Annotated in this window: 164 protein-coding genes, 1 other RNA gene and 1 riboswitch (1 of these 166 running past the window's edge); of the genes, 78 read left to right on the forward strand and 87 right to left on the reverse strand. The window is 43.0% G+C overall.

Features of this window, described 5'->3' with window-relative positions; translation table 11 throughout:
• Positions 1 to 174: 174 nt before the first annotated feature.
• The 4 genes from BLS28_RS31130 to BLS28_RS06735 all read right to left on the reverse strand — a co-directional run bounded on the left by BLS28_RS31130 (position 175) and on the right by BLS28_RS06735 (position 3202).
• Positions 175 to 408 (reverse strand): hypothetical protein, encoded by a 234-nt coding sequence (locus BLS28_RS31130; protein WP_218134372.1) that lies wholly within the window; start codon positions 406 to 408, stop codon positions 175 to 177.
• A 102-nt stretch (positions 409 to 510) separates the two neighbouring features.
• Complete coding sequence (locus tag BLS28_RS06725) at positions 511 to 1485, reverse strand: YeiH family protein (protein ID WP_091163791.1); 975 nt, start codon at positions 1483 to 1485, stop codon at positions 511 to 513.
• Positions 1486 to 1581: 96 nt separating this feature from the next.
• On the reverse strand, positions 1582 to 2436 hold the full coding sequence (locus BLS28_RS06730; RefSeq protein ID WP_091163793.1) for a pirin family protein: 855 nt from the start codon (positions 2434 to 2436) through the stop codon (positions 1582 to 1584).
• Between the two features lie 76 nt (positions 2437 to 2512).
• Positions 2513 to 3202: a class I SAM-dependent methyltransferase gene (locus BLS28_RS06735; protein WP_091163795.1), complete on the reverse strand. Its 690-nt coding sequence runs from the start codon at positions 3200 to 3202 to the stop codon at positions 2513 to 2515.
• A 60-nt stretch (positions 3203 to 3262) separates the two neighbouring features.
• On the opposite strand from BLS28_RS06735, the gene BLS28_RS06740 reads away from it, so the two are divergent.
• The gene (locus tag BLS28_RS06740) at positions 3263 to 3970 is read left to right on the forward strand and encodes a DUF92 domain-containing protein (RefSeq protein WP_091163798.1); all 708 of its coding nucleotides are present in this window, start codon (positions 3263 to 3265) and stop codon (positions 3968 to 3970) included.
• An 18-nt stretch (positions 3971 to 3988) separates the two neighbouring features.
• Positions 3989 to 4771 carry a M90 family metallopeptidase gene (locus tag BLS28_RS06745; protein WP_091163801.1) on the forward strand — a complete coding sequence of 261 codons (783 nt, stop codon included), beginning with the start codon at positions 3989 to 3991 and terminating at the stop codon, positions 4769 to 4771.
• Here BLS28_RS06745 and BLS28_RS06750 read toward each other — a convergent pair whose 3' ends face one another.
• A complete protein-coding gene (locus BLS28_RS06750) occupies positions 4772 to 5581 on the reverse strand; it encodes an MBL fold metallo-hydrolase (protein ID WP_091163804.1) in 810 nt (269 codons plus the stop codon).
• A gap of 110 nt (positions 5582 to 5691) precedes the next feature.
• On the opposite strand from BLS28_RS06750, the gene BLS28_RS06755 reads away from it, so the two are divergent.
• On the forward strand, positions 5692 to 6351 hold the full coding sequence (locus tag BLS28_RS06755; RefSeq protein ID WP_091164916.1) for a YceH family protein: 660 nt from the start codon (positions 5692 to 5694) through the stop codon (positions 6349 to 6351).
• A 122-nt stretch (positions 6352 to 6473) separates the two neighbouring features.
• Here BLS28_RS06755 and BLS28_RS06760 read toward each other — a convergent pair whose 3' ends face one another.
• The 3 genes from BLS28_RS06760 to BLS28_RS06770 form a co-directional block, all read right to left on the reverse strand.
• A complete protein-coding gene (locus BLS28_RS06760; protein ID WP_091163807.1) occupies positions 6474 to 7004 on the reverse strand; it encodes an NADPH-dependent FMN reductase in 531 nt (176 codons plus the stop codon).
• 108 nt (positions 7005 to 7112) lie between these two features.
• Positions 7113 to 8459: a sensor histidine kinase gene (locus BLS28_RS06765; RefSeq protein ID WP_091163809.1), complete on the reverse strand. Its 1347-nt coding sequence runs from the start codon at positions 8457 to 8459 to the stop codon at positions 7113 to 7115.
• A complete protein-coding gene (locus BLS28_RS06770; RefSeq protein WP_091163811.1) occupies positions 8449 to 9807 on the reverse strand; it encodes a sigma-54-dependent transcriptional regulator in 1359 nt (452 codons plus the stop codon). Before BLS28_RS06770 ends, BLS28_RS06765 begins: the two co-directional genes overlap by 11 nt.
• Before the next feature lie 511 nt (positions 9808 to 10318).
• Between BLS28_RS06770 and BLS28_RS06775 the strand changes: the two genes are divergently transcribed.
• Positions 10319 to 11575, forward strand: coding sequence for an efflux RND transporter periplasmic adaptor subunit (locus BLS28_RS06775; RefSeq protein ID WP_091163814.1), 1257 nt, complete (start codon positions 10319 to 10321; stop codon positions 11573 to 11575).
• Positions 11576 to 11706: 131 nt separating this feature from the next.
• Positions 11707 to 12384, forward strand: coding sequence for an ABC transporter ATP-binding protein (locus BLS28_RS06780; RefSeq protein WP_090525339.1), 678 nt, complete (start codon positions 11707 to 11709; stop codon positions 12382 to 12384).
• Positions 12385 to 12584: 200 nt separating this feature from the next.
• Here BLS28_RS06780 and BLS28_RS06785 read toward each other — a convergent pair whose 3' ends face one another.
• On the reverse strand, positions 12585 to 12776 hold the full coding sequence (locus tag BLS28_RS06785) for a hypothetical protein (protein ID WP_091163817.1): 192 nt from the start codon (positions 12774 to 12776) through the stop codon (positions 12585 to 12587).
• 77 nt (positions 12777 to 12853) lie between these two features.
• On the opposite strand from BLS28_RS06785, the gene BLS28_RS06790 reads away from it, so the two are divergent.
• The 24 genes from BLS28_RS06790 (at position 12854) to BLS28_RS06900 (ending at position 64541) form a co-directional block, all read left to right on the forward strand.
• Positions 12854 to 15220, forward strand: coding sequence for an ABC transporter permease (locus BLS28_RS06790; RefSeq protein ID WP_091163818.1), 2367 nt, complete (start codon positions 12854 to 12856; stop codon positions 15218 to 15220).
• Positions 15221 to 15471: 251 nt separating this feature from the next.
• The gene (locus BLS28_RS06795) at positions 15472 to 17862 is read left to right on the forward strand and encodes an ABC transporter permease (protein WP_091163819.1); all 2391 of its coding nucleotides are present in this window, start codon (positions 15472 to 15474) and stop codon (positions 17860 to 17862) included.
• 100 nt (positions 17863 to 17962) lie between these two features.
• Positions 17963 to 20383 (forward strand): ABC transporter permease, encoded by a 2421-nt coding sequence (locus tag BLS28_RS06800; protein ID WP_091163822.1) that lies wholly within the window; start codon positions 17963 to 17965, stop codon positions 20381 to 20383.
• Positions 20384 to 20502: 119 nt separating this feature from the next.
• Positions 20503 to 22890 carry an ABC transporter permease gene (locus BLS28_RS06805; protein ID WP_218134373.1) on the forward strand — a complete coding sequence of 796 codons (2388 nt, stop codon included), beginning with the start codon at positions 20503 to 20505 and terminating at the stop codon, positions 22888 to 22890.
• A 101-nt stretch (positions 22891 to 22991) separates the two neighbouring features.
• A complete protein-coding gene (locus BLS28_RS06810) occupies positions 22992 to 25367 on the forward strand; it encodes an ABC transporter permease (RefSeq protein ID WP_091163828.1) in 2376 nt (791 codons plus the stop codon).
• A 189-nt stretch (positions 25368 to 25556) separates the two neighbouring features.
• Positions 25557 to 26591: a DUF4097 family beta strand repeat-containing protein gene (locus BLS28_RS06815; RefSeq protein WP_091163830.1), complete on the forward strand. Its 1035-nt coding sequence runs from the start codon at positions 25557 to 25559 to the stop codon at positions 26589 to 26591.
• Positions 26592 to 26792: 201 nt separating this feature from the next.
• Positions 26793 to 29213 (forward strand): ABC transporter permease, encoded by a 2421-nt coding sequence (locus BLS28_RS06820; protein WP_091163832.1) that lies wholly within the window; start codon positions 26793 to 26795, stop codon positions 29211 to 29213.
• 132 nt (positions 29214 to 29345) lie between these two features.
• On the forward strand, positions 29346 to 31772 hold the full coding sequence (locus BLS28_RS06825; protein ID WP_091163834.1) for an ABC transporter permease: 2427 nt from the start codon (positions 29346 to 29348) through the stop codon (positions 31770 to 31772).
• 114 nt (positions 31773 to 31886) lie between these two features.
• Positions 31887 to 34241 (forward strand): ABC transporter permease, encoded by a 2355-nt coding sequence (locus tag BLS28_RS06830; RefSeq protein WP_091163836.1) that lies wholly within the window; start codon positions 31887 to 31889, stop codon positions 34239 to 34241.
• 99 nt (positions 34242 to 34340) lie between these two features.
• Positions 34341 to 36809 (forward strand): ABC transporter permease, encoded by a 2469-nt coding sequence (locus tag BLS28_RS06835; RefSeq protein WP_091163838.1) that lies wholly within the window; start codon positions 34341 to 34343, stop codon positions 36807 to 36809.
• A 99-nt stretch (positions 36810 to 36908) separates the two neighbouring features.
• A complete protein-coding gene (locus BLS28_RS06840) occupies positions 36909 to 39305 on the forward strand; it encodes an ABC transporter permease (RefSeq protein WP_091163840.1) in 2397 nt (798 codons plus the stop codon).
• 301 nt (positions 39306 to 39606) lie between these two features.
• On the forward strand, positions 39607 to 42024 hold the full coding sequence (locus BLS28_RS06845) for an ABC transporter permease (protein WP_091163842.1): 2418 nt from the start codon (positions 39607 to 39609) through the stop codon (positions 42022 to 42024).
• Positions 42025 to 42098: 74 nt separating this feature from the next.
• Positions 42099 to 44459, forward strand: a complete 2361-nt coding sequence (locus BLS28_RS06850) for an ABC transporter permease (RefSeq protein ID WP_091163844.1) — start codon at positions 42099 to 42101, stop codon at positions 44457 to 44459.
• 88 nt (positions 44460 to 44547) lie between these two features.
• Positions 44548 to 46935 (forward strand): ABC transporter permease, encoded by a 2388-nt coding sequence (locus BLS28_RS06855; protein ID WP_091163846.1) that lies wholly within the window; start codon positions 44548 to 44550, stop codon positions 46933 to 46935.
• 114 nt (positions 46936 to 47049) lie between these two features.
• Positions 47050 to 49428, forward strand: coding sequence for an ABC transporter permease (locus BLS28_RS06860; protein ID WP_091163848.1), 2379 nt, complete (start codon positions 47050 to 47052; stop codon positions 49426 to 49428).
• Between the two features lie 120 nt (positions 49429 to 49548).
• A complete protein-coding gene (locus BLS28_RS06865) occupies positions 49549 to 51915 on the forward strand; it encodes an ABC transporter permease (RefSeq protein ID WP_091163853.1) in 2367 nt (788 codons plus the stop codon).
• An 84-nt stretch (positions 51916 to 51999) separates the two neighbouring features.
• Positions 52000 to 54381: an ABC transporter permease gene (locus tag BLS28_RS06870; protein ID WP_091163856.1), complete on the forward strand. Its 2382-nt coding sequence runs from the start codon at positions 52000 to 52002 to the stop codon at positions 54379 to 54381.
• Positions 54382 to 54450: 69 nt separating this feature from the next.
• Positions 54451 to 56847: an ABC transporter permease gene (locus tag BLS28_RS06875; protein ID WP_091163859.1), complete on the forward strand. Its 2397-nt coding sequence runs from the start codon at positions 54451 to 54453 to the stop codon at positions 56845 to 56847.
• An 89-nt stretch (positions 56848 to 56936) separates the two neighbouring features.
• The gene (locus tag BLS28_RS06880) at positions 56937 to 59339 is read left to right on the forward strand and encodes an ABC transporter permease (protein ID WP_091163861.1); all 2403 of its coding nucleotides are present in this window, start codon (positions 56937 to 56939) and stop codon (positions 59337 to 59339) included.
• 103 nt (positions 59340 to 59442) lie between these two features.
• Complete coding sequence (locus BLS28_RS30750) at positions 59443 to 59619, forward strand: hypothetical protein (protein ID WP_176844393.1); 177 nt, start codon at positions 59443 to 59445, stop codon at positions 59617 to 59619.
• Positions 59620 to 59727: 108 nt separating this feature from the next.
• Positions 59728 to 60405, forward strand: coding sequence for an ABC transporter ATP-binding protein (locus BLS28_RS06885; RefSeq protein ID WP_091163863.1), 678 nt, complete (start codon positions 59728 to 59730; stop codon positions 60403 to 60405).
• 13 nt (positions 60406 to 60418) lie between these two features.
• A complete protein-coding gene (locus BLS28_RS06890) occupies positions 60419 to 61744 on the forward strand; it encodes a TolC family protein (protein WP_091163865.1) in 1326 nt (441 codons plus the stop codon).
• A gap of 180 nt (positions 61745 to 61924) precedes the next feature.
• Positions 61925 to 62515, forward strand: coding sequence for a porin family protein (locus tag BLS28_RS06895; RefSeq protein ID WP_091163868.1), 591 nt, complete (start codon positions 61925 to 61927; stop codon positions 62513 to 62515).
• Positions 62516 to 62765: 250 nt separating this feature from the next.
• On the forward strand, positions 62766 to 64541 hold the full coding sequence (locus BLS28_RS06900; RefSeq protein ID WP_091163871.1) for a glycoside hydrolase family 9 protein: 1776 nt from the start codon (positions 62766 to 62768) through the stop codon (positions 64539 to 64541).
• Between the two features lie 166 nt (positions 64542 to 64707).
• On the opposite strand, the gene BLS28_RS06905 is transcribed toward BLS28_RS06900, so the two are convergent.
• The 6 genes from BLS28_RS06905 to proB form a co-directional block, all read right to left on the reverse strand.
• Positions 64708 to 70314 (reverse strand): alpha-2-macroglobulin family protein, encoded by a 5607-nt coding sequence (locus BLS28_RS06905; RefSeq protein WP_091163873.1) that lies wholly within the window; start codon positions 70312 to 70314, stop codon positions 64708 to 64710.
• A gap of 65 nt (positions 70315 to 70379) precedes the next feature.
• Positions 70380 to 70784 (reverse strand): hypothetical protein, encoded by a 405-nt coding sequence (locus BLS28_RS06910; protein WP_090525388.1) that lies wholly within the window; start codon positions 70782 to 70784, stop codon positions 70380 to 70382.
• A gap of 73 nt (positions 70785 to 70857) precedes the next feature.
• Positions 70858 to 73251 carry a type I DNA topoisomerase gene (topA, locus tag BLS28_RS06915; protein ID WP_091163876.1) on the reverse strand — a complete coding sequence of 798 codons (2394 nt, stop codon included), beginning with the start codon at positions 73249 to 73251 and terminating at the stop codon, positions 70858 to 70860.
• Between the two features lie 233 nt (positions 73252 to 73484).
• Positions 73485 to 74573 carry a tRNA 2-thiouridine(34) synthase MnmA gene (gene mnmA, locus BLS28_RS06920; RefSeq protein ID WP_091163878.1) on the reverse strand — a complete coding sequence of 363 codons (1089 nt, stop codon included), beginning with the start codon at positions 74571 to 74573 and terminating at the stop codon, positions 73485 to 73487.
• A 761-nt stretch (positions 74574 to 75334) separates the two neighbouring features.
• Positions 75335 to 76582, reverse strand: coding sequence for a glutamate-5-semialdehyde dehydrogenase (locus tag BLS28_RS06925; protein WP_091163879.1), 1248 nt, complete (start codon positions 76580 to 76582; stop codon positions 75335 to 75337).
• Positions 76583 to 76587: 5 nt separating this feature from the next.
• The gene (proB, locus tag BLS28_RS06930) at positions 76588 to 77667 is read right to left on the reverse strand and encodes a glutamate 5-kinase (RefSeq protein ID WP_090525396.1); all 1080 of its coding nucleotides are present in this window, start codon (positions 77665 to 77667) and stop codon (positions 76588 to 76590) included.
• 340 nt (positions 77668 to 78007) lie between these two features.
• On the opposite strand from proB, the gene BLS28_RS06935 reads away from it, so the two are divergent.
• A complete protein-coding gene (locus BLS28_RS06935; protein ID WP_091163881.1) occupies positions 78008 to 80956 on the forward strand; it encodes a TonB-dependent receptor in 2949 nt (982 codons plus the stop codon).
• Between the two features lie 264 nt (positions 80957 to 81220).
• Here BLS28_RS06935 and BLS28_RS06940 read toward each other — a convergent pair whose 3' ends face one another.
• The 7 genes from BLS28_RS06940 to BLS28_RS06970 all read right to left on the reverse strand — a co-directional run bounded on the left by BLS28_RS06940 (position 81221) and on the right by BLS28_RS06970 (position 88213).
• On the reverse strand, positions 81221 to 81931 hold the full coding sequence (locus BLS28_RS06940; protein WP_091163883.1) for a phosphoadenylyl-sulfate reductase: 711 nt from the start codon (positions 81929 to 81931) through the stop codon (positions 81221 to 81223).
• A 1-nt stretch (position 81932) separates the two neighbouring features.
• Complete coding sequence (locus BLS28_RS06945) at positions 81933 to 83441, reverse strand: TSUP family transporter (RefSeq protein WP_091163885.1); 1509 nt, start codon at positions 83439 to 83441, stop codon at positions 81933 to 81935.
• Positions 83419 to 84204, reverse strand: a complete 786-nt coding sequence (gene cobA / locus BLS28_RS06950) for a uroporphyrinogen-III C-methyltransferase (RefSeq protein ID WP_091163888.1) — start codon at positions 84202 to 84204, stop codon at positions 83419 to 83421. The genes BLS28_RS06945 and cobA overlap by 23 nt, the downstream gene beginning before the upstream one ends.
• Positions 84204 to 86294 carry a ferredoxin-like domain-containing protein gene (locus BLS28_RS06955; RefSeq protein WP_091163890.1) on the reverse strand — a complete coding sequence of 697 codons (2091 nt, stop codon included), beginning with the start codon at positions 86292 to 86294 and terminating at the stop codon, positions 84204 to 84206. The genes cobA and BLS28_RS06955 overlap by 1 nt, the downstream gene beginning before the upstream one ends.
• A gap of 240 nt (positions 86295 to 86534) precedes the next feature.
• On the reverse strand, positions 86535 to 86969 hold the full coding sequence (locus BLS28_RS06960; RefSeq protein ID WP_090525408.1) for an RrF2 family transcriptional regulator: 435 nt from the start codon (positions 86967 to 86969) through the stop codon (positions 86535 to 86537).
• 117 nt (positions 86970 to 87086) lie between these two features.
• The gene (locus BLS28_RS06965) at positions 87087 to 87371 is read right to left on the reverse strand and encodes an Rdx family protein (protein ID WP_091163894.1); all 285 of its coding nucleotides are present in this window, start codon (positions 87369 to 87371) and stop codon (positions 87087 to 87089) included.
• Positions 87368 to 88213, reverse strand: coding sequence for an MOSC domain-containing protein (locus BLS28_RS06970; RefSeq protein WP_091164920.1), 846 nt, complete (start codon positions 88211 to 88213; stop codon positions 87368 to 87370). Before BLS28_RS06970 ends, BLS28_RS06965 begins: the two co-directional genes overlap by 4 nt.
• Before the next feature lie 190 nt (positions 88214 to 88403).
• Between BLS28_RS06970 and BLS28_RS06975 the strand changes: the two genes are divergently transcribed.
• Both BLS28_RS06975 and BLS28_RS06980 read left to right on the forward strand, forming a co-directional pair.
• On the forward strand, positions 88404 to 90113 hold the full coding sequence (locus tag BLS28_RS06975; RefSeq protein WP_091163897.1) for a GMC oxidoreductase: 1710 nt from the start codon (positions 88404 to 88406) through the stop codon (positions 90111 to 90113).
• Between the two features lie 140 nt (positions 90114 to 90253).
• A complete protein-coding gene (locus BLS28_RS06980) occupies positions 90254 to 90970 on the forward strand; it encodes a ThuA domain-containing protein (protein ID WP_091163900.1) in 717 nt (238 codons plus the stop codon).
• 131 nt (positions 90971 to 91101) lie between these two features.
• Here the strand turns inward: BLS28_RS06980 and BLS28_RS06985 are convergent, their stop codons facing one another.
• The 4 genes from BLS28_RS06985 to BLS28_RS07000 form a co-directional block, all read right to left on the reverse strand.
• Positions 91102 to 92361 carry a nucleoside permease gene (locus BLS28_RS06985; protein WP_091163903.1) on the reverse strand — a complete coding sequence of 420 codons (1260 nt, stop codon included), beginning with the start codon at positions 92359 to 92361 and terminating at the stop codon, positions 91102 to 91104.
• Between the two features lie 213 nt (positions 92362 to 92574).
• Positions 92575 to 93174 carry a bifunctional nuclease family protein gene (locus BLS28_RS06990; protein ID WP_091164922.1) on the reverse strand — a complete coding sequence of 200 codons (600 nt, stop codon included), beginning with the start codon at positions 93172 to 93174 and terminating at the stop codon, positions 92575 to 92577.
• 23 nt (positions 93175 to 93197) lie between these two features.
• Positions 93198 to 94175, reverse strand: a complete 978-nt coding sequence (locus BLS28_RS06995) for an electron transfer flavoprotein subunit alpha/FixB family protein (protein ID WP_091163906.1) — start codon at positions 94173 to 94175, stop codon at positions 93198 to 93200.
• Between the two features lie 29 nt (positions 94176 to 94204).
• Positions 94205 to 94942, reverse strand: a complete 738-nt coding sequence (locus BLS28_RS07000; RefSeq protein WP_091163908.1) for an electron transfer flavoprotein subunit beta/FixA family protein — start codon at positions 94940 to 94942, stop codon at positions 94205 to 94207.
• Positions 94943 to 94987: 45 nt separating this feature from the next.
• Here BLS28_RS07000 and BLS28_RS07005 point away from each other — a divergent pair, with 45 nt between their 5' ends.
• Both BLS28_RS07005 and chrA read left to right on the forward strand, forming a co-directional pair.
• Complete coding sequence (locus tag BLS28_RS07005; RefSeq protein ID WP_091163911.1) at positions 94988 to 95329, forward strand: tetratricopeptide repeat protein; 342 nt, start codon at positions 94988 to 94990, stop codon at positions 95327 to 95329.
• A 176-nt stretch (positions 95330 to 95505) separates the two neighbouring features.
• Complete coding sequence (chrA, locus tag BLS28_RS07010) at positions 95506 to 96705, forward strand: chromate efflux transporter (protein ID WP_091163913.1); 1200 nt, start codon at positions 95506 to 95508, stop codon at positions 96703 to 96705.
• Between the two features lie 78 nt (positions 96706 to 96783).
• Here the strand turns inward: chrA and dnaB are convergent, their stop codons facing one another.
• Positions 96784 to 98349 carry a replicative DNA helicase gene (gene dnaB, locus BLS28_RS07015; RefSeq protein ID WP_091163915.1) on the reverse strand — a complete coding sequence of 522 codons (1566 nt, stop codon included), beginning with the start codon at positions 98347 to 98349 and terminating at the stop codon, positions 96784 to 96786.
• A gap of 305 nt (positions 98350 to 98654) precedes the next feature.
• Between dnaB and rlmB the strand changes: the two genes are divergently transcribed.
• The gene (gene rlmB / locus BLS28_RS07020) at positions 98655 to 99425 is read left to right on the forward strand and encodes a 23S rRNA (guanosine(2251)-2'-O)-methyltransferase RlmB (protein WP_091163917.1); all 771 of its coding nucleotides are present in this window, start codon (positions 98655 to 98657) and stop codon (positions 99423 to 99425) included.
• A 153-nt stretch (positions 99426 to 99578) separates the two neighbouring features.
• Here rlmB and BLS28_RS07025 read toward each other — a convergent pair whose 3' ends face one another.
• The gene (locus BLS28_RS07025) at positions 99579 to 100664 is read right to left on the reverse strand and encodes a mannose-1-phosphate guanylyltransferase (protein ID WP_090525993.1); all 1086 of its coding nucleotides are present in this window, start codon (positions 100662 to 100664) and stop codon (positions 99579 to 99581) included.
• A 260-nt stretch (positions 100665 to 100924) separates the two neighbouring features.
• Here BLS28_RS07025 and recQ point away from each other — a divergent pair, with 260 nt between their 5' ends.
• Positions 100925 to 103117 (forward strand): DNA helicase RecQ, encoded by a 2193-nt coding sequence (gene recQ, locus BLS28_RS07030; RefSeq protein ID WP_091164924.1) that lies wholly within the window; start codon positions 100925 to 100927, stop codon positions 103115 to 103117.
• 88 nt (positions 103118 to 103205) lie between these two features.
• Here recQ and BLS28_RS07035 read toward each other — a convergent pair whose 3' ends face one another.
• Together BLS28_RS07035 and BLS28_RS07040 are read right to left on the reverse strand one after the other, a co-directional pair.
• A complete protein-coding gene (locus BLS28_RS07035; RefSeq protein WP_091163918.1) occupies positions 103206 to 105110 on the reverse strand; it encodes an OmpA family protein in 1905 nt (634 codons plus the stop codon).
• Between the two features lie 38 nt (positions 105111 to 105148).
• Positions 105149 to 105772: a 7-carboxy-7-deazaguanine synthase QueE gene (locus tag BLS28_RS07040; protein WP_091163920.1), complete on the reverse strand. Its 624-nt coding sequence runs from the start codon at positions 105770 to 105772 to the stop codon at positions 105149 to 105151.
• A 322-nt stretch (positions 105773 to 106094) separates the two neighbouring features.
• Here BLS28_RS07040 and BLS28_RS07045 point away from each other — a divergent pair, with 322 nt between their 5' ends.
• The 3 genes from BLS28_RS07045 (at position 106095) to BLS28_RS07055 (ending at position 107991) form a co-directional block, all read left to right on the forward strand.
• Positions 106095 to 106859: a hypothetical protein gene (locus tag BLS28_RS07045; RefSeq protein ID WP_091163922.1), complete on the forward strand. Its 765-nt coding sequence runs from the start codon at positions 106095 to 106097 to the stop codon at positions 106857 to 106859.
• A gap of 77 nt (positions 106860 to 106936) precedes the next feature.
• Entirely contained in the window at positions 106937 to 107659 is a 723-nt protein-coding gene (locus BLS28_RS07050) for a hypothetical protein (protein ID WP_091163924.1), read from the forward strand.
• Positions 107656 to 107991, forward strand: coding sequence for a Rieske (2Fe-2S) protein (locus tag BLS28_RS07055; RefSeq protein WP_091163926.1), 336 nt, complete (start codon positions 107656 to 107658; stop codon positions 107989 to 107991). Before BLS28_RS07050 ends, BLS28_RS07055 begins: the two co-directional genes overlap by 4 nt.
• 62 nt (positions 107992 to 108053) lie before the next feature.
• Here the strand turns inward: BLS28_RS07055 and BLS28_RS07060 are convergent, their stop codons facing one another.
• A complete protein-coding gene (locus BLS28_RS07060) occupies positions 108054 to 108935 on the reverse strand; it encodes a bifunctional 5,10-methylenetetrahydrofolate dehydrogenase/5,10-methenyltetrahydrofolate cyclohydrolase (RefSeq protein WP_091163929.1) in 882 nt (293 codons plus the stop codon).
• A gap of 385 nt (positions 108936 to 109320) precedes the next feature.
• On the reverse strand, positions 109321 to 111108 hold the full coding sequence (gene lepA / locus BLS28_RS07070) for a translation elongation factor 4 (RefSeq protein WP_091163934.1): 1788 nt from the start codon (positions 111106 to 111108) through the stop codon (positions 109321 to 109323).
• A gap of 93 nt (positions 111109 to 111201) precedes the next feature.
• Between lepA and BLS28_RS07075 the strand changes: the two genes are divergently transcribed.
• Positions 111202 to 112068, forward strand: coding sequence for a fructosamine kinase family protein (locus BLS28_RS07075; protein ID WP_091163936.1), 867 nt, complete (start codon positions 111202 to 111204; stop codon positions 112066 to 112068).
• Here the strand turns inward: BLS28_RS07075 and BLS28_RS07080 are convergent.
• The 8 genes from BLS28_RS07080 to BLS28_RS07115 form a co-directional block, all read right to left on the reverse strand.
• A complete protein-coding gene (locus tag BLS28_RS07080) occupies positions 112065 to 113525 on the reverse strand; it encodes a hypothetical protein (RefSeq protein ID WP_143020709.1) in 1461 nt (486 codons plus the stop codon). The two genes, BLS28_RS07075 and BLS28_RS07080, sit on opposite strands and share 4 nt — an antisense overlap.
• A 445-nt stretch (positions 113526 to 113970) precedes the next feature.
• Positions 113971 to 114438, reverse strand: a complete 468-nt coding sequence (locus BLS28_RS07085; protein WP_091164930.1) for a hypothetical protein — start codon at positions 114436 to 114438, stop codon at positions 113971 to 113973.
• A gap of 97 nt (positions 114439 to 114535) precedes the next feature.
• Positions 114536 to 115921, reverse strand: coding sequence for a sigma-54-dependent transcriptional regulator (locus tag BLS28_RS07090; RefSeq protein ID WP_091163940.1), 1386 nt, complete (start codon positions 115919 to 115921; stop codon positions 114536 to 114538).
• Between the two features lie 179 nt (positions 115922 to 116100).
• An RNA gene (gene rnpB, locus BLS28_RS07095) (RNase P RNA component class A) lies at positions 116101 to 116489 on the reverse strand.
• Between the two features lie 101 nt (positions 116490 to 116590).
• Positions 116591 to 117007: a c-type cytochrome gene (locus tag BLS28_RS07100; RefSeq protein WP_091163943.1), complete on the reverse strand. Its 417-nt coding sequence runs from the start codon at positions 117005 to 117007 to the stop codon at positions 116591 to 116593.
• Positions 117004 to 117651: an SCO family protein gene (locus tag BLS28_RS07105; protein ID WP_091163945.1), complete on the reverse strand. Its 648-nt coding sequence runs from the start codon at positions 117649 to 117651 to the stop codon at positions 117004 to 117006. The genes BLS28_RS07100 and BLS28_RS07105 overlap by 4 nt, the downstream gene beginning before the upstream one ends.
• On the reverse strand, positions 117648 to 118061 hold the full coding sequence (locus tag BLS28_RS07110; RefSeq protein WP_091163947.1) for a hypothetical protein: 414 nt from the start codon (positions 118059 to 118061) through the stop codon (positions 117648 to 117650). The genes BLS28_RS07105 and BLS28_RS07110 overlap by 4 nt, the downstream gene beginning before the upstream one ends.
• Positions 118062 to 118103: 42 nt before the next feature.
• Complete coding sequence (locus BLS28_RS07115) at positions 118104 to 118571, reverse strand: DinB family protein (protein WP_091163949.1); 468 nt, start codon at positions 118569 to 118571, stop codon at positions 118104 to 118106.
• A gap of 294 nt (positions 118572 to 118865) precedes the next feature.
• Here BLS28_RS07115 and BLS28_RS07120 point away from each other — a divergent pair, with 294 nt between their 5' ends.
• A complete protein-coding gene (locus BLS28_RS07120) occupies positions 118866 to 120224 on the forward strand; it encodes a GH1 family beta-glucosidase (protein WP_091163951.1) in 1359 nt (452 codons plus the stop codon).
• A 4-nt stretch (positions 120225 to 120228) separates the two neighbouring features.
• Here BLS28_RS07120 and BLS28_RS07125 read toward each other — a convergent pair whose 3' ends face one another.
• The 3 genes from BLS28_RS07125 to BLS28_RS07135 form a co-directional block, all read right to left on the reverse strand.
• On the reverse strand, positions 120229 to 122310 hold the full coding sequence (locus tag BLS28_RS07125; protein WP_091163953.1) for a tetratricopeptide repeat-containing sensor histidine kinase: 2082 nt from the start codon (positions 122308 to 122310) through the stop codon (positions 120229 to 120231).
• Between the two features lie 145 nt (positions 122311 to 122455).
• The gene (locus tag BLS28_RS07130) at positions 122456 to 124552 is read right to left on the reverse strand and encodes an ATP-binding protein (RefSeq protein WP_091163955.1); all 2097 of its coding nucleotides are present in this window, start codon (positions 124550 to 124552) and stop codon (positions 122456 to 122458) included.
• 104 nt (positions 124553 to 124656) lie between these two features.
• Positions 124657 to 125838: an acyl-CoA dehydrogenase family protein gene (locus tag BLS28_RS07135; protein ID WP_090525972.1), complete on the reverse strand. Its 1182-nt coding sequence runs from the start codon at positions 125836 to 125838 to the stop codon at positions 124657 to 124659.
• Between the two features lie 237 nt (positions 125839 to 126075).
• Between BLS28_RS07135 and folB the strand changes: the two genes are divergently transcribed.
• Positions 126076 to 126435 carry a dihydroneopterin aldolase gene (gene folB, locus BLS28_RS07140; protein ID WP_090526249.1) on the forward strand — a complete coding sequence of 120 codons (360 nt, stop codon included), beginning with the start codon at positions 126076 to 126078 and terminating at the stop codon, positions 126433 to 126435.
• Between the two features lie 2 nt (positions 126436 to 126437).
• On the forward strand, positions 126438 to 127835 hold the full coding sequence (locus BLS28_RS07145; RefSeq protein ID WP_091163958.1) for an FAD-binding oxidoreductase: 1398 nt from the start codon (positions 126438 to 126440) through the stop codon (positions 127833 to 127835).
• A gap of 146 nt (positions 127836 to 127981) precedes the next feature.
• On the opposite strand, the gene BLS28_RS07150 is transcribed toward BLS28_RS07145, so the two are convergent.
• Entirely contained in the window at positions 127982 to 128428 is a 447-nt protein-coding gene (locus tag BLS28_RS07150; RefSeq protein ID WP_090525969.1) for an acyl-CoA thioesterase, read from the reverse strand.
• Between the two features lie 136 nt (positions 128429 to 128564).
• On the opposite strand from BLS28_RS07150, the gene BLS28_RS07155 reads away from it, so the two are divergent.
• The 3 genes from BLS28_RS07155 to BLS28_RS07165 all read left to right on the forward strand — a co-directional run bounded on the left by BLS28_RS07155 (position 128565) and on the right by BLS28_RS07165 (position 131078).
• Positions 128565 to 129005, forward strand: coding sequence for an Hsp20/alpha crystallin family protein (locus BLS28_RS07155; protein WP_090525968.1), 441 nt, complete (start codon positions 128565 to 128567; stop codon positions 129003 to 129005).
• 315 nt (positions 129006 to 129320) lie between these two features.
• Positions 129321 to 130082 (forward strand): SDR family NAD(P)-dependent oxidoreductase, encoded by a 762-nt coding sequence (locus tag BLS28_RS07160; protein ID WP_091163960.1) that lies wholly within the window; start codon positions 129321 to 129323, stop codon positions 130080 to 130082.
• A 78-nt stretch (positions 130083 to 130160) separates the two neighbouring features.
• Positions 130161 to 131078, forward strand: a complete 918-nt coding sequence (locus BLS28_RS07165) for a helix-turn-helix domain-containing protein (protein ID WP_091163962.1) — start codon at positions 130161 to 130163, stop codon at positions 131076 to 131078.
• 468 nt (positions 131079 to 131546) lie between these two features.
• Here BLS28_RS07165 and BLS28_RS07170 read toward each other — a convergent pair whose 3' ends face one another.
• Positions 131547 to 132341, reverse strand: coding sequence for an AraC family transcriptional regulator (locus BLS28_RS07170; protein ID WP_208057843.1), 795 nt, complete (start codon positions 132339 to 132341; stop codon positions 131547 to 131549).
• A gap of 108 nt (positions 132342 to 132449) precedes the next feature.
• On the opposite strand from BLS28_RS07170, the gene BLS28_RS07175 reads away from it, so the two are divergent.
• The 6 genes from BLS28_RS07175 to BLS28_RS31305 all read left to right on the forward strand — a co-directional run bounded on the left by BLS28_RS07175 (position 132450) and on the right by BLS28_RS31305 (position 137561).
• Positions 132450 to 133769: a TolC family protein gene (locus BLS28_RS07175; RefSeq protein WP_091163964.1), complete on the forward strand. Its 1320-nt coding sequence runs from the start codon at positions 132450 to 132452 to the stop codon at positions 133767 to 133769.
• A 1-nt stretch (position 133770) separates the two neighbouring features.
• Complete coding sequence (locus tag BLS28_RS07180; protein WP_091163966.1) at positions 133771 to 134838, forward strand: HlyD family secretion protein; 1068 nt, start codon at positions 133771 to 133773, stop codon at positions 134836 to 134838.
• A complete protein-coding gene (locus tag BLS28_RS07185) occupies positions 134801 to 136420 on the forward strand; it encodes an MFS transporter (RefSeq protein WP_218134374.1) in 1620 nt (539 codons plus the stop codon). Before BLS28_RS07180 ends, BLS28_RS07185 begins: the two co-directional genes overlap by 38 nt.
• Positions 136421 to 136446: 26 nt before the next feature.
• Positions 136447 to 136854, forward strand: a complete 408-nt coding sequence (locus BLS28_RS07190) for a hypothetical protein (RefSeq protein ID WP_091163970.1) — start codon at positions 136447 to 136449, stop codon at positions 136852 to 136854.
• Positions 136855 to 136885: 31 nt separating this feature from the next.
• Complete coding sequence (locus BLS28_RS30755) at positions 136886 to 137053, forward strand: hypothetical protein (RefSeq protein WP_176844394.1); 168 nt, start codon at positions 136886 to 136888, stop codon at positions 137051 to 137053.
• Positions 137054 to 137429: 376 nt separating this feature from the next.
• On the forward strand, positions 137430 to 137561 hold the full coding sequence (locus BLS28_RS31305) for a hypothetical protein (RefSeq protein WP_256337362.1): 132 nt from the start codon (positions 137430 to 137432) through the stop codon (positions 137559 to 137561).
• An 82-nt stretch (positions 137562 to 137643) separates the two neighbouring features.
• Here BLS28_RS31305 and BLS28_RS07195 read toward each other — a convergent pair whose 3' ends face one another.
• From BLS28_RS07195 to BLS28_RS07215, 5 genes are all read right to left on the reverse strand, one after another.
• Entirely contained in the window at positions 137644 to 138534 is an 891-nt protein-coding gene (locus BLS28_RS07195) for a helix-turn-helix domain-containing protein (protein ID WP_091163972.1), read from the reverse strand.
• A 20-nt stretch (positions 138535 to 138554) separates the two neighbouring features.
• Positions 138555 to 138914, reverse strand: coding sequence for a DUF1569 domain-containing protein (locus tag BLS28_RS07200; RefSeq protein ID WP_091163976.1), 360 nt, complete (start codon positions 138912 to 138914; stop codon positions 138555 to 138557).
• A gap of 16 nt (positions 138915 to 138930) precedes the next feature.
• Entirely contained in the window at positions 138931 to 139320 is a 390-nt protein-coding gene (locus tag BLS28_RS07205; RefSeq protein WP_091163979.1) for a hypothetical protein, read from the reverse strand.
• Between the two features lie 65 nt (positions 139321 to 139385).
• Entirely contained in the window at positions 139386 to 139703 is a 318-nt protein-coding gene (locus BLS28_RS07210) for an alpha-ketoglutarate-dependent dioxygenase AlkB family protein (RefSeq protein ID WP_091163981.1), read from the reverse strand.
• A gap of 2 nt (positions 139704 to 139705) precedes the next feature.
• Entirely contained in the window at positions 139706 to 139987 is a 282-nt protein-coding gene (locus tag BLS28_RS07215; RefSeq protein WP_143020710.1) for a hypothetical protein, read from the reverse strand.
• A gap of 79 nt (positions 139988 to 140066) precedes the next feature.
• Here BLS28_RS07215 and BLS28_RS07220 point away from each other — a divergent pair, with 79 nt between their 5' ends.
• Genes BLS28_RS07220 through BLS28_RS07230 form a run of 3 tightly spaced genes read left to right on the forward strand, consistent with a single transcriptional unit; the run spans position 140067 to position 145495 of the window.
• A complete protein-coding gene (locus tag BLS28_RS07220; protein ID WP_091163986.1) occupies positions 140067 to 140801 on the forward strand; it encodes an ImuA family protein in 735 nt (244 codons plus the stop codon).
• An 18-nt stretch (positions 140802 to 140819) separates the two neighbouring features.
• Positions 140820 to 142304: a Y-family DNA polymerase gene (locus tag BLS28_RS07225; protein ID WP_256337363.1), complete on the forward strand. Its 1485-nt coding sequence runs from the start codon at positions 140820 to 140822 to the stop codon at positions 142302 to 142304.
• The gene (locus tag BLS28_RS07230) at positions 142304 to 145495 is read left to right on the forward strand and encodes an error-prone DNA polymerase (RefSeq protein ID WP_369596620.1); all 3192 of its coding nucleotides are present in this window, start codon (positions 142304 to 142306) and stop codon (positions 145493 to 145495) included. The genes BLS28_RS07225 and BLS28_RS07230 overlap by 1 nt, the downstream gene beginning before the upstream one ends.
• A gap of 98 nt (positions 145496 to 145593) precedes the next feature.
• Here the strand turns inward: BLS28_RS07230 and BLS28_RS07235 are convergent, their stop codons facing one another.
• Complete coding sequence (locus BLS28_RS07235) at positions 145594 to 145881, reverse strand: hypothetical protein (RefSeq protein ID WP_091163992.1); 288 nt, start codon at positions 145879 to 145881, stop codon at positions 145594 to 145596.
• 296 nt (positions 145882 to 146177) lie between these two features.
• On the opposite strand from BLS28_RS07235, the gene BLS28_RS07240 reads away from it, so the two are divergent.
• A complete protein-coding gene (locus tag BLS28_RS07240) occupies positions 146178 to 148544 on the forward strand; it encodes an ABC transporter permease (protein WP_091163994.1) in 2367 nt (788 codons plus the stop codon).
• A gap of 457 nt (positions 148545 to 149001) precedes the next feature.
• Here the strand turns inward: BLS28_RS07240 and BLS28_RS07245 are convergent, their stop codons facing one another.
• Genes BLS28_RS07245 through BLS28_RS07260 form a run of 4 tightly spaced genes read right to left on the reverse strand, consistent with a single transcriptional unit; the run spans position 149002 to position 158122 of the window.
• On the reverse strand, positions 149002 to 151737 hold the full coding sequence (locus BLS28_RS07245) for a DUF8487 domain-containing protein (protein ID WP_256337364.1): 2736 nt from the start codon (positions 151735 to 151737) through the stop codon (positions 149002 to 149004).
• Positions 151734 to 153380 carry a glycoside hydrolase gene (locus tag BLS28_RS07250; protein ID WP_256337365.1) on the reverse strand — a complete coding sequence of 549 codons (1647 nt, stop codon included), beginning with the start codon at positions 153378 to 153380 and terminating at the stop codon, positions 151734 to 151736. The genes BLS28_RS07245 and BLS28_RS07250 overlap by 4 nt, the downstream gene beginning before the upstream one ends.
• Positions 153381 to 153420: 40 nt before the next feature.
• Positions 153421 to 154986 (reverse strand): RagB/SusD family nutrient uptake outer membrane protein, encoded by a 1566-nt coding sequence (locus BLS28_RS07255; RefSeq protein WP_091163996.1) that lies wholly within the window; start codon positions 154984 to 154986, stop codon positions 153421 to 153423.
• Between the two features lie 19 nt (positions 154987 to 155005).
• Positions 155006 to 158122, reverse strand: coding sequence for a SusC/RagA family TonB-linked outer membrane protein (locus BLS28_RS07260; RefSeq protein ID WP_091163998.1), 3117 nt, complete (start codon positions 158120 to 158122; stop codon positions 155006 to 155008).
• An 848-nt stretch (positions 158123 to 158970) separates the two neighbouring features.
• On the opposite strand from BLS28_RS07260, the gene BLS28_RS07265 reads away from it, so the two are divergent.
• Positions 158971 to 159879, forward strand: a complete 909-nt coding sequence (locus tag BLS28_RS07265) for an AraC family transcriptional regulator (protein ID WP_090527495.1) — start codon at positions 158971 to 158973, stop codon at positions 159877 to 159879.
• Positions 159880 to 159915: 36 nt separating this feature from the next.
• Here the strand turns inward: BLS28_RS07265 and BLS28_RS07270 are convergent, their stop codons facing one another.
• From BLS28_RS07270 to thiS, 9 genes are all read right to left on the reverse strand, one after another.
• Entirely contained in the window at positions 159916 to 160254 is a 339-nt protein-coding gene (locus BLS28_RS07270) for a zinc ribbon domain-containing protein YjdM (protein ID WP_090527498.1), read from the reverse strand.
• Between the two features lie 375 nt (positions 160255 to 160629).
• Positions 160630 to 161460: a bifunctional hydroxymethylpyrimidine kinase/phosphomethylpyrimidine kinase gene (gene thiD, locus BLS28_RS07280; RefSeq protein WP_091164001.1), complete on the reverse strand. Its 831-nt coding sequence runs from the start codon at positions 161458 to 161460 to the stop codon at positions 160630 to 160632.
• A 9-nt stretch (positions 161461 to 161469) separates the two neighbouring features.
• Positions 161470 to 162531 (reverse strand): HesA/MoeB/ThiF family protein, encoded by a 1062-nt coding sequence (gene moeB, locus BLS28_RS07285; RefSeq protein ID WP_091164003.1) that lies wholly within the window; start codon positions 162529 to 162531, stop codon positions 161470 to 161472.
• Between the two features lie 4 nt (positions 162532 to 162535).
• On the reverse strand, positions 162536 to 163648 hold the full coding sequence (thiH, locus tag BLS28_RS07290; RefSeq protein WP_091164005.1) for a 2-iminoacetate synthase ThiH: 1113 nt from the start codon (positions 163646 to 163648) through the stop codon (positions 162536 to 162538).
• Positions 163641 to 164408 carry a thiazole synthase gene (locus BLS28_RS07295; protein ID WP_091164007.1) on the reverse strand — a complete coding sequence of 256 codons (768 nt, stop codon included), beginning with the start codon at positions 164406 to 164408 and terminating at the stop codon, positions 163641 to 163643. The genes thiH and BLS28_RS07295 overlap by 8 nt, the downstream gene beginning before the upstream one ends.
• A 10-nt stretch (positions 164409 to 164418) precedes the next feature.
• A complete protein-coding gene (locus BLS28_RS07300) occupies positions 164419 to 165063 on the reverse strand; it encodes a thiamine phosphate synthase (RefSeq protein ID WP_091164009.1) in 645 nt (214 codons plus the stop codon).
• Positions 165060 to 165668 carry a thiamine phosphate synthase gene (locus tag BLS28_RS07305; protein ID WP_091164011.1) on the reverse strand — a complete coding sequence of 203 codons (609 nt, stop codon included), beginning with the start codon at positions 165666 to 165668 and terminating at the stop codon, positions 165060 to 165062. Before BLS28_RS07305 ends, BLS28_RS07300 begins: the two co-directional genes overlap by 4 nt.
• Positions 165668 to 167551, reverse strand: a complete 1884-nt coding sequence (gene thiC / locus BLS28_RS07310; protein WP_091164013.1) for a phosphomethylpyrimidine synthase ThiC — start codon at positions 167549 to 167551, stop codon at positions 165668 to 165670. Before thiC ends, BLS28_RS07305 begins: the two co-directional genes overlap by 1 nt.
• A gap of 17 nt (positions 167552 to 167568) precedes the next feature.
• On the reverse strand, positions 167569 to 167772 hold the full coding sequence (gene thiS / locus BLS28_RS07315; protein ID WP_090527528.1) for a sulfur carrier protein ThiS: 204 nt from the start codon (positions 167770 to 167772) through the stop codon (positions 167569 to 167571).
• A gap of 65 nt (positions 167773 to 167837) precedes the next feature.
• A riboswitch (TPP riboswitch) is annotated at positions 167838 to 167929 on the reverse strand.
• A gap of 287 nt (positions 167930 to 168216) precedes the next feature.
• On the opposite strand from thiS, the gene BLS28_RS07320 reads away from it, so the two are divergent.
• On the forward strand, positions 168217 to 169146 hold the full coding sequence (locus BLS28_RS07320) for a DedA family protein/thiosulfate sulfurtransferase GlpE (RefSeq protein WP_091164015.1): 930 nt from the start codon (positions 168217 to 168219) through the stop codon (positions 169144 to 169146).
• Positions 169147 to 169412: 266 nt separating this feature from the next.
• Here BLS28_RS07320 and BLS28_RS07325 read toward each other — a convergent pair whose 3' ends face one another.
• From BLS28_RS07325 to BLS28_RS07345, 5 genes are all read right to left on the reverse strand, one after another.
• Complete coding sequence (locus BLS28_RS07325; RefSeq protein WP_091164018.1) at positions 169413 to 171818, reverse strand: outer membrane beta-barrel protein; 2406 nt, start codon at positions 171816 to 171818, stop codon at positions 169413 to 169415.
• A gap of 165 nt (positions 171819 to 171983) precedes the next feature.
• Positions 171984 to 172310, reverse strand: a complete 327-nt coding sequence (locus tag BLS28_RS07330) for a hypothetical protein (RefSeq protein WP_091164020.1) — start codon at positions 172308 to 172310, stop codon at positions 171984 to 171986.
• 56 nt (positions 172311 to 172366) lie between these two features.
• Positions 172367 to 172819, reverse strand: coding sequence for a cold-shock protein (locus tag BLS28_RS07335; protein ID WP_091164023.1), 453 nt, complete (start codon positions 172817 to 172819; stop codon positions 172367 to 172369).
• A gap of 71 nt (positions 172820 to 172890) precedes the next feature.
• Complete coding sequence (locus BLS28_RS07340; RefSeq protein ID WP_090527544.1) at positions 172891 to 173082, reverse strand: cold-shock protein; 192 nt, start codon at positions 173080 to 173082, stop codon at positions 172891 to 172893.
• A 387-nt stretch (positions 173083 to 173469) separates the two neighbouring features.
• Positions 173470 to 174753 carry an AAA family ATPase gene (locus tag BLS28_RS07345; RefSeq protein ID WP_143020711.1) on the reverse strand — a complete coding sequence of 428 codons (1284 nt, stop codon included), beginning with the start codon at positions 174751 to 174753 and terminating at the stop codon, positions 173470 to 173472.
• Positions 174754 to 174924: 171 nt separating this feature from the next.
• Between BLS28_RS07345 and BLS28_RS07350 the strand changes: the two genes are divergently transcribed.
• From BLS28_RS07350 to BLS28_RS07365, 3 genes are all read left to right on the forward strand, one after another.
• Positions 174925 to 175668 carry a cyclic GMP-AMP synthase DncV-like nucleotidyltransferase gene (locus tag BLS28_RS07350; protein ID WP_091164029.1) on the forward strand — a complete coding sequence of 248 codons (744 nt, stop codon included), beginning with the start codon at positions 174925 to 174927 and terminating at the stop codon, positions 175666 to 175668.
• 251 nt (positions 175669 to 175919) lie between these two features.
• Entirely contained in the window at positions 175920 to 176351 is a 432-nt protein-coding gene (locus BLS28_RS07360) for a type II CBASS E2 protein (RefSeq protein WP_091164034.1), read from the forward strand.
• A gap of 3 nt (positions 176352 to 176354) precedes the next feature.
• The gene (locus tag BLS28_RS07365; protein WP_091164037.1) at positions 176355 to 177323 is read left to right on the forward strand and encodes an STING domain-containing protein; all 969 of its coding nucleotides are present in this window, start codon (positions 176355 to 176357) and stop codon (positions 177321 to 177323) included.
• A 142-nt stretch (positions 177324 to 177465) separates the two neighbouring features.
• On the opposite strand, the gene BLS28_RS07370 is transcribed toward BLS28_RS07365, so the two are convergent.
• From BLS28_RS07370 to BLS28_RS07395, 6 genes are all read right to left on the reverse strand, one after another.
• Positions 177466 to 178122 (reverse strand): helix-turn-helix transcriptional regulator, encoded by a 657-nt coding sequence (locus tag BLS28_RS07370; protein ID WP_091164040.1) that lies wholly within the window; start codon positions 178120 to 178122, stop codon positions 177466 to 177468.
• Between the two features lie 418 nt (positions 178123 to 178540).
• On the reverse strand, positions 178541 to 180640 hold the full coding sequence (locus BLS28_RS07375; RefSeq protein WP_091164043.1) for an alpha-L-arabinofuranosidase family protein: 2100 nt from the start codon (positions 180638 to 180640) through the stop codon (positions 178541 to 178543).
• A gap of 54 nt (positions 180641 to 180694) precedes the next feature.
• Positions 180695 to 182269, reverse strand: coding sequence for a glycoside hydrolase family 43 protein (locus BLS28_RS07380; protein ID WP_091164045.1), 1575 nt, complete (start codon positions 182267 to 182269; stop codon positions 180695 to 180697).
• Between the two features lie 10 nt (positions 182270 to 182279).
• A complete protein-coding gene (locus BLS28_RS07385) occupies positions 182280 to 183314 on the reverse strand; it encodes an endo-1,4-beta-xylanase (protein ID WP_256337366.1) in 1035 nt (344 codons plus the stop codon).
• Positions 183315 to 183490: 176 nt separating this feature from the next.
• The gene (locus tag BLS28_RS07390; RefSeq protein WP_091164047.1) at positions 183491 to 184834 is read right to left on the reverse strand and encodes a family 43 glycosylhydrolase; all 1344 of its coding nucleotides are present in this window, start codon (positions 184832 to 184834) and stop codon (positions 183491 to 183493) included.
• Between the two features lie 38 nt (positions 184835 to 184872).
• Positions 184873 to 186783, reverse strand: coding sequence for an alpha/beta hydrolase-fold protein (locus tag BLS28_RS07395; RefSeq protein ID WP_091164049.1), 1911 nt, complete (start codon positions 186781 to 186783; stop codon positions 184873 to 184875).
• Positions 186784 to 187269: 486 nt separating this feature from the next.
• Here BLS28_RS07395 and BLS28_RS07405 point away from each other — a divergent pair, with 486 nt between their 5' ends.
• On the forward strand, positions 187270 to 189816 hold the full coding sequence (locus BLS28_RS07405) for a glycoside hydrolase family 9 protein (protein WP_218134375.1): 2547 nt from the start codon (positions 187270 to 187272) through the stop codon (positions 189814 to 189816).
• A 142-nt stretch (positions 189817 to 189958) separates the two neighbouring features.
• Here the strand turns inward: BLS28_RS07405 and BLS28_RS07410 are convergent, their stop codons facing one another.
• A complete protein-coding gene (locus BLS28_RS07410; RefSeq protein ID WP_091164055.1) occupies positions 189959 to 190342 on the reverse strand; it encodes a hypothetical protein in 384 nt (127 codons plus the stop codon).
• A 170-nt stretch (positions 190343 to 190512) separates the two neighbouring features.
• Positions 190513 to 191634, reverse strand: a complete 1122-nt coding sequence (locus tag BLS28_RS07415) for an alpha/beta hydrolase-fold protein (RefSeq protein ID WP_091164058.1) — start codon at positions 191632 to 191634, stop codon at positions 190513 to 190515.
• Between the two features lie 564 nt (positions 191635 to 192198).
• Between BLS28_RS07415 and BLS28_RS07420 the strand changes: the two genes are divergently transcribed.
• Entirely contained in the window at positions 192199 to 196383 is a 4185-nt protein-coding gene (locus tag BLS28_RS07420) for a hybrid sensor histidine kinase/response regulator transcription factor (RefSeq protein WP_176844396.1), read from the forward strand.
• A gap of 37 nt (positions 196384 to 196420) precedes the next feature.
• On the opposite strand, the gene BLS28_RS07425 is transcribed toward BLS28_RS07420, so the two are convergent.
• On the reverse strand, positions 196421 to 197314 hold the full coding sequence (locus tag BLS28_RS07425; protein WP_091164063.1) for a sialate O-acetylesterase: 894 nt from the start codon (positions 197312 to 197314) through the stop codon (positions 196421 to 196423).
• A 1276-nt stretch (positions 197315 to 198590) separates the two neighbouring features.
• Here BLS28_RS07425 and BLS28_RS07430 point away from each other — a divergent pair.
• The 10 genes from BLS28_RS07430 to BLS28_RS07485 all read left to right on the forward strand — a co-directional run bounded on the left by BLS28_RS07430 (position 198591) and on the right by BLS28_RS07485 (position 215837).
• Positions 198591 to 201782 carry a SusC/RagA family TonB-linked outer membrane protein gene (locus tag BLS28_RS07430; RefSeq protein ID WP_256337367.1) on the forward strand — a complete coding sequence of 1064 codons (3192 nt, stop codon included), beginning with the start codon at positions 198591 to 198593 and terminating at the stop codon, positions 201780 to 201782.
• Positions 201783 to 201806: 24 nt separating this feature from the next.
• Positions 201807 to 203366: a RagB/SusD family nutrient uptake outer membrane protein gene (locus BLS28_RS07435; protein WP_091164065.1), complete on the forward strand. Its 1560-nt coding sequence runs from the start codon at positions 201807 to 201809 to the stop codon at positions 203364 to 203366.
• Positions 203367 to 203471: 105 nt separating this feature from the next.
• Positions 203472 to 207044: a VCBS repeat-containing protein gene (locus BLS28_RS07440; RefSeq protein ID WP_091164068.1), complete on the forward strand. Its 3573-nt coding sequence runs from the start codon at positions 203472 to 203474 to the stop codon at positions 207042 to 207044.
• 89 nt (positions 207045 to 207133) lie between these two features.
• Positions 207134 to 209389 carry a CRTAC1 family protein gene (locus BLS28_RS07445; RefSeq protein WP_091164070.1) on the forward strand — a complete coding sequence of 752 codons (2256 nt, stop codon included), beginning with the start codon at positions 207134 to 207136 and terminating at the stop codon, positions 209387 to 209389.
• Between the two features lie 333 nt (positions 209390 to 209722).
• Positions 209723 to 210178, forward strand: a complete 456-nt coding sequence (locus BLS28_RS07455; RefSeq protein ID WP_091164075.1) for a MarR family winged helix-turn-helix transcriptional regulator — start codon at positions 209723 to 209725, stop codon at positions 210176 to 210178.
• Between the two features lie 6 nt (positions 210179 to 210184).
• Entirely contained in the window at positions 210185 to 212824 is a 2640-nt protein-coding gene (gene ppsA / locus BLS28_RS07460; protein WP_091164077.1) for a phosphoenolpyruvate synthase, read from the forward strand.
• Positions 212825 to 213000: 176 nt separating this feature from the next.
• Entirely contained in the window at positions 213001 to 213597 is a 597-nt protein-coding gene (locus tag BLS28_RS07465) for an MATE family efflux transporter (RefSeq protein ID WP_218134376.1), read from the forward strand.
• Positions 213597 to 213971, forward strand: a complete 375-nt coding sequence (locus BLS28_RS07470) for a DoxX family membrane protein (protein ID WP_091164081.1) — start codon at positions 213597 to 213599, stop codon at positions 213969 to 213971. The genes BLS28_RS07465 and BLS28_RS07470 overlap by 1 nt, the downstream gene beginning before the upstream one ends.
• A 116-nt stretch (positions 213972 to 214087) precedes the next feature.
• Positions 214088 to 214321: a hypothetical protein gene (locus BLS28_RS07475; RefSeq protein WP_090526116.1), complete on the forward strand. Its 234-nt coding sequence runs from the start codon at positions 214088 to 214090 to the stop codon at positions 214319 to 214321.
• 427 nt (positions 214322 to 214748) lie between these two features.
• Positions 214749 to 215837, forward strand: a complete 1089-nt coding sequence (locus BLS28_RS07485) for an MBL fold metallo-hydrolase (RefSeq protein ID WP_091164087.1) — start codon at positions 214749 to 214751, stop codon at positions 215835 to 215837.
• A gap of 101 nt (positions 215838 to 215938) precedes the next feature.
• Here the strand turns inward: BLS28_RS07485 and BLS28_RS07490 are convergent, their stop codons facing one another.
• From BLS28_RS07490 to BLS28_RS07520, 7 genes are read right to left on the reverse strand one after another with little or no spacing between them, the layout of a single operon-like run.
• A complete protein-coding gene (locus tag BLS28_RS07490; protein WP_091164089.1) occupies positions 215939 to 217291 on the reverse strand; it encodes an alkaline phosphatase family protein in 1353 nt (450 codons plus the stop codon).
• A gap of 14 nt (positions 217292 to 217305) precedes the next feature.
• Positions 217306 to 218517, reverse strand: a complete 1212-nt coding sequence (gene eboE / locus BLS28_RS07495) for a metabolite traffic protein EboE (RefSeq protein ID WP_091164091.1) — start codon at positions 218515 to 218517, stop codon at positions 217306 to 217308.
• 21 nt (positions 218518 to 218538) lie between these two features.
• Positions 218539 to 219837, reverse strand: coding sequence for a 3-dehydroquinate synthase (locus BLS28_RS07500; RefSeq protein ID WP_369596621.1), 1299 nt, complete (start codon positions 219835 to 219837; stop codon positions 218539 to 218541).
• Positions 219741 to 220595 carry a UbiA-like protein EboC gene (gene eboC, locus BLS28_RS07505; RefSeq protein ID WP_091164096.1) on the reverse strand — a complete coding sequence of 285 codons (855 nt, stop codon included), beginning with the start codon at positions 220593 to 220595 and terminating at the stop codon, positions 219741 to 219743. Before eboC ends, BLS28_RS07500 begins: the two co-directional genes overlap by 97 nt.
• 38 nt (positions 220596 to 220633) lie before the next feature.
• A complete protein-coding gene (locus BLS28_RS07510) occupies positions 220634 to 221620 on the reverse strand; it encodes a TatD family hydrolase (RefSeq protein ID WP_091164100.1) in 987 nt (328 codons plus the stop codon).
• Positions 221621 to 221629: 9 nt separating this feature from the next.
• The gene (locus tag BLS28_RS07515) at positions 221630 to 222502 is read right to left on the reverse strand and encodes an EboA domain-containing protein (RefSeq protein WP_176844397.1); all 873 of its coding nucleotides are present in this window, start codon (positions 222500 to 222502) and stop codon (positions 221630 to 221632) included.
• A 36-nt stretch (positions 222503 to 222538) separates the two neighbouring features.
• On the reverse strand, positions 222539 to 222901 hold the full coding sequence (locus BLS28_RS07520) for a transmembrane 220 family protein (RefSeq protein WP_091164103.1): 363 nt from the start codon (positions 222899 to 222901) through the stop codon (positions 222539 to 222541).
• A gap of 433 nt (positions 222902 to 223334) precedes the next feature.
• Here BLS28_RS07520 and BLS28_RS07525 point away from each other — a divergent pair, with 433 nt between their 5' ends.
• Both BLS28_RS07525 and BLS28_RS07530 read left to right on the forward strand, forming a co-directional pair.
• The gene (locus tag BLS28_RS07525) at positions 223335 to 224435 is read left to right on the forward strand and encodes an alpha-L-fucosidase (protein WP_176844398.1); all 1101 of its coding nucleotides are present in this window, start codon (positions 223335 to 223337) and stop codon (positions 224433 to 224435) included.
• Positions 224429 to 224620 (forward strand): hypothetical protein, encoded by a 192-nt coding sequence (locus BLS28_RS07530; protein ID WP_091164107.1) that lies wholly within the window; start codon positions 224429 to 224431, stop codon positions 224618 to 224620. Before BLS28_RS07525 ends, BLS28_RS07530 begins: the two co-directional genes overlap by 7 nt.
• A gap of 88 nt (positions 224621 to 224708) precedes the next feature.
• Here the strand turns inward: BLS28_RS07530 and BLS28_RS07535 are convergent, their stop codons facing one another.
• Positions 224709 to 226235, reverse strand: coding sequence for a gluconokinase (locus BLS28_RS07535; protein WP_091164110.1), 1527 nt, complete (start codon positions 226233 to 226235; stop codon positions 224709 to 224711).
• 25 nt (positions 226236 to 226260) lie between these two features.
• Positions 226261 to 227127, reverse strand: coding sequence for an AraC family transcriptional regulator (locus tag BLS28_RS07540; protein ID WP_091164113.1), 867 nt, complete (start codon positions 227125 to 227127; stop codon positions 226261 to 226263).
• A gap of 247 nt (positions 227128 to 227374) precedes the next feature.
• Here BLS28_RS07540 and BLS28_RS07545 point away from each other — a divergent pair, with 247 nt between their 5' ends.
• The 3 genes in view from BLS28_RS07545 to BLS28_RS07555 are tightly spaced (at most 24 nt apart) and all read left to right on the forward strand, a layout consistent with a single transcriptional unit that may run on beyond the window.
• A complete protein-coding gene (locus tag BLS28_RS07545) occupies positions 227375 to 228325 on the forward strand; it encodes an RraA family protein (protein ID WP_256337369.1) in 951 nt (316 codons plus the stop codon).
• Positions 228326 to 228349: 24 nt separating this feature from the next.
• A complete protein-coding gene (locus tag BLS28_RS07550; RefSeq protein ID WP_091164117.1) occupies positions 228350 to 229633 on the forward strand; it encodes a mandelate racemase/muconate lactonizing enzyme family protein in 1284 nt (427 codons plus the stop codon).
• Between the two features lie 12 nt (positions 229634 to 229645).
• Positions 229646 to 230686 carry the 5' portion of a bile acid:sodium symporter family protein gene (locus tag BLS28_RS07555; RefSeq protein ID WP_091164119.1) on the forward strand. Its footprint extends 81 nt past the window's final position, so 1041 of the gene's 1122 nt are visible here — the first part of the coding sequence; it begins with the start codon at positions 229646 to 229648; its stop codon lies off the right edge, out of view.

The following is a 230686-nucleotide window of genomic DNA, read 5'->3' on the forward strand; positions in this document are numbered from 1 at the left end:
GCGGATAACGCTTTTATCCTTTTCGGTAAACAAACCATATTTATCAATGGTGTTTTTTAATTGAGGATGATCATTAATGAAGCTCCTTTTGAAAAGTACATAATATCCGCCCGATTTATCCGAAAGGTTTTTCCACGATATAATATCATTGGGATGGATGAAAAGGATGGTAGGTTACTCAATGTAATAAGTGTTAAGCCCCATGGTAAAAACTCCGGCACCTTCGGTTATCATCAGTGTTTTATAAAAATCGCGCCTGTTGGGCGACATGTAGTTGCGGCATTCATGATGCTTACGGTCAAAAACCTTGATAGTCCAGTTTTCGAAAGATTCGCGCAATACGGGGATCATATCCGGTAAATCGCGGAGGGTATCAATAGCTTTGGCATCAAGTGTGTTTGGTTTCATGGTGAAGATGTTTTATACAAATGTAAGCAGTAAAAAAGCGTTTGAAGCGAGTTGGAGCAAACGGGAATATTTTATGAACTTTACGTTAAATATTGTTATGCCTTATGCGAGATGAACCACCGCATACAGTGCAGCACCTGATATAGCAATCCAAAGTACCACACCCTGTAAAAGCGGCTTCAGGCCAACAGATGCCAACACTTTGCGTGAAAGGCCCGCACCGATTAAAAATAAGGTAAGGGTTAAGCCTGCTTTTGCTGTAATGATGATGTAGGGGCTCATAAACCTTACAACTGGTAAGTAGGTGTTGGCTATCATAGCCAGTATAAATAAGCCGATAAAATAGGGGATACTCACTTTTTTTGATTTGTTTTTAAACAGGAAGGTAGATAAGAATGCTACCGGGATAATCCATAATGCCCGCGCTAATTTCACTGTTGTCGCTACTTCAAGCGCGTGGGCTCCGTATTTACTTGCTGCACCAACTACCGAACTGGTATCATGTATAGCAATAGCACACCATAACCCAAACTGGGTTTGTGATAAATTCAAATAATGACCAATCACAGGAAAAACAAATAGCGCAATTGAGTTCAGGATAAATACACAGCCCAATGCTACGGAGATCTGCTTTTCTTCAGCTTTGATAACCGGTGATATGGCTGCAATTGCGCTCCCGCCGCAAATAGCCGTTCCTGATGAGATCAAAAATGAAGTCTTTTTCTCGATGTTTAACCATCTCCCCATCAGCGTGCCAAATAGCAGTGTTCCGGTAATGGAGGCGATGGTAAACAAAATCCCTTCCTTGCCTGCCTGTAACGCGCTATGTACATTCATGCCAAAACCTAAACCAACTACTGATATCTGTAATAAAATATGGGTGGCTTTGTGGTTGAGGTGCAAATATGGGTGACCAGAACATTGTGCTACTACCAAGCCTAATAGTAAAGCTACTGCCGGGCTCATAAAAGGCATCAGGCATAATACTATGCAAACTGCAAATATAACTTTGCGGGCATTTTCATTGATGTTTAATAACAGGCCACCGGTATTGTTTAATTGATGTTGGGTATTCATTTTTCCTTTGTTTTAATGATACAAAGGTGTGAGGAATTACTGCCGGTTTTTCATCATAATACGCAATCTGTGATAACCAAAAGTTATTATGGGGTTTTAGTAATTTAATGTGCCGAATACGCCGTTTTGATAATCTGATAATGCCTGCTCAATTTCTTCGGGCGTGTTCATTACAAAATTATCCTTAGCTGATACGGGTTCGTCAATAGGTTTAGCAGATAGAAATAACACCTGCGAATCTTCGGTAGCTGTCACTGTGATCTCTTCATTATCTTTTTCAAACACAATGAGATTGTGTTGACCGATAGTTTGTTCGTTTACTTTGACGCTGCCATTTATAATATAAAGTAATGCCCAGTAGCCGGATATGGCTTCAAAGTTTGCCTCTTTTCCCGTGGCTATTTTTCCAACTATAGAAATAACCGGGGTGAAGTTTTTGATAGGTCCGGTTTTGCCTTCATAATCTCCGCTGGCCAAACTGAAGTCGAGGCCTTCACCAATAAGTACTTTCGGTTGTTCGTTTGCCTTGGCCGACTGATAAAAAGGCTCGTCCCACTTTTTACTTTTAGGCGCATTGATCCAAAGCTGGATAAGTTCATGAACGCCGCCTTTTTGTAACAATTCGGCGGTAGGGCCTTCGCTGTGCATAATGCCTTTGCCTGCAAACATCCATTGTACATCGCCGGCTTTTATAATCTCATCGTTACCTGCATTATCTTTATGATAACCTTCGCCCTGTAGCATAATGGTATACGGGCTGAAGCCGCGATGCGGGTGTGGGTGGATGCGCAAAGTTTGGCCGGGTTCTATTACCTCCGGTCCCATGTGATGTAACACAATAAAGGGGTTTGCAAACCGAAAATCTTTATGAGGTAATGGCTGGCGTACGGTTTCTTCGGCGGTAATTTTCTTTTCACGACCGGCAAGGACATGGATGATGGCTTTTTTCATTGGATAGATGTTGTCGGAATAAAAATAGCTTATTCCGTACGGAATACAACGAGCCAATAAGAAAATTACTGTGGTTTTACCTGCTCAGAGTTAACCGCACTAAGTACTGTTTAAATTCATCCTCCAGTAATACCTCCATATCAAAGCCAGCTTCTGCAACGATGGGCTTAAGTGTTTTTTCATCAATATATAGCCAACGGAACCAGTCGGTTTTTTGGCGATTGTATTCATATTGATAAAGTAGCTCACCGTAATAACCTTTTTCCGGCAGGCCATCTTCATATAAATAAGTGATATCTGATGAATCAAATACGATTTGCCCCCCTGGATTGAGCAGCAGTTTAATGTGTTGTAAAAATACCTTCAGGTTTTCAAGTGTCCCGGTGAGGCCAATCCCGTTCATGAGCAAAAGCAGGGTATCGTATTTGCATTCGTTATAAACAAAAATGTCACCTTTGATTACTTTGTTTACCTTGCGCAGTTTCATTACATCACAGGCTAACGGGGAAATATCAAGCGCGGTGCAATCAAAGCCACGTTGCTGCAATACTAAAGCATGACTGCCCGCTCCTGCGCCAATATCCAGCACGCTTCCGCGGCATTCGTTCATGGCCAGCCATTCTATATCCGGCATGTCATCCTCATCCCTGAAGTAAACATCAATGGGCATCTCCTCTTTAGGTCCATATTGATTATTGATCCAAAGTTTATGGTTAGCTGATTTATGATAATGATCATGTATGGCCTGGCCCAGTATATCTTTCATGTGCCCAAAAGTATGAATTGAAAGTTTAATTTAGCGCCACATTAATCCCTTTGATCGACTATGTGGTTAAGTTATGGTTTGCTGGCACTTATTTTAGTAGCTGGTGTAGCATACAGTATATCGGCCCGTAAGCTAACTGTTATAGCAGCATTAACCGGTGCCGCAGTTGCCATCCTGGTATTTGCCGGTGCCGGCTTCACAGGTTTAGCCATGATGACTACCTTTTTTATTTTAGGTTCGGCAGCTACCTCGGTACAAAGCAAAACAAAGAAGGATTTAAACGCAGATCAAAAAGGAGGGAGAACAGCCGGGCAGGTTTTGGCGAATGCCGGTACGGCTGCCTTATGCGGAATTTTGATCCTCGTTTTTCCGGCCCAAACTCAGGTTTTACAATTGATGATTGCCGCCATCTTCGCTTCGGCAACAGCCGATACATTGTCATCAGAGTTAGGGACGGTTTACGGAAAACGTTTCTTCAATATTATAACCCTAAAGCCGGATTTACGCGGGCTTAATGGGGTGATCAGCTTAGAGGGTACTTTAATTGGCGTAATTGGCTCGGTTATCATTGCTGTTGTTTATGCCATAGGAATGGACTGGACAACAAATTTCATCTGGATTATTGTTGCAGGTACACTCGGTAATCTAACAGATTCCGTTTTAGGGGCTGTGTTGGAAAGAAAAAATCTGATCAACAACGATACCGTTAATTTTTTAAATACCCTGATAGCTGCTTTGTTTATGCTGTTGCTGTACTTTGTTTTATAATTTAATCTGTAAATAAAAATGGTTCCTATCCTGATATTGATCGTTGTTGCGTTGGTGGTGTTCGTTTTCCTCAATAAAAAGAAAGTGGTAAATGAAACGCCTGCTGCCACATTGAATTATAAAGCGCTTTTAGAATTGCACATTCCATATTATCAGCACCTTGATGCTGATCGAAAACTGTTGTTTGAAAGAAAGGTTGCCAGACTTTTAGCGGATATTAATATCGAGGGTGTTGGTACAACGGTAAGCGATGCTGATAAAGTAATGATAGCTGCTAGTGCCGTGATCCCGATATTTGGCTTTAACGATTGGAAATACCGTAACCTCACCAATGTGATTCTTTACCCGGATACATTTGATAGCGAGTTTCAGTTTGAAGGCGAAAATAGGAGTATTTTAGGAATGGTAGGCTCAGGATATATGAACGGGCAAATGATCCTGTCGAGAGCGGCGTTGACAAAAGGTTTTAGTAAATCGGCAGGGAAAGAGAACACGGCTATTCATGAGTTTGTACACCTGCTTGATAAGGCCGATGGGGCTACCGACGGTGTGCCGGAAATCCTGCTGGCTCATGAATATATTATGCCATGGCTCAAAATGATCCACCAGGAGATTCACAAAATTGAAGCCGGGCGTTCTGATATCAATCCGTACGCCATCACTAACGAAGCTGAGTTTTTAGCTGTTGTAGCCGAGTACTTTTTTCAAAAGCCGAACGAGTTGAAACATAAACATCCCGAACTTTATGATATGTTAAGCACCATCTTCTTGCAGGACCTGGATGATAATGATGTTACCTGATCAAAAGCTAAGGCCAAGCTGCCCTAACGGCTCATGTTGAACAACCGTACTGCTGATATAGTAAACCGGAGTTTCTTCATGTCTTGACGCCACAATAATATTGATCCCATCGGCACAATTGGTAAACAAATCCTCTACCAGCTTGGGGTCGTTGTTGTTTTTGGAAAGATGCGAAAGCAGCAAGTGGGTCATGTGCGGCGGGCGGTGCGTAGTGAATAAACCCAAAGCCTGCTTGTTTGATAAATGCCCTTTTCCCCCACGGATGCGTTGTTTTAAATAATAAGGGTAACCGCCTTTATCCAGCATATCATCATCATAATTGGCTTCCAAAAAAGCAGCATGGCACTGGCTAAAGTAGCGGATGAGTTGGTCGCACACTATTCCCAGATCGGTAAACACGCCTACCTTAACATTGCGACAGCTTACAATAAAGCTATGCGGCTCAGACGCATCATGCATTTTGGGGAAGGATGTTACTTCGAGGTCACCAATAACAACTGTTTGAAATGCGCTAAGATGATGGACTTTAAAATGATCAACACCGCTAAGGTGCATCAACGTGCCGGGGGTGATGTAAACCGGCAGCTGATATTTTTTGGCTAATACCGGTATACCACGAATATGATCAGAATGTTCATGCGATACAAAAATGGCTTTCACCTTTTGCATGGACAAGCCCAGCCGGGTCATGCGTTTTTCAGTCTCGCGGCATGAAATGCCCACATCAACCAATATAGCCTCCTGATCGTTCCCTACGTAATAGCAATTGCCATTACTTCCCGAATTTAATGATGTAATGAATAAAGACATTGCAATGCAAAGTAAACTATTTTGGTGTTATTATTTTAATCCTAATGATTTTAGCATTCAGAAAATCAGCATTTTTTTTTGACGCTATAAAAACCTGCTTATATTTAGCCATGGATTCACCGCAAACTTTACCCGTACTTGATGCAGAAGAACTACGTGTGCTTGGTACTTTAATGGAAAAGGCCAAAACCACGCCCGATTATTATCCTATGACCCTTAACGGATTGGTGGCCGCCTGTAACCAGAAAACATCGCGCAAACCTGTTGTTAATTATGATGATGATACGGTTATCAATGCCCTAAATTCCTTGAAAAGGCGCGGTTTGATCTCTACCGCTACCGGTGGTTCTATTCGTAATATTAAATACAAACATAATTTCGCCATAGTTTTCCCGGTAATACCTTCGGAAGTAGCTTTGATTTGCCTTTTGATCCTTCGTGGGCCTCAAACGCCAGGTGAATTGAATACCAACAGCGGCCGCATGTACGAATTTGATTCGATAGAAGATGTACAGGAGATCCTGGATAAACTGGCTGGCGGCGAGACGCCTTACATTGTACAGCTACCCAAACGCCCCGGCCAAAAGGAAGTTAGATACGCGCATCTATTAGGCGGAACGCCCGAAATTAATGATGATGATTTTGCAGATGAGCCAAGTGGTCGCCCATCTTCATCAGCAATGGAGGCCCGTTTAACCAAAGCCGAACAGGAAATTGCCGAATTGAAAGAAACCGTGGGCAGGTTGATGAGGGAATTGGGAGTGGAGTAAAAATTATGGTCAAGTTGAATTTGTTTCAACACCGCATTTGCTAAGCCGCCTGCTAATCTGGGCGTCTACCTGTCCTGTGGGGTGCTGAAATAAATTCAGCATATGGTGCAGTTTTTTCATGGCTATATTTCTTTCAAAAATACTTTCATTACATCCCGCAAAGCCTTCGCCGTTTGCTCATCTGTAATATCCCCATGCACATCTATTTTGCTCCTGATAAAAGGAACAAGCAAAGTTGCCCCCTCTGTTACTTTTGCCGAAAGCGCCCCAAGTGTCAGGAGCAATGCAGCATGCGCATGACTGCCAACTGATGACGCAGTAACTAAAGCTACAGGTTTATCAACCAGCGAACCTTTCGAAACTGTCCAATCTAACATATTCTTAAGCTGCCCAGGAACCCCAAACGCATACTCTGGTGTGCAGATGATAATGCCTGAAGCATCTTTCATCAAGCTTCGCAACTCTGAAACTGATTCTGGTGGATGTTCGTGGTCAAGTCCGGGATCAAATGGAGGTATCTCGGCTAATCTTTCGTATATAGTGTAATTGATATCGGCTGGAACTAATTCACCTAAAAACTTGAGAATATTATGATTGGATGAGCCAGTTCTTAAGCTACCGGAAATAGCGAGAATATTGCCTTTATAATTCATGGAAGCGGACGTTGTGGAACCAAACTTACGAAGTTTCTAAAACTTTGTAAGTTTGGATAAAGTCATAAATATGCAAAGCAAAAGCTCCCCCTTTAGGGGGCCGGGGGGTTAAACGAACGACAAGATAAACGCTGATCCTTTACCCTCGGTTGATTGTACCTGGATATTGCCTTTATGAAGCAGCATGATCTGTTTACACAGGCTCAACCCGATACCGCTGCCCGTTTTGCGGGTACTGAAGAAAGGAATAAAAATTTTATCAAGCAGTTCGGGCAGCATGCCTAAGCCGTTATCGATAACTTTTACAAAAGTTTTACCGCCCTGAATTTCGGCTGTGAGTGTGATGCGTGGTTCCTCCCGATCTTTCACCGCTTCAATGGCGTTAACCAGCAGATTGATCATTACCTGCTCAATCAAGTTAATGTCGGCTTCAATGGCAAGTGTCGGATCACGTAGAATGATCTCCAGTTCTATCTTCTTTTTCTCCAGGGTAGGCGTCATCAAGCTGTTGAGGTTTTCAAAGATATTGCGCACCATGATCTTGTTCAGATCAAGTTTGGTAATCTTATTGAGGCTGCGGTAGCTTTCGGTAAACTTAAGCAGGCCTTCGCTGCGGCGCTTGATGGTATCGATACCGAGCTCAATGTCTTCCAAATCACTATGAGGCAGGCTTTCGGCAATATCAGGGCTTTGCAGGCGGTTCTTGAGCGTATCCGCGAGAGAAGAAATAGGAGCTACGGAGTTCATGATCTCATGCGTCATTACATTAAGCAATTTCGACCACGCTTTCGACTCCGTTTCATCCAAAGCTTCGTTTACGTTTTGAAAAGCGATGAGTTTGTATAGTTTATCATCGCTGCGCATCAGGCTGGCGTTCACCAGTATTTTAACCTGTTGTTGGTTACGGGTTACAGTGATGATCTTACTATCGCCCGGCTTAAGTTTAATCAGTTCGGCATACAATGATGGCTCTCGTTTTTCGAGCGAGTGTACAGTCTTAAGATAAGGTACACCTATAATGGTTTTAAAAGCTTCATTGATCCAGCCGGTTTCGCCGGTTTCCTCTTCGTAGGATAAAATACCGGTATCAACCAGTTCAAGAATCTTTTGCAGGTAGTGATATTGTGTTTCGCGTTCGCGGCTTATTAGTTTGAATGTGGTATTGATGTCGTTAAAGCCTTTACGCAAGGGCTTAAGTTCATTGGGGGCCTTCCGTACATCAAAATGGCGGGAAAAATCACGATAATGGATCGACTCTACAAATTGATTTACTTCGTCCTGTGCTTTTTTCTGAAAACGGATCATATCCACCACCGAGTAAGCAACCAATGGCAACAAGATCACGAGATACAACAGCTGATTAAGGCTTACTATGACAAAAGCCGTGACGGTAAGTACAATCAGCAATAAAAATACACGCAGCAAAAGCCGCCACTCGTAACGGTTAAATATCATATTTGCTTAGTCTTCGGTATAGGGCGGTGCGGGTGAGGCCAAGTTCTTTGGCAGCGCGGGTAATGTTACCATTATGCTTTTCAATAACCCGTAATATAGCGTTCTTTTCAAGGGCGCTTAACGGAATATTGTCAGCATCAACCACGCTTTCTGTCGATGTTTCCAGTATTGAAAAAATCAAATCGTCGGGTCTTAAGGTATTATCATCGGCCATGATCACTGCGCGTTCAATAGTATATTGTAATTCACGCACATTGCCCGGAAAATTGTATGATTTAAGCTTGTTAATAGCTGCCGTATCAAAGTCCATTGATGGTTTAAGATATTTACTTGAGTACAATTTCGCAAAATGGCGGGCCAATATTACAATATCCTCATTACGGCGGCGCAGTGGCGGCATATTGATCTCGACAGTATTGATACGATAAATCAAATCCTTACGGAACTTGTTTTCGTTCGCCAGCTCGCTCAAAGCTACATTGGTAGCACAAATGAGCCTGATATCCACATCAACTGGTTTGTTGGTGCCCAAACGGGTTACCTGGCGGTTTTGTAAAATGGTAAGCAGCTTGGCTTGTTGCTGCAGACTGATGTTACCAATTTCATCTAAAAATAAAGTACCGCCCTGTGCCTCTTCAAAACGCCCCATACGGTCCTCTCGGGCATCGGTAAAGGCCCCTTTTTTGTGGCCGAAGAGCTCACTTTCAAACAGGGTATCTGTTAACGCGCCGACATCTACTTTAATAAAAGGTTTATCAGCACGGAGCGAGCGTTCGTGGATAGCCTTTGCCATAAGATCTTTACCGGTACCGTTCTCTCCAAGGATCAGGATATTGGCATCGGTAGGGGCTATCTTGTTAACCTTATAAAAAATATCCTGCATCACGTCCGATTCACCAAGGATAGAAGTGTCTCCCGCAGTGCTTTTTACAGGGGTTTTGGTGGTTTTTGTCCCACCTTCTTTTTTATCCAAAAGATCTTTTATAGTGTTTATCAGCTTTTCGTTGTGCCATGGCTTTACCACAAAGTCGTTTGCCCCTTCTTTAAGCGAGCGGACAGCAAGGTCAATATCACCATAAGCCGTTATCATAATAACGCAAACATCAGGCTTCCATTCTTTTACCTTGCGCAGCCAGTAAAGCCCCTCATTGCCCGTGTTAATAGCGCTGTTGAAGTTCATGTCAAGCAAAATCAGATCAACCTCGTTACGTTGCAGCAGCCAGTTCAGGTTTTCGGGGTTCTTTTCGGTGATGATTTCACGGGCTTCGGGTTTTAGCAAAAGTTTAACCGCGGTTAGTACGTCCGGATCGTCATCAACAATTAAAACGGTGGCTTTCTTAAGTATCATTTATTTTTAGTTAATAGTTCATAGATAATAGTTCGTGGTCTTCAAAACGATGACACATGATAATTTAAGTTCAAAATGAAAATAGCATCTTATTTATTGACGATGTCAATTTAATAAAAGTTATAAATTTAAATTAAATTGTATCTCTTTACCGAAGCTACCTAAATAAACTTTTAGCATCGTTGCCATCAACTATGAACTATACGCTAAAACAATTTAACTATGAACAATAAATTAAAGACTCGCTAATTATACCACATGTTACAATTTTTGTGCTAAATACCCGCATTTTATGCAGTATATCGTATAAATGCTTCACAATGAAGTGCTAACCTGTATTTGCATATAACAGGCTATTAATACGTGAAAAAACACTGTATCAATACCGTACACCTGATGTAACAGAAGCGTACGCTCAAATATGTTGTTTTGTGTTTAAGTTATTGAAAAACAGTATTTTAATTTATGGCATGTCTTTTTGTTATAACATTCAAAATATTATAGAAATACAGTGGACAGAAAAATTGAGAAAAAGACCTGGAACAGCAAAAAGATACTTACCATTGCAGGTATTACAGGCATTATTTTACTAATAGGCGGCAGTATTTATCTTACATCGGGTAAAAGCAAGCTTGATGTTGATACTGAACGCTTAACTATAAGTACTATTACTAAAGGTCCTTTCCAGGAGTTTATACCGGTTAACGGCGTGGTTATGCCGCTAACTACCATATTTCTTGATGCATCTGAAGGCGGTGTTGTTGAAGAAAAATACGTTGAAGACGGAGCTAACCTTAAAAAAGGCGACCGGATTCTGAGAATGTCGAATACCGATCTTGAGCTTACTTTAGCTAACCAGGAAACCGCGGTTTATGCCGAGCAAACCCAAATGCAGATCTCCCATAACAATGCACAGCAAAACACCATCAGCAAGCTAAATACTATGGCCGATGTGGAGAATGCATATAAAGAGGCTGAAAGGATTTATAAGTTAGACAAACATTTATATGATCAGAAAGCCATCGGCCTGCAGGAATATCAATCAGCCAAAAATACTTATGATTACCAGGTGAACCGTTACAAATTGGCTAAACAGATTCTTAGGCAGGATACAGCGTTGGTTAAGCAACAGGCTTCACAATCACAGGAACAATACGCCCACATGAAAACTACGCTTGAACTGATGCGAAAAAAAGTGGCCGGTTTAGTATTGGTGGCGCCTACCGATGGCCAGTTAACCTCAATGGATGCCGAAGTAGGTCAGAGCAAAAATAAGGGCGAGCATTTGGGGCAGATAGACGTACAATCGGGCTTTAAAGTTAGGGTTGATATTGATGAGCACTATCTGTCGCGTATTTACACAGGCCTGAAAGGTGATTTTCAGTTTGCCGATCAAACATATAATCTGGTTATAAAAAAGGTATATACCCAGGTTAAAACAACAGGTAGTTTCCAGGTGGATATGCAATTTGTTGGTAAAGTACCTACAGGGATCCGTAAAGGCCAAACACTGCAGGTGAGGTTGGCACTGAGCGATCAGATGCAGGCGGTATTGGTGCCTAAAGGCGGTTTCTTCCAGCAAACAGGCGGCAATTGGATCTTTAAGGTAAGTGAAGATGGTTCAAAAGCATACAGGGTAAACATCCAGCTTGGACGCCAGAGCCCTGATTATTTCGTGGTAACAGAAGGCTTAAATCCTGGCGATAAGGTTATTACCTCAAGTTATGAAACCTATGGTGATATTCAGGAGCTTGTGCTAAAAAAATAACGTAACCAAGCTGCAACGCCTGGCACTGTTTAAGCGTCATTATAATATATAACAGAGATAATTAATAAATTTAAATAAACAAAAAATCAAATCATATCGCCATAAAGGCGGGATGAACAACGGAGGCACCAATGATAAAAATTTCTAATCTTGAGAAATTCTACCGTACCGAAGAGGTAGAGACCATCGCATTAAACAAGCTGTCGATGGAAGTGGCTACAGGCGAGTTTGTAGCCATTATGGGCCCATCGGGCTGCGGTAAATCAACCCTGCTTAATATTTTAGGAATGCTTGATGACCCGGATGCCGGCAGCTATGTTTTTAATGAAATTGAAGTAGCGCATTTTAATGAGCGTAAACGCGCCGATCTGCGTAAACACAACATTGGCTTCGTTTTCCAGAGCTTTAACCTTATTGATGAGCTTACCGTATTTGAAAACGTTGAATTGCCATTGATCTACACCGGCGTAGCTGCTTCAGAGCGTGTTAAAAGGGTGGAAGAGGTGTTAGACAAAATGCAGATCATGCACCGTCGTAACCACTATCCGCAGCAGTTATCAGGTGGTCAGCAACAGCGTGTAGCTATTGCACGCGCAGTTGTTAATAAACCAAAACTGATCCTTGCGGATGAGCCTACCGGTAACCTGGATAGCAGCAATGGTAATGATGTGATGGAACTACTTACCGACTTAAATGAACAGGGAACTACCATTATCATGGTTACCCACTCTGAACATGACGCCCGGTACAGTCACCGTATTATACGTCTGCTTGACGGACAAACGGTTATGGAAAATATCATGGTATAGTTTGTTGAGTTCATAGTTGATAGTTTTATAGCTCGTGGTAAGAAAAGAACTTCCGGCTTAAACCTAACGACTTTTGACTTAGACCAACGCTCCCGAAATCAGTTTATAGATAAGTTAATAATTGCCTCTGCTGCTCTTCTCCCGCATTTGCGGAGAAGGGCATGTTAGAGAATTTTTGTTGTTTAGAGCTATTCCTATGTTTAAAAAACTACCTGAAAATCGCACGGCGAAACTGAGTTAACACCAAGGTTTAACGCCTTAGATATCATCGGCCTTACCGTTATTATAGCTTTTTTTATCATCAGTTGCCAGGCAGTAAAGGCTACGTTGACTAATCCGGTGAAGAGTTTACGATCTGAATAATTATCATTAAGCCATAGGTTGCGCTTCATTAGGTCATTTTGAATGGCTAATTGTGCAAGCGACAGGCAATGACTTAATGACCCAATGACTTTAACGAACTAAAGATATGTTTAAGAACTATTTAAAAATCGCATGGCGGAGTTTGATTAAAAACAAACTTTATTCGGCCATTAACATTGGAGGTTTGGGTGTAGGTATGGCAGTGAGCTTTATGTTGCTGTTATATGTTTATAATGAATTTACTTATGACGGATTTCATGAAAATAAGGATAGGCTGTATAAGGTAATGCGTAACCAGCCTTCAAATGGCGAAATAAACACAGGGGATGCCACGCCCGTACAGATTGCTGCCGCGCTGCAAAAAGACTATCCAGAGGTTGAGTATGCAGCCCGTGCAAACTGGTCATATGATCAACTGTTTAATTACAACAACAAACCGTTAAAAGTTAATACCATTGCTGCCGACGAGTCATTTCTGAATATGTTTACACTTGATTTTGTGAAGGGTAACAAAAAAGATGCTTTCAGGGATATGTCGTCAGTTATCATGTCCGAATCGGCAGTACAGGCCGTTTTTGGCGATATCGATCCTATAGGTAAAACTGTTAAGTTAAATGGTTCGCGGCTGGTAAAAGTGAGTGGTGTTTACAAAGATCTGCCCCGGAATTCTACGTTCAGGTTTAATGCACTAATTCCATGGAAACTTTATGAAGCTGATAATGGTTGGGTGAAAACATCCGGCTGGGGTAATTATTCGTTCAAAACTTATGTTATGCTTAAGCCCGGCGTTAATGTAGATAAGCTTAATCTGGAAATCAAAAACTTAATTGGTCGCTATGACGATCATAATAAAGAAAATCAGCTGTTTTTGTTTCCATTTGCTAAATGGCACCTGCACAGCGAGTTCAAAAATGGAGTGAATACAGGTGGCGCAATCGAATACGTGCGTTTATTCCTGTTTCTGGCAATAGGTATTTTGCTTATTGCCTGTATCAACTTTATGAACCTTTCTACTGCGCGGTCTGAGCGCCGCTCCCGTGAAGTTGGGATCCGTAAAGTTGTGGGTGCGCGGAGAATAGCCATTGTCCAGCAGTTTTTAGGCGAATCAATCCTCACCGCTATAATTTCGCTTGTTGTTGCACTGGTAATAATAGCATCAACGCTAGGTTATTTTAACGAAATCATACATAAGCAACTGACAATTCCTTATAACAATGCGTGGGCATGGGGTGCCGCTATATTAGTAACGCTGATAACTGGTTTATTGTCAGGTAGTTACCCGGCTTTGTTTTTATCGTCGTTTAAACCGGTAAAAGTTTTAAAGGGCGCTAACAAAACGGGTAGAAAAACGCTGCACTCAAGACAGGTATTGGTTATTGTACAATTTGTATTTGCTACGTGTCTTATACTTTCAAGTATCCTGATTTATAAACAGATCAACTACATTAAAGAACGCCCGGTAGGTTATTCACAAAACGGACTTATCGAGATCTCATTAGATGGCAATTTATATAAAGAATATGAAAACTTCAGAACGGATGTAATTAACGCGGGAGCCGCTGTTGATGCTGCAGAAACATCGGGCAGTATAGCCAGTAACGGCAGCAGCAGTTGGGGCATCAACTGGCCCGGACAGCTACCTGGCGAGGATAAAATACCTATCGACCAGATTGTTACTTCATTTCATTTTATTTCAACTTATAAGCTTGAATTGATAAAAGGGCGCGATTATATACCAGGTCGCATGGCCGACTCATTGTCGCTCATTATGAACGAATCGGCTGTTAAACTAATGCGCTTAAAAGACCCACTTGGGCAGATAGTGAAATGGCAGGGCCGTAATTGCACCGTGGTTGGTATTGTTAAAGATTTTGTTTGGGGATCGCCATATGAACCTGTGAAGCCTGCCATTATTGGTTTTGATAAAGGTTGGGCAGGTCAGCTTGGTATTCGTTTAAATCCGAATGCTCCTGTATCAAAAAGCCTTGCTACAATTGGCGACATTTACAAAAAATATAACCCCGAATATCCATTTGAATACAAGTTTGTTGACGAAAACTTCAGCGGCAAATTTGAGAATGAAAAGCTGTTGGGTACGTTGTCGAGTTCGTTTACGGTGTTGGCTATTATCATATCTTGCCTCGGCTTGTTTGGCTTAGCTTCGTTTTCGGCAGAGCAGCGTAAAAAAGAGATCAGTATCCGTAAAGTATTAGGCGCAAGCATCAGTAGTTTGTGGTTCAACCTGTCGAAAGAGTTTTTAATACTCGTGGTTATTTCATTTATTATTGGTTCGGCCCTTAGCTGGTACAACATGAGTAAATGGTTGCAGCATTATACCTACCGTACAGATATGAGCGCCTGGGTATTTATTGTCACTATAGGGATTAGTATGGTAGTTTGCCTGCTCACGGTAAGCTGGCAGGCTATCAAAGCGGCGTTGAGCAATCCGGTTAAGAGCCTAAAAAATGAATAAATCTGCATTGGGTCACTGAGTCATTAAGCATTGAATGCTGACTAATGACTTAATAATATAAAGTCTAAAGTAAAGAATAACTTTTGATTCTCTACTTTAGACTTCTGACTTAAGCAAACGTTCACATTCGCACTGTAAGTGTTCCATTACCGAACGGTTTTATATTGATTGTATTTTGTTAATTGATTGATATTTAATTAATTGTGTAATTGGTATAGGTTTTAATATTATAGTGGTATAAACCATTTGCCATGTTACGTAATTACATCAAAATAGCCTGGAGAAACCTCATCAAACACAAGGTTTTTTCGTTTATCAATATCTTCGGTTTAGCTGCGGGTATTGCTGCTTTTTGGCTCATTAGCCTTTATGTGGTTGATGAATGGAGTTACGATCGTTATAACCTTAAAGCTGACCGGATTTTTCGTGTTGTTCAACATGGTACATGGAATGGCGGTAAATTCAATCTCGCAGTTACTTCGCCGCCGTATGCCCCCGCTTTAAAAAACGACTATGCCGAAGTAGAGGACGCTATTCGCATTGATGCCGAAGGCGGTGGCAGGATCACTTATGGCGAAAAGCAGATTAACGAGGGCGCGATGTTGTTTACAGATAAAGGCTTCTTTAATCTTTTTACCCATCACTTTTTATCCGGTGATCCCAACACTGCTTTAACCAAGCCGCAAAGCATTGTACTTACTAAAATCCTTGCCGAAAAACTATTCGGTAACGCTGCGGATGCCCTGGATAAAACAATACTCATCGAAAATAACCCAAGTACAGTTACCGGTGTAATTGATGATGTACCCGCAAATTCACATTTCGGTTTCAGTGCCCTTCGCTCATTACCTGAGGGATATACCGATGGCTGGGCTAATTCGCATATCTACACTTATGTATTGCTGAAAAGTCATGATGATTTTAAAAAGGTACAGGCTGGCTCTGATGCATTTTTTAATAAATATTTGAAGGGAGCGCTTGGTGCTATGCAATACAGTATGGAACTGCAGCCACTTACATCTATCCATCTTAACTCCAATCTTGATTATGAGTTGGGCAGCAACGGTAATATCACTTACGTATACGTATTTAGTATTGTTGCATTGCTGGTATTGGCTATAGCCGTTATTAATTATGTAAACCTTACCACAGCACGTTCCTCAATCAGGATCAGGGAGATAGGGGTACGTAAAGTAATCGGCTCCAGTAAAAAACAACTGATCATCATGTTTTTTGCCGAATCTGTTTTGTTTACTTTGATTGCAGCTGTAATAGCATCTGTAATGGTGCAGTTCTTATTACCTTATTTCAATCAGCTTTCGGGAAAAAACCTTGTAGTAATGCAGTTTGGTTTAAGCAAAACCGTTGCTATATTCAGTTTATTTGCGCTTGCTACCGGTATTTTAAGCGGTTTATATCCTGCATTGTTTCTGTCTGGCTTCCGTACCATTGCTGCTATGAAGGGGCAAATGGGCAGCCAGGCTGCTACTATCATGTTCAGGAAATCATTGGTAGTATTTCAGTTTGTTATCACCATTGTTATGATAGCCGGTTCATGCATCATTTACAGGCAACTGCATTATGTAATGAACAAAGACCTTGGCTTTAATAAAGCCCAAACGCTTACTTTCCATATCAACGATAAATCTGCCCGTGCAAAAATAGCCGCTATTAAAAGTCAGCTGTTGCAAAATCCGGCTGTTGAGGCCGTAGGTATTGCAGGCAATCCTATTGGTAATAATGATATTGGTTCAAGCAATTTCAATATCGGCGCCGACGGAAAGGCCAATTCTGAATCAAAAATGGTGGAGAACCTTATAATTGATGATGACTTTATACCAACCTTGCAGGTGAAGCTGGCTAAAGGGCGCAATTTTTCATCGGAGATGAGTACCGACAGACTTGAATCCATTATTGTAAACCAAACGCTTGTTAATGAAATGGGCTGGAAGGATGCCATCGGCCGCTCTGTAAGGGTTGGAGTAGATGATAAGGGTAATGTGATCAGCCGAAAAATAATTGGAGTAGTTAAAGATTTTAACACCTATTCGTTACAGCATAAAGTTGTACCTATGATGTTGTACCTGCCCTTTACTGCCAACGACGAGGATAATATGTATATCCGAATTGGCAAAAATAATATCCCTGCTACACTCGACTATATAAGTAAAGTTTACAACCGGTTTGATATCGAAAACAAGGTTGAGTTCCATTTCCTTGATCAGAATTTCGCTAAACAATACCAATCCGAACAAAAGCAGGGCAACATCCTGCTCATATTCACCATATTGGCTATCAGTATAGCTTGCCTTGGCTTGTTTGGCCTTGTCACTTTTACTGCCGAGCAACGCGTAAAAGAAATTGGCATCAGGAAAGTTTTGGGAGCAAGTGTAACCTCTATAGTTACACTGTTGTCAAAAGATTTAATGAAGCTGGTGCTAATAGCCACGCTAATAGCATCGCCGCTGGCCTGGTATGGCATGAGCAAATGGCTACAAAGTTTCGCTTACCGGGTTGATATTAACTGGTGGATCTTCGCGGTAGCGGGTATTCTGGCTGTGATCATCGCTTTCATAACAGTAAGTGTACAATCGGTAAGGGCAGCAAATGCTAATCCAGCTAAAAGCCTTAAAAACGAATAAACCTCACCCAGCCCTCTCCAAAGGAGAGGGCTTAAAGTGTGGATTATGATATAAAATAATTAATTAAAATTCCTCCCCTTGGGGAGGTTAGGAGGGGTTTATGTTTAAAAATTACTTAAAAACAGCTTTCCGTACCCTGCGTAAAAACGTGGGGTTTACGGTTATTAATATATTGGGGCTGGCCCTTGGGCTGGCCACCTGTCTTATGATTGTGCTATACGTGGCTGATGAGTTGAGTTATGATCGGTTTAACGAGAAAGCCAGCCGTACGTATCGGGTTAATGAAGATCTTAAATTTGGCAACAATAATGTACTTTATGCCGTTGCAATGCCGCCGTTAGCTCAGGCATTAAAAACAGATCTCCCTGAAGTGGATGAAGCAACCAGGCTTAAAGCAGCGGGAGGGTTTCATGTTAAAAAAGGTAATGAAAGCATCCTTGAGTACGGTACCGTTTTTGCCGACCCATCGGTTTTTAACGTGTTTACGTTGCCCATGATCAATGGTAACCCGGCTACGGCTTTGAAGGAGCCAAATACAGTAGTAATCACCGAAACTACAGCTAAAAAATACTTTAACAGCACCAATGTTGTTGGTAAAACGCTCGCCATTGATAACAACCAATTATTGAAAATTACCGGGGTTATCAAAGATTTGCCAAAGCAATCGCATTTTCATTTTGATTTTTTTATGTCGATGGCGAGTTGGCCTGACAGCCGCTCTCCGGAATGGTTGAGGAGTGATTATAACACTTACGTGGTGTTGAAACCTGGTACAGATTACAAGTTTTTTGAGAAAAAATTGACTGCTCTTCTGAAAAAATACAGCGAAAGCCAAATGCAAACAGCGCTGCACGTAAATATTGCCGATTTTGAAAAAAGCGGCAGTTATTTCAGGCTTAACCTAACTCCGGTAACCGATATACATTTGCACTCAAACCGTACCGGTGAGTTGGGCAGCAACAGTTCGGCGCAATATGTTTATATATTTTCGGCCATCGCCATATTTATATTACTCATAGCGGGCATCAACTTTATGAACCTTTCAACAGCACGTTCAGCCAGCAGGGCAAGGGAGGTTGGTGTACGCAAGGTTTTAGGTTCCCCGCGTAAATATTTAATAGCCCAGTTTTTAACTGAATCTGTGTTGGTGACTTTGGCAGCGGCAGTTATAGCTTTTTTTACTGTGTTACTTTTATTGCCGTTGTTTAATCAGGTATCGGGCAAAGAGTTGGTTGTTGGTGCGCAAACCTTAGCCTGGTTGCTTCCTGCTTTACTATTAATTGTACTGGTTGTAGGTTTCGCTGCCGGATCGTATCCCGCTTTTTTCCTTTCGGCATTTCAGCCCATTAATGTGCTAAGCGGTAAACTGGCCGGCGGTTTTAAAGGTAGCATGCTTAGGAGTGTATTGGTGGTATTCCAGTTTTCTATTTCGATATTCCTCATCATTGGTACCATCGTTATTTATAATCAACTCAATTATATTCAAACCAAAAACCTGGGATATAATCGTAATCAGGTGCTTGTTATCAATAATGCATTTGAGTTAGGCAGTCATGCCAAAACCTTCAAAAATGAGGTGAAGCAGTTACAAGATGTGGTTAACGCAACGTTGACAGGTTATTTGCCAACAGGTAAAAACAGGGGAACGTCTATCTTTTATAAAGAGGCTGCGGGCGATCAGAAAACAGCCTTGTTTCCGCAAAGCTGGCGGGTTGATGCCGATTACATTAGCACCCTGGGCATGAAGATCTCTGCCGGGCGAGATTTTTCTACAAGTATGCCAACTGATTCTACCGGATTGGTTATCAACGAAACCGCGGCCAAATTTTTAGGCTTTAGCAATCCTGTTAATAAAACCCTGTACCGCAATATGGATGGCACCCGTGATCATGTAAAAGCTTATCACATCATAGGCGTGGTTAAGGATTTTAATTTCAATTCGCTGAGAGAAAATATCAGTCCTATGATTTTTTTAATGGACGAAGACAGTGGAAATCTGAGTATCAGGGTAAACACAACCAATTTGCCTGCGCTTATCGACCAGATAAAAACCAAGTGGCAGGGCATGACCCAAAGCCAGTTCAGCTACTCGTTTATGGATCAGGATTTTGATGCCAATTATCGCGCCGAGCAACGTACGGGCACCATATCTATCATATTTACCGTGCTGGCTATTTCTATTGCCAGCCTTGGTTTGTTTGGCTTAGCTGCGTATGCCGCCGAGCAACGTACCAAAGAAATCGGGATCCGTAAAGTACTTGGTGCAAGTGTATCCGCCATAGTGAATACCTTATCCAGAGATTTTATAAAGCTGGTATTGATCTCCATAGCCATTACAACCCCTTTAGCCTGGTATTTAATGAACAAATGGCTGCAGGATTTCGCTTACCGCATCAGTATACAATGGTGGGTGCTGGTGCTGGCAGGTGCAGGCGCCATGTTAATAGCTATTGTAACAGTAAGTTTCCAATCTATAAAAGCAGCATTGGCAAACCCGGTTAACAGCCTTAAAAATGAGTAGGCAGTAGGCCGTTTGCAGTGGCAGTTAGCAGTTACGTAACAGGAGGATACCAATGAACTAATGAACAATTGAACCAATGAACCATGTTTAGAAATTACCTTAAAACTGCATTTCGCACATTGAAAAAAAATGTGGGATTCACCGCGATTAATGTATTTGGTTTGGCCCTTGGGCTGGCCACATGTTTACTCATTATATTTTATGTGGTTGATGAGCTGAGCTATGACAAGTTCAATGTTAAGGCCGACAGGATCTATCGCGCCAATATGCAGATTAAATTTGGCGGTATCGATCAAAGCTATGCTTCGTCGCCGTCGCCGTTGGCTGCTGTATTTCAAAACGATTATCCCGAGGTTGAACGTGCCTGCCGTTTGTTGCAACGCGGCGGTTATAACGTAAAAAAAGGCAACCAAACCATTCACGAAAACAGTATGGTGTTGGCCGATTCAACGCTATTTGATGTATTTACCCTGCCTATGATAGCCGGCGATCCCAAAAAGGCGCTGGTTGAACCAAATACCGTGGTTATCACTGAAAGTACGGCCAAACGTTATTTTAACAATACGCAGGTAATGGGTAAAACCTTTACGTTTGATGAAAAGCTGCTTTATAAGGTTACCGGCGTAATAAAAGACCTGCCCAGGCAATCGCATTTTCGGTATGATTTTTTCCTGTCGATGGCATCAAATGCCGAAAGCAAAGATGCGGCATGGTTCAGCAATAATTTCAATACCTATGTGCTGCTAAAACCAGGTGTGGATGCCAAAAAGTTTGAAGCCAAGTTTCCTGCGTTAATGCACAAATATGCGGGTCCGCAATTGCAAAGTATCTTACATCTCACTTTTGATTCGTTTGAAGGTTCAGGCAACAAATACCAATTGAGCCTTATGCCATTGAAGGATATCCATCTTAAATCAAACTTGGTGTCGGAGCTTGACCATAACGGGAATATCCAGTATGTGTACATTTTTGGCGCGGTGGCGATTTTTATCTTACTGATAGCCTGTGTAAACTTCATGAACCTTTCAACCGCCCGTTCTGCAAACCGGGCCCGGGAGGTAGGGGTACGCAAGGTACTTGGTTCAAGGCGTCAGTCGCTCATTGCCCAGTTCCTTTCAGAGTCTATCATGGTAACGTTTATCGCTACGGTGATAGCCATGCTGACGGCCTATTTTCTGTTGCCGGTATTCAATAATATTGCGAGTAAAACCATGGAGCTTAATATGGGTTCATTGATTTGGCTGATTCCCGCTTTGCTGGTTATGGTTTTGGCGATCGGCTTCCTGGCTGGTTCGTATCCTGCATTTTTTCTTTCCGCATTTCAGCCAATTGATGTTTTAAAAGGAAAGCTTTCCTCTGGCTTTAAGGGTGGCATGTTAAGGAGTTCATTGGTGGTGTTCCAGTTTTTTATATCGATAGTGCTCATCATTGGTACGCTGGTGATCTATAATCAGCTTAAATATATTCAGAATAAAGACCTTGGTTATAACCGCAGCCAGGTATTGGTGATTCATGGCGTGTATGACCTTGGCGACAAGAGCAAGGTGTTAAGAGATGAGGTAAAGCAATTGCCCGGCGTAATGGGGGTAACCATGACAGGCTTTTTGCCAACTTCTGATTACCGGAACAGCAGCAGTGTTTTCCAGGAACGCGGGCTCGACCCCAAAAAAGCAGTGCTTGCACAAACCTGGGTAGTTGACGACAACTACTTGCCAACTCTGGGTATCAAATTGACCAAAGGGCGTAATTTCTCAAGCCAGATGCCAACCGATTCGGCAGCTATGATTGTTAACGAAACTGCTGCCAAACTCATGGGCGTACGCGATCCGCTTAATAAGCCTATGTATTTGCCTATGGATAATATGGCCAAAACTTTTAAAGAATACCATATAGTAGGTGTTATTAAGGATTTTAATTTCGCTTCGCTACGTAATAATGTAAGCCCGGTGATATTGATGTATGGGCAGGATACCGGCGCCTTGAGTGTAAAAGTAAATACCGCTAATATCACCACACTTATGGCCATGATCAGCGACAAATGGAAATCTATAAAACCGGGTAAGGAGTTTGAATATTCGTTTATGGATGACGATTTTGATTCATCGTACCGTGCGGAACAGCGGATGGGCACCATATTCATCATATTTACAAGTTTAACAATTGTGATAGCCTGTTTAGGTTTGTTTGGCCTTGCGGCATATGCTGCCGAACAGCGCACTAAGGAGATAGGCATCCGTAAAGTACTTGGCGCTAATGTAGGCGCTATAGTAGGTATGCTGTCAAAAGATTTTATCAAACTGGTAATGATAGCAATAGTAATAGCCATTCCGGTTGCCTGGGTCACCATGCAGCAATGGTTGCAGGGCTTTGCCTACCGGCAAAACATACAATGGTGGGTGGTAGTATTGGCTGCTGTTTTGGCCGTGTTGATCGCTTTTGTAACCATCAGCTTTCAATCAATCAAGGCGGCACTGGCCAACCCGGTTAGGAGTTTGAAAAATGAATAAAATTAGTTGGCAGATAGCAGCAGGTTACAGTAGCAGATACAGTCCAGCAGGCAGATAAAAGTAAGCGATAAGTACCAATGAACTAATGAACAAGTGAACTAATGATACGAAACTATTTAAAAACAGCGTGGCGGAACCTTTATCGTAATAAAGCATTTTCGCTGATCCATATCCTGGGGTTAACCATGGGGATAACCGTTTGCCTGATGATATTCTTGTATATCATGAATGAGTTTAGTGTGGATAATTTTCATAAGCAGGGCAAAAACATTTACAGGGTGATGCGTGGTTTTGATAAAGCGAAAGCACCTACCTCATACTTGTCAGGACCTTATGCGCCTGCTATGCTGAATGATTTTCCGCAGGATGTAAAAATGGCTGTACGCGTTTCGCCGCAAAATAATTTGATCTCTTTTGGTGAAAAATCATTCAACGAGAAGAAAGTTTATGCAGTTGATTCCAATTTTTTCAGCCTGTTTACCTTCCCGTTGCTTAGGGGGGATGCGGCTTCGGCACTGAATAATCCGGGTAGCGTAGTACTCACTGAAACCACAGCAAAAAAATATTTTGGCAGCGTTGAAAATGCGATGGGTAAAGTGGTGAAGATGGATAAACGTTTGCAGTTAAAAGTAACGGGTGTTGCAAAAGACGTACCTTCAAACTCTCACCTTGATTTTGATTTAGTAGTACCGATTGCCAACTATACCCGCGATCCCGGTTTTAATGTTTGGATTAACAATGGCTTGTTTGTTTACCTGCTGCTGAATGAACATAGTAGCCCAGCTGCATTGGAAAGCCATTTTCCGCAGTTTATGGAAAAGTACATGGGCGAAGATATGAAGCGCTTCGGTACTAAATTTAACCTAAGCCTGAGACCCTTCAAAGATATTTATTTTGAAAATGCGTCATCGTTTGATAACGTAAAGCATGGCGATAAAACCGTGGTATTTATCTTTATTTCGATAGCTGTGCTCATCATGATCATTGCCTGTATCAATTTTATGAATCTGGCCACCATCCGTGCGGTTGAACGCTCAAGAGAGGTTGGCATGCGCAAGGTTTTAGGCGCATTACGGAACCATTTGGTATGGCAGTTTATTGGCGAGTCGTTGTTGCTGGCGCTTATTTCTTGTATGCTTTCCATTGGGTTATTGTTACTATTAATGCCTGCATACAACAGTCTGCTGGGTTATCAGCTTACCGTTTCCTGGAACAGTGCACCGATTTACCTTTTCCTTCTGGGTGTTATCTTATTTGTGGGTTTCCTTGCTGGGAGTTATCCAGCGATATTTATGTCGGCCTTTTCGCCTATCGAAGCTTTGAAGGGCAAGCTGAAGCTTGGGAAGGGTGGTGCATTCTTTAGGCAATCACTAGTGGTGTTCCAGTTCAGTATTTCGGTATTGCTCATTATTGGCACTATCGTGATCGTTAACCAGATGCGGTATGTGAAAAACAAATCATTAGGTTATGACAAAGAGCAAACGGTTATTGTGAAGATTGATAATAATGACATCTATGATCACAGGCAAACATTTAAACACCAGCTGCAAAATTCGGACTATGTGAAGTCGGTATCCCTGATGTCGGGCGAGCCGGGCGGCTTTTTCGATATGCAGGGTTTTGAGGTTGAAGGTCAGCATCAAACATTTAAATCACGAACTGAATATGCCGATTTTGAATATGTAAAAACATTTGGGCTTAAGATTATTGCCGGCAGGGATTTCTCACCACAGTTTGCTACTGATACCACTAACTCGGTACTGATTAACCGTACAGCTGCAAAGGATCTCGGCTTTACCCCGCAGCAAGCTATCGGCAAATGGGTTAAGAATACTGTGCGGGACAACAACCGCCGTATTATCATCGGTGTGGTGGAGGATTTTAACTTCCTTTCGCTCAAAGAAAATATGGATGCCCTCATTATATCGCCAAGTGAAGACAGGCGTGTAGCTGTCATCAAACTGAAACCCGGAAATATCCAGGCTGGTTTAACAGCTATCAAAAATACTTATGCCGAGGTGGCGCCCGTTTATCCGTTTGAGTACAGTTTCCTTGATCAGCAGTTTGATACTACCTATCGCAACGATATCAGGCAGCAGACCATGTTAAGTATATTTTCAGGGTTGGCAATCTTTATAGCCTGTTTGGGCTTGTTCGGTTTAGCCTCATTTACCGCGGCGAAACGTACTAAGGAGATCGGGGTCCGTAAAGTATTGGGTTCATCGGTACAAAATATCCTTATCCTGATATCAAAAGATCTGCTGAAACCGGTGTTATTAGCTACAGTGATTGCTATCCCGCTGGGTTATTACAGCATGGATAAATGGCTGCAAAGTTTCGCTTACAAAACACCTTTGCATTGGTGGATCTTTGCTTTGGCGGCTTTGCTTACATTTGTTATAGCAGTGGCTACCATTAGCTTTCAATCGTTAAAGGCGGCACTTGCAAATCCTATCCGGAGTTTGAGAAGCGAATGAGATCAGTTTGCAGATAGCAGTGTCAATTTGCAGTAGCAGTTGAAGAAATAGAATATACCCTGAGCCCGTGTCCCCACGGGCTTTTTTATGATGTTCTGAATTATTAGGTAGCCTGAATTTATTTTCAGCACCATGCAACGTATTTGCTAAACTCCTGGTCTTATTATATATAAACCAAAGATCATTATTATGAAAAAGTATTTACTTGTGTTATTTGTTGCCTGTTCAGGTAGCGCTTTTGCACAAAATAATCAGAAAACACCATACCTCACCAAATCATTATCAGGACAGGCCGTGAAAAATGTATTTGTTAATACTTCGGGAGGCAGTATTACCGTTAGTGGCGCATCGGGCGAAGAACCGAGAGTTGAGGTTTTTATACAAGGTAATAATGGTAATAATGACCTTCCTAAAGAAGAGATCAAAAAGCGTCTTGACGAAAATTATGACCTGAGCATTGATGTTAACGGCGGGGAGCTGCATGCCAAAGCTAAAAGCAAGCACGATGGCAACTGGGATTGGAAGAAATCATTAAGTATTTCGTTCCGTGTGTATGTACCCGGTAGTGTGGAAACTAATCTAAATACCAGCGGAGGCAGTATTCACCTTGATAACCTAACAGGTACACAACAGTTTGAAACCAGTGGTGGCAGCTTGCACCTGGATAAAATTACCGGCACTATCAAAGGCCGTACATCAGGCGGCAGTATCCACGTGAGCGATTCAAAAGAAGACATTGACCTACAAACATCAGGTGGCAGTATTGAAGCCCGCAATTGTATGGGCCATATCAGGCTGGAAACATCTGGCGGTTCGTTGCATCTCGATGGTTTAAAGGGAGATATCAAAGCTACCACCAGCGGCGGCAGTATCAGCGGCAATAAAATTGATGGCGATTTCATTACAGGCACATCAGGCGGCAGTATTAACCTTACTGATCTTTCTTGCAGCCTTGATGCATCCACAAGTGCCGGCAGCTTTCATGCGCAATTTGTAAGCGTTGGTAAATCTGTTAAAATTGATGTAAGCTCGGGCCATATCGATCTGCAGTTACCATCAAAACAAGGCCTTAACCTCGATTTGCGCGCCAACAAAATAGAAAGTAACCTTGCAGATAACTTCTCTGGTAACAAGGATAAAGAAAGGGTAGAAGGCAAACTTAACGGCGGCGGATCCCTCGTTGAAGTACGTGGCAATGGGCGAGTTAATCTTACCGTCAATTAATATCAGTGTAAGGAATATTACAAAGGCCTGTTGCTCAAATAGTGACAGGCCTTTTGTGTTGCCTGGGGTGTATCATAACCGAACACATGGTGTTACGTCTTCGTACAGTTTTTATATGAAATAAATCGTAATTAATTGATATTTAGATATTTGATTTATTGGTATGGCTTTTAAACCTATATTAAGGTTAATCGTACGCTCATGTTCAAAAACTACATCAAAACCGCCTGGCGAAACTTAAGGCGGAACAAAATATTCTCCTTTATTAATGTGTTTGGCCTTTCTGTGGGCTTAGCTTGCTGTATGCTTATTTGTGCTTATGTATATAGTGAATTAAATTATGATCAATATCCGGCTCAAGCCAAACAAATGTACCGCGTTGGTTTACGCTCCATTGAAAATAACGGTGTGAGCGAATACCCGATGGTTGATATAGCGGTAGGACAGGGAATTAAAAATATGTTTCCCGAGGTGCTTGAAACCACAAGACTTACCGGTCGTGGTCCGGTTTTTATAAAATATAATGACAGGCAATTTAAAGAAGAGCATGTACAAATGATAGATGCCAATTTCCTGCAGCTCTTTTCGATACCTTTGATTGATGGTGATGATAAAGCCTGTTTTACAGAGCCTAACAGTATGGTGGTTACCAGGGCCATGGCTAACAAATATTTTGGTAATCAGGAAGCCGTTGGTAAATCAGTTGCCATTGATGGTAAACCTTACAAGGTAACAGGTGTAATTGACAAAGTACCTGATGATTCGCACTTTCATGGTGATGCGTTTTTGAACCTGGCACCCTTTGTTGAAAATGCAAAGCAAACATGGAGCAATATTGGCTTTTTTACCTACGTTGTTTTGGATAAAAACGCCAATCCTAAAAAGCTGGAAGCTTCTTTTCCCGAAATGGTAAGGAAATTTGTTGTACCCGAAATTGCACATGATATGGGTACCAGCGTAGTCGCAGCAAGCAAATCGGTTAACACCTTCCTGTTTTACCTGCAGCCATTAAGCGACATTCACCTGCACTCGGCAACCAAATATGAACTTGAGCCCAATGGCGATATTCACTATGTATATATATTCGGCGCATTAGCTGTTTTTATATTGATATTGGCCTGCATCAATTTTACTAACCTATCAACGGCAAGTTCGGCCAAACGCTCAAAAGAAGTGGGGATCCGTAAGGTGCTTGGCTCTGAAAAAAGCGGACTGGTTTCCCAGTTCCTCACCGAATCGGTTATGCTAACCTTTGGGGCTTTATTATTGGCATTAGGTATTGTATATCTGCTGTTACCGCTGTTCAATAATTTGGCAGGAAAACATATCGAACTTAGGTTTTTCCTGAGCCCTATGGCTTTGCTTATCGAACTGTTTACAGCTTTTGGGGTTGGAATTCTTGCAGGTATTTATCCGGCATTCTTCTTGTCCTCGTTCCAGATCATCGCTGTGTTAAAAGGCAACAGCGCTACCACAGCAGAAGGAAAAGGGATTTTACGCAGCGGATTAATCATTTTCCAGTTTGCGGTATCTACAGCACTTATTATATCAACTTTTGTAGTGTACCAGCAATTACACTATATGCAGAACAAAAAGTTGGGTTATGATAAAGACCAGGTATTGGTAATTAATGATGCCTATACCTTAGGCCATAATGTAGATGCTTTCAAAAATCAACTTCTGCGCAACCCGCAGGTGTTGAATGCTACTATATCCAGCAGTGTGCCAGGTATGTTAGCCGGTGTTGATGGTACCCAAATTGCTGCTAAAGAATTTGATGACAAGGGTGGTCAGGCCGAGATCCATACCAATATTTACCATGTGGATGAAAGTTATGTGCCTACTTTAGGTTTACAGGTTATCAACGGGCGCAATTTTTATCAATCCTTCCCCGCCGATTCGATGTCGGTTGTGGTTAACGAAGCTTTAGTAAAAGGTTTGGGATGGGGTAATACTAATCCGATAGGTAAAACTATAGTACGTTCAGCCCGTACCCAATACAAAGTTGTAGGTGTGGTTAAAGATTTTCACTATGCTTCGGCCAGGCAAAAAATAGCGCCATTGATGCTGTTATCGGGGCATAGTACAGGGACATTAATTTTAAAGGTTAAAACTGCCGATGTAAAATCGGTTATTGCCGGCATCAAAACCGAATGGGATAGTTTCAGGCCGGAAGCGCCTTTCAGCTACTCGTTTCTTGACGAACAATACGCTTCGCTTTATGCTTCCGAGCAGCAAACAGGTAAAATATTCACCGTGTTTTCATGCATCGCCCTCATTATAGCAAGTCTGGGCTTGTTCGGTTTAGCCGCGTTTATGATCAGGTTAAGGGTTAAAGAAATTGGCATCCGCAAGGTATTAGGCGCATCAACCAGTAGTATTACAGTGATGTTATCAAAGGAGTTTTTGAGATTGATTGTCATAGCGTCCGTCATATCGTTCCCGGTAACATGGTTTGCCATGAACAAGTGGCTGCAGGATTTTGCGTATCGCATCAGCATCCAATGGTGGGTATTTTTATTGGCAGGAACTATAGCGCTGGTAGTCGCCGCCATAACTATAAGCTTTCAATCGGTTAAAGCGGCTTTGGCTAACCCGGTTAAAAGTTTACGCTCTGAATAAAGCGTGTCATTGGGTTATTTGCTTCGCGTCATTAGGTCATTGAAACGCGGGCAAAAAAATGACTTAATGACCAATGATTCGATGACCGAAAGAAAAATGATTTAGTGACCTAATGAAATAATGATATAAACCATGATAAAGAATTATTTACGAAGTGCCTTTCGCAATATAGCCAGGCACAAATTTATTTCGTTCATCAACATATTTGGTTTAACCATAGGGTTAACCTGTTGCCTGCTCATTTTAACTTATATAGTTAAAGAGCTTAGTTATGATAAGTTTAATCATAACGCCTCCAATATTTACAGAGTAAGCCGAAGTTTCAATACCGGCGATGGTATTGTTAACCTGCATTTGGGTGCAGTAGCGCCGCCATTTGGCCCATTGCTTAAAAATGAGTTTCCAGATATCAAAATGGTTACGCGCTTGTTTCCTAATGGTGATGTGGTTTTGCGCTATAAGGAAAAATTGTTCACCGAAATGGGATCATATTTTGCCGACGAAAACTTTTTTAAATTCTTTGATCTGAAAACTGTGGCCGGTGATCCTAAAACCGGCCTTAGCGAGCCTTATACAGTAATGATGACCGAAGAGATGGCACACAAGTACTTCGGAAACGAAGACCCGATAAACAAGGAGATCAGGCTTGATAATACGGCCAATTTTAAGGTTACAGGTATTTTTAAGCCATTTCCTACCAACTCGCAAATGCACCCGCAAATGTTGCTGTCCTTCAGTACCCTGAATGACGATAAAGTTTATGGCCGAAACGCCTTGCAAACCAATTGGGGAAATAACTCATTTTTTACCTACCTGCTGATGCCCGATCATTATAATATGGATCACATCGTTTCGCAGTTTCCGGCATTTATTGATAAATACATGCGTTTCCCGGGGCAGCCGGCTAACTTTCGCCAATCGAAATTTACGCAGTTACATATTCAAAAATTCCTGGATATCCACCTGCATTCGCACCTTGATGATGAGGTAGAACAGAACGGAGATATCACAAGGGTTTACATTTTTTCGGCCATTGCCCTGTTTATTTTGCTGATAGCCTGTATCAATTATATGAACCTTTCAACTGCCCGATCAACCCTGAGAGCCAAAGAGATCGGCATTCGCAAGGTGATAGGTGCGCAGCAGAAAGAGATCATTACCCAGTTTTTAAGCGAGTCGGTATTGGTGACTTATTTTTCGCTGGTACTGGCACTGATCATTACCTGGGCTTTGCTGCCGCTCATCAACAGCTTTTCTGAATTGGGATTATCGATCAATAGTTTGTATCAACCAATAATTTTAGCGTTGGTATTATTGCTGCCGCTTGTTATCGGGCTTATTAGTGGTATTTATCCGGCTATCTTTATGTCGTCATTTAAACCAATAAAAGTTTTAAAGGGCATTCTTAAAGTTGGGTCGGGCAATATCTCGTTCCGTAAAGTATTAGTGGTTGTTCAGTTTTCAATTTCTATTATTCTTATTGTTGCTACTACCATAGTTTTTCAGCAGTTAAGGTATATCCAAACTAAATCACTGGGCTTTAATAAAGATCATTTATTAACGATAGGCGGTATCCCCGCTAACCAGTTTGAAGTTTTTAAAGCTGATGTGCTACGAAACCCCGTTATAAAAGATATTGCCCGCTCGTCGCGTATTCCGTCAGGACGATTGTTAGACGACCAGGGAGCTTCTGTTTTTGATGGCGATAAATCGATACCGGTTAAGGCCGATATCAAAAGTATCAACACCGATTACGGTTTTATCCCAACCTATGGTATAAAAATGGCTGCAGGTAGGAATTTTAGTCGCGATTTTGCTACCGATAGTAATAATTACATAATCAACACATCGGCTGTGCGGGTGTTGGGTTGGAAAACCCCCGAAAACGCGATAGGGCGAGATATGAGCTATGGCGGTGTAAAAGGGAAGGTAATTGGGGTGGTTAATGATTTTCATTTCGAATCGTTGCATCAAAATATCGTTCCGCTATTGATGGAAATGCCGTCATTCGCGAATAATAATTACAGCAGGGTTTCGGTTAAAATTGATGGGAATAATACCAATTCGGCATTGGCGGTACTTCAGGAAACCTGGAAAAAGTATCAGCCAGAAACACCCTTTCGATATACTTTTTTAGACGAACGCTTTCAACGATTATATAACAGTGAGCAGCAGCAGAGCCATTTGTTTACTATATTCTCGTGCCTGGCTATATTCATTGCCTGTTTAGGCTTATTCGGGCTTTCGGCCTTCACCATATCACAAAGGGTAAAAGAAATAGGCGTACGCAAGGTACTCGGCGCCAGCATCCCGCAAATTGTTACCGAACTATCGAAAGACTTTTTGAAGCTGGTAATAGTGGCATCGGTTATTGCCTTACCAATTGCCTGGTACGCGATGAGCAAATGGCTGCTTGATTTTGCCTTTAGGGTAAGCATTCAATGGTGGGTATTTGTAATGGCCGGAGTTATAGCGTTGATCATTGCTTTTGCAACTATTAGCTATCAATCAATAAAAGCGGCAATGGCAAACCCGGTTAAAAGCCTTAGATCTGAATAATCATTGAGTCATTTGCTTCGCGTCATTAGTCATTGATTGATGCAAAGCAAAAATGACTTAACGACTTTGCAAAAAAAATGACGTAATGATTCAGTGACCTAATGACCAATAACAATGATAAAAAACTATGTTAAAATAGCATGGCGTAGCCTTAACAGGAACCGTGCGTTCTCCATCACAAACCTGTTGGGGCTTACTATTGGTATTACCTGCACTATTTTTATTTTTTTATGGGTGCAAAATGAGCTTGCTTACGACAAGATCCATAGAAGTTATAAAAACATACACCAGGTTTACGCCAACCGCGATTTTAAGAACAACATCTTTACCGATCCTAACATGGTATTTCCGCTGGCTAAAGCGCTTGAAAGTGGCTACCCGCAAATCAAAAACGCGGTAATGACATCCCACCTTGAGCAACACCAGTTTAACGTTGGCGATGTTAAAATAAAAAAACAAGGCTATCAAGTTAGCGGGAAGTATTTCGATATGTTTTCCTGGCATTTTATCAAGGGTGATGCTGCTACCGCGATAATTGATCCAACATCGGTGGTGCTTACGGCTTCAACAGCGAAGGCTTTATTTGGAGATGCCGATCCGATTAACAAAGTGGTAAAAGTTGATAACGCCTTATCGTATAAAGTAACTGCTGTAGTGGCTGATCCGCCTAATAATACCACGCAACAATTTGACTTCATCGCACCTTATAATCTTAATGATCCGGGTGTAAAGGATGCGCTTAACCGTTGGCAGGGATCATCATGGGAGGTTTATGTTCAAACCACCGATAACGCGGATATAGCCCAGGTTGATAAATATATTACCGACGTAATGTTTCAGCACAATACGGATAAAATAAGCAAATACTTTACTTTTCCGATGAGTAAGTGGCATTTGTACAGCGATTTTAAAGATGGTAAAAACGTTGGCGGCATGATAGAATATGTGCGCTTCTTTATCATCATTGCCATTATTATCCTACTGATAGCTTGTGTCAATTTCATGAACCTATCTACCGCACGGTCAGAGAAAAAGGCCAGAGAGGTAGGCGTTCGAAAAACGCTGGGTTCAAGTAAGGGGCAGTTAGTACTGCAATTCTTTTTCGAATCGATGACCCTGGTTGTTACTGCTTTTCTTTGCGCTGTGTTTTGCGTTTATCTGTTATTACCTCAATTTAATTTGTTGATAGAAAAGCAGTTGCAGTTAAACCTTAACCAGCCTGTATTTTGGCTGGGGGCGTTAGTTATAATTTTATTTACAGGATTAGTTTCCGGTAGTTATCCTGCCTTGTATCTATCATCATTTAACCCTGTAAAAGTATTAAAGGGTACATTTGTGGCTGGTAAGGGCGCTATTACTCCTCGCCGTATTTTAGTGGTATTCCAGTTTATAGGTTCGATATTGCTGATCTCGGCTACCGTTATTGTTTACCGGCAAATTGAGCATGTGAAAAACCGTAACATGGGTTATAATTCCGATAACCTGATCATGGTTCCCTCTACAGCCAATACCGATAAAAGCTTCAACGCGATAAAAAACGATCTGCTTAAATCGGGTATTATTAACAGTGTTACTCGTACATCGGCCATGGTTACCCAAATTTCATGGCGTTCGGGCCCGCCAAACTGGGCGGGTAAACCAGCCAATGCCGATATCATATTCTCCAATATGACCGCGGATATTGATTACATCAAAACCATGGGCATTAAAGTATTGCAGGGGACTGATTTTACCGGTATGCCTTCGGATACATCAGCCGTGTTACTGAACAAGGCCGCGGTTGAGGCTATGCAGGTTAAAAGGCCGCTTGGCATGCAGTTGCAATATGGCTCGAAGAAGTTTACGGTGATTGGCATTACAGATAATGTAGTAATGTCATCGCCCTATGTTCCGGTTGATCCGATGATGGTTTTTGCTGATCATAACAGCTCGGGTTACATGGATATAAGGTTAAATGCGGGGGTGAAACCGCAGGATGGGATCCGGTTACTTCAAAATATTTATGCCAAATACAGTCCCGCCGACATTTTCGAATATCACTTTGTTGACCAGGAGTTTGGTAAAAAGTTTTTCACAGAAGAGCTGATCAGCCGTATCACCAACATATTTGCGGGTCTGGCTATTTTTCTTTGCTGCATGGGACTGGCAGGTCTGGCCTCATTTACCATCGAAAAACGCTTTAAAGAGATCGGCATCCGCAAGGTTTTGGGGGCCAGCGTGCAACAGTTACTGGTGCTTATCTCTACAGAGTTTTTAAAGTTGGTGGCCATAGCATTTGTCATAGCCGTGCCTTTAACCTGGTGGATTATGCACAACTGGCTCCAAAAATACACCTACCACATCAATATTAACATTTGGCTGTTTAGCGCGGTTGGCTTGTTGATATTATTGCTAACGCTGATTGTGGTAAGTTTAAATACAATAAAAGCAGCATTGGCCAACCCGGTTAAAAGTTTACGTTCTGAATAAATTGTCATCAGGTCATTTTGCTTCGCGTCATTAAGTCATTTTTTGATTAGCGCGAGTCAAAAATGACTTAATGGCCTAATGATATAATGACCTGACAATATGTTTAAAAGCTATTTTAAAATCGCACTACGTAACTTTTGGAGGCATAAGTTTTTTACATTCATAAATGTAATCGGTTTGTCTATAGGGATCAGTTCGGCGCTGGTGATTTACCTGATAGTCCATTTTGATTTTACGTTTAATCAAAACTTTGATAACGGCGACCGGATTTACAGGGTAGTTTCAAACTATACCTTTTCCGGCGAAGAAGCGCATAACCGCGGCGTATCAGGCCCGGTGCCCGAAGCTGTAAGAAATGGTGTGAGTGGGGTGGAACTTACCGTGCCATTTTTCCTGTTGGATCAGCCTAATGTATTTATCCCCGGAAAAGCGGGCGTTCCTGTTAAGTTTAAACTACAGGATAATGTGATCCTTGCGGATGGCAGGTATTTCAGCATGTTTAAATACAACTGGCTTGCAGGATCGGCCAGTACTGCCTTGAATGCGCCAAACCAAACCGTGCTCACTTCAGATCAGGCAAAAAAATATTTCCCTCAACTGTCATATAGCCAGATGATGGGCAGGGTAATTACTTATGATACGATTAGTGTGGCCGTGAGCGGTATTGTTGAACCATTAAAGGGCAACAACGATTTTACGTTTCACGATTTTATTTCCTACTCAACCGCAAAAACTAATAAAGCACTCTCTGACGAACTAAGCCTTACCAACTGGGGGGGGACTACATCTTCATCTATTCTTTTTGTTAAGCTGGCACCTAATACAACTGCAGCTAATTTTGAAAAGCAACTAAACGTTATTCTTAAAAAGAACAACCCGCCAAAACCCGAAAATAAAGGCAACACACGTAATTTTACATTGCAGCCTTTGAGCGATCTGCATTTTAATAGTATATACGGAACATTTGATTCCGGTAATCCGGCTAACAAAACAACGCTTTACGGTTTACTGGTTATAGCTGCTTTCCTGTTATTATTAGGTTGTATTAATTTTGTTAATTTAACTACCGCACAGGCCACTCAAAGGGCCAAGGAAATTGGCGTGCGTAAAACAATGGGAAGCAGCCGCGCCCAGCTTATAACACAGTTTCTGAGTGAAACGTTTATTATAACTCTTTTGGCTGTAATCATTTCGGTGACGCTGGCGCCTGTAATATTAAAACTGTTTAAAGATTTTATAGCGGAAGGTGTTAAACTTGACCTGCTGCACCAGCCCCATCTTTTTGTGTTCCTTTTTTTATTGATAATAGTGGTAAGCTTATTGTCGGGCTTTTACCCCGCAGCTTTGCTATCAGGCTATAAACCTGTTTTGGTTCTTAAAAACCAGGCATCATCAAACAGTAGTAAAGCCCGTAATGCGTGGTTACGTAAATCATTAACCGTAACTCAATTTGTTATCGCCCAGTTTTTTATAATGGCTACTGTGCTGGTAGGCAAACAGATTCATTATGCACTTACAAAAGATCTGGGTTTTAAAAAGGACGCCATCCTAATCATTAATTCACCCTGGAAAAATCGAACGCTTAGTAAGAACCAGGTATTTATGAACAAATTAAAGGCGATACCTCAGGTTGAGCTGGTAAGCGCGGGTAAGGCCGCTCCGTCATCAACCAGCACCAATTCAACGGAAGCTACGTACATAGATGGCAAAAAGGAAATAAAGATTGAATTGTACGAAAAGTACGGCGACCCTAATTATATTAATGTATACAAGCTTAAACTTTTGGCCGGACGTAATATACAATATGGCGACAGTACCAGGGCATTTTTAATTAATAATACTTACGCAAAACTAATAGGGTTTAAAAATCCTGCTGATGCTGTAGGTAAATATATTGATAAGTTTAATGGCGATAAAAGAATGCAGATCATAGGTGTAGTGGCCGACTTTTATTCTGAATCATTGCATTCGGCAATTAAACCTACCTGCATTCATATCAGTAACAGTTATTACAACAACGGTACCTTTCATATAGCGCTTAAGCCGCAAACTGCCGGAGGCAACGAATGGAAAAAAGCTATCGTATCAATGGAAAAGGCGTGGAAAGAGATTTATCCTGAAGACGATTTTGAATATAGCTTTTTTGATGAAAGCATCGCCAAATTTTACGATGCTGAGCAACATACATCAACTTTGCTAACCTGGGCAACCGGTTTATCGATCTTTATCAGCTGCCTTGGTTTATTAGGTTTGGCCATTTATAATACCAATCAACGCACCAAAGAAATAGGTGTACGGAAAGTACTTGGCGCTACGGTAGCACAGATAGTCACCCTGCTTTCAACCGAGTTGGTGATGCTCATTGTGCTGGCATTTGTTTTGGTAACTCCACTGGCCTGGTACGCCATGAACAAATGGATGGAAAGCTTTGCAGACCGCACAACCATCAGTTGGTGGATCTTTGCAGCAAGCGGCGCGGGAATGTTGCTAACTGCATTGATCACTTCAAGTTTTCAAACAATCAAAGCGGCATTGGCTAATCCAACAAAGAGTTTACGTTCTGAATAATTGGTCATTGAGTCAGTTGCTTCGCGTCATTAAGTCATTTTGATTGATGATTTAGAAAAGCAAAATGACTTAATGACTATGCAATAATGACTAATTAATATGCTCAGAAATTATTTTAAAGTAGCATTCCGTAATTTAGCTAAGCACCGCACTATTAGTTTGATTAATATTGCGGGGCTAACCATCGGCATCACCGCGGCGGTGTTTATTATGCTATGGGTACAAAACGAGTTTAGTTTTGACAATTATCACCCGGACGTTGATAATATCTACCGGGTAAAAACGAAACTAAGCCTGACGAAAGACGAAGTGTGGGATTGGGAGTCGTCTCCTTATATGTTAGGCCCCGTTGCTAAGCAGGAAATACCCGGTTTAAAGAATTATACGTTTTTGTGGCCGGGTTATATGATGACGGTACATCATAATAACCAACTGATATCGGAAAAAAAGTATGCATATATAGATGCTAATTGGTTCAAAGTATTCCATTACGATTTTATCGCTGGAAGCGCCGATAGCTTTTCGAAAAATCCATTTAGTTTAATCCTGACAGAATCAACAGCAAAGAAATATTTTGGTAATGGCGAAGCCGTTGGCAAAATGCTGAAAGTTGACTCCATGAACTACCAGGTACAGGCAGTAGTTAAGGATAATCCTGCAAATTCAAGCTTTCAGTACGATATATTGATGCCGGTAGAGGCTAAACTAAGCAATGCACATGAAAAAGAACAGGCGAGCAATTGGGGTAATTACAGCGGCCTCACATTTTTAAAGCTGCAGCCGGGCGTAAATATTAAAGAGGTAGGCAAAAAGCTAACCCAAATTATCAGGAAAAATAACAAGGGCAGCGAAAATACAACCATGAGTGTAATTGGCCTAAAAGATATCCATTTTGAAAGTGGTTTGCTAAGCACCTCATTTGAAAGCGGCAACCGCAAATTGGTTAACATTTTCCTGATCCTGGCTTTTTTACTTTTGGCAACAGCATGCATTAATTATGTAAACCTAACTACCGCAAGGGCAAGTGTGCGTTCAAAAGAGGTGAGCGTACGTAAAATTGTAGGAGCGGGCAGGAGGCAGCTTTTTGCCCAGTTTATGTCCGAATCATTGGTTGTTAGTTTCTTATCGTTATTATTTGCTATTTTATTTATCCAGATTTGCCTGCCCTGGTTTAACCAGGTTACCGAAAAGCATTTTGTACAACCACTAACATCCAGTATTACATGGTTGATATTGTTGGGTACACTGATAGTTTGCTTTGTTTTCAATGGCCTATATCCGGCTGTATTATTATCGTCATTTAAGCCATTAAGTGTGTTTAAGGGTAGGGCGTTATTGAAGTTTAAAGATGGTGGCATCCGTAAAACGCTGGTTGTTTTGCAGTTTGGTATCTCTGTGATGCTTATCATCAGCACAATGATCATTTATCGCCAGCTTAATTTTATGAAAAATGCTGATTTAGGTTATAAGCGCGAACATGTTTTTGTAATGACTATACCATGGCAGGTGCTTGGGTTGGACGATAAAACAAGGGAGTCGAAATTAAAAAGCATCGCCAGCGAATTAACACAGCAAAGCGCGATAGCTGAGGTCTCTCAATCGGCCAACGATGCCTTTTTTAATAATAGCAACAAGGTTTCAGGATCAATGGATTGGGAAGGCAGGCCACTTGATTATAAACCCTCGGTTTCCACCATATCGGCCGATGAAAAATTTCAACATATACTAAGCCTTAAAATGGCCGATGGGCATTGGTTTGATAAAAATGGCTCGGATCAGCATAATGTAATTTTGAATGAAACCGCAGTGAAACAGCTCGGGATTCATAAACCCGTTATCGGGCAGCGGTTTAAGTTTAACGGCGACTCTGGCATAGTAGCCGGCGTGGTGAAAGATTTTAACTTCAGGAGTCTTCATGAAAAGATAGGCCCTATGGTTATTAATAATCATACCGATTGGGCAAGGAGCTTTTATATTAAAACAACTCCAGGTAATACGGCGGTAGCTATAAAGATAGCCCAAAATGTATGGAATGAATTTGTTCCCGACCAGCCGTTTGATTATAGTTTTATTGATGACGGGTACAATAAACTTTACCATGCTGAACAGCGTTCGTCAACATTGATAGCCGCTTTCGCCATTATAGCCATTGCAATATCGGCCATGGGTTTACTCGGCCTGGCAGCCTTTGCCGCCGAACAGCGGGTAAAAGAAATAGGTATTCGTAAAGTGCTTGGCGCCAGTGTTCAAAATATAATAGGACTGCTATCTGCCGAGTTTTTAAAAACAGTTGTCATAGCCAACATCGTTGCTTTCCCGGTGGCCTGGTACATGATGAACAAATGGCTGCAGGATTTCGCATACCGCACAAATATCACATGGTGGATCTTTGCCGTTGCCGCGTGCATAGCACTTTTAATAGCGTTAATAACTGTAAGCATCCAATCTATCAAAGCTGCACTGGCCAACCCGGTAAATAGCTTAAGGAGCGAGTGATTTTTTGAGGTAAAAGGTTAAAGACGAAAGATAAAAGGTAGCAACCAATTTATGAAAACGTCAGATGTTTTTCGAACATCTGACGTTTTTACTTTCCACCCGTTGAGGTTGCCCAGGAAATAAATCTCCAAATCCTAAATCGAACATCCCAAATCTGAAATCAAACCACTGTATCAATACCGTACACAAAGTGTTACACTTACGAACAGTTGATGTTTTTTATCTGACTTAAATATCTGATATTCAATTGTTTTTGGTTTTGGTATAGCTTTTACATCAATTTCGAAAATTGCTGTACGATATGCTTAAAAATTACTTCAAAATAGCCTGGCGCAATATCGTGCGTCATAAAGGCTATTCTGCTATAAATGTTGCGGGTTTAACAGTTGGCCTGGCTGCCTGCCTGCTCATTTTTGTGATTATTCAGTTTGAGCTTAGTTTTGATACTTTCAATCCTAATTATAAAAGCATTTATCGTATAGTTACCCAGGAAAAGCACGAGTCGGAAACTACCACCAATCCCGGAGTTGCTGTTCCTGCTACAGATGCCCTTCGTTTGGATATACCACAGGCTAAAGTGGCAGCTTTGAACAGCAGTTATGGCAGCCAGATTACAGTGCCGCAAGCCGCTGGAAGTAACAGCAGCGATAAGAAATTTACTGAAAATATTGGCGTGCTATTTATTCAGCCTCAATTCTTCGACATTTTTAGCTACAAATGGCTCGCTGGTAGTCCCGCTGTACTGGCCAGTCCGGATATGGTTGTGTTGGATAAAAGTTCGGCCATTAAGTATTTTGGCGACTGGACAAATGCTGTAGGCAAAATTCTTAAAATGGATAATGTTTTAACGCTGAAAGTATCTGGCATTGTAGAAGACGCTCCGGTTAACAGCGATTTTCCGTTTAAAGTAATGGTATCATTCGATACCTGGAAACAGCATCCTAAAGATTACAACTACAGCGCCGAATGGGGATCAACCAGCAGCAGCCATGAGGTATTTATGTTGTTCCCGGCAAGCATGTCAAAAAGCAGTATCGACGCACAGTTAAAAGCATTTTCGACCAAGCATTTTAAAAAGGGATCGGCACAAACTACGCTGTTACCACAGCCGCTTGCCGATATGCATTTTGATACCCGGATAGGTAACCCGCTTGGTGATCATAGTACCAGCAAGGCTACCTTGCGTACCCTGTCATTCATAGCTTTGCTCATCATTATTATGGCTTCTATCAATTTTATCAACCTTTCAACAGCACAATCTGTTGGCCGGTCAAAAGAAGTTGGCATCCGTAAGGTGCTGGGCAGTACCCGTCCGCAATTGATTTTTCAGGTAATTGGCGAAACAACAATCATTGTTATTACTTCGGCCCTGATTGCTTTGGCAGTAGCGAGGCTGGCCATGCCGCAATTGAAAAATATAGCCAATGTGCCCGATAGTATCAGCTTATTTACTACGGGTAGCTTGCTATTTTTAGCGGGCAGTACAATTACTATTGTATTATTATCGGGCATTTACCCAGCATTGGTAGTATCAGGCTTTAAGCCGGTGCTTGCACTTAAAAATAAAATAACGGCAGCTTCTATCGGTGGGATCCCGCTTCGCCGGGGATTGGTGATTGCACAGTTTGCCATATCACAATTGCTCATTATTGGTACCATCGTAGCGGTAAACCAGATGGACTTTGTAAATAAAGCCGATCTCGGTTTTAACAAAAATGCTTTGCTCATCATTCCTGGTTATACCGATAGTTTAAGCCTCCGTAAAATGGAATCGTTTAAACAACAGGTGTTGCAGGATCCTAATGTTAAAGCAATCAGTTTCTCTTCGGATGTACCATCATCAGAAAATAACTGGGGTACAAATTTCGATTTCAATAACTCAACCAAGGACGTAGGCTTTAATACCTACCTTAAATTTGGCGACGTAGATTACTTCAAAACTTATGGTTTGACATTTGTTGCCGGCAAAGGCTACGATGTAAGTGATACGGTCAGGCAGTACGTGGTTAACGAAACCTTTATCCATAAATTGGGTATCCAAAATGCTAATGATGCCATTGGCAAAACATTACGCTTGGGCGGCGGCAAATGGCTGCCAATAGTAGGGGTAGTTAAGGACTTTAAAACCAACTCGCTTCGCGAGGCTATAAAACCAATAGTAATATCACCTGCTAAGAAATTCGAGGGGCAAATAGGTATCAAGATCCAAACTGCTGATTTGAGCAAAACTGTATCGCAGCTGCAAAAACTGTGGGAGAATACTTATCCCGAATATACTTATAACGGTTATTTCCTGGATGATAATATTGCCAAATTTTACGAGCAGGAGAACAAAATGGCCTTGGTGTACAAAATTTTTGCCGGGATAGCCATTTTTATATCATGCCTTGGTTTGTACGGGTTGGTTTCGTTCATGGCAGTTCAGCGCACAAAAGAGGTTGGCATCCGTAAGGTTTTAGGAGCATCTGTAAGTAGTATAGTATTGCTGTTTTCAAAAGAGTTTATGGTGCTTATAGGTATCTCGTTCCTGATAGCCATGCCCGCCGCATGGTATATTATGAACGGCTGGCTGCAAAACTTTGTATACCGCATTTCGATGAGTGCCTGGATCTTTTTACTGGCAATAATATCATCGCTGATAATAGCCTGGTTGACAGTAGGGTATAAGGCTGTTAAAGCCGCACTTGTTAACCCGGTTAAAAGCCTGAGAAGTGAGTAGCAGTTGGCAGTGGCAGTTTGCAGTTAACGGACTATACAATTACCAATGAACTAATGAACCAATGAACAACTACCATGATAGGAAATTACATTAAAACCACTGTACGAGGCCTGATGAAAAACCGGGCTTACAGCTTTTTGAATATTGCCGGTTTGGCTATAGGTGTTGCTTGCGCATCCGTGATATTCTTGTGGGTGCAGGATGAGCTTACCTTTAATCACAACTTTGTAAAGCGCGATAATCTGTACACTGTTCGTGAAAATCAAACCTATGATGGTAAAACCTCCACATTTCGTGCTACACCGGGGCCAATGGCCGCTGCACTAAAAGCAGATATCCCTGGTGTGAAAAATGCTGCCCGCATGGGTGGAGACCATGACATGGTATTTGCCCTGGGAGAGAAAGTGATTAACGAAAATGGCACTTACGCTGATGCAGAGATTTTTCCGATGCTAAAATTATCTTTCGTTAAGGGTGAAGAAGCTAATGCTTTTCAGGAGCTGCATTCGGTAGTGATCAGTACAACAATGGCTAAAAAGTTTTTTGGCAGTGCCAACCCGATTGGCAAAGCTTTAAAAATGGATAATGAACATGATTTTACCATTACCGGCGTATTTACCGACCTGCCTAAAAACTCAACTTTTCAGATACATTGGTTGGCCCCTTTAAAAAACATCGACCATGTGCAACCCTGGCAACAGGATTGGGGCGCCAACTGGACTCGTACTTATGTAGAGTTGGAACCAACAGCTGATGTTAATGCCGTTAATAAAAAGCTGGCCAACTACATCGGTACCAAAAAAGAGGGCAATAAAACTGTCTGCTTTCTTTTCGGAATGAACGACTGGAACCTTCGTGATAAATTTATTGATGGTAAAATGAGTGGCGGTCGTATTGAGTATGTTCGTCTGTTTTCGGTAATTGCCTGTATTATACTTATCATAGCTTGCATAAATTTCATGAACTTGTCAACTGCAAGATCTGAGAAAAGGGCTAAGGAGGTTGGGGTACGCAAAGTGATGGGAGCCGCGAAAGGTAAACTTGTAGCTCAGTTTATAGTTGAGGCGGTGGTCATGGCGTTTATAGCGGTAATAGTCGCTGTGTTTTTAGTTTACACAGTTCTGCCATCGTTCAATACTATGGTTCAAAAAGAGCTTTTTATCGATCTTTTAAAACCAATCCATTTGTTTTATTTACTGTCGATAGGTTTGGTTACCGGTTTGCTGGCTGGCAGCTATCCCGCGTTTTACTTGTCATCATTTAATCCTATTACCGTATTAAAAAATATCAAGTTACCATCTGCAGCAGGCGCAGGTTTTATTAGGCAAAGTTTGGTGGTGATCCAGTTTTCAGTATCCATCATATTAATTATCGGAACAGTAATTATATACCAACAAATTCAGCACGTTAAAAACAGACAACTGGGTTATCAAAAAGATAACCTTGTTTATATCGATACAAAAGGCAAACTTACTGATCATTTTGCTGCAGTAAATAATGAATTAAAGCAAACCGGGGTTGTAGCCGACGCTTCATTGAGTGAATATCCAATTTTACAAATTTGGAGTAACACTGATAATTTTTCATGGGACGGAAAAGATGTTTCAAAAAATCCACTGATCACTATCGAAAGCGTAAGCCCTCAGTTTGTATCAACCATGAATATGAAACTGCTTACCGGGAGGGATTTTTATGCCAATGCAAAGCTCGATAGCAGTAACGTGATCATTAATGAAGCCTTTGCCAAACAAATGGGTAAGGCCGGTCACGTAGGTGGCATTATCAGGGATGGCGGTAGTAAACCCTACCAAATCGCGGGAATCATTAAAGATTTCCTTTATAATGACATGTATGTTTCTGGTGCGCCGCTGATGCTGTTTAGCCGTCCGCAAAACAATAACATTTTAACTATCCGCTTTAAACAGGGCGTTAATTTAACCGAGGCGCTGGCAAAAGCAGGCGAAGTTTATAAACGCGCCAACCCCGGTTATCCATTCGAATACAAGTTTGTTGATGCTGATTTTGATGAGCTGTTTAAAACGGAGGCCCTTACCGGTAAGCTGTCGGGCATATTTGCATCGCTGGCTATCGTGATCTCGTGTCTTGGTTTGTTTGGGTTAGCAGCCTATACTGCCGAAAGAAGGATCAAAGAAATAGGCATCCGAAAGGTACTTGGTGCTTCGGTAGCCGGTTTAACCGGATTATTATCCCTTGATTTTTTAAAGCTGGTTGCAGTTTCGTGCCTGATTGCCTTTCCGGTTGCCTGGTATGCAATCAATAACTGGCTGCAAAGTTATCAGTACCGGGTAACTGTACAATGGTGGGTTTTCGCCGCCGCCGGCATTGCCGCTATTGTCATAGCGCTGGCAACAGTGAGTTTTCAGGCTGTTAAGGCTGCATTGAGCAACCCGGTGAAGAGTATGAGGTCGGAATAATTTCATTGTGTCATTTTGCTTCGCGTCATTATTCATTTGAACGCGGGTAAAAATGACATAATGACCCAATGACTTAATGAATTGAATCATGATAAAGAGCTATTTAAAAATCGCCTGGCGCAATATCCTTAACAACAAGGTTTATAGTGCAATTAATATATTGGGGCTTGCCGCAGGCATGGCGGTTGCGCTGATGATTGGTCTTTGGGTAGTCAATGAATATTCATACGACAGGTTTTTGCCCAATTATGAGCAGCTTTACCAGGTTGAACAACATTTCACTACCCAGCATGATGGTGAGCATACACAGACCGCGGTTTCGTTGCCGCTGGCTGAAGTATTGCGCAAAGAGATTCCCGGAATCAAACGCGTTGCCGAAGCCGATTGGGTAGGCATGCAATGGCACGACCTTTTGGTAGGGGATAAGAAGCTCTATGTATCGGGTGGCTCCGCTCATTCCGATTTTCTACAGATCTTTAAATATCCTTTTATAGAAGGGAATGCTAAGGACGTTTTTGCACAGCCAAATTCTATTATTATTAATCAATCGACAGCTAAAGCACTTTTTGGAGATGCAGACCCGATAAATAAAGTAATACGTTACGATAACAGCCACAATTTGAAGGTGACCGGTGTTATAAAGGATATCCCGAAAAATGCTACCATTCAGTTTAGCTTTTTAATACCCTTTGCTTTTAAAGAAGCCACTGAAGATTGGATGAAAGGTTCCCGCACCATGTGGACTAATAACTCATTCAATATGTTTTTGGAGTTGCAACCCGGTGTAACAATGGAGCAAATCGCACCGAAAATTAAAAATATAGTGTACGATCACAGCGAGCAGATGCGCCCGGCAAAGCCAGAGGTAATTATTCATCCGCTTAAAAAATGGCACTTGTATAATGACTTCAAAAACGGAAAAGCTGTTGGTGGTTTCATTGACTATGTGCGCATGTTTAGCGTGATAGGTTTTTTGGTGCTGCTTATTGCTTGTATTAATTTCATGAACCTTTCTACAGCCCGGTCTGAAAAACGCGCCCGTGAAGTAGGTGTTCGCAAAGCCATCGGCTCGCAACGCAGCGATCTGATAGCCCAGTTCCTCGCGGAGTCGGTAATGATCACTTTCATTTCATTTTTGCTGTCAATTGTGATAGTGGAGGTGGCTATTCCGTCTTTCAATGCTATCGTAGGCAGTGCCATTAATATTCCTTATACCAATGTTTGGTTTTGGGTGATGATGATAGGGTATGTGTTATTTACCGGTTTATTGGCAGGTAGTCGCCCCGCATTTTACTTGTCGTCATTTAATCCCGTACAGGTATTAAAAGGTACCATTAAGGTTGGCAGCTCGGCATCATTGCCGCGCAAGGTGTTGGTAGTAATGCAGTTTAGCTGTTCTGTTGCTTTGATTATCAGTACTGTTATTGTTTACCAGCAAATACAATACGCCAAAAACAGGCCTACCGGTTATAGTTCAACCCGTTTAATGATGACCGATATGAGCGGTGATCTTGAAAAAAACTACAGCGCATTAAAAAACGATCTGATAGCAAGCGGAATGGTAGAGAGTGTGGCGTCGGCATCAAGCCCGGTTACCAATATCTATAGCCATACCGGGATCGATAACTGGCCCGGAAAAGCAGGTGGCGAAACAGGAATAAACGTTGGCGCTATCTCCGTATCGCCTAATTACTTCAAAACAATGGGCATGACCATGAAGGAAGGGCGTGACTTTTCGGCCGAATGGGCAGCTGATACAACAAATGTGATCATCAATGAGGCTGCCGTAAAACGCATGGGCTTAAAAGATCCTATTAACAAAGTGATAAATTATAGCTTTTTGGGGCGGGTTCACATTATAGGGGTGGTTAAAGATGCTCTGATGGAATCGCCATTTACACCTGTGCAGCCTGCTGTATTTAATCATGGCAGAGGAGGTAACGACATCATGTATCGCCTGGCACCTAACGTAAATATGCAGGATGCCATTAAGAAGATAGGGAAGATCTTTGATACTTATAACCCGGCGTATCCTTATATCTATCAGTATGTTGATGAGGAATACAATCGCAAATTTAGCCTCGAGGCATTAGTTGGCAAGCTGGCAGGTGTTTTTGCAGGATTGGCTATTTTTATTTCATGCCTTGGTTTGTTTGGGTTAGCTGCTTATGTAGCCGAACAACGTACCAAAGAGATCGGCATTCGCAAAGTATTGGGTGCCTCAATAGCACAGGTATGGCTGCTGCTATCAAAAGAATTTATTTTGCTGGTGATGTTAAGTTGCATAATAGCAACACCTGTAGCTTTTTACTTTTTGAAGGATTGGCTGCAAAAATATGATTACAGGATAACAATAGGGCCCGGGGTATTTGTGCTTTCGGCTGTTGCCGCTATAATTATAACGTTGGTGACTATAAGTTTCCAGGCTATAAAAGCTGCATTGAGCAATCCGGTGAAGAGTTTGAGAAGTGAGTAACCTCACCCAAACCCTCTCCAAAGGAGAGGGCTTTAAGAAGATTAAAATACATAAATAATAACTAAATATATCACAAGTACAATTCCTCCCCTTTGGGGAGGTTAGGAGGGGTTTATGATCAAAAACTACATAAAAATTGCATGGCGAAATTTGGTGCGTAACAAGGCTTACGCAACCATCAGTGTTATTGGTTTGGCTTTGGGTATAGCCTGTGGGGTATTAATATTTACGCTGATCACTTACCACCTGAGTTTTGATACCTTTCATAAGGATAAAGACAGGATCTACCGTTTTTATACCGAGTTTCACGATCAGGGTGTAGACCGGGTAGGCGCTATTCCGCAACCGATGGCCAAGGGTTATCGAAATGACTTTGCCTTTAGCGAAAAAACGGCGAGATATATCAGCTTTAATAAAACGCTGATCACTATTACCAAGGGAAATGAAGTGAAAAAATTTGGTGAGGATGACGGTGTTGCCTTTGTTGAGCCCGAGTATTTCGATATCCTGAATTTTCCATTGCTTAAAGGCGATAAGAAAACGATGCTTGTTAACCCGAATGAAGCGTTGGTTACCGAAAAAATGGCCCAAAAATATTTTGGTAATGATAACCCAATAGGCAAAACCTTTAAGCTGGATAATAATATAACTGTTACTATAACCGGTGTGCTGCAGGATTTGCCAAATAACACCGACCAAAAGCAACAGATCTTTATTTCGTATGCAAGTATGGAGGTGTACGCAGGTAAGGGCCGTGAAAATAACTGGGGCGGTGTTTACAGCGGCTGTCAGGGTTTTACCAAGTTGAAACCGGGTGTAACCAAAGCACAGGTTGAAACAGCCATGCTGCAATTGGTTAAAAAGAATTACACCGGCAGGGATTTGCAGGTTTGGCGCTTTAAATTACAACCTATTGCTGAAATGCACTTTGACCGTGAACTTGGCGGTTATGCCGATAAAAGCTATTTATGGGCGCTGTTCTTTATCGGCGTGTTCCTGATCATTACGGCCTCGGTAAACTTTATAAACCTGGCTACGGCCCAGGCGCTAAACCGCTCAAAAGAGGTAGGCATCCGTAAAGTATTGGGTAGTCAGCCTTTTCAATTATTTTGGCAGTTTATTGCCGAAACAGCTATCATCAGCATTATTGCTGTGGGAGTTGCTATTGGTTTATCCGAGATTGCTTTGACGCCATTAAACAATCTCTTCCATGCAAGGATGACCTTTAACTGGGCCGAATTAAGCGCTTTTATAGTTGTTATTACTTTTGTTGTTGTATTTCTTTCGGGTTCATACCCTGGTTTGGTACTGGCGAGGTTCCAGCCAATTAAAGCGCTTAAAAGTAAACTGTCACAAAAGGATGTCGGTGGTTTTTCGTTACGCAGGGTACTGGTAGTTACCCAGTTCACTATATCGCAGGTACTTATCATCGGTACTATCATCGTAGTATCGCAATTACATTATTCACAAACTGCCGATCTGGGCTTTAATAAAAATGCCGTAGTGCTTGTGCCGCTTCCTCAAAACGATAAGATGAAAATGAGCACGATGCGTAATCGCCTCAGCGAAATTAAGGGTGTTGAAAATGTATCTTACTGTTATAACCCGCCGGCGTCGCGTTCAAATAGTAATACCGGTATTCAATATGATAATCGTGCCGAAGACGAGCATTGGAGCATCAACACCAAACAGGCCGACGAAAATTACATTTCAACCTTCGGCATTAAACTTATTGCCGGCAGAAACTTCTTCAAAGGCGATTCGGTTAAAGAGTTTTTGGTGAACGAAACCTTCGTTAATAAACTGCACCTTAAACCGCAGGATGTAATAGGGAAACAAATGGCAATTAATGGCCGCGACTATAAAGGTACCATTGTAGGCGTAATGAAAGATTTTTACAATTACTCTTTCCATGCGGAGATTTCACCATTATGTGTGATGCCTAACTATCAATCACTATCTACCGTTGCTGTGAAGATAGATATGCGTAATGCCAAAGCTACACTGGCGGATATTGATAAGATCTGGAACCAAACTTTCCCTGAAGAATTGTATTCTTACCAGTTTTTGGATGATACCATTGCCCGTTTCTATCAGATGGATAATATATTACTAATCCTGGTTGAAGCGTTTGCCGGTATCGCAATCATTATAGGTTGTCTCGGCCTGTATGGCCTGGTGTCATTTATGGCTGTACGTAAAACCAAGGAGATCGGGGTTCGTAAGGTATTGGGTGCAAATATCAGCAGCATCTTATGGTTGTTTGGCAAGGAGTTCAGCATATTGCTGCTTATAGCATTTGTAATAGCCTCTCCGCTGGCCTGGTGGGCAATGCATAATTACTTAAAGGATTTTCAATACAGGATTAGTATCGGTCCACAAATATTTGTGATGTCCATACTATCCACATTTATTATAGCGTGGATTACGGTAGGTTATCGTGCTGCAATGGCTGCGCTTGCCAATCCGGTTAAAAGTTTGCGTTCGGAGTAGGGTTCATTTGTTCACTTGTTCATTAGTTCATTAGCGAACGCGGGCAAGGTTGTGCAAATAATTTTTACTCGCGAATAAAACCAATGAACTAATGAACAATTGAACTAATGAACCAACAGTATGCTTAGAAATTATATCAAAATAGCCTGGCGAAACATCGCTAACAATAAGGCTTATACAGCTATAAACGTTTTGGGATTGGCAGCCGGGATGGCTGTTGCCTTAATGATAGCACTTTGGGTTGCTAATGAGTACTCATACGACAGGTTTTTGCCTGATGCCAATAGGGCATACCAGGTTCGCCGTAATTTTAACAGTAATGGCGAAAAATTAACGTTTAGTTCAACCTCGCTAAAACTGGCAGATGTGTTGAAAACTATGCCCGAAATAGAATATGTAGCACCCACAGATTGGGGTGGCACACATGGGTTAATGGTAGGCGATAAAAAGTTATCTATTGATGGCGTGCAGGCAGGTAGCGATTTCCTGAAAATTTTTCAATACAATTTTTTACAGGGGAGCCGTACAACCGCTTTGAATGATCCATATTCAATTGTATTGACCAAAGCTACTGCTCTCGCTTTATTTGGCACCGGGAATGTGATTAATAAGGTTGTTAAGGTTGATAATAACTACAATTTAAAGGTTACCGGCGTGATTCAGGATGTACCATTGAATTCGTCGCTTCAATTTAAATATGTTATTCCATTCAGTTTGATGGAGCAACAGCCTTACATGAAAGACGCCCACGATAGCTTTGGTAACAATAGCTTCGAGCTATTTGCAAAGCTAAAACCAGGTGTAACTTACGCACAACTGGCCCCAAAGATCCTTCACATCGAAAAAGGCGAAAAAAATATTAACGCCGAAAACTCGGATGTAATTATGCAGCCCATGACCGATTGGCACCTTTTTGCCGATTATAAAAATGGAGTTGCAGTAAGTGGGTTTATTGATTATGTACGCACCTTTAGTATTGTTGGTTTACTGGTGCTGCTGATAGCTTGCGTGAATTTCATCAATCTCACAACTGCCCGGTCTGAAAAACGCGCGCGCGAGGTCGGTATCCGTAAAGCTATCGGATCACAACGTCAGCATCTGATATTCCAGTTCTTGACAGAATCTACATTGATCACACTGATCTCCTTTATATGCTCAATACTTTTTGTTCAAATAGCGCTCGGGCCGTTTAACTCGCTTACCGGGACTACTATTTCCATTCCCTTTAACAGCGCAATCTTTTGGCTGATTGTCATAGGGTGTGTATTGCTTACAGCCCTGGTGGCCGGTAGCCGCCCTGCGTTTTATCTTTCGTCATTTAATCCGGTTAAGGTATTAAAAGGTACAATTCAGGTTGGCCGCTCAGCGTCGTATTCGCGTAAAGTTTTAGTAGTAATGCAGTTTAGCTGCTCAATAGCGTTGATCATAAGTACAGCTGTTATTTACAGGCAAATTCAGTATGCAAAAAACCGCCCGGCGGGATACGATATTACTAGGTTAATAGCCACTAATGCCAACGAAGATTTGGGTAAGCACTATTCCGCTTTTAAAAATGAATTATTGCAAAGCGGCGTGATTGAAAGTATCTCCACAGCGTCAAGCACCATTACAGATATTAACATGCACAACAACCTTGACCAATGGCCCGGTAAATTTACCGGCGAAACCGTTGAAATGGGCGTAATAGCTGTAGCTAATGATTATTTCAAGACTGTAGGCATGAAAATGCTTGCCGGGAGAGATTATAATAATGTGGTGTCCGATTCATTGAATATTATTTTCAATGAAGCAGCGGTTAAGCGCCTGCGCCTTAAAGGCGACCCGATAAGCCAGGTAATAACTTATGGGGGCAAGCAACGCAAGATAATTGGGGTAGTTAAAAACGCGCTGATGTTATCTCCATTTGCACAAGCCGACCCAACCATGTTTTTGTATAATAACGATCCGCATCAAAACATGATCTACCGCCTCTCGCCTGAAGTAAACCCGCACGATGCCATTGATAAAATAGGGCAGGTGTTTTCAAAATATAGTCCTGCTTATCCATTTACATATCGCTTTGTAGATGATGATTATAACCGCAAGTTTGGCCAGGAAGTATTGGTGGGGAAATTGTCGGGCATTTTTGCGGGCCTGGCCATATTTATTTCATGCCTCGGCCTGTTTGGATTAGCCGCATACATCGCCGAGCAGCGAACTAAAGAAATTGGCGTACGCAAGGTATTAGGTGCAACTGTAAGCCAGTTATGGTTTTTACTGTCGAAGGATTTTGTGTTGCTGGTGCTTATTAGTTGTGTAATAGCCTCGCCGGTAGCCTTTTACTTTTTGCAGGGGTGGTTGCAGAAATACGATTACCGGGTAACCGTTGGCCCTGGTGTGTTTATTATATCGGCGACAGCAGCAATTGTCATCACACTAACGACAATCAGTTTTCAGGCTATTAAGGCCGCGATTGCCAACCCGGTTAAAAGTTTACGTTCTGAATAATGGGTAATTGTATCAGTTTGCTTTGTGTTGTTATAACGGGTAAGATAAATGACCATATGACCATGACATTAAAAAATAAAAAATATGATCAGAAATTACATTAAAATAGCCCTCCGGAACCTTTGGCGCCACCGGGGCTTTTCGTTTATTAATATTACGGGCTTATCAATAGGGATAACAGCCTGTTTTTTCATTTTTATATACGTGGCCTTTGAGCTGAGTTACGATAACTTTCACACAAAGGCCGATAGGATCTATCGTTTGGTAACTGATATCAAAACCCCGAGCGAAACTATTAATACCAGTAGCACATCATGGGCGTTTGCACCCAATATTAGGGCAGACTTGCCCGAAGTAGAAGCATTTGTACGCACCAGCGGCGGCAGTTTTTTGGTGCGCAGGGGAGATGTAAAATTCCAGGAGGAAAACTCCATGTTCGCGGATTCGACATTTTTTAAGGTCTTTGATTTTAAATTAGTTAAAGGCGATCCCAGGACTGTACTCACCGCGCCCGCTACAATAGTATTTACCGAATCTACCGCGAAAAAATATTTTGGCAGTGCCGACCCAATTGGCAAAACCGTATTAATTACCGGCGATGCCGTACCTGCCACGGTTACCGGTGTTATGAAGGATTTTCCTGGCAACTCACAAATCAAGGCCGATATGATCATCTCAATGACATCGTTAACCCAAAAGTTTAATAAAGGAATTGACGGGCAGTGGGGCAATTTCGGCGCTACGACTTATCTTTTGTTAAAACCGGGTACAAGTCCAAAGGCTGTTGAAGCTAAAATGCCTGCCTTTTTGCAAAATCGTGACGGGGACGGAATGAAGAAAAGCCAGATGTTCTATAGGCTCATGCTTGAGCCTTTAAAATATACCTACCTCTACTCAAAAAGAGGCGGACAGGAAGTTGGAAGCATTAGCAATGTGTATATATTCAGTATTGTCGCGATTTTTATTTTGCTGATAGCTTGCATCAACTTCGTTAACCTTACTACTGCCCGCTCGGTTGAACGCGCCAAAGAAGTAGGGATTCGTAAAGTTGTGGGCGCCGAAAAGAGCCAGCTTGCAGGCCAGTTCATCGGTGAATCGGTGGTACTTTGTATCATAGCTTTTTTACTTACGCTTGGTATCGCTGCTTTATTGTTGCCTGCATTTAATCAATTGGCTGGTAAAACTGTTAGTTCCGGCATCTTTTCAAACTGGTACTATGTAGTTATTCTGTTTGTAACGTCTATTTGCATCGGCCTGCTTGCCGGTTTATATCCTGCGTTGGTACTATCGTCCTTTAAACCGGTGATGGTTTTGAAAGGCCGTTTTTCCGGAAGCCGGAAGGGCGGAATTTTACGCAAAACGCTTGTTGTTGCTCAGTTTAGTATTTCCATAGCGCTTATTATTGGAACTATAGTAGTTTATAACCAAATGAGCTTTATGCAAAACCGCGATCTTGGTTTTAATAAAGAACAAATGCTTGTACTCAACACCAACAGCGATCCTGCTAAAGAATCCCTGAAAAATGCTATCAGTTCAATTCCCGGCGTAGTATCAACGGCATCTGCTTCAAGTATCCCTGGAGGTGGAAATAACGGGGCTTACTCCGAGATAGAAAATAAAATGGGCGATTTGCAGATAGCTAACCTTGATCTGTATTTTGTTGATTATGACTATGTAAACCAATTTAAGATAAAGATGGTTGCGGGTCGTTCGTTTTCACGTGAATTTGGTACTGATACGGCCCAGGCGATGCTTATCAATGAAGCCGCTGTTAAATTGTTTGGCTATAGCTCTCCTAAAGATGCTATCGGCCGACGGTTTAAACAATGGGGGCGCGAAGGTAAAATAGTAGGTGTAATGAAAGATTTTCATTTCCGTTCGTTACAGGAGGTAATCAAGCCGCTTACCATGCGAATCGAGCTTCATAGTCTTGATCTGATAACTGTAAAAGTCTCCCCGAAAAATCTGAATAGCACATTGGCGCAGATAGAAGGTAAGTGGAAACAATTTATCCCTAACAGGCCATACTCATTTTATTTTTTAGATGAGTTTTTTGACAGGCAGTACCGCTCTGAACAGCGTTTCGGTAAGCTATTTTTCAACTTCGCCGTTCTCGCCATATTCATTTCGTGTTTGGGCTTGCTTGGTTTGGCTTCGTACAGCACGCTGCAACGTACCCGCGAAATAGGGATCCGCAAAGTGCTTGGCGCGTCGGTACCCGGTATTGTTAACCTGCTATCCTTTGATTTTTTAAAGCTGATATTGATATCCTGCATAATAGCCATGCCGGTAGGTTGGTATTTTATGCATCAATGGCTCAAAGATTTTGCCTATCGTATAGATGTTCAATGGTGGGTATTTGTGCTGGCTGGTGTATTAGCCGTTTTGGTGGCAGTAGCTACCATTAGCTTTCAGGCAATAAAAGCAGCATTGAGCAACCCGGTTAAAAGTTTACGTTCCGAATAATTGTCATTAAGCCATGCTTTCATCTTATTAATGGAATGCGGGGCAAAATGACCTAAACGAGATAAACTAATGATAAAAAATTATTTCAAAACCGCCTGGCGCAATATCTGGAAAAACAAGGTTTTTTCGGCTATTAACATTTTTGGGTTGGCCGTTGGTATGGCGGCCTGCATTGTGATCACGCTTTTTGTTTATTATGAAAAAAGCTTTGATAATCTGCATACTAAAAACATCTACCGCTTAAACGAGGTGCAAAAGTTTGAGGGAATGGGCGCCTCACAAAAGGTTGCGTTATCCATGTTTCCGATGGGGCCAACTCTGAAAACCGATTTCCCGGAAATAAAAAATTTTACGCGTGTTCGTTGGCAGCAAAAGTTTCCGCTCAATAACGGACTTAAACGAGTGTACATGCCACAGGTATTCTTTGTGGATTCGGTTTTTTTGAAAATGTTTGATTTTAAACTGCTGAGGGGCGATCGGGCAACCGCTTTGTTAAAACCCCGCAGCGTTTTATTAACAGAAGATGCAGCCAAACGAATGTTTGGTAATGATGACCCGATAGGTAAAACTGTAACCAATTACGGGCAGGATACTATAACCTATTCGGTTACCGGTATATTAGCTAATGTGCCCAAAAACTCACAATTGCAGTTTGATTGCCTGTTTTCATTCAGTAGTATTTATAAGAAATGGATGTTTACCAACTGGGGCGGCAACTGGTTAAATACCTATCTTGAACTGGCCCCTGGTACCAATATAGCGGCGCTTGAAAAAAAGTTTCCAGCCTATCTTCAAAAATATAAAGGTAAAGATGGCCCTAAAAATTACGAGCTATTCTTATTATCCCTGAAAGATGTTCACGCTAACTCGGCTGATATAGGGCTGGATTATATCAATTATCAAAAATTTGATAAACATATCACCAACCTGTTTACAGTTATAGGGATCATTGTTTTGGTGATAGCCTGTATTAATTTCATTAACCTTTCAACCGCGCGGTCATCAGAGCGGGCTAAGGAGGTTGGCGTACGTAAATCTATCGGGGCCGGACGTTTTCAACTGGCCATGCAGTTTTTGGGCGAAACCGTGTTATTATCCTTGATAGCCCTGGCTTTTGCCTGCATTTTTGTAAGCCTTGCCATTCCTTTTATAAACAGTTTAAGCCAGCGTGATATTAGTTTACCGCTGCATGACAATAACATGCTTATAGGAGTGGTTCTTATTAGCACCGTGCTTGTTGGTATTATTTCAGGTATATACCCTGCGCTTTTTTTGTCGTCGTTTCAACCGATTAAAGTATTAAAGGGGGCTTTAGCAACGGCGGGGGGCAATAAAGTGCCATTGCGTAATATTTTGGTTGTTGGCCAGTTTACGAGTGCTGTAATCTTAATGATAGCTACAGTTTTGGTTATCAGGCAACTTAAGTTTATGCAGAAAAAAGATCCCGGCTTTAACCGCGATCAGATTGTTAATGTTCCTTTAGGTTTGATCCCACAAAACAAATATGATTTGTTTAAACAGGAGTTGCTTTCCAACTCGATAATACAGGGAGTTACCGCGTCGCAGGATATTTTAGGCAGTCACCTTGACCAAACCGGCATTTCATTTAAACTTGGTGATTCACCATTGCGGCAGCTTACCTCAACCTTGCTGGTGGTTGATAATAATTACCTCGATCTGTATAAGATCAAGCTGCTGATGGGCAAAAACTTTTCTACCGATACTTCGGCCGTTTGGAAGCAATACATCATCAATGAAGCCCTGGCTAAGGAATTGCTGAAAGATCATAAAGGAAAAAATATGGAATCATTACTGGGACAAAGGTTTGGTTTTGATTCGTTGGGTGTGATTACCGGAATAGCCAAAGATTTCAATTTCAATTCCCTGCATTATAAAATTGAAACGCTGTTCCTGGTAAACGGTAAAGGGTTCAACCAAATGTCGGTTAAGATCAACGGCGGCAGGGCTAAAGATGCTGTTGCATTTATCCAATCAACCTGGCAAAAGGAGTTTCCCGGGATACCCTTTGAATACCAGTTTCTTGACGATCATTTTAAAGAAGTTTACAGTGTAGACAATCAGGTAAGCACTGTAGTAAGTATTTTAGCTGGACTGATCATCATTATATCCTGTTTGGGGTTATTCGGCCTCGCTTCATACTCAGCCGAAAAACGGATCAAGGAAATAGGGGTGCGCAAGGTGCTTGGGGCATCTGTGCAGAATATAGTGATGCTGCTTTCGGGGCATTTTGTAAAACTGGTGCTCATTGCCAACGTCATCGCCTGGCCGATAGCGTTTTATGCCATGAGTAAATGGCTGCAGGATTTTGCTTATCGCATTGATATTAGCTGGTGGGTATTCGGTATAGCTGGTTTTACATCACTGGTTATAGCCTTTGCTACTGTAAGCTTCCAGGCCATTAAGGCGGCTGTAGCTAATCCGGTTAAAAGTTTGAGGAGCGAATAACCTCACCCAAACCCTCTACAAAGGAGAGGGCTTTAAGAGTCGAAGAGCAAACAACAATTCCTCCCCTTTGGGGAGGTTAGGAGGGGTAAATGATTAAAAATTATATAAAAACAGCATGGCGTAACCTGGTTATAAACAAGGTTACTTCATTAATAAGTGTTGCGGGTTTAGCAGTTGGAATAGGTTGCTTTATATTATTAGCTACCTATTTATTAAATGAGCTGCGGTATGATAGGTTTCACGTTAATGCCAATCGTATTATGCGCGTGGCTTATAACTACAAATCCTCTGATGATGCGGAGGCAAAATCTGTGGCAGTAACGCCAACCGCACCAGTACCCGTATTTAAACAGCAATTGCAGGAAATTGAGGATGGTGTGCGCATTTCCTGGTATAATAACCCGGTGCAATACCAGGATAAACTATTCAATGAAAAACGGTTCTTTTTAGCCGATGAACCATTTTTCAGGATCTTCAGCTTTAAGTTTTTGAGGGGGAACGCAGCTACCGCACTTAAAGATCCCTCGGCTTTGGTGATCACCGCGTCTACCGCAAAAAAATATTTTGGTACTGAGGATGCTATAGGTAAGGTTTTGAAGGTTAATAACAAACTAAACATGATGGTTACAGGGGTGGTGGAAGATGTACCCGAGTATTCGCAGATCAAGTTTGACATTATTGGTTCGTCCGCAGGTTCGGAACATGCTAAAACGCGCAAATGGGATTCGGCTAACGATTATTCTTACCTGCTTTTAAGGCCGGGCGTTAATATAAACTCGGTTGAGCAGAAAATGAACAACTATGTAGCAGAGATGTTTAAGGATGATTTCAGGCAAGGGCATAAAATGTGGTTCAAACTCGAACCTTTGACCGATGTCCACCTGAAATCGCAGGCTACATATCCGCTAACGCCATCCGGCAATATCAGATACATTTACGTTTTAGGGGCAGTTGCCATTATCTTATTGTTGCTGGCTTGTGTCAACTTCCTGAACCTTGTAACAGCCAAAGCTATAGAACGAGGCCACGAAATAGGGGTAAGAAAGGTAATGGGTGCTGCACGTTCGCAGCTTTTTACACAATTTATCATCGAATCTGCCATGATCACCCTCGTATCGCTGTTGGCGGGCCTGTTTTTGGCGGATGTGAGCTTTAAATGGTTCAGCGATTTTTCGGGGCAGCAGTTGGGCTTTCAAACCTGGAATACATCATGGCTGATTATGGCCATGGTTGCCTTATTTGTAACGGTAACTTTTTTGGCCGGAACTTATCCGTCATTATATCTGTCAGCATTTAATCCTATTGTTACCTTAAAGGGGAAACTCACAAATACCTCCGGCGGTCGGGCTTTACGCAAATCGTTAGTTATATTTCAATTTGTGGTATCCGTATTCTTCATGATCTGTACGGTTATCGCGGGTAGCCAACTGCGGTATATCCAACACCTCAATATAGGTATCAACAGGTCGCAGGTGATGGTGATTGATGTTGGCGGCAAATCATTAAAAGATATTAAATCATTTAACAACGAGGTAACTCAATTACCGGGGGTGCTTTATGCAACTGCTTCGTACGATTCGCCGGTTGATGTTCACGGCGGATATAGCATTAACCACGCTGACGGCAAAAACAGCGACTATAATCTTTCGGTAACCGCTTTGCCGGTAGAAAAGAATTTTTTAAATACGCTTGGTCTTAAACTGGTGCAGGGCATTAATTTTACAGATGCGGATGAGAAACATTCTACGGATGCTGATGAAAATAAGCGCTATTACGGTTTTATAATCAACGAAAAAGCCGCCAAAGCACTGGGTTGGACAGCCGAAGAAGCAATAGGTAAACATATTGGCCTTAACGGACGTACCGGTGAAGTAAGAGGTGTTGTACAAAACTTTAATTTCGCATCCCTTCACCAGGAAATTACACCAATTGTAATGTTTACTGAAGATTATTTTGGTAAAGTGCTTATCAAAACCTCAGGAAATAATATTGCCAAAACCATATCTGCAGTAAAAGAAAAATGGAGCGCTTTTAATCCTGCCACACCTTTTGAATATCACTTTCTTGATCAGGAATTTGATGATATGTATAAGGCCGAGCAACGTACCGGTTCAATATTAACTGCGTTTACTTTGGTCACTATCTTCATCTCCTGTCTGGGTTTATTCGGATTGGCAGTGTTTTCAACCAGGCAAAGAGTGAAAGAAGTTGGAGTACGTAAAGTTTTGGGCGCAAGCGTTTTCAGTATAGTAAAGCTTGTTTCAGGCGATTTCCTGAAACTGGTTATCATATCGGTTATCATTGCTTCGCCGATAGCCTGGTATGCCATGCATCGTTGGCTGCTGGATTTTGCGTATAAGATCAGCATACAAATATGGGTATTCATAGCCGCGGGTGCAGTAGCTATACTTATCGCCTTTATTACCGTGAGCGTTCAATCCCTTAAAGCAGCGCTTACTAATCCGGTTAAAAGTTTGCGGTCTGGAGATTGATTATTTAGCTGAAAGGTAAAAGGCAAAAGCTGAAAGGTTTATAACACATTAAATACAGTGTTAAATAATTCTTTCAGCTTTCGCCGTTTAATTAAGCTATAGCATGTTACAGGAATCAAAAGTAATTATACTCTACCTGCCGGTACATATCTGGGCAATGGAAAAAAGCTTTAACCTTTCGCCTTTTACCTTTTACCTCAAAAAACACTGTATCATAACCGTACGCAATCTGTTACATAAGCGTACAGTGAAGTTTTGGTATGATGGTGTAATTTATTGATAGTTAATAAGATAGAACTTTGGTATGTTATTGATATGTTAATCGCAAAATGATAAGTATTATTGTTTAACTCATTTATTTACTAACAAACTAATTCAATAATTAAAAATGTTATCACTGCAACATATTTCAAAGTATTTCCAGGTAGGGGGCAACAAAAATATCATTCTGAATGATCTGAGCCTTGACATTGACGAAGGCGAATTTATTTCTATCATGGGACCTTCAGGTTCGGGCAAATCAACGTTGCTGAATATCATCGGTATGCTTGATGAACCATCAGACGGTTATCATTATTTTGAAGGCCATGCAGTACATCAGCTTAAAGAAAAACAACGTTCGGCTTTGTACAAGCAATACATCGGTTTCGTTTTTCAGGCTTATCACTTGATTGATGAGCTAACCGTTTATGAAAACATTGAAACCCCGCTTATTTACCAGGATTTTAAAAGTGCGGAGCGTAAAGCCATGGTTGCAGATATGCTTGACCGCTTTAACATTGTTGGCAAAAAAGATCTTTTCCCGGCACAGTTATCGGGCGGACAGCAGCAGTTAGTGGGTATCGCCCGCGCGCTTATTGCTAAACCCAAGTTGTTATTAGCCGACGAACCTACCGGTAACCTCAACTCAAAACAAGGGGAGGAGATTATGGAGCTGTTCCGCAAGCTGAATAAGGAAGATGGTGTAACCATTATTCAGGTTACCCACTCCGAAAAAAATGCCGAATACGGTTCGCGCATTATCGATCTGCTGGACGGCAAGATCGATTCATCAAGAAAACTCTGAACTCAATAATAAAATGCGATACTATAAATTACTATTTCTCGGTCTTGTTGTATTTGGAAACTTAAAGGCTTACAGCCAGGCCCCGGTAGATTCTGTGCTTACTTTACAGCAATGTATCGATCTTGCAATCAAAAACAACCTCGATGTAAAAAAGAGTGAATTGCAAATGCAGACACAGGAAATTGCCTATAACCAGGCCCGCGAAAACCTGCTGCCATCAATTAACGGTAATGTGAGCCACAACATCAGTAATGGCCGTAGCCAGGATCCTACAAATTATAACTACGTAACACAGCAAATTACTTACGCCCAGTATAATTTAAACAGTAACCTGACATTGTTTAATGGCATGAGCCTCATTAATAATATCAAACGCTACTCGCTGGCATACCAGGCAGGTAAAATGGATTTTCAACAGGCTAAGGACCTTGTTACCCTGAACGTTATTACTGCTTATTTGCAGGTACTTGATAATGAGGATTTGCTAAAGGCAACCGATATACAGGTTGAGCAGGCACAGAAACAGGTTGACAGATTGACAATATTGAATAAAGACGGCGCTACACCGCCTGCAACGTTATACGATTTGAAGGGCACATTGGCTACCAGTAAGATAGGCGCGGTTAATACCAAAGCAGCGATGGGGATCTCAAAGATTAACCTTTTGCAGATCATGAATGTGCCATTGGATAAGAGCGTTAAACTTGTGCGTTTATCTGCCGATCAATTGCCTGGAAATTATGATAAAAATGCAGATGAGATCTACACCAAGGCACTTAACGACCTTGCCTTGGTTAAAGCCTATGATTTGCGTTTAAAAAGTGCCGAAAAAGGTGTAAAATCAGCCAAAGGAGCTTTATGGCCTACTATCACTGCGTTTGGATCGCTTGCATCCAATTACTCAAGTACAGGTAATACCGGTTATTATTCGCAAATAAAAAATAATTACAGTTCGGGTTTTGGAGTTGGTTTAAGCATACCTATCCTTAATTATTTCCAAAATCGTAATAAAGTGGCACTGGCCCGTATCGACCTGCAAACTGCAAAGTATAACAATGACTTTACCCGGATCCAGTTGAAGCAAAATATTGATCAGGCTTATATCAATATGACATCGGCCCTTGAGCGCTATCACTTGCTGCGCGACCAGGTTGATGCCTATGGCGAATCGTACAGGATTGCTGAAGTTAAATTTAATTCGGGTGCTATTACTTCGGTAGATTTTGTGATAGCAAAATCAAACTTCGATCAGGCTAATACCAACCTGATCAACGCCCGGTATGACTATTTTATCCGTACCAAAATCCTTGATTATTACCAGGGAAACTTGGCGCTTTAATTAATAAACTCTTTAAGATTTTTAAAACCTATACTTTTATTCCCAATTTTTAGTTAAATATCTGGTTAACTTTTACCGAACTTATCGGTTGGGTTTAACCAGATATTTCTATTTTAGCGGTAGTTGTTGCAAACAATATCGTTTTCATAAACTTAATACATCATCGAACACCTAATAAATATGAAAAAAGCAATTTTACTTTCCTTATCTATTTTTTTGCTGTCAATAGGCATATCAAAAGCCCAGGTAATCCCCAGCTTTTCTTTCGGCCTTAAGGGCGGTTTAAATTATTCAACTTTTCCGTCAAACGGCGTTTTTAACAACGATAATAAAGCTGGTTATCAGGCTGGCGCTTGGGCAAGGATCGGCGGCTTAGGCTTAATTTTTCAACCCGAGCTTTATTATACTGATAAAAGCGTTACTGTAAATAATGGAGGTGTTTCAAATAAACAAAGCTTTAAAAGTTTTGATGTTCCATTACTTGTAGGTGCTAAAGTTGGTGCTTTAGGTTTAGGTGGAAGGTTTTATGGTGGGCCGGTGCTTTCATTTACAACCGGAAGAGATAGGGATGCATTTAATGATGCAACAGCGTTAAGGTATAAAGATGCGAACTACGCAATACAGGTGGGTGCAGGTGTTGATATCAGTAGCCTGTCTATCGATCTTCGTTACGAAGGTGGTTTAAATAAAATAGCTTATGGCAACGATAATTCACACACGCGTGTTAGCCTGTTCAGCCTTGCTGTTGCTTATAAATTGTTCTCATTATAATCTCCCAGTCCCTCAAAAATACTGAAAGACCTGCCGGTAACGGCGGGTCTTTTTTGCGTTAGATCGGAGTGTGAACTTTCCTATTATTCAAGTTACGCAATCGATTGTATATTTAGTATTATATTTTAGCTTTTATTTGATAGAATAGTATTATGCTTATTTTACAATGTACACCTATATTTAGGTGCCATTTATGCGTCGGTTATCTGTTTAAACGCGGGTTTCAGACATATCCTAAAATTTAGGGCAGATGAAAAAATACCTTTCAATCTCATTTTACAAAATTTTGTTTGCACTATCGCTGATAGGGAGCAATGCTTCTGCTCAAACGGATACAACTTCGAGGCTTATCCGACTTAATCAAATAGGCTTTTACCCTGGTGCCATAAAAAAGGCCATTGTTTTAAGTGACAGAGGAAGCGACTTTTTTATCCAAACCCTTCAAAAGCAAACAGTATTTACCGGTAAGCTTAAACCATCACTTAAACCAAACTTTGCCGGTCATATTGTTCAATTGGCCGACTTTAGTACATTCGGCAAGCCCGGCAGATATATACTTTATGTCCCCTTTGCAGGTTATTCCTATCCCTTTGAGGTTAAGGCCTCGGTTCATAAAGCTGTGGCCGCCGCTGCTATCAAAGCCTATTATTTTATGCGCTCAGGTACACCTTTACCCGAAAAGTATGCCGGCAAATGGCACCGGGCCTCAGGTCATCCTGATACGGTTGTACTGATCCATCCATCTGCCGAAAGTGAAGGGCGGAAGGCTGGCTCAATAATCTCATCACCGCGCGGTTGGTATGATGCCGGCGACTATAACAAGTATATTGTGAACAGTGGTATTACAACAAGTACGCTGCTTTCTTTATTTGAGGATTTCCCCGCTTACATGAAAACAGTTAAGCTTAATATCCCCGAAAGCAGCAATAAAATTCCGGATGTTTTGGATGAGGTGCTTTGGAACCTGCGTTGGATGCTGACTATGCAAGATCCCGCCGATGGCGGCGTATATCATAAGCTTACTAATGCTGCTTTTGATAAGTTTGAAATGCCCGATAAAGACACATCGCCACGTTATGTGGTACAAAAAGTTACTGCGGCTACGCTTGATTTTGCGGCTGTTATGGCGCAAGCTTCCCGCATTTTTAAACAATATCCTAACGAGCTACCAGGCTTAGCCGATTCATGTATCAATGCTGCTCAAAAAGCCTGGGGTTGGGCTGGTAAAAATCCGATGGTGACCTACCGGCAGGATGAGATGAACAAAAAGTTTGAACCGAAGATCACTACAGGGGGGTATGGCGATAATAACTTTACCGACGAGTTTATCTGGGCGGCATCCGAGCTGGCAGTCAGCACCGGTGAGGTTGACTATCTTAAAAATATTGATCTTTTGCCTGATGGCCGGATGCCGGTACCTACATGGTCGCAGGTTAGGCTGTTGGGGTATTATACGCTGATCAAAAATGATATAACAGCGAAAACTGTGCCCGCGTTACCGGAAATCAGGAAGCGACTTATCAACACTGCCGATGATATGGTAAATGGGGTTGACTCAAACGCTTATCAAACAGTGATGACTAAATCCGCCAGGCATTTTGGCTGGGGCAGTACATCCGAGGCCGCAAACGAAGGAGTTCTGCTTATCCAGGCTTACAAGTTATCGAACGATAAAAAATACCTGGATTATGCTTTAGCAAATCTTGACTACTTGCTTGGTCGTAACGGCACTGGTTATTCCTTTGTAACAGGGTATGGTACTAAAACACCAATGCATCCGCACCATAGGCCTTCTGCAACTGACGCTATAGTTGACCCAATACCAGGCCTGCTTGTTGGCGGCTCTAATCCTGGCATGCAGGATGGTGTCAAAGTGCCATCAAAAGTGCCCGATGAAGCCTACATTGATGATGAGCACGCTTACGCCGCCAATGAAATAGCCATAAACTGGAATGCCCCGCTGGCTTATCTGGCTAATGCGTTAGAGGCTTTGCAACACAAGTTAGCGAGTCAGACCACAAGATAATAAAGTATTAGGCATATATCTGCGACAGGTCAACCTTCAAGACCCTGCAGGTTGTAATACTTTATTATCGCAGTAAAAAGAAAGCGCTTCCCCAATTAATTAAAAGCGCTTTTTGTTTTTTAAGAACTTACGAGGTCTCTAAAACTTCGTAAGTTTGAATTTATCGTTACTTCACCACCTCAACCCATTGTCCTTTCAATAAGCTGCTGATTTGGTTATTATACATCGCCTCGCAATAAACAGCCGGTAAATAATATTTACCGGTGTATGCTGCATTAAGCATTACATAATAGGTTGATTCCTGCCCTTCGTATAAACTGAAATATGTGTTCACCCTATCATCACGGATGTCGCGGTAATCAGATGGTGATGATTTAAACGCTTCGTCGCCAAGTAGCCGGGTATTCAGGATCTCCCAGCCCGACGGAAAAATCTGGGTGAGGGCCAGGTTATCGTACCTACCGCGTTTACCCGGGTTTTTGATGTTTACCTGTGCTACAAAATCGGTCCCTTGTTTTAATGATGATGGGTCAATAGGCTTACCTTTAAGCGAGAAATAACCGACACGCATCTGTAATACATCCGGGTTAAGGATTGATTTGGTATCCTGCCCTGATGATGGCTGTCCTTTTTGTATCAGCCTAATGTACAATTTATTATTGCTGTTATTCTTAAGGTATACTTTACCTCCATTGCCAGCCAGCGCCCCTTGCCATAAATATGAACTTGTACTAATGGTGGCTTTGGCGCTTCCTGCTGCATAGTTAAATTCAAGTTTGCCTGCAGGTTTGTTTTGCCCGTAAAACTGGGCCAATGCTATCAGCGAATATGCTGTAGTCTGGGTGCTGTACCAATCATCCTGTGACAAACGCGCAGCAACGGTGTGCACCAATCCGGCCGCTTTTTGTTTTTGGCCTAACAGGGTAAGGGTTTCCAGTATCATTGCCTCATCCCTTAAATCGGATCCATAAGTGCCATAAAGACTATTGTATGGTTTAACGGTAGTTGATAATCTCGCAATCATTCTTAAACCAACTTCGGGCTGTCCCGCAAGCTTATAAGCCGCTGCAAGTCGCCAGGCCGCTGCGTCACTCAGCAACGCAAACTCACGCAGCCGGTTCATTGCACCCATTTCGGGCGAGCGGGCCAGTGCCAGCAGATATAAGCGGTAGGCTTGGGTAAGGTCATCATCGTAATAATATGGTTGCTTGCGTGGCGCCCAGCTAAGGGCCTTTTCTTTCTGGTATTTCTTCCAGCGGTCAATAAAGCCTATCGGCATGCTGAAGCCTTTTGCCTGTGCCGCTAACATGAAATGCCCCGCATAATTGGTTCCCCACTCATCGGCTTCGCCGCCGTAAGGCCAGTAGCTTAAACCACCGCCCTGTACCTGGAAGCCATTGAGCCTGTTAATGGTGGCTTTAATATTCCGGTCGGTTTCGGCCCTTTGTTTTGGTGAAAGGTCAAGCAACTGGTTCAGGTATAACTGGGGGAATGCCGATGATGTGGTTTGTTCCACACAGCCATGCGGATATTCAATCAGGTAATCCAAACGTTTTGAAAGGTTCAATGGCGGGATGTAAGCTACTTCAAGCATGGCTTTATTAGTACCGTTGATGCCAACCGGCTGATAATCGGTATTCCATACTTCGCCCGGCGCAAGCTCTTTCTGAATAATGCGGGTAACCGGCGGATTAGGGTTGCGAACGTTAAGATCAACATCATAAGCAGCTGTTTCCGAAGCGCTTTTGGCAATTATTTTTACTTTACCTACGCCAACAAAATCCTTAACATTTAAATCAAAAGTTACCATTTGGTCACCGGGCTTGTCAAAAGTGAGAGTCTTTTGATTATTACCGCCCAAATTGCTGAAGGCATTACTTTGCACCTGTATGTTAACGGTTTTGATATTGTTCTCCATAGCAAATACTGTTACCGGCAATTGAATGCTTTCTGAAGGGCCAAGCACACGCGGCAGGGTAGCCAGGATCATTAATGGTTTTTTAACCGCTACGGCTTTTTCGGCAATGCCGTAAGCACCATTGTGACCGGCTACTATCATAGCCTTAACAGAACCCACGTATTGCGGCAATATAAAGCGCTGTGTTTGCTTTTCGCCTGCACCGAGGTGGAAAGGGCCAAGGAATTTTACAACAGGTTTAAAACGGTTTACAGACACGTTTTTGTTATTGCCGAGGTTCCCGTCACCACCAATACTTAAAATTCGCTCTAAGCCGCCGCCAAATGCACCTATCACATAGTCGAACAGGTCCCAGGTTTTTACCCCTAAGGCTTCGTGCGCATAAAAGGTATCATGCGGATCGGGCAGTTTGTAATTGGTGATATCTAATAAACCTTCATCAACAATAGCGATAGTATAGGTCATTTCCTTGCCCGATGCTTCCGATACGGTAATGGCCGATTGTGTTTCGGGCCTGATCTTATCGGGCATGCTGATGATTGGTTTCAGGATGGTTTCCGGGTTTTCAACCTGCAGCGGGATAGCACCATACATGCGGATAGGCAAGTCATTAACCGTTTGCGAATGTTTTTGCAGTAGCGTAACATTTACAAAAATGTTTGGCGCCATTGTTTCATCAACCGTAAAGGTATAACGGGTTTGTCCTTTCTTAGTATCTATCCAGGCTGTTTTTAAAACTTTGCTGCCGTTTTCAAAACTAATCAGTGCTCGACCAGCTTCTCCTGTTGGAATAGTCAAAGTTGCCTCATCGCCAACTTTATAGGCAGGTTTATCTGAAGTGAAAGATAACATCGCTGCTTCGGTAGGATTGGTGGATTGTAACCTTTCCGACCAGTTTGGCCAATCCACATAAATGATCTTACCTGTTGAATGGCCTGTTTGTTCGTCTTTAATTTTAATGAGGTAGCGGCCCCAGTCGGCTTTGTTGATATGCAGCTTCCATTTGCCTGCGCCATTGGTCAGATTTACGATTTCGGTTTTAATGAGCTTATTATATTTATCCTGGGTAAAGTTGCTCATTTCATTACCGGTTTGGTCCCACCACCAGCGCCATTGCACTTTGTACAATTCAACCTGCACATCACGGCTGCCCGGCAGGGCGTTTCCATTTACATCAACATCGGCTATGTCAACTAAATGGTCCTTATCAGTAACCAACATGCCCGAAAGGTCACTGCCTTCAGGTGTCTTGATCCCTACGTAGCCTGGGTAAACGTTATAAGGCATGCTCACCTGGTTGATGCTGAAATTGCCGCCCGGCTCAAATACCTTAACCAGGAAATTTGCGCGAAGCTGACCAGGGGCCTGTTTCTCCACATTTACATTTGCGTCAACATCGGCCGTACCTGTTTCGCTTAGTTTGCCATCGAAAACAGTTTGAACCTGCGTATTAAAGGCCAGTGTAGGATCGTCAAAAACATAGTCTTTATACTTTTTAAAGCTGGTGTTTTGTGCCGACAGATAGGCATCAACTTTAGCTTTTAAGTTTTGCGCCGCGCCACCAAACAACCATTGGGCACTTAGCTTGCCATTGGCATTGTTTCCCTTGGTTAATTCGGATGCCCCGCCGAACGACAGACTAAGCTTAAGCCGGTTAGGCATGATGGTTTCAACCTTGATTTTTTTCTCAAACCTGGCGCCGCCAACTTTAACTTTAGCCGTCCAGTTGCCGGTAGGGGACGAAGTTTCTGTTGCGGTATGGAAACTGTAAAAGCCATCTAAGCTTTTGGTTTGGGTGATGCGCCTGTAAAGCTTATCGCTTGGGTCATATAATTCAAATTCGACAGGATGATCAGCCGGAAGGGTTTTTAATTTATCCTCCAGAATAAAAGATGTATAAATGGAGTCTCCCGGACGCCAAACGCCGCGTTCGCCGTAAATAAAACCTTTTAGGCCATTTTGTACTTCCTCACCGCCCACGTTAAATCTTGATAAAGGTAAAGAGCTGCCATCATCAAGTTTAAGATAGCCGCGCTGCACGCCTTTTTTGGCTACTAATAAGTATGGCTTCCTCTTAAGATTTAATTTAGCCAGACCGTCGCCGTCGGTAGTGGTTTTGTAGATCACTTGTTTCTGATAGTCGAGCAGCTCAAGATCTACATTGCTCATAGGCTCGGCACTTAGGATATCGGTAACAGCTATCAGCATACTGTTATCATTGCCACGTTTGGCAATAAGGCCAATGTTTGAGGATATGATGTTTCGGGTAGCCCAGCGTTGCTTACTATAATACGAATCTGTGCACGCATCGTCGCGTTCCTGCCAATTGTAGCCTTCGGGATAGTAATTATCATAGCGCTTCCAAAAGTCGTCGTCCTCGTCGCTTACTTTTGAGGCATTATCGCTATAATCACCGCCGTAGTAACCGCCTTCTTCGTCGTCACCATTGTCTTTTTGAACCTTACCGCTATAAACCTTGCAGTTGAACAAGGAATATGATCGCCTGAAACCGATTACCACTCGATATATAGCGCCGGGTTCAGTTCGGATCATCTGGTCAAGATCAAGCATAAAACGGTTCTTCTTGTGCAGGTTAAGACCTTTATCAGTATCTAACCGAATAGTTTTTTGCACTATAGGCTTACCAACCTGCCTTAATTCTGCACTGCCGTCAAAACCATTGCTTTGAAAGTATTGCGGTACGTTGTTTTCGTAGATCTTGATGATGATGACATCAACCGCGTTCAGGTTAATTGCTTCAAAAGGCATCATAATGCGGCCCGAGTCGGGGAGGATCACACCCTTGCCGGGTATGGCAACTGCAGGCAAACGGTTTTCAAAGAATAAATTAGCAGTATAGCCCTTCGTGATCCTTTTCAGGAGCGTGTTTTTAATGCCTTCGTTCACAGATATGGTGTAATCCCCCTGGAGGCGATCAGGAGCGTAAACTTTTACCAGGCTACCGTCGATGCTGTACGCCGGATCAGTGATATTGTTGATGCTGATAAGGCCGTTAAGTTCCTGTCCAACTAAAATGTTATCCGAAAACTGTACCTCAACATACTGATCATTGTCCTGCACAGCGCGGATATTCAGTACCTTAAAATCGCCAATGGCGGGCACTTCAAAATTCTGGTTGCCTTTTTTATCCACGCCAATGCTGCTGCCATCCCAGTTAATTGTAAGTGGATTGGCTTTGCCGGCTATACGTGTTAACCCGGTTATGGTAAAATGATGGTTTTTATGGGCCGCGTCGTGTTCCCAGTTTATTTTAACCGGCGAATCATAATTGGGTACAATAAGCTTATCAACAGCCGATGGGTCTTCTGCGTCAGCTGTTTGAATATCACCTGTAAGCTTCATTTCGGTATTTGAAGTACTGCTGGCGGTTTGCATGCCGATAAATGACACGGTAAAGTAGGGCTGAATAACCTGGAAATTAAATTTAAAGTGCTCAAAATGATCCGACACTTCAATAAGCTTGCTCAATTTAAAATCAGCAGTATAGTTTTTACCGGGGTCGAGCTTTTCATCGGGCCTGAACTCGATGGTTCGTGCATCCGTCCAGATAGCCTTTCCTTTTATAGCTGGTGAAAAGTTGAAAAGATCTTCGTTTATTTCCTCATTTTGCTGGTGCGTTACCTGCACGTCACTGGCCAGCCTGATACGAATGGGGCTCTGTTTGGAAATAACACCAGTTGTATACGACTCGATATACTTGCTGAAAGCAGGATCAACTATTGTTTTTTTTTGGCCATGAGCTACCAGGTATATGATGAGTAATGCAAGAGCAATGGTAGTGACAACAGTGATTAAGGTTCGGCGTTTGCGGAATTGATTGTATCCGTTTTCCATGAATAGGTTTATTTATTATCAGGTAAATTATGAAATTTATGACAATAAATAATTTAAAGCGAGAATTATTTTATCATAACTCCAGGCTTATTTAAAACCGGGATCTTGATAAAATTCATCTCCACAATACTTTCAGGAAGGAATATAAATTTCTTGTCGAAAATGTCTTTGCCTATATAATAGCTTAGCCAATATTCGTTATTAAGGCCGAAGGTTTGCTCATCAATAGGCTCGATAAGCTTATATGCTTTGCTATCTACAACAGGGATCATATGCCTTAGGGTAGAGGTTTTTACCTGTTCACCATCCTTTTCCCCATAGCCTTTTGAGGTTATGAGCACGTTTTCGATCGGCTCGTTTTTAAGGTTAATGAGGTACACATACCATACCTTACTTTCCACGCTCTCGCTCTCCAATGCTACCGCAATAGCAATATCCTTTACATTATTTTCGGGCAGGTCTTTTTTCATCTTTTGGTCGATTGGGTTGATTAGGTGAGTGGTCTAATTTCAATGCTAAACCATTCACCTAATCAACCATTCACTACTTCTTCTTAGTTGCCGCCTTTTTCTTAGCCGGTGCTTTTGTTGCAGCGGGTTTGGCTGAGGTAGCAGCTTTACCAAAGCGCCCTTTTTTAGCATCCTTCGGAGTTGCGTCGGCGAGTGCCTTGCATTCCTCGTAAGTCAGGGTCAAAGGATCTTTATCTTTAGGGATCTTAACATTTAGTTTACCAAATTCAATATATGGTCCCCAACGGCCGTTCAATACTTTTACATCCGGATCTTCGTCAAAAGCTTTGATCAGCTTTTCAGCATCCTTTTTGCGCTTCAGGTTAATGAGCTCAATAGCTTGTTCTTCAGTAACATCATGCGGGTCGATTTCTTTAGGTAACGATACAAAAGCGCTGTTGTGGCTAATGTAAGGTCCGAAACGGCCGATGGCCACTTTCATTACCTTGCCTTCATACTCGCCCACAACTTTGGGGAGTTTGAATAGCTCAAGTGCCTCTTCAAGGCTGATGGTCTCGATACTCTGCCCGCTGCGAAGACTTGCATAAAGGGGTTTCTCTTCGTTTTCGTCGGTAGCGCTCTCTCCAACCTGCACAAATGGCCCGAAACGACCTATCCTCACAGAAACTTTCTTCCCACTTTCAGGGTGAATGCCTAATTCACGCTCGCCGGTTGCTTTATCAGCCTTTTCAATAGTATTTTCAACTTCCTTATGAAACGGATTATAAAAATCGTGGAGCATTGCAGTCCACTCTTTCATTCCCTGCGCTATTTCGTCAAATTGCTTTTCAACGCTGGCGGTAAAGTTAAAGTCAACGATATCCTTGAAGTATTGTACCAGGAAGTCGTTAACAACTGCACCAATATCAGTAGGGAACAGTTTGCCACGTTCGGCTCCGGTGTTCTCTGTTTTTTCCTCTTTGGTGATGCTGCCCGCCTTCAATGTTAACACCCGGAAATTACGCTGTTTACCTTCGCGTTCTTCCTTTACCACATAACCACGGTTTTGAATGGTTGAGATAGTTGGAGCGTAGGTTGACGGACGCCCGATACCAAGCTCTTCCAACTTTTTCACTAAGCTTGCCTCAGTGTAGCGTGCCGCCGGACGTGAAAAACGTTCTGTAGCCGACATCTCCTGCATAGCTAAACGCTGACCTTTGGTTAATGGAGGCAACATTGCGTTTTCACCATCTTGCTGTGGTTCATCCTCATCATCCTGCGATTCAAGGTAAACTTTCAGGAAGCCATCAAATTTCATTACCTCGCCGTTTGCCACTAAATCTTCATTACGGGTTGAGATACTGATTTTTGCAGTAGTTTTCTCAAACTGGGCCTCGCTCATTTGCGAAGCAATGGCACGTTTCCAGATCAGCTCATATAAGCGCTTTTCTGCGGATTCACCATCGATAGAATGGTTATTGAAATATGTTGGCCTGATCGCTTCGTGCGCTTCCTGTGCACTGGCATTTTTGGTTTTATATCTTCTTTGCTGATGGTATTTTTCGCCGTAGGCAGATACAATCTCGCTTGCCGCCGAATTTAAGGCCAGTTCAGACAGGTTTACCGAGTCGGTACGCATATAGGTAATATAACCTGATTCATATAACCTTTGTGCAACCTGCATAGTGCGCGCTACAGAATAGCCCAATTTGCGGCTTGCTTCCTGTTGCAGGGTTGAGGTGGTGAACGGTGCAGCTGGTGAACGTTTTGTTGGTCTGGTATCTAATGATTTTACATCGAAGTCGGCAGGAATACAATCCTGTAAAAACTTTTCAGCATCTCCCTGTTTAGAAAAACGTTCAGGTAGTTCGGCCTTGAAAGCTTCTTTGCCTTTGCCAAATATGGCTACGATTTTAAATGCTGCTTCTGATTTAAATTTATTGATCTCACGTTCACGGTCTACAATAAGCCTTACTGCAACTGACTGTACACGACCTGCCGAAAGTGATGGTTTTACCTTCTTCCACAAAACAGGGGAGAGCTCAAAGCCTACCAACCTGTCTAAAACACGGCGCGCCTGTTGGGCGTTAACAAGGTTATAGTCGATTTTACGTGGTGTATCTATTGCTTTTAAAATGGCCGGTTTAGTGATCTCATGAAAAACAATACGCTTGGTGTGCGTGTCCTTCAGATCCAATGTTTCAAACAAATGCCAGGAAATGGCCTCACCCTCGCGGTCCTCGTCCGACGCGAGCCAAACCATTTCGGCTTCCTTAGCTAACTTCTTTAATTCGCTAACTACCTGCTTTTTATCTGCGGGTACCTCGTATTTTTGTTTAAAGTTATTAGCTATATCAATTGCATCTTCCGACTTAACCAGATCACGGATATGCCCGTAGCTGGACTTTACAGTAAAGTCCTTTCCAAGGTAACCCTCAATGGTCTTAGCTTTTGCCGGTGATTCAACTATCAGTAAGTTTTTGGCCATTTAATCAGTTTTAGTTTTTGCAAATAAAACATAAAGTAAGCGAAACACCAATTAGTTTTTGGTAAAAGGTGTAAAAATTGAAGGCGAATTATGTTTTAAGTTGAGATTTTTGCGCGAAAATGCCTTTGGAAATTATATTCTTGCAAAATAACCAATCTGATTTTAACAAAATGATAACAAGCAAATGCGGCAGCTCGCATTGTCAAGCTTAAAAAATGCAGGAAATAGGGTGTTTACATAAGAAAGCCGCCGCCAACAAGGTCATCTCCTTCATAAAATACAGCTGATTGGCCCGGTGCTATGCCTGATACATTATGATGAAAATCAACTTTCATATGTTCGCCCATTTGAAGAATGGTGCTTTGCGCTCCGGCATCTTTATAACGGATTTTGGTAATGGCTTCGAGCGGCTCATTTATATTTTCATATTTAATTAGGTTGAGGTTTTTTACCCAGGCTTGTTTGCGTTCAAGCTCGTCGGCGGTGCCTAAAACAACTGTATTAGTGGTAGGATCGATGCGCGTAACAAACATAGGGTGTCCTAATGCCACGCCCAAGCCCTTACGCTGGCCAATGGTATAAAAAGGATAGCCCTGATGCTTACCTACTACTGTGCCGTTGGTCAGTACGAAATTACCCGGGCCAATTCGCTCATCAAGGTCTTCAACTTTATGGCGCAGAAATGACCGGTAATCATTATCAGGTACAAAGCAGATCTCATAGCTTTCACTTTTACCTGCAAGCTCTATTTGCCCCATATCAAGTGCCATTTGCCTGATCTCTGGCTTTGAAAAACTTCCCAATGGAAATTTAGTACGCGCAAGATTTTTTTGAGATACACCCCACAATACGTACGATTGATCCTTATTGGTATCCTTGCCTTTTGATATCACGTAACGGCCATTGTCCTGCAAACGGATATTAGCATAGTGACCGGTAGCTATAAATTCGCAATCGAGTTTATCGGCACGTTTTAATAACGCTTCCCATTTAATATGAGTGTTGCACAAAACGCATGGGTTAGGGGTACGGCCAGCCAGGTATTCATCAACAAAGTTATCGATCACGAAATCGCCAAACTCGTTGCGGATATCTAATATATAATGAGGGAAACCGTAACCAACGGCAAGGGCACGCGCATCATTGATGCTATCTAAACTACAACAGCCGGTTTCTTTTGAGCTGCCGCCCGATGAGGCATAGTCCCAGGTTTTCATGGTTAAACCAATAACTTCATAGCCCTGTTCATGCAGCATCACTGCCGCCACCGAACTATCAACCCCGCCGCTCATCGCCACTAATATCCTGCCATGCTTACTCATAATGCTGCAAAGATACCTATTTGATTTTTATGTTAACACAAGCTTAGTCAGTATAGGGTAAAATGTGTTTAGATAACCATTATTTTGTGTTAATTAATAGTTAATTAATATTGTTATTCAGGATCTTATATGAGTTATATTAAGTAAAGATGATGGTGATATATGAGGCAAAATTAGTGTAAATGTTGTTTATAAATCCCGATTTCGTCGCTGTTAATTTCATTGTTTCTTTAATATAAGTTAAAATGCCCCGATAGCGATATTCTTAACACCATATTAATATTGTATAATAAAGCAAAAAAATTTAATCTACTTAGTGTAAAAAGGGCTGATTAAAAAAGGGAATTAAACGGGCGCTCAGAGAGTTCATTTCGTTGTAAAAAGTGTGTTTGTAACAGGTGTAGGTGATACACTAATTTCAACATTAAAAGACATTTGTTGCTAAAATTTTAAATAATAAATGTAGAGTTGACTATTATAAAAACAAGCAACATTATTTATTAAAAAAAACGTAAAAGTGATGCCGCCTATTGTAACGGACCTATTACATTATAAATTTGCTATATCCTAATTAATAAAACAATGTTAACTCAATTAACTTTAGAACAAAAATTACAGGGCGTAATTTTAGTGATTATTTGCTTTATTGCAGCAGCCAACTACTTAATAAAGTAACGCTTAACAATACGAATAAACACGTTAAGGTGCTTACTATACAGAGTAAGCACCTTTTTTATGTGATATGTTTTTTGCAGGATATTTTACGGATTGCGTGTTTGTCCGTTGCCTTTAACTATCCATTTGTAACTGGTAAGTTCTTCCAGGCCCATAGGACCGCGGGCGTGGAGTTTTTGAGTACTGATGCCAATCTCGGCGCCAAGACCAAACTGGGCGCCATCAGTGAACGCTGTTGATACGTTTGCATAAACAGCTGCAGCATCCACATCATTTAAAAATTTAGCAATGTTTTCTGCATTTTCAGAGATAATGGCTTCACTATGTTTTGAACTGTTTACAGCGATATATTCTAACGCTTCAGTAAATGAACTTACTGTTTTAATAGCCATCTTCATCGAAAGAAATTCAGTACCAAAGTGTTCCGGACTGGCTTTATGCAAAAGGTTGGAGGGGTAATTGCTTTTTAACGCTTCAAAGGCCCGTTCATCGGCAAAGATTTCTACTTCTTTTTCGTTTAGGATGTGTGCCAGTTGCGGCAGGTCGCTTAAGCGGGCGGAGTGGATGATCAAACAATCCAAGGCGTTGCAAACACTTACCCGGCGGGTTTTTGCGTTGGCAATAATTTCAGCACCTTTCTCTACGTTGCCCGATTCATCAAAATAAGTATGCACAATACCGGCACCTGTTTCAATAACAGGTACCTTGCTGTTATCCCGCACAAAATCAATCAGCGACTGGCTTCCTCTTGGGATAAGCACATCAATATAACCAATAGCATTCAGCAAAGCTGTTGTAGCCTCACGTTCGGCGGGGAGCAGTGTAACCACATTGACATCAACTCCATGTTTTGCCAATACTTTATGGATAACCGAAATAATAGCCCGGTTAGAGAAATCGGCATCACTGCCGCCTTTTAATATGCTGATGTTGCCTGTTTTAAAGCAAAGCGCAAAAACATCAAAGGTAACATTGGGCCTGGCTTCGTAAATAACGCCAACAACGCCAAGCGGGACACGTATTTTTGATATCGATAAACCGTTGGACATTTCTGTAGCAGAAAGCTGTTTGCCAAGCGGGCTATCCAGTTGGGCTACGCTTTGCATATCGCCTGCAATACCTTTGATGCGGTCGGCTGTAAGTTTAAGGCGGTCGTATTTTGGATCGGCCGGATCCATACGGTCAAGGTCTCGTTCGTTCTCGGCCAGGATATATTCGGTTTGTGCTATAGCCTCGGCAGCAACATCCTCCAAAATCCCGTTGATTACGGTAGGGGCAAGAGGCGATTTTCGACTTGCTTCACGTGCTTTATCAAAATAGCTGTTATAGTTCATTGTATTTAGCCTTGTAAGTAAAGATAATCATAGTGTACCAGTGCTTTTTGGTTTTTTTGGCCGACGCGTTCACGGGCCTTATCGGCACCATATTCGGCAATGCCTAAACCAATCAGCTTATCGGTATCATCTATCAGTTTAATAATATCGCCTTTTTTAAAGTCGGTTATTACACCCACTATGCCAACCGGCAATAAGCTGGTTGCCTTGTTTGAGATGAGCGCGGCTTTTGCACCGGCATTGATCAGTACACTCCCAGTCGCTGATTTTTCGGAATGGGCAATCCATTTCTTTTTACCCGATGCTGTTTTATTTGGAATGAAGCGGGTATGTGTAACCTGGTTTTCCAAAACATCTGTTAAGATCTGATCACGTTTACCATTGGCTATATGCACTGAAATACCAAGCTGGGCTGTTTTTTGCGCCATGGTTGATTTGGTGATCATGCCACCCCGGCCAAATTGCGAACGGCCAGATGATACAAAACTTGAAAAATCAAGTTCATTACCGCTAACCTCATCTATCACTGCCGAACCAGCTGCTTTAGGATCGCCATTGTAAATGCCATCAACGTTGGTGAGGATGATGAGCGCATTAGCGTTTAGCATAGATGCTATGAGGCCTGCCAATTCATCATTATCGGTAAACATAAGCTCGGTTACTGATACCACGTCGTTTTCATTGACAACAGGGATCACCTCATATTGCAGCAATGCCTCAAGGCAATTTTTCATATTGAGGTAATGCATCCTGTCCCTGAAATCCTCGCGGGTAACCAAAACCTGCGAGCACAGGATCTGAAACTGCTCAAACAAATGTGAATAGGTATTGATCAGTTTTACCTGCCCGATAGAGGCCAAAACCTGCCGGGCCGCAACAGCATCTGATTTTTCGGCAACGGTAATGAGACTGCGACCGGATGCGACAGCGCCCGATGAAACCAGTATCACTTCAATGCCTTGCTTTTTTATCGCAGCTATCTGGTCAACCAAATGGGTTATTCGCGGCAGGTCGGGGAGGCCGTTTTCCTGGGTAATAACATTTGAGCCGATTTTGATAACGATGCGTTGATAATTGAAAGCCATTAGTATAGTACAGGTTGAGGCTTCAATATTACAAATTTGGGAGAAATTAGGCTTTGTTTATTTTGAAATATCCAGTAAAGTGATGGATTTTATAGTGAAATGACGCGGAAGTCATCAAAAATTTAAAAAAACAGACCGGAAAGCTTGACAGTCAGTATTAAATTTTTATTTTTGTCGACTAATTCTATAGACAATGTATCATTTTAATGCAATTGCCGTTCTGTCCAAGTTAAAAATGCAGCTCCTAACTGCAATGTGTTGTTGTTGAGCCATAGCCTCCATCAACGATAATACACGACCCAAAATCACAATTTTAATTACCACCGCCACAAATTACTTCATGAAAATTTTTACAAACTTAGTTAGAATACTTGCGCTCTTCCTGGTACTATTGCCGGGTATAGGTTATGCACAGCTTAACGGCTCATATATATTGAGCGGAAAAGTTGACGACGACCAGGGTAAGCCGCTGATAGGGGCAACCGTATCTATTAAAGGCACAACCAATAAAACATCAACAGATACTACCGGTAAGTTTTCATTAACTACCAGTGCCAAATTGCCCTATACACTTGTTTTTACCGCGATCGGTTATCAGCCGCAGGAGTTTTACATTAAAAATGCCAATAGTACCGTAAATATTACGCTTACTACGCAATCATTGTTGGTTAATGAGGTGGTAGTAACAGCATCCCGTAAGGAGGAAAAATTGCTTCGCTCGCCCGTAGCTATCGAAAAATTGAGTATCACGGCGTTAAAACAATCGCCCGGCCCAAGTTTTTATGATGCTTTGGAGAACGTGAAAGGCGTGCAGATGACAACCACCAGTATCACCCTCAAAGTGCCTAACACCCGTGGCTTCAACAGTCCCAACAACTTCAGGTTTATGCAACTGGTTGATGGCGTTGATATGCAGTCGGCTACACTGGGTGTACCGCTTGGAAACGCTATTGGCCCAACCGAATTAGATATTGCCAGTGTGGAAATTACTCCGGGTGCTGCTGCTGCGCTTTACGGTACTAATGCTATTAACGGCTTGTCAAACCTGTTCACTAAAGATCCATTTAAATACCAGGGCTTAAGCTTTTACCATCGCCAGGGTTTAAACCATGTTGGTAAAGACCGCTTAGGGGCAAGTTCGCTTACCGAAGATGCTTTAAGATATGCCAAAGCATTTAACAATAAATTTGCCGTTAAAGTGAACTTTAGTTATATGCAGGGACAGGATTGGCAATCAGATACCCGTCTTGATCAAAATCCAACCAACCTTAAATCGGCCAACCCTGCTTATCCTGAATTAACAGGTACCAGCAACGCAGCTTATGATGGCTGGAATAAGTATGGTGACGACGCACTCGCAGGCAGTAACACTGTATCAATAAAAGGCATCACGGTTGATGGTAAAGCCCGCCCAAACCTTACCGTAGCCCGTACAGGCTATAACGAAGTTGATCTGGTTGATCCGCATGTGAAAAACTTAAAACTGGATGGTACGCTGGCTTATAAATTATCGCCAAATACCATCTTATCTTATACTTATCGCTATGGCAGACTTGATGGCGTGTTTCAGCGGGGTAATAAAATCTCGTTACAAGGGGCTACAGTTCAGAACCATAAAATTGAGTTAAAAGGGAAAGACTTCCTGGTGCGCGGTTACGAATCGATTGAAAATACCGGCAACTCGTTTAATGTAAAACCACTGGCCGATAACCTTGACCTTAACCACGCCAGCAATTCGGCATGGGCAACTTTATATGGTAACGCTTTAAAAGCTTATAATGGCGGTGTATTAACGTCTGCAAATCTTGCTGCAGCCGAACAAGCTGCCCGTGTAGCTGCTGATAAAGGCCGTGTTGAACCGGGAACTCCTGAGTTTGACGCTTTGAGGAAAACCATTATCGGCATCAATAACTGGGATATTAAATCAAGCCTGATCCCTAATGCCCCGGAAACAGGCGGTGCGGCGTTATGGCAAAAAAGTCATATGTACAACGGTGAGGCCCAGTGGGACCTGAGCAGGAAGGTTAAATTTGTTGACCTTTTGGTTGGCGCTGATGTACGTGTTTACAGCATTACGCCGGATGGTAATAACTTCGTGGATTTCAGCCGTCCTATTGCAGACAGGAACACGCCATTGGCTGATGGCTCTTTCGGTAAAGACGTTATCTATAAAAAATACGGTGCATTTACCCAGGTTACCAAAACCTTTTTTGATGAGAAGTTGAAATTATTCGGCTCAATCCGCTGGGATCGTAACCCATACTTCGATCCTAAATTTACACCGCGTTTAGCCGCTGTTTATACCGTTAACCAAAATCATAACTTCAGGTTTACATTCCAGAACGGTTTTCGTTTTCCATCGTTATTTGAAGCTTTATCATACGTAAATAACGGTCGTGTAAAACGTGTGGGTAGTTTGCCATTCATTAACGAAGGCTTAGGATACCTTGGCAATAGCTATACCCAAACATCGGTAGTGGCATTCAATGCTGCAGTAAACGCTGCAGGCGGCTCAGACCAGGCAGCTTTGGCTAACCGTAACCTGTTAAAAGTAGCGGACTTGCCACCTGCCCGCCCGGAGCAAATTACTTCTTTTGAGGTAGGTTATAAAGGTATCGTAGCCGACAATAAAGTGTTCATTGATATTGACGCTTACACCAACCGTTATGATGGTTTCCTCGGCCAGGTACAAGTTTTTGTGCCAAACGGTGTTACCGTAGGTTCAGACGCAGCTGTATTAGCCATGCTTGACATTAACCGCGATCCCACAACAGGCACATCAAGTAACGCAGCCAGTCAGGGGCAAAGCAGGTACCGCGTTTATACCAATGCTAAGAATATTTACCATAATTATGGTTCTTCGGCGGGTATCACTTACAATTTCTACCAGCACTACACGGTATCGGGTAACGTGAGCTTCAATAAGCTGAAAGCCCAAACAGCTTCAGATATTTTTGTTACAGGTTTCAATACCCCGGAGTGGTCGGGCAATGTATCGTTCGGTAACCGTGAGGTGGTTAAAAACTTCGGTTTCAACGTGGTTTACAAATGGCAGCAGTCGTACCTGTGGGAGAGCCCATTGGTTACCGGTACCGTGCCTTCAATTAAAACAGTTGATGCACAGGTTACTTACCGCGTGCCTTCTTACTATGCAACATTTAAGTTAGGGGCTACCGATATTTTTAACAAAAGATATTATCAATATGCAGGCGGCCCGACAATCGGTGGCTTGTATTACGTATCGGTAACGCTTGATGGCTTATTAGCAGGCAATAATAACAACAAGTAAGAGCTTTTATAAGGTTTTATATAGTTTGTAAGGGGATGGAGTGATAAGCTTTGTCCCCTTTTCTATTTTGTCTATCGTCATTATAAAAGCGTCATTGCGAGGCACGAAGCAATCCCCTAAATACAATGGGGCTAAGCAAATCCAGCCTTTGTAGTTCGCGATTGCTTCGTGGCAATGACAGTGAGTGGGGATTATGACGGAAACAAAAAAGGCCAACTGATTTTTCAACCAATTGACCTACGTATAAAAAAAAGCGTCTTTGACTTATTTAGCGGTTACCTCATGCAAACCACATTCCTTTTTCGATTGATCTTCCCACCACCAGCGGCCTGCACGAAAATCTTCACCTTCGGCTACGGCACGGGTACATGGCATACAGCCGATGCTTGGGAAACCTTTATCATGCAGTGAGTTATATGGAATGTTGTATTGTTTGATATAGGCTTTTACTTCGTCCAGTGTCCAGCTGAAAATAGGGTGGAACTTAACCAGTTGGTTTTGCTCATCCCATTCCATGTCATGCATATCATGACGGTTAACCGATTGCTCGGCGCGGATGCCGGTGATCCAAATTTTGTTGCCTTTTAAAGCGCGTTTGAGCGGTTCTATTTTACGGATCCCGCAGCACTCTTTGCGGTTTTCAACCGACTCGTAAAAGCTGTTTGGGCCTTTTTTGCTTACCATTTCTTCCAATAGTTCATTATTCGGATAGTAGGCATGTATAGGTTTTTGATACCTGTTCATGGTAGCCGCCCAAACTGAATAAGTTTCGCGGAACAGCCTGCCGGTTTCAAGCGTAAACACTTTAATTGGCAGGTTATTGGCAAAGATCATATGACTGATCACCTGGTCTTCCCAACCAAAGCTGGTAGAAAATATAACTTCACCAGGGAAAAGCTCTGCCAATTTAGTGAGGGCTTCCACAGGGCCAAGTCCGGTGGTTACACTTTGTATTTGTTGTAATGCAGTGCTCATTTTATATAACCTTAGTAATAAACATGATAATAGAACGGATACTGATGAGGATAACAATTACTGATACCGCCACCATGATAGTTTTCGCAGAGATCTTATTAGAAATCTTAGCTGCGATTGGCGAAGCAAGCGCACTGCCTAAGATAAGCCCTCCGACAGCCTGCCAGTGATCGCTGCTTACCATGGCTATGAAGGTTATTGAGCCCATCATTGCCACAAAAAAACGTGAAAGCTTAACAGTGCCTAACGAAAAACGTGGGCTCCGGCCACCGGCTATCAGGGTTGATAACACGATTGATCCCCAGCCACCGCCGCCAACAGCATCGATAAAGCCACCGCCTAAACCCAGCAGCGAAATGCGTTTTACCTTATCGGCCGATTTTTTCTTTTGTGTATTGAATGCCTTCCTGAATATCACTATACCCAATATCAGGGTATAAACCGATACAACAGGTTTGGTATACATGCTGTAATGCTCAAGCGAAGATAGGAGATAAGCTCCTGTTACCGCTCCTATTATACCGGGAATAACTAATAACTTAAATAGTTTCCAGTTGATGTTGCCCATGCGATAATGCATCCAACCGGCTATACCGCAACTCATGATCTCGGAAAGGTGTACGCCCATACTGGCTGAGGCCGGAGGGATACCCATAGAAAGAGAGAATGTGGTTGAGGTAACACCGTACGACATGCCGATGGCGCCATCAATCATAGCAAATACAAACCCGGCTCCTAAAAAGTAATAAAAGATAGGATCGATGCCGGTTACGAAGTGCTTAAAGTTAGGCTCTTTGAAATAAAGTGCGGTTATACCAATGGCCAGTGATATGATAATGGTTGACCAAATTAGCCAAATGAAATTTTTCCGGTTAACAGGTTTTGGTTCAACCAATACCGAGGTTACGCTATTTAGTTTTTTTACTTTGTCGGCAAAATCGCCTTCAAGGGTATTTCTTAGTTCGCTCATTTGCTGCAAAGTGATGTCAAGCTCCGCAGGAAGGCTTTCATTCAATACTTCTTTTAATCGTTTAGCCACAGTAGGCGATTTTCCATTGGTAGATATGGCCAGTTTCAAGTCGCCCTTTTGCACTATCGATCCTAAGTAAAAATCACATAGCGCAGGCTTATCAGCTACATTGATCAATAATTTACGATCATGTGCTGCGCTGCGAACATAGCTGTTAAGTTCGCTATCATTAGTAGCAGCGATAACAATATCGGCGTCGTTCAGGTCGTCGTCGGTAAATGATTTTTGTATAATGCGGATGCCCGGATATTGCAATGCAAGTGTATGTACCTCGGGCAAAAACTCGCGCGAAATAACGGTAACCCTTGCACTGTTGCTGTTATTAAGTACAGCAGTAAGTTTTTCCAAACCAACATTACCGCCGCCAATAAGCACCGTATGCAGATCATTCAGTTTTAAAAATACCGGAAAAAGCTGGTTACCTTCCTGTTTTTTATCCTGAATGTTGGTTAAACTCTTATCCCCGGGCAACAACGTCATAAACTTCTTTTATCAGTTGGAATTTTGGATGAAGCGATACCACCTCGCCTAAAACAATAATGGCAGGCGATGAAATCTCACTTTCATCAACGGTATCAACAATAGTATCCACCGTCGCAACAGCGATCTTCTCGTCTGCAGTAGAACCGCTTTGAATAACGGCTACGGGTAGTTTGTTCTTGCCTTGTAACTTGAATATTTCAGCGATCTCGGCCAGCTTATGAATGCCCATCAATACAACCACGGTAGCATTTGATCGTGACGCGTCAACAAGATCGTTCGAGATCTTGCCATTTGCAGTAGTTCCGGTAACCACCCAAAAACTTTCACTTAAACCGCGGTGAGTAACCGGGATCTGCTGCAATTCGGGTACGGCTATCGAGCTGGAAATGCCCGGAATAACAGAAGCGGATATATTGTGTGCCGCGGCAATTATCAACTCTTCATATCCACGACCGAATACAAACGGATCACCACCCTTTAACCTGACTACGTGACCATAGTTTTTGGCATAATCAACCATGAGGTTGTTTATTGCTTCCTGCGAAAAGGTGTGATCGCCTGAACGTTTGCCTACGTAAACTTTTGTAGCGTTTTTCGGAGCGTAGTCAAGTAACTCTTCATTAACCAAAGCATCGTACAAAACAACATCGGCTGTTTTTAAAGCTTTGATAGCTTTTACGGTTATCAGGTCGGCATCGCCTGGGCCTGCACCCACCAGTGTGATGCGTGGTTCTTTTATATTTTTATTAGTTTCAGTCATTATTGTACAAGCGCCTCTCTCTTATCCTTGCTTCTGCTTAAAAATTCTGTAGCCTGTGCTAAATATGTTGTGGCAAATTCTTGTGACGGCTCATTTTGGTTGAGTTGTAATACCAGATCATTAAAGCTCCCGTTCAATTCAAACTCGCCTTTTTCAACGTATTGCGCATCAAACTCGCGGATCACGCCAATTTGCGTACTGCTGTTAACGGCTTTATCAAGCAACAGCGCTTTCGCCGAGCTTACAAACACATTATAGGCATGATAAATAGCGTCAGCCCAGCGGCCATCAGCATAAGCTTCGTTAGCCCAGCCTAATTTTTCTTCCGATTCAAACAGGAGGGTAGCTACCAGGTCGATGATCACACCGGCGCATTCACCTACGCCTATAGCGGTAACAAATGTTTCCTGGTGCCCCCAGTCAATATATTCGTCATCGGTAAGAGTAGTTAAATCGGCAAGTGGTTTCAGCAAACGGTAAAAATAATCTTTACCCTGCCTGTCATAATATTCATGGTAAGTTTCACCCTCCGGTGAAAACTCTTTATAGTCGTTCAATAACCACCTTAGCACATCGGTAGCACGTTTGGTAGGTACTTTAATCACCCTTTCGGCAGCGCGGCCAACGCCGTCGCCAACGGTACCGCCGCCTAACATCACCTGTACAGAAGGTAATACTTTAGCGCCTGCTTTAAGCGAACTGCCATGAAACCCAATGTGGGCCAAACCATGCTGGCCACATGAATTCATACAACCGCTTATTTTGATTTTGATTTCGCGGTTATAAATAAAGTCTTCGTATTCGTTATAGATCAGGTCCTCCAATACGCGGGCCATGGTCATGCTGTTGGAGATACCAAGGTTGCAGGTGTCTGTACCCGGGCAGGTGGTGACATCAGCAATGCTATCAAAACCCGGCGCAGCCAGTTCAAGCTTAGCCAGGCCTTCATATAAAGCAGGCAATGCTTCCTTTTGAACATATTTTAAAAGCAAACCCTGGTTTTGAGTAATGCGGATCTCGTGACCAACCAATGGCTCCAGTGTTTTAACCAGTGCACGGGCAGTATCTGATGAGATATCACCTACAGGCACTTTAATATACACGCCGTAAAAACCTTTTTGTTTTTGCTCAAAAACGTTGGTAGCCAGCCATTGCTCATAGCGCAACGGGTTGCTGATGGTTACCTCAGGATAGCTATCAGTTGGTGGTAAAGCCGGGGCATCAATAGCATCCCGGTTGATAGGGTATGATTTTACTTTGTTGGCCGTACGCTCAATTTTGGCTAAACGCAATACCTCGTCTAAACCTAATTTTTGGATAAGGTATTTCATACGGGCTTTGTTGCGGTTATTGCGTTCGCCGTAACGGTCAAAAACACGGATTACTGATTCTATATAAGGGATCAGCTGATCTTCTGGTAAAAACTCTTCAACAATACTGGCTAAAATTGGCTGTGCACCTAAACCGCCGCCAAGCATGATCTTAAACCCACGTTCGCCATTGGCATTTATTTTAGGTATAGCACCGATATCATGAATGTATGAAAACGCTGTGTCCTCATCGCTTGACGAGAAAGAGATTTTGAATTTGCGGCCCATTTCCTGGCATATCGGGTTACGCAGAAAATAATCAAACGTAGCATATGCATAAGGAGAAACGTCAAATGGTTCTTTTGGGTCGACACCTGCAGTAGGAGAGGCTGTAACATTGCGCACGGTATTACCGCATGCTTCGCGCAGAGTGATATCATCCTGTGCAAGCTTGGCCCAAAGCTGAGGTGTACGGTCAAGACTTACATAGTGGATCTGGATGTCCTGGCGGGTGGTAAGGTGGAGATTACTGCTCCCAAACTCGTCAGAAATCTCGGCAATCTTCAATAGTTGCTTAAAGCTAACTTTACCAAAAGGTAGTTTAATGCGTACCATTTGCACGCCTGGCTGACGCTGGCCATAAACACCGCGCGCCAAACGTAAACTTCTGAATTTTTCATCATGAATTTTACCTTCACGAAAAGCATGGATCTTTTTTTCAAGATCTATAATATCCTTCTCAACAATAGGGTTCTCCAGTTCCGTTCTGAAGCTCTGCATATTCTATGTATTAATCTTTTATAAAAAAGCCCCTTTGGCTGTGGCTAAAGAGGCATATATGGTTAAATATTACGTTTACAGCCTCGTTTTCTCATTGCACATATAGCAATAAGGCAGCTGGTTAAGACAAGTAATATTAATGCTCTCACGATTCATTTCCCAAATATATATATAGTATACGGAAAAAGTAGCATTTAATTTAAAAAAACTGCGTTATGACAGTTTTATGAAGTTTTAAAATTAAACGCTGATGAGGGTGGTTTCGCGTTTGATGATATCGGCGATGCTGGTTTCGCTTAATATTTTAAGTGTGGCATCTCTTACATCAACAAATACATCCCTTATGCCGCAAGTGCTTTCCTGGTGGCATTCATCACATTTGTGGTAAAAATTTAAGCTGGCGCAGGGCACCATGGCTATAGGCCCATCGGTTATACGCATAATGCTTACCAGGAATATTTCTTTAGGATCGCGGTTAAGACTGTAGCCACCGCCTGCTCCTTTTTTGCTGTAAAGAAACCCTGCATTGCGCAAATCAAGCAGTATCTGCTCAAGAAACTTTTTAGGGATTCGTTCAATCTCGGCAATCTTCGAAATTTGCATAGGCGGCTGGTCCATGTTCTTGCCAAGAACCACAAGTGCCTTTATAGCATACTTAGTTTTTTTTGAAAGCATTTTCTAAAATAAAACTCACAAAGGTAAATAAAGATATTCTCTAAATTAACTATTTTTTCGAGTAATATTATAGATTATATAGAAAGGATATTTTATACAGACATTGTTATATAAAAGTTACAATGTATGCCTGTCTGAATGGCCGAGGCTTTTACCCGGGTTAACTTTATCACGAACGGCCTGTTTTAACTCTTTGATTTCTGGAAAATGGCCATCACGTTTGCGGTCAAATAGTGTTTCTTCACCTACGCTTATCGTATATCTTCCGCTCACTTCGCTTGGTTTTAAGGTAACGCCATTTACGTCATCGGTAAAGGTTGTAAGCAGTTCCTGCGCCATGTAAGCGGCACGCATCATCCAGTTGCATTTAGGGCAATATTCGATTGTTATGGTTGGTTTCATGCAGTTGTGATTGGTTTCTTTGCTACAATAAATCTTTCTTCGGTATGGGTACTTAAAACCTTAAGTTCATCACCCACCGAAATTATGCCGGTATTTTCATGTATCAGGTTTTGCCCAAACATGATCTTATTGTTTTTCATACGATAGGAGGCGAGGGTTTTTAAAGGCTCTTTGGCTTTTACAGCCGTTTGCTGATCAATAGTAGTGAGCACACAGCGTGCACAAAGCTTTGCCCCGTAAAAGGTTATGCCTGCTATCTCAATCTCATTCATCAGGTCTTCGCTATAAGCTTTGCCGCCTGTAAAAACTATATTGGGGCGAAAGCGGTTGATTGGCAATGGCAACGGCATACGTTTGTTGAGGTCATTAAGCGAAGCTTGCCCAATAAGCAGAAAAGGATAGGCATCTGCAAAGGAAGTGATCATGCCGGGTTTGGCGTAGCGCTGGTCAACTTCGCGTTCACTGTCATCGGGCATGTAAATGAGGCGGCATTTCATATTAAGTGCTGCGCTGAACCATTCGTCGAACTCTTCGCTTACATATTGTCCAAAACAGGTGTCTTCCCAAACTGCAAACTGTTGCAAAGGTTTTCTTTCGCAATTAAACGGAATTAATAATGACCCACTTGACTGATGATGTACTGTTATCCCATCCGATTGGATTGATGCCTTCAATAAGGCCATCTGCGGAAACTCGCGTTGCGTTATAAAATGCCCGTGGTCATTAACCAGCATCCAACGCCTGTCGTGTTGTAAACCACGACGGGTAACCTCCGCATTTTGCACAGCAACGCCGCCCAATGATTTGATAGGGTAGATGTATAATTCACTTACTTGTAGCATGTGGTAAAAATAAGAAATCTGAGGCATGATTTTCGGGATTAGGAGATTAAAGGATGTTTGAATCCAGACTTTCCATCAAGTCAATCCTTCAATCAAAAAAAACATGGTTCTTTTTCTTCACAATCGATTGCTATATCGATTTTTAATTAATATAATTGTTTTATCCAATTTCAAAACCAATTTATAAACTATGCCATTAAGTAATATAAACGGCAAGGCTAAGGCTAATAATACCTATGATGCCATTGTAATAGGGTCAGGCATCAGCGGTGGCTGGGCAGCAAAAGAGTTATCCGAACTTGGCTTGAAAACCATTATGCTTGAACGGGGCCGAAACTTTGAGCATATTAAAGATTATAAAACTGCTAATCAGGACCCCTGGGACCGACATCATGCCGGAAAGCCAACGCAAGCCCAACGTAAACAACGCCCCGTAATTTCACGTAATTGGGGAGCTTCCGAACCTATTATGGATTACTGGACCGATGAGCAGGCCGCACCATACACCGAGATCAAACCTTTTAATTGGTGGCGATCATACCAGCTTGGCGGCCGCTCTATTTTATGGGGAAGGCAAAGTTATCGCTGGAGCGATTTTGATTTTGAAGCCAACGTTAAAGATGGCTGGGCTATTGACTGGCCCATCCGATATAAGGACCTTGCACCCTGGTATGATCATGTGGAGAAATTTGCAGGCATCAGTGGTTCGCTTGAAGGGTTACCGCAATTACCTGATGGGCATTATTTGCCACCCATGGATATGAACGTGGTAGAAAAAGACGTAGCTGCCCGTATCAAGAAAAATTATAATGGTACAAGGCATATGATCATCGGTCGTACAGCCAACTTAACAGCTGCTATTCCGGGGCGTACCGCATGCCAGTTCAGGAACAGGTGCTGGGAGGGCTGTCCGTTTGGTGGCTACTTTAGTACGCAATCATCAACTTTGCCTGCAGCGCTGGCTACCGGAAATTTAACAGTAAGGCCATATTCCATCGTTACTAAAATATTATACGATAAGGATACCAAAAAGGCCAAAGGGGTAGAGGTGCTTGATGCCGAAACCAATCAAACCTATGAATACTATTCAAAAATAGTTTTTGTTAATGCCTCGGCCTTAAACAGTGCGTGGGTTTTGATGAATTCGGCAACAGATATTTGGCCGGATGGTTTAGGCAGCAGCAGCGGCGAACTTGGGCATAATATCATGGATCATCATTATAATCTGGGTGCAAGCGGACTGGTTGAAGGGTTTGAGGATAAATATTACTACGGCCGCCGTGCTAATGGCATTTACATACCCCGTTTTACCAACCTGTTTGGCGATAAGCGCGATTACCTGCGAGGTTTCGGTTATCAGGGTGCGGCAAGCCGCATGGGATGGAGCCGTGAAATTGCGGAATACAATATTGGAGCTCAATATAAAGATGCGCTTACCGAACCAGGTCCATGGACAATTGGCATAGGTGGCTTTGGCGAACTGTTGCCTTACCACGAAAATAAGATCACCCTTGATAAAACCCGCAAGGACAAATGGGGATTGCCAATTTTGGCGATGGATGCCGAGATTAAAGAAAATGAAAAGAAAATGCGTATTGATATTGTGAAGGAAGCTAAAGCCATGCTTGAAAGTGCCGGCGTAAAGAACGTTGAAACGCACGACCGCGGTCATAACGTTGGTGATGGTATTCACGAAATGGGTACTGCAAGGATGGGACGTGATCCTAAAACTTCGGTACTTAATGGTAATAATCAGGTATGGGATGCCAAAAACGTTTTTGTTACCGATGGTGCGGCTATGACTTCGGCAGCTTGTCAAAATCCATCATTAACGTATATGGCTATGACGGCCCGCGCTGCTCATTTTGCAGTAGATGAATTGAAGAAAGGAAATTTATAATTTGGTGATTAGTGAGCGGTTGATTAGGTGAATGGTTTGGCTCCAATTCTCAAGGTTTCATTAACCACTAACTTGATCAACCATTCACTAAACATAAAACTCAATACTCACTTAATCAATATATCAACCACTCACCAACTATGAAAAAGCTACTTACCATTTGCCTTTTAATAGGCGCACTAATAAGCCAGGTACTTGCTAAAGATAAAGTACTGATATTTTGCAAAACCGCGGGATTCCCTCATAAATCAATAGCGGTAGGCGTAACTGCAATAATTAAACTTGGTCAGGAAAATAATTTTGATACAGATAGTACCACTGATGCCACGAGGTTTACCATCGATAATTTAAAACAATATAAGGCGGTGATATTTTTAAACACCACCGGCGATGTTTTAAATGATGCCCAACAAACTGCATTTGAGCAATATATTAAGGCCGGCGGCGGTTTTGTTGGTGTACATTCCGCAACAGACACCGAGTATGATTGGCCATGGTATGGTAAACTGGTAGGGGCTTATTTTAAAAGTCATCCAAAACAACAGGAAGCAACGTTAAATGTGGTCGACCGTAATTTTATTGCCACTAAACATCTGCCTGAAACCTGGAAGCGATGGGACGAATGGTATAACTATAAATGGATTGGTAATGATTTGCACGTACTGATCAAGATAGATGAGAAAAGCTACACTGGTGGCGAAAACGGCGATAATCACCCCATGGCCTGGTATCATAACTTCGATGGCGGCAGGGCTTTTTATACCGAATTAGGTCATACTGATGAATCATATGCTGATCCATTATATTTGAACCATCTGTTAGGTGGTATCAAATATGCAATGGGTTGGAAGAAGTAGTCTGAACCGGGATTTGGGGAGATTTTTTGGATTTCCCGGATAACATGCAATAGAGAGGGCTCACGATAATTCGTGAGCCCTCTCTATTTAAGTAAGAAAATCCTTTAATCCCCCAAATCCTGATTCAGGAATTACGCATGTTGTATCGCTTCAACAAGTGCCTTATTGTGCTTATATCTGAATACGAAAGGGAAAACAATGGCTATTGCCAGTGCGTAGCCTGCAAAGGTAAGCCAGATGCCATGCCAGTCTTTACCACCGCCCGGCAGCAAAAAGAAATTATCAATGATAAGTCCGCTTGCTATGCTTCCGAAAAAAGCCCCGAAGCCATTTACCATCATCATAAACAAGCCCTGTGCGCTCGCTCTGATATCTGGAGTGGCCTGTGTTTCAACGAAAAGTGAGCCAGATATATTGAAGAAATCGAAGGCCATACCATAAACAATGCATGATAAAATGATCATCCATAAACCGCCAGCCGGATCGCCAAAGGCAAAAAGGCCAAATCGTAACACCCAGGCCAGCATACTGAATAACATTACATACTTAATACCGAATTTGCGCAGAAAGAACGGGATCAGTAAAATAAAAAAGGTTTCAGAAAACTGGGAGATGGACATAATAATGGCCGGATATTTTACACCGAATGAACTTTTATAAGCAGGGATTTTTGAAAAATCATGAATGAATGGATCGCCATAAGCATTTGTGAGTTGGAGCGCGGCACCAAGCAAAAGCGAAAACGCAAAGAATATCGCAAATTTAGGGTCTTTGAATAACGCAAAAGCATTAAGACCCAACGAATCGACCAATGACTTTTTGGGTGCTTTTTCCGAAAGTGGTGGACATTTGGGAAGGCTAAAGGAATAAATTCCCAATGCTAAAGCTACCGCTGAAGCAATATAAAATTGGTTTGAAGAAGCTTCGTTATGAGTTATACTTACCGTCCATAATGCAACTATAAAGCCAACTGTTCCCCATATTCTAATAGGGGGATAGTCTTTTACGACATCTTTATTGTTGCTTTTTAACGCTGAGTAGGCCACGGTTATAGATAACGAAAGGGTCGGCATATAAAAGACCATGTTTAGTAACATCACCCAAAAAAATGCTGATGGGTTGGTAGTTTGCGGCAAGGTAAACAGTGTGCAGGCACCGAGAATATGCATAAGGCCATATAGTTTTTCCGCGTTGATAAATCTGTCAGCAATGATGCCAGTGAGAGCCGGCATAAAGATGGCTGAAATCCCCATTGTGCTAAATATAGCCCCAAATTGAGAGAATGACCAATTTTTTGTAAGCGAGCAGTATGTACCTATTGTAAGCAACCAGGCACCCCAGATAAAAAATTGCATAAAATTCATCAGTATTAAGCGGAACTTAATATTCATACGGTACCGGGTTTAAATAATTTTAGTCAGTGTTAAATTAAAAGCGGAAAGTAGTGAAATAAATGTAAATCAGAAAGCTACAAGTGTAGAAATTACGATTGTTAAACAGAAACCCAGGGGTGAGTTTCTGTTCTATGTCCATTCACGATTAAATTATATTCTTTGAAAAAGTACATTCGGCTAAATCCGAAATAGAAAATCCGAACTCCGAAATCAGGAAGCTTTACGCTTGTTCAGTTCATCGCGGATCTTCGCTGCTTTTTCGTATGATTCTTCGGCGAGGGCTTCCTGAAGTTTGGTTTTGAGCTCTTCAGTACTGATGGAAGCATAACCGCTCACCGATGCACTCACCGATTTTTCTTCGGGCGTTTCGTTGATATTTTCCAGATAAACAAAATCGTTGCCCTCTATAACAATGCCCGCAGTTGAAAGAATAAATTCATAAGTGAAGATAGGGCAGTCAAAGCGTACAGCTACTGCAATAGCGTCAGAAGTGCGGGCATCTATTTCTACAGAACGCTTTCCGTCGCTGCAAACCAGTTTGGCATAAAATATCCCATCAACCAAATTATAGATGATCACTTCCTGAACTTCAATCTGGTAAGCCTGGGCGAAGCTTTTGAACAGGTCGTGCGTAAGCGGGCGGCTTGGGGTCATTTTTTCTATTTCGATAGCGATAGCCTGAGCTTCAAAGCTTCCGATGATAATAGGCAAGCGACGACGGCCGCTAACCTCGCCTAAAACAAGTGCATAGGCGCCCGATTGAGTTTGACTGTATGATAAGCCGACAATATCAAGCTTTATTTTTTTCATGTTATTCCCCATCACACCTGTATTTATGCTGAAGCTTTATATTCTTTAACGGCTGTTATTAATTTAGGGAGTACTTCAAACGCGTCGCCCACAATTCCGTAATCTGCCACCTTAAAAAACGGTGCTTCCGGATCTTTGTTTATGACTACAATAACTTTTGATGAACTTACCCCGGCCAGGTGTTGAATTGCACCTGAAATACCGACTGCAATATACAAATTTGGACTGACAGCTATACCGGTTTGTCCAACGTGTTCGCTATGCGGCCTCCAGCCAGCATCTGATACAGGTTTTGAACATGCAGTAGCTGCGCCTAAAAGTTCGGCAAGTTCTTCTATCATGCCCCAGTTTTCGGGGCCTTTTAAACCGCGACCGCCCGAAACAACGATTTCAGCATCAGGCAATGAAACTTTATCCGTTGAACGAACGATTTCTTTAATCATCGCCTTAAAGTCTGAAGCTTTAGTTTCAACACGAAAGTCCTCAACCTGGGCAGTACCGCCAGTTTCAACAACTTTATAAGAGTTGGGTACAAGCGCAATAACTTTTATGGCGGAGGTAAGCTCGACAGTTGCGAAAGCTTTACCTGAAAATGCTGTCTTTTTTACTTTAAACGAGCCGCCTGTCTGTTCAGGTAAAGCAACCGCTCCGTCGGCAACACCGGCTTCCAGTTTAATACCTATACGGGGCGCTAAACCTCGGCCGGAAAAGGTGTTTGATAGTACCACAACCGCCGAACCTTCTTTTTTGGCCGCCTCGGCTATGACAGAGGCGTAGGCCTGGTTTACAAATTCCTTCAATTTATCTCCTGATACATTAAGCACTTTATTTACACCGTATTTACTTAATAAAGCTAATTCGGTGGCGTCAACGTTGCCTATTGAAACAGCGGTAAGGGAAGTATTATTTTGATCGGCAATGGCGCGGGCATAAGAAACGGCTTCAAAAACTGATTTCTTGAATTTGCCCCCGGTATTTTCCGCATATATTAAAACTGACATATTTATCTGTTAATGATTTAGATCATAATTTATATAACACGCGCTTCGGTATGCAGCAGCTCAACCAGTTTAGCAGTATCATCAGCAGGTATAAGCTTCACCTGGCCGCGTGGAGCAGGTGTTTCATAACTAATGATCTCCGAAAATGTTTTTATCTCAACCGGTTCAACAACTGTAAGTGGCTTGGTTCGGGCAGACATAATGCCGCGCATATTGGGTATTTTGGGTTCGGCCACACCTTCGGCCGTACCGGCTACAAAAGGATAGGGAATAGTTAAAACCTCTTTACCACCTTCAATCTCGCGCTCAACGGTTGCCTCTGTGTCAGCGGCATCTAATTTTTTAATGATGGATACCGATGGCAGATCAAGCAGTTCGCCAAGCATACCAGCAACTTTTGATCCATTATAATCAATAGATTCACGACCTGTCAGGATCAGATCAAAAGGATTTGATTTTACATATTGCGCAATCTGATATGCTACATACCAGGCATCGTGCGGTTTAGCACTTATTCGTACCGCGTCGGTAGCGCCAATGGCCAGGGCTTTACGTATAGTGGCTTCTGTATTGGCTTCCCCAATATTTATTACAGTTACTGTACCTTTACCGCCGTCGGTTAGTTCAATGGCGCGGGCAAGTGCAATTTCATCATAAGGGTTAAGTATAAACTGAACCCCGTTTGTATTAAATTGCGTGTTATTATCAGTAAAAGTTATTTTTGTGGTGGTATCAGGAACATTACTTACACATACCAGAATCTTCATATCAATAGGTTTTTGCAAATTTAGTTAAAAAAGATAGAGTTTAAAATGGAGTTAAGCAGATTGAATAAGCTGTTGGAATTTATAAAAAATGAACCGGATGATGAGTTTCTGAAATATGCCCTGGCAACTGAATATCTGCGTCTGAATGAGACAGATAAGGCACTTGCCTATTATGAAGACCTGGTAAATAACCACCCCGGCTATACAGGTACCTATTATCATTTGGGTAAGCTTTATGAAGCGTTAAACCGAAAGGATGACGCCATTAAAACTTATGAAACCGGCATGAAAATGACAAAAGAAAAGCGCGATAACCATGCTTTTTCTGAATTGCAGGCAGTATACCGGCAAGCAATAGGTTTTGAAGAAGACGATGACGATTATTAGCCTTTAGGGTTCATAGTTGATGGTTCATAGTTCATGGCAACTGAATAATGACCTTTAGGTTTTAGCTTTATAAACTAAATGAGTTTACTTATAATAATTGATATTAGGCTATAAAGCATGGTCTTAAGAGCCATCACCACAAACTATGAACCATCAACTATGATCTTTTTTAAAGAATGAAAAAACGGCAACTTATATTCCTTCGGGATGTGCTAATTTATACTTTTACCGCTTTTGGCGGGCCGCAGGCCCACATTGCTGTTTTACTGCGCGAGTTTGTTGAAAAACGAAAATATATTACCGAAGATGAGTTGATGGAGCTTAATGCCTTATCGCAGGTATTGCCCGGCCCTTCGTCAACCCAAACGCTGGTTGGGATAGCCTGGAAAGTGGGTGGACTTAGGCTGGCTATTATTACATTTTTAATTTGGATACTGCCCTCGGCCACTATTATGTGTATGGCGGCTATCAGTTACAGTATGGTTGCTAATAAGGCCAAATTTGCTCATGTAATCAGTTATGTACAGCCTATAGCGGTAGGCATAGTTGCTTATGCCACTTATACATTTGCCAACAAATTTTTAAAAACCAGGATCAGCACCATGCTGGCTATTGGTTCACTGATTGTGACACTCATCCTTCAAAATGCTTATGCCTTTCCGATACTGATATTGCTTGGCGGCATTATATCATCGGCCATGGAAACTCAGCAGCATGAAAACGAATTGAGGGTAAAGCTGTATTCAAATGTAAACCCTAATAAAGTAGCTTACTTTATAGGTATTCTGCTTTTTTTTGCTGCTTTAGGTGCGGTTGTAAATCAAACGTCCCCATTAAGTTTACCAATCCGTTTATTTGAAAACTTTTACCGCAACGGCATTCTTATTTTTGGAGGAGGACAGGTGCTGGTACCACTCATGTATACCGAATTTGTTGAGGTTAAGCATTACTTAAGCCGGTCGGAGTTTTTGTCGGGATATGCCTTGCAGCAGGCTTTGCCCGGGCCTACATTTTCATTTACTTCGTTTTTGGGCGGCATAACGCTTGGCAACAAGGGATACACTATTTGGGGGCAGGTAATTGGGAGCCTGGTTGCTGTTATTGGCATCAATACACCAGGCCTTATCCTTATCCTGTTTATTGTGCCGTTTTGGGAGGATCTGAAGAAGATTACACGTATAAAAAACTCACTGAGCGGTATAAATGCAGTAGCTGTAGGTTTTATGGCAACTGCGCTGATTTTACTGGTAAGGCCTTTTGGCTTAAATTGGACAGCCTATGCCTTAATGATCGGCACCTTCCTGGTGCTGCATTTTACCAAAATAAAAACACCGATAGTGATCATTATCGGTGTGGTTTTAGGAATAATATTTTGATTTGCGATTTCGCATTTTTGATTTCGGATATTGTCTTTAAATAAATCCCAAATCGAAAATCCCACATTCGAAATGAGATTAAAACGGAGGCTCATCATCTATGTCGTCCATTCTTGAAGGACGTATAATGAAGTTACTCTGCTTTTCAAAATCCTGCGAAGGGGCAAGGCCTGCGAAAGCGTTACCTGCGGGAGGGGGGAAGCCATCCATACCTTCTTCAAGATTTGTGAACTTAACATATTTGCCCACAAATTTAAGCCGAACAGTACCTGTTTCACCGTTACGGTGCTTGGCTATAATTACCTCGCCCACACCCTGGGTTGGATTACCGTCCTCATCTTCGGTCAGACCATAATATTCTGGACGATAGAGGAATAATACCATGTCGGCGTCCTGCTCAATAGCGCCCGATTCACGTAAGTCTGAAAGCATTGGTCTTTTTGAGTTGCCCGGCCGGCTTTCAACCGCACGGCTTAACTGCGAAAGTGCAATTACCGGCACACTGAGCTCCTTGGCAACTGATTTTAAAGCACGAGAAATGCTACTGATTTCCTGCTCACGGTTGCCCCCGCCACCTTTGCCTTCAGCTTTGCCATGCATCAGCTGTAAGTAGTCGATAATGATTAACTGGATATCATACTGTGATTTTAAGCGGCGGCATTTTGCCCTGAACTCAAAGATGTTTAGGGCAGGTGTATCATCAATGATGAACGTTGCTTTTTCAAGCCTGCCAATTTTAGAGTGTACCTGCTGCCATTCCCATTCTTCAAGCGTGCCTTTACGGATTTTTTCCTGCTCAATTTCTGCCTCGCCAGCTATCAAACGGTTAACTAACTGTACAGACGACATCTCCAGCGAAAACACCACAACTGGCTTGTCAAAATCAACCGCTGCGTTACGGGCACAGCTTAATACAAAAGCTGTTTTACCCATCGCCGGACGTGCCGCAATGATCACCAGATCTGATTTTTGCCAACCTGACGTCATCCGGTCAAGGTTGGTAAAGCCAGAGGCGACACCTGTTAAGCCATCCTTTTTATCCTTCAGGGCTTCAATATCGCGTAGGGCCTCATGAACAAGATCGTCCATATTACGGGCATCCCGGCGTAAATTGCTCTGGGCTATTTCAAACAGATTTTTTTCGGCCATATCCAGCAGGTCGAATACATCTGCAGTATCCTCATATGCATTGTTGATCACCTCTGTAGAAATGCGGATCAGTTCGCGCTGAATAAATTTTTGAATGATGATGCGCGAATGGAATTCGATATTGGCGGCCGATGCAACGCGGCTTGTAAGTTCAGTGATATAGTAAGCACCGCCAACCATTTCCAGCTCGCCAAGCCTGCGCAATTCGGCAGTCACGGTAAGGATATCTACAGGCTGTGTTTTTTCAAACAAGATTTTTATTGCAGAAAAAATCTTTTGGTGATTGGTTTGATAAAAAACTTCGGGTTTTAAAACATCTATAACAGATGAAAGGGCATCTTTCTCCAGCATAAGGGCGCCTAAAACTGCTTCCTCCAAGTCCGTAGCCTGTGGCTGCAATTTGCCGCCTGCAATGAATGGGGTAGGATTGGGGATCCGGCTGCGGCGTTCAAAAGTATTTGGCTTGTTATACTGGTTGTTATTCTCAAAACTCATAAGGGTACAAAAATATACAAAAAACGCTTCGACAGGCAAAGTAAACACCTAACATAGTGTATCGGTATTTTAAAATAATCATACACAGGGTGATAATTTTAAGGTTTTTAATAAACACCTCAGTGTTGATAACTTTTTAAGGGAATTTGGGCTGATTGATTTTCAGCTAATTGAGTCAATGTTAATAAAGTTTTCAAGTGTTGATAGCATCTGCACTCAAACGCCGGTAAACCCAAAAGGGTTATCAGTTCAATAACGGCTTAATCAATTAATATAGCTACTTTTGCCAAAATTTAAATCATAAAATGGCATTTAATTCAAGGCCTCAGCGCGAAAGCAATCAGATGGTTTTTGGTATCAGGGCGGTAGTAGAAGCGATTCGCTCGGGTAAAGAGATTGAGGCGTTATTTATACAGCGAGGCATAGGCGGTGGCCTGATACAGGAGCTTAAAGAACTGATGAACGAATATCAGATAACCGCACAGCAGGTTCCGGTTGAAAAACTAAACCGCATTACCCAGAAAAATCACCAGGGAGTTATAGCTGTGATTTCGCCTATTGTTTATCAAAAGATAGAGAACATCATTCCAGAAGTATTTGAAAAGGGGGAAACGCCGTTAATTTTAGTTTTAGACAGCATTACTGATGTAAGGAACATGGGTGCGATTGCCCGTACTGCCGAATGTGCCGGTGTGCATGCCATCGTGATCCCAGCCAAAGGCTCGGCGCAGATAAATCCTGATGCCATTAAAACATCGGCCGGCGCATTATACAAAATTCCTGTTTGCCGGCATGATAATTTTATGCAAACTGTACGCTTCCTCCAGGAATCGGGCTTGCAACTGGTTTGTTGTACCGAGAAAACACAGGATAATATTTACACTCCGGATTATACCGTACCTACTGCCATCGTTATGGGATCGGAAGAAGACGGCATTCGTAACGAGATCATCCGGATCTCCGACCACCTGGCCAAGATCCCTATGTTCGGCGAAATTGAATCGTTGAATGTATCGGTATCTACCGGGGTGATTTTGTATGAGGCAGTGAGGCAGAGAACCCCCCCCGCCCCCTAAAGGGGGTGCTTACTTACGGCTGGTTTTTATCTGTCGTATTAAACTTAAAAGTATTTAAACAAGAAAAGCTTTGCCGTGGCAAAGCTTTTCTTGTTTAGCATTACAGCTAAAGAGTGATTGTAAGTAGGTACCCCCTTTAGGGGGCGGAGGGGGCTAAATATACTTCGCTCCAAATTTACTTTTTACATCAGCCACAACCTGTTTGATGTTCTGTTCCTGGTCGCGGGGGCAAATGAGCAGGGAGTTGTTCGATTCTACTACGATATAATCATGCAGCCCCTGCAATATTACCAGTTTTTCGCCCGGCACGTTTACCATGCAGTTTGAAGAGTCATACATGATCACTTTTTCTGCAGGGATAACGGCATTACCTACATAATCCTTTTCGGCAAGGTCATATATTGATGCCCAGGTACCCAGATCGCTCCATCCAAAATCCGAAGGTAATACATACACATTATCTGCTTTTTCCATAATGCCGTAATCTATCGAGATATTAACGCATTGCTGGTAAGCCTTGTGTATATAAGACTTTTCATCGTCTGAGTTATAAACTGGTTTTGCATCAGCAAAGATCTCATGCATTTCGGGCAGGTACTGATTAAAGGCCTTAACAATAGTTTTGGCCGACCAAACAAAGATGCCGGCATTCCATAAAAAGTCGCCGCTTTGAATAAAGGTTTTAGCTATTTCAAGAGTGGGTTTTTCGGTAAAGGTTTTTACTTTATGAAACTCATCATTGATAACGTTATCAGTGTATTGAATATATCCGTAACCGGTATCGGGCCTTGATGGTTTAATGCCCAGGGTTATCAGATAATCATTTGAAGCGGCGGTTTGCAATGATTTTTCGATAGCGGCAACAAAAGCATCCTCATCCAGGATCTGCTGATCGGAAGGGGCTACAACAATAGCTGCATCGGGGTTAAGACTTTCAATTTTAAAACAGCCATAGGCAACACAAGGTGCCGTATTACGCATTACCGGTTCGGTAAGAATCTGCTGATCCTCCATATCGGGCAATTGTTGTTTTACCAGTTTGGTGTAGTTTTCGTTAGTAACAACGTAAATATTTTCTTTGGGGCAAACTTTCAGGAAACGTTCGTAGGTGTTTTGTATTAAGGTTTTACCGGTACCAAGTATATCTATAAACTGTTTAGGGTGCGATGTACGGCTTATCGGCCAAAAGCGGCTTCCAATCCCTCCAGCCATAATTATCGCATAATAGTTTTTATTCATGAGCAAGTAAAGAATTTTAATTTGGTATATCGACCGTAAAAATGTGTAATAATTTGTTAATTATCCATTAAGTGTAGCTAAATAATTTAACGGTGGGCATAACCACAAATTTGTCTGGTTCTTTAAATGAACGAGCAATGAAATTGTTTTTCATCTAATCATCATTTTTGCATAAAATTTAAAAGTAAATCCATCGTTTATTTAGAAAATTTTGTTACTTTAAACTTTTAAATACAATTTAAGAATTTGTTAAAATAATGATAGAAACAAAGAAATCGCTATTTGACAATCTCCAGAATTTTTTCGGGTTTGATAATTTTAAGGGAGAACAGGAAGCGATAATAACCAACATCCTGGCCGGTAATGATACATTCGTTATTATGCCTACCGGTGGCGGCAAATCGATGTGTTATCAGTTACCAGCTTTGATGAGCGATGGCACGGCAATCGTAATTTCACCATTGATAGCCCTGATGAAAAATCAGGTAGATCAGCTTAGGGCGTTTGGAGGATCAGATAGTATAGCCCATTTTTTAAATTCATCACTTACAAAATCAGAGATAGGCAAGGTTAAGGAAGATGTACTGGCAGGGAAAACCAAGTTATTGTACGTGGCCCCCGAATCGTTAACCAAGCAGGAAAATATTGATTTCTTACGCCTTAACCACGTTTCATTCGTGGCGGTAGATGAAGCGCATTGTATTTCGGAGTGGGGGCATGATTTCAGGCCCGAATATCGTAAAATACGCCAGGTGATCAGTAACATAGGCGAAAATATTCCCATAATTGCTCTAACAGCTACGGCTACCCCAAAAGTTCAGCAGGATATTCAAAAAAACCTGCAAATGAATAATGCTACCGTATTTAAATCGTCATTTAACCGGGGCAACCTGTTTTATGAAGTTAGGGCCAAGCGTAATGTTATCAAAGAGATTGTAAAATTTGTAAAACAAAATCAGGGCAAATCGGGAATTGTGTATTGCCTTAGCCGCAAAAAGGTTGAGGAAGTAGCCGAGGCGCTGAACCTTAACGGGGTAAGGGCGTTGCCCTATCACGCAGGGCTTGATCCTAAAGTGCGTGCAGAAACGCAGGACAAATTCCTGATGGAAGATGTTGATGTTATTGTCGCTACGATTGCATTCGGTATGGGTATTGATAAACCCGATGTTCGCTACGTTATACACCATGATGTGCCTAAAAGTATGGAGGGTTACTACCAGGAAACAGGAAGGGCCGGACGTGACGGAGGAGAAGGTGTTTGTGTGGCTTTTTATTCGGAAAAGGATATTGATAAGCTTCAGAAATTTATGAAAGACAAGCCTGTTTCGGAACGCGAAATAGGTACTCAGATACTAAAGGAGGTTATCGATTATTGCGAGTCGTCGGTTTGTCGCCGTAAACAATTATTGCATTATTTTGGCGAAAACTTTAATGAAGCAGGCTGTAATAACATGTGCGATAATTGCTGTACCCATAAAGAACATTTTGATGGGGAGGAGCACCTGCACAGGGCATTAAGTTTGATTAAGCATATTGGCGAAAAGTTTGACGACCACCATATCCTCAGCATATTAATGGGTGAGGAAAATGCTCAGATCAAAAATTATGAGCATGATCAGCTTGACTATTATGGTTCGGGCAAAGAACTAGGTAAAAATCTTTGGAACTCGCTTTTAAGGCAGGCATTACTAAATAATTACATTTCAAAAGATATTGATCAATACGGGCTTTTAAGGCTTACTAAAAGTGGCATAGGCTTTATTGAGAACCCGCACAGTATCCGTTTTGTTTTGAATAAGGTAATGGAGGCTGCTGACGATGACAACGATGACGACGGACCAAAACAAAGCGGCGGTGCACTTGATACCCAGTTGCTGCAAATGCTTAAAGAGCTGCGTAAAAAGCTGGCCAAACAAAAAGGATTGCCACCGTTTGTAATATTCCAGGACCCTTCGTTAGAAGAGATGTGCACTCATTATCCTATCAACACCGAAGAACTTAAACAAATTTCGGGTGTTGGTGCAGGCAAGGCGCTGAAATTTGGTAAACCTTTTACCGATTTGATCCAAAAATATGTAGAGGATAACGATATTGACCGGCCAATTGATATGGTGATTAAGAGTGCTGCCAATAAATCGGCGCTTAAAGTGTTCATTATCCAAAATATCGACAGGCATTTAAACCTTGATGATATTGCTGCTTCAAAAGGTCTTACTTATGAGGAGATCCTGAAAGAAGTTGAAACTATAGTTAACTCAGGAACCAAGCTCAATCTGAACTACTATATTGATGAGGTGATTGACGAAGATAAGCAGGAAGAAGTATTTGATTATTTCCGCACTGCAGAAGCTGACTCTATTGATGAAGCCTTAGCCGAACTGGGCAGTGATGATTACACCCGTGAAGAGGTGCAGTTAATGCGTATCAAATTCATGTCGGAGTTGGGGAATTAGTTGCTGAAAAGTTCTGATAAAGAAAGCCTTTAGATTAAATTCTGAAGGCTTTTTGCTTTTCCCCTGATTACTGCTGTTGGCTTTAATTTTATTTAGTTATGATCATAAATTCCGTACGCCTGTTCTTTGCCCTGTCTTCCTCTGTTGTATTGGATGCTATCGGTTGCGTTTCACCGTATCCTTTGTAAACAAGGCGGGTAGGGGCAATTCCTTTCGACACGAGATATTGATAAACAGACTTTGCCCTGTTTTCAGATAAGGTTTGGTTACCCTGGTGATTACCTGTATTATCTGTATGGCCTGAGATCTCAATACGGGTAGTTGAGTTTACCCCTAAAAATTCAATGAGCTTGGCAAGTTCGGCTTTTGATTCCTTTTCAAGGTCAAACTTATTAGTATCGAAGAAAATATTTTTAAGGATTACCTTATTGCCAATTTCAATGGGTGATAATAGTGCTACAATGTTAAACGGGCTTTTAATCTTATAATTTTTAAGCGAAAAGTTTTCGGAATAAAACAGATATCCGCTTTTTGAAATATTAAGCGCATAGTTTTTGCCCGACGTTAGTGTGGCTAAAAAGTCCCCCTGTTCATCGTCACTGTAATCCTGGTAAACCGGCAAATTACTTTCCAGGTCAATAATCTCAATTGCAGCTTCAAGGGGGGCTTTCGTCTTTACGTCTTTTACAAAGCCTTTAACATACGTTACCAAATGGGGGCGCAACTTTACAGGCAGCTCGAACTTATAAATATCATAACCGCCCAACCCCTTTAAATTATCCGATGAAAAGAAAGCATAATCTCCGGCGGCAGTTAATGATAAGCCGCCCTCATCACCACTGGTATTGATAGGATATCCAAGGTTTTCGGGTTTTTGCCATTTACCGTCTTTATCCATGCGGCTAACAAACAGGTCCTTGCTACCTAAACCCGGCCAGCCATCGCTGCTAAAATAAAGTGTACTGTCATCAGGGTGAATAAACGGTGATAATTCATTGTAGGGGGTATTAATATTGGGACCCAGGTTTTCAGGTTCGCCCCAGCCTTTTTCACCCAGCCTACTTTTCCAAATGTCATAGCCGCCATAACCGCCTTTACGGTTGCTTACAAAATAAAGCGTGCGGCCATCGGCATTTATCGAGGGTTGAGATTCCCAACCCGACGTATTTACCGGTGGGTTCAGGTCAACAGGTTTCCCCCAGTCATTTCCCCGTTTTTGAGCGATATAAATATCACAACGGCCTAAACCGTCGGGGCGATTGCATCCCGTGAAAAACAGGTATTTACCATCCTGCGATATGGATTGCGCACCTTCGTTATATTTTTCAGTATTAATTTGGTTGCTTAAATAAGTGGCAGTATTCCACTTGCCGTTTATCATTTCGCTTTTATAAAAATCTTCGTTGTTATTGATCTTTCGGGTAAATATCAACGTGCCTTCGTCGGCTGTAGCAACCGGGAGGTACTCGTCATTAACAGTGTTTATTTCAGGGCCAATATTTATAGGTTTAAATGGCACCGGATGTGTCATCGACTGGATGCTGAATTTGGCATCAGCAAGCAGTTTTTTTGCGTAGGTATTGGTTTGAGGGTTGATATCAGGGTAGGTAAGGTATTTTTCGAGGTGTTGCTGGGCCTGTGTATAGCTTGCATCATGGATTTCCATTTCAGCAGCTTTGAGATACACTCCCCTGTTAAATTCCGGACTAAGTGAAATGACTTTAGCGTATTGCTCAACAGCTGGCCTGTACATGCGTTTCATTCGGTACAGATCGGCGAGTAATAACCGCGCTTCTATAAACTTTGAATCTTCGCTAATAGCTTTAAGCGAGTTTTGAATCGCCTCATCATAAAGATGTTCATCAAGGTTTTGATAAGCGGTAGCAAAATATTTTACAGCTTCTTTATTGGATGACGAATACCGGGTTTGCTGCTGGGCGCCAAGCAAAGCAGGTAAACACAATGCAAGCACCAATAATACTGCAATTTTCATTTGTAACTTAGGATAATTAATACCGTAAGTTACAAAGATTATGGAATATTCAGATACTTATGTGTTTGTAGTGAAATTTCCCACTGCGGGTTTTCTTTTACATAATCCACAATCAGCGGGGTCATTTCTTTGGATTTTGACCATTCGGGCTGCAGGTAAAGCTTACAGTCGGGCGATACCATTTTGGCGTGATATTCGGCCCATTCAAAATCGGATTTATTGAAAACGATCACTTTTAACTCGTGGGCACATTCGGCCACGTTTGGCGTAGGCGCTTTGAATTTTTTGGGTGAAAGGCAAATCCAGTCCCAATCGCCCGAAAGCGGATACGCACCTGAAGTTTCAATAAATGTTTTTATTCCCTTTTCGTGCAGGTTGTGGGTCAAATAATCAAGGTTGTAAATAAGCGGCTCGCCACCGGTAACCACAACAGCTTTTGCAGGATGAAGGTCGGCGTTGCTCACAATTGTATCAGCCGCGGTAAGGGGATGCAACTCGGCATCCCAACTTTCTTTAACATCACACCAATGGCAACCTACATCACAGCCGCCAAGGCGAATAAAATATGCGGCTTTGCCCGTATTGTACCCTTCCCCCTGTATCGTATAAAACTCTTCCATTAAAGGAAGCAGCGTGCCGTCGTCTGGTATTTGGTGTGCCATAGTTATTTGAGGGTGCAAAGGTACTGAAATATAGGCGAAAGCTAAAAGGTGAAAGCCAAAAGGTTACACTAATATGGAAGTACCTTAATAAGGCGAAAGGTAAAAGGCCAAAGGTGAAAGGTATTGGCTTTATCATCAAATTACATTATAAAAAAAAATAAAAGTACACGCTAAAATACCTTTTGCCTTTCACCTTTATCCTTTTGCCTTTTTTTATTTTCATTTATAATTGTTATAATTACCTTAATTTTAAGATAACCAATTAAATCCCTTTTCGTAAAATGCAATAACTGTATCGTTAACGCTTAATTTATATCCGGAGATGAAAAAGCTTTACCTTCCTTTATTTTTAATGGCAGTGCTTTGTTTTAGTTCATGTGTAGATATTGAAGAGCATTACGATTTTAAAAGTGACGGGACCTGCAAAGTAGCATACGCTTTTGATATGAGCAGGGCAGTATCTGTATTAGTTAACCTCATGTCTGATTCAGTTAAGGAAACGCCTCAATTTAGTTTGGTTAAGGACACTACGCTTAACTTTTATAGTGCTATACCCGACAGTGCGCAGCAGAAGTTGAAAGCTGAAGAAATTGAAATGGCCAAAAGCAGTGAGCTAACGGTGAATATGAATCTTAAAAAGAGTGTTATGAAAGTAACGCTTAATCATACCGCCAAAAATGCAGCAGACCTGCAATATTACTTACAAAATGTATCAAAAATTGCACTTAATACCCAGATAAGCGCTATTACCACCACCGATAAAACGAATAAGCCATTCGATGCACGGCAAATGGTAGGAGGGCAGGACTACTACTCGTATGATATAACTCCCCATAAATTTTACCGCATCATTGATAAAGCTAAGTTTAACGCTTTTTTAAAGAAAACTCAGGCCACTTTCATGATGGCCAAGGCGATGCTGATCGATATGCCTTATAAAGTGATCCTGAGGTTTGCTCACCCTGTAAAGAAGATCAACAATTCAAAAGCCATGCTCTCGGCCGACAGGAGGGAAGTGACGCTTATTACCAGCATGGACGAGGTAATTAAAAATCCAAATGTGATGAATCTGAAAATTGATTTTTAAAATTGGTTGGCTCAATAAGATTCAGAAATGTTGGCGTAATGTTAGATTTTGAAACTTGCAGTGCATAACTTGTACTCATGAAATCTGATCTTGACCAAATTATCGAATATTTTGAAGGTGAAAAGAAATCGCTTGAAGTGTCAATTAAGAAAAGCCTTGCTGAGTATGACTATTTATATGCCCATTATCAACAGGAAGGCCTTTGGCGTTTAGATAGTCATCTTGGCGCATTAAAGCGTTTTAAAGATCCTTTTTACGTTAAAAAGAGTTTACTTGAAAGATGGATTAGGTGGATGGACTCTTCTTTTGAAGATGGCGAACGTTCTGCTTTTGATAAAGAGCAAAGAGTTGAAACGAGAAATGAACTTAAAAAATTAAACCGGCAGCAAGCAGATCTTTATTTTAATGATAGCCAGGTAATTGACAACGCATTGTTCGATTTGTATGAAAGGCGAATTAGAAAATTCAGGTTGTGTCTGAGCGCGGAAGAAAATTTTAATCTTGATTTTGAAGTTTTCGGAGAGTTTTTAAAAATCAGCCATCAGTTGGATTCACAGTACAATAATTTTATTGATTCGACAGACTTTGATGACGATGATATACCATCTCGATATCCTTTAATAAATCTTGGCTTTAAATGGCATGTAACGGAAAATAAGTTTGTATATTATTATGATATGAACGGGTTTAAAGAAGCCCTGCCAGTAAAGATCTTGTTATCCCGCATAGTTTATGAAAAATTCAGCTTTGATTTGGACAATCCCGATTTAAATCCCTTTGTTAATATATTCGATAAATGAAATGGTATAAAGTTTTGGGATTAGTCTGTATGGAAGGCATATTTATAAAAAAGGTTAAGGTTGGCAGTAAAAGTATTTGCCTCGTAAATTTTGAAAGTAAGCTTTATGCAGTATCAGCAAAATGTCCCCATGCCGGAGCCGATTTAAGCGAAGGCCTATGCGTAAGGCAGCTGATCGTTTGTCCATATCATCGCTATACTTATAATCTTGAAACAGGAAAAGGTGGCGAAGGGCAAAACGATTTTATTGAAACTTACCCGGTTGAAGTAAAGGAGGATGGAGTGTACGTTGGCGTAGCCTCTATTTGGGATAAGTTGAGAGGATTTAAGTGAGGGGTTGATTAAGTGAATGGAAAAAAGGAATCACTCACCTAATCAACCCAATAAACTACTCACTATTTATAAACCTCTTTATTAGCTGAAGCCAATGTGTTTTTAAGCAAACCGACAATGGTCATCAAGCCTACGCCACCCGGTACAGGGGTAATCCATGATGATTTTGGTGCTACGTTTTCAAAATCAACATCGCCGTAAAGTTTAAAGCCCGATTTTGTTGTGGTTGAGATTTCGCGGTTCATACCCACATCAACAACTACTACACCATCTTTAACCATATCGGCAGTAATGAAATTCTTTTTACCGATAGCTACGATCAGGATATCTGCATCAAGTGTGAATTTTTTAATATCAGGTGTGCGACTGTGGCATATGGTTACCGTGCAGTTGCCCGGAGTTGTATTGCGAGCCATCAGGATACTCATTGGTGAGCCAACGATATTGCTGCGACCAACAACCACGCAATGTTTGCCGGCTGTGTCAATGCCGTATTCTTTAAGCATTAAAGTAATACCATAAGGAGTTGCGGGTATAAACGAAGGCAGATTGCGCTGCATACGGCCCAGATTAACCGGGTGAAAACCATCAACATCTTTACGGTGATCAATACGCTCGGTTACTTTTTCGGGGTCGATATGTTTTGGTAGCGGAAGTTGTACGATAATACCGTCGATATCAGAATCAGCATTGAGCTCTTCAACTTTTTTCAGCAGCTCTTCTTCAGTAACATCGTCTTCATAACGCACCAGCGATGATTTGAAGCCAACTTTTTCGCAGTTCTTCATTTTGCTGGCAACGTAAGTTTCGCTGCCGCCGTCATGACCAACCAACACTGCCACCAGGTGAGGCTTCCTGCCGGTTTTTTCTAATATTTTAGCTGCTTCTTCAGCTATTTCAACCTTAAGTTTTTCTGAAACGTATTTTCCGTCTAAAAGCTGCATTGTTAAATGTTTTTTACGAAGTAATCGGGTAACGGGGGCAAATTTAAACTCACCTGTTTTGATTTCAATCGTATTCTTATAAAAGGCCTGTTATCCAGGGACAGTTTTAATGTGTGATTTTGATTTATTTTGCTAATGATACTTTCAATGGTTTCTGTTTTATTGTTCAGGAGCATTTCAAATATAATTTTATTTGAAATAGCGGCTTTATTGAAAGCATCAATGTAATATTTCGGTTCGTCGCGCTCGTACACAATCCATTTACCATAAACAAAGTTCCCTAAATGAATATGTTTAACAAGCCCTGTTACCGTAAAATATGTAACTAATCTGTACAGAATATATTAATTTATTTATCCTCAATATTCTTCAGGAAATTGAGGGGTTAATCCAACTTCAAAACTGCCATAAATGCCGACTGCGGTATCTCTACGTTACCTACCTGACGCATGCGTTTTTTTCCTTGTTTCTGTTTTTCCAGCAGTTTACGCTTACGGGAAATATCACCACCATAACATTTGGCTGTCACGTCTTTACGTAGAGCTTTTACTGTTTCGCGGGCTATGATCTTGGCGCCGATTGAAGCCTGGATAATAATCTCAAACTGCTGACGCGGTAAAAGTTCCTTTAATTTTTCACAGATCTTTTTACCAAAATCGTATGAGTTACCGCGGAAGATCAGGGATGAAAGTGCGTCAACAGGTTCGCTGTTTAAGCGGATATCGAGTTTAACCAGATCTGACTGGCGATAACCTATCTGATGATAATCAAACGAAGCATAACCTTTTGAAATGGTTTTTAACTTGTCGTAAAAATCAAATACGATCTCGCCCATTGGCATCTCGAAGATCAGCTCAACACGCTCGGATGTGAGATATGACTGATTTACGATGGTACCGCGTTTTTGAATACAAAGCGACATTACCGGGCCAACAAATTCAGATTTGGTGATGATAGTAGCTTTAATATAAGGCTCTTCTACAAAGTCAATTTTACTTGGATCAGGTAGATCGGACGGGTTATTTACCGTAAACGAATCGCCCTTGGTGGTGTGAGCCAAATATGATACGTTGGGAACGGTAGTGATCACCGTCATGTTAAATTCGCGCTCCAAACGCTCCTGGATGATCTCCATATGCAGCATGCCCAGGAAACCGCAACGGAAACCAAAGCCTAAAGCCGCTGATGATTCCGGTTCAAAAACCAACGATGCATCATTGAGCTGTAATTTAGCCATTGACTCACGAAGTTCTTCATAATCTTCGGTATCAACCGGGTAAATACCGGCAAATACCATTGGCTTTACTTCTTCAAAGCCCTGAATCCCTACTTCGCAGGGACGGTCAACGTGGGTAATGGTGTCACCAACTTTAACCTCTTTTGCTTCTTTTATGCCTGATATGATATAACCTACGTCGCCGGTTTTGATTACGTCTTTAGCTAACGGGCGCAATTTAAGCGTGCCAACTTCATCAGCAAGGTATTGCTTTTCGGTAGCGACGAATTTTACTTTATCGCCTTTTCGGATCTCGCCGTTTACAACTTTAAAATAAGCTATAATACCACGGAACGAGTTGAAAACCGAATCAAAGATCAGGGCTTGCAGCGGAGCTTTAGGATCACCTACCGGAGCGGGCACACGCTCAACAATGGCGCGTAAAATATCATGAACACCCATGCCGGTTTTGCCCGATGCGGCAAGGATCTCCTCACGTTTGCAGCCTATAAGATCGACTATTTGATCCTTAACTTCCTCGGGCATAGCGCCGGGAAGGTCCATTTTATTCAGGATCGGGATAATTTCCAGGTCGTTCTCTAAAGCCAGATAGAGGTTTGAAATGGTTTGCGCCTGGATACCCTGCGCAGCATCAACTATCAGTAAAGCGCCTTCACACGCTGCTATGGAACGTGATACTTCATATGAAAAATCCACGTGACCGGGGGTATCGATCAGGTTGAGCACGTATTTTTGCCCGTCAAGCACATAATCCATTTGTATGGCATGGCTTTTTATGGTGATGCCGCGCTCGCGTTCTAAATCCATATCGTCAAGCAATTGTGCCTGGGATTCGCGCTGCGTTATGGTGTTAGTATACTCTAATAACCTATCAGCAAGTGTGCTTTTGCCGTGGTCGATATGTGCTATGATACAAAAATTACGAATGTGCTCCATTGAACCGCAAAAATAACTTTTTAAACCGATAATTTGTATCGGCTAATAAATTAACTATTTTGAAATGTTTAATTTAAATAATATCCGAACAAAATGGCTGTATCGGCAAGCATAATAAGTGATATTGAGTGCAAGCTAAACGCTCAGATTAAGAATGTAAGCCGGGTAAGCGGAGGAGATATTAATCAAGCCTACTGCTTGCAAACCACGTTAGGTGATTTTTTTATTAAGATAAATAACCTCCATAAATTTCCGGGCATGTTTAAAAGCGAGGTGAGTGGTTTAGCTGCTATCCGCAAAACAAATACAATAGCTGTACCTGAGGTTGTTTTACAGGGCGATACCGGTGACGAAAGTTATCTTATGCTGCAATGGATTGAAGCAGGATACGGCGATGCTATATCATCGCAAAAATTGGGCAGGCAACTTGCTCTCATGCATCGTGACACAGCTGCACAATTTGGGTTTGAAGCAGATAATTATATGGGTTCGCTCCATCAAAGCAACAATCGACACAATAGCTGGGCCCGGTTTTTTATTGAAGAAAGGTTGCAGCCGATGGTTAAAATGGCTGTAGATAAAAGAAAGCTTACCCAAACCGATATTCACCAGTTTGATCAGCTCTATAAAAAGCTTCCAGGTTTATTTACAGAAGAACCACCCGCATTACTGCACGGAGACCTTTGGGGAGGCAATTACTTGATTGATACCAGTGGCAAACCTTACCTGATCGATCCGGCGGTTAGTCATTGTAACCGCGAGTTTGATATTGCGATGACCACGCTTTTCGGTGGTTTTGACCGCGCTTTTTATGAGGCTTATAACCAGGAATTTCCGTTACGGCCCGGCTGGCAACAGCGTCTTAAACTTTGGAACCTTTATCCGCTGCTGGTTCACGTAAACCTGTTTGGCGGTATGTACGCCAGGGAGGTGAGGAGGAGCCTTTCGGCATTTATTTAGTTTGTGCCCTGTACAAAGATTGGTGTTTCGGTTACTTTAACAATAAGTTTCCCGTTAACTGTTTTTAGGGTTGTTTTAACAACATTATCGGCACCTGTTTTTAGTGTGTAAACATTTGCTTTGGCTGTGCCGAGGTTGAGTGTGTATGTGCCTGTACGTGCCCGATAATCAGGGATGGTTAATACGTACATGCTTTGTAAACCTAATGAATACTTATCAACCAACGGGTCGGTATTAATGGTGGCTGAATAGGTATAGTTACCCATTAATTTTGATGTTTGCAATATAAAATCGGCGGCAGGTCTGCGTTTGCCATTTTCGGCTAAACCAGATGTAGCATATTGACCAGCAGCATTAGGGGCATCGTCAAAAAGCTGGTAATAAAATACACGTTGTATACCATGCCTGATGTAAAGAAGCGAAGTTCTTAAAATCCAATCTGCCTGGGTGTTTTTCGATGTCTTTTGCCCTACATCTAAAGCTCTCTGATAGCTTCCCTTGTTTATATCGTAGCCAGACTCGGTTACCCAAACAGGGATTGGTTTAACAAAAGAATTTGCATACTGAACAAACGAATCAGCAATTTGCCCCGCCATCGACAATTCCGGCGGCAGGCCAAACGTGGCAGACTGATGTGTTAAAATATTACCGTTATTGTTGTAATAGTGGTAGTTAATAATATCAAAACACAGATTGATACTGCCGTTGGCTCTGTAACCACGGTTGATGCGGCACCACTCTACCATTTTCTTTACAAAATTTATGTCGGCTGTAGCTAATCCACCCATTATCACTTTCATATTAGGATCAGCATTTTTTACACCGGCATTTTTTCCTAACTTCCCCTTGTTGCCATCATAAAAGGCCGACATATTAGCTGCATACTCTTCAGCGGTTTGTTGTGTTGCCGATCCTTTCCACCATTTATCGCGCTCATTATCACACTCTACGTAAGTTATAAGGCCCATGCCCACTTTTACCTGGTTAGGCGAGTCATCTGCCCATCGCATGCTGGTGTCAACTTTTATCAATGCCTTGTTAATATTAGTATTATAGCCATACCTGGCGGCAAATTGAAAGGCCATGTGCGCCTGCTCAATATAGCTTGCCGGATCAGCCTTACTTAAGCCATAAATAAGCGGCGCATTTTCAAGATCCCGCATATTGTTAGGATAAGTATTAACCAACCATGGCGGACAATTTTTTATATCTGCTAAAACCAATATACCTTCCTGCTTGCAACGGCTATAAATGAGATCATAGTTCCAGTTGTCTTTATGAGTGGGGTTGAAGGTATAGCTGCCTTTAGTGCTTTCCATCCGGGCCCAGCCTAAATAATGCCTTACTGCACTGAATGACTTGATAAGGTTCATGTTGGTTTCGTAAATGGCTCCTTTTTGCTCCGGATTGGCGGGATCCTGCAAAAAATTCCATTCATACGCGTTTATGCCAAACATGTTTTTAAGCGGAATATTTGAACTCGTAGCTGAAATTGTGTGAATAGATTTAATAGTTGTAATGCCTTCTGAGCTTTTTTGCGGCCGGCAGCGATTAAATGAAAAAGTAAATAACGATAACATTAACAGTATCTTATGGTTAATTAACAGCTTCATCCTTTGAGTGGTTTTTAGCGGGTAAACTATAATTAAATCCGGGCCGATAACAAGACTTCTTCAATGAATTTCATCGTTTTACAAACAACAATCGGCTAACTTTTTGTGAAGGCTTTTCAATAAAATTTGAGTTATTATAAGCATGGATAATTTAGGTTTTAACGAATAGCTTACCGCACAGGTTTCGATTTATTGCTATTGTAAAGATGAAAGTTGTTCAGTCGGTTCAGATAAACAGTGCAAATAAAAAGCCCGGACACACCGGGCCTTAAAATATAAGTTTTTAGGTTTATTTCAATCTTACATAAGTTTCAATGATCTCATGATCAACTTTAAGGCTGTCTATCTTCTCAATTCCTTTTTGAGTTAGGGTATCATTTTTCATTGTGAGCTTAAATTTGAAATCCCTGTTTTCCCAATCGCGGGCATCGCAATAAGCCAGATGCTCGGTATAATCGTCGCCGGATAGTGTATAAGTGCCCGCGCCCGACGAATAAACCGGTTTGGCTGTTTTGCCGTGTACCAGGTCATGCGTGAAGAAGGCGAAGTTAGTGGCGTTAAACATTTTAAACATTTCCTGGTCTTTGGGAGGGGTGGTTACTGTAGTATCGCCCTTCATAATGCTTTTGCTTGATATCAGATGCCAGGTCCCGTCAAGCTTACCGGCTGGTTCGATTGTTTCTGTAGTTGCCTTCGGCGGGTTACTGCATGAGCATAACGCGAGCAATAAAAAAGATGCTAAGTAATAGGTTTTCATGGTGTTAATGAAGGTTATTGATATACAATAATAACATAAAAAAAGCATCGGCTATCATATTTGCCGATGCTTTTTAAAATAATTTCAAAAGTTTATGTTATTCGCCGCGTTTAAGGCCAAATTTTTCAATTTTACTGTAAAGATGACTGCGTTGAATATCGATATCATCAGCAGTTTTTGAAACGTTCCAATTATTTTTTTCCAGCTTGAATTTGATGTATTCACGCTCCGCAAAGTCTTTATATTCCTGAAAGTTATTGAATTGATCAAAATCCGTTTGCGGTGCAGGAGCGGCGGCGCTGCCAGTGCCAACTGCTGTTGGTGCAGATGGGTTGGCAAACGCTCTAACATCGTTATCTGTAATAACTTTATCACTCAGGATGATCAAACGCTCAACCATGTTGCGGAGTTCACGAATATTACCGGTCCATGGCAGGGCTTTAAGGGCCTCAAGTGCAGCATCAGAGATTTTTTTAACGGGCATGCCATATTCATTGCAGATCTCATCCAAAAAGCTTTGAGTTAACAACGGGATATCGTCTTTGCGTTCAATAAGCGGTGGTACGTGGATCAATATTACACTTAGGCGGTGGTACAAGTCCATACGGAAATTACCGGCTTCAATTTCTTTCAGCAGGTCCTTGTTGGTTGCCGCTACTACACGTACATCAACGTCAATTTCCTTTTCGCCGCCTACGCGTGTAATCTTATTTTCCTGTAATGCACGCAATACCTTAGCCTGGGCCGACTGGCTCATGTCACCTATCTCATCCAAAAACAAAGTGCCGCCATTTGCCGATTCAAATTTACCGATGCGTTGTTTAATGGCTGATGTAAACGAACCTTTTTCATGACCGAATAGTTCACTTTCAATTAACTCTGATGGAATGGCAGCACAGTTTACCTCAATAATAGGTGCACTTGAGCGGTTTGATTTTTCGTGCAACCAACGCGCAACCAGCTCTTTACCACTGCCATTGGCACCCGTAACCAATACGCGGGCATCGGTGGGGGCCACCCGGTCAATAGTTTCTTTTATTTTAAGGATAGCCTGCGATTCGCCTAAAATCGAGCGCACCTTTGATACTTTACGTTTAAGGACCTTAGCCTCAACAACAAGACTTCCCCTGTCAAGCGCGTTACGAACGGTAATGAGCAGGCGATTCAGATCAGGTGGTTTCGAAATAAAGTCAAATGCGCCTTTTTTGCTGGCTTCCACAGCGGTTTCAACCGTGCCGTGGCCTGATATCATGATGAAAGGAAGATCGGGTTTAATGGCAAGGCCTTCTGTAAGTACTTCCATGCCATCCATGCGGTTCATTTTAATGTCGCACAGTACCAGGTCATAGTCTTTTTTTTCAATTAACTGAAGGCCGTCAACCCCGTTATCTACATCTTCAACCTCGTAATCTTCATACTCTAAAATCTCGCGAAGCGTATTACGAATAGACCGTTCATCATCAATTATTAAAATTTTAGCCATGTTTTGTAATTATGTACCGATATGTAATTGTTTGCTAATATATGGGTTTGTATAGAAAAACAAACACTTTTAATGTGCTATAAAGGTTTAAGGCGGATAAATGTTTGCAGGGTTATAAAATTTATTAAAAATAAATAGATACAAATAAAAAAACCCCTCGCTTTACAGCAAGGGGTTTATACAGCAGCAAACCTATAAGCCGGGTTCTGTTTTGCCTTTTTAAAGGGCAACTTCTATCATTTATCTGGCCCTGTTATCACTAACAGGTTTAAACAACCTACCCATCCTAACGACCTACCTTGCGGCAGATACGGGAGCGAGCAACTCCGCTTTCAGGACCTATTTGGTTTTTCAACTCCTGAGGTTTACCGTCATAGCCGGTCGCCCGGTTATGCCGTGAGCTCTTACCTCACGTTTTCACCCCTTACCCACCTAAGCGGGCGGTATTTTCTCTGTGGCACTTTGCTGTCGCCGGCTGCCGGCGCCTTCCCGTTAGGAAGCAGGATGCTCTGTGTTGCCCGGACTTTCCTCCGCCAAACAAGCTGGCAGCGATAGAACGTTTTGCGGGGATAAAGATAGGGAAATTTTGTGGTTCATGGCTGATAGTTCATGGATCATGGTAAAATGGAGCCGACCAATAAGTCTTTGCTATGAACCATGAACTAAAAACTATTTGCAGTTTCTAAGATCATCCTGAACCTGCTGCAAAGTAACTGTCCCCATCTTATTACCAAAGGAATTGGAGACATAAGTAAGCACTTTAGCAATTTCTAAGGGCGCAATATCATCCGCCTGCATGTCATCGTCAAATGTTCTGCCGGCTACAGTTATTTTTCTTTTAAGGCCGTTTTTGATAAAACAGGCAAGTACAGCTTTGTTCTGTTTTAGATACGTTGAATCTGTTAATGGCGGGATAAGCGATGACAGGCCTTGTCCTTTATCGCCATGGCAATTTTGACAATGCTGCTGGTAAACAAGGCTTCCGCCAGAGTAATAGCGTTTAAACTCAATTTGATCATCGCTTTGGCATGATGCACCAATTATGATCAGCAAAATAGCTATAGCGCCTATTGCCTTTATCTTCATTTGGCAGTAATTTGGTCGGGGTCGGCTTTCAGGGTTTTGATATCGGCAATCAGCTTGGTTACTTCTGCCGGATCTGTTCCTTCGTAGGTACCGCGAATACGTTTTTGTTTATCTATCAAAATAAAAAAGCCGTCATGGATATATTCGCCTTTGGGATTTTTTTCGGATACACTTTGCAGGTAGCTTTTGGCAATTTTATAAGTATCGCCTTTTTCACCATGCAACAACCACCAGGTATTGCCCGCAATCCCTAATTTATCCGCATAGCGTTTTAATACGGGCACGGTATCATATTTGGGATCGATGGTATGCGAAATGATCCTGAAGTTATCATCATCCTTAAACTCCTTGTATACATTAAGCATATTTCGGTGCATCACCGGGCAAATAGAAGGGCAGGTGGTGAAAAAAAAGTCGGCTACATATATTTTTCCATCCAGGTTTTTCTGAGTTATAGTATCAGCATACTGGTTTACAAACTTGAAGGGTGGGATAGTGGCGTACTCAGTATCTGTTACTGTTTTGCCATTAACCGTTTTAGTTACCGGAGTTTTATAACCCAATATTGGAAGGGCGGTTTTAGTATTTGATTTGCAGGCATTGAAAAGCATTAATATAACAATGCCTATCCACAATTTCCTCATTTTTTTGCCGGTATTTGGGTTATATATTTAGTTGAGCCGGTAACAGCTACATTTATTTGGGTATCTATTTTGCTGATGAGCTTCTTTTGAGCTTCAAGATAGTCCATAATTTCCTGATGGGATTTGCCTTTGTTTTCCGCATCAAATTTATGCATCCAGTCGCTCATCGCATTATCAGCATCATCAACCAGTTTTAAATAAACCTGCGCGCTGTCTTTATTGATATTGGGAGCGTTCTTTTTTATCAGGCTATCCAGCAGTATCTTATTTTTCATCAATTGCTCGTCATTGGCCATTACTTTATCATGTACGGCAATTACCTGTTTTAAAAGATCTTTTTCCTGTTTTTTAGTGTCGGTGCAACCTAATAACAAGGCAATGCCTGCAGCTGCGAATAGATGTTTTTTCATGGTTTTTGATGCGTGATAAAACTTGGCAAATATGCTAAATGTTTAGCTGTTTAACACCCTTAAATAATAACTATAGTCTGTAACAGGTAAAGTTTTTGTACCCGCAAACTTTAGCTGTTGCCCAATTTGGGCCCTGGTATGTGTACCATGGTTAAGAACCTGCGTAATAATATCGCCAAGTTGGTTTTCAAAATAGTCGCCGGTAAAGCTATGATACGGAATTATGCTATTCAGATCTTCCTCATCGATTTCGTTTAAAAATGTGACCCATGCTTCATAACGCTCCGGTACCTGTTTTTTGCATTGCTCAATTGTAACATTTTCGGGCCATGTGTTAGGCAGAGAAGAAGGGATAAGTTTGCATCTTTCGAGCCATACCTGTTCGGCGGCCAGCAGATGGCCCATCAGTTTAAGCGTTACCTCCGGCGAACCGTTTGCTTCCATTGTCTGTATCAACTGCTGATTGGCAAACAGGTTATAACCAAACATTTTTATAAAGTGTGTTTTCATAGCGTTTGTAAATTAATGGCTAAAGTATTAAAGCAATTTTGTATATTTATGAAAATGCTGGTTAACAATTAAATAACATAGTTGTCACATTCAGCAAACATCTGCTTGTTACCTTTATTTTATAGCTAAAACACAAAGGTTATGAAATTCATTATCAATATCTCTAAACTGCTGATTAATTTCCGTCAGTGGATGATGCTTAAAAGTATGCGTTCGTCGTTCATACATTAAGTTATCACTTATAATTCTTCATTTATAAATATAATTGCACTTTTGGGCTTGTAGCTCAAATTAATGGAACTTACTGACCGGGAAATACATTTAAGCAAAGATCTTTTTGGTGCCGACTTTGAATGGGGCGTTTCAACTGCTGCTTTTCAGGTAGAAGGATCTCATGATGCCGATGGAAAAGGACTATCTGTGTGGGATGTTTTTACCACAAAAAAAGGAAAGATCCTGAATGGCGACCATGCACAAACCGCTTGCGATTTTTACAATTTGTATGAGCGTGATATCGACCTCATAAAAGAACTTAATATCCCCAATTTTCGTTTTTCTATATCCTGGACCCGTATTTTGCCCGAAGGCACCGGGAAAATTAACCAGGCCGGCATTGATTATTATAACCGGGTAATCAACTACTGTATTAAGCAAGGCGTTGAACCCTGGTTAACTGTTTATCACTGGGACCTTCCGCATGTGCTTGAAGTTAAAGGCGGCTGGACAAATCGTGAAGCAATAAACTGGTTTAGTGAGTTTATCACTATTTGTGCTCAAAACTTTGGCGATAGGGTAAAACATTGGATGGTAATGAACGAGCCTGTAGTTTTTACGGGAGCCGGCTATTTTTTCGGCATCCATGCGCCGGGACGCAGTGGTATGAAAAACTTTGTGCCCGCCATACATCACGTTACCATGAGTATTGCTGAAGGTGGCAGGATCCTGCGAAAATTGCTGCCTTCAACGGCGCAAATAGGTACCACATTTTCGTGTTCGCAAATAGAGCCTTACACAGATAAGCCAAGGGATATAGCTGCCGCAGTCCGTGCCGACGCGCTGATCAATCGTCTATATATTGAACCTTTGTTGGGCATGGGTTACCCAATAAAAGACCTGCCTGCACTTAAAGATCTGAAAAAGTATTTTTATTCCGGTGACGAGGATAAGCTGAGATTTGATTTTGATTTTATCGGCATACAGAATTACACCCGCGAAATTGTAAAATATTCGTTTTTTACGCCGTATATCAACGCAAGTATGGTCAAAGCCGAAAAGAGGGGTGTTGACCTTACAGCTATGCGCTGGGAGGTTTACCCGCCTTCTATTTACCATATGATCAAAAAATATGATGCATATCCTAATGTTAAAAAGATTATCGTTACGGAAAACGGATCAGCTTTTCCCGATGAGGTTACTGATGGTGAAGTAAATGACCCCAAAAGATTAAAATACTTAAAGGATTACATAGCACAGGTGTTAAAGGCAAAAAACGAAGGCTGTAAAGTTAATGGCTATTTTGTGTGGACCCTCACCGACAATTTTGAATGGGCCGAAGGTTATCATCCGCGTTTTGGGCTGATTCATGTTGATCATGCAACCCAGCAGCGCACGGTTAAAACATCTGGCAGATGGTACGCTGAATTTCTGAAATAAGCTGTTAGTTTTTTGGCAGCGTGAAATTAAATGACGTGCCATTTTCGGTATCACTTTCAAACCAGATCCGGCCGTTATGATCTTCAATAATTTGCTTACAGATGGAAAGACCAAGGCCAAATGATTTTTCACCAGCGGTTCCGGGGCGTTTAGCATCTGTAAACATGTTAAATACCTGGTTTTTGAGCTTTTCGGGAATCCCTATACCGCGATCTTTTACAGAAAACTGGATTTCGTTTTCCAAATCAATAGCCATAACTAAAATAGCAGATCCTTCCGGACTGAATTTAATGGCATTACTGATCAGATTGCTAATCACCCGCCATATTTTTTCACGACTAATGTAAATTTCGAGTGGTGAATTTAACAGGAAAGTATTGATAATCTGCTGCTTTTCAGCGGCCTTAAAACGCATCAACTCAACACTATTGCTCAATAAGGAATTAACTTCAACCGCTTCTTTATGTAATATAGCCGAAGCGGATTCAGTGGCTTCCAGAATTTCATTGATTAGTTCAATGGAGTTAAATGAAGTCTCCCGGATAATATTTAACAGCTCTTTTTGTTCGTCGCTATAATTTTCCTCTGTCATTACACTGGTAAGCGAAGCTATTCCGCCTATAGGGTTGCGCAGATCATGTGCAACAGTACGTAAAATCCGGTCCTTTTCCTGGTTATTGAGTTTTAAATCACGGAGGGCGTTTTCAAGATGGTGGTTTTGATGGTTTATCTGGCTGTTAAGGCTTCCAAGTGTTTTAATGTTCTTTTTTGATTTTTGCCAGTTTAAAAATACCAGGGAAATGATAATAATGAGCATCAGGGCAAAAACAACAGTTACCCTCAGATAAATATGCTGCAATTCATTGTTTTTTTTAAGGTTATTAAACTCGTTATCTTTTTCAAGGCTTTTAACCTGTTCTGCAACGTCGGCTTCTTTTAGTTTTTTGTTTTCATTTGCTATGATGTCCTTAAGTTCATCATATTGCTTATAGTGCGTCATAGCCTGCTGATGATCATTCTGCTTCTCGAAATAATTTGACATCAATAAGTGCCATTTTTGTTTTGTTTCCCTACTTTGGACACTATCAAACTGGAGGCTAATAATATTGAGGAGGTTTAATAAAGAGTCATTTAAGTTTTGCTGATCATATATAGATGCAAGCTTTAATTCGGAGTGTTGAGCGTCATTATTATCGTTTCCTTTGCGCAGATTGATAGCTATACTTTTTCTGAGAAGACTTTTAGCCTTGTTATAATCTTTTTCCCTGATACTTATATCAGCCATATTGCCATATACAACCCCTTTGGATACTTCCCCCATTTGGGGCCTGTCTTTAAACCTTGCAATGTTATCATTAATGTAATCGAGGGCTTTGTTGTAAAAATGCATGGCACTATCATTCATCAACATTTTACTGTAGCTTAAACCTATATTATTCAATAGTTCCTGCCTGCGATAAAAATAATTGAAGTTTCCTTCGCATGACCTGGTTTCATCAAAGCTTTTTTTAAAATATACGGCAGCCCGGCTGTAATGTTCCTGCTTATACAAGATCATGCCCATCCGGTAGCTGTAATCTCCCATGGTACAATCGTCAAGGTTATTATTGGCAATTACTTTTCCTTCGTAAAAATAACTGTAAGCTTCGTTGTAACGATGCTCGTCAAATAACACATCTCCCTTGGCAAGATGAGCCTGGCCATATTCACTGGTAAATTTTAGTTTCTTCTCCGGCGTATCGAAAATATTAAGCATACTGTCGGCGTAAAGCAAAGCCATTTTTCGATCGGCCTTTATATGCGAAGCATAATTATAGATAAAATAATAGTAGTTATAAACCTGTTTGAAGCTAAGGTTGCTTGAATGACGGAAGGCCGAATCAAGATAATTTACTGCTGCTTTGTGATGCCCATTATCATACATTATCGTTGCAGTGTCAACAGCCTTATTATATGCTGAAGACGAAAGAAAGCCCTTTGACTGTTGCCCGCATGAAGTGGTTATCAACAAAAAGTAAACAAAAAGCAAACAACCCTGTATATTACCGGATAGCCATATTTGCCTGAAGCTTTTGTATATAAACATCAATATTAAATTATGCGAGGTTTAGAGTTGATTGTAAAACAAAGGTAATCTATAAAAAAAATAAAAATGACCGGGTTGTTTTACCAATATTTTTTTATTTATCTATCACCTGTCCAAAATAAATTGGTTTGGAATAACCGATATGTTAAGATGCCTGGGCCGGAAGATAGACGTAAAAACTTGAACCATTATTTGATTCGCTTTTTAGCCAAATCCTGCCGCTATGTTTTTCAACTATTTGACGGCAGATGGAAAGCCCGAGGCCAAATGATTTTTCGCCGTCGGTACCGGGCCGTTTAGCTTCGGTGAACATATTAAACACTTGTTGCTGTAATTTATCAGGAATGCCTATACCGTAATCTTTAACACATATTTCAACACCTTGATGTTTTTGGTTTACAATTACATAAATAACGGCACCTTTGGGACTAAACTTTATGGCGTTACTAACCAGGTTGCTGATAACCCGCCATATTTTTTCCCTGTTTATTAGTATTTCAGTGGGAGCATCCAATAAGCTCAGCATGATATCCTGGTCTTTTTCAGCTGCTTTAAACCGCAACAAATCAACACTTTTATTAATGAGGCTGTTAATTTCAACCCATTCTTTATTAAAAGTCATGTTGGCTGTATTTGCCGCCTCTAAAATTTCATTGATGAGTTCGAGGGAATTATAGGAAGTTTCTTTTATGAGGTTGATCAGCTCTGTTTGTTCTTCATCAGTTGCATCATCAACCATTGAGGCCGATAACGATGCTATTCCTCCAAGCGGATTGCGGAGGTCATGTGCTACAGCCCGTAGAATTCGGTCTTTTTCCCTGCTTCCCCGGTTTACTTCTTCAAGTGTGTTTTCTAATTCGGTTTTTTGCAACTTAATTTGGTCGTTTAGCATTTTTATAGCTACCATATCTCGTTTTGACCTTTTAAGGTTACGAAAAACAAGGAAGATAATAATCACTGCCATCACTGAAAAAAGCACAGCAAGATAGATGTATATCAACTGCAGTTTATTATGACTTTTAAGATCTTCTATCTGATTTTCTTTATCAAAATTGGCTTGTTGCTGATTAATATCTGTCCGTTTTAATGATGAAGTTCTTTTTGTTGCCGAATCTTTTAACGATGAATAGTTTTTTAAATACAACAAGCTATTCTGGTAATCTTTTTTTTGCAGATAATAATTACTCATCAAACCATTCCAGTTGGTTTCAGCGTCATCATTTTTGATAGTATCGAGCTGGGCGCGGAGTCTTTTCAGTAGTTCAAAAAGGTCGTTTGGTTTATTGGTTATTAAATATAGTCGGGCAAGTTTTATTTCGGTTAGTTCGGCATCGCGGTTATCATAACCTTGTTTTAAATTAATGGCGATACTTTTTTTCAGTAATTCGTGTGCCTGGTTATAATTATGGGTTAATAAGGCCAGATCTCCCTGGTTGCCATATACTACGCCTCTTGCAACTTCAAGCAGGTTTGCCCTTTCGGCAAACCTTGAACTATTTTCATTGATATAAACAAGCGCCTTATTTAAATAAAGGCTTGAGCTGTCAATATCGTCACTGTTTTTATAGCTCTCGCCAATATTATCCAAAAGCTCCTGCCGCTGATAAAAGGCACGAAAATCATCAGCATAGGCATAGCTTTGCCTATGACTGATCTTGAAATAATTGGCCGCTTCCCTAAAATGCCCCTGCTTAAACATAATCATACCCATTCGGTAAGTGTATTCGGCCAGGATGGCATCGTCAATGGCGTTTTTGCCGATAGAGTAGCCCTTGTAAAAATACCTGTAAGCCTCATCGTATCTTACCAGGGCCGAATAGGTATCCCCGGTTGCGAAATCAGCTTCGGCAGCTAATTTAATATGCTGATCCGGGGTAACACTTTCGGTAGCCACAGCTCGCATAGTATCAGCATAAAGCATGGCTTTTTTAGGGTCATGCAGCCCTTTTAAATTGTAAAGAAAATGGAAGGCATAAAAACGGAACCTGTCGCTTACAAACGGGTGTTTTATAGTGCGGTAGGCTGAGTCAAGGTATTGAATGCCCTTCTGTGGTTGGGATCTTTCCCCATTATACAGGTTTACCGTATCAAATAGTGTTTTAAAGTGCCTGGAGTAATCGCCTGTATCATTAACGCTGTTTGCGCAGGAATTAAATATCAATAAAAAAGCCAGGGCCAGCCAAATTAAATGGTTGACCAGCAGTTTGTTTAAACTAACTGGGCTATCAGGGGTTGACAACATTAAGTGGTTACACCACAAATATAACGCTCATAATTATAATGAACAATATTTATGCGCATGAATAACACCGGCGCTGCTGAAAGTTAAAGTATATCGATTATCTATTACTTAAAAGCGTCGAGCCCGGTAACATCCATCCCGGTAATAAGCAGGTGAATGTCATGTGTCCCTTCATAAGTTATTACCGATTCAAGGTTCATCATGTGGCGCATAATAGGGTACTCGCCGGTAATACCCATACCGCCGAGCATTTGCCGGGCTTCACGGGCTATAGTAATGGCCGTTTCAACGCTGTTTCGCTTAGCCATTGATATTTGGGCAGGCGTAGCTCTGTTCTCATTTTTAAGTACTCCAAGACGCCAAACTAACAGCTGCCCTTTGGTGATTTCAGTAATCATTTCGGCCAGTTTTTTTTGCTGAAGCTGAAATCCAGCTATCGGCCGGCCAAACTGCTCGCGTTCTTTGGTGTAACGGAGGGCTGTGTCGTAACAATCCATCGCAGCACCTAATGCACCCCAGGCAATACCGTAACGGGCCTGGTTTAAACAACCCAGCGGGCCTTTTATACCCGCTACGTTGGGCAGCAGATTCTCTTTTGGGACTTTAACATGATCAAAAACAAGCTCACCGGTTGCCGATGCCCTTAACGACCATTTATTATGGGTTGTAGGTGTGGTGAAACCTTCCATGCCGCGCTCAACTATCAGCCCGCGAATTTTACCAGCTTCATCCTTAGCCCAAACAACGGCAATATCAGCAAAAGGCGAATTGGAGATCCACATTTTAGCGCCATTAAGTATATAATGATCGCCGGCATCTTTAATGTTGGTCGTCATGCCACCAGGGTTTGAGCCATGATCGGGCTCGGTAAGGCCAAAGCATCCCATTAATTCACCACTCGCCAGCTTAGGAAGATATTTTTTACGCTGTTCTTCACTGCCGTAGGCATAAATGGGATACATCACCAGCGAACCCTGAACAGATGCTGTTGAACGGATGCCAGAATCGCCGCGCTCTAATTCCTGCATGATGATGCCGTAAGCAGTATAATCTAAGCCCGCTCCGCCATATTCTACTGGTATGGTAGGCCCAAAAGCACCTATTTCGGCAAGGCCTTTTAACAGTTGCGAAGGGAACTCAGCTTTTTGAGCGTACTCTTCAATAATGGGGCTCAATTCCTTCTTCACCCAATCACGAACTGATGAGCGGATCAACTTATGCTCATCGGTTAGTAACTCATCTAATAAATAGTAATCGGGGGCTTCGTACAGATCTGTTTTGGCCATAAAATTATAGTTGGTGGGCAAATATAAAGCATTTATCGCCGGTAAAAGCAAGCCAAAAACGCTGTTTTTTGATATGCGAAGCCACTTTATGATAAAAAGCAGGTTTAAACGGTTTAAAACATGTTTTTGATTGTAAAATATTTTTTGAGCTGCTGGAAATCAGCCGAAATAAAAATATTTTTAAAAGTCTTTCTATAGAGAGTGAGATTTAGAGAGGGCTTTTTTTTATTTTTGGCCATGATCAATATAGCCTTACAGGGCGCGGAGTTTTTCGCGTACCACGGATTTTATCCCGAAGAACAAAAAATAGGTTGCCGTTTTTTAGTTGATGTGAATGTTGGTTTTGTGCCTCCCGGCGATTTGCTGGAAGATAATCTAAGTAAAACTGTTGATTATGAACGTGTGTATATTATAACATGCGAAGAGATGAAACAACCACGTAAATTGATTGAAACCGTTGGTCAGGCAATTATTGATCGTATAAAAAAGAAATACCCGTTTGTTGAAAGTATTGAGGTTACCATTAAAAAACTTACTCCGCCCTTAAGCGGTAAGGTAGCGCATTCGGCTGTTATTATAAATTACAAGAAATCCTGATCATGGAATTCAATAAAATATCGGCTCAAATATTAGAGGCCATAACCGCAATTGTTGGCACCGGTAATGTTTTAACCGGCCAAGAAAGCCTCGAAAAGTACAGCCATGACGAAACCGAAGATCTTGTTTATTATCCGGAAGTTGTAGCGCGCCCGCAAACACCCGAAGAGGTTGCTGCATTGTTGAAAATCTGTAACGAAAACCTGATCCCCGTAACGCCGCGCGGAGCGGGTACTGGCTTAAGCGGTGGCGCCCTTCCGGTTAATGGCGGTTTGCTGATAGCCATGGAGCGTTTTAATAAAATCCTTGAAATTGATGAACAAAACCTGCAAGCTACCGTTGAACCCGGCGTTATAACTGAAGAGTTCATGAACGCGGTGGCTGCAAGAGGCTTGTTGTACCCCGTTGATCCGGCCAGTAAAGGTAGTTGCTTTATTGGAGGCAACGTATCGCATGGTTCAGGCGGGCCACGGGTTGTTAAATATGGAACCATCAGGGAGTATGTGCTGAACTTACAGGTGGTTTTAACATCGGGCGAGATCATATGGACGGGTGCAAATACCCTTAAATATGCATCCGGTTATAATTTAACCCAATTGATGATTGGTTCGGAGGGCACTCTTGGCATTGTCACTAAAATTGTGGTGAAGCTTATTCCTGCTCCAACTTTAGATGCTTTGATGCTGGCCTCATTCCCAACCAATGAAGCTGCCTGTGCGGCGGTTTCAGCAATATTCAGAGCTGGTATTATTCCGTCGGCGCTGGAATTTATGGAGCGAAGAGGAGTGGAGTGGGTTAAGGAGCATGATGATATTGCTTTTGATTTGCAGGATGGTATTGAAGCGTTCTTATTGATTGAAGTAGATGGTACCAACCAGGACGTGATTTTTACCGATTGCGAAAAAATAAATGCAGTGCTTGAAGAGTTTGACTGCCGCGATGTGTTGTTTGCCGATTCGACTGCTCAAAAGGAAGAGCTTTGGCGTTTAAGGCGTACCATGGCGGTATCGGTAAAGTCAAACTCGGTTTATAAAGAGGAAGATACTGTTGTACCCCGCGCCGCACTGCCACCGCTGATTAAGGGAATAAAAGAAACCGGAGCTAAATATGGCTTCGAATCAGTTTGTTATGGCCATGCCGGCGATGGGAACCTGCATGTAAATATCATTAAAGCCAACATGAGCGATGACGACTGGAATAACAAGCTCAAATCCGGCATCCAGGAGATATTTGAATTAACTGTATCACTTGGCGGCACCTTGTCTGGTGAGCACGGCATTGGCCTGGTACAAAAAGAGTTTATGCCGATAAAATATTCGGAAATGCATTTTGCGTTGTGGAAAGGGATAAAGCACGTGTTTGATCCTAAAGGAATTTTGAACCCCGGGAAGATATTTTAGATTTCAAATGTGCGGATTATGGATGTGCAAATGTGCAGATTTCAGGTGCGTAAATGTTTGAATTAGATATGTAAGCTCCATTTGCATATTTGAAATCTGCGCAATACAAGCTTTACCAGCACATTTGAAATTTGCACATCAATACATTAATTCGTATTCAGAATTAACCTCGGTTCGTCATAATTGATCATCCTGTGCCTTTCGGGAGATGGGATAGAAACAGATTTATTGGCCGAGTAATCGTAGCTGATACAAACCGTTTTGCCGGTTGTTACAATTTCTTCGCCATTGGGGGTTATTTTTACCAATACATGCATCATATCAAAACTGCTGTTGCCTATACGAATGGTACGTACATAGCAGGCAATATTATCCTGAACAGTAATAGGCTTAAGGTAGTTGATTTCCGACCGGCCCAGAATAATGCCGGTATTGCTCCAGTCCCAGTTGATAATTTCCTTCCAATAACCAATCCGGGCTATTTCAAAATAGGTAAGATAAACGGCGTTGTTTACATGTCCAAATGAATCGATATCCGAAAAGCGGATAGGGATAAGGGTTTTATATTTATAATCTGTAAGTTTTTCAGCCATTTTCGGTCATTTTGTCTGCCTAAAATATTTAATAGTGACTTTTTGTCGTTTGATATAGGCGGTTTTGCTGTTGGTACAGCAGTTGATCAATAGGTTACGAAGTTAACAAAAAACAAAACTTTAGGAGGATATAAAAATGACATTAGTAAAATTTAACAACGGCCTTAAAAACACTTCAGCTAACCCATTTTTTAGCGATGTATTTGATTCACTGATCAATGATTCATTTTTAAGTGATAAACTGATTGCCCGTGTGCCTGCAGTTAACATCGCAGAAACCGAAAATGAGTTTCATGTTGAACTGGCTGTACCTGGCTTAAAGAAAGAGGATTTTAAAATCAATCTTGACAAAAATGTATTAAGCGTAGCTGCAGAAAAGAAAGCCGAAAATGTTGAAGAAGGTAAAAAATTCAGCAAACGTGAATATAGCTACAATTCATTTGTAAGGTCATTCACATTGCCTGAAAGTGCCGATCAATCAAAAATTGAAGCCGATTATACCGATGGTATCCTGAAGCTTACTGTAGCAAAAAGAGAAGAAGCTAAATTTCAAACAAGAGAAATAGCTGTTAAATAATTAAAGACTGTTTTCATAAAGTAGTTAGTTTGGTTTGAAGGCCGCCCTGTTATGGGGCGGTTTTTTTTTTGCAAAATAACCGAGTTGTAGTTGTAAGATATTTTAACTAATGACTTAGTAGTTAAATTAAATAAAGACCATCCAAAGAGATGACCGTAGATTGTATCTCCCGTTTGATCGGAATGGCGTCAGGGCAATGTCTTAGGATAAGTAGCCCTTTTAATAAAAGAATAATTTGGTTAGGAATATCCTTGATTTGGTTTAAACGGTGCAGATCGTAATACAGACCTTTGTTCTATTAATATAATTAAGCAAATGGAAAGTCAAGATCATAATCAACTGATCGCGCTGATAACGGGCGCTAATCAGGGTGTAGGGAATGAAATTGCTAAAGCACTTGCCGCTAACGGCTATATTGTTTATTTGGGTTCCCGTAGCCTGGAGAACGGCGAAAAGGCAGCCGCCGAGATTGGCGATAATGCAAAAGCGGTTCAACTGGATGTCACACAGCAGGAAAGTATCAATGCGGCGGTAGCTAAAATAACCAGTGAATATGGACGCCTGGACCTGCTGGTGAATAACGCAGGTATCTCTCACGCAGGAACATCTCCCAAAAACCCGGAAGAGTTAATGGCCACCGGCCGTGCCGTTAACGTATCGCTGGATGAGGTACGCGCTGTTTGGGAAACCAACGTTTTCGGTGTGATCGCTGTAACCCAGAAGGCGTTGCCCTTACTGCGAAAATCGGCAGCAGCACGCATCGTTAACGTATCCAGCGGCCTTGGCTCCCTTACCTGGATCTCCGATCCGGAATGCTGGGCACGTGAACATTTCGGCATCGTCTACGCTGCATCTAAGACTGCTTTAAATGCGGTAACCCTGGCTTTTGCCTTAGAGTTGGAGAAAGAGGGGATCAAGGTAAACGCGACCAGCCCAGGTTATACAGCTACTGCGCTCAATAATTTCCAGGGAACAGATAGCCTGGAAGTAGGTTCGCGTGAGCCAGTACGCGTCGCACTAGAAACAGATGGCCCGACAGGCGGATTTACCGGCCCGGAAGGAAAACTGCCCTGGTAATTCGATTAATCGCTATTACCTGACGCTTAAATGACCGGCGGCTGAGGCTGTTGCCGGTCATATTAAGTAATTTTAGCTATGAAAATAGAAAAGCCTAAAATCGCTAAAGTAGAATCGATTAAAGAGGTTCACCGTATGCTGAATCTCCCAGGGCCTAAGCATCCGTTGATCACCTTGTTTGATACACGCGACGAACGGATCAATTTAAGCTGCTTACCGGTCAGTTACGTGACCTCTCTGTACAAGATATCCTTTATTGAAAAGCTGGGCGGCAAGTTTAGATACGGGCAGGGCTATTATGATTTTGACGAAGGCAGTATGGTATTCACCGCACCTAACCAGGTGGTTGGCAGCACAGCCGTATATAAAGGAAATGAAGGTTATTCGTTGATCTTTCATCAGGATTTTTTGCAAGGTTTTCCCTTAGCTGCCAAGATCAGGCAGTATGGTTTTTTCTCATATTCATCAAACGAAGCGCTTCACCTTTCTGAACAGGAAAGAAAGACCGTTTCATCCATTTTTAAGATCATTGAAGAAGAGTTGAACAGCCGCATCGACGATTTCAGCCAGGAGGTGGTGATTGCGCAGATCGAATTGCTTTTGACGTACGCCAAACGCTTTTACAAACGTCAGTTCCTGACGAGACAGGCCGCCACCAGCGACCTGCTTCAGCGGTTCGAAGCGGCACTCAACAGTTATTTCCAAAAAGAAATGCCAACAAAAAGAGGGTTGCCTACCGTTCAGCACATGGCGGATCGATTAAACTACACACCAAATTACCTGAGTGATATGTTGCGCTCGCTTACCGGGCTTAGCGCACAACAGCACATCCAGGAGCAACTGATCGAGAGATCTAAAGAATTACTTGCAACATCTACATTGAGCATTAGCCAGGTCGCCTATCGATTGGGATTCGGGCATCCGCAATCGTTTAGCCGCCTTTTTAAGACCAAAACGCAGCTGTCGCCTGCTCAATTCAAATCTTCATTGAATTGATTAAACTTACTATCTATTAGCTAAATCACCGAAAATTTCCATACATAAGCGCGGGCAGGAATTTACTTTTGCCTGTGCAAATTTGAACGGTCACGGTGTATCCGGGTTAAGGAAAATTACATGAACGGTTTTTGCGTAAGCGAAATACTGGCTGATCAGAGCTGGCCTTGGGTTTTTTCGCCGTGGATGCTAAGCAAGTCCGACAGTATTTCAGAATAAGAGTTGCTCAAAAGGTTGACCAAATTGCACCAGAACTTAATTGTTTTAATGGTTTCGTCGGATGGGGCTAGCGCCCCAGACCTTTGTATGGGGTTAAATGAAGACAAGGGTTTAATGATATCTATTTTATGACAGGTGGATTTAAGACAGCCAGGTAGAGATTGGATATTCTACCATGGAGGTGCAAAGCGTACGGGTGTATAGGTAAGCGGTAGCGGGAAAGCTTGACCGTTCCGCTGACTTTTCAGATCAACGCCTCCGCAAGTCAGACGGACGTGATGAGGTGAAAGCATAAAATGTATCGCTAAATGATGCAACACTGGCATACCCCACTTCAAAAGCAATATCAGCGATAGGTTTTTGTGTTTTAACAATCATCTCTATCGCCGTTATCATACGCAGGCTCTTAACATATTGTAAAAAAGAAATACGTAATTGCGACTGAAACAGGCGCGATAACGACCGCTCGCTCATGGCAAAATGTCCGCTTACATCAGCTATAACTAATTTTTCGCTTATATGGCTTTCTAAATAATTCATGATCTTTTGCATTAGCTCATGTTCAGTTTTGGGCAACATAATAGGCAACGACCTTTTGTTTAAGTCGGGCAGCATATTCTTCAGCGCTACCAGGAAATCGAAATTACGATCGCCAATGCCTATATGGAGTTCGTCCCAACGCTCGGTATAATTGATCATTTGGATCAGCAACTCGCTAGCCGGATAAATACCCAGTTTGCCATAAAATTCGTTCGCGTCGTCGTTGGTGGAATAAAAATAAAGTGACCTTAAAGCTGTTGCGAAAACACCCACCCGAAGTTCATGTATCAAGCCCTGCGGAATCCAGAAGTAGTGCCTTGCAGGCACTACATAGGTTTTGTTTTGTGTAGTGATGTAAGCCAGACCGCCCTCAACGTAGCTTAACTGGCCCTTGGTATGGGTATGAAAAGGGATTAACTTCTCTGATCTTTCATGCATCACAAAAACCGAATCCGGCTTATTATCAATTTCGGGGAGGGAAGCTATTAATCCAATCTTCGTCATTAGAATATCATCGCAATTCAAAGTTAATAAAAATTGGCCGGAATGATGAAAATATTGGCAACTTAGGCGAAAGCGAACAGTTGTGAGAGGCATATTTTTGCAACAAATATGTACTACAGTAAAATATTGATCGCATTTGCTGGTTTGTTAACCGCCAATAGCGCATATAGCCAGTCTAAAAACACTGCCTTCCTTACATTGCCGGAGGCCTGGCGCAAAGCCGAACAAAACAGCAGGCAGATTGAGATTACCAGAAAAGCCAATTTGATTGCTGACGAGGAGATTAAAGACGCAATAATGGAACGGTTGCCCGAAGTAAGTTTGCTTGGCAGCATTGAAAAGGCAACCAATATGCCCATTTATGAAAATGGCCTTTTTTCTTCGCACACGCAGGAACACGAAATTATACACACTTTATACAAAGCGGGGGCCGATTTTTATCTGAACCTTTATAATGGCAATAAGCTTAACCTTAAAATTGAAGAGAATAAGCTATTGTACCAGATTGCGGTTATCCATAATAACGAAGCGATCTCTGTCATCAGGTATAAAACGGCCGCGCTGTATCTTGATCTTCAAAAGGCCTTGGTCTTCAGGAAACTGATCATTAAGGATATTGCCGATCAGGAAAAGCAATTGTTGGAGATAAAAGCCCTTCAAAAAAATGGGGTGGTCTTAAAAAGCGATGTGCTGCGTGTTGAACTGGATCTTTCCAGGCGTAAGATGGCTTTGGTAACCATAGAGAATGATATTCTTATCGCTACACAGAAACTAAACATCATTATGGGCGAACCGGATGAAAGTGTGATCATCCCCACAGAGTTCGATTCAGTTGACGTGCAAGAATTGCCTTATGAAAAATACCTCGTCGACGCAATGGAACATTCCTTTGCGTACCATATTTCTGAAAAGCAAACGCAGGTTAGTAAACTGCATCTTAGCCAGGTAAAAGCCAACTACCAGCCAAAGGTTGGGCTTTACAGCGATTTTTCATACGCTAACCCGCAAATATTCCTATTTCCTTACAATCCTGCCTGGTACTCGCTTGGTGTTGCCGGTATCAGGGCTACTATGCCGCTATCGCAACTTTATCAAAACAGGCATAAAGTGAACTCGGCTAAACTGGAGCTTGATAAAGAAGAAACCACTCATAAAGACATTGAGGACAAAGTACGGCAACAGGTTAAAGAGGCTTACTTACGATATAAGGAATCGCTGGTGCAAATTGGTGTGGCCGAGGTTGATGTGGCCCATGCACAGGAAAATGCCCGCATTATTAAAAATACATATTTCAATCAAACTTCATTAATTACAGACTTGCTTGATGCCGATGTGCAGGTGCTGCAAACGCGCTTTGAGCTGGCAACCGCACGTATTGTGGCTCAAAACAAATATTATCTACTTCAAAACATCACCGGCGTACTTTAATATGAAAAAAAAGCATATAGTAACAGATCGAATTATTACCAAGATAACCGGTTGGATAGCCGGCCTTACCATTATAGCCCTGGCAATTTGGGCCGTATTTACTCTTTGGGAGTATCGTGAGTATGAGCAAACTAATGACGCACAGGTACAGGAGTACGTAAACCCTGTTATATCGCGTGCGGGAGGTTTTATAGTGGCCGTAAAGTTTGAAGAGAACCAGCCGGTAAAAAAGGGAGATACCTTATTAATTATAGATAACCGGGAGTACACTTTACAAGTTGCGCAGACCCGGGCAGCTATACAAAAAGCCGAGGCACAGTTAGAGGTATTAAAAAGTAACATACACACCACGCAAAAAACTGCCGGTTCTGCTAAAGCTCAAATTAAAGCAAGCGCTGCAAAAGTTTGGAAACAGCGGCTTGACTTTGAACGTTATTTGCGCCTTTATAAAGAGGAGTCAGCTACTAAACAACAGCTTGAAAATGTTCAGGCTACCCTGGATGTAAACAATAGCGATTTCCAGTCGGCAGAGGAAAACTACGGAGCCGCAGAATCAAAAATAGACGATATTATAGCAGAAAAGACGGTATTAAGGGCAGAAATTGCACGTTTAAAAGCTTTGCTTGACCGCAACATGCTTGATGTTGAATATACCGTTATCAGGGCTTCATATGATGGAAGAATGGGACGTCGTACGGTAGAGGTTGGTCAAATGATTAATGCTGGCGAAGTGCTGGCCTATATAGTTGATAACGAAACTGACAAATGGGTGATAGCCAATTACAAAGAAACCCAGATTGCCGGCATGCATATAGGTGATACCGTAAAATTTGTTGCCGACGCATTTCCGGACCAGGAGTTTAAGGGCACTATCATTTCATTGTCGCCCGCGACCGGTTCCAGCTTCTCGTTGCTGCCTCCGGATAACTCTACCGGTAACTATGTGAAAATTGTTCAGCGTGTGCCGGTACGTATCAGGGTCGATGCTGAAAAAAAGCAGCTGGCCATGCTTAGAGTGGGTATGAATGTTAATGTTTACGTTCCAAAAAAACAGCAGCGCCATGGATAGGGGGATTCCAATTTTTAGACGCTGGGTTCCGGGCTGGGCTATTAAGATCATACTGTTTTCACTTATCCTGCCCACGCTGGTGCTTTTTTTTCTGCCATTTGGAAACATCAATGCGGCAGCAGGCTATTATGGCAGCGAACCGGCAGATATACAATTTGCGGTAGCTTTGTTTTATGCCGGGTATATAGCCTTTTACAGCCTTGAACGGCGATTCTTTAACTTCCTGGCAGCAAAAGAATATTTTATCATTTTTACCATGTTGGAGTTGCTGACAACACTGGTATGTTATTTAACCAATGATCTTTATATATTATTCCCGATCCGTTTTTTCCAGGGGATGTTGTTCTCCAGTACAGTAAATCTGTCTTTATCCCTCATGTTTACCCGCCTGCACAGCGAAAGGGCCCGCGAAATAAGCTTCTCGGTTTTTTTCGGAATGCTGATATGTATTCTGCCCTTTACCAATTTGGTTACCGCCGATTTGATAGACTCTTATAATTTTAACCTGGTTTACAAGGGCGCATTGTTCTCTTACCTGCCATGCTTGTGCCTTATCATGCTGTGTATGAATAACGTAAGGTTGAACGCCCGCTTTCACTTATACAAACTCGACTGGCAGAGTTTTGTGTTTTGGAGCATCATGCTCACTTTGCTGGGGTATATTAGTATTTATGGGCAGGAATATTATTGGTTGGATGATGCCCGCATTTACTATAGCGTTGCCGCTATGATAGTTAGCACGCTGATTTACATTGTACGCCAAAGAGGTTTAAAAAGACCATATCTGCATCTGGGTATATTTCGCTTTCGCAATTTTAAGTTCGCGGCCTTTCTCATCTTAATACTTTATATATGTCGGTTTGCGGTTAATATCACCAATTCATTTTTTACAGGTGTGCTTAAGCTTGATCCTATTCACGTAAGCTATATAAACAGTTGCAACCTGGGCGGCCTCATAATTGGTATTATAATTTCCGGTGCTATGATCCTGCAGAAAAAAAATATCAGGTTTATCTGGTTTCCGGGCTTTATATTATTGCTGGCTTTTCACGTCATTATGTTCTTTTTGTTTGCTACAGAGGCAAATGAAAAGAACTTTTACGCTCCGCTTTTTATGCAGGGGATAGGCGTGGGGATGATCATGGTACCCACTATTGTGTATGCCATCTCTGCAGTGCCTGTTGCAATTGGCCCGTCAGCAACTTCGATATGTTCAACTATGGGGTATGTTGGCTTCTGTGTTAGTGCTGCGATCATCAATTTTTGCGAGCTCTACGAAAAAAGCCGGCATTACAATGCATTTCAGGACCATCTAACAAAAGTTGACCGGTTTGCATTGCACGCGCTGGCCACGCGTGGGACCGAACTGTTGTCAAAGGGTCTCTCGTTAAAGCAAGCCAGTAAAGGCGCAAACAAGCAATTGGTAGGCGCCGTTAATCAGCAAATCCAAATCAGGTTCGCTATGGATTATTACGAGATGATGTCAATGATGTTGGTCGCAACCTTGCTGCTTATTGCTTTATTCCCTTATCTAAATCGTACAGCAGTTTACCTGCGTTCGCGCCGGCTTGTACCTGCATAATCTAATTATTTAATATTAAACAACAAATGAAATATATAACCCTGTTGGCTATTATCATCGTCAGTATAACTGCATGCCAAAAAGATAACCAAAACTTTAAATTAAAAACGGTTACCATAAACGCCTACACAAACAAAAACTCCGGCTTGCAGCATGTTTACGTCAGGATTGTTGACGCCGCAGATCAGCAGCGAGTTATCGGTAAATCTGCTTCATATCCGTCAAACCTGCCATTGCCTGTTACGCTGGGTATAACTTCGAGCCTCAAACAAGCGCTATATAAACAAACATGTATAGTGCAGTTGTGGGCCGACTCTACAGGTTTGATTAGTTCGCAAAAAATGAATATGGATAGTTATAAAATCATCTTTCCGTTAGAGATGGATGTCAAAAATAAAGACATGGATGTTACGTTATCAGGCAACTGGGACTAAGCATTAACAATACCTATATTTATAAAAAACAATGAATACCATGATGTCTGATCCATCTGATGAAGCGATCGTATATTTTATATTTTCAACCAATCATGGTGTTAAAGCCACTCTGATTAACGGGTACGACACGTTCAGCAAATCGCTTACAGAAGGATTGGTCAATGAGTTAAAAGAAAAACGCAACAAGAACATATAGCCATGGTTGCTTGTTATTTAAAAACTACCTCCCAATTGCTTACTAAGCGCCCTTCATCATCTCCATCCCTAATGATGAGGTCTCGGTTAAATTAAAATCAGGAGGCAGTCCGTTGCCGTTATCACTAATAAGTAAGGCGATGGTTTCTGGTGCCGACAGCTTCACATTAACAAGTATTTCTCATCCGGTTTTATTAAATGTATATCTGATACTATTGGTGATAGCTTCGTTTAATATCAGGCCTATAGGTACCGCCTGCGATATATCCAGATTCATCTGGTCTAAATTCTTTTAAAATTGATTTTTTGGTGCCCGCAATCATAGCAGGTGTAGAGATATCTAACTAAGTCGGTGATGTAGTCGGCCATAACAATAGTTGCTACAGTTCGTGCGTAATTACAACCATGCCCATATTTCCATCGCATACGGCGTAGTGATATTCGGTTTAAAAATGATCTATGTTCTGGGCGACCTGATGTTCTGGCGCGCGCGCCGTGTAGATGAATAAGGTTTGATACGGAGGCGAATCGGCCGTCCAACTTGTAGATCCTGTTTAAAAAAGTGCCTTGAAGCAGTTCAGGCAATTGGCTTTAATTCAACAGCGTCTTTTTAAAATCTTTCGGAGTTTGGCCCACCTCTTTCCTGAACAGCCGGGAAAAGTAAGACATGTTCTCAAACCCGAGAGAATAGGCAATTTCTGAAACATGGTCGTCAGATTCCCGCAACCGGTTTTTAGCGACCGAGATGAGCGCAATATGGATCAGTTCCTGCGCGGTTTTCCCGGTCTCCAACTTCAGCGCATTACTGAGGTAACGTGGCGACATGTTCAGCTCGGCGGCGAGTGCGGATACTGAGGGCAGCCCCTCTTTCATCAATTTGTCCTGGCGGATGAAATCGTCCAGCAGCCTTTGGAAAGCCGAAACCGTTTTGCCGCTTAATTCCCGGCGGTTGATAAACTGCCGTTTATAAAAACGCTCAGCGTACTTCAATAAGGAATCGATATTGACCAGTATAATGTTCCGGCTAAACTCGTCCTGGTTATTATCGTATTCTGTATCGATCGATTCGAAGAGACGCATGATGATTTTTTCTTCTTTGGGCGCCAGGTGTAAGGCTTCATCCGCTTCATAGTCAAAAAAGGCATACCGACCGATCTCGCGCTGCAGGGCGCTGCCCAATAAAAAGTCTTCATGGAACAACAGGATATAGCCGCCTTCTTCCAGCTCCAGGTTATTTATTTCGATAACCTGGCGGGGTTTCCAGAACACCATCGAGCCTTTTTCGTGATCGAAGCGTGTGCGCCCGTAAAGCCAGTGCCCGGCTTTGATATTTTTCAGGCCGATCATGTAAAAATCACAGGTGAATTCCCGGAAGTTCAGGACCAGGCCGGGCGTAATCTCCAGCAGGCTAAGCATGGGGTGCTCCGGTTCTGGCAGGCCATTCTCGCTGTGCATCTCGCTTAGTGAGCGGAAGTGTTTCATGAAGACTAATTTAAAAAAGATCAGGCACTATATTGTGTTAAATGATAATCAATATGGATCAGCACCAATTTACCCCATTGTCTGCGAGTCAGCCTGCCGAACAGGGGATGCGGCCCCCAGGCTTCGGTTGGCGTGATCCAGGCTTTGTCCAGGATATCCAACAACAGCTTTTGCTCCTGCTCAAAATAAAATTGCTCGTAATGGGGTATCACAAAATTCAGGGGCATACGCAGTCCCCGCGACTGCTCAGGAAAGAAGTCCACCAGTAACCATTTGAATATCGTACGACTGAGCCCGTAACTCTCATCCCAAAGGCTGAAATAACCCAATGCCCCGCCCAGCGAAAGGTTGAGGTGGTGCAACATCTGCGTTGCAGCCATCGTCCCCCACACCCGTTCAGATCGGGCTCAGGCCTTGCACCCGCCGCCGGATCTCCGTCTGCTTTTGCGGGCTGTAAAACAATAGCCCGTCTACCTGTAGCGTAATAATAGTTTTGGGCAGATAACGAAGGGTGGCGATAACGTAAAGCCATAGTTCCTTGTTGATGAGGTTACGTTTTATGGCAGGCAATTCAGGCGGTGAGTTCAGTAGGTGTGCATTTACCGGCCCAGGCTTCGATTTCCTGGCTAACTTTATCACGGTTGCTGCGGTAAGTTTGCAGGGAGTCCTTTCCGACCGGTAAATGAAGCGGCGGATTTTCAGTGTTCGCCAGTTCCAGTACCACCTGCGCCAGTTTGGCGGGGTCGCCGGGTTGGTGCAGTGCAGTGCTTCCGGTACAGCCTTCATCTGGCCTGCCGTGGTAGTCTGGTAGTCGGAGATCGACTCTTTGGTCAGAGAATAACTCTGGGCATTCAGGAACTGTGTGCGGAACAGGCCGGGTGCCCGGGCGGTAACCTTGATGTTAAAGGGAGCGAGTTCCAGCGCCAGGCCTTCGGATAAGCCTTCAACAGCGTATTTGGTTTGTCTCCATACCAGCAGGTGAGCCTTGGTGTCAGGTATTCCTTATCCCAAAGTTTTTGTGTTGTTTGTTTCCAGGGTGTTTCCCTGATCAGTTTTTCTAACAGCCAGTCACCCGTTGTCGGATCAATTAAACCGGGCTGGTATTCCAGCAAATCCTTAGGCAATCCTTTACTTTGCCCGGTTTCGGCAAATAATGTCAATTGTTCCATCACTAAATCCTTTCCACATAAGTCGTTATAAAATGGGCCAATTGTTCCTGTTCTCCTGGTTGCAGTACATCGCCGTCGTAGATCCAGTAACCCTTCGCGTCAAATAAAATACGGCCCATGTAAACGGGCGGCTGATCATAAGCCGTATAGATCTCATAGCATTGTACAGCGTGCTTTTGCCCTGTATTTGGTACAATTTTCACCACTTCCCGTGAACCATCGCGGTATTTAAGCCAGGCTTTAACCTCGCTTTTTAAATACGTTTTGACCAACAATTCCTGCATTTGAAATTTTTTCTCAAAGATATATAAAATACTAATATTTTTAGCATTAAATTTGTACTCCCTATTTGGTACAAACACGATGGAAACGGCAAATGACCGAAAAACACTGATTAACAGCCTGCAAAAGAATATTTTGCAATGGGAGGGCTATAGGCCACCGCCTACAGGTACACAGGGGCTGGTAGGCCTGGGGGCAGTGGAAACAGCTTTCCCCAACGGCGTTTTTCCTTTAGGTACAGTGCATGAACTGGTTTGCAGTACCACCGAACAGGCTACTGCTTCCAGCGGATTGATTAGCGGCCTGCTCTCGGTGTTTATGCAAAATGGCGGGGCCTGTTTATGGATCAGCCTCACCGGAAACATCTTCCCACCGGCGTTAAGCGGCTTTGGTATAGAACCCAGCCGCTTGATCTTTATCCGGGTGACCAAAGACCAGGAAGCCTTATGGGTGATGGAAGAAGCGCTGAAATGCGCAGGGCTTGCCGCAGTTGTGGCAGAAGCGCGGGAACTGGATTTTAAACAATCGCGCAGGCTTCAGCTGGCTGTTGAGCAAAGTCACGTTACCGGGTTTGTGCTGCGTAATGCCGTTAAAAAGATCGGTTCAACGGCTTGCGCTGCCCGGTGGCAGGTGAAATCTTTGCCGAGCGAGCCGGTTGACGATTTGCCTGGTCTTGGTTTTCCGCGCTGGGAGGTAGAACTACTACGTGTCCGTAACGGGCATCCGGGTACCTGGATCATAGAATGGGCAGAAGGTAAATTCAAACAGGTGGAAAAAGAGCAAACAGCTAAACCATTTAAACGGAAAGCGGGGTGAGTTATGCAGCACAGGTATATGGCTATTTGGTTTCGTCACCTGGTGACAGACTGGCTGACACTCCGGCAGCCGGAATTAAAAGATCAGCCCTTTGTGCTGGTTGTGCCCGAACATAACCGTATGATTGTCAGGGCGGCTAATCCCGAAGCCGAAGCACAAGGTGTTCGTGCAGGGATGCCGGCAGCAGATGCCAAAGCGATTACCACTAATTTACAGGTTATTGATTTTCCGTTGGGCCAGGAAAGTAAGCTGCTCCGGCATTTGGGTTTATGGTGCATCCGCTATACGCCGGTTGTGGCTATTGACCTGCCCGATGGTTTGACCCTTGATATTTCCGGCTGTGCACATCTATGGGGTGGTGAAAAAGGATATTTAAAAACCGTTGTACTTAAATTAAGGGGTATGGGCTACGATGCACGGGCTGCTATTGCCGATACTGTTGGCGCAGCCTGGGCTATTGCCCGGTATGGTAAAATCAGGCCCATCATTGAAAGCGGTGGGCAGGCGGAAGCCATTGCCGGCCTTTCTCCGGCCGCCCTCAGGTTGGAACCGGCAATACTGGACAAACTGTATAAACTCGGCTTCCGGTATGTTAAAAGTTTTATGACCATGCCACGTACCGTGCTGCGTAGGCGTTTTGGTGAAGGCTTTTTGTTAAGGCTTGCCCAGGCTTTGGGTACTACTGATGAATACCTGGCCCCGATTATCCCGCCCGTGCCTTATGTTGAGCGGCTGCCCTGCCTGGAGCCGGTACGAACGGATAAAGCCATAGAAATTGGCATTGAAAAACTATTGCAAGGCCTATGTAGCCGCTTGCAAGCTGAAGGAAAAGGTGTGCGTAAGGTCGTGCTGAAATGTTTCCGGATTGATGGTAAAATGGTACAAGCGGGGATAACAACCACGCGTGGCTCACATAGTGTTTCCCATTTATTCAAGCTCTTTGGTTTACAGATCAGCAAGATTGAACCTGCTTTGGGTATTGAGCTGTTTCTGCTGGAAGCACAAAAAGTAGAAGATATCGACCCCTTGCAGGAAAAGCTATGGCTGGGGGATCCGGGCTTGCAGGATACCGCACTGGCCGAACTGCTTGACCGGATTGCCGGAAAGATCGGCCCCGAAAGGATTATGCGTTACCTGCCTGCCGAGCATTACTGGCCCGAACGTTCCATCCGGCCCGCTCTTTCACTCAAAGATATCTCGCTGGCCGGCTGGCGGGCTGACAAGCCAAGACCAATACGCTTGCTCAGCAAACCGGAAGCCATTGAAGTTATGGCTTTATTGCCGGATTATCCGCCAAAAATATTTATCTATAAGGGTAAGCGCCATGTTGTGGACAAAGCAGACGGCCCGGAACGTATTGAACGGGAATGGTGGCTGGACAAAGGTGAGCACCGCGACTATTATATGGTGGAGGATGAGCATGGGGGCCGTTATTGGCTGTTCCGTTCGGGGCATTATGATAGCGGAGGTGCCCAATGGTATTTACACGGATTTTTTGCCTGATGATGAAATACGCGGAATTATATTGTACCTCCAATTTCAGCTTCCTGCGCGGTGGATCTCACCCGGAGGAACTGGTTGAGCAGGCTGTGGTTCATGGTTATACGGCCATAGCGGTTACCGACCGGAATAGCCTGGCCGGTATTGTCCGGGCGCATATTGCCGCAAAAAAACTACCTGTACAATTTATTCCCGCTTGTCGCCTGGACTTGCTGGATGGGCCGGGCCTGCTGGCTTATCCTACTGACATTGCTGCTTACGGCCGGCTTTCGGCCTTGCTCACCAGGGGTAATCTGCGTGCTGAAAAAGGTGAATGCCATTTATATAAAGCAGATGTGTATGAACACCGGGAAGGCATCCTGTTTATCATCATTCCGCCCGATGAGCTCAACGCGCGGTTTGATTTTACCGGTGAGTTTAAAACAGCAGTAGCAGAATATAAACAAGCTTTCGGGAATGCCTTATACATGGCTGCCCTACGTTCTTACAGCGGCGATGATGCCAAACGGCTGCACAGGTTAGCCGGCATGGGTATACCTTTGACTGCTGCTGGTGATGTGCATTATCATGAACCGAACAGGAGGGAACTACAGGATGTATTGACCTGTATCCGGGAGAAATGCACTATCAACAACGCAGGGTACCGGCTGCATCAGAATGCGGAACGCTACCTGAAACCTATTGAAGAAATACACCGGATCTTCAGGCAATATCCGGAAGCAATTGAAAATGCGCTTGCTATTGCCGAAGCCTGTACTTTTTCGCTGGACGAATTAAAATACATCGAGCCTGAAGAAAAGATCTTTGACGGATTAACGCCACAGGAAAGGTTAAAAAAATACACATGGGAAGGTGCACATGAACGTTATGGTGAGTATATACCGCCTAAGATAGGTAAGCAGATAGATTTTGAACTGGCCTTTATCGAAAAGCGCAGGCTGGCGCCTTATTTTCTCCGCGTATATAAATACACCCGGAAAGCAGAAGAGCTCGAAATCTTGCACCAGGGCAGGGGTTCTGCAGCCAATTCAACGGTATGTTATTGTTTGCGCATTACGGCAGTCGACCCGATGAAGTCACGTTTGCTTTTTTCCCGTTTCATGTCAGATGCACGCGAGGAATGGCCTGACATCGATGTGGATTTCGAGCATGAACGCCGCGAGGAAATCATCCAGTATATTTATGAGGATTATGGCCGGGAACACGCGGCTATTGTAGCTACCGTTACGCAGGAGCGGCATAAAGGAGCAATTCGTGATGTGGGCAAGGCGATGGGCTTATCTGAAGATACGATTAAACGTATCGGTGGTACGATATGGGATTTCAGTGAAGAAGGTTTTGATGAAAAGCGTTTACAGGAACAGGGGCTTAACCCGGGCGATCCATTGATATACAAAGTACTGGAGTTGACGACACTGCTGATGGGTTTCCCGCGGCAATTGGGTCAGCATACCGGTGGCTTTGTTATTACCGATAACAAACTATCCGACCTGTGCCCTGTGCTCAATGCCCGCATGGAGAACCGAACCCAACTGGAATGGAACAAAGATGACCTGGAAGCGTTGGGCATTTTGAAAGTGGATGTTTTAGGATTGGGTATGCTCACCATGATCCGCAAAGCATTTGACCTGATAAAACAACATTATGGCCGAAAACTTACCTTAGCCAATATCCCGCAGGACGACCCCAAAGTTTATGAAATGATAGGTCATGCGGATACACTTGGGGTATTCCAGATTGAGAGCCGGGCGCAAATGTCTATGCTGCCAAGACTGATGCCCCAATGTTTTTATGACCTCGTGATCGAGGTGGCTATTGTGCGGCCCGGCCCCATACAGGGTGATATGGTGCATCCTTACCTGCGCAGGCGTAATGGCGAAGAACAGGTAGTGTATCCATCCACGGAACTGGAAGATATTTTAGGCCGGACTTTAGGTGTTCCGCTTTTTCAGGAACAAGCGATGGAGATCGCTATTGTTGCCGCAGGCTTTACACCGGCCGAGGCTGATGAGCTGCGCCGGAGCATGGCGACTTTTAAAGCGAATGGCAAGTTATACCTGTACGAAAAGAAACTGGTGGAGGGTATGGTGGCGCGTGGTTATGAGGAAGATTTTTCGAGGCGGGTGTTTAAGCAGTTACAAGGTTTTGAGGGGTATGGTTTCCCCGAGAGCCATGCCGCTTCTTTTGCGTTGCTGGTTTATATATCTTCCTGGCTGAAGTATTATTATCCGGATGCTTTTGCCGCTGCTTTGCTCAATAGCCAGCCGATGGGCTTTTATCAGCCCGCTGAGATCGTGGACGATGCGCGCGGGCATGGCGTTTTTGTTCGTGGCGTGGATATTAACTACTCGGCCTGGGATCATTCGCTGGAAGAACAGGCCGGAAAATATAAGATATTACGCTTAGGTTTCCGGTTGGTGAAAGGGCTAAAAGAAGAAGAAATGAATATCCTGGTTGAGAATGCACCTTATCAACATATTATCGATTTGTCAAATGTCGGGATTTCGCAGGCAGCTTTGGAGAAACTGGCTGATGCGGATGCATTCCGCTCTATCGGCCTCGACCGCAGGCAGGCGCTTTGGGAAGTAGCTGCTTTAGGTGATCGCCCCGTGGCATTGCTGGAAAGCTTGCCTTCGGCCAGCGCAGGTGAGCAAATTGAATTACCACTAATGACCGCGGGTGAGCACGTGGTACAGGATTTCGCTTCCACCGGTTTATCCATTAAAGCGCACCCGGTAAGTTTTGTGCGGGAAGATTTGAACCGGCTGCAGGTTATGCCACTCAACCGGATCCAATCGTTGAAGAATGGCGAAAAAATTCGTGTTGCCGGGATGATCACCGTGCGGCAGCGGCCGGGGACGGCCAAAGGTGTGGTATTCGTAACCATCAAAGATGAAACCGGCTTTGCCAATCTTGTGGTTTGGGGTAAGTTTTTTGACAAATACCGCAAAGAGATCGTTCAGTCGCAACTGCTCCTGGTAGATGGGCATTTACAGGTTGAGGGCGAAGTGATCCATGTGGTGGTACGCCGCTGTTATAATCTCAATTCTTTATTGGGTAAACTAACGGCTGTACCTGATGAACAGCCTTCTTTGCTGAGCTTGTCCAGGGGGGATGAAACCTCGATGCCTTCACCTGATCCGCGAAATATCCCCAATAAGAGTGCTTTTCATAAGGGCAGGAATTTTCATTGATGAAGAGCGTATCATTAATAAGGCTTTTAATAAACTCGAAAGGCAGTTTATAATTGTCTTACTATGCCTGTAAAAGGGATATGGTAAGGTTTATCCGATCAAAGGAATTGCAATACCAATTGCTCCCATTCCTCTTCCAAAGAAAGGTTGGGGCGTACTTGCCGCGCTTTGCTATACCAGTAATCAGCATTTCCAATATCACCTTCTTTACGGTGCAAATAGGCATGTACCCAAGCCGATGCCTGATCTGTCAGATGATCAACCTGTGCATGAGCCTGATGCCAGTCACCTTTACCATCAAACCAAAGGCTTTTTAGCTGTGCAGAGAGTCCGTTAACAGGCTGTTTTAAATTTAATGATGCTTTAAATTCTGTTAAAGTTGTCATTGGTATTAGTTTTTTACAATAAACGTAATTGGTACATCGGACTTTTATCAATACATAGTTCGATCCGTTACCGGCATTAATTATTGCGTAGTGGTAAAGATCCTAAATTAATCGGAAAATTAATGGGGATGTATTATTTATCAAAGATAGGCCGGTTTACAATTTCTGATGTAAAAGTATAAACAATGTATTACGGTGTTGTGCAATACCGCAATACATTGTTTTAGCAGAAAAAAGAAAAACAGTGCAACTAAAACCTTAATGCCGGCGTCTTATGATTATTAAAGCCTGATCATATGTTAAAAAACTACTTAAAGATTACCTGGCGCAACCTCTTACGTCAAAAAACATTCTCCCTGATCAATATCCTCGGATTGACAATAGGCATGGCCAGCGCAGCGCTGATTTTGTTGTGGATCCAGAATGAGGTTAGCTATGATCAGTTCCATGAAAAACGGGAACGTCTTTACTCTGTATATAACCGCTCTAAATTTGACGGTAAATTATGGAGCTGGGAAACCACTCCTAAAATCATGGGTAAGGTGATGAAAGCGGAACTGCCCCAACTGGAAAAAGTAGCCAGGGTAACTGATGCCAGTTTTTTGTTTAGCATTGGCGATAAACGTTTGACTGCAACAGGCGATTTTACTGATCCGGATTTTCTTTCCATGTTTAGTTTTCCATTAATTAATGGAGACCCCAAGACCGCTTTGAACGATCTTCATAGCATAGTTATCACTGAAAAGTTTTCAAAGAAACTTTTCGGAGAGGAAAATGCGCTCGGCAAAACAGTTAAAATAGATAGTAACGCTTATTTTAAAGTGACGGGGGTGATGAAAGACCTGCCGAATAATACCCGGTTTGATTTTGAATACCTTATTCCCTGGTCATATCTAAAAAAGATAGGGCAGGATGATGAATACTGGGGCAATAACTCCATCCAAACGTTTGTTCTTTTAAAACCCGGCGTAACGGAAGCTCATGCTGATGCCGCTGTATTGAACTTTACCAGGAACCATTCCGATACCAAGGATATTCAGCAGTTTTTGCACCCCGCAACCAAATGGCACCTGTATTCGCAGTTTAAGGATGGGGTGATAGTTGGTGGGAGAATTGAACGTGTCAGGGTATTTTCACTGATCGCTGTACTGATCCTCGTTATTGCTTGTATAAATTTCATGAATTTAAGTACGGCCAGGAGCGAGACGCGTGCAAGGGAGGTAGGTATCCGTAAAACTGTAGGCGCATTAAGGGGCTCGTTAATCTGGCAGTTTTTAGGTGAATCTGTTTTGATTGCACTTATTGCCGGTATTTTTGCTATCGTCATTGTACAAATCAGTATGTCGGGTTTCAACCAGCTTACCCAAAAGCAATTATATGTACCATATAGTAATCCCTACTTTTGGCTCACCGCAATTGGATTTATACTGGTAACCGGTATAATTTCAGGAAGTTACCCTGCATTGTACCTGTCGTCATTCAAGCCTGTAGCTGTACTGAAAGGTACTTTTAAGGCGGCAAATGCTTTGGTTACACCGCGTAAATTGCTGGTGGTCATTCAGTTTACTTTTGCGGTGGTATTGATCATTTGTACCATCATTATCCGCCAGCAATTACAATACGCCCAGGACAGGGATACGGGGTATAAGAAAGATAACCTTGTTTACACATTTATGTCCGGCGAGATCTCGAAGCACTATCAATCCATCAGAAATGAATTGCTTTCCAGTGGTGCTGCAACTTCTGTGTCCAGAACAAATTCGCCTATAACCCAGCGATACAGCGATAGCTGGGGTTTTAACTGGCCAGGTTCACAGCCCAAGAACAAGGTTGATTTTATTATTTACACTTCGGACGGAAACCTTATTAAAACCATGGGCCTTAAGCTTGTTGCAGGCAGGGATATCGACCCGGTAAACTACCCGACAGATTCAACCGCCATGCTGGTGAATGAGGCTTCGGTGAAGATCATGAACCTGAAAGATCCGGTTGGTAAATTAGTTACCCAGGGCGAGGGTAAAGACATCAAAACATGGCATATTGTTGGAGTTATCAAAGACTTTATTATAAGCTCGCCTTATGAACCTGTACAACATATGCTGATTGAAGGCCCCAGTTCCTGGTTCAATATCATTCACTACAAGCTTAATAACGCTAATTCGACAAAAGAAAACCTGCGTCGCGCTGAAGCTATATTTAAGAAATACAACCCGGATTACCCGTTTGAATATAGTTTTGTTGACCAGGAGTACGCCAAGAAGTTTGGCGATGAGCAGCGTATCGGGACTTTGGCCAGCCTGTTTGCCGGATTGACAATCGTTATATCCTGTCTCGGACTTTTTGGCCTGGCGGCTTACATGGCGCAAAACCGTATCAAAGAAATCGGCATCAGAAAAGTGCTTGGCGCATCTGTTGCCAGCGTGACCACATTGCTTTCCAGGGATTTTCTGAAGCTGGTCATAATCTCATTTTGCATCGCTGCGCCAATAGCGTGGTATTTAATGTTCCAATGGTTGAAAGGATATAGTTACCGGATTTCCATTAATATCTGGGTATTTGTAATCGCCGCCGCGCTGACATTGCTGATTTCTGTTTTGACAGTAAGCTACCAGGCAATCAAGGCTGCATTAACAAATCCGGTGAAAAGTTTGAAAGGGGAATAACACCTTCATTACGGGTTGTTGCATTCTCATTACCATAAAGACAATAGTAACTGCCCGGTGAAGGGCCTGTTTTGAATTTACTACCCCAAAAAGTTAGGTACTATTTGGGGGCGTTTTTATGCATAAAACAGAAGTGATCGCTTCTGCTAAGCCCAAAATGTTAGTTGGATTCTGAACTTCATCAGCAATCCCAATCAAGAACGAGATCTACACAGCCAAGCCAGTACGATGGGTAGTTACAAGGTCGGTTTACGGGTTTGGTTAACCAAGCCTGGCGAATGCCAGCCTTAATTACCGCTTCGGCAAGCTGAAAGAAGCGGTTAAGAAAAACAAACGGAGTATCAGTGATGACGATGTTCAGGGAGCGCCTTCGGGGAACTAAGAGCATTTAACGAATACAAACAGGCGGAGGGGGCCGCCTGTTTGTTGATAACCTTTCCGTATTCCAGGTTCGGTTTTAGTTATCTAATAACCTGCGCAGATCGCCCGCACTGATCTCCTGTACCGGCTGGAATGTATTTCCGGCCGCATAATGTAACAAGCTGTATCGGAGCTGCCTTGCCGCTGCCCGTTCCGTTAATTGACTATGAAGATCCATTGTACAAAGAATTAAGCTCCCCGAACCAACCTTGAATTCAACCAGCGTTGCCAGGTTACGGTTCCTGAAAAAGTTATCGATCACCCGGACTATCGGCGTTGCAGGAGCTCCTAATTTATCAAGTATCAGCGACCGGGAACGGGTCACCAGGTCCCACCATTGCCAATCCGTATAAAAGTCTGTAGGGAAATCAGCCAGGGCGTTACTTTTCTTGTCGATGAGCAGGCCCATACTGCCTGGTTGATCGGGGAAGTGGACCGGGCTCCAGAAAACAGGAGCGAAACGGCCGTCGATACCTTTAACGTTGGCGGTATCCGGATTAAGCAATACTTTTCGCCCCGCTTGCAGATAACTAAGGGCACTGTCGATGGATGTAGTAAAGATAACGTTACTAAAAGATTCCGGCTTTTTATCTGGGTAAACCCAAATTTTCCAGTAATTAGTATAACCGGTATTGGCTATGCTCACAGTGATCTGTAATTCACAAGCCCGGTCGATTTTGCTGAGATCTATCGAGAAACTTCCCGCAGAAGCGTTGCCAATAGCGATAGACTGCCGGCCAAGCGAACCACGGAGATTAAAGTGCTTATCTGATGAAATTGCTGACCAGAGAACTTCGCCATTTATTTGCCGGTCGCTATAGTTGGCAATTTCGGCAGCAGCATAAAAATGCTCATTATTGCTGTAGGCAGCTTTTTCAAAACGGATCAATGGCACCACCGGCCCACAGAATTTGCTAAAGTCAGTCGACGAAACCAATCCTTTACTATCCCAGAAAGCATTTAAAATCCCAACGAGTGCTGTTCCCTGTCCCGGAAAATCATGAAGGTCAAGCAATTGAAACCCGCCAACACCTTTGGTTTTCAACGCGCGTTCAATTTCTTCTTTGTAAAGCTGAACAGCCAGTGTTCCGCTGGCTTTAAGATAATCGGGGGCTAATCCAAGCATTCCTTTTTTGCGGAGGTTGTTCCGTACCGCCTCAAAGTTAGATGGCCGCAGAACCCCTGTATACTTTTTTATTTCTTCAAGATCCGGATAAACAGAATACTGGCCCACTTCGTGAATAATAAGGGGCACCGTTGTCCCTTTCAGCGCTTTACTGTAATCTGTCTTAAAATCGGGCGGGTTGGTGTTAAAAATACCCTGTCCCCGTACCCATCCTTTTTCCGTGTACTGGGTAATAAAATAATCATCGGCAGGATCCGGATTTTTGCCATGCCCTTTTTGAAAACTGAAGGTGGTTGTGGTGTATAAATGCCGGTTGTCTTCCTGCTTTAACTTACGCACCAGTTTCTCCAGCCATCCAAAATCCCCCTCCAGTTCATTACCCATGCTCCAAAAACAAAATGAAGGGTGGTTGCCATAATTCCGGATAATATTTTCGGCTTCCTGTTCCAGGTAAGTCAATGTTTTTGGGTCTTTGCCCACAGTTAGTACCCATAGCGGCAGCTCAACATGCAGGTAAAAACCCAGCGAGTCGGCCACCTGAAATGCTGCTTCGGGCGGGCACCATGAATGAAAGCGAAGATGGTTCAGTCCGTAAGCTTTAGCGGTTTTAAACACCTTCAGCCAGCCGGCTGTATTCATTGGCGGGTGGCCTTCCAGCGGAAAAATATTGCATTCAAGCGTACCGCGCAGAAAAAGCGGACGATCATTGATACGAAGCTCGTTCCCGGTCGCGTTAATATCCCTGAAGCCAAAACTTTGAGTCCTGGCATCCAAAACTTGTCCCTTGCTGTCAATTACTTCCGTGCGAAGACTGTATAGGCGCGGATGAAATTCGTCCCATGATTGCGCCTCCGGAACCTGGAGGCTAATTTCCTCCTGATTATGTTGAATAACAGTTGGGCTGGTTTGTTTAACGATCTTTTTTCCGGAAAGGAGGAAAGCCCGCAGATAAGTATCGCCACTATGGGAACCGCCCAGGCTGATAGCCGCCTTTACGCTGTGATTGGCCAGCGAGGAGTATACCTGTACCTGGTTAATAACTTGTTTGCCTATGTCGATCAGCTGCATCTTTCCGATAACGCCGTTCCAAATGATCTGTGTACCGTCGGTGTAGGCATGGGCAAAGTCATTTACGCTGATGTCATGCTGCTTGCGATTGTCTACGCGAATGGTGATCACATGTTTGCCTGCTGCCAGAGGGCCTAATTTGAAAACTTGTGGTGCAATCAGGCTTTCCTGTGTCCCGGCTGGTTTGCCATCTATCCAACAATCGGTTTTCCAGATCACCCTTTCAAGCGACAGCAGGGCGTTGGCCATCCGGCTGGTTAGATTTATGCTGCGCTGATACCAAACGGCACCGGTGTACCTGTGTTTTCTGGACAGATGCAGCATGATGTCCTTGCTCAGCACAGTTGTATCCACCTTTACAGGCGCTCCGATACCGGCGTCATCTAAGGTGCCAGGCAGCCATATGCTATTAGTAAATTGCTGTTGCTGCCATTTCTGATCCAAACCTTTGTCGAGCGAATCGAGTCTGTACAGCCATTTGCCGGCAACCGGGATTGGTTTAACCTGCGCCGAAATGGTGGAACTTGCTACCAGTGCCGCGAGCAAGAAAAATGTTTTTTTTAAAGAATACTGCATCATTGATAGTGAGCGGTTAAAGTAGTAACAGAACGGGGCTCAAGTGTTATTGTCCCGACGGGAGTTGTTGATTTTTTAAGATTTTTGAGAGCTGTTGTGGTGTACATATCAAATGTATTTCCGGCCAATTGTGAACCACCCGGATCAACCGTGTATTGTTTGCTTTCGGTACTCATATTTATCAGCACAATAACCAATTGTTTTGAAGCGGGATCTTTGTATGCGGAAACCATTTGTGTTCCTGTTGCCAGTACAGCATCGGTAACATCGCTTAATGCTGCATTTACGCGGATCATCCCCGGTCTGATAAACCGTGAATAATTTCCCAAACACCACAATTGTTTTGAATCACTAACCAGGCCATTTGTTTTCATGCTGTTCAGGTCATATCCACCAGATGGGTCGTTAATGTATACAAGCCCGTCACTATAATTATAAGTATCAACGGCAAGCCACCACTGCCATGAAGTTACATTGGCCACCGTAAGGTCATGATGAATAACTTTGGCCACATACAAGCCGTAATCAATACCGGTATTTTTCGGGTAACCATTTAACTGACCACAAATATCGCCTAATATACCAAACTCTGACTGCCAAAGATGAAGACTTGGGTCAACAGCCTTTTGCTTATCTGCTGCGTGTTGCCGGTAACTGATCAAATCGGCGCCCGGACAGGTAGTAAAATAACTGTGTGCTGATAGTAAGTGCTCCATCGAGGGGACATCGCCTATATAATTAGCGGAGCTTTTGTTAAAGAACTGGTTGAGCTGATCGCCGCGACCATCGCTGTTGTTAGCATCCAGCGAATTCCATTGATTGGCTTCACCAAGACATATCGTAGTTGCTAAGCCGGCAGCTTTCATCTTCGGGCCCAACAGGCGTATAAAGTCTGCAATTTCAGCATTGGTAGCACCAGTGCCTTCCTGCGATGGATTTTCTCCCCAATTCCACTGAGGTTCATTAAAGGGGCTGAGATAATTAAAAGGGGTACTGCTTGATTCAAAATGCTTTAAAACGCTAACCAGAAAATCTGCAAAAGCATTTTTCTTGCTTTCTGTCAGGTTCAGATGACTGTTAGCCAAACCATAAGCTTTATTATTTTGCGTGAACTGTACCGGTGGCGAAACAGAAAATGCCAGGAAGTTTTTTACACCACGTGCTTTCGCCGCCGACAGGAACCATTGCTGGCCTGCTTGTTTGTTCCAGTTATAATTATTATTTGCATCCAGAAAGCATTCTTCCCGGCGAAACTCATCCGGTATTCCGCTATCCGCACCTTGTTCATAGCTCCCGGCGCCGATGTTGAAGCGCCAAAGTGTAAGGCCAATACCTTTGGGATTGCCCTGTTGATCGGCTTCCATGCTGAACAGGTAATCAGCAATCTGATTCTTTTTGGTAACATCATTCCACTTTCCGATGAATTTGGTTGTCCAGCAATCAGAGGCACCAAAGCTTTGCATCGTTTGCTGCTCATTTCCCAAATTGATAGTGATGCGGGCCGGGCCGGTATTGCATATATTAACGCCATTAACGATGCAACCGTCGTCTCCTTTTTTAATTCCTGTTTTTTTAGCGCAGCTGAATGAGTTTGATACCCCCAGCATTACCATGAACAGCAGTGCTGATCGCAAATTTATTTTCATAATAGTTATTTAAAGACGCCGGCATGCCGGCGGCTATCTGCTAATATCCCGGGTTTTGTGTGATCTTTCCGTTCGAGGCAATAATTTCCTTTGATGGGATAGGCCATAGATTATGTGTTCCTGCAATAAAATTAGCACCCTTATTTTGAGGCTCGTTCAGGTTCTTAGTTTCATATGGGTCTTTGCTTTGTTGTGTATTGTATTTAACAAAACTTCCGTTCGGTCCTAAAATGCTGTTGATCACTGGTTGTCCGCTTTGATCTTTCCATCGCCTGATGTCATACAAACGATCTCCTTCCAGGGCCATTTCGAGCCTGCGCTCCAATCGCACAGCGTTGATGAGGTTCCAGCCGGTAAGTGTCATATCGGTAGTGAGGCCAACGCGGTTCCTAACCGCACGCATTGACTGTAAAGCCTGGGCCGACTGCTGCTGCATAGCGGCAGCTTCAGCATTCATCAGGTAAACGTCTGCCAGCCTCAGGTAAATATGATCTTTTGAAAAGCGGCCGTTCGGTGTTCTTTCACCGCGAGGTACATAAACTTTTCGGTTGTACCTGGCAGATTTACATTGTGCCGGATTGGCATTGAATGAGGTATTGGCCGGATCGCCGGCAACCGGGAAGCCCTGGCGCATGATCGTCCAGTTTAACCTTACACTGTCTGCCTGAGATTTAAAGGCATTTTCAAGATCGCTGGTTGGCGTAAAATATCCCCATCCGCCTTCGGTCCCAGGCATGGAGGTTGTAGGAAAAATGTTGCCCAGGTTTGGATATTGGGTAGAATACTGATATTGTATTTCAAAAATAGACTCAGGTCCGTTATGATTAGTTGTTTGCCATATATTACCAAAAAACGTTTCCAGGTTGTATTCACCAGAGCTGATGATCTGGCCGGTCAGATTTTGAGCTCCTGCCCAATCTTCGGTATACAGGTCAATCTTGGCCAGCAGTGCTTGCGCTGCTCCCTTTGATACGCGGAACTTATCTGTGGCGCTATACTGTGATTTATTCGGTAAAATGCTAATAGCACTATTAAGATCTTGTTTAATGAAATTGTACACATCGGCGGCGCTGGTCCTGCTGTAGGTATTTTCCTGAGGGCCCAGTGTCTTAGTGATCAGCGGAATCCCGCCCCAGTTTCTTACCAGCTCAAAATATTGGAAAGCCCGCAGAAACTTAATCTCGGCGATAAGCTTCTGTTTGGTAGCGTCGTCAATCTGCGATTTCTGAATGCCTTCAATCGTAGCATTGAAAATATAAATGCTTTTGTAGATCTCGATCCAGTGTGCCTCAATACGATCATTTTCGGCATTTAATGTGTAATGCGCGGCCTGTACTGCCGTGCCCTGCCCACCGTTGATACCGATCCACTCATTATCGGAGGCGGCCTCGCCGCCTACTTGCTTCCACCATTGCGTCTGCCACCAGTCGTCAAAGTCAATGTATTTGTAGCATGCAATCGTTGCGCCACTGGCTTCATCAACTGTATTATAAAAAGTATTGGCCTGTATAGCGTTACCATAAGGTTCCTGATCCAGGAAAGTCTTTTTGCAAGCGCTCATGCCGGCAATAACCAGTACGAGCAATATATATTTCAAGTGTTTCATTGTTGTTTACTGCTAAGTCTTAAAAATTCGCGTTAAATCCGATATTGAAGAATTTGGGGATCGGGTTCTGTCCGTTGTCAATGCCATACCTCAGTACACCCGCAAATGGTACTTCAGGGTTTAGTCCGTCATATTTGGTAATGGTGAAGAGGTTTTGAGCAGATACGTAAATCCGCACTTTTGCCCGGCCGCCCAACGCTTTTTCAGGCACGGTGTAACCCAGTTGCAATAACTTATTGCGTACATAGGTGCCATCTTTGATAAAGAAACTGGAGTTTTTAGAGAAATTGCCGTTTGGATCACTCAAACTCAGCACAGGATAACTGTTCGTGCTGCCCGGACCTGTCCAAAATTTATTTTCTTTACCGCTGATGAAGTTATACCCGTAGATGGGGTTCATCCTTACCAGGTAATCATCAGCTACCTTATTGCCAAAGGACCCATAAAATTCCATACGGAAATCAAAGCCATGGTAAGAAGCCTGAAGGTTTAAGCCCGATGATAATTTAGGATATGGATTTCCGATCGATGTCCGGTCATTTAAGTCAATGGTATTATCGCCGTTAACGTTCGCGTACATAAAATCGCCGGGCCTCGCATTAGGCTGCAATACAGTGCCGTTAGGGCTTTTATAGTTCTGTACGTCCTGGGCTGTTTGGAAAACACCGAGTACCTTATAACCGTAATAGCCGCCTAAAATATCACCGGCAGCCGTTTTGGTCCTTCGGGTAGACTGAAATACGTCGTTGGATATTTCGTCATACAGGATCTGTCCCTTTAAGTCAACCGCTTTGGAAATGAAATGCTGTACTGTAAGACCAACACCGAAAGAAACACCACCTATTTTGTCTTTATAATTAATGGCTGCTTCCCAACCGCTGGTACGCATGGTACCTACGTTAGTATAAACTGTTGGGATATATCCCTGCGGATAGCCCAGCGAGGGTTGTACCGGGAGATAAAGCAACATATCTTTAGGCGAGCGCCAGTATTTATCAGCGGTTATGGATAATTTATTATTGAAGAAGTCCGCATCAAAGCCGATGGTCACGTCCTGTGTTGTTTCCCATTTGATATTTGGGTCTGGTACATTAGAGGGAACATAGCCATAAACCCGGCTGTTTGCGCCATTGATATAATCTGATAAGCCCAGAGTACTTTCGTATGCGCCTGGCGAGCCTGGTAAATTGCCTCCCACACGGCCAAATGATCCGCGCAATTTGAGGTAGTTCAGCCCTTTGATGTTCTTCATAAATGACTCGTTTGAAATCACATAAGCACCCGAAACGGTTGGAAAATAACCCCAGCGATTGGCGGGTGATAACATTGATGAACCATCTGCCCGGAAAGAGCCGGCAATGAAATAGGTTTCATTAAAATCATAAGATACGCGGGCAAAGTAAGAGCTCATTTTACCGAAGGGCCCCGCGCCGGGTTGATGAGAGCCGGATCCGTCGGCAAGCGTTGCGCCGGCAGAAATGTAGTGATAAGGCTCCGCATCATAAGGAATATCCTGGCGGTACACGTAAGTGTTATTATATGTATAGTTATCGGCAGACTGACCTATCAAAACATTGTAATGATGCTTGTTGATACTACCAATGTAATTGATCGTATTATCCAATTGCCAGCGGTAGTTGATCACCGAGTTTTGGGATGCGCCTGATATATCACTGCGATCTTGCGGATCGATATAGTATTTAGGTTGGTAATTAGTCTGGTTTATTGAGTTATAAAAGCCAGAAATACTGCTTCTCAACGTCAGGCCTTTAATTGGTTTGATTTCAAGATAGGAGGAACCCTGTGTGCCGAATAATCGTGATTGGTTAAAATCACGGGCCATGGCAGCCAGGGGATTATTGATATTATTAAAATTGGAACGCGTAAACTGGCTGTAAACCGGGTTATAGGCAGTGAAGCTCCAGCTGGGATTGGTTGCTGCATAGGCGTTAACAGCCGTTTGCGTCTCGGCAGCAGACCTGGTTGCTGCTACGTTGGGTGCAATAGACATGATGTTGAACAGGCTGGTACCACCACCGTCACCATATCGCTCCATCCGCGGTGCAAGGCTGACACCAAATTTGAATACTTTTGAAATTTCGTAATCGATGTTAAACCTGGTGGTGATTTTTTGATAGTCAGCAGTACCACGCTGTGCGGCAAAGTTGCTGGTTTGATCAAAATACCCGGCGCTTCCATAAAAGGTGAGCCCGTTTTTTGATCCGGATGCGCTGACATTATAGTTATGTGTGTAAGCTTTTTTGGTTGCCTCATTCCACCAATCAGTATTAACACCTGTCACCGCTCCATTGGCCGGAAGGGTCTGGTTGTTATTGGCATAGATCTGGCGGTAATGGCTTACAAACTCGTCTGTCTGTGCAAGTTTCGGGTTTACCCAATAATTCATGCCCGAAGTTCCATTAAAATTGATCTGCGTTTTCTCTTTCCCTCTTTTTGTGGTAACCAACAAAACACCGGCTCCGCCACGGGAACCATAAATAGCAGTAGCTGCCGCATCTTTCAGCACGTCGATCTTATCAATATCTGACGGGTTGATGTCATTAAGGCCGCCGAATGAGGTGATCACGCCGTCAACAACAATGAGCGGATCGCTGGACCCTGTGATTGTGGAGAAGCCCCTGATCAGCAGCTTCGGTTGCGCGCCAGGATTGCCGCCCCCCTGAAATACCTGCAGGCCGGGGACTTTACCTTGAATAGCATCTGCAACATTACTGGTGGTGGTTGGGGCAATGTCTTTAGTCCCGACAGAAGACACCGCTGTAGTTACGCTTTTGCGGGTAATGGTTTGGTATCCAATTACCACAGCCTCATTAAGCTGATTGTCGGCAGGGTTAAGTGTTACCTCATAAGTTTCTCGGTCATCCACCGGAACCTCTTTGGCTTGGAAACCAAGGTAAGAGAATACCAGTATGTCACCTTTGCTTGCTCTGATCTGGAACTGACCCGCTGCGTCGGTTACAGAACCGGTTTTTGTGCCCTTAAGCAAAATGCTTACGCCAATAAGCGTTTGATGCGTGTTATCTGTTACACGTCCTTTTACGGCTTTGGTTTGGGCGAAAACCAGGCTGCAAAGTGGTAACAATAACACTAATGTTAGTGTAAATTTTGTTCTCATAATTGGGTTATTTTGGGTTATTAAGGATGACAAATCTAATGGCAATCGGATCGTTGAGTATAGACGATATGATGTAATACATGGATAATATTCTGATTGTTATTGTATTTAGCCGTTTTGCTGCTTATTGGATAATAAAAACCTATGTCTTTTTTCTGCCATTTGGAGCCATATGGTGTTATTTTATTCTTTTAGTTAAAAAAACGGAAGGCGGGCATTCATGAGGTTGGTTGTTCTATATGGATAATTTTACTATTTAATTATAGGGTATGTCAGAGCCTTTCGAATGTGACATTGCTGATTAAAATGAATGCGTAGTGGCGCATTAAATTATAGGAAGGAGAAAATTGAAGGGAATGAAACAAATGTTAAATGATTTCGGTTGGTCCTGTTTGATAAAAAGCACAAAAGTTTGCCATAAATAGCCGAACCAGAGGTACTCATCAAGCTTGTTTCTTATAAAAGCCTGACCTTATTTTCGCAATGAACGTAAAGTGTTTTAGCGGTCCGGCGATAGTTATATAGTCCATGTTTTTAATTTTTTCATCTATATAGAATGCCCTGTTATTAAATATTTTTGTGAATATCAATGTTGACCGACTAACAATTACAGATTGAAATCAATGAATATCAAATCCTGTCCATATCCTAAAAAATGGGGTAGGGCAGTATTTTAAAAGATAATAATTTAATGGATTTATGAAATTCAGCCGTTCAGAAATTTTACTTTTAATGTCAGTATCCGGCATTGATAACGGCTGTGGCAAAACAGTATCTATTCGCCTTTTAACACAGCATGTCTGCATTCGCAAACATGCGTAACCCGCGATAGGATTTAAATAAATCAAATGAATACATATTCAGCAAGTTACAAAAAAGATGGTTTTGAAGGTCAGCGAGCGATCGTGATACCCAAAACTATATTACAGCGGTTTTGTGAGGGAAATGCGGCTATACAAGGAGCATTTATAACGGATATTGGATACTATCCCAAGGCAAAATTCCATCGCAGGGAGCGATATACAGGTGCGGGGCAAAATATCCTGATTTATTGCGTTGACGGAAAAGGGATGGTTAAGATAGGCACTCATACTTATGAGATCAAGCCCGGCGACTTTTTTGTTATTCCTCATGGTGTTAAGCATTTTTATGAAACAAATGAAACCAGCCCCTGGACAATTTACTGGTGCCACTTCAAAGGCCCGCAAGCGGATGCTATAACAGAGCAAATTTATGTAAGGGACCAGAGTTTCCGGTACAGCATCGAATTTGACGGTGATCGGATCGCCCTTTTTGACAAGCTTTACGTATTTTTAGAACAGGGTTACAGTACAGAAAATCTTACTTACGTCAATTTACTGCTGCTGCAGTATTTAAGTTCCTTTTTGTTTAGGGACAAATATTATAAAACGAATTTAAACACACACTCCCAGCCGCAGGACAGATCTATTTTATTCATGCAGAAGAATCTGGATAAGACCCTAAGTTTAGCTGAGCTCGCGGCCTCGGTAAACCTATCGGTGAGTCATTATTCTGCATTATTTAAGAAAACCACAGGATTTTCTCCTATTGATTATTTTAATCATCTTAAAATACAAAAAGCCTGTCAGTACTTGCAGTTCACGGAATTGAGGATACGTGAAATAGCTTTTCGCATTGGCATTGATGACCCTCTTTATTTTTCAAGATTGTTTAACAGAACTATGGGATACGGTCCCAAAGAATACCGTAAAAGCCGATCTCCTTCCATTAAATAAGTACGTTTACCCGCTTTGAGCTAAATGTTTAAAAAATTATGCTTTCTTAACAAACTCTGATTTTAATGCCATAGCGCCAAACCCATCAATTTTACAATCGATGTTATGATCGCTGTCAACCAAACGGATGTTTTTAACCTTGGTCCCGGCTTTTATACTTTGAGAGGAACCACGTACCGGCAGGTTCTTTATGGTAACAACAGTATCTCCGTTCTGGAGAATATTTCCATTGCTATCCTTCACCACAAACAGATCTGAACTTACAGGATTATCTTGCGGGTTCCATTCGTGGCCGCATTCCGGACATATGAGCAGGTTATCCATTTCATAAGCATAGGGAGATTTACATATTGGGCAGGGGGCAAGTTCACTCATCTTTTGTAGTATTTGATTTTCATCGGCAAAGATAAAATTTTAAAAGATTTGCATTCGGCCATGTAGTATACATTTTTTCAGGCAAAACAATTGAAATAAGGAATGTACCATTACACTTTATTACTACCTGTTTTTTGGAGATTAAACCTAATTCATTTTTAATGCTCCATAAAAGCTTTCTGAATTGAAAAGGTATATCCTGAAACAGAAACAACCACATAAACGGAGCAATGCTTTTTATGTGGTTCTTAAATCGGTTGAGCTAATGGGATGTAAATAGCCCGTGCTGATGAAAATTAGAAATACCGTGGAGGCAAAGTGCAGTTTTTAATTACGGACCATTGCCGATTCTTTAACAATCTGATATATACGCCTTCAGAAATCGAGCTTCGCCAACTTACGCGGCTTAAAAAAATGATTCAGAGGCCCGGATCCCTCGCCGGTTTTTACATTCTGCCCTTCTTTGATGGCTATGTTAACGTAAACCCCGGCCGAAGCAATGGCTTCGGTTATGGATTGCCCTCGTGCTATATAAGCTGCGATAGCTGAAGCCAGTGTGCAACCTGTTCCGTGTGTGTTTAAGGAGTTTATAAAAGGGTAAGCGAAAGTTTTTCTTACACCTTGCCGATCAGCATATAGGTTGTAGAGTTCAAGCCCATCTAAGTGGCCGCCTTTTACAAGAACGGCCTGGCTACCTAAATCTAACAATGCTTCTGCCGCGTTTATCATATCATCAACATTGCCGGCATGTTTGCCCGTTAGTTGAGTTGTTTCATTCAGGTTTGGCGTGAGCAGGGTTACCATTGGAAAAAGTAGCTCCTTCATTGCAAGCAATGCTTCGTTATCTGCCAGTTGTTTTCCGCTGCTTGAGCTGATAACTGGGTCGAGGATGATGGGTAGCGGTTCGTGTTTTTTTAAAACATCGGCTACCGCCTGCACAGTTTCCGCATTTGGCAGCATCCCGATCTTCACTGCCAAAGGCCGGATATCGCTCATTACTGCGCTGATCTGATTTTGTACCATTGCCGGCGGCACAACGTGAATGTCTGATATGCCAAGGGTATTTTGCGCGGTAATGGCAGTAATAGCTGAGGTGCCGTAACAACCCAGGGCGGCAAAGGTCTTCAGGTCTGCCTGAATGCCCGCACCGCCGCCGCTATCGGAGCCGGCGATGGTTAATACCGAACAATACTGATAATACTGCATAATCACGTTTTAAAAATTAAAAGCGTTAATGCCCCCTTTTAAACTGAAGGCCGCTATCCCCGACAAAGACCTGGTTTGCTGAGCAGCTATTTTACTGCGTTGGCCGGTTTGGCAAATAAATACCAGCTTTTTACCGCTTGGAAAAATATTAGCGTGTTCTTGCAAATCATAAAGCGGGATATTTATTCCTCCTATATTTTCATCGTCAAATTCATAGGTTTCACGCACATCAACCAGGTAAATTTCGTCGGGTGTTTCCGTGTGCCATTTTTTGAAGGTGTCGGAGTCGATTTCATTGGCAACCCTATCACTCTCAACCGGCTGAGATGTGCTAACCGGGAGTGAAGGTGTTGCGGCAGAAATTTTGAAAACACTGACGCTGTTGTCAAGCGCATTCAGGGTTAATAGTTTGCCAGATAATAGCTCCCCAATACCGCAAATCAACTTAATGGCTTCGTTGGCCATATAAGTACCTATTATACCGGGTAACACACCAATAACACCAATTTCGGCACAGTTGGGTACTTCATTTTCTGGTGGCGCTTCTGGAAATAGGTCACGATAGCCGGGGCCGCCCTGATGATTAAACACCGATACCTGTCCCTCAAATTTAAATATCGATCCAAATACCAACGGTTTGTTGAGCGCCGTACAAGTATCATTCACCAGGTAGCGGGTGGTGAAGTTATCAGAGCCATCTATCACCACATCAAAATTGCTTATCAGTTGTTGCGCATTGGCAGCAATAATCCTTTCGGTATAAGCTATCACCTCCACAAAGGGGTTAAGCTGGTTTAGTTTTTGTTTGGCTATCAAAGCCTTTGGCTGGTCAATATCAGCGGGAGCATATAATATTTGCCGGTGCAGGTTGCTGATATCAACCATGTCATCATCCACAATACCAATGGTGCCCACACCGGCTGCAACCAGGTATTGCAAAACCGGGCAACCTAAGCCGCCGGCACCTATCATCAACACCCGGGCTGCTTTTAGTTTTTCTTGTCCGTGCAGGCCCAGCTCGGGCAATATCATTTGCCGGTTGTATCTTTTCAGTTCTTCACGTTCCAGCATATCCTTAGGTTAAACAGTTATCCCAATCTTTCCAAACCGCCTCGTAACCCTGTTGAGCAATGATCTCTGCAATTTCCGCAGGACTGCGCTCGTCGGAAATTTCGAACTGCTCCAGCGACTCAGGCTCTACCGCGTACCCGCCCGGATTGGTTTTTGAACCGGCGCTTATAGAGGTAATACCCAACTTGATGATATTATTACGAAAGTTAGCCGATTCGCGTGTAGATATCGAAAGTTCAACCTCTTCGTTAAACAAACGATAAGCGCAGATCAGTTGTACCAGTTCGCGGTCATTCATTTCCACCTTTGGCTCGAGGCCGCCGCTAAAAGGTCTCAACCTCGGGAACGAAAGGCTGTATTTAGTTTGCCAGTATTTTTTTTCGAGGTAATTAAGGTGCATCGCGGTGAAAAAACAATCAGTGCGCCAGTCTTCCAAACCAATTAAAACGCCCAGTCCCATTTTATGGATCCCGGCCTGGCCCAACCTGTCGGGCGTTTCCACCCGGTATTTAAAGTTTGATTTTTTGCCTTTGGGGTGGTGCTTTTTGTAATCCTCTTTATGATAAGTTTCCTGGTATACCAGCACGGTGTTAAGGCCATAAGGCGTTAGCTGCTGATAGTCTTCCAGGTCCATCGGTTGCACCTCCATCGAGATATGGGCAAAATGAGGCCTGATCAATTCGAGCGCTTTTTTAAAATAATCAACATGCACATTCACGTTGTCCTCGCCGGTTACCAGTAAAACATGCTCGTAGCCCATCTCTTTAATAACGGCCACTTCCTGCATAATTTCCATTGGCGAAAGCGTTTTGCGTTTTACCTTGTTATCGTAACTAAAGCCGCAATAAGTACAGATATTACTGCATTCGTTGGATAGATAAAGCGGTACATACATCTGTAGCACCTTACCAAAACGTTTCAGGGTCAGGCGCTGACTGATCTGCGCCATTTGCTCCAGGTAGGGGGCTGCAGCCGGCGATACCAGGGCCTTAAAATCCTCCAAAGTTCGTTTATCGGCGGCCAGGGCGCGTTCAACATCCGCGCTGGTTTTAGCGTAGATACTGGCCTTGGTATCATCCCAGTTATAGGTTTCAAAAATGTCGTTAAAACTACTCATCTAAAAAAGAAGTTAGTGGACTACTTGCCATAGCATGTGATACCGGTTGTGCCAGTTTTGCTTCAAAAGCCATCCGGCCGGCTTCAACGGCCAGTTTAAATGCTTCGGCCATTTGTACAGGATTGCTTGCTACCGCTATGGCTGTATTTACCAGTACGGCTTCGGCACCTATTTCAAGCGCTTTGGCTGCATCAGACGGAGCACCTATACCCGCATCAACAATAACGGGTACGCTACTTTGGCTGATGATGATCTCTAAAAAATCGATGGTTTTAAGCCCCTTATTACTACCTATCGGCGATCCTAAAGGCATCACGGCCGCAGTACCGGCTTCTTCAAGCCTTTTACATAATACGGGGTCGGCATGGATATAGGGCAATACTATAAAACCCAGTTTCGCCAGTTCTTCGGTAGCTTTTAGGGTTTCTATAGGGTCGGGCATCAGGTATTTAGGATCGGGATGGATCTCCAATTTTATCCAGTTGGTTTCCAGCGCCTCGCGGGCAAGCTGGGCGGCAAACACAGCCTCCTTAGCATTCCGCACACCCGAGGTATTAGGCAGCAGGTTAATATGCGGATATTTTAAACGCAGCAACAGATCGTCATTGTCGTTGTTTTTTACATCAACACGCTTCAGGGCTACGGTTACCAGTTCAGAGCCTGAGGCCAGCAAAGCCTCCTCCATCATGGCAGGCGAGTTAAATTTGCCGGTGCCTGTAAATAAGCGCGACTGAAATGTTTTATCAGCGATGGTTAACATAGTGTTGATTTTAAGCTTCGTTAAACGAAGGTTGATTTAAATGATGGTATAATTCCGAAACCACTTGCCTGGCGTTAGTGGCGTGGGTGATGGCGCCGGACAGCGCAACACCATATATGCCGCTTTGTATGATCAGCGGTATATCGGCCGGCAAAATGCCGCCGATAGCAATTACCGGGATACTCATATTTACAAGACGCATCTGATCCATAATATCCCGATAACCGTCCATCCCCAAAATAGGGCTCAGCTTTTGTTTGGTAGTTGTAAAACGGTAGGGGCCAAGGCCGATATAGTCGGCACCCTCGGCAACGCGCTGTTTTACATGCGCAAATGTATTGGCCGTACCACCTATGATCATATCAGGGCCAACAATCTGACGGGCCTGTTGTATGGGCATATCCTGTAAACCCAGGTGCAGCCCATGGGCACCCGCCTTTTTTGCAATTTCAGGATGGTCGTTCACTATTAATCTGGCGCCGTACCCGTCACAAAGTTTAACGGCCTCGATGGCATATTGCAGAATGATATCTTCCGGTTGATCTTTAACCCTTAGCTGTACCCATTTACAACCGGCATCCAAAGCGGCTTTGATAGCGCCGGCATGTGTGCCGTTTTGCGGCTGTTGAGAGATATAATGCAGTTTATCAATCATGGATTTAATTGTTCGGTTTGTTTTTTAATGCTTATAAAATTGGAAACAGCCTGCTTGGGATCTTGCCAGATAGCACCCAAAACTGCTGCCCCGTCAAAATTCATTTTTTTTAGCAGGTTTAGATTGGATGCATCCACGCCGCCAAGCGCTATTACTTTTGGTCCGGGCTTATTACTGTCTAAACAAAAACCGGCAGGCAGCATGCTTTGATAACCTGGCTTGGATATGCTATTAAACACCGGGCTTAAAAACGCGTATTCAAAATGATTTAGTGAAGATGTGGCGCTGACATCATGTATCGAAGTACTCAACCGGTAGCCCTCTTTAAGCTGAATGTTTAACTTCAGCTGGTCGCTTTTGATACGATTCTTTTCGGGATAATGTAAATAGTGCATCTCAAAAACTTTGGCCAGCCTATGATGCTGATGACAAACTATAGCATGATGATAGGCCTGGTCAATCTGAGTAATCAGATTGGTACATTGATCGAGATCCCAATCTGGTTTGCGCAGGTGGAAACGCTGTAAACCGGCCCCGAACAAGCGGTTGATTATTTGTGCTTCATCCGTCACAGTATCCGGGGCCGATATCACGATCAATTCCATTACAAGTATATTTCGCTGCCTTTTTCGGCAAACTCCTTCGATTTTTGTTCCATGCCCCTGGTTAGCGCGTCGGCTTCTTCAACACCATTCTCTTTGGCAAAGTCGCGCACATCCTGGGTTATTTTCATCGAGCAGAAGTTTGGCCCGCACATCGAGCAAAAGTGCGCGATCTTGGCTCCTTCGGCAGGCAGGGTTTCATCATGAAATTCTTTAGCCGTATCCGGATCTAACGACAGGTTAAACTGATCTTCCCACCTGAATTCGAACCGCGCTTTGCTCAGCGCATTGTCGCGATACTGCGCACCGGGATGACCTTTGGCTAAATCGGCAGCGTGGGCAGCAATTTTGTACGTGATCACGCCATCTTTAACATCTTTTTTATTGGGTAAACCCAGGTGTTCTTTAGGGGTTACATAGCACAGCATAGCCGTGCCGAACCAACCGATCATGGCAGCGCCAATGGCCGAAGTAATGTGATCATAACCCGGAGCGATATCGGTAGTTAATGGCCCTAAAGTGTAAAAAGGCGCTTCAGAACAATGCTTTAATTGCTTCTCCATGTTCTCTTTGATGAGGTGCATGGGTACGTGGCCGGGGCCTTCAATAATGGTTTGCACATCGTGCTTCCAGGCTATTTTAGTCAGTTCGCCCAGGGTTTCCAGCTCGCCAAACTGCGCGGCGTCGTTGGCATCGGCAATACAGCCGGGGCGCAAGCCATCGCCCAGCGAAAAGGCGACATCATACGCTTTCATGATCTCGCAGATCTCTTCAAAGTGCGTGTAAAGGAAATTCTCTTTATGATGGGCCAGGCACCATTTGGCCATGATTGAACCACCGCGCGATACAATGCCGGTAATACGTTTGGCCGTTAAAGGCACATAGCGCAATAACACGCCCGCATGGATAGTGAAATAATCAACACCCTGCTCTGCCTGTTCTATCAGCGTATCCCGAAACAGTTCCCAGGTAAGGTCTTCGGCTTTGCCGTTCACTTTTTCCAGCGTCTGGTAAATAGGCACAGTACCTATAGGTACAGGTGTGTTGCGGATGATCCATTCGCGGGTTTCGTGAATGTTTTTACCGGTCGACAGGTCCATAATGGTATCGGCGCCCCAGCGGCATGCCCAAACGGCTTTTTCTACTTCTTCTTCAATACTCGAGGTAACTGCCGAGTTGCCGATGTTGGCATTGATCTTAACCAAAAAATTACGGCCAATGATCATCGGTTCACTTTCGGGGTGATTGATATTTGATGGGATAACAGCCCGACCGGCGGCTACCTCTTGTCGTACAAATTCGGGCGTAATGTAACCTTTAGGTGTGTTGGCACCAAAGCTATGGCCCTGATGCTGTTGGCTCATTACATCGTATTGCCCGTTCAACTGTTGTTTCAGCAGATCGATGCGTTGGTTTTCGCGTATGGCAATATATTCCATTTCAGGCGTGATAATGCCCTTTTTGGCGTAATGCAGTTGCGATACATTCATGCCTGCTTTGGCGCGGAAAGGTTTACTTTGGTAGCCAAAACGTAAATGATCAAGCTCTTTACTGTTTAAACGTTCGCGGCCATATGCTGATGATATACTATCCAGCAGCTCGACATCACCACGCGAAGTGATCCATTTTTCGCGCAGGCGGGGTAAACCTTTTTTAACATCGATGGCTATGTTTGGATCGGTATAAGGGCCGCTGGTATCGTAAACAGTTACCGGGGCGTTGGGCTCGGTTTCGCCAAAACGGCCATGTAGTTTGGTGTCGTTCAGGCTTATTTCGCGCATGGCCACGTCAATGTCGTGCAATTGTCCTTTAACGTAAATCTTACGCGACGCCGGAAACGGTGTTTGCGTGATGGCTTGTGCTGTAGGTGTTTTTTCTGTTTTCATAAAAGGCTATTGGGTGTTTATCCTCCCTGGGTGGCTTTAATAATGATGATTTTATCGCCCCGATTGAGCTTGTGGTTTTCCCATTGGGTTTTGGGAACAATAGCTTCGTTGATGGCAATGGCCAGCCCCCGGTCGGGGTGCTGCAAGACATCAGCGAGCAAAGCCCGCACATTGCAGTTATCAGGCACAATAAAATTTTGTTGATTAACGGTTACTTCCATTACGTTGCATTAAAATTTCAACTGTAGGAATGTCCCCGTATTAGGAAAGAAAAAACAACACCAATAGTGTCGTCGTCACTTTTCCCTTCGCCAGCATTACCCGGATCAGGTTCAAAGGGTATTATCTCAGTCCGTCAGGACACCCCTAAAGTTGCAGTAAAGCTAACGGAATAAAATTGATTAATCCAAATCAATTTTATGTTAAGACTGTCTGCTTACTACTTACGGTAGTTTGTTTTAACGTGTAAGTGTATTGAAGATCAAGTGATTGAATTGTGTTAATACTGGCGAAAATAATTTGAAAGCACCAGGCAAATTATCGTCAGCTTAACCCAAAATCCATAAAATAATAAACTACTCTCAACCTGATGTCAAATAATTGTTAATCGGCAAAATCGGGCCGGTCAATAAAAATAAGTGTCTTATCTTAGCTGCAACTGAAGTATGAACACATTAGTTGATTTAGTACAAACCTATGGGCTCTGGCTGGTATTTTTGATCACTCTTTTACAGAGTGTTGGATTACCGTTGCCTGCATTTGCAGTATTGATTGTAACTACCGCTGTAACACCTGCAACCGAAGCTAATATCATCATACTCATTTTAACCGGATCACTGGGTACCTTAGCAGGCGACCTCATATTATATTTTGCCGGGAAGAGATATGGAACGGGAATCCTCGGGAAATTATGTAAAATTTCTATGTCACCGGATACCTGTGTTCGCAGCACCGGCGATATTTTTGAACGCTACGGCGCCCCTGCTTTGACTATTGTTAAATTTATTCCGGGGTTGTCAACACTGGCACCTGTTGTTGCCGGGGTTTATGCAATGCGGGTGACATTATTTGTGTTTTTTTCATCCATCGCAGCACTTATCTATCTCGGCGCGGCAGTGACGTTGGGTGCAGTTTTTCGGCACCAGGTTGATGGTTTGATCTCCGCATTAAGTCATTATGGCACGATGGGCGGTTTATTTGTCGTCGTTCTGTTCGGTTTATACCTTTTGTTCAAATGGCTTCGGCGGTATCGCCTTATCAGGCAGTTTGAAACGGATAGGTTAACCGTGAACGATTTGATAGAGCTGATTGACGGAGAATCGAACCCTGTAATACTTGATGCGCGTCCGATGGATCAGCGCACAAGAAATGGATTTATACCGGGCTCAGTCCCCATAGACGAAAACAGTTTTAATGATATTGCCGACCGATATGCCGGGCATAAGGAGATTGTTATTTACTGTTCGTGCCCAAATGAAATAACCGCTGCAAGATATGCAGAGAAATTGCGTAAAGTTGGCCTGAAGCGCATCCGGCCTTTAGTAGGAGGGATTGATGCATGGGCCGAATCAGGCCAGCAGGTTACATTTCTTTAAAGCCTTTTCAAAATCAACTGTTTAATGTAGAGACGCATTACATGCGTCTTCCGCATACAGATTCCTGATGTTCATGAACTGCAAAGCAGCCTGGCCTATAGGAGACGCATGTGATGCGTCTCTACATAAAAGCAATATCAGCGCTTGTTGCAAACGAGCGCAAGATTAAAGCAATAAGCCCTCCCTAAATCTCCCCCGGAAGGGGAGACTTTTTTGATCTAAATTTTTTTAAGCCCTCCCTTCCGGGGAGGGTTTGGGTGGGGTTTTTACCCGTTCCATACACGCTGCATTTCATCGGTGGCACCATTGTCGCGCTTGGCCGTTTTGAAGGTTTTGCCGAAACGATAGGTGAACGCAAGCACCACCACGCGGCTATCACGCTTAATCTTAAAATACTCGGTGGCGTTAGGGAACTGCGTTAAGCCTTCCATGGCGTTGGTATAGAATATATCGCGCATGCTCAACTTCAGGGTGGCCTTCTTTTTAAGTACCGACATGCCCAGCCCTGCCGATAGTTGCCCGGTAGGGTATAGCCGTTCCTGCACATCGTTGCGGGCGCGGGTGGTGTAAAAGCCCGATAGCTCGCCTGTAAAACGTTTGCCCATGGTAAACTGGTTGCTGGCGTTGAGGTTAAGCTGGTTAATATCTGAGGTGTAATGATTGCCGTTAAAGCCGCTCAGCTTTTTGTAATTGTACAGTGCCTGTGCGGTTAGCGTCCACCAGTTGGTGGGGGAGGCCGTGACAGCTTCGGATACGCCGATGATATACGTGCGCCCCACGTTGCCCTGTGTATACAGCAAGATGCCCGCAAGGGTAGGGTCGCTCAAAAAGATCTGCGAAAAGTAGTTGTTGATATTATTGTAAGATAGGGTGGTGGTGAGCAGGTTTTTGTATTGATGGCTCAGCTCCAGGTTCCAGCTGTATTGCGGCAAAATGTAGGGGTTGCCGGTTTGATAGGTGTACTTGTTAATGATAAAATAGAAGGGATTAAGCGTTTGGTAAACCGGGCGATCAATGCGGCGGCTTACTGTTAAAGTAAAGCTATTGGCAGTATCAGCCTGGTAACTGAAATAGCCGCTGGGAAAAAAGCTGCCGTAGTTGCGCGAAAAGGCCGAATCTTTTTGCAGCACATTACCCAGTTGATGGGCGTGATAATCGGTATGCTCATAACGCAAACCTAACTGGTAGGAAATGTCCTTATGCTTGCGTTCCCATTGCGTGTATATGGCGTGGATATTCTCACTATAAAGGAAATGGTTACTGCGGGTCAGGTCGTCAGTCCATTGGCCCGCATTGAGGTTTTGATAACCGGCAGAATTATCGGTACTGCTGTGTGCCGATTTCCAGCCCGCCTGAAATTGGCCATCGCTGTCGGTTTTAAGCGTATAGTCGGCTTTGCCCGAGAGTATGTTGATGCCGGTGGGGATGTTGGCGCGTGTAGACTCGTTATAACCGCCGGTGGTTTGCAGGCGGTTGTTAAAATTCTGATCGCTGGTAATGTTGTAGTGCAGCCAGTCGGCATCAGCGCTGATGTCCTGGGTTTTGCTGATGGCATGGCGGAGGCTCAGGCTCACCTGGCCGTTTTTAAACCGGCTGTTGTTGGCGTTATCGGTAGCGATGACCGAATCTGCCGCGCCACTGGAGTTGAGCCAGCGCGCCGAAGCCGTATTGTTACCCTCGCGGTGGATCATGGTTCCGCCAAGCACAATGCCAACCGTTGTTTTAGGCGAAACTTCATAGTCCAACCCCGCTTTGGCCGTATTGTTCAGCAGTGTGCCGGTGAAGTGTGATGGCTGGTCCAGCGTTGCGGTGGTCGCTCCGTCGGCGCCGGTGTATTTACGCAGCGCGTACAGGTTGGTAAGATACTTCTGCCGGCTGATATTGTAATTAAAGAAAGTGCTGACCCGCCCGGCGCGGTAATTGAGCGTGAGCGTGTTATTGGTTTTGAAGTAAACACCCTGCGCCGCCGTGACCGTAACGGACCCGTTGAAACCCTTTTGCCGGTTCTTTTTGGTTTTAATGTTGATGATCCCCGCATTGCCGCTGGCATCATACCTGGCCGTAGGATTGGCAATCAGTTCAATCTGCGCTACCTGGGTGGAGCTCATGCTGCTGAGCAGGTTGTTGAGGTCGGCGCCGGAGAGGTAGGTTGGTTTGCCGTCTATCATCACCAGCACCCCGGGCTTGCCTTGTAAAGAAATGCCGCCATTACGGTCGACCATTACCCCCGGCGATTTCTCCAATACCTCCAGTACCGTGGCGCCCACATTGGTTACCGAGGCATCAACGTTTACGATCACCTTTCCCTGCTTCACTTCTACCGGCGGCGTTTTGGCGGTGATGTTCACCTCTTTTAGTACAGTACTCAGGGCTTGTATGCGGATGGTATCCTGCTTGATATTCTCCGCAATGGTATAGCTGCGGGTGGTTCGGGGCTGATAACCCATATAAGTTACCGAGAAGCTGAATGCTCCCTGCGTAATGTTCTGAAACCTGGCCTGGCCGCGGGCGTTAGTTACGATCATACTGACCTGCTTATTAGCCTGGATCAGTTTAATGGTGGCGCCATCGGCGGGCTGGGCATTTTCTTTAACAACTATCAGCGTAAACTGCTGCGCAAAGCCGCCCAGGGGTAACAGGGCCAGTAGAAAGAGTAAAAGTGTACGGGTCATTCAGTCAATTCAAATAATCCCGTAAGATAATCAGGCTGAGGTAGATGTTTGCAATTTAAGGTGCGAAAATATGGGTGAAAATCACTTTTTTACTTTGAAACTCACGAGTATGCCGCGTCTCAACCCAGCCCTGCATACCCGCGCCAGTTTGGGAAACTATCAGTGTTAACGCCTTACGCGGTTTAAATTAAAGGCAACCAGGTATTCGTACACCGGCTCGGGGGCGAAACGATCTGACGGTATCACTGTTTGTGCCTTCATCACCTGGTTCAATTGCGTTTTTACCAGGGCAAAAGTCGCTTTTAACAGTTCGGGCAGTACGCTTGTCGCTACTGTAGGATAGTACTGTTTCTCAAAAGCTTTTTTCTCAGCGGCGGTAGCCATTTGTACCTCCCAATGTTCATTGGGTTTAAAACCATTTTCCAGAGCGGTATTTCCCAGGTCATAAATATATTCGCTGGCTTTGTAGTGTGCTGTTTGTTTGTCGGTCATTGCTATTTATTGTATGAGTATATACCTCATTTGTTGTTGCAGTGGTTAATTACGGCTTAGTTCGCTTTAGCGACTTTGACAGCGGTAGGCCCTTTTTGCCCCTGTTCTATTTCAAAGGTAACTTTGTCATTTTCTTTGATGGCAAAAGAAGCCGCGTTGACATGAACAAAAATGCTTTCCTGGGTTTGCAGATCTTTGATGAAACCGAACCCTTTAGATTCATTAAAGAATGTTACTGTGCCTTTTCTTACAATTTCTACTTCAACTTCCTCCTGTTTTGGCGTACCAATGAGGATGTCCTGCGCCAATACCTTTTTCCGATTACCGGGGTCCTGGGGCACGGAGGTAATGTTGCCGTTTGCGTCAACATAAGCCAGCATATCTTCAAAGCCCTGTCCTTTAACAGCGTTGGCTTTACGATCTTCGGCCTTTTCTTTTTTGTCCTGTTGTTTTTTGAGCTTTTTCTTTTCGCGCTCTTTCTTGTTAAATGTTTCGGTGGATCTACCCATGTTTTTGATTAAGTGTAACAAAAAAGCATCCCCCCGGGTGGGAGGATGCTTTTAAAATGATGATATAGTGATTAAGCTATTTTTACATTTACTGCATTCGGACCTTTACGGCCTTCTTCAACGTCATAACTAACGGCGCTGTTCTCACGAACATTGTCAATCAGACCTGTTGAATGAACGAAGATTTCGCTGCCACCATTATTAGGTGTGATAAATCCGAAACCTTTGGCTTCATTAAAAAATTTTACTGTTCCTTGTTGCATTATATTGTTATTAATAAGTGTGCAATATAACTATAATTATTGATGTATTTTACTTTTCGTAAAATTATTTAACATTTATTTAATTGGTCGATGCGAAAAAGTGCCCGGAGCTCCGGTTAAAGGGTGTTTTTGAAGTATCTTTAGTTTTTAAAAAAACCTTGGTGTGCATTTTTATAAATGGTGTGCGTAGCCAGCATGCTGATCGTTTTGCTCTGCATCTTGTGTTGTGATCTCCTCAACCCAGAAAATTGGTTTAAATAAAACTTTATTTACCTGAACACGGGCCACAAGCGTACGCTTGCCGCAGCGGGGGCTTCGCTTTATGGCAGGGCAGTTCCGTTGTCCCTTTATGAAGTTAAGTAGGCTTTCTGCTCTTGAGGCTACGAATCATTCAGAATCTAATGAATTGAATAAATTTAATTGATCTAATTTAGGGATGGCACCATATTTACCGCTGGTATAGTCTTTATCAAATGACGCATCGTTTCTAACAGATGGGTCTTTAAAATACAAACTACTAATACTGGTTGCGCCTGTTTCATCACGTTCGGCAAATACCATTTGATCACGGCGTATAAACTTCTTTAATAGAGAGGTGTTGTGACAGGTACATATTAACTGGGCTCCATTTGGATTGTTATTATTAGAATTAAATAAGCCAATAATCATTTTAAGCAAATGTTCGTGAAAACGCGAATCTAATTCGTCAATCCAGAGTATTTTCCTTTCAATAAGTGCTTCAAGAATAACCCCTAACAAAGCAATATATTTTTGAGTCCCCAGGGATTCATCTTTAACCAGGTCAAATAATGTAGTATCGGTGTGTTTATTTTGATCGTCAAAAACTTTGTGAGAAGTCTTGAGATGAAAGCTCTCGTCAGCCGTAAACATGAAGTTAACAAAACTTTCAGACACTCCCATTTTTGATGCCTTTTCCTTTATTGCGGCCTCTATCCCTAAAAAATTCAAATCAGATTTTAAAATAATATCATGTATGCGTTCACGATAAACGGGGTTCTTTAAGAGATTGCCCGTGTGGTTAATCAATCGTTCATTATCCCCGTCAAACAACACTAAAGAATTCGAAAACCATTGCGATATACTCAAGCCAATGGATACGTTGAATTGCGCCAAAACCGAAATAAACAGAGCGTTTGACCTAACCAGTTCCCTTAATACATCGATTTTATTTTTTGGTTCATTTAGTAATCGTTTATCCACGTTAAGGGTGTTGGCGTGTCTTTTAAAAAGCTCTTCCTCTTTTCGTTTGTCTGTCATGTAAAGCCATTCATGATGAATCTCTTTACGGCTTATTATGAAACCGTATCTATATCTTATTTCTTTAAGTACAAAAATAACTTCAAATGAACTTGGGTATGAAAGCCGACTCTTGGTTAAACGAAACGGTTGTGTATCTATTTCTTGATTTGCCAAACTTTCTTTGGAAGAAGTTAAGACGAACTGTTGCATGAACTGAAAGGCTTTCAATAAATTGCTTTTTCCGGTTGCGTTGGCACCATAGACAATTCCACATTTAACAAGCTTTAAATCACGCATAAAAATTGGGTAAAAAATGTTACCCGGATTTTCTTTTATGGTACCGGCATCCATTCGGAACCGGGTGTTGTTTTTGAAAGAAAGGTAATTTTCGACTGAAAATTCAATAAGCATGGTATTAGTTATTAACACATTATCGGTGATTTCTCACTCGAATCAAATATATATGTTTAATTGTGGATAATTAAATGTATATTTTGTGAAAATTTCACAAAATCACAAAAATGTTATAATTAGCTTTGGGTATTAATTGATTATTAGAACGTTTTTTTAAAGTTGAAAATTATGGCAGATTGTAACAACTTATTTTTGGATTACAACAAAGTTATCACTCCGACAAGTATTCAGCGTCAGAAAATGAAAACCTCTCGTAAATCTTTGGAGACTAAAATATCTAACAAGCTTTACGATAAACTTGGCGTGTACCCTACCTTTTTTACACAAGGCTCTGATGCACCTAAATTCAAAACTATTATAATTAAGGAAGATAGTACGTTTGATTCTGACAGGGGTGTTTATTTACCCGGCAAACCTAATGTAAGTGGTGAGACTGTTCAAGGCTATATATATGATGCAGTTAAAGACCATACGAAAGATGGTGCACAACATCGTAAAAAATGTGTCCGTGTGCTGTTTCAATGTGAATACAATATTGATTTTCCTGCATACTATGAGGTTGAAGGCGAGGATTATGCTTACATGGCGGTAAAAGGAGAAGATTGGCTCAAAGACGATCCATGGCACATGATTACTTGGTTGACTCAATTTAAAGATGCTGACGGCCAATTTATAAGAATGATAAAGTATTTAAAAGGTTGGACATCTAAACGTAAATCACAAGGAAAAATGCCAAGTGGGATTGCATTAGCAGTTTGGGCAGCGAGACACTTTTCAATAGAAGACGGGCGTGATGATAAATGCTTTTTAAATTTATTAAAGGGCATTAAGTCTGCAATACAATTTTCAGTTAGTTGTTATGCTCCAGTCGAACCGTTCGATGATTTAACTGCTAAACTTAGTAAAAGATAATTTTTTAGAAGAGTTGACATTGTTTTGCGATGATGCACAGAAAGCCGTCGACGAAGAAGATCAGTTTGAGGCGTCAAAAGTATGGCGTAAGTATTTAGGCGATAGATTTCCAGAAGGCCTGAGTAAGGAAGATGAGAAACGTCAATCTGCACTTTTAGCTTCGGCTGGGATCGTTACCTCTGGGGCTTATTTAGGAAGGAGCGGGAACATTAATTCTACAACAGGAGTTGCACACTTAGCACACAGAAATTATGGGGGCTAAGAAATTGTATTTACCCTTTAAAGGTATCAACCCAATCAAGGTATTATTTAACGAAAAATATTTACTTGAAAAAGCATATGATTTTTTGAATGTGGCTATTCGTGGCAATACATTGTTTGCAGTAGGCTTTTGTCAACCAAGCGAGTATTCAGCAATTTATCGGTATAAATTAAGATTTACGCCTGGTTTGAGACCAAAAGTATTCACCTGCGAGCCCCGAATTATCTATAATAATGATATTCATATGTACAGTAGTGATCACAGCTTGTGTTTATATTATCCTAAAGATTACAGCTTTACCAGCTTGTCTAATTTGTATAATACAATCATACCTTGGACACATGAATGGTATCTTTATTACGAGCTTTATCTGCTAAAAGGTAAATGGCTACATCCTTACGTTGATCACAAAAAAATATAATTTATGGACTTCAAACCACATGTTTTTATTGGTTCTTCAAAGGAAGGGCTATACATAGCTGAGGCGTTAAAAGAACGTTTAAATGATTTGGTAGAAATCACGATATGGACAAATGCTTTTGATAATGTAAAAAGCAATTTCTCAAATTTAACCTCTAAAATTGCATTATATGATTATGCCGTGATTATTGCAACTGCGGACGATACCATCGTTTCACGAAAGAAAAGTAGCAAAGGCGCAAGAGATAACGTTTTATTTGAATTTGGATTATTTACTGGCGGCTTGGGCGCATCACGAGCTATATATATCCTTGAAAAAGGGTCGAAGATCCCGACAGATTTGTTAGGGGTAACATTTCCTTTTTTATCGAGTCAAGGAGATGTTGATTTTATTGCTTCCGTCGATAACTGCGCTGAAAGTATTCGAGAGCATATCAAATCGAAAGAGGATACATTTGATCTCGGCTTTTTACCTTCTACAGCTTTAGCCTATGGTTACTTCAAAAATTTTGTCGAGAAAACAGTCAAACGTTTATTAGAAGATAAGAGAGATAAAAAAGAGTTTGCTTTAAAAAATGGAGATGTCTTTTTCATCAAGGCTTTGACATTTACAATTCTTATACCCGATGATCTTAGTGACGATATGTTTAATAAGGTTGCGGGCAAAAGATTGAAAAGTGGATGGGTGAAATTACAAGTTGCTCCACAAGATGATATTCGAGATTATGACTTCTCCGTTGATATCTCCAAAGCCGAACATGGCGAAATGCACTTAGTTGATATACCTTATACATTAAATGCTTTGAATATGGCTATCGATTTGTATTCCGCTAAAGAACACTTAGGAAAGAATACACGCGAACAGGTGTTGGAATACCGCGAGATAAGGAATTTTAAAAGGACATTAGAATATCTTATAAAAAAGAGTGCTATATGCAAAGATATAGTCAAAATTGAAATTGTAGATGTTTAATGACTTTAAATTCTCGCTAACCGGCGGAGTACGCAACATTTGATGTTTTGGTGGGTACTCGTGACTGTCTCAACTATATAAGTGACAAAACACCAGCCGGATCAAGCAATCAATACATCACCCCCCGGCATAAACCTAAAACTCACTTCCCCCCAATCCCACTAACAATCAGCTCAATTTGATTCAGCTGCTCCTTGCTCAGCTGTTTCAGATTTTCCTGGCTTAATATGGTCTTGTTTATTTGCAGGTAGTTGTTTTGTTCGTTGATAACGGTGTTGGGCCGGCGTTTATTTATAGCGCCCACCGTTTCAAAATAAAGCCGGGCAGCCTTTACATCGCCGTTGCAGGCAAGCTTACAAACATTGGCCAGTATTTTAGGGACCATATATTTAAACTGCTCCATTTCGGCAAGGTATTGCGGGTGTGTTTTATAGCCTGTAAGGTGTTTGGCAACAGTTTGCCGGCTCAGGCCGCACTCCCGGGCTATTACAAATTTAGGGGGCATGGAGCCATTTTGGGCAATCAGCCTTTCGATTGCCCGGCTAATAACTAAGTGGTTATGTTCCCAGATCTGCTCATTTGTTGATGGCAGCATGATCTCCGCTATTTTATCTATAAACTTGTCCCGTTCTTCATCCGTTAATCGTTGAAGCATTTCGGTACTAAATTCGGCAATGTAATTGCGCTCAGCATCGTTCAAATCTTCAATATCTGTTAAGGTGATCTTTTGCAGACCCAATACACGGTCGAGCTTCTCTCTTGAAGGCGTTAAATTTGATAAGGTATTTTCAGGTTCCATCACGTTCGGCAATCTTTTAAATAAAGATCGGGAATTTATTATGAATTTGCTAATATTTTTAGCAAATATATCGTGTTAACTCTGTAGTTTTGTGTATGTGACTGATTAACAACGTGTTATTTGTAAATTGCTTGTTGATGAAGAAAATAGTGTAACCCCGGTTAATTTTATTTTATTGATTATCAGGCGTTTGTAAGTATATTTCTGAAATGTGTTAACCCTGTTAACCCCCCTCTGGTGCTATGGATATATAAGATAAACCCTCCCTTATGGCATCGCGGGGGCAAATTAACTATTGGTTCAGGCCAGGTGAAGAGGGCAAGCCCATTCGCCCGAAAACTTAAATTAAATGCGAAAAGCCGGGAGGCCGGCTTTTCATATTTGATAATATATTTGAATTGAACTTCAGCTCAATGACCTATTTGCGCTTCGACAGCCTGATGACGTTGACAGAGTAAGGCTGAAAGGTGTGTTTGAATGACCGGCCAAGCCCGGTTATGGTCGACGTAACCGGGACGATTTTCGTCGGCTCGTCAATTGTATTGGTATCTTCCGGTTTATCGCCCTTTAGTACTACCAGGGTGCCATTTGCAGCCACATCTCCGCCTTTTAGGCTGATGTCGATTTCCCGGGCCATATCGTCGGTATTTACCACCTTCAGATACACGTTTTTAGCATCCTGGGTACAAACAAAAAATAACGCCGGACGCTCGGCCTTAGGGCGCCGCGCGTTTGCCGGCCAATGGCTTATGCCGGCGGTGTCTTTAACTGCCGGTTTGCGTAAGGGGGCATTTTCGGCTGTTATTGGCACCACCTTGGTACCAAGGTAGCTGCCGAACATCTTTTGTACATAATAAGATGGTGAGCCATAACTTTTAAGGGCTGTATAACCAATCAGATCAGAGTCCCATTGCCATGCTTTAGGCTGGCCATTGCCCGCCTGGTTTACGTTCACAAATAATGGTGCATAGCATGACCGCTCTACCAGGTCGCTGTTGCGTTCCATTCCGGTCATCCAGGCAGCATCTCCGAGGGCTGCATTCAGGTTAGTGGTAGGCGCGCCTTCGCGGGTGGCCCATTCGCCTACAAATATTTTAGGGCTGGTTGCACGGTCATAGCTATCGTACTTCGCCGCGTCTTCTTCCATCTGCCAGGCCGATTGGTAATAATGCTCGTCAACCATTTCGGGTTTAACACTGGTTACCTTGTCGGGCTTATAACTTTCAATGGTTGAGATACAGCGTAACTGGGGATATTTAGCTTTTATAGCAGCCTGAAATTGTTTAAAGCGCCCATCGTAGCTATGCGACCTGTCGAACCAGTCCTCATTGCCTATCTCTATATCTGTGAGTTTAAAAGGGGCGGGATGACCGTCGGCAGCCCGTTTTGCACCCCAGTAAGTTTTGGTATCGCCGATACAATATTCAATTTCATCCAGCGCGTCTTTAATATATGGCTCCAATAAAGGCCCCGCATCTATGTGGTCACCACGTAACGAGTAACCGGCAAAAACTGCTAAAAGCGGTTCCATTTTTAAATCTTCACACCATTCTAAAAATTCCAGCAAACCCATGCCGTCGCTTGCACGGTAACCCCAGCTGCCTGTATGGCCGGGGCGCTGTTCCAGCAGGCCTAAGGTTGTTTTCCATGGAAAGGCATCACCCAGGTACGGCCCCTCTAAAAAGTTGCCGCCCGGAAAGCGTAGAAAGGTAGGTTTCATATCGGCCATCATCTGCATTAAATCAATGCGATTGCCATTTGGCCTGTTTTTATACGTTGGGGGAAATAAGGAAACGAGGTTAAAATAGTAAGTGCCTGTCCGGGTAGATGAAATCACAAAACGCGCGTCGGCAGTAGGTTTGATATTTGCAGCAGTTGTGATGGTTAACTCATGCTTTTTCCAGTACGTGCTTTTTTCGAGGTTGATTGTGCCCCTTGCGTAAATTGTTTTGCCATCGGTGCTTTCCAAACTAATGTTGATAATACCGGGGCCATCTTCTGTAACTGCTGTTGCAGGCGGAGCAGCATCAGGCCTGTTACCCCGCGGAAAATTGACAGTTCCGGTTTTGATATAAAATGAGCAGCGATAAGTAGTTGAGGGTGTAACCGGAATACCCCAAAAGCCGTTGTTGGCAATGCCCGTGCGGTTACCATTTGCCTGGCTAACCGTAAGCTTAAGGCAGGTGGTAAGCGCTGCGTTAATAGCATTGCGCCCCTGATCAAAAGGCACATTAGCCGGATCGGCACCAATGAGCTGTATCGATGCCTTGCTATCGCCATCCTGAACAACACTCCAGCCTTCGGGCTGGTTTGGGTTATCCTTGAAAACCCGGTTACGGATCAGTTCGGCATATAAACCTCCGTCATAGGAATGATTGATCTCCTCGGTCATAAGCCCGTAAAGCTTCGGACTTACGTTCACCCCTTTGGTAAGATCCAGGTTGAGGCGGGTTTGCGCCTGTAAACCGCTGAATGCACTTAAACATAAAGCAGATAAGAATAGTAGCTTTTTTGTCATTGTTGGTATTCCTTAATTATTCTGAAATAATGATCGGGCTGATGCATAATTGTTTTATTGTGCATTGCTGATGTGGAAAAAATCAAAATCAACATAACCGCCCGATTGCCTGGTTGCATAGTTAAACAGGCCAAAGCGATATCCCATAAAATGGGGGAGGGTATAAACCATTTGCAGCGGTGTGCCAATAGGTTCCCATTTGCGCCCGTCGAGACTATAAAAAAAGTAGGCTTTATCTGCCCGGTTAGTAAAATCGCAGCTTGCTTTAAGGTAAATGGTTGTTTGCTTTAGAGGTATACTGGCCGCTTCAATAGCCGATCCGGATTGTGCGCTGATCATAACTACTTGTTTGGATCCATGATCTGATTTTACACCAACGAAGCCGTACTTTTTTTGCAGTAAAACCAAACCTGCAAAGTCTCCATCTTTCATATTGGCGACATCAATTAAAGTTGTTCCTGAACATTGAGGGCCAATAGTGCGCTGCGTTAATGTGTTACGTGCCGATAGTACTGTGCTGTCCAGTCGCCCGGTGGTCAATCTCAGGTAGCCGGGCCGCTTTTTTAACGACCATAACTGATCGTCCGGATTGTGGTTCCATTGCCATACCAACGGCAGCACTGGCTCGCCGTTTTTACGGCTAAATTCATCCGGGGATACAATACCCGGCATCAGGCTTTTATTTGCAGGTAAATCCAGCGTATCAGGTGCTTTGTGATCAATACCCAATACAGGCCATCCATCTGTCCAGGTAACCGGTACCAGGTACGGCACCCGGCCAACGGCGCCAAAATCACGAAATAAATAGGCATACCAATCGCCTTTTGGGGTATTGATAAGCCCGCCCTGGGCCACGCCTTTATCCTGAAGCCCTACCTGCCCTTCATAAGGACCGGTCAACTTGTCGGCCCGGTGGATTAAAACGGTACGCATTCCCCCTTTAGGCCAGCTGATATTGAAAAGGTAATATTTCCCCTTAATTTTGAACAGTTGTGAGCCTTCGGCAGGCAAACCAATATTGGGACCGGCAGCAGCGCTTGCATTCTCGATCAGGATTTGCAGTTTTTTATCAGGATTGACGCCAGACAGGTCATCATTCAGTTCGGCCAGCATGATCTTGCCGCTCCCATAGATCATATAAGCTTTGCCGTCATCATCAAAAAAAAGCGAGTGGTCATGTAATGCCGGTTTAAAGGACATTTCTTTCCATGGGCCTTCTTCAATGTTTTTTGTGGCGTAGATATAGGTTTTATTGGTAGTGCCCGAAAATGTGGAAACATAAAAAGTACCGTTATGATAACGCAAGCTGCTTGCCCATGAGCCCCTGCCATATGCGTTTGCTCCGTTTGCCAGGTTAAGGGCATCCCCACCATCAAGCGTATTATACGCGTAACTCACGATATGCCAGTTCACCAAATCTTTTGATTTCATGATTGGCAGCCCCGGATTAAGATGCATTGTGGTGCTGCTTGCATAATAAGTATCGCCAACCCTGATCATCGATACATCCGGAACGTCTGCATATATGATAGGATTTTGTGCTGTTTGCGCGTTTAAAGGCATAATTGCCAGTCGCCATAAAAGGCAGGTAACTGTCAGTTTAAGAAATGCGATATTTTTTGTTTTCATTCATTTTACGTTAAAAGTTAACCACTTCCCAATATGCCTTTTTTCGCTGAAGTTTTTCATCAAACAACAGCGGGTAGGCTTTGATAACTTTGCGGCTTGTGCCCTCGGTCGCAGCTGCGCCTCCGGCAATACCGCCACCACGGAAATCAAGCCAGCTGTACCGGTCTGACACATTCCAAAATGTAACCCCGGTTATTACCTTTTTGTATTTCCTGAATATTTCAAAAATGGCCTTATACCTTTCGGTTTGCTGAGCGGCCATAGTTTCCGTATAAGCGGAATCCGTTAGCGTTTGATCGCCTGCTTTACGCGGTGGGCCAGTACGTACCGTAACATCCAGCTCCGTGATCTGCAGCTTTAATCCAAGTGCTGCATACTTATCCATAGCTTCAGTTATTTGTTGCAAACTGGGGTCATTTAATTTCCAGTGGCCCTGCAAACCTACTCCTGTTACAGGCACCCCGGCGTCTTTAAGGTTCCTGAGCAATTTACAAATCTTATCCCGTTTGGATGGAACCTCACTGTTGTAATCGTTGTAAAAAAGCTGGGCCTCCGGGTCGGCTTCATGGGCATATTCAAACGCTTTGGCAATAAAATCCTCGCCGCAGATCTGGTACCATAATGAGTTACGCAGATAGTTGTCGGGTTTATCATCAATGGCTTCGTTAACTACGTCCCACGCGTATATTTTACCCTTAAAATGATTGACTACCGTGGTAATATGATCCTTAAGCCGCTTCAGTAACACATCTTTACTTACCTGCTTGCCCGTGCTGTCTTTAAACATCCATGCAGGTGCCTGCGCATGCCAAAGCAAATTATGGCCCCTGATTTTCATGTGGTGCTCTTGCGCAAATGCTACAATGGCGTCGGCGTTTTTCCAGTTATATTCATTTTCGCGCGGATGAATGGGTCCCATTTTCATATCGTTTTCCGGCGTAACACTGTTAAACTCCTTTGCAATCAGTTCTGCTTCAGGTCCGTTTATCGCGGCCATGTTAACAGCTACGCCAATAGGAAAATACTTTCGGTAATAATCTTTCAAACCTTTATCAGCCTTATGTGATGAGACTGCAGTCCGGCCATAATCTGTATTATGATGTAGTGCTTGTCGGTTCGTAAAGGATACCAGAGCGGCAAATCCCGTTAGTAACATCGGAAATTTTAATGTTGTAATCGTTATAAATTTCATGTTGGATCAGTTGCAGGTGTGATTTTAATTTATTTGAAACTTATCCAGTCGATATTAACGCCGGTGCCGCTTTTTAATACTATTACCAGGTTGGCGGTTTTAGATGGGAGAGAAGCGAGGCGGGTTTGTATAACTTGCCAATCGTTCCCTTCGGCAATGTTTGCCGAAGCCAATATACGTCCATTGGGATCGCCAAGCCGCACTTCTATAGTTGCTTTACTTGCTGCATTTGCCAGGATCTGCAATTCTTTAAACTTTTTGCTTTCGAAGTCAACACGATTGTAACGGATCCAACTACCTGCATTGTTGAACGTAGTTTTCCAGCCGTCAAATCTTTTTGCGGTATCAAGAAAGGAGATTTTAACGGTACTGTCCTTATCGCTATACCTGTCTATCTGTATTTTTTCTGAGGCTTTGGTGATCCCCACGCCACGTAGGGTTGGGATAACTTTTTTGATCGTTCCGTCGGCGTTAAAAAACAGGCTGTCGCACCTTATCGATCTGTTTTTGTCGAAATTCGGCGATAGGTCGTCGTTGTGATAAAACAAGTACCACTGATTTTTAAACTGGATGATTGACTGATGATTGGTCCAGCAGCCGGAAGCCGACTCATCCATGATCACGCCTGCAAATTTAAAAGGCCCCATCGGGTTGTTGCCGGTAGCATATTCCAGTCGCTCAATCTTATTGGCCACATGCGGATAGGTGAGGTAATAAATGCCATTGCGTTCAAACAGGTAAGGGCCTTCTTTCAGCCCTTTATCAGGCAGTTGGGCTAAAATTATTGGTTCTGAAGCAAGTTCCAGCATATTTTCATTAAGTTTTGCAGCATACAGGTTACCCTGTGCCCAATACAAGTAGGCTTGTCCGTCTTTATCAATAAATACATTAGGATCGATGCCATGCACCCCTTTTATAGGTTCCGGCTGTGGGATAAACGGTCCATAAGGTTTATCGGCCACGGCAACACCAATGGTAAAGCCGCGACCGTTTTCGCTGCCTTTCATGGTAGTAGGGAAGTACATATAATATTTGCCGTTGCGGAAAATGCAGTCGGGAGCCCACATGCTGTACGAAGCAGGGTCGGCCCAGGGCACTGTTGTTTGACTGATGATCATGCCATGATCAGTCCAGTCGGTGAGGTTTGCTGATGAAAAAACGTGGTAATCTTCCATGCAAAACCAACCAGGGCGGCCATGGCCGGGTGTTGCCTTAATATCATGCGAGGGATAAACATATACCCTGTCGCCAAAAACGCGGGCTGAGGGATCGGCCGTAAACTGGTCCCTGATCAATGGATTTTGCGCCATGGATCGCCCGGTGAAGCCCAGTACTGATCCGAATAGCAATAGCCAGAACTTAATATTTTTCATGAACGGAATGTCTTTGATCTGATTTTTTTGATCATTAATTATTTAAACAGGATGGGGGCAAATTTGTAAAGATCATTTCGCCAAACAGGCCAGGTATGGCCGCCAGGGTACTCGTAATAACTATGTTTTATCTTCATCTCGTCCAGCTTGCCCAGCATAACCTGGCAGTTTTTATACGCGATATCCTCCTTGCCGCCCATGGCAATCCAGAATGCTTTTAGGTTGCTGTTGATTTTGGCGGCATTTTTCTTCATAAAGTCATACTGCGTGTCAGCGATGCTGTTTTGTGCAGGTAAAATCCACCCCGAGCTGAATACACCGAGGTAACTGAATGTATCAGTATTGTAGATACCTGTATATAGCGTGTTGAGCCCGCCCATAGAAAGCCCGGCCAGGGCACGGCCCTGCGCGGTACGGTTAACCCGGTAATTCTTTTCTATAAAGGGAATAATGCATTGTTTTATTTCATTTGCAAAGGTTTTGAGGCCGGCTTCACCAAAACCTCCGCCGAAATTGGCATCGGGCATTACCACTAACATGGGTTTCGCTTGCCCGGCCGCAATCAGGTTATCCATGATCATATCGGTTTTGCCTTGGGTTGCCCAGCCGGTTTCGTCCTCGCCGCCGCCATGTAATATATATAATGCAGGATACTTAACCTGGCTTGCATCATAACCGGGCGGAGTGTAAATGAACAATCTTCGCCATGATTTGGTGACGGTTGAAAAATAAGTTTTGATGCGGATATCGCCATGGGGAACATTTTTAATAGCATAATAATCGCCGCCGTCAAAAGGTACTTCAATGCCGCTCGCCATGCGCCCCATGCCATAAAAAGTTTGACTGGAGGGATCGGTTGTAGCAACGCCATCTATAATCAACGAATAATAATGGAAGCCTTCACCAATTGAATCTGTTGTAGCTGTCCAATAACCGGCCGTGTCTTTTACCATGTCATATTTCTTGCCAAGGTCAACCTGAACTTTTTGAGCATCCGGCGCCTTGACACGGAAAAGCACCCGGTGGTCGGGCTGGATAAAAGGATATTTTGAGCCTCTGATATTGGTAGATGCAGGGCCGCCCGAGATCATCATGTTATATTTATCGATATCCACAGGTTTGAACAGGAACTGCGAGAACAGGTAAATATCATTTTTCCAAACTTTAAAGTCGTGGATTCCCGGCTCGACATTGAAGATATGCGGCACATTTTTTTGTTCGAGGTAATCGTGGGTACGTTTACTGAACGACATTAACCCGTCGTGATCGCCGCAGGAGATCCAAAGCAGCTTAAGTTTGCTTTTAGCTGCATCGGGATCAGGTAACAGCTCTTCTGGTTTTTTAGTGTTGGGTGCCGACGAAAAGCCTCCAACCCAGGCAAATTTATCCAGGTTGCCCAGCCCAAAATTAAGTGACTGACCACCGCCCATTGATAATCCGGCCAGTGCCCGATGCTCGCGGTCGGTATAAACTGGATATTTTTTTTGAATAAATGGGATCAGGTCATCCAGCAAGTCATGCTCAAAAGTTGCAAACGCGGCAACTTTATCCGGGGCCATTATATTGCCGGTGGCACGGTCGTCTTTCATGGCGCGGCCGTTGGGCAACACAACGATCATTGGTTCCAGTTTTTTATCGGCATACAAGTTATCCAATATCACCTGGGGCGTGCCCTGGTTAAGCCATTCAAATTCATCGCCGCCAATACCATGTAGCAGGTACAAAACAGGATATGTTTTTTTAGCGGTATAGCCAGGCGGCAGGTAAACTACCGCGCGCCGTTTGGAATCAACTGTTTTTGAGTTGTAGGTAACGGTGTCTAATTTTCCGTGTGCTATACCAGCGCGATAAGTGTCGAAACCGGCCGGTGAATGTTTAAGAGCTGGCTGTGAAAGGGCCAGCAAGGCAGGCAAAATGCCGATGACGGTGAGGTAGGCTATCTTCTTCATAATTTTGTTGTCAGTTAATCCGCTAAACTGATTGCCTTTCGGATTAAGGACGCTAAAGCGGGTTAAATTGTGTTAGTTTTTGCTCGTTTGAGGAATACCCGAAAGTAGGGCAAGCACTTTGCCGCGGTTAACACAAATCATGATAATGATAGCACGAATGTTTAAGACCTGAAAAATGAACCGTCAACCCGGTTTGTGTAAGTGGATAGGAAGCCGGAAAATACGCCCGCTATTCTTCTTTTTGAATAGTTAATTGTATTGATGGCCAGTTTGTTTTGGATATCTGGAATGCTTGCGGCGGCGGTTGGTTGCGGCTGATTGTAACAATCATATAGCATTTTTTGGAACGAAGCCATGCAGATACATTCGTGGTATCAAAATATTGGATTGTGGTAGCAAACCATTTTTTGTACGGATACTTTCGTACGGTCCGTAATCGGTATTCCGATTAATAAACTTCTTTAATAAATCTTATAAACCATGCAATTGAAAATTTACTTACCGAAGCCGGTCATGATGGTGATGGCATTAATTTTTTGCCTGTCATCCCTCCGGGGCACGGCTCAAAAACTAAAACTAAACAAGTTGGGTTATTTCGAAACGCCCGGCGTAAATGTCCTCGTATTCAGTAACCAGTATAACGGGATCTTTCAGGACGAAAAAACAGCAGGTGTTGAGCTGATACACCACGGCGTGCGTACAATTACAGGCGGCGCGGTACGGCTGCAAAACACACCCGAGCAATGGGACCTGGTGCCCACGCTGGTTAACCGTAAGGTTGATAGCATCAACCATCAAATTGATGTTACCATGCGTTACGCCGATTATGATTTTGATTCCAGGATCACCGTTATGCCGAAAGGCAATGGCGTTGAATTGAACTTGTTCCTTGATAAACCGGTACCGGAAAAGTTAGCAGGCAGGGCAGGTTTCAACCTGGAAATTATACCATCTGCTTACTTTGAGAAAACATTTTTGATTGATGGAAAACCGGGCGAGTTTCCGCTGTACCCGGCAGGTTTAACAAAAATGCTTCCTTCAAGCCAAAAAATCCCGCAGTTTGCCGGCCACGGCACATTTGACGATCGTGGCCGCAACGAATTTATCGAGCCCGCGCCATTGGCTACCGGTAAAACACTGGTGATGGCGCCCGAAGATCCTGAGCGTACCATTAAAATTCAATCGTTTGATGCCGACCTTAAGTTGTTTGACGGCCGAAGCCTTGCGCAAAATGGATGGTTTATTGTGCGCAGTTTATTGCCGGCAGGAAAAACGGGCAAAGTATTAACCTGGTATATTGAGCCAAATGCAGTACCTGGTTGGAAGCGTGCGCCCGTAATTGAGTTTTCGCAGGTAGGTTACCGCCCCGAGCAGCAAAAGACAGCAGTAATAGAACTGGATAAAAATGACACGCCATTACAAACCGCCACACTTTTTGAGGTAACTCCCGATGGGAAATACATTGAGCGGCTTAAAACAGCCGTGCAGCGCTGGGGGCAATTTACCCGTTATAATTATTTGAAATTTGATTTCAGCAGTGTGAAAAAGGCCGGGTTATATGTGATAGCCTACGGCGACCAAAAAACTAATGCCTTCCCCATCAATGCAAATGTTTATGAAAATATAGGGCATCCTACAATGGATGTTTGGTTCCCGGTTCAGATGGATCACATGATGGTTAACGAGGCCTACCGCGTATGGCATGGCGCGCCTTTCCTTGATGATGCCTTGCAGGCGCCTCCAAACCACCAGCATTTTGATACGTACCAGATGGGGCCAACTACTGATACCAAATATAAACCGCTTGAACGGATCCCCGGGCTTAATGTTGGCGGTTGGTTTGACGCCGGCGATTTTGATGTTGAAACGCCATCGCACTGCAGCGTTGTGCTGAATTTTGTTGAAGCCTGGGAGAATTTTAAAATCGATCGCGACGAAACATATGTAGATTACCCAACCCGATATGTAGATATACACCGCCCCGACGGAAAGCCTGATCTTTTACAGCAAATCGAACACGGTACGCTTAACCTGGTGGCACAGGTCGTGAACATTGGCCACCCGGCGCGCGGAATCATAGTGCCTAATTTGCACCAGTATCATCACCTCGGCGACGCCGTTAACGAAACAGATAACCTGCCTTATAACGCCTCGCTCAAGCCCTACCAAACCGACGGTAAATCAAGTGGTACCATGGATGACAGATGGGCGTTCACTACGAGGAATATAGCACTGGACTACCAGACTACCGCCGCCCTTGCCGCTGCCAGCAGGGCGTTAAAAGGGTACAATGATACACTGTCTGCTAAAAGTTTGCAAAGTGCCTTGAAACTCTGGCACGAAGATGACAGCCTCAAAATGCACATGGACTCGGCTGCCCGGGCACGTAACAGGTTCCTTGCCGGTAACGAAATGCTTGCCGCGCTCCAATTGTATATCACAACCAAAGATCAACAGTATGCAGATCATTTCAAAAAGCTGATTATGCCGATGCTTGATCGCTTTCCCGGCTTTGTTATGATAAGCGCGCTGCACGCTTACCCTTATATGGATAAAGATTACCAGGATAAAATCGCAGCCTATATGCAAAAGTACAAGGCTTCATGTGATGAGTACGATAAACAAAATCCCTATGGTGTGCCGGTTACTCCAGGTGGCTGGGGTGGTAGCGGGCAGGTGATCAATTACGCCATTACCAACTATTACGCCAATAAGTATTTCCCTAATATAATCGGTCCGGAATATGTTTACAAAGGCTTGAATTATATCTTCGGGTGCCATCCTTATTCCAATCTTTCGTTTGTATCGGCTGTCGGTGTACGTTCAAAAAAAGTAACCTACGGTAATAACCGGGCTGACTTCAGGTTTATTGCCGGTGGCGTAGTACCCGGTATCCTGCTGCTTAAACCCGATTTTCCGGAGAATAAGGAAGACTGGCCGTTTTTCTGGGGGGAGAATGAAGTTACAATAGCCGGCTGTGCGCAGTACATTGTTTTGTCAGGAGCTGCTAATCAGTTAGGTCAGCATAATTAACAAGTTAAAGGAGCATTATTTCAAATTAAACAATCACTTCCCCGATTTCGAATAAAGGGATCGGGGAGGTGGATTTAACCTAAGTACAATCACCAAATGAAGTTTAAATTTTTCATAGACAAGATCATTAAGAAAAGTAAATTTAAAAAAAGAGATCAGGATTGTTTTTAACAAATACCTTATACCATTTTTCAATGAATTCACTTTCTTTAGTATCTCCTTGATCCTTATGGAAACGACTTTCCCATTTCCCTAATGCATACTGTAAAAAATAAAATCCAGCATCGTTAAGATCAGAGTTTTTTAGCTCACTATTAATAGTTATATCTGACAGACCATTGTATTTAATGACGTTGGTTAATTGTTTTTTTTGCAAGAAATCAATTAGCTGAAAGAAACGCCTGTATAAGATTTCGTTCGGTATATCTGCAAAACCTGCTAAAGTGTGTCGATCTGTAACGTCTTTTAAACCTACTATCGATTCGATTAAAAAGTCTTTGTCAGTCCTTGGATATCGTTCAGCCATCGGTTTAGTAATAATAACGTTAATTATGCAAAAAAGGTTGGTTATTTCGATATATCAAAATAACCAACCTTAAATACTTTATTTTTAGAGGACTGTTTATACCAAGAAGCCCTGCTGGCATTTTGCCGGCAGGGCTTCTTGGTGTATGGCCATGTGAATGTAATTGGTATTTACTCTTTAAAAAGCAAAGGCGCAAGTTCGTAAAGACTACGGCGCCAGGTCAGGAACTCATGTGCGGTGTTTTCAGAAATGTAAGATACCGCGTCATATCCCGCACCTTTTAAGGCAACCACGGCATTTTTAACGCCATCGGGCCGTTCCTTGCTGCCGCAGCTTATGAATATCAGTTTAGGTTTGGTTTTGTCTTTAAGCTCATCCGGCGAATAAGTTCCGCCGCTAAGCAGGGCATAATAGGCAAAAAGCTCGGGCTTGTTTAGTGTTATCATATGCGTTTCCATACCGCCCATTGATAATCCCCCCATCGCACGGTGAGCCCTGTCTGCACGTGTGCGGAAGCTTGCATCAACGTAGGGGATAAGCTCGTCAGTTAAAACTGTTTGAAAGTGATCAATCTTAAAACTTTTAAATGCGCCAGGGCCGGGCTTCACGTCGTTGGTCATGCCGTAAGTCATTACAATAATGAATGGCTGTATTTTACCGGTTGCAATTAAGTTATCCATAATCAGGTTGGCATGGCCCTGGTTGCTCCACGCGGTTTCATCTTCGCCCCAGCCATGCTGCAGATATAGTACCGGATATTTTTTTGATTTATCCTTTTCGTACCCTGGTGGCGTGTAAACAAAAGCCCTGCGCTGGGTATTAGTGCTTTTTGAAGGAAAAAGGATCTGCTGTACATTGCCATGCGGAACATCTTTAAGCGCATAAAAATCCTGGTCGTGTGCGGGGATCTCAATGCCGCTTTCCCAACGTGTGGATCCATAAAAATTTAATGTGCCCGGATCGTTAAATACCCCGCCATCGATGGTTAAGTGGTAGTAATGAAATCCTTCATCCATCGGGCCTTCTGTAGTGCCGGTCCAGAACCCATCAGCTCCTTTTGTGAGTTTGGTGCCCCCGCGCCCGCCAAGGCCAAGGCTGACTTTTATGCTGTCGGACTGTGGAGCCTTAATACGAAAGCGCGCGTAGCCTTGCGAGTTTACCTGTGGGTACTCTTGTCCCGGCTGGTTAAAAGTTGATGGTTTGAAATCTTCGGCAATTGAAGCTGTTTGTGCCATGCAGAGACTGGAGGCACATGTAACGGCCAACAAGGCAAGTAAACATTTTGGTTTCATAATAGAATATTGAGGTTTATAAATTGTGGATATAATGAAGCACCGGGGTTGTCTTGAGCCGGTAAAACATCGGAATGCGATAAATGGATTAAATCATGGTTAATTGTTTTTATTACACATATTTTGGTGGTTGCTTTGGTTTTACTTTTACCGGAGCCCGTTTTCGTTGTTTATGAAAAGTTGATCATGGGTGAAATATTTAAAAATAATTTATAATAGCTATACTGTTGTTTTAGGCGGCTTTTTTTATAATAAAAGTATTTTTATGTCAAAAACAAGGCGCGCAGTTTTTAGCATAATTTTACAACATTTGTCGATAGCAGGTCGGGCAATATCGTTGCCGCAAATTGGTCGATATGTACTTTTGTACAATAATTACAGGTTCAATTGAACAAGTGTGTTATTTCTTTGAACAAATGTTTGCCTGTTTCATCATCATAAAATGTAGATTTGGATAATGATGTTTGTTCGAAGACATCAATCACACCAATTTTAAAACCATAGTTCATCAACAATTTTTTTCTGCGGATTACCCGCTCCGGAAAAAAAGTAACAATGTTTGTTATGATGCATTCTGTACCCGATTTGTGTATTCGCAAAAAGATCAATACGGTGCTGGCAGGCACTGTGCGCGTTATACTCACCTTAGTCGTTTTGGCCAACCTCAGTTTCCTGGCAAATGCTCAAGCGCCTAACCTGAAATTTACCGCATTAACCACCAGGCAAGGGTTGATGGGTAACGCCGTAAACGCCATCGTAAAAGATAATAACGGGATGATGTGGGTAGGCACCTCCGAAAGCTTGAACAGATATGACGGAAGGAAGTTTAAAGTTTATACATTGGGTGCCAAAAGACAGGTAGAGCCAGGTTCCTACGAAATAAGCAGTATCAGTATAGACCGTGCCGGTACGCTATGGGTAGGCACTATCGGTTTTGGTTTATATTATTACGATAAGGTGGCGGATGATTTCAAAAGCTTTAGTTCGCCCTTAAAAGGACAGCGTTTAAGCCAGGGTGTTATTACCGCCGTTTGTGCAAACGATAAAAATGAGATTTGGGTGGGAACGGTAAACGGCCTTGATGTGATCAGTCCCGATCGTAAGCATATCAGCCATTTTGAAACCGGGACAGGCAAACCAGGGCTGATACCGGTTAAAAGCATGGGTTATATTTTTGAGGATAGTTACAGCAGGATGTGGGTTTGCACCAATTTAGGTTTGTATTTATATGATGATACGCATAAAGGTTTTAAAGCCTTCCGTCATCAAAAAAACGATACCCGTAGTTTACCCTCGGATGTTGTAATGACAGTTTCGGAGGATAAAGTGGGCAATTTGTGGGTAGGTACAGCTAATGGCTTAAGCCGCCTGGATAAGGATGGTGAACACTTTGTTAATTACTGCTATAATGATAAAGATGAGCAATCGTTATGTGGTGACATAGTTTACAGCATTGCCGCTGATGATAAAGACCACATCTGGGTTGGTACCGAAGGCGGTTTGAATGTTATGGATATCCACACCGGTAAATCCATCCGTTACCGTCATGATCCGCGAGATCCGTACAGTCTTAACAGTAAATCTATCCGAAGCATTTATATCGACCCTAAAGGCATTTATTGGGTGGGTACCTATATGGGCGGCATCAATAAATACGACAAAAACCTCACATTGTTTAATTATGTGCAACCAACCGAGTTAGACCCTTATGGTTTACGCGCGCCAATCGTATCATCTTTCGCGCAAAAAAATGACAATGAACTATACGTGGGAACGGACGGCGGCGGCCTTAGTATTTTCAACAACAAAACCAACCGTTTTACTCATATCGCAATCCAGCCTAAGGAAAAAATAAATTCGGCAGGCCTGCCTGTTTTGGCTATGTTGTTGGATCAAAAAAAACAACTTTGGATAGGAACATTCGGCCACGGGCTTTTTAAACTCAATACCGCAAACAATGGCTATACACAATTCACCAGCGGTACCGGAAAGCTAAATATCAGTCAAAATAACATTTTCTGCTTTAAGGAAGACCGCTTTGGTAATGTATGGATAGGTACTAACGGTGCAGGTATCGATATTTTTGACGCCAAGGTTGATAGCTTCCGGCGGTTTAAACCCGCTTTAGTGTCCGTAAAAGGCTATAAAATGCCATCAAATGGCTACATCAGGGCTTTTGAAGAGGATAACGACGGTAAGATGTGGATCGGGTCATATGGTACGGGTATCGCTATTTATAACCCGGCTACCAAAGTGTTCGACACACTTAATCCAATCAATACAGGTCTGCCTATAGCAGAGGTGTTGTCTTTAAAACGCGATACTAACGGCAATATGTGGATAGGTACCAATGGCGATGGCCTTTTCTTTTATGATCATCGGTTAAAAAAAATAACCCCGTTTAAATACAATAACCAGTTACCAAACGGTGTAATTTGTAAAATTTTGCAGGATAAAACCAATAATATATGGTTCAGTACAAACCAGGGTATTGGAAGAATTGACCCGGCTGATCAGAAACTTTATGTTTATTGTAACGATAACGGGCTTCAAAACAATGTTTTTTTAAACGGGTCGGGTATTATTGCCGCAGATGGCACGCTTTACTTTGGCGGGGTAGACGGGTTCAATTATTTTAAGGGATCAGATGTAAGGCTTAATAAAAACCTGCCGCCGGTTGTGTTTACTACGCTGAGTATAGATAATAAACGTATTTCGCCCAACCGTGATAACCCCTTGCCTGTTAATATCAGTGAGGCAAAAGAGATCACCATAAAGTATAAACAAGACATCTCCATAAACTTTGTGGCACTTAATTATACCCTTCCACAGCAAAATCGGTATTCGTACATTTTAGAGGGATTTAGCAATACCTGGAAAAATGCAGGAACATCCACAACGGCCAGTTATACCAACCTTGATCCGGGAGAATACACATTCAGGGTACGGGCATCCAATAATGATGGAAAATGGAATGATACCGGTACATCCTTGAAAATTATAGTGAAGCCGCCTTTTTGGAGGACTGTATATGCTTATGTGCTTTATGTTTTGCTGGCCTTTGGCGTGTTGTTGCTCATCCGCAGGCAGGGGGTTAAAAAGCTTAAAAAGAAATTGCACGATGAGCAGGAACGTAAAGCAGCTGAAGCCCGTCATGAGCTGGATGAGATGAAAATTAAGTTTTTAACCAACCTGAGCCATGAATTCCGGACACCGATATCTTTGATAATGGCGCCTGTTGATAAGCTTTTGGAGCAGCCTAACAGCGGGCCTGTTACCGAACAATTAGGCGTTATTAAAAGAAACTCGCGCAGGTTGCTTAACCTGGTTAACCAACTGCTCGATTTTAGGAAACTTGAAGAGAATGAGCTTAAGTTGAATTTGGTTGAAGGGGAATTTATTTCTTTTGTTCGCGAAGTAGTGGATTCGTTTTATGACCTGGCCAATAGAAAAAAAATTGTTACAGTATTTAAAACTGCCGGTGAAAGGTTATTTGTAAAATTTGATCATGATAAGGTGGAGCGAATATTATTTAACCTGCTATCCAACGCATTTAAATTTACGATGCCTGGCGGGCAAATTACTGTTGAAGTTACCGCCCCTGTTATATCGGAAGACGGCAATTCATACCGCTTGGGTATTTCGGTTGCGGATACAGGTACCGGTATAGCAGCCGAGCAGGTTAGGCATGTTTTTGACAGGTTTTATCAGGCAGATGCCCAGCCTGCCATACTTAACCAGGGAAGCGGGATAGGCTTATCGATAACACGCGAGCTTGTGCAGTTGCATGGCGGCGAGATTGGTGTGAAAAGTGAATTAGGCAAAGGCTCAATTTTCTCCTTATCAATTTCGTTGCCTGTAATTAATCTTTCAGAGACAGCAATGCATGGGCAAAATACGCCCGAGGCTGCCCCAATCGTTATCGACGATGACAAGAACAGTAAACCGAAGACGGCGATTGCCACTGGTGTTAACCAGCTGCATGTCCTGGTTATTGAAGATAATGATGAAATGAGGCAATACTTGTCCGAAAGCCTGGCTGCAACTTACAAAGTTTCGGAGGCAGCTAATGGCCGTGAAGGGTGGCATAAAGCACTTGCCGTACATCCCGACCTCATAGTTAGTGATATCAGCATGCCTTATATGGATGGGATCCAGCTAAGTTGTAAACTTAGGGCTGATAAAAGGACCAGCCATATCCCAATTATATTATTAACGGCGATGACCAGCCAGAAGGAGCAACTCGCAGGGCTGGAGTTGGGCGTGAACGATTACCTGACCAAACCTTTCAACTTCGATATCCTGAATATCAAAATTAAAAACCTGCTTCATCTAAATAAGTCGCTTAAAGAAACCTATCAGAAGAAGATAAAAGTTATCCCGGCAGACATGGATATCGAATCCTCGTCAGAACGGTTCATTAAAGATGTGGTGATGTATATTGAGAAAAACATCAACAACCCTAAGTTTTCCGTCGAGGAGATCAGCCATCATTTTAGTATGAGCAGGGGATCATTTTATAGTAAGATCACCGAACTAACCGGTGAGCCGCCTGTAGAATTTATCCGCTCCATAAAACTGGACAAAGCAGCTATATTGCTCGAAAAAACCGATTTGACCATTGCAGAGATAGCATACTCCATCGGTTTTTCGACGCCTCATTATTTTACCAAATCATTCAAGGCAAAATATAATGTTCTGCCTTCCGGGTACCGGGTGAAAAAAATAGATGTCAAAAGTGTGGCTTAAGTAAGCTTTCATTTTATCGGATAGAAAAATATCGATATTACCTGCCGGTATTCCCTGTTGTTTGAATAGGTAAAGGATTGGTAGTGGCCGGTGCCTTGTAACCCAACAGATTGAGCATTTGTAATCCGTATCGTGTGCCTAAAATTCGATAGCCATCAGCAGTGAAGTGCAGCTTATCTGATGCAGCCGGGCAGCCAATTGAATTGATCACATATGCGTTGGGGATAACTTCAGGAAGCTTATCAATTATGTGATTCATAGCAGCGCACTTGCCGCCCTGGTCTTCATCAACAAGCTGGCCAGCCAGCAAAGGAACTTTTTTGGCCTTTAGGTGAAGATCTTTCAATAGCATATCATAGATGCCTTTTACTTTCAGTGTCCAAAGTGTATCATTTGCGTTAGATTCGCCCTGGTGCAGCAAGATGCCTTTAATCACGCCGGATTTTTGTGCCAGTTTAGCCATCTCGACCAAATGGACATAGGGATTGCCTCCATATTCGTTAATCATGTTCACCATCCAGGAAGGTGCGGTGGCTGCATAATCCTTATAACTGTCTTTCTGGAACAATTCAATTTTACAACCAGCTACCGATACGTTCACAATACCAACTGTTACATCAGGAGGCAGAGCGGCTATCAGGGTACGGCCAAAGTAGTCGGCAGGGGTGAGGCCGGTATTGCAGCGTGCCAATGGTGGTACGGCGGTGTACCAGTTGCCCTTTGCCCGTTTAAGGTTAGGGCAGTCCACAGTTTCCAGTATTTGTAAACGCGGATCAACTACGGTATCCTGTGGCTGTATGCGGGCGTTACCTTCCATATTTGATTGGCCGAAGCACAAAAAAATATAAAACTTTTTGTTTTGGGCAGATGCATCACCAACAAATAATACTACGGTTGCCAACAGGGCAAGAGAAAAGATCCTTAGATTCATTTGATGTTCTTTTAGGTTTCGCGGCAGTCAAAATTGGCGGCCGGCTTGCCGATAAAAATAGGTCAACCTATAGTCATACTATTACAACAATTGTTGAAGTTGTTATAACAGTTGTTTAGGGCATTTTGCAATAGTCTACAATGAACAGCAATAAGTTGGAAATGGGGGAGCGATTGTGCGTTTAGTAAACCAATGTGTTAACCTTTTCAACATGCGTGTCATTTAAAGTTTACAACCTTTAATACATTTGATTGTTCGAGATGTACTAATCGTGAACTCCATAACCTTAACAAAGTTTACTGGTATGATCAACAATTATTTGTAGCATTTGCCTTAATGCGCAAATACTTTATCGGTGTACTTACAAGATATAATACCTCACCCTTATTACTTTTCTTTTTTTAAAATTGGTTGTAAGGACAGCGCGAGGCTGTCCTTATTTGTTTCCTGTAAGCTGGTGTATGCTGTAAATATTTATTATTTCTATCGCTATAAATCAATAAAATTTATTGTTTTAACAATATCTAAATATCGTATTTCGGGCACGCTCCGCAATCGATTGTTGTTGACGGTGTTTTTGTTTGCAAATTAACAAACCGGTGCCGGTTTCTGTTAACAAAAAGCACTTGTCTTTAACTTATTTTGGTTTTTATTTGTATTTAAGTATTTGATAATCAATAATTTGTTTTTTTATTAATCCCGAAAACAGACGTTGGGAAGTGCTATATATCATGCCGGAAAAATGTTTTAACATTGAAAGGAAACCCTGTTATAGGGAACTTGCTTAAACAAATGTTGTAAGATTAAGATAAATACTGCGCTACCTGCCCAACCACGAAAGATAATTTTACCCCTGTTATTACAACCTGCTTTTTGCCGGCTGTACAATTAGTACTGTTGGCATTACAACGTACAGATTACCAATTATAAACATGTTGACCAATAATGGAGCATTCGTGGCATTTGTTGTTTGCTGCCCGGTTCGGCGTGGGATACCGTTTGAAATTGAAAACTAATAACACCGACATACCAATTATCAATCAATTAACTAACAAGAAAAATTATGGAAAGACAAAAAAGAGATTTTCGGGTCCTGGATAAGTACGGAACAGCTAACAGATAGGTTTCGTCGTTCATTTAAATCTGGTAGTTACCATAAGGTGACACCAGGATAATTTTAGGCATATGAGCTTAAACGATGCAGGTAAATGTTGTGCTGAGCGCAAATCAGGCCAACGTTTTCCCAATCGAATCGAAAATTTAAAACCTTAATAACATGAAGTATTCTTTACAAAAAATTTATAATAACAAGTGGCGTTATGCAACGCTCATCTTAACCGGATGTGCGCTCGCAATGCCATCGGTGTCAATTGCGCATAACCGTGGTTCGGCAGGTTCATTGAACGGTATTACCATTAATGAAAATGGCGCTTTGAAAATGAAGCCTGCATTCAACGTTTCGGGCAAAGTTACTGATGATGATAACCAACCCCTGCCCGGCGTCGCGGTTTCCATAAAAGGCACAACCCAAGGCGTAACAACTGACGCCGGCGGTAATTTTAAAATAGCAGTGCCCGGCAATTCAGCGGTGCTCGTGTTCAAGTTAATCGGTTTTGCCCAGCAAGAGATCACGGTTACCAACGGTACTGAGCTAAAAGTGCAAATGAAAAAAGATACCAAGAACCTGGAGGAAGTAGTTGTAGTTGGATACGGATCGCAAAAACGTGCCAAAGTTACCGGGGCGGTTTCATCAGTTAGCGGGAAAACCCTGGCCTCTGTACCTGTTGGTGGTATCGAAGCGCTACAAGGCCGTATCTCTGGTCTTACTGTTACCAATAATGGCGGTCCGGGAACCGGGGCTATTATATCGTTGCGCGGCATCAGTTCTGTAAATTTCGGATCCGACCCTTTATATATTGTTGATGGTTACCCGGGCAGCCTCACGGGCGTTGATATTAAAGACATTCAAAGTATCGACGTGTTGAAGGATGCCAGCGCCGCTGCGATCTATGGTTCGCGCGGTACCAACGGTGTTATCATCATCACCACTAAAAAAGGTAACAATAATAGCCGTACGGAGGTTACTATCGACTCATATTACGGTATACAAAACGTTATCAAGAAATATGACCTGCTTAACACCCAGCAATACTTGCAATACGAGCGCGCCCTTAACGGGTCTGCTGGAATAGCTTTACCGCCGCGCCTGCAGCCAGATAACTTTAATAAGCCGATTTACGCAGGTAGTTCTCAAACCTTTGCCCAAACCAATACTAACTGGCAGGATGCTTATTTTAGAAGCAACGCGCCAATACAGCAGCATAATGTGGCGTTGAGCGGCGGCAATGCGGTATCCCGATTTTACACCTCGGCCAATTACTTCGATCAGCAGGGTATTGCCCAGGGACTAAGTGCCTACCACAAGGCTTTCCGTGCTAATTCCGATCATACCATCAGTAAGTTCCTTTCATTTGGCGAAACATTCAACGTTATTGAAAACCATCAGCGCTATGGCGTTGACGCGGGTAACCGTACCGCTATTACCAATGTGGTGAGGATGCAGCCGTATCTGCCTATTTACAATCCCAACAACGCAGGAGGGTTTATGGGGCCGCAAAATAGCTTCGACGGATCGGATCCTACCAATCCAATTGAAGCTGCCAAACTTATCGATAATACCAACCACGGCTTCACTATCCATGGTAACGCTTATGCAACGCTTAAGTTTACCCCATGGCTTAACTTTAAATCAATTTATGGTATTGACTACAATACCAATCAAAACAATACTTACACGCCTATTTACGATGACGGTGGTACTTCAAAATCCACAACAGCAGTTATTAACTACGGTAGGAGCACCAGCACAACTCAACTGTATTCTCAACAGCTTACCTTCGATAAAACATTCGGCAACAAGCACCATGTTAACGCCGTTTTAGTTTACGAGGCCCAGAGCTCGCGCGGCGATAACCAGGTATCTTCTGGTAATCAAAATACCAACACGGTAAGAACACTAAATGGCGCGACTAATCTTTACACTAATTACACTTATGGTACAAATCTCCTCGTATCGGAGGTAGCCCGTGTAGGGTACGACTTTGAAGGTAAATATTTGATATCTGGTTCTATCCGACGGGATGGTTTATCTGTATTTGCACCGGGACACAAGCACGAAAGCTTTCCTGCGGCGTCATTAGGCTGGAAGGTAGACCAGGAAAATTTCATGAAGGGAATCAAATCAATATCTTCATTAAAGCTTAGGGCGGGTTATGGTGTAACGGGTATTAATGGTACCGTACTGGGCAACTATCCTTATCTGCAGCCTATATCATCTAATATTGCTACCTATCCGTTCAACGGTTCATTGGCCGATCTTGGAAATGCATCATTTTACAGTGGTTTAAGTAACCTCGATCTGTCATGGGAGACAACCAAGCAAACAAATATCGGTTTGGATCTGGGTTTATTCCAGGAAGCGTTTACCCTATCTGCCGAGGTTTATAACAGGCAAACCGATAACCTCTTATTGACAGTACCTACACCGCCCAGCTATGGCTTTGGCGGGGCCGGTACTTTAGCAAACGTAGGTTCGATGCGGAACCGCGGCTTTGAAGTTACTTTAGGTTATCATAAAACAAGTGGCGAGTTTAAATACGATATTAACGGAACCTTTGCCTTGAACAGAAACAAGGTTTTAACGCTTAATACTGCAAATGCCTCAATTACCGCCGGTGGCGATGCGGATTATGGTGGCGGTAACCCTCTAACCAATACGGTGGTCGGGCAACCGGTACAGTCATTTTACGGCCTTATTGTTGACGGAATTTTTCAAAACGCGGCCGAGGTTTCTAATTCACCCACGCAAACAGGGGCGGCTCCGGGTGATATCAAATTCAGGGACGTAAACCATGATGGTGTTATCAATGATGCCGATCGTACCTTTATAGGTAGCTATCTGCCCAAATTTACCTATTCATTAAACTACAGCGCATCATATAAAAATTTCGACGTGGTGGTATTTTTCCAGGGTGTTTACGGCAATAAAATATTTAACGCCGAAAGGATTATCCTGGAAGGTATGCCAAGGCTTTTCAACGCGGGCACGAATGTTTTAAACGCGTGGACGCCTACAAATACCGGTACAAATATTCCGCGTGCCTTTTCCGGCGACCCGAACGGAAACAAAAGGCCTTCAACAAGATGGATTGAAAGTGGCTCATACCTCCGCATTAAAAACATGCAGCTTGGCTATAATTTCCCCACGTCATGGTTAAGGGCAAAAACAGATAACGCGCTTAACAGGCTCCGGATTTATGTGGCTTCAACCAACCTTTTGACGTTTACAAAATACAAAGGTCTCGATCCCGAAATAGGCTCACGTAACGGCACCCTCACCAACGGTATTGATTATGGCCAGTATCCGCAGCCAAGAGTAGTTCAGTTGGGTTTGCAGGCAACCTTTTAATGATTAATTTAAAAAGATACAGCGATGAAAAATAAAAAAATATTCGTGTGGTCGGCCCTTACAGCTATCATAGTAACGGCTACGGTTAATTCCTGTAAAAAGGGATCTCTCAACACCAGCGACCCTAATAACGTAACAACCAATCAGTACTATAAAACCAGCGACCAGCTAACCAAAGGCGTGAATGCTATATATGTTGCTATTCATTCGCTGGGGCTGGTATCAAGGGAATGGTTCTTTATTCACGATCTCAGAAGCGATGAGGTTGCAAGCGGCGGCGGACAGCTCGAAGCGCCCAGGGGCCAGATGCTTAATGGCAATGCAGACCCTGCCAACTCAGTATTGAACTCGGTGTGGAATGCCTGGTACACAGCAATATTCAGAGCGAATGTAGTTATTCAAAACGGACCAGTTGTAACCGATAATGGACCGTTGCGCGACAGACTGGTTGGCGAAGCTAAATTTTTGCGTGCATGGGCTTACTTTGACCTGGTTTCGCAATGGGGAGGAGTGCCGCTTCTTACGACACCCGTTAAAACTGCCAGCGATTTTCAACCCCGCGCGTCTGAATCTGAAGTTTATTCACTAATCATAAAGGACCTTCAGGATGCGGCCGCCGTTCTACCTGAAAAATCAGGTACTGACAAGGGACGGGCGACTGCCTCTGCAGCAAATGCCATGCTGGGCCGCGTACTGATGCAAAACGGCGACTATGCAGGTGCAAAGGCTGCGCTCTTAAAAATTCCTACAACCGGAGTAAACGGCTATACGCTTACCAGCAGATATCTTGATAACTTTGAAGAAGAGACCGAATTCAACAGCGAATCCATCTTTGAAATTGTATTTGTTGATAAAGGTGACGGCGGGTTTAACTGGGGCGGTGATAGCCCTACTGAAGCACAATCTACCGTGCGTAACCAGGAGTATAACCCAATTGCCTGGAGAAACCTTATTCCTTCAAATAAATTAATTAATGAGTTTGAAAATACGGCTACAGGTGCTGCCAAATCTGATCCCCGTTTTCACTACACCTGTTATCAATCGGGCGACACTTATAATAAAGGTGCGTCGGTGCTAACAGACGGCGACCAGAACGGCAACTCGTCAGTGATGAACGGCGTAACCAAAAAGATCAGTTTTCGTAAGTTCATGATCATCTACAAGGAAGGTTTGCCGGCAGCGGGTTTCCACCCGGGCGGCAATAATCAACGCATTATCCGTTATGCCGAGGTTTTATTGATGCTGGCCGAATGTGAAAATGAGTTGGGTAATACTGCCGCCGCAGTTAATTATCTTAATATGATACGGGCCCGTGCAGATGTTGCAATGCCGCCTTATCCAACCGCACAATATCCGGTTGGCTCAAAAGCTGATGTTGTAAAAGCAATTATGCACGAAAAAATGGTAGAAATGGGTTGCGAAGAAATAAGAAATATCGACATTCTTCGCTGGAGGAAAAAGCAATACTTTACAACCGATCCCTTCCCTTATTTCAAGAAAGGCCGGGATGAATTATTGCCAATTCCTCAGGCCGAGCTGGATAATAACCCTAAGGTAAACGGACATCAAAACCCTGGCTATTAATACTTAACTTGCTTATATAGCAGTTAAAAAGTATAAAGTTCGGATTTGTTAAAAGAGATAGGTTGCGCATAGCAGCCTATCTTTTCCATATAAACCAATTTATAAATGAAGAAATTTTACCCGGCTTTATTGCTCGTTGGTGTTGTTCTTTTTTCATGCGCTAAAAAGAAAACAGCACTGTTCGAATTGATACCGTCTTCACATTCGGGCGTTACTTTCAATAATTTAATTACCGAGAACGATTCAATCAACCCGATTGATAATGCCAATGTTTATAACGGCGGCGGAGTTGGCATAGGCGATTTCAATAACGATGGCTTACAGGATATTTACTTTTCGGGTAACATGGTATCAAACAAGCTGTACCTAAATCGCGGCGACTTTAAGTTTGATGATATTACAGATAAAGCCGGAGTTAATGGTTTAGGAAAATGGGGCAGAGGGGTTGCTGTTATCGATATTAATAATGATGGCCTTCAGGATATTTATGTATGCAATTCGCTGCTACAGGATAGCGTCAAAAGGCAAAATTTGCTTTACATAAACCAGGGGACAGATAAAAAGGGGATACCGCACTTTAAGGAAGAAGGCAAAGAATATGGCCTTAATATACACGCATATTCTACTATGGCAACCTTTTTTGATTACAATAACGATGGCAAGCTGGATATGTATCTTACCGTTAATAGGCCTGGGGACGGCTATTATGCAAACCAGTTTCGCCCGATAATTGCGGACGGCAGCGGTAAGAGTACAGGGAGGTTGTATGAAAGCAAATGGGATGCCCAACTTAAACACCCGGTGTTTAGCGATGTATCCAAAAAAGCCGGTATATCCATTGAAGGCTATGGGCACGCGGCAACTATTGTGGATATAAATAAAGACGGGTGGAAAGATATTTATGTTACCAACGATTTTATATCGCCCAATATCCTCTACATCAATAATGGTGATGGTATATTCACCAATAGATCTAAAGAATACTTTAAGCACACCTCTATGAACTCGATGGGGCAGGACATCGAAGATTTAAATAACGATGGTTTGGCCGATGTATTTGAACTGGACATGTCACCACCGGATAATTACCGGAAAAAAATGATGTCGATGCCGGAAAGCTACCAGTCGTATGAGTTATTTAATCATTATGCATACCAATATCAATATGCACGTAACACCTTGCAGATAAACCAGGGGCCGGGATTGGGGCAGAATGATTCTATCAAGAACCCCGTATTCAGTGAAACCGGGTTCTTGAGCGGAGTTACAGAGACCGACTGGAGCTGGACGCCTTTGATAACGGATTTCAACAATGATGGTTATCGCGATATCATTGTAACCAATGGATTTCCGAAAGATGTTACTGATCATGACTTTATCGTTTACCGAAACAATCCTTATTCCACAGCCTCAAAAAAAACTGTTATTGACCAGATTCCTACAGTCAAGATCCATAATTATGCTTTTCAAAATAATGGCGACCTAAACTTTGGTGATGTTTCCAGCCAATGGGGATTGGATTTACCGACCTTTTCAAACGGTGCCGCTTATGCTGATCTGGACAATGACGGGGCAATGGATATGGTGATCAATAACATTAATGACCAGGCTCTTATCTATAAAAACAATAGCCGCGCACTTACCTCCAAACCATCAAATTACTTGCAGGTAAAATTGAATGGCAACAACTTTAACAGGGATGGTATTGGTGCCTGGGTAGATATCTATTATGCAGGCAAGCAGCACCAGGTATACGAGAACAATCCTTATCGTGGATATTTATCGTCTATCCAAAACGTCGCGCACTTTGGCCTCGGCAAAGTCAATAAGCTCGACTCTGTAGTAGTGAGATGGCCGAATAATTATAAGCAGGTATTAAAAAATGTAAGCGCTAATCAAACGCTGAAAGTAAATATCAATGATGCGCGTCAGGCTTATAGTTGGGTTATACCCCAAAAAAACAGGGGGGCACTGTTTACTGAAGTTACAGGCACGGCAGGTATTAGTTACAGGCACAAGGAGGATGATTTTCCGGATTTTACCATTCAGAAATTATTGCCTCACAAATTTTCGGCGTATGCTCCGGCGCTTGCAGCCGAAGATGTTGATGGCAACGGGCTTGATGATATTGCTATCGGTGGTAACAAGAAATTTCCCGCTCAGGTTTTCCTGCAGCAGGCTAACGGTAAATTTAATCAGCGAAATTTAATTGATGTAAAACCGGACAGTGCAAATTATAAGGATGAAAGTTTATTGTTCTTTGATGCCGATGGCGATGGGAAACCAGATCTGTATATGTCCAGCGGGGGATATGAAAGCGCGCCGGGTTCAAAAAATTATGCAGACCGCATCTACCTTAACGATGGCCGCGGGCGGTTCAGCGAACAAAAAGGTGCCTTGCCCGGTAATTTTACAAGTAAGCTATGTGTCAGGGCATTTGATTATAATAAAGATGGCAAGCTCGATTTGCTGGTAACCGGCCGGGTTGATCCATGGCATTATCCCAACCCCGTATCCTGTTTTATCTTACGTAACGACAGTAAACCTGGAAAGTTGCAATTTACAGATGCAACGGCATCAGTTGCGCCTTGTTTGAAAAACCTCGGGTTAACCTGTGATGCCCTGGTTACAGATTATGATAATGACGGTTGGCCGGATCTTGTTATAGCGGGTGAATGGATGCCCATTACGTTTATCAAAAACGTTGGAGGCAAATTCGTTAACTCCACAGCGGCATCGGGTATTGCTGATAAGATCGGCTGGTGGAATTCCATCGCGGCCGGCGATTTCAGGCATTGCGGTAAGATAGACTATATTGTTGGCAACCTGGGAAAGAATAGTTTTTTCAAGGCCAGCGATAAAGAGCCCGTATATATCACGGCAGGCGATTTTGATAAACGTAAAACCACCGATGCCTTTCCATCCCTATTCCTCCCCGACACTGACGGGGTGAAACGTGAATTTCCATCTTTTGTTCGTGACGATGCTATCAAGCAAATGATCAGTCTCCGAAAAAAGTTTGTGAATTACCGCTCTTTTGGACACGCAACGTTGCAGGATTTGTTATCGCCCGAACAACTGAAAAATGCCTTGCGGTTAAAAGCCAATACGCTTACTTCATGCTATCTCGAAAATTTAGGAAACGGGACATTTAAAATGTACCCTCTGCCAAACTATGCGCAGGTTTCTGCCATTAACGGAATGGTAGTGGATGACTTTGACGGTGATGGCAATTTAGACTTAGCCATAAACGGGAATTATTACGGCACAAATGTTTCGGTAGGCCGGTACGATGCCTTAAACGGATTGCTTTTAAAAGGCGATGGCAAAGGAGGATTTAAGCCATTGACGATTTTGCAAAGCGGGATCTGTTTTCCCGGCGATGGAAAAGCCCTGGTAAAACTTAAGGGGAAAGATAACCGGTATTACCTCGCTGCCAGTGAGCATAACGGCAGTTTGAAGTTATTAAAGCTTAACATACCGGCTAAAACTATCAAAATTGAGCCGCAGGACGCGTATGCGGAAGTATCTGCAAAAGACGGTTCGGTTACCAAGCAGGAGTTTTATTACGGCTCGTCTTTTTTATCACAATCGGCAAGGTTTCTGAAAATAAGCCCGGACGTACAGAAAGTTAAGATTGTATCTAACGATGGCCGATGTAGGGAAATTAAGCTTTAATAATCCGCTTGTGGTATTCAAAATGTAACACCTTCAATATTGATCGGGATCTTAAGAGAAAATAATGCGTAGCTAATTTTACAGAAGGAATGCCGAAGAATGTAATTATCAATTTTGCTTTGAATTTGGCCCGTGGAAAAACGTCGTTAAATATTTATGCAAAATTTTTGCTTTTGATACCGGCCATGTCATTTGTTATCTCATGCCGCGATTCATCGGAGAGTAAAATGATCCGGATCATTTCCGGTCTGAACCAAAAGGATTACAACAGCCGCAATCCGTTTTGTCCCGAAGCGAAAGTGGCGCAGTGCGATAGCTTACTTAAACTGCCGGGCAGGGAAAATGATTTTTATCTTTTAAATACCAAGGCTAAGCTTTTATTGGAAACCGGTGACGAAACACAGGCTGTTGCCATCTACGAAAAGATGGTGAGGGGGACCGATAGCTCAAAACGTGATTTATTTGAACCGGATATGGCACTGGCCTACATGAGGTTAGGCGAGCGAACTAATTGTATGTTGAACCACAACCGGATGTCATGTACCTACCCAATAAGGGATAACGCGATTCATGTAAATCAAACCGGTTCGCGACATGCTATTGCAGTTTATGAAAGCATTTTGAAGAAGCATCCGGCTGACCTGGAATCCCGCTGGATGCTCAATATCGCTTACATGACACTGGGGCATTACCCCGATAGTGTGCCTAAGCCGTTTTTAATTCCAGATCTCAATAAAACATCCGCGACAAAAATAAAGCCGTTTACCGATATGGCTACCGATGTTGGTATTAAATTGAAAAGCAGGGCGGGTGGCGTTATAGCGGATGATTTCAATAACGACGGTTACCTTGATATAGTAACCTCGGGAACGGAACTTGATGATCACATGCATTATTTTCAAAATAACCAGGACGGAACATTTATTGACAAGTCTGAAACAAGCGGGTTGCGGAAGTTTACCGGTGGGCTGAATATTCAGCAAACTGATTACAACAACGATGGGAAGATGGACATTTTTGTACTGCGGGGTGCCTGGAAAAAGAACGGTTTTGGTAACCAGCCTGCCTCACTGCTGCGCAACAATGGCGATGGCACATTCACGGATGTGACGATACCCGCCGGGCCACTTTTTTATCACCCTACACAGGCGGCAGTCTGGGCTGATTTTAACAATGATGGATGGCTCGATGTTTTTATAGGTGCGGAGGGTTTTAACAACGGCGACAGCGTCAATATCCACCGGAGCATGCTTTATATAAATAACCGGAACGGTAGCTTTGCTGAAGTTGGCCATAAAGCGCATTGCGATGTAATGTCGTATGTAAAAGGGGTTACATCGGCAGATTTTAACCATGACGGATGGCCGGATGTTTTTATTTCGACAATGGACGGGCGCAAATATCTGTTAAAAAATAAAGGTAACAGCGAAAATACCCCCGACTTTGAAGACGTTACAAAGCAATCGGGGATCCTGGCAAACAGCAACAGTACTTTTACTACCTGGTTTTTTGATTACAACAATGATGGCTGGCAGGATATCCTGATTGCAGATTACAAATTCGAGGCTCCGCTGGGATATTATTCGGCTGCCGAAGCGCTCGGAAAACCCATACCCAATGCGGGAAACATTTACCTGTATAAAAATAACCATAACGGCACTTTCACCGATGTTACCAAACAAACGGGCCTTGATAAAGTAGTGTTCAGCATGGGCGCAAACTTTGGTGATATTGATAATGACGGCTTTCCCGACTTGTATTTTGGCACAGGCAACCCCGATTTTGGCTCTATTATACCCAATAAAATGTTCAGGAACGTAGACGGACAGCGGTTTGAGGACGTTACAGGCGTCTCCGGAACGGGAAACCTGCAAAAAGGTCACGGTGTAGCGTTTGCAGATTTCAGGAACCGTGGCTTACAGGATATATTCATTGAAATGGGCGGGGCTTACGCCGGCGATGCCTATACCAGCGCCTTGTATGTAAACCCTGGTCAAAATGATAACAACTGGATAAATATAAAGGCAGAAGGGATAAAAAGTAATAAAGCTGCCATTGGCAGTCGGTTAAAAATAACATTTGTTGACAATGGTGTTAAAAAAAGTGTTTACCGCGACTTAAATTCGGGTGGCAGTTTTGGTTCATCACCCATACAGGCGGAAATAGGTGTAGGGCATGCCGGGCTTATCGAAGAGCTTGAAATAACATGGGCTGGCAGCCATAGCGTTCAACGATTTCGTAATTTGAAAGTAAATCAGTTTTACCACATTACGGAAGGAAAAGGGAAAGTGACCCTGGTTCAATTAAAAAAACTTAGTATCAATAATATGGCGATGAAAATGTGAGATCTCGCTTAAATCGAGATAGCGATCAGTTAATTCACAGGTACTTACACCAAATAAGCTTTGGATGATATGTGGGCGCACGAAAAAGGCAATTAGGATAACGCTTTCCTAATGCCGTTTGAAACACCACTATAGGGCAGCCGTTGGCATAAAGCGGCGAAATAAAATAAGCACCGAGGGTTTTGCTTTCAATGATCAGTATACCATTGACATATTCGTCAAAGTCGGGACGCGAAACAACGTAATTATATTCACCGATTTCTAAATTACTTCTTTCAAGTAACAAAATGAAATTATCTTTGTAACTAAGATAATTAAAGTTACAAAGATATTGTGAAAAGCGAAGCTATTACCCGGATAAGGAAACTAAGCCAGTTGTATGCTTATACATCCATTCAAATGCATGAGAATATTGCGCGAAAAGCCGGGCTATCAGGTACCGATCAGAAATACCTGGGCTTTTTCCTGGTGAAAGGGGCCATGACAGCCGGCGAGCTTATGGAAGTAACCGGGCTTACCAGCGGCGCTGTTACAGGTTTGATTGACAGGTTTGAGAAAAAAGACCTGGCCAAGAGAGAGTTTGCGAAAACGGACAGGCGAAAAGTACTGGTTGTGCCGGATACTGAAAAGATAATGCAGCTTCTGGCCCCGCTTTACAAGGATTATCGCAGCCATTCGGAGCAATTGATCGGTTCTTTCGCTGAAGAAGATTTAAAAATCATCGAAAAATTTTTGGAAGGATCGATTGCAATTATGAGTGAAACGGTCAATCAGTTTAAAGACAAGTAAAGTATAATGAAAAACAGAAGTTTATACATTGTTGATTTAAAAAAGGCCGATAAAACGTTTAATAGGTTAATCGGCGGGGGCAAGGGGGCAAATCTGGCAGAATTATACACGATTAAGGCGCTTAATGTGCCTGACGGTTTTTGTATAACTACAGAAGCTTTTAAAGAAACTGTTGGGAACGATCAGGAGTTTAACTCACTGCAGGAGCAGTTAGCATTGCTAACCGAAAACCAAAGGAACGAGATCCATGAAATAAGCAAAAAGATCAGAACACTGATAGAATCGATAGCTCTTTCTCTGGAACTGAAAAGCCAGATCGTTGCGCGTATGGACCAATATGGTGGTGATTATGCTTACGCCGTTCGTTCAAGTGCGACAGCGGAGGACTTAGCCACCGCGTCGTTCGCCGGACAACAGGATACCTACCTGAACGTTATCGGCGAAACCGCTATTTTAAAACATATCAGCAAATGTTGGGCATCTCTTTTTACAGAACGTGCCATCATCTACCGGCTTCAGAATGGCTTTGACCACCGCAAGGTTTACCTGGCTGTTATTATACAGCAAATGGTAGTTGCAAAGGTAGCCGGCGTGCTATTTACGGCCCATCCTGTTACTGGTAACAGGAAAGTGAGCTCGATAGATGCGAGCTTCGGCTTGGGGGAAGCACTGGTTTCTGGTTTGGTTAACGCCGATAATTACCAGGTCCGTGCTTCAAGAATTATTGAAAAGAAGATTTCAGAGAAAAGGATTGCTATTGAGATCATTAAAAATGGCGGTACTGAGCAAAAAGAGATAGGGCCGGAGCAACAAAATAAGCAAGCGCTAACTGACGAGCAAATTTTACAACTCGAACAAACCGGCAGGATGATCGAGGCACATTTCGGCCATCCCCAGGATATTGAATGGTGTTTAAGTGACGATAAATTCTATGTTGTACAAAGCCGGCCAATCACCACATTATATCCTGTGCCAGCGGCAGACGACTTGGAGAACCGGGTTTATGTATCTGTAGGACATCAACAAATGATGACTGACGCATTTAAACCACTCGGCATATCCGTTTGGATGTTAACCGGAAACCGCGCGATATTCAAAATGGCTGGCGGAAGGTTATTTGTTGATATCTCGAAGGGGCTGGCTTCGCCGGCAGGCAGGGAGAATCTTTTAAATGTATTGGGGCATTCAGATCCACTCATAAAAGATGCCCTGATGACTGTAATCGATCGAAACTTTGTAAAAGAGGACCCTGGAGCCAATATTCCCGGACAGGTTAAAGGTCATCACGGGATGTCGGCGGCGGATATACTTGCGGAAGCGGGAGCCGATGCCGGGATTGTGGCCGATCTCATCAGCAGCAGCGAAAGGTCGGTATCAGCATTGAAAGATAACATCCGGGCAAAAACAGGACCCGATGTATTTGATTACATCCTGGACGATATGCAGCAACGGAGGCAGCTGTCTTTAGAAAAGAAAAATCTGAACGTGATCATGGCGGCCATCCATGCATCGGCCTGGATCAATGACAAGATGAAAGAGTGGCTTGGTGAAATCAACGCAGCAGATGTTCTGTCGCTTTCTGTTCCAAACAACATTACCTCAGAAATGGGCCTTGAACTTTTGGACCTGGCGGATGCGATTCGTCCCTATCCGGAGGTCATCGCCTATCTGCAAGGGGCAAAACAGAATAATTTATTGAATGGGTTATGCCAGTTGGAGGGCGGATCGCAAGTACACGACGCTTTCATTGCTTATTTTAACAAATATGGCATGCGTTGCGCCGGCGAGATCGATATTACCCGTACACGATGGAGGGAAAATCCAGCTGCGCTGGTTCCGATGATCTTGAGCAATATCAAAAACCTTGAACTGGGAGAGAGTACCCGAAGATTTGAGCAGGGGAAGCAGGCAGCCTTAGAAAAAGAACAAGACTTAATGTTGCGCCTGAAACAATTGAACGATGGTGAAGAAAAAACCCGGGAAACGAAGCAGATGATTGACCTGTTGCGGAATTTTATCGGCTACCGCGAATATCCGAAATACGATATCGTGAGCAGGTACTTTATCTACAAGCAGACTTTGCTTCAGGAAGCCGAACGCCTCGTAAAAGCCGGTGTGCTTCGTGATGAAAAAGATAGCTATTATCTTTATTTTGAAGAGTTGCATGAGGTGGTGCGTACCGGAAAAGTAGATTACCAGCTTATTGACCAGCGCAAAACGGATTATCAATTTTATGAAAAGCTGACACCGCCACGAGTTATTACTTCTGAAGGTGAGGTGATAACCGGTCATTACAGCCGTGAGAATATCCCGGTAGGGGCTCTGGCCGGTCTCGCTGTTTCTTCCGGCATAGTTGAAGGGCGCGCACGCATGGTGCTGAACGTAGAAGGTGCTGATCTGGAAGATGGCGATATCCTGGTTACAACCTTTACCGACCCAAGCTGGACGCCTTTATTCTTAGCCATCAAAGGACTTGTTACAGAAGTTGGCGGACTAATGACACATGGCGCGGTAATAGCCCGTGAGTACGGTTTGCCGGCGGTTGTTGGCGTGGAAAATGCAACCAAACTGATTAAAGACGGTCAACGCATACGCGTGCATGGAACCGCAGGTTACGTGGAAATTATAAGCGAGGCTGTCGTGTAACCGAAGTAATCTTGTCGCGAATTACCCCCGGGATTGTCGCTTTTGCACACTGCAAAACACCGGCGTGTATCCCATCTTTGTATCGTTGATTAAGTTTATAATCAATACGGATCGAGTTACGAAAAACAACAAAGTAAACCGGCAACCGTACAGGATTTTTAAACAAGCAAATAACAATGAGTACAATACAAATCACAAGCTCAAAGCTCTGGAACGCCATTAAGCTTTCCCTTAATGGCGAGCAACAGGATTATACGCAAGGGAGTATCCCGAAAGCCATCTTTTTACTGGCTATCCCAATGATTCTGGAATTAAGCCTGGAAAGCGTTTTTGCGGTGGTAGATATGTTCTTTGTAGGTAAACTTGGGCAAAACGCTATAGCCACGGTAGGTTTAACGGAGTCGGTGATCACCATTGTCTATTCCATCGCTATTGGCTTAAGCACCGCGGCCACGGCAATCGTAGCGCGAAGGATTGGTGAAAAGAAACCGGAAGCCGCGGCACATGCAGGAGCCCAGGCGCTGGTAATTTGCCTGATTACAACTATAATAGTAAGCATGGCTAGTGTTTTATATGCACCTGAGATCTTAAAGCTAATGGGAGCAAGCGAAGAAGTGGTGAGGGACGGAGCTATTTTTACCCGGATCATGCTGGGCAGCATCCTTATTATTATCCTGTTGTTTCTGATCAACGGAATTTTTCGCGGCGCGGGTGATGCCGCCATGGCGATGAAAAGTCTTTGGATTGCAAGCATTATCAACATAATTCTATAATGAAAAAGAAAATCTTATTTATTGCATGCCTGTTATTCGGGCTGATGTTTATCAATGCTGGCCTGAACAAGTTTTTAAATTACATGCCTGTACCTAAAGACATGCCGCCAAATGCCATGGCCATGTTTGGTGCAATTATGCAGATTAAATGGCTGATGCCCCTCATCGGCATTGCCGAAATTATCGGGGGGATCCTGGTGATTATTCCCCGTTTCAGGGCTTTAGGCGCGGTGATCATTTTTCCCGTTATGGTTGGCATATTGTTAACTGTTATTTCTTTATCTTCGGGAATACCGGTGGTGCTTGTGCTTTGGGCGGTGCTCATCTGGGTGCTATTTGAAAACAGGGAGAAATATTTTCACATGATCCGGTAGCGGATGGCATAGTCTGGCTATTCCGCAACTAAATAATAACCGTCCGGTGAATTGGAAATTACAAATGATTATAGGCAAGTGGTGTTACGTAGTTGATAGACTTTATTGAAAATCATATGAAACTTTTTGAAAAAGAAACGGGCAAAACAAACTGTGTCGGGGTAACCGGAGCTTCTGCAACCGGGGCATCAGCAATTGCTGTGTTAGCATTGGGATCTATGGCTATAGGTGCGATTGCTATAGGCGCATTGGTGATTAGCCGAATCATGGTTAAAAAAGCTGTAATCAGAAACCTCCATGTCGGTAATCTCAGCGTAGATAACCTTGTAATTAAAAATCGGGAAGATTAGAAGTTCCTGGGGATCCGGTTAGTTTGGATTGAGGTGGAGTAAAGTTTTATTGGAGTCGTTTCTGAGTCTGCCGTGCTCCCGTTATAAACTTCACCATGCAGTCGATGCCCAACAACGTAGCTCGCATATATTGACCGGCTCGCGTCAGGACCTTACCGATCTTAACATCCTTCTTTTTGCTGTGTTTTTGAAATAAAATTCGGAACGGCCATCTCAAATTGTGGGAATATGGCAGCCAGGGAGCCCTTGTTATCATTTTCCAGGGGGATTATATTTCAAATATAGATCTAAATGAGTTGTGGATGTGATTCTCTGACCAAATTGCGCTGAATCCAACCCATACACCTTTGTGGCCGTGGCCGGGAAGACAGATAACGCATTCATAAAATAAATGTTGCTTTTTACCGTTACATTCATCATTTAGTGCATGAAAAGAGCGTGTTTGGGAATTGTGTTGGCTGCACTGTTATTATTGACGGTCGGTGGTTGCGGCGTAGTTAAATCTCTGGGTAAAAATCCGGATGGCGAAGAACTTACCCGGTTGGATTCTTTACCAAATTATAAAAATGGAGCTTTTATAAATTTGGCTGAACTTTCCGATTCGACGGTCAAACGTAAATTTCTTTTTCTCAGCAAACGTCCTGAAACCATCAGGCCTTCTCACGCACTTCCTTGGATTAAAACCGATCTGAATTCATTAGCTGCTCCTGCACCTACGATCGTTTGGTTTGGACATTCATCTTTACTAATAAAAAGCGGGCAGTTTAATATGCTCATTGATCCGGTTTTTAGCAATCATGCCGGACCGGTGCCCGGATTGATTACCGCATTCCCGGGTACAAAGCATTATCACGCCGATGATATGCCTCAAATAGATGCGCTGATCATTTCTCATGATCACTACGATCATCTGGATTATCGGACTTTGAAAAAATTAAAGAACCGTATTAAAATGGCTGTTGTGCCGATGGGAGTAGGCGCTGATCTGGTATACTGGGGGTTTGACCCCAAAAAGATCATCGAACTTAATTGGAACCAATCGATTACGTTGTCCGGTGGTATTCGGATTACCGCCACCCCAGCCCAACATCGCAGCAATCGTACTTATAAGAATGAGAATAAAACATTATGGGCCTCTTACGTTTTTCAGATTGGCAATTATAGGCTGTTTTACAGTGGCGATAGCGGGTACGGTCCGCATTTTAAACAAATAGGCCAGCAATTTGGGCCATTTGATCTGGCGTTTTTGGAATGCGGGCAGTATAGCCCCAATTGGCCATGGACGCACCTGTGGTTAGGGCAACCCGCACAGGCTGCTGCTGACCTGCATGCCCGTTTGTTACAGCCTATTCACTGGGCTAAGTTTATTGAAGCTAACCAGCCCTGGAACGAACCGATAAAGAGGCTTGTGTCTGCAGCAAAGGAGTTGGGTGTCGAACTAAACGTTCCGCGTATTGGGGAGCCTTACACTTTAGGCAATCCCCTCAAACAGTCTGCATGGTGGAATTTTGAATAACTGCTTTTGTAATATTGAATAGTTAATAAGAAGGATCATATACTATGGCAGGATGATCATTTGAACAACCGGCAATCAGTATACAAGGCCAGCTTAGCTAATCAATTTTTCAGGTGCCTCCAGATGATATCATGAATGTCGGTCGCTATCAGGTCCTGTTTTTCCAATGGGTTATCGGTAATGATCACCGGCTGATATTCTGACGGTACATCCACCCGGCCATGAGAGCCTTTAATCAGGGCGGCATCCAGTGGAATGACATCCATTACATACCTGAAACCCGCCTTTTTGCGAAGCAATTTGTAGCCGGCGCGGAGCTTTGAACTCATAAACATCTCAACAGGATCATAACCCGGTTTTTTGTGGATGTCAACTACGCGCGCGTAATCCGGGGCAAGCGCATCATCCAGCCAAAAATAATAAGTGAACCAACTTCTCTCATCAGCAATAAGGACGAGGTCTCCGGCCCGGGGATGATCGATGTGATACGTGGCCTGCTCTTCCCGGGTAAGCACCCTTTCAACACCAGGTACGGCTTCAAGCAGCGCTTTGACCTTTGCCGTTACGCTCGCATCGTTGATGTAGACATGTGCCAATTGGTGATCAGCTACCGAAAAGGCTTTTGAAGCGCCAGGGTCAAGTATCTCCAGTCCACGCTCAATCCTGATGCCTAACAAGCCGTTTTGCCTCAATACCCGGTTTAAATGAACCGGGCGGTCCACCGGGGAGATACCATATTCGGAAAGGATAATGATCTCGGCATCTTTTTTCCTGTAAAACGAAACCAGATCTTCGATAATTTTATCAATATCATTCAGGTCTTTGGCAATAATTGGTAAATCCGGACCGAATTTTTGCAGGCAATAGTCCAGATGAGGCAGGTATATCAGTGTTAGCGTCGGGTCATGCATCGTATCTATTTCCATTGCAGCGTCAGCTATCCAACGGCTTGATTTGATATTGGCGCCGGGCCCCCAAAACTGAAAAAGCGGAAACTGCCCCAACTTCGCCTGAAGGTGGTCACGCAGGTCGGCAGGCTCCGAGTAACAATCCGGTATTTTTCGTCCGTCGGCAAGGTAATTTGGCCTGGGCGTCACGGAGTAATCCGCCGAGGAGTACATATTGTACCACCAAAACATTATCGAGCTCGTGAAAGATGGATCTTCGCTCTTGGCCTTTTCCCATATTTTCTGTCCTTCAACGAGTTTGTTTGACTGCTTCCAGAATTTTACTTCACAATCCGCGCGGTCATACCACCCATTACCTACAATGCCATTGTCAACAGGAAATTTGCCGGTGACGTAGGCGGACTGCATGGCGGTGGTAACAGCAGGTAATACAGGCGTTATATGCGTCAAATGTCTGTCTTTGATGTAAGATTTAAGAAATGGCGTATGCTCGCCGATCAGAGACGTGGATAAACCCACTACATCGATAACTACCGTTTTATTCATAATTGTCTTCTTTCTTATGATATCTGCGCTTTAACCCAATCTAATTCCCGGATGATCGATTGTGTTAGGGGGGCCTTCAGCTCATCAGGTAATACACTCCAGGTATATGTTTCCACTTCCAGGTGTTGTGTAAAAGCAGCGTTCCTGAATTTGTTGAGCACCCTGACAATATCGTTTTGTGTTGACTGAACAACACCCATATCCTCTACAAAGACAGGCACATGGAAATGCGCGCGCCATTCATTGACTGCCGGGTTCCGACCATCTGCCAGGGCTTCCGGTAAATCCGGATAACGGATCAATTCTCCATTTGCGGTTTTCGCGATCACCTGGTGCAGATAGGTTGGCTCGTTGAATCTGGCAAGCGCGTCGGTCACCTCGTCCCTCATTGCCAAATCCACCGGAAGATGGGCCTTCAAGGCAGCACTGATTTGTATCTTGCCTACCTGGATACCTTTCGCGGCCAGTTCATCAATGACGCACTCATGTTCCTCATAGCCGATAGCAAAATGGCAAACGTCATAGCATAGGTTAATGTGTTGTTTGACAGCTTCTTCTGCATCAGCCGGAGACAGGCCAAACTGTTCTCCCAGCACTAAAATACCACGCGGCAACAAGTCGTTTTCAAACCAATCTATAAACTCCCGGCCTGATTCCAGGAACCCATCCGGCTCGGGTTCGATATCCAGGTGCATCAGGACCCCGGCCGAGCGGTGTATTTTAAAAAGTGCAGCCATCACTGTTAAAATATTCTCCGTGGCGATTGCCCTTGCGTTGTTCCTGGCCTCACCGGCCGCATGCCATGGTTTATAGCTTAAGGGAGAGGTTGAAATCCCTCCCTGCAAACCTTCAGGAAGTAATTCGCCCAATATATGAAACAGGCGTAAGGTATAATCCAAGCGCTCAACTGTTGTCCAATCCGGCGCATGCACTTCGTCCTTAACTACGGTGTTATGGAAACCGCCATAGGGGAAACCGTTCATCGTGAAAACATAAGCATCATGATCAGACAGCCATTGTTTAAACTCCGCTAAGTTATCTTCCTCTGCCAGCAAACCCAGGCTGGCCATATTAGAAAGGCGCAGGCCAATACCCATTTGTTCCTTCCCCGCAAGGGCAGCCCTGATTGCCGGGAAATGGTTTTTCAGGGCCCCGAAAGTTTCCGGCCAGTTCTCCGCGGGATGGATATTGGTACAATAGGTCAGGTGCGCTGCATTTATTTTCATGAGGGCAGATGTTTGTATTGTTTAAATTTGCGTTTGCTGAAGTTCGAATTGCCGGTTGTATAGTTCAATACTCGCTTGTTTCAAAAGCTCGGTATCAATTTCATTCACCTCGGCACCTTCGCCTATAGCATTGAGTAACGTAATGGTGAGCTCCCCGCCCAAATGTTCACGAAACTCCTCCAGGCCCTGCAATAACGGGCTGTCATCTCCGCTGATCCTTAAGAGCCCGTGGCTGATTTCAAAGCCTAAGTTTTGGATCAGGCTTACCACGCGCTCACTGTCCGCAGCGGTTAAACGGCCGCAAAGGCAGGAATAAACCGTGTCCAGGGCTATCCCCATGGCTACTGCTTCACCATGTCGGATATCGAAACCGCTAAGATATTCCAGTTTGTGCGCGCTCCAATGCCCGAAATCCAAAGGGCGTGATGAGCCGCTTTCAAAGGGGTCGGCGCCGGCAATGTGCTGCATGTGCAGCTGCGCGCAGCGCCAAATCAGGTAATTCATTGCTGCCGCGTCGCGGCTCACGAGGGCGGGTGCGTTCTGTTCTATCCAGTTGAAAAAAACAGGGTCTTTGATCAAGGCAACTTTGATAGCTTCGGATATTCCGGATCGCCAATCACGGTCGGTCAGCGTGGTCAAAAACTGGTCATCATTAAAAACAGCGGCAGGGGGGGCGAATGTGCCCAGGAAATTCTTTTTCCCGAAATAATTGATGCTGTTCTTCACCCCGATCCCTGAATCGTTCTGAGACAGCACAGTTGTTGGTATGCGGATAAGTTTTACTCCCCGGTGGGCTACAGCAGCGGCGTAACCTGCCATATCCAATACGGCCCCGCCACCAATTGCTGCGATGTATGAATGCCGGTCTATACCGTAATTATTTACCGCATCGAGAATCATATCAAAATAGCGTTCATCATTTTTTACGTACTCGCCGCCGGGTATCAGCAAGATCTCGGGCACCAGATGAACAGCAGTATGCGCCTGAAAATAAGAACTGATATCAGAGCATAAATGCCCATGGGCATCGGCAACCCCCTGATCGACCACAAAAAGGATCTTCCTTAACGCGCCTGAAGTAGCAGCGTTTGTCAGAAAACCGTTCAGAAGGGAATTATCCTTTGCGAATAAAGCCGAAGTAAAAAAGACGTTATAACTATATTTTACGCTGAAGTTCTGTTGCAAATGTTCCATCGGGGAAGATTTATTGTTATTGAAATTAATTAGGTGACTGCAAAGGTTTTCGACAGCCACATCGAGAGCGGTAAGAGACAGGCGATCATCAGGGCGAATGTAAGTGAGCTGAATGTGGCAGACCACGAAGCGTCCATCAATATCAGGGAGATCACCCCGGCCTTCACGGCATTACCAATATTTTTGCCGATTGGTTCTCTTATGGCTGTGAACAGCGGTTTGAATATCATCCAGGTAAAGGGTAAGATGAACAGCAGTGACCATAGCAGCCGGTTATTAACGTACGAAAAGTAACTGATAAAGGCAATGACCACAGCATACAAAAATGCCGCTATATACAAGTTGCTCTTTTTGCCCCCATGAACTTCGCCACGACTGGTCAGGGTAATCGAGAATATGTAAACCACAGGCACTAATGCTAACATTGACCAATGGTTGAGCGCATCCGGTATTATGCTGACTCCCAGCAGCAGGTTTAATCCCCGGCACATCCCCATATTAAGCGGCCCGAAAAAGGGATGATGTTTGCCAAACTTGTCGTAGAGCAGTGCACAGAGCGCGATAGCTGCCGCGAGCATACCCGATGCCGCCGAAACGAGAAACGCCAATAGGATACCTGCACTTAACAACAACGTCCCGAGCATTGAAGCTTCCGGTAAACTAACCCTGCCTGAGGGTATGGCCCTTTCAGGCCGTTCAATCTTATCAGTCTCCACATCGAAAATATCATTAAAAACAATACCGCCGCCGTAGAGACAAGCTGTGGAAAGGCAAAGCAGGAGGGCGGCCGGCCAGATTCTTTCCACTAAACTACCTGGGGCACTGGCAATAGCGATCCCCGCCAGAATATCTGCGATCGAAGTAACAATATTTGCGGGCCGCATGAGCTGAAGATAAATGTGCAGTTTCCTCAAAATCACGATTAGCTAATAATGATGGATGATTTATCGATTCTCGGTTGCTGGCCGCCGCGCAATATACTGTTACCTTCAAATTTTACGCTTTGATCAACGTTCCTCACCGCCGCGAAATCAGTTTCATCGAGCTGTCCGCTTTGGGCAAAAGCGGTAACCGCGTTACCGTAGGTGATCAATTGGATATCTTTGTCACTGATGCCGCGTATTTTCATCAGTGCAGCGGTTTTTGGCACAGCCAGGGGATCACTGATGCCCCAATCAGCAGCCGAATTGACCATGATCCGCTCCGGACCATATTGCCTGGCGATTTCAACCATGCGCTCATTACCCATTTTGGTGAAGGGATAAATCGTGAATGCGGCCCAAAAACCCCGGTCAAGGACCTCTTTAACGGTCTCTTCGTTGTTATGATCAATGATGACCTTATAAGGATCGATGCCATGTTCTATCGCGATGTCCATACTACGGCGTGTGCCGTTTTTCTTGTCTCGGTGCGGCGTGTGGACTTGTACCGGCAGGCCGGCTTCCCTGGCCAGCTCCAGTTGCAAGCGGTAATATTTTTCTTCAGCCGCAGTTTGATCGTCGAAACCTATTTCACCGATACCCACAACACCCTCTTTATAAGCAAACAGCGGAAGTATTTCCATCACCTGTTCTGCAAGGCTTTCATTGTTTGCCTCGCGGGAGTTAAGCCCTATGGTGCAATAATGTTTAATGCCAAACTGCGATGAGCGAAATCTTTCCCAGCCAACCAGACTGCTGTAATAATCGCGAAAGCTGTCAATGCCCGTCCGGGGCTGTCCCAGCCAGAAAGCTGGTTCTATCAGCCCAACCACGCCCGCATCAGCCATAGCCTGGTAGTCATCAGTAGTACGGGATGTCATATGTACATGCGGGTCAAAAAAACGCATACCTTTTACGGCGGTTATGTCAAATGACTCTGGTTTTTCGCCAGGTATTTGCTCTCTGTTTTCAAAATTGCTGCAACACATATCCCAAAATTAATTTTTTGTATCGTTAATAAATTCGTTCCAACTCGTTTTTCTGCCCGCCGCCATCTTTAAAGGATCAACTTTCAACAATTCTTTTGCTGGCTCAAAGCCACTTTCGGCAATAGCTAATGCCACCGCTTCCCTTTCAAGTTCGCTTAAACCCGGTAATCCTTCCCTGATGTCCTTCAGTATCGCTTCATCCATAAAGTGACTTACTAATCGCCATAGCATAGGATCTGTACTCCGGCCGGCTGACCAGCGCTCTCGCGCGTAATCGATCAATGTATGTGCAAGGCTGGCATTGGTACGCTGGTCCAATCCCGTGATCAGTTCCAGCTTTTTTTCGGTGAAAAGTGCCTTTAGCACCATTTGGTTCCAGGCCGGCTCGGGCAGGTTTTCCGCAGGGTAAGGGTTGCGGTACATGATCGCTTCGAGCACAACGCCCAGATTACTGCGGTTACCTTCCGCACAGCGTTGTACCCATATCGGGGAGTAAGCAAGCAGAGGCAAAGCCGAATATAAAGCCACCAATTCGTTCATTTCAGCAGCCAAAAATAGGTTTTCGATATGGCGTTGATAACGCTCCTTATCGGTGGTATCAAGCGTTAACAACAGCCATACCCTGGCAAGCCTGTCAACCGACCATCCTGCGATCGAAAAATCTTTACGGATAGCCGATAAATCGGCTTCATTTTCAGGACCGGCATTGACCGGCGCTTTTCCCGTCTTACGCGGCAAAGCGGCGAAGGCAGCGTTAAATGCTGCGGCAGATGCAGCGTGATTCGCCTGGGTCAGCAGCCAGTCTTTGGCATCCGGGCTTACATGTCTTGCAATGAGATCTGTAAGCAGAGGCTTAAATTTTTCTATATCATAAGTGAACATATCTTCAAATCATCAGGGTTGACCGAGCCATGTTGCTCAGGCCGCGATATAATTGATGAGCAATGCGCCGGCAATGATCAGCAGGCCAAAGAACTCTCTCGTTTTTTCTATATAAGGCTTGTCTGCCTGCATCGTTTCTACCAAACTTGGCCTGTTATATTTCGTTATCCAGTCGCGTACACCATCTTTAGAAAAATAAATGGTGCTTGCGTGAACAAGGTAAATCGCGATCAGGCATAGATACAACCTCGGATAAACCAAGTGAAAAACTACCAGCCCGCAACATACCGCCGCACTAAGGTAGATTGGTACCCAAAGCCATGGATCGACATCGTTCAGGTTAAGGTAGGCGAAAACCAGGAAAGAAAGACAGAAAATGATATTTATAATAGCAATCATATTGAACAGATCGTAGCCAGGCAAATTAATAAATGTAATGTAATCTAAGGCTCATATATCAATATAAATTTTCTTACGCTGAAGGGTAATGTTTTTGGATTTGTAGCCGGGCGAAAATGCTCACATATAAGAGGTGATGAGTTTTGCAGAGGCAGGGGGCACTGGTAGAAAGTCGTTTTTGTATAAAATTAAGTCTGGTTTAGGTAATTCTGCGTCGCCGGCTTTAATTAATTTAGCATGGCGTATACCTTATTATTAAACCGTACTGAAAAACGTTGGGTTTATTATAATACAAAAGGTTTAAACCATCGCTATTTGCCTGAATTGTTACTGTTTGAAAACCCTAATTATGTTTAACCGAAAAACCACGATCAAGGCAGCTTGTTTGCTGCTAACACTATTGAGCCATTCTTTTATGGTAAAGAGCCAGCAAATGAGCGACGCAGAAAGAAAATCAATGGAAAAAGGTAAGGTGTACCCCGCATTAAAGGGTGCAGGGCAGGGTGTATCGGGCCCGGGTTCTAATCTTCCGCCCGAAAAGATGCAATGGTGGGAGGATCAGAAATTTGGGATGTTCATACATTGGGGCTTATATGCAATTCCAGCCACGGGTGAATGGACCATGTTCAATCAAAAGATACCGGCAGAGGAATATGCCAGGTTAGCCGATCAGTTTAACCCAAAACATTTTAGCGCCACAGAATGGGCTAAGGTAGCCAAGGAGGCAGGTATGAAATATATGGTAATGGTTAGCCGCCATCATGATGGCTTTGCCCTTTGGAACAGCCCCTCAAGTTACCGGCATTTTGATAGTTGGGAAACTGCCGCTCACCGTGATTTTGTAAAAGAGTATACTGATGCGTGCCGTAAAGCAGGCCTTTATGTAGGCATTTATTATTCTCCTTTGGATTGGCGTTTTCCTGGTTATTTCGACCCTAAGGGGCTTCCTGACAACGCTGCCTTGCTCAAAAAACAAACATATGGGCAGGTAGAGGAGCTAATGAAGAATTACGGCAAAATAGATATTTTGTGGTACGATGGCGGTTGGCTGGCGCATAAAGGTACAGATGCCGACGCTGCCTGGTTTTGGGAACCATTAAAACTTAATGCTATGGTACGTAGCTACAACCCGGATGTGGTCATTAATCCAAGATCAGGGATGGTGGGAGATTTCCAGACCGACGAAGGTGGCGCGGATGTTAAAGGGCCTATTATTCCCTTCCCATGGGAAAAATGCTTGAACCTTAATGAAACCAGTTGGGGATACAATAAGGCTCAGCGATTGATGCCGCTGAAAAAGATTATAAACATGCTTGTTAATACCGTTGACCGCGGTGGAAATATGTTATTAAATGTTGGGCCGGATCCGGACGGTGTTATTCCTCCTGCTCACGTGGATCGCCTGAGAGAGGTGGGGCAGTGGTTAGCAAAAAATGGCGAGAGCATATATCAAACGCGTCCGGGACCTTTTCAACCTGTTGATGATTTTTACGGGGCCACAAGCAGGGGGATAAAATATATATCCACGTGCTGAAAATGCCGGCGGGAGATACTATCATAAAATTACCGCCTGTTAAACAAACTATTACACATTGCAGGGTACTGCATGGTAAAAAAGTTAAATTTCATCAGGATTCAACAGGTATCAGTCTTGACTTAGCCACAGTAAAACTCGATTCACTGGTAACCACTTTGGAGTTAAAAACAAAAGGTAACTAACTGTTTCAAATATCCTAAAGTTGGGCTAAAACCGGGGCTGTAAAATAAACTGTGTCAATCCCAGCCCGGCCCCGGCCATCTTGTTAATTTATTGACTATACCGTTGTTGCAAATCAGAAATAGCGTCAAATTCATCAGCGACTTTTGTTATCAGGCTTTCGAATACTTTAAAATATTGTGCGTAGACCTGATGATTTTCGGCGTTTGGCAGATAGGTCTGATGCATGGTTACAGTTTTGGAGGCTTGTTCTAAAGAGGGATAAATGCCCATTTCCGTAGCGCTTAGCAGGAAAGCACCCATGCCGATGCTGTCTGCATGGCTAATTGTGCTGACAGGCTTGTTGAACAGATCTGCGATGATTTGAGCGCAAAACGGTATAGATGCAAAGCTGCCGTTGATAGATAGAGTTTCAATATGCCGATGTGGTTCCAGGGTACGACCAATACTGTACATCTCATATAAAATGCCCTCTATGGTAGCCCGTATAAAATGTTTACGCTCGTGCCTGATATTAACGCCAAAATAGCACCCCCTGGAATTGGGGTTCCAGATAGGTGCCCGTTCTCCATGCAGGAAAGGAAGGAAGATCAACCCACCAGACCCCACTTCAACACCGGCGGCTTCCTCTATCAACATTTCCATTGATTGATCGATATCAAAAGCTTCGGTAAAATCACCGAATTGTTTAGCAAACCAATTGAATATCACACCGCCATTACTTGTAGGGCCGCCGGTGATGATATGTTTTTCGGTAAGCAGGTAATTGAAAATCTGTTGTTTGGGGTCCTCTATTATTTTATCGCCAATGATCCGGAACGCGCCGCTATCTTCAATGGTAATCGTTGCCATACTGTTTTCCCAGACGCCGGCACCCAGGGTGGCCAGGCATCCATCGCTTGATCCGATCAGGATTTTAACCGTTGGTGACAGTTTCAAAACCCTTTGGTATTCTTTTTTTAATGTTACGCCCGAGTAAAAAACCGGATGCAGATCCGGAAGCTCCTCTGGTGTGATCCCTGCAAATTCCAGTGCGGCTTCATCCCAGGTTAAATTGTGGATGTTCATTAGCCCGGTTGCCGAGGCTATGCTATAGTCTATCACGCATGCGCCGGTCAGTTGCTGAATGATATAGGTTTTTATAGGCATAAATTTCTTCGCCAGCCTGAATTTTTCAGGGTCGTGATTTTTCATCCAGGCAATTTTTATCAACGATGACATGGGATGGATAGGGGTTCCGGTAGCTCGGTAAATCTCCTCGCCCAGGCTGCTTTGTTTAAGGTCGGCAGCTTCTTTTTTGCCCCGGTTATCTGCCCAGGTGATAGCATTGCCCAATGGTATTCCTTCCTTATCTACTGCCAGCAAACTATGCATTGACGAGCCAAAGCAAATACAGGTTACAGTATATTTTTTTGGGTAGATCTTCTCAATGAGCAGGTTTTTTAAAATATAGAGCATGGTAATAAACATTTGCTCAGGGTCCTGTTCGCTATGGTCGGGCTGCTCATGAAAGGTAGGATAATGCCCCTTCGACGAACTGATTAAGTTACCGGAAAGATCAAAGGCGAAGACCTTTACTGCGTCTGTGCCCATTTCTATGATGATAATACAATTCATGACGTATAACTGATGATCTGGTGTTTTATTTTTTTCTGAACTCGCTTGGGGTGTACCCGGTAAGTTTTTTAAAGGTTGTAGAAAAATGCTGAGACGAATAAAATCCTGTGCTCAGCGCTATGTCGGTAACATTTACCTCGTTTTTTTTAAGCAGTTTGGTAGCTTCGGTTATCCTGATGTTGATTAGGTAATTCAGTGGTGAAAAACCGGAATAGTTTTTTACTTTTTCGGTAAAAGCTGTAGTTCCCATACCTATTAGCGCAGCCATTTCTTCTACCGTCCATTGATGGGCAAGGTTTTGCCGTAATGTTTGCTCCAGCTTCAGGAATGTTTGAGGGAAATCTCTCCTGGAACTGTTTTGCCTGATCAACTGCCTGCTCACCAACACAAAAAGCTCGTCAAGCAGCTGGTTTACACGTGTGTAAAAGCCTACTTCCTCATTTTGCAATTCAAGTTGTAAATTATGCATTAAAACCTGCGCTTCTTTCAGTTTCAAAACAAGCTGTTGCTTATTTACAAGCAAAATCTGGTTGATGGATAGTTTTTCCTTTTTAGTAAGACCGCTCCATTTGCCCAGCAAAATCTTCCCGCAATCTTCGGCGGAGATCTTTAACCCAAACAGAGCGCCGATATTTAATATTCCGTTTTCGCCGCCAATGCGTTGCCCGGGCAATACAACGGCAAAATCGCCAGGATATAAGGTATGTTGTTGTAAATCAATCATCCAACTGAATTTTCCCTCTAAAATATAATACATGCAAATACAGTCTGTAACGTTACTGTTAAAGGAGTTGAGTTGGATAGTATTGTTCTTTTTGTGGGTAAACTCCAGAATATGCGGAAAATGCATAAGTTCTTGAGATATGCCCTGCTGAAGTATCAATTGATTCATTCAGTATAATAATTGGTATACGTTGCTGCCACCTCTGTACTGCAACGGTTATCGGGCATCCAATAGTGTGCACCCATTGAAAGCAAGTTTACACATTACAAAACTAAAATTTGTATAAAAACCAACGCTGTTTTTTAATGGTATTTTCGGGGTTAAATATTATGATACTTTGTAAGTATTATAACCAGTTACAACCAAAGCCAAAGACGCTATTCCCCTTAATAGTGTGCGTTTTAAATTTATTACGATGAGAAAATGTTTTCTTCTTTGCCGTATTGCGGGTATTGTAATGCTGCAATGCTGTTTGTTTTTTCATAACGCCTTCGCGCAGCAAATTTCCAGGGACGAGTTATTTTTCCTTACTCCGGAATGGAAAGGTGAGCGCTTTGCCGACGGGCGTCCGAAGGTATCCGACAATATTTTGGCCCGGATGAAGCACGTTAGTATTGAAGAAGCCTGGGCCGTTTTAAAAAACGCAGGCTACGGCTACCAACTCACAGAAAACTGGCTGGTAATAAACCCGGATAGCGTTTTGGTTGGCCGCGCAGTAACTGCTGTTTTCATGCCCGCCCGCCCCGATGTATGGAAGGCGATTGATGACAGGGGCAAAGCTCAGGGCAAAAAAGGGCAAAACACCTGGCCTGTAGACTTGCTGGTAAAAGGAGATGTATATGTTGCCGATCAGTTTGGCGCCCACAAAAACGGACCTACTATTGGCGACAATGTGGGCAATGCCATCTACGCAAAAACCGGCAACGGCATAGTTTATAATGGTGCGGTGAGGGATTTACGCGGGTTAAAAGAGATTGGCGGCTTTACCTCCTTTGTAGAAAGTTACGACCCATCGTATCATAACCCGCCCGGAGACCTGAATACCATGATTGTTGGCATCAATCAACCCACCAGGATCCAGGCCACTGTGATGCCCGGAGATGTGGTTTTGGGCGAGAATGGCATAGTGATATTTATCCCGCCGCACCTGGCCGAGAAAGTGGTAACCACTTCTGAAGTGGTTAGGTTAAGGGATATGTTTGGCCACCTGCGGTTAAAAGAAGGTAAATACACAGCCGGGCAAATAGACGCGCGCTGGAGCGCAGATATCGAAAAAGATTTTTCAGCGTGGCTTAACGAGCATATGAACGAACTGCCGGTACCGAAAGAGCAGATCCAAAATATCCTTAAAAGCCGGACCTGGTAAATAAATCTATCCTAAATATAAAATATGTCAAACTATCAAAACAGGCGCAGTTTTCTTTCAAAAACTGTATTAGCCGGTGCCTCCGTACTGGCAGCACCATTAAATAAAACATTTGGGCAAGGGCTGATAGACGCCAAAGAGCGTACCCCGCAGGCATCGTCTCCATCCGACCTTAAAATTACAGAAGTTAAGTGCGCCTACGCGGGCGGGGGGCTTTTTGTAAAAATATACACCAACCAGGGTATCTGGGGCTCGGGCGAAGGTGTTGATGCCATAGCGGGAACTTATTACCTGGTTAAACGGTTGGAATGGATGCTGAAAGGCAGGAGCCCCTTAAACCCAAACCGGATAGCCGAGGAGATCAGGAAAGCCAACTTTTTTTCCGGTGCACAATCCGGCATGTTTGTGGCGGTGCTTATCGCGGTTGAGGCAGCCCTTTGGGACCTTACAGGCAAAGCTTTGGGCTTACCGGTTTACCAGTTGTTAGGCGGCAAATACCGCGATAAATGTCGTGTTTATTGTGATACGGAATTATACACAGCCACAAACCCGGTGCCTGATGATTATGCAAAGGCTGCCCGCGGAGCGGTTAACCGCGGTTATACTGCCGTGAAATTTGATATTGACGATGCCCGTGACCCGAATAAGTTTGACCGTTATAACTGGACTGCCAGTAACGCCGAACTCGACAGGATGTATAATGCCATTGCCGTCGTGCGGAAAGAGGTAGGGCCGAATATTGATATATGTGTAGATATGCATGGCCGTTACGATGCTACAACCGGCCGCAGGGTTGCAAAAATGATGGAACCTCTTAATTTAATGTGGCTGGAAGAACCAGTACCTGCAGATAATATTGATGTGTATAAAACAATAACCCAGGAAACAAGCACGCCAATTTGTGCCGGGGAAAATTTTTACCTGGCTTACGGTTATACCAGGCTGCTTTCGGAAGCCGGAATTGATATTGTAATGCCCGATCTTCAAAAATGCGGAGGGCTGGGCGAGGGGCAGCGGATAGCTAACCTTGCCAACTTATATTATGTACCTTTTTCACCGCACATGGTAGGATCTTTCCTGGGGGCCATGGCAACCGCGCATGTTTGTGCCTCGGTACCCAATTTTCACATTCTGGAGTGGCAGACATTGAGTGATACTGAGCCCAAATGGAAGGAAATAGTGCAATATGATAAACCCTTTATTGAGAAAGGTTTCCTGGTGCTATCTGATAAGCCCGGAGTGGGCGTTGAGATCAACGAGGAAGGGTTGAAGAAGTATGCGATGCCCGGAGTACCTTTCTTTGCTTGATCAATGCCGTGTATGAAATTTTTTTACAAAGTTACCATCGCGTTAACCATCGCTGCATTGGTTGCGGTATTAATCATGCTTTCTAAAGGTTTGGAGCACACAGGGCCTTATGTACTTACATTTTTTGTATTGCTTGCTGTAAGCCTTTGCAGTTCCCCAAAAACCAAAAGCTTTGCTTATACAGTACTGATTTTTGGTGCAGCGGCCATGGCGCTTTATTACCCTGCTTTCTTTATCAGCTATGGTAGTTTCAAATATGCCACACTTATTATTCCGCTAATACAGCTCATCATGTTCGGTATGGGCACTTCCATGCATTATCAAGATTTCCTCGGCGTATTAAAATCGCCGGGGGGAATAATTATAGGAGTAGTGAGCCATTTCATTATTATGCCCTTACTTGGCTTCAGCATCGCAACGTTTAGCGTAAAATTAGCCGGAATGCCTGCCGAGATAGCAGCCGGCATTATATTGATAGGCTGCTGCCCTAATGGCATGGCATCTAACGTGGTATCCTACCTGGCCAGGGCAAACCTGGCGCTCTCGGTTACTATAACCAGCATTTCCACCATGCTATCGCCGGTATTGACACCATTTTTAATGAATTTACTTGCCGGTCCGCTTATTAAAATAGACCCCTGGTTAATGGTGGCAGATATTTTTAAAATGGTCATGATACCTATTGCTTTGGGTGTGCTGTTTTCTTCAATAGCCAAAAAACGCAGCAGCTGGCTAAAAAGGATAATGCCCGTCATATCAATGGGAGGCATTATCTGTATCATTATCATTATAACGGCTGCCGGAAGAGAAAGCTTGCTTAAAGTTGGCTTGTTGCTGGCTGTATTGGTACTGATGCATAATATTGGTGGCTATTTGCTTGGCTTTTGGTCGGCAAAGGCATTTGGAATGGAAGAACGTGACTGCCGAACCATCGCTATAGAAGTAGGGATGCAAAACGGGGGGATGGCCGCCGGGCTTGCCAAAGCGATGGGAAAAATCGCTACGTTGGGCCTTGCCCCGGTCATCTTTTCAACTTTCATGAATATTACGGGT

Source organism: Mucilaginibacter gossypii (assembly GCF_900100945.1).
Lineage (GTDB): Bacteria > Bacteroidota > Bacteroidia > Sphingobacteriales > Sphingobacteriaceae > Mucilaginibacter > Mucilaginibacter gossypii.

Excerpts from the sequence above, each read along its gene's own strand:
- BLS28_RS07220 (WP_091163986.1), top strand. The coding sequence starts at position 140,067 with ATGGAAACGGCAAATGACCGAAAAACACTGATTAACAGCCTGCAAAAG.
- BLS28_RS07445 (WP_091164070.1), top strand. The coding sequence starts at position 207,134 with ATGCCGAAGAATGTAATTATCAATTTTGCTTTGAATTTGGCCCGTGGA.
- BLS28_RS07035 (WP_091163918.1), bottom strand. The coding sequence starts at position 105,110 with ATGAAAATTGCAGTATTATTGGTGCTTGCATTGTGTTTACCTGCTTTG.
- BLS28_RS06910 (WP_090525388.1), bottom strand. The coding sequence starts at position 70,784 with ATGAAAAAAGACCTGCCCGAAAATAATGTAAAGGATATTGCTATTGCG.
- BLS28_RS06925 (WP_091163879.1), bottom strand. The coding sequence starts at position 76,582 with ATGAACTATAACAGCTATTTTGATAAAGCACGTGAAGCAAGTCGAAAA.
- BLS28_RS06990 (WP_091164922.1), bottom strand. The coding sequence starts at position 93,174 with ATGAAAAAAATAAAGCTTGATATTGTCGGCTTATCATACAGTCAAACT.
- BLS28_RS06815 (WP_091163830.1), top strand. The coding sequence starts at position 25,557 with ATGAAAAAGTATTTACTTGTGTTATTTGTTGCCTGTTCAGGTAGCGCT.
- dnaB (WP_091163915.1), bottom strand. The coding sequence starts at position 98,349 with ATGAGTTTTGAGAATAACAACCAGTATAACAAGCCAAATACTTTTGAA.
- BLS28_RS30750 (WP_176844393.1), top strand. The coding sequence starts at position 59,443 with ATGTTACAGGAATCAAAAGTAATTATACTCTACCTGCCGGTACATATC.
- BLS28_RS07005 (WP_091163911.1), top strand. The coding sequence starts at position 94,988 with ATGGAGTTAAGCAGATTGAATAAGCTGTTGGAATTTATAAAAAATGAA.
- BLS28_RS07155 (WP_090525968.1), top strand. The coding sequence starts at position 128,565 with ATGACATTAGTAAAATTTAACAACGGCCTTAAAAACACTTCAGCTAAC.
- BLS28_RS07305 (WP_091164011.1), bottom strand. The coding sequence starts at position 165,668 with ATGGAATTGATCGTGATATCGGCCCCGGATACTGTGACGGATGAAGCA.
- thiS (WP_090527528.1), bottom strand. The coding sequence starts at position 167,772 with ATGGAAGTAACCGTTAATCAACAAAATTTTATTGTGCCTGATAACTGC.
- BLS28_RS06845 (WP_091163842.1), top strand. The coding sequence starts at position 39,607 with ATGCTTAAAAATTACTTCAAAATAGCCTGGCGCAATATCGTGCGTCAT.
- BLS28_RS07170 (WP_208057843.1), bottom strand. The coding sequence starts at position 132,341 with ATGACGAAGATTGGATTAATAGCTTCCCTCCCCGAAATTGATAATAAG.
- BLS28_RS07240 (WP_091163994.1), top strand. The coding sequence starts at position 146,178 with ATGTTAAAAAACTACTTAAAGATTACCTGGCGCAACCTCTTACGTCAA.
- BLS28_RS06795 (WP_091163819.1), top strand. The coding sequence starts at position 15,472 with ATGTTACGTAATTACATCAAAATAGCCTGGAGAAACCTCATCAAACAC.
- BLS28_RS07235 (WP_091163992.1), bottom strand. The coding sequence starts at position 145,881 with ATGACAACTTTAACAGAATTTAAAGCATCATTAAATTTAAAACAGCCT.
- BLS28_RS07130 (WP_091163955.1), bottom strand. The coding sequence starts at position 124,552 with ATGTTGTCAACCCCTGATAGCCCAGTTAGTTTAAACAAACTGCTGGTC.
- BLS28_RS06810 (WP_091163828.1), top strand. The coding sequence starts at position 22,992 with ATGATACGAAACTATTTAAAAACAGCGTGGCGGAACCTTTATCGTAAT.
- BLS28_RS07410 (WP_091164055.1), bottom strand. The coding sequence starts at position 190,342 with ATGGCTGAACGATATCCAAGGACTGACAAAGACTTTTTAATCGAATCG.
- BLS28_RS07535 (WP_091164110.1), bottom strand. The coding sequence starts at position 226,235 with ATGAATTGTATTATCATCATAGAAATGGGCACAGACGCAGTAAAGGTC.
- topA (WP_091163876.1), bottom strand. The coding sequence starts at position 73,251 with ATGGCCAAAAACTTACTGATAGTTGAATCACCGGCAAAAGCTAAGACC.
- BLS28_RS07080 (WP_143020709.1), bottom strand. The coding sequence starts at position 113,525 with ATGTTTGGCATAAACGCGTATGAATGGAATTTTTTGCAGGATCCCGCC.
- BLS28_RS07110 (WP_091163947.1), bottom strand. The coding sequence starts at position 118,061 with ATGAAAAAACATCTATTCGCAGCTGCAGGCATTGCCTTGTTATTAGGT.
- eboE (WP_091164091.1), bottom strand. The coding sequence starts at position 218,517 with ATGAAAATAAATGCAGCGCACCTGACCTATTGTACCAATATCCATCCC.
- BLS28_RS07395 (WP_091164049.1), bottom strand. The coding sequence starts at position 186,783 with ATGAAGAAGATAGCCTACCTCACCGTCATCGGCATTTTGCCTGCCTTG.
- lepA (WP_091163934.1), bottom strand. The coding sequence starts at position 111,108 with ATGGAGCACATTCGTAATTTTTGTATCATAGCACATATCGACCACGGC.
- BLS28_RS07435 (WP_091164065.1), top strand. The coding sequence starts at position 201,807 with ATGAAAAATAAAAAAATATTCGTGTGGTCGGCCCTTACAGCTATCATA.
- ppsA (WP_091164077.1), top strand. The coding sequence starts at position 210,185 with ATGAAAAACAGAAGTTTATACATTGTTGATTTAAAAAAGGCCGATAAA.
- BLS28_RS07190 (WP_091163970.1), top strand. The coding sequence starts at position 136,447 with ATGAAATATATAACCCTGTTGGCTATTATCATCGTCAGTATAACTGCA.
- BLS28_RS07325 (WP_091164018.1), bottom strand. The coding sequence starts at position 171,818 with ATGACCCGTACACTTTTACTCTTTCTACTGGCCCTGTTACCCCTGGGC.
- BLS28_RS06825 (WP_091163834.1), top strand. The coding sequence starts at position 29,346 with ATGATAAAGAATTATTTACGAAGTGCCTTTCGCAATATAGCCAGGCAC.
- BLS28_RS06750 (WP_091163804.1), bottom strand. The coding sequence starts at position 5,581 with ATGTCTTTATTCATTACATCATTAAATTCGGGAAGTAATGGCAATTGC.
- BLS28_RS07485 (WP_091164087.1), top strand. The coding sequence starts at position 214,749 with ATGAAAAGAGCGTGTTTGGGAATTGTGTTGGCTGCACTGTTATTATTG.
- BLS28_RS07205 (WP_091163979.1), bottom strand. The coding sequence starts at position 139,320 with ATGAAGGCTGTACCGGAAGCACTGCACTGCACCAACCCGGCGACCCCG.
- BLS28_RS07330 (WP_091164020.1), bottom strand. The coding sequence starts at position 172,310 with ATGACCGACAAACAAACAGCACACTACAAAGCCAGCGAATATATTTAT.
- BLS28_RS30755 (WP_176844394.1), top strand. The coding sequence starts at position 136,886 with ATGAATACCATGATGTCTGATCCATCTGATGAAGCGATCGTATATTTT.
- BLS28_RS07000 (WP_091163908.1), bottom strand. The coding sequence starts at position 94,942 with ATGAAGATTCTGGTATGTGTAAGTAATGTTCCTGATACCACCACAAAA.
- BLS28_RS06745 (WP_091163801.1), top strand. The coding sequence starts at position 3,989 with ATGGTTCCTATCCTGATATTGATCGTTGTTGCGTTGGTGGTGTTCGTT.
- BLS28_RS07115 (WP_091163949.1), bottom strand. The coding sequence starts at position 118,571 with ATGAAAACACACTTTATAAAAATGTTTGGTTATAACCTGTTTGCCAAT.
- BLS28_RS07145 (WP_091163958.1), top strand. The coding sequence starts at position 126,438 with ATGGAATTCAATAAAATATCGGCTCAAATATTAGAGGCCATAACCGCA.
- BLS28_RS07120 (WP_091163951.1), top strand. The coding sequence starts at position 118,866 with ATGGAACTTACTGACCGGGAAATACATTTAAGCAAAGATCTTTTTGGT.
- BLS28_RS06790 (WP_091163818.1), top strand. The coding sequence starts at position 12,854 with ATGTTTAAGAACTATTTAAAAATCGCATGGCGGAGTTTGATTAAAAAC.
- BLS28_RS07085 (WP_091164930.1), bottom strand. The coding sequence starts at position 114,438 with ATGAAAACCTATTACTTAGCATCTTTTTTATTGCTCGCGTTATGCTCA.
- BLS28_RS06835 (WP_091163838.1), top strand. The coding sequence starts at position 34,341 with ATGTTTAAAAGCTATTTTAAAATCGCACTACGTAACTTTTGGAGGCAT.
- BLS28_RS07510 (WP_091164100.1), bottom strand. The coding sequence starts at position 221,620 with ATGTGTTGCAGCAATTTTGAAAACAGAGAGCAAATACCTGGCGAAAAA.
- BLS28_RS06735 (WP_091163795.1), bottom strand. The coding sequence starts at position 3,202 with ATGAAAGATATACTGGGCCAGGCCATACATGATCATTATCATAAATCA.
- BLS28_RS07215 (WP_143020710.1), bottom strand. The coding sequence starts at position 139,987 with ATGCAGGAATTGTTGGTCAAAACGTATTTAAAAAGCGAGGTTAAAGCC.
- BLS28_RS07200 (WP_091163976.1), bottom strand. The coding sequence starts at position 138,914 with ATGGCTGCAACGCAGATGTTGCACCACCTCAACCTTTCGCTGGGCGGG.
- BLS28_RS07210 (WP_091163981.1), bottom strand. The coding sequence starts at position 139,703 with ATGGAACAATTGACATTATTTGCCGAAACCGGGCAAAGTAAAGGATTG.
- BLS28_RS07345 (WP_143020711.1), bottom strand. The coding sequence starts at position 174,753 with ATGCTTATTGAATTTTCAGTCGAAAATTACCTTTCTTTCAAAAACAAC.
- BLS28_RS07075 (WP_091163936.1), top strand. The coding sequence starts at position 111,202 with ATGGCTGTATCGGCAAGCATAATAAGTGATATTGAGTGCAAGCTAAAC.
- BLS28_RS07430 (WP_256337367.1), top strand. The coding sequence starts at position 198,591 with ATGAAGTATTCTTTACAAAAAATTTATAATAACAAGTGGCGTTATGCA.
- BLS28_RS07370 (WP_091164040.1), bottom strand. The coding sequence starts at position 178,122 with ATGGAACCTGAAAATACCTTATCAAATTTAACGCCTTCAAGAGAGAAG.
- BLS28_RS07380 (WP_091164045.1), bottom strand. The coding sequence starts at position 182,269 with ATGAAAACAAAAAATATCGCATTTCTTAAACTGACAGTTACCTGCCTT.
- BLS28_RS07090 (WP_091163940.1), bottom strand. The coding sequence starts at position 115,921 with ATGGCTAAAATTTTAATAATTGATGATGAACGGTCTATTCGTAATACG.
- BLS28_RS07475 (WP_090526116.1), top strand. The coding sequence starts at position 214,088 with ATGAAACTTTTTGAAAAAGAAACGGGCAAAACAAACTGTGTCGGGGTA.
- rlmB (WP_091163917.1), top strand. The coding sequence starts at position 98,655 with ATGGCATTTAATTCAAGGCCTCAGCGCGAAAGCAATCAGATGGTTTTT.
- BLS28_RS07365 (WP_091164037.1), top strand. The coding sequence starts at position 176,355 with ATGGACTTCAAACCACATGTTTTTATTGGTTCTTCAAAGGAAGGGCTA.
- BLS28_RS06855 (WP_091163846.1), top strand. The coding sequence starts at position 44,548 with ATGATAAAGAGCTATTTAAAAATCGCCTGGCGCAATATCCTTAACAAC.
- BLS28_RS07225 (WP_256337363.1), top strand. The coding sequence starts at position 140,820 with ATGGCTATTTGGTTTCGTCACCTGGTGACAGACTGGCTGACACTCCGG.
- BLS28_RS06760 (WP_091163807.1), bottom strand. The coding sequence starts at position 7,004 with ATGAATTATAAAGGCAATATTCTCGCTATTTCCGGTAGCTTAAGAACT.
- BLS28_RS06980 (WP_091163900.1), top strand. The coding sequence starts at position 90,254 with ATGAAAAAGCTACTTACCATTTGCCTTTTAATAGGCGCACTAATAAGC.
- BLS28_RS07360 (WP_091164034.1), top strand. The coding sequence starts at position 175,920 with ATGGGGGCTAAGAAATTGTATTTACCCTTTAAAGGTATCAACCCAATC.
- BLS28_RS06725 (WP_091163791.1), bottom strand. The coding sequence starts at position 1,485 with ATGAATACCCAACATCAATTAAACAATACCGGTGGCCTGTTATTAAAC.
- BLS28_RS06985 (WP_091163903.1), bottom strand. The coding sequence starts at position 92,361 with ATGAATATTAAGTTCCGCTTAATACTGATGAATTTTATGCAATTTTTT.
- BLS28_RS06830 (WP_091163836.1), top strand. The coding sequence starts at position 31,887 with ATGATAAAAAACTATGTTAAAATAGCATGGCGTAGCCTTAACAGGAAC.
- thiD (WP_091164001.1), bottom strand. The coding sequence starts at position 161,460 with ATGCAGTATTATCAGTATTGTTCGGTATTAACCATCGCCGGCTCCGAT.
- BLS28_RS07340 (WP_090527544.1), bottom strand. The coding sequence starts at position 173,082 with ATGCAACAAGGAACAGTAAAATTTTTTAATGAAGCCAAAGGTTTCGGA.
- BLS28_RS07390 (WP_091164047.1), bottom strand. The coding sequence starts at position 184,834 with ATGAAAAATATTAAGTTCTGGCTATTGCTATTCGGATCAGTACTGGGC.
- BLS28_RS07520 (WP_091164103.1), bottom strand. The coding sequence starts at position 222,901 with ATGATTGCTATTATAAATATCATTTTCTGTCTTTCTTTCCTGGTTTTC.
- BLS28_RS06875 (WP_091163859.1), top strand. The coding sequence starts at position 54,451 with ATGATAAAAAATTATTTCAAAACCGCCTGGCGCAATATCTGGAAAAAC.
- BLS28_RS07540 (WP_091164113.1), bottom strand. The coding sequence starts at position 227,127 with ATGAATCAATTGATACTTCAGCAGGGCATATCTCAAGAACTTATGCAT.
- BLS28_RS06960 (WP_090525408.1), bottom strand. The coding sequence starts at position 86,969 with ATGCTTTCAAAAAAAACTAAGTATGCTATAAAGGCACTTGTGGTTCTT.
- proB (WP_090525396.1), bottom strand. The coding sequence starts at position 77,667 with ATGGCTTTCAATTATCAACGCATCGTTATCAAAATCGGCTCAAATGTT.
- moeB (WP_091164003.1), bottom strand. The coding sequence starts at position 162,531 with ATGCTGGAACGTGAAGAACTGAAAAGATACAACCGGCAAATGATATTG.
- BLS28_RS06780 (WP_090525339.1), top strand. The coding sequence starts at position 11,707 with ATGATAAAAATTTCTAATCTTGAGAAATTCTACCGTACCGAAGAGGTA.
- BLS28_RS07550 (WP_091164117.1), top strand. The coding sequence starts at position 228,350 with ATGTCAAACTATCAAAACAGGCGCAGTTTTCTTTCAAAAACTGTATTA.
- BLS28_RS07375 (WP_091164043.1), bottom strand. The coding sequence starts at position 180,640 with ATGACAAAAAAGCTACTATTCTTATCTGCTTTATGTTTAAGTGCATTC.
- BLS28_RS07335 (WP_091164023.1), bottom strand. The coding sequence starts at position 172,819 with ATGGGTAGATCCACCGAAACATTTAACAAGAAAGAGCGCGAAAAGAAA.
- BLS28_RS07125 (WP_091163953.1), bottom strand. The coding sequence starts at position 122,310 with ATGTTTATATACAAAAGCTTCAGGCAAATATGGCTATCCGGTAATATA.
- BLS28_RS06945 (WP_091163885.1), bottom strand. The coding sequence starts at position 83,441 with ATGACGTTGTTGCCCGGGGATAAGAGTTTAACCAACATTCAGGATAAA.
- BLS28_RS07260 (WP_091163998.1), bottom strand. The coding sequence starts at position 158,122 with ATGAGAACAAAATTTACACTAACATTAGTGTTATTGTTACCACTTTGC.
- BLS28_RS06730 (WP_091163793.1), bottom strand. The coding sequence starts at position 2,436 with ATGAAAAAAGCCATCATCCATGTCCTTGCCGGTCGTGAAAAGAAAATT.
- BLS28_RS07245 (WP_256337364.1), bottom strand. The coding sequence starts at position 151,737 with ATGATGCAGTATTCTTTAAAAAAAACATTTTTCTTGCTCGCGGCACTG.
- BLS28_RS07150 (WP_090525969.1), bottom strand. The coding sequence starts at position 128,428 with ATGGCTGAAAAACTTACAGATTATAAATATAAAACCCTTATCCCTATC.
- BLS28_RS06935 (WP_091163881.1), top strand. The coding sequence starts at position 78,008 with ATGAAAATTTTTACAAACTTAGTTAGAATACTTGCGCTCTTCCTGGTA.
- BLS28_RS07250 (WP_256337365.1), bottom strand. The coding sequence starts at position 153,380 with ATGAAAATAAATTTGCGATCAGCACTGCTGTTCATGGTAATGCTGGGG.
- chrA (WP_091163913.1), top strand. The coding sequence starts at position 95,506 with ATGAAAAAACGGCAACTTATATTCCTTCGGGATGTGCTAATTTATACT.
- BLS28_RS07180 (WP_091163966.1), top strand. The coding sequence starts at position 133,771 with ATGAAAAAAAAGCATATAGTAACAGATCGAATTATTACCAAGATAACC.
- BLS28_RS07265 (WP_090527495.1), top strand. The coding sequence starts at position 158,971 with ATGAATACATATTCAGCAAGTTACAAAAAAGATGGTTTTGAAGGTCAG.
- BLS28_RS06900 (WP_091163871.1), top strand. The coding sequence starts at position 62,766 with ATGAAAAAATACCTTTCAATCTCATTTTACAAAATTTTGTTTGCACTA.
- BLS28_RS06905 (WP_091163873.1), bottom strand. The coding sequence starts at position 70,314 with ATGGAAAACGGATACAATCAATTCCGCAAACGCCGAACCTTAATCACT.
- BLS28_RS06965 (WP_091163894.1), bottom strand. The coding sequence starts at position 87,371 with ATGAAACCAACCATAACAATCGAATATTGCCCTAAATGCAACTGGATG.
- BLS28_RS07195 (WP_091163972.1), bottom strand. The coding sequence starts at position 138,534 with ATGAAACACTTCCGCTCACTAAGCGAGATGCACAGCGAGAATGGCCTG.
- BLS28_RS06820 (WP_091163832.1), top strand. The coding sequence starts at position 26,793 with ATGTTCAAAAACTACATCAAAACCGCCTGGCGAAACTTAAGGCGGAAC.
- BLS28_RS06970 (WP_091164920.1), bottom strand. The coding sequence starts at position 88,213 with ATGCTACAAGTAAGTGAATTATACATCTACCCTATCAAATCATTGGGC.
- cobA (WP_091163888.1), bottom strand. The coding sequence starts at position 84,204 with ATGACTGAAACTAATAAAAATATAAAAGAACCACGCATCACACTGGTG.
- BLS28_RS07440 (WP_091164068.1), top strand. The coding sequence starts at position 203,472 with ATGAAGAAATTTTACCCGGCTTTATTGCTCGTTGGTGTTGTTCTTTTT.
- BLS28_RS06865 (WP_091163853.1), top strand. The coding sequence starts at position 49,549 with ATGCTTAGAAATTATATCAAAATAGCCTGGCGAAACATCGCTAACAAT.
- BLS28_RS07295 (WP_091164007.1), bottom strand. The coding sequence starts at position 164,408 with ATGTTAACCATCGCTGATAAAACATTTCAGTCGCGCTTATTTACAGGC.
- BLS28_RS07465 (WP_218134376.1), top strand. The coding sequence starts at position 213,001 with ATGAGTACAATACAAATCACAAGCTCAAAGCTCTGGAACGCCATTAAG.
- eboC (WP_091164096.1), bottom strand. The coding sequence starts at position 220,595 with ATGCGGCCCGCAAATATTGTTACTTCGATCGCAGATATTCTGGCGGGG.
- BLS28_RS07420 (WP_176844396.1), top strand. The coding sequence starts at position 192,199 with ATGATGCATTCTGTACCCGATTTGTGTATTCGCAAAAAGATCAATACG.
- thiH (WP_091164005.1), bottom strand. The coding sequence starts at position 163,648 with ATGAGTAGTTTTAACGACATTTTTGAAACCTATAACTGGGATGATACC.
- BLS28_RS07185 (WP_218134374.1), top strand. The coding sequence starts at position 134,801 with ATGTTTACGTTCCAAAAAAACAGCAGCGCCATGGATAGGGGGATTCCA.
- BLS28_RS07040 (WP_091163920.1), bottom strand. The coding sequence starts at position 105,772 with ATGGCACACCAAATACCAGACGACGGCACGCTGCTTCCTTTAATGGAA.
- BLS28_RS07060 (WP_091163929.1), bottom strand. The coding sequence starts at position 108,935 with ATGCAGCTTTTAGACGGAAAATACGTTTCAGAAAAACTTAAGGTTGAA.
- BLS28_RS06850 (WP_091163844.1), top strand. The coding sequence starts at position 42,099 with ATGATAGGAAATTACATTAAAACCACTGTACGAGGCCTGATGAAAAAC.
- BLS28_RS07525 (WP_176844398.1), top strand. The coding sequence starts at position 223,335 with ATGAGCGACGCAGAAAGAAAATCAATGGAAAAAGGTAAGGTGTACCCC.
- BLS28_RS07160 (WP_091163960.1), top strand. The coding sequence starts at position 129,321 with ATGGAAAGTCAAGATCATAATCAACTGATCGCGCTGATAACGGGCGCT.
- BLS28_RS06890 (WP_091163865.1), top strand. The coding sequence starts at position 60,419 with ATGCGATACTATAAATTACTATTTCTCGGTCTTGTTGTATTTGGAAAC.
- BLS28_RS07270 (WP_090527498.1), bottom strand. The coding sequence starts at position 160,254 with ATGAGTGAACTTGCCCCCTGCCCAATATGTAAATCTCCCTATGCTTAT.
- BLS28_RS06995 (WP_091163906.1), bottom strand. The coding sequence starts at position 94,175 with ATGTCAGTTTTAATATATGCGGAAAATACCGGGGGCAAATTCAAGAAA.
- BLS28_RS07025 (WP_090525993.1), bottom strand. The coding sequence starts at position 100,664 with ATGAATAAAAACTATTATGCGATAATTATGGCTGGAGGGATTGGAAGC.
- BLS28_RS07545 (WP_256337369.1), top strand. The coding sequence starts at position 227,375 with ATGAGAAAATGTTTTCTTCTTTGCCGTATTGCGGGTATTGTAATGCTG.
- BLS28_RS06740 (WP_091163798.1), top strand. The coding sequence starts at position 3,263 with ATGTGGTTAAGTTATGGTTTGCTGGCACTTATTTTAGTAGCTGGTGTA.
- BLS28_RS07045 (WP_091163922.1), top strand. The coding sequence starts at position 106,095 with ATGAAAAAGCTTTACCTTCCTTTATTTTTAATGGCAGTGCTTTGTTTT.
- BLS28_RS06940 (WP_091163883.1), bottom strand. The coding sequence starts at position 81,931 with ATGAGCACTGCATTACAACAAATACAAAGTGTAACCACCGGACTTGGC.
- BLS28_RS06840 (WP_091163840.1), top strand. The coding sequence starts at position 36,909 with ATGCTCAGAAATTATTTTAAAGTAGCATTCCGTAATTTAGCTAAGCAC.
- BLS28_RS07515 (WP_176844397.1), bottom strand. The coding sequence starts at position 222,502 with ATGTTCACTTATGATATAGAAAAATTTAAGCCTCTGCTTACAGATCTC.
- BLS28_RS07230 (WP_369596620.1), top strand. The coding sequence starts at position 142,304 with ATGATGAAATACGCGGAATTATATTGTACCTCCAATTTCAGCTTCCTG.
- folB (WP_090526249.1), top strand. The coding sequence starts at position 126,076 with ATGATCAATATAGCCTTACAGGGCGCGGAGTTTTTCGCGTACCACGGA.
- BLS28_RS07135 (WP_090525972.1), bottom strand. The coding sequence starts at position 125,838 with ATGGCCAAAACAGATCTGTACGAAGCCCCCGATTACTATTTATTAGAT.
- BLS28_RS07175 (WP_091163964.1), top strand. The coding sequence starts at position 132,450 with ATGTACTACAGTAAAATATTGATCGCATTTGCTGGTTTGTTAACCGCC.
- BLS28_RS06895 (WP_091163868.1), top strand. The coding sequence starts at position 61,925 with ATGAAAAAAGCAATTTTACTTTCCTTATCTATTTTTTTGCTGTCAATA.
- BLS28_RS07415 (WP_091164058.1), bottom strand. The coding sequence starts at position 191,634 with ATGAAACCAAAATGTTTACTTGCCTTGTTGGCCGTTACATGTGCCTCC.
- BLS28_RS07100 (WP_091163943.1), bottom strand. The coding sequence starts at position 117,007 with ATGAAGATAAAGGCAATAGGCGCTATAGCTATTTTGCTGATCATAATT.
- BLS28_RS06770 (WP_091163811.1), bottom strand. The coding sequence starts at position 9,807 with ATGATACTTAAGAAAGCCACCGTTTTAATTGTTGATGACGATCCGGAC.
- BLS28_RS07300 (WP_091164009.1), bottom strand. The coding sequence starts at position 165,063 with ATGATTGATAAACTGCATTATATCTCTCAACAGCCGCAAAACGGCACA.
- BLS28_RS06860 (WP_091163848.1), top strand. The coding sequence starts at position 47,050 with ATGATCAAAAACTACATAAAAATTGCATGGCGAAATTTGGTGCGTAAC.
- BLS28_RS07490 (WP_091164089.1), bottom strand. The coding sequence starts at position 217,291 with ATGAATAAAACGGTAGTTATCGATGTAGTGGGTTTATCCACGTCTCTG.
- BLS28_RS07105 (WP_091163945.1), bottom strand. The coding sequence starts at position 117,651 with ATGAGGAAATTGTGGATAGGCATTGTTATATTAATGCTTTTCAATGCC.
- BLS28_RS07165 (WP_091163962.1), top strand. The coding sequence starts at position 130,161 with ATGAAAATAGAAAAGCCTAAAATCGCTAAAGTAGAATCGATTAAAGAG.
- BLS28_RS06765 (WP_091163809.1), bottom strand. The coding sequence starts at position 8,459 with ATGATATTTAACCGTTACGAGTGGCGGCTTTTGCTGCGTGTATTTTTA.
- thiC (WP_091164013.1), bottom strand. The coding sequence starts at position 167,551 with ATGAAAACAGAAAAAACACCTACAGCACAAGCCATCACGCAAACACCG.
- BLS28_RS07050 (WP_091163924.1), top strand. The coding sequence starts at position 106,937 with ATGAAATCTGATCTTGACCAAATTATCGAATATTTTGAAGGTGAAAAG.
- BLS28_RS06785 (WP_091163817.1), bottom strand. The coding sequence starts at position 12,776 with ATGAAGCGCAACCTATGGCTTAATGATAATTATTCAGATCGTAAACTC.
- BLS28_RS06800 (WP_091163822.1), top strand. The coding sequence starts at position 17,963 with ATGTTTAAAAATTACTTAAAAACAGCTTTCCGTACCCTGCGTAAAAAC.
- BLS28_RS06870 (WP_091163856.1), top strand. The coding sequence starts at position 52,000 with ATGATCAGAAATTACATTAAAATAGCCCTCCGGAACCTTTGGCGCCAC.
- BLS28_RS07055 (WP_091163926.1), top strand. The coding sequence starts at position 107,656 with ATGAAATGGTATAAAGTTTTGGGATTAGTCTGTATGGAAGGCATATTT.
- mnmA (WP_091163878.1), bottom strand. The coding sequence starts at position 74,573 with ATGAGTAAGCATGGCAGGATATTAGTGGCGATGAGCGGCGGGGTTGAT.
- BLS28_RS07470 (WP_091164081.1), top strand. The coding sequence starts at position 213,597 with ATGAAAAAGAAAATCTTATTTATTGCATGCCTGTTATTCGGGCTGATG.
- BLS28_RS07425 (WP_091164063.1), bottom strand. The coding sequence starts at position 197,314 with ATGAATCTAAGGATCTTTTCTCTTGCCCTGTTGGCAACCGTAGTATTA.
- BLS28_RS31130 (WP_218134372.1), bottom strand. The coding sequence starts at position 408 with ATGAAACCAAACACACTTGATGCCAAAGCTATTGATACCCTCCGCGAT.
- BLS28_RS07350 (WP_091164029.1), top strand. The coding sequence starts at position 174,925 with ATGGCAGATTGTAACAACTTATTTTTGGATTACAACAAAGTTATCACT.
- BLS28_RS06885 (WP_091163863.1), top strand. The coding sequence starts at position 59,728 with ATGTTATCACTGCAACATATTTCAAAGTATTTCCAGGTAGGGGGCAAC.
- BLS28_RS07320 (WP_091164015.1), top strand. The coding sequence starts at position 168,217 with ATGAACACATTAGTTGATTTAGTACAAACCTATGGGCTCTGGCTGGTA.
- BLS28_RS06955 (WP_091163890.1), bottom strand. The coding sequence starts at position 86,294 with ATGCAGAGCTTCAGAACGGAACTGGAGAACCCTATTGTTGAGAAGGAT.
- BLS28_RS06880 (WP_091163861.1), top strand. The coding sequence starts at position 56,937 with ATGATTAAAAATTATATAAAAACAGCATGGCGTAACCTGGTTATAAAC.
- BLS28_RS06975 (WP_091163897.1), top strand. The coding sequence starts at position 88,404 with ATGCCATTAAGTAATATAAACGGCAAGGCTAAGGCTAATAATACCTAT.
- BLS28_RS06755 (WP_091164916.1), top strand. The coding sequence starts at position 5,692 with ATGGATTCACCGCAAACTTTACCCGTACTTGATGCAGAAGAACTACGT.
- BLS28_RS07255 (WP_091163996.1), bottom strand. The coding sequence starts at position 154,986 with ATGAAACACTTGAAATATATATTGCTCGTACTGGTTATTGCCGGCATG.